This window comes from Pelomonas margarita, from assembly GCF_043555875.1.
In the GTDB taxonomy this organism is placed as follows: domain Bacteria; phylum Pseudomonadota; class Gammaproteobacteria; order Burkholderiales; family Burkholderiaceae_C; genus Pelomonas; species Pelomonas margarita.
Genome location: NZ_JBIGHW010000002.1, coordinates 221,934 through 441,294, shown reverse-complemented (window position 1 = coordinate 441,294; position 219,361 = coordinate 221,934). Strand labels below are relative to the sequence as shown.

At 69.8% G+C, this 219,361-nt stretch carries 203 protein-coding genes and 1 pseudogene (2 of these 204 only partly in view); 81 read left to right on the top strand and 123 right to left on the bottom strand.

The features are described from left to right. A protein-coding gene (locus ACG0Z3_RS05580) for a DUF2867 domain-containing protein (protein WP_394396083.1) crosses the window boundary here: on the top strand, positions 1 to 305 show its 3' portion. Its footprint begins 253 nt before the window's first position; only the last 305 of its 558 coding nucleotides appear in the window; its start codon lies off the left edge, out of view; the stop codon is at positions 303 to 305. Further along, complete coding sequence (locus ACG0Z3_RS05575) at positions 302 to 946, top strand: MSMEG_1061 family FMN-dependent PPOX-type flavoprotein (RefSeq protein ID WP_394396081.1); 645 nt, start codon at positions 302 to 304, stop codon at positions 944 to 946. The genes ACG0Z3_RS05580 and ACG0Z3_RS05575 overlap by 4 nt, the downstream gene beginning before the upstream one ends. A 151-nt stretch (positions 947 to 1,097) precedes the next feature. Here ACG0Z3_RS05575 and ACG0Z3_RS05570 read toward each other — a convergent pair whose 3' ends face one another. Then, complete coding sequence (locus ACG0Z3_RS05570) at positions 1,098 to 4,718, bottom strand: L-glutamate gamma-semialdehyde dehydrogenase (protein ID WP_394396080.1); 3,621 nt, start codon at positions 4,716 to 4,718, stop codon at positions 1,098 to 1,100. A gap of 87 nt (positions 4,719 to 4,805) precedes the next feature. Here ACG0Z3_RS05570 and ACG0Z3_RS05565 point away from each other — a divergent pair, with 87 nt between their 5' ends. Together ACG0Z3_RS05565 and ACG0Z3_RS05560 are read left to right on the top strand one after the other, a co-directional pair. Then, positions 4,806 to 5,276, top strand: coding sequence for an Lrp/AsnC ligand binding domain-containing protein (locus tag ACG0Z3_RS05565; RefSeq protein ID WP_394396078.1), 471 nt, complete (start codon positions 4,806 to 4,808; stop codon positions 5,274 to 5,276). Positions 5,277 to 5,307: 31 nt separating this feature from the next. Next, entirely contained in the window at positions 5,308 to 5,898 is a 591-nt protein-coding gene (locus ACG0Z3_RS05560) for a PAS domain-containing protein (protein WP_394396076.1), read from the top strand. Positions 5,899 to 5,905: 7 nt separating this feature from the next. On the opposite strand, the gene ACG0Z3_RS05555 is transcribed toward ACG0Z3_RS05560, so the two are convergent. Further along, positions 5,906 to 6,601, bottom strand: a complete 696-nt coding sequence (locus ACG0Z3_RS05555) for a dienelactone hydrolase family protein (RefSeq protein WP_394396075.1) — start codon at positions 6,599 to 6,601, stop codon at positions 5,906 to 5,908. 105 nt (positions 6,602 to 6,706) lie between these two features. On the opposite strand from ACG0Z3_RS05555, the gene ribA reads away from it, so the two are divergent. Beyond that, positions 6,707 to 7,324, top strand: a complete 618-nt coding sequence (ribA, locus tag ACG0Z3_RS05550; RefSeq protein WP_394396255.1) for a GTP cyclohydrolase II — start codon at positions 6,707 to 6,709, stop codon at positions 7,322 to 7,324. Positions 7,325 to 7,356: 32 nt separating this feature from the next. On the opposite strand, the gene ACG0Z3_RS05545 is transcribed toward ribA, so the two are convergent. The 15 genes from ACG0Z3_RS05545 to ACG0Z3_RS05475 all read right to left on the bottom strand — a co-directional run bounded on the left by ACG0Z3_RS05545 (position 7,357) and on the right by ACG0Z3_RS05475 (position 29,735). Continuing rightward, positions 7,357 to 7,659 carry a hypothetical protein gene (locus ACG0Z3_RS05545; protein ID WP_394396074.1) on the bottom strand — a complete coding sequence of 101 codons (303 nt, stop codon included), beginning with the start codon at positions 7,657 to 7,659 and terminating at the stop codon, positions 7,357 to 7,359. A gap of 1,132 nt (positions 7,660 to 8,791) precedes the next feature. Then, the gene (locus tag ACG0Z3_RS05540; protein WP_394396073.1) at positions 8,792 to 9,757 is read right to left on the bottom strand and encodes a glycoside hydrolase family 43 protein; all 966 of its coding nucleotides are present in this window, start codon (positions 9,755 to 9,757) and stop codon (positions 8,792 to 8,794) included. Continuing rightward, positions 9,757 to 10,713, bottom strand: coding sequence for a galactofuranose ABC transporter, permease protein YjfF (gene yjfF, locus ACG0Z3_RS05535; RefSeq protein ID WP_394396072.1), 957 nt, complete (start codon positions 10,711 to 10,713; stop codon positions 9,757 to 9,759). Before yjfF ends, ACG0Z3_RS05540 begins: the two co-directional genes overlap by 1 nt. 17 nt (positions 10,714 to 10,730) lie before the next feature. Then, a complete protein-coding gene (locus ACG0Z3_RS05530) occupies positions 10,731 to 11,750 on the bottom strand; it encodes an ABC transporter permease (protein ID WP_394396069.1) in 1,020 nt (339 codons plus the stop codon). After that, positions 11,747 to 13,288, bottom strand: coding sequence for a sugar ABC transporter ATP-binding protein (locus ACG0Z3_RS05525; protein WP_394396067.1), 1,542 nt, complete (start codon positions 13,286 to 13,288; stop codon positions 11,747 to 11,749). Before ACG0Z3_RS05525 ends, ACG0Z3_RS05530 begins: the two co-directional genes overlap by 4 nt. Before the next feature lie 200 nt (positions 13,289 to 13,488). Further along, positions 13,489 to 14,442 (bottom strand): ABC transporter substrate-binding protein, encoded by a 954-nt coding sequence (locus tag ACG0Z3_RS05520; RefSeq protein ID WP_394396065.1) that lies wholly within the window; start codon positions 14,440 to 14,442, stop codon positions 13,489 to 13,491. 86 nt (positions 14,443 to 14,528) lie between these two features. Then, a complete protein-coding gene (locus ACG0Z3_RS05515; RefSeq protein WP_394396062.1) occupies positions 14,529 to 16,883 on the bottom strand; it encodes a beta-L-arabinofuranosidase domain-containing protein in 2,355 nt (784 codons plus the stop codon). A 128-nt stretch (positions 16,884 to 17,011) separates the two neighbouring features. After that, a complete protein-coding gene (locus tag ACG0Z3_RS05510) occupies positions 17,012 to 18,538 on the bottom strand; it encodes a glycoside hydrolase family 43 protein (protein ID WP_394396061.1) in 1,527 nt (508 codons plus the stop codon). A gap of 202 nt (positions 18,539 to 18,740) precedes the next feature. Then, the gene (locus ACG0Z3_RS05505) at positions 18,741 to 20,285 is read right to left on the bottom strand and encodes an alpha-N-arabinofuranosidase (RefSeq protein WP_394396059.1); all 1,545 of its coding nucleotides are present in this window, start codon (positions 20,283 to 20,285) and stop codon (positions 18,741 to 18,743) included. Between the two features lie 154 nt (positions 20,286 to 20,439). Continuing rightward, positions 20,440 to 22,026 (bottom strand): aldehyde dehydrogenase (NADP(+)), encoded by a 1,587-nt coding sequence (locus ACG0Z3_RS05500; protein WP_394396057.1) that lies wholly within the window; start codon positions 22,024 to 22,026, stop codon positions 20,440 to 20,442. A 165-nt stretch (positions 22,027 to 22,191) separates the two neighbouring features. Beyond that, positions 22,192 to 23,946, bottom strand: coding sequence for an IlvD/Edd family dehydratase (locus ACG0Z3_RS05495; protein WP_394396056.1), 1,755 nt, complete (start codon positions 23,944 to 23,946; stop codon positions 22,192 to 22,194). A gap of 120 nt (positions 23,947 to 24,066) precedes the next feature. Further along, the gene (locus ACG0Z3_RS05490; protein WP_394396054.1) at positions 24,067 to 25,020 is read right to left on the bottom strand and encodes a glycoside hydrolase family 43 protein; all 954 of its coding nucleotides are present in this window, start codon (positions 25,018 to 25,020) and stop codon (positions 24,067 to 24,069) included. A 77-nt stretch (positions 25,021 to 25,097) separates the two neighbouring features. After that, on the bottom strand, positions 25,098 to 27,797 hold the full coding sequence (locus ACG0Z3_RS05485) for a TonB-dependent receptor (protein ID WP_394396052.1): 2,700 nt from the start codon (positions 27,795 to 27,797) through the stop codon (positions 25,098 to 25,100). A 374-nt stretch (positions 27,798 to 28,171) separates the two neighbouring features. Continuing rightward, on the bottom strand, positions 28,172 to 28,405 hold the full coding sequence (locus ACG0Z3_RS05480) for a DUF2805 domain-containing protein (RefSeq protein WP_394396049.1): 234 nt from the start codon (positions 28,403 to 28,405) through the stop codon (positions 28,172 to 28,174). A 67-nt stretch (positions 28,406 to 28,472) separates the two neighbouring features. Then, on the bottom strand, positions 28,473 to 29,735 hold the full coding sequence (locus ACG0Z3_RS05475; protein WP_394396046.1) for an acyl-CoA dehydrogenase family protein: 1,263 nt from the start codon (positions 29,733 to 29,735) through the stop codon (positions 28,473 to 28,475). A 153-nt stretch (positions 29,736 to 29,888) separates the two neighbouring features. Between ACG0Z3_RS05475 and ACG0Z3_RS05470 the strand changes: the two genes are divergently transcribed. Continuing rightward, complete coding sequence (locus ACG0Z3_RS05470; RefSeq protein WP_394396045.1) at positions 29,889 to 31,388, top strand: sensor domain-containing diguanylate cyclase; 1,500 nt, start codon at positions 29,889 to 29,891, stop codon at positions 31,386 to 31,388. A gap of 12 nt (positions 31,389 to 31,400) precedes the next feature. On the opposite strand, the gene ACG0Z3_RS05465 is transcribed toward ACG0Z3_RS05470, so the two are convergent. Beyond that, the gene (locus ACG0Z3_RS05465) at positions 31,401 to 33,392 is read right to left on the bottom strand and encodes a cation:proton antiporter domain-containing protein (protein WP_394396043.1); all 1,992 of its coding nucleotides are present in this window, start codon (positions 33,390 to 33,392) and stop codon (positions 31,401 to 31,403) included. A 184-nt stretch (positions 33,393 to 33,576) separates the two neighbouring features. On the opposite strand from ACG0Z3_RS05465, the gene ACG0Z3_RS05460 reads away from it, so the two are divergent. Further along, on the top strand, positions 33,577 to 34,848 hold the full coding sequence (locus ACG0Z3_RS05460; protein WP_394396042.1) for a Glu/Leu/Phe/Val family dehydrogenase: 1,272 nt from the start codon (positions 33,577 to 33,579) through the stop codon (positions 34,846 to 34,848). A gap of 52 nt (positions 34,849 to 34,900) precedes the next feature. Here the strand turns inward: ACG0Z3_RS05460 and ACG0Z3_RS05455 are convergent, their stop codons facing one another. Then, positions 34,901 to 35,344 (bottom strand): OsmC family protein, encoded by a 444-nt coding sequence (locus ACG0Z3_RS05455; RefSeq protein ID WP_394396040.1) that lies wholly within the window; start codon positions 35,342 to 35,344, stop codon positions 34,901 to 34,903. A gap of 108 nt (positions 35,345 to 35,452) precedes the next feature. Between ACG0Z3_RS05455 and ACG0Z3_RS05450 the strand changes: the two genes are divergently transcribed. From ACG0Z3_RS05450 to ACG0Z3_RS05435, 4 genes are all read left to right on the top strand, one after another. Beyond that, positions 35,453 to 36,010 carry a DUF2242 domain-containing protein gene (locus ACG0Z3_RS05450; RefSeq protein ID WP_394396039.1) on the top strand — a complete coding sequence of 186 codons (558 nt, stop codon included), beginning with the start codon at positions 35,453 to 35,455 and terminating at the stop codon, positions 36,008 to 36,010. A gap of 316 nt (positions 36,011 to 36,326) precedes the next feature. Further along, positions 36,327 to 38,300 carry a methyl-accepting chemotaxis protein gene (locus ACG0Z3_RS05445; protein WP_394396037.1) on the top strand — a complete coding sequence of 658 codons (1,974 nt, stop codon included), beginning with the start codon at positions 36,327 to 36,329 and terminating at the stop codon, positions 38,298 to 38,300. 34 nt (positions 38,301 to 38,334) lie between these two features. After that, positions 38,335 to 38,997: a hypothetical protein gene (locus tag ACG0Z3_RS05440; RefSeq protein WP_394396036.1), complete on the top strand. Its 663-nt coding sequence runs from the start codon at positions 38,335 to 38,337 to the stop codon at positions 38,995 to 38,997. After that, on the top strand, positions 38,994 to 39,653 hold the full coding sequence (locus ACG0Z3_RS05435) for a phosphatase PAP2 family protein (RefSeq protein ID WP_394396034.1): 660 nt from the start codon (positions 38,994 to 38,996) through the stop codon (positions 39,651 to 39,653). The genes ACG0Z3_RS05440 and ACG0Z3_RS05435 overlap by 4 nt, the downstream gene beginning before the upstream one ends. A gap of 71 nt (positions 39,654 to 39,724) precedes the next feature. Here the strand turns inward: ACG0Z3_RS05435 and ACG0Z3_RS05430 are convergent, their stop codons facing one another. From ACG0Z3_RS05430 to ACG0Z3_RS05405, 6 genes are all read right to left on the bottom strand, one after another. Beyond that, positions 39,725 to 40,984 carry an RNA polymerase sigma factor gene (locus tag ACG0Z3_RS05430; RefSeq protein ID WP_394396031.1) on the bottom strand — a complete coding sequence of 420 codons (1,260 nt, stop codon included), beginning with the start codon at positions 40,982 to 40,984 and terminating at the stop codon, positions 39,725 to 39,727. Between the two features lie 4 nt (positions 40,985 to 40,988). Next, positions 40,989 to 41,474: a VOC family protein gene (locus ACG0Z3_RS05425; protein ID WP_394396028.1), complete on the bottom strand. Its 486-nt coding sequence runs from the start codon at positions 41,472 to 41,474 to the stop codon at positions 40,989 to 40,991. Positions 41,475 to 41,484: 10 nt separating this feature from the next. Then, entirely contained in the window at positions 41,485 to 41,886 is a 402-nt protein-coding gene (locus tag ACG0Z3_RS05420) for a VOC family protein (RefSeq protein ID WP_394396025.1), read from the bottom strand. A 17-nt stretch (positions 41,887 to 41,903) separates the two neighbouring features. Beyond that, the gene (locus ACG0Z3_RS05415) at positions 41,904 to 42,347 is read right to left on the bottom strand and encodes an SRPBCC domain-containing protein (RefSeq protein WP_394396024.1); all 444 of its coding nucleotides are present in this window, start codon (positions 42,345 to 42,347) and stop codon (positions 41,904 to 41,906) included. Between the two features lie 10 nt (positions 42,348 to 42,357). Further along, a complete protein-coding gene (locus tag ACG0Z3_RS05410) occupies positions 42,358 to 42,762 on the bottom strand; it encodes a YciI family protein (RefSeq protein ID WP_394396022.1) in 405 nt (134 codons plus the stop codon). Between the two features lie 142 nt (positions 42,763 to 42,904). After that, positions 42,905 to 43,252 carry a YciI family protein gene (locus ACG0Z3_RS05405; protein ID WP_394396021.1) on the bottom strand — a complete coding sequence of 116 codons (348 nt, stop codon included), beginning with the start codon at positions 43,250 to 43,252 and terminating at the stop codon, positions 42,905 to 42,907. A gap of 113 nt (positions 43,253 to 43,365) precedes the next feature. Here ACG0Z3_RS05405 and ACG0Z3_RS05400 point away from each other — a divergent pair, with 113 nt between their 5' ends. Then, the gene (locus ACG0Z3_RS05400; protein ID WP_394396017.1) at positions 43,366 to 45,048 is read left to right on the top strand and encodes an ATP-binding protein; all 1,683 of its coding nucleotides are present in this window, start codon (positions 43,366 to 43,368) and stop codon (positions 45,046 to 45,048) included. A gap of 47 nt (positions 45,049 to 45,095) precedes the next feature. Further along, complete coding sequence (locus ACG0Z3_RS05395; protein WP_394396015.1) at positions 45,096 to 45,404, top strand: YkgJ family cysteine cluster protein; 309 nt, start codon at positions 45,096 to 45,098, stop codon at positions 45,402 to 45,404. Between the two features lie 13 nt (positions 45,405 to 45,417). Here the strand turns inward: ACG0Z3_RS05395 and arsC are convergent, their stop codons facing one another. Genes arsC through ACG0Z3_RS05370 form a run of 5 tightly spaced genes read right to left on the bottom strand, consistent with a single transcriptional unit; the run spans position 45,418 to position 47,835 of the window. Next, a complete protein-coding gene (arsC, locus tag ACG0Z3_RS05390; RefSeq protein ID WP_394396012.1) occupies positions 45,418 to 45,849 on the bottom strand; it encodes an arsenate reductase (glutaredoxin) in 432 nt (143 codons plus the stop codon). After that, positions 45,846 to 46,502 (bottom strand): aquaporin, encoded by a 657-nt coding sequence (locus ACG0Z3_RS05385; protein ID WP_394396011.1) that lies wholly within the window; start codon positions 46,500 to 46,502, stop codon positions 45,846 to 45,848. Before ACG0Z3_RS05385 ends, arsC begins: the two co-directional genes overlap by 4 nt. Then, positions 46,502 to 47,017, bottom strand: a complete 516-nt coding sequence (locus ACG0Z3_RS05380) for an arsenate reductase ArsC (protein ID WP_394396010.1) — start codon at positions 47,015 to 47,017, stop codon at positions 46,502 to 46,504. Before ACG0Z3_RS05380 ends, ACG0Z3_RS05385 begins: the two co-directional genes overlap by 1 nt. A gap of 3 nt (positions 47,018 to 47,020) precedes the next feature. Continuing rightward, positions 47,021 to 47,497 (bottom strand): ArsI/CadI family heavy metal resistance metalloenzyme, encoded by a 477-nt coding sequence (locus ACG0Z3_RS05375; RefSeq protein ID WP_394396009.1) that lies wholly within the window; start codon positions 47,495 to 47,497, stop codon positions 47,021 to 47,023. A gap of 11 nt (positions 47,498 to 47,508) precedes the next feature. Beyond that, positions 47,509 to 47,835, bottom strand: a complete 327-nt coding sequence (locus tag ACG0Z3_RS05370; protein ID WP_394396008.1) for an ArsR/SmtB family transcription factor — start codon at positions 47,833 to 47,835, stop codon at positions 47,509 to 47,511. 176 nt (positions 47,836 to 48,011) lie between these two features. Between ACG0Z3_RS05370 and ACG0Z3_RS05365 the strand changes: the two genes are divergently transcribed. The 3 genes from ACG0Z3_RS05365 (at position 48,012) to ACG0Z3_RS05355 (ending at position 51,003) form a co-directional block, all read left to right on the top strand. Further along, the gene (locus ACG0Z3_RS05365; protein WP_394396007.1) at positions 48,012 to 48,254 is read left to right on the top strand and encodes a hypothetical protein; all 243 of its coding nucleotides are present in this window, start codon (positions 48,012 to 48,014) and stop codon (positions 48,252 to 48,254) included. A 52-nt stretch (positions 48,255 to 48,306) separates the two neighbouring features. Further along, positions 48,307 to 50,547: a helicase-related protein gene (locus ACG0Z3_RS05360; protein WP_394396005.1), complete on the top strand. Its 2,241-nt coding sequence runs from the start codon at positions 48,307 to 48,309 to the stop codon at positions 50,545 to 50,547. 87 nt (positions 50,548 to 50,634) lie between these two features. Next, a complete protein-coding gene (locus tag ACG0Z3_RS05355; RefSeq protein WP_394396003.1) occupies positions 50,635 to 51,003 on the top strand; it encodes a VOC family protein in 369 nt (122 codons plus the stop codon). 52 nt (positions 51,004 to 51,055) lie between these two features. Here the strand turns inward: ACG0Z3_RS05355 and ACG0Z3_RS05350 are convergent, their stop codons facing one another. Next, positions 51,056 to 52,090, bottom strand: a complete 1,035-nt coding sequence (locus ACG0Z3_RS05350; protein WP_394396001.1) for an NAD-dependent epimerase/dehydratase family protein — start codon at positions 52,088 to 52,090, stop codon at positions 51,056 to 51,058. 257 nt (positions 52,091 to 52,347) lie between these two features. Here ACG0Z3_RS05350 and ACG0Z3_RS05345 point away from each other — a divergent pair, with 257 nt between their 5' ends. The 3 genes from ACG0Z3_RS05345 (at position 52,348) to ACG0Z3_RS05335 (ending at position 57,570) form a co-directional block, all read left to right on the top strand. Beyond that, positions 52,348 to 54,588, top strand: a complete 2,241-nt coding sequence (locus ACG0Z3_RS05345) for a methyl-accepting chemotaxis protein (protein WP_394396000.1) — start codon at positions 52,348 to 52,350, stop codon at positions 54,586 to 54,588. Positions 54,589 to 54,624: 36 nt separating this feature from the next. Further along, positions 54,625 to 55,293 (top strand): glutathione S-transferase family protein, encoded by a 669-nt coding sequence (locus tag ACG0Z3_RS05340; protein WP_394395999.1) that lies wholly within the window; start codon positions 54,625 to 54,627, stop codon positions 55,291 to 55,293. 345 nt (positions 55,294 to 55,638) lie between these two features. Next, positions 55,639 to 57,570, top strand: coding sequence for a methyl-accepting chemotaxis protein (locus ACG0Z3_RS05335; protein WP_394395997.1), 1,932 nt, complete (start codon positions 55,639 to 55,641; stop codon positions 57,568 to 57,570). An 18-nt stretch (positions 57,571 to 57,588) separates the two neighbouring features. On the opposite strand, the gene ACG0Z3_RS05330 is transcribed toward ACG0Z3_RS05335, so the two are convergent. Further along, positions 57,589 to 60,648: a ligand-binding sensor domain-containing diguanylate cyclase gene (locus tag ACG0Z3_RS05330; protein ID WP_394395995.1), complete on the bottom strand. Its 3,060-nt coding sequence runs from the start codon at positions 60,646 to 60,648 to the stop codon at positions 57,589 to 57,591. 173 nt (positions 60,649 to 60,821) lie between these two features. Between ACG0Z3_RS05330 and ACG0Z3_RS05325 the strand changes: the two genes are divergently transcribed. Then, positions 60,822 to 61,541 carry a response regulator gene (locus tag ACG0Z3_RS05325; protein ID WP_394395992.1) on the top strand — a complete coding sequence of 240 codons (720 nt, stop codon included), beginning with the start codon at positions 60,822 to 60,824 and terminating at the stop codon, positions 61,539 to 61,541. 3 nt (positions 61,542 to 61,544) lie between these two features. Here ACG0Z3_RS05325 and ACG0Z3_RS05320 read toward each other — a convergent pair whose 3' ends face one another. Then, positions 61,545 to 62,909: an MFS transporter gene (locus ACG0Z3_RS05320; RefSeq protein ID WP_394395991.1), complete on the bottom strand. Its 1,365-nt coding sequence runs from the start codon at positions 62,907 to 62,909 to the stop codon at positions 61,545 to 61,547. Positions 62,910 to 62,980: 71 nt separating this feature from the next. Between ACG0Z3_RS05320 and ACG0Z3_RS05315 the strand changes: the two genes are divergently transcribed. Further along, positions 62,981 to 64,081: a 6-carboxytetrahydropterin synthase gene (locus tag ACG0Z3_RS05315; protein ID WP_394395989.1), complete on the top strand. Its 1,101-nt coding sequence runs from the start codon at positions 62,981 to 62,983 to the stop codon at positions 64,079 to 64,081. After that, a complete protein-coding gene (queE, locus tag ACG0Z3_RS05310) occupies positions 64,078 to 64,713 on the top strand; it encodes a 7-carboxy-7-deazaguanine synthase (protein ID WP_394395987.1) in 636 nt (211 codons plus the stop codon). Before ACG0Z3_RS05315 ends, queE begins: the two co-directional genes overlap by 4 nt. 71 nt (positions 64,714 to 64,784) lie before the next feature. On the opposite strand, the gene ACG0Z3_RS05305 is transcribed toward queE, so the two are convergent. The 4 genes from ACG0Z3_RS05305 to ACG0Z3_RS05290 all read right to left on the bottom strand — a co-directional run bounded on the left by ACG0Z3_RS05305 (position 64,785) and on the right by ACG0Z3_RS05290 (position 67,585). After that, entirely contained in the window at positions 64,785 to 64,937 is a 153-nt protein-coding gene (locus ACG0Z3_RS05305; protein ID WP_394395985.1) for a hypothetical protein, read from the bottom strand. Positions 64,938 to 64,976: 39 nt separating this feature from the next. Next, positions 64,977 to 65,588: a PH domain-containing protein gene (locus ACG0Z3_RS05300; RefSeq protein ID WP_394395983.1), complete on the bottom strand. Its 612-nt coding sequence runs from the start codon at positions 65,586 to 65,588 to the stop codon at positions 64,977 to 64,979. 131 nt (positions 65,589 to 65,719) lie between these two features. Next, a complete protein-coding gene (locus tag ACG0Z3_RS05295) occupies positions 65,720 to 66,388 on the bottom strand; it encodes an OmpW/AlkL family protein (RefSeq protein WP_268167595.1) in 669 nt (222 codons plus the stop codon). A gap of 30 nt (positions 66,389 to 66,418) precedes the next feature. Then, a complete protein-coding gene (locus ACG0Z3_RS05290) occupies positions 66,419 to 67,585 on the bottom strand; it encodes an SGNH/GDSL hydrolase family protein (RefSeq protein WP_394395980.1) in 1,167 nt (388 codons plus the stop codon). A gap of 391 nt (positions 67,586 to 67,976) precedes the next feature. Here ACG0Z3_RS05290 and ACG0Z3_RS05285 point away from each other — a divergent pair, with 391 nt between their 5' ends. The 3 genes from ACG0Z3_RS05285 (at position 67,977) to ACG0Z3_RS05275 (ending at position 69,558) form a co-directional block, all read left to right on the top strand. Continuing rightward, complete coding sequence (locus tag ACG0Z3_RS05285) at positions 67,977 to 68,294, top strand: nucleotide pyrophosphohydrolase (RefSeq protein ID WP_394395977.1); 318 nt, start codon at positions 67,977 to 67,979, stop codon at positions 68,292 to 68,294. Continuing rightward, on the top strand, positions 68,294 to 68,944 hold the full coding sequence (locus tag ACG0Z3_RS05280; protein ID WP_394395975.1) for a 3'-5' exonuclease: 651 nt from the start codon (positions 68,294 to 68,296) through the stop codon (positions 68,942 to 68,944). The genes ACG0Z3_RS05285 and ACG0Z3_RS05280 overlap by 1 nt, the downstream gene beginning before the upstream one ends. A 95-nt stretch (positions 68,945 to 69,039) precedes the next feature. Continuing rightward, entirely contained in the window at positions 69,040 to 69,558 is a 519-nt protein-coding gene (locus ACG0Z3_RS05275; protein ID WP_394395973.1) for a GNAT family N-acetyltransferase, read from the top strand. A 70-nt stretch (positions 69,559 to 69,628) separates the two neighbouring features. Here the strand turns inward: ACG0Z3_RS05275 and ACG0Z3_RS05270 are convergent, their stop codons facing one another. Together ACG0Z3_RS05270 and ACG0Z3_RS05265 are read right to left on the bottom strand one after the other, a co-directional pair. Next, the gene (locus ACG0Z3_RS05270; protein ID WP_394395970.1) at positions 69,629 to 70,339 is read right to left on the bottom strand and encodes a PEP-CTERM sorting domain-containing protein; all 711 of its coding nucleotides are present in this window, start codon (positions 70,337 to 70,339) and stop codon (positions 69,629 to 69,631) included. A gap of 65 nt (positions 70,340 to 70,404) precedes the next feature. Further along, on the bottom strand, positions 70,405 to 71,448 hold the full coding sequence (locus ACG0Z3_RS05265) for a hypothetical protein (RefSeq protein ID WP_394395967.1): 1,044 nt from the start codon (positions 71,446 to 71,448) through the stop codon (positions 70,405 to 70,407). Positions 71,449 to 71,574: 126 nt separating this feature from the next. Here ACG0Z3_RS05265 and ACG0Z3_RS05260 point away from each other — a divergent pair, with 126 nt between their 5' ends. The 4 genes from ACG0Z3_RS05260 to ACG0Z3_RS05245 all read left to right on the top strand — a co-directional run bounded on the left by ACG0Z3_RS05260 (position 71,575) and on the right by ACG0Z3_RS05245 (position 73,630). After that, positions 71,575 to 72,543 (top strand): helix-turn-helix transcriptional regulator, encoded by a 969-nt coding sequence (locus ACG0Z3_RS05260; RefSeq protein WP_394395964.1) that lies wholly within the window; start codon positions 71,575 to 71,577, stop codon positions 72,541 to 72,543. Positions 72,544 to 72,634: 91 nt separating this feature from the next. Next, positions 72,635 to 72,943 carry an ElaB/YgaM/YqjD family protein gene (locus ACG0Z3_RS05255; protein ID WP_394395963.1) on the top strand — a complete coding sequence of 103 codons (309 nt, stop codon included), beginning with the start codon at positions 72,635 to 72,637 and terminating at the stop codon, positions 72,941 to 72,943. Between the two features lie 16 nt (positions 72,944 to 72,959). Further along, positions 72,960 to 73,343, top strand: a complete 384-nt coding sequence (locus tag ACG0Z3_RS05250; RefSeq protein ID WP_394395961.1) for a phage holin family protein — start codon at positions 72,960 to 72,962, stop codon at positions 73,341 to 73,343. Further along, positions 73,340 to 73,630, top strand: coding sequence for a hypothetical protein (locus tag ACG0Z3_RS05245; protein WP_394395958.1), 291 nt, complete (start codon positions 73,340 to 73,342; stop codon positions 73,628 to 73,630). Before ACG0Z3_RS05250 ends, ACG0Z3_RS05245 begins: the two co-directional genes overlap by 4 nt. 1 nt (position 73,631) lies before the next feature. Here the strand turns inward: ACG0Z3_RS05245 and ACG0Z3_RS05240 are convergent, their stop codons facing one another. Further along, on the bottom strand, positions 73,632 to 74,228 hold the full coding sequence (locus ACG0Z3_RS05240) for a cob(I)yrinic acid a,c-diamide adenosyltransferase (protein ID WP_394395955.1): 597 nt from the start codon (positions 74,226 to 74,228) through the stop codon (positions 73,632 to 73,634). Positions 74,229 to 74,275: 47 nt separating this feature from the next. After that, positions 74,276 to 74,503: a hypothetical protein gene (locus ACG0Z3_RS05235; protein ID WP_394395953.1), complete on the bottom strand. Its 228-nt coding sequence runs from the start codon at positions 74,501 to 74,503 to the stop codon at positions 74,276 to 74,278. 89 nt (positions 74,504 to 74,592) lie between these two features. Here ACG0Z3_RS05235 and ACG0Z3_RS05230 point away from each other — a divergent pair, with 89 nt between their 5' ends. From ACG0Z3_RS05230 to sugE, 3 genes are all read left to right on the top strand, one after another. Beyond that, entirely contained in the window at positions 74,593 to 76,002 is a 1,410-nt protein-coding gene (locus ACG0Z3_RS05230; RefSeq protein WP_394395952.1) for an FAD-binding oxidoreductase, read from the top strand. A 95-nt stretch (positions 76,003 to 76,097) separates the two neighbouring features. Further along, positions 76,098 to 76,556: a GNAT family N-acetyltransferase gene (locus tag ACG0Z3_RS05225; RefSeq protein ID WP_394395950.1), complete on the top strand. Its 459-nt coding sequence runs from the start codon at positions 76,098 to 76,100 to the stop codon at positions 76,554 to 76,556. 183 nt (positions 76,557 to 76,739) lie between these two features. Further along, positions 76,740 to 77,054, top strand: a complete 315-nt coding sequence (sugE, locus tag ACG0Z3_RS05220; RefSeq protein ID WP_394395948.1) for a quaternary ammonium compound efflux SMR transporter SugE — start codon at positions 76,740 to 76,742, stop codon at positions 77,052 to 77,054. A gap of 41 nt (positions 77,055 to 77,095) precedes the next feature. On the opposite strand, the gene ACG0Z3_RS05215 is transcribed toward sugE, so the two are convergent. The 5 genes from ACG0Z3_RS05215 to ACG0Z3_RS05195 all read right to left on the bottom strand — a co-directional run bounded on the left by ACG0Z3_RS05215 (position 77,096) and on the right by ACG0Z3_RS05195 (position 84,025). Further along, positions 77,096 to 78,640 carry a SpoVR family protein gene (locus ACG0Z3_RS05215; protein ID WP_394396253.1) on the bottom strand — a complete coding sequence of 515 codons (1,545 nt, stop codon included), beginning with the start codon at positions 78,638 to 78,640 and terminating at the stop codon, positions 77,096 to 77,098. A gap of 139 nt (positions 78,641 to 78,779) precedes the next feature. Beyond that, positions 78,780 to 80,063: a YeaH/YhbH family protein gene (locus tag ACG0Z3_RS05210; RefSeq protein ID WP_394395946.1), complete on the bottom strand. Its 1,284-nt coding sequence runs from the start codon at positions 80,061 to 80,063 to the stop codon at positions 78,780 to 78,782. Positions 80,064 to 80,259: 196 nt separating this feature from the next. Further along, complete coding sequence (locus tag ACG0Z3_RS05205) at positions 80,260 to 82,182, bottom strand: PrkA family serine protein kinase (RefSeq protein ID WP_394395943.1); 1,923 nt, start codon at positions 82,180 to 82,182, stop codon at positions 80,260 to 80,262. A gap of 381 nt (positions 82,183 to 82,563) precedes the next feature. Beyond that, positions 82,564 to 83,469: a ParB/RepB/Spo0J family partition protein gene (locus ACG0Z3_RS05200; protein WP_394395941.1), complete on the bottom strand. Its 906-nt coding sequence runs from the start codon at positions 83,467 to 83,469 to the stop codon at positions 82,564 to 82,566. 16 nt (positions 83,470 to 83,485) lie between these two features. After that, entirely contained in the window at positions 83,486 to 84,025 is a 540-nt protein-coding gene (locus ACG0Z3_RS05195; protein ID WP_394395940.1) for an RBBP9/YdeN family alpha/beta hydrolase, read from the bottom strand. Between the two features lie 49 nt (positions 84,026 to 84,074). Between ACG0Z3_RS05195 and argC the strand changes: the two genes are divergently transcribed. The 3 genes from argC to ACG0Z3_RS05180 all read left to right on the top strand — a co-directional run bounded on the left by argC (position 84,075) and on the right by ACG0Z3_RS05180 (position 88,887). Continuing rightward, entirely contained in the window at positions 84,075 to 85,022 is a 948-nt protein-coding gene (gene argC / locus ACG0Z3_RS05190) for an N-acetyl-gamma-glutamyl-phosphate reductase (protein ID WP_394395938.1), read from the top strand. Positions 85,023 to 85,117: 95 nt separating this feature from the next. After that, positions 85,118 to 87,547: an ATP-binding protein gene (locus ACG0Z3_RS05185; protein WP_394395936.1), complete on the top strand. Its 2,430-nt coding sequence runs from the start codon at positions 85,118 to 85,120 to the stop codon at positions 87,545 to 87,547. Continuing rightward, entirely contained in the window at positions 87,544 to 88,887 is a 1,344-nt protein-coding gene (locus ACG0Z3_RS05180) for an esterase/lipase family protein (RefSeq protein WP_394395935.1), read from the top strand. Before ACG0Z3_RS05185 ends, ACG0Z3_RS05180 begins: the two co-directional genes overlap by 4 nt. Positions 88,888 to 88,916: 29 nt before the next feature. On the opposite strand, the gene ACG0Z3_RS05175 is transcribed toward ACG0Z3_RS05180, so the two are convergent. The 7 genes from ACG0Z3_RS05175 to ACG0Z3_RS05145 form a co-directional block, all read right to left on the bottom strand. After that, complete coding sequence (locus tag ACG0Z3_RS05175) at positions 88,917 to 89,966, bottom strand: OmpA family protein (RefSeq protein ID WP_394395933.1); 1,050 nt, start codon at positions 89,964 to 89,966, stop codon at positions 88,917 to 88,919. Positions 89,967 to 90,044: 78 nt separating this feature from the next. Next, complete coding sequence (locus ACG0Z3_RS05170; protein ID WP_394395930.1) at positions 90,045 to 90,800, bottom strand: GNAT family N-acetyltransferase; 756 nt, start codon at positions 90,798 to 90,800, stop codon at positions 90,045 to 90,047. Next, on the bottom strand, positions 90,797 to 91,570 hold the full coding sequence (locus tag ACG0Z3_RS05165) for a ParA family protein (protein ID WP_394395927.1): 774 nt from the start codon (positions 91,568 to 91,570) through the stop codon (positions 90,797 to 90,799). The genes ACG0Z3_RS05170 and ACG0Z3_RS05165 overlap by 4 nt, the downstream gene beginning before the upstream one ends. 78 nt (positions 91,571 to 91,648) lie before the next feature. Next, positions 91,649 to 92,275 (bottom strand): 16S rRNA (guanine(527)-N(7))-methyltransferase RsmG, encoded by a 627-nt coding sequence (gene rsmG / locus ACG0Z3_RS05160; RefSeq protein WP_394395924.1) that lies wholly within the window; start codon positions 92,273 to 92,275, stop codon positions 91,649 to 91,651. After that, entirely contained in the window at positions 92,272 to 94,233 is a 1,962-nt protein-coding gene (gene mnmG / locus ACG0Z3_RS05155; RefSeq protein WP_394395923.1) for a tRNA uridine-5-carboxymethylaminomethyl(34) synthesis enzyme MnmG, read from the bottom strand. Before mnmG ends, rsmG begins: the two co-directional genes overlap by 4 nt. A 231-nt stretch (positions 94,234 to 94,464) precedes the next feature. Then, the gene (locus ACG0Z3_RS05150) at positions 94,465 to 94,719 is read right to left on the bottom strand and encodes a hypothetical protein (RefSeq protein ID WP_394395920.1); all 255 of its coding nucleotides are present in this window, start codon (positions 94,717 to 94,719) and stop codon (positions 94,465 to 94,467) included. Positions 94,720 to 94,731: 12 nt separating this feature from the next. Next, positions 94,732 to 95,550 (bottom strand): SOS response-associated peptidase family protein, encoded by an 819-nt coding sequence (locus ACG0Z3_RS05145; RefSeq protein ID WP_394395917.1) that lies wholly within the window; start codon positions 95,548 to 95,550, stop codon positions 94,732 to 94,734. Positions 95,551 to 95,668: 118 nt separating this feature from the next. On the opposite strand from ACG0Z3_RS05145, the gene ACG0Z3_RS05140 reads away from it, so the two are divergent. The 3 genes from ACG0Z3_RS05140 to ACG0Z3_RS05130 all read left to right on the top strand — a co-directional run bounded on the left by ACG0Z3_RS05140 (position 95,669) and on the right by ACG0Z3_RS05130 (position 96,889). Then, positions 95,669 to 96,307 carry a Crp/Fnr family transcriptional regulator gene (locus tag ACG0Z3_RS05140; protein ID WP_394395914.1) on the top strand — a complete coding sequence of 213 codons (639 nt, stop codon included), beginning with the start codon at positions 95,669 to 95,671 and terminating at the stop codon, positions 96,305 to 96,307. A 67-nt stretch (positions 96,308 to 96,374) separates the two neighbouring features. Beyond that, on the top strand, positions 96,375 to 96,569 hold the full coding sequence (locus ACG0Z3_RS05135) for a YgaP family membrane protein (protein WP_394395912.1): 195 nt from the start codon (positions 96,375 to 96,377) through the stop codon (positions 96,567 to 96,569). Positions 96,570 to 96,604: 35 nt separating this feature from the next. Continuing rightward, positions 96,605 to 96,889: a YkgJ family cysteine cluster protein gene (locus ACG0Z3_RS05130; RefSeq protein ID WP_394395910.1), complete on the top strand. Its 285-nt coding sequence runs from the start codon at positions 96,605 to 96,607 to the stop codon at positions 96,887 to 96,889. Here ACG0Z3_RS05130 and ACG0Z3_RS05125 read toward each other — a convergent pair. Beyond that, entirely contained in the window at positions 96,877 to 97,104 is a 228-nt protein-coding gene (locus tag ACG0Z3_RS05125) for a DUF2061 domain-containing protein (protein WP_394395909.1), read from the bottom strand. The genes ACG0Z3_RS05130 and ACG0Z3_RS05125 overlap by 13 nt on opposite strands. A gap of 106 nt (positions 97,105 to 97,210) precedes the next feature. Here ACG0Z3_RS05125 and ACG0Z3_RS05120 point away from each other — a divergent pair, with 106 nt between their 5' ends. Then, on the top strand, positions 97,211 to 97,708 hold the full coding sequence (locus tag ACG0Z3_RS05120) for a hypothetical protein (protein WP_394395908.1): 498 nt from the start codon (positions 97,211 to 97,213) through the stop codon (positions 97,706 to 97,708). On the opposite strand, the gene ACG0Z3_RS05115 is transcribed toward ACG0Z3_RS05120, so the two are convergent. The 5 genes from ACG0Z3_RS05115 to ACG0Z3_RS05095 form a co-directional block, all read right to left on the bottom strand. After that, positions 97,705 to 98,235 carry a hypothetical protein gene (locus ACG0Z3_RS05115; RefSeq protein ID WP_394395905.1) on the bottom strand — a complete coding sequence of 177 codons (531 nt, stop codon included), beginning with the start codon at positions 98,233 to 98,235 and terminating at the stop codon, positions 97,705 to 97,707. The genes ACG0Z3_RS05120 and ACG0Z3_RS05115 overlap by 4 nt on opposite strands. Positions 98,236 to 98,267: 32 nt before the next feature. Beyond that, positions 98,268 to 99,437 (bottom strand): ABC transporter permease, encoded by a 1,170-nt coding sequence (locus tag ACG0Z3_RS05110; RefSeq protein WP_394395904.1) that lies wholly within the window; start codon positions 99,435 to 99,437, stop codon positions 98,268 to 98,270. Continuing rightward, positions 99,434 to 100,216 (bottom strand): ABC transporter ATP-binding protein, encoded by a 783-nt coding sequence (locus tag ACG0Z3_RS05105; RefSeq protein ID WP_394395901.1) that lies wholly within the window; start codon positions 100,214 to 100,216, stop codon positions 99,434 to 99,436. Before ACG0Z3_RS05105 ends, ACG0Z3_RS05110 begins: the two co-directional genes overlap by 4 nt. Then, positions 100,213 to 101,664 carry an alpha/beta fold hydrolase gene (locus ACG0Z3_RS05100; RefSeq protein ID WP_394395898.1) on the bottom strand — a complete coding sequence of 484 codons (1,452 nt, stop codon included), beginning with the start codon at positions 101,662 to 101,664 and terminating at the stop codon, positions 100,213 to 100,215. Before ACG0Z3_RS05100 ends, ACG0Z3_RS05105 begins: the two co-directional genes overlap by 4 nt. Before the next feature lie 122 nt (positions 101,665 to 101,786). Beyond that, positions 101,787 to 103,349 (bottom strand): thioredoxin family protein, encoded by a 1,563-nt coding sequence (locus ACG0Z3_RS05095; protein WP_394395895.1) that lies wholly within the window; start codon positions 103,347 to 103,349, stop codon positions 101,787 to 101,789. A 67-nt stretch (positions 103,350 to 103,416) separates the two neighbouring features. On the opposite strand from ACG0Z3_RS05095, the gene ACG0Z3_RS05090 reads away from it, so the two are divergent. Continuing rightward, positions 103,417 to 104,103, top strand: a complete 687-nt coding sequence (locus ACG0Z3_RS05090; protein ID WP_394395893.1) for a DNA alkylation repair protein — start codon at positions 103,417 to 103,419, stop codon at positions 104,101 to 104,103. A 229-nt stretch (positions 104,104 to 104,332) separates the two neighbouring features. Then, positions 104,333 to 104,542: a hypothetical protein gene (locus ACG0Z3_RS05085; protein ID WP_394395892.1), complete on the top strand. Its 210-nt coding sequence runs from the start codon at positions 104,333 to 104,335 to the stop codon at positions 104,540 to 104,542. Between the two features lie 33 nt (positions 104,543 to 104,575). Here ACG0Z3_RS05085 and ACG0Z3_RS05080 read toward each other — a convergent pair whose 3' ends face one another. After that, on the bottom strand, positions 104,576 to 106,627 hold the full coding sequence (locus tag ACG0Z3_RS05080) for an oxidoreductase (RefSeq protein ID WP_394395891.1): 2,052 nt from the start codon (positions 106,625 to 106,627) through the stop codon (positions 104,576 to 104,578). A 191-nt stretch (positions 106,628 to 106,818) separates the two neighbouring features. Between ACG0Z3_RS05080 and ACG0Z3_RS05075 the strand changes: the two genes are divergently transcribed. The 7 genes from ACG0Z3_RS05075 (at position 106,819) to ACG0Z3_RS05045 (ending at position 112,662) form a co-directional block, all read left to right on the top strand. After that, positions 106,819 to 108,132 carry a DUF4397 domain-containing protein gene (locus tag ACG0Z3_RS05075; protein ID WP_394395888.1) on the top strand — a complete coding sequence of 438 codons (1,314 nt, stop codon included), beginning with the start codon at positions 106,819 to 106,821 and terminating at the stop codon, positions 108,130 to 108,132. Positions 108,133 to 108,226: 94 nt separating this feature from the next. Then, positions 108,227 to 108,913: a hypothetical protein gene (locus ACG0Z3_RS05070; protein ID WP_394395886.1), complete on the top strand. Its 687-nt coding sequence runs from the start codon at positions 108,227 to 108,229 to the stop codon at positions 108,911 to 108,913. A 16-nt stretch (positions 108,914 to 108,929) separates the two neighbouring features. Next, the gene (locus tag ACG0Z3_RS05065) at positions 108,930 to 109,340 is read left to right on the top strand and encodes a DUF1801 domain-containing protein (RefSeq protein WP_394395883.1); all 411 of its coding nucleotides are present in this window, start codon (positions 108,930 to 108,932) and stop codon (positions 109,338 to 109,340) included. Continuing rightward, complete coding sequence (locus ACG0Z3_RS05060) at positions 109,337 to 109,549, top strand: cysteine-rich CWC family protein (protein ID WP_394395881.1); 213 nt, start codon at positions 109,337 to 109,339, stop codon at positions 109,547 to 109,549. The genes ACG0Z3_RS05065 and ACG0Z3_RS05060 overlap by 4 nt, the downstream gene beginning before the upstream one ends. A gap of 7 nt (positions 109,550 to 109,556) precedes the next feature. Next, positions 109,557 to 110,432, top strand: a complete 876-nt coding sequence (locus ACG0Z3_RS05055; RefSeq protein ID WP_394395878.1) for a DMT family transporter — start codon at positions 109,557 to 109,559, stop codon at positions 110,430 to 110,432. Further along, positions 110,429 to 112,099: a long-chain-fatty-acid--CoA ligase gene (locus ACG0Z3_RS05050; RefSeq protein WP_394395876.1), complete on the top strand. Its 1,671-nt coding sequence runs from the start codon at positions 110,429 to 110,431 to the stop codon at positions 112,097 to 112,099. The genes ACG0Z3_RS05055 and ACG0Z3_RS05050 overlap by 4 nt, the downstream gene beginning before the upstream one ends. Further along, positions 112,096 to 112,662, top strand: coding sequence for a nucleotidyltransferase family protein (locus ACG0Z3_RS05045; protein WP_394395873.1), 567 nt, complete (start codon positions 112,096 to 112,098; stop codon positions 112,660 to 112,662). The genes ACG0Z3_RS05050 and ACG0Z3_RS05045 overlap by 4 nt, the downstream gene beginning before the upstream one ends. On the opposite strand, the gene ACG0Z3_RS05040 is transcribed toward ACG0Z3_RS05045, so the two are convergent. The 4 genes from ACG0Z3_RS05040 to ACG0Z3_RS05025 form a co-directional block, all read right to left on the bottom strand. Next, positions 112,620 to 112,838, bottom strand: a complete 219-nt coding sequence (locus ACG0Z3_RS05040; protein WP_394395872.1) for a hypothetical protein — start codon at positions 112,836 to 112,838, stop codon at positions 112,620 to 112,622. The genes ACG0Z3_RS05045 and ACG0Z3_RS05040 overlap by 43 nt on opposite strands. Positions 112,839 to 112,932: 94 nt before the next feature. Beyond that, positions 112,933 to 113,568 carry a PEP-CTERM sorting domain-containing protein gene (locus ACG0Z3_RS05035; RefSeq protein ID WP_394395871.1) on the bottom strand — a complete coding sequence of 212 codons (636 nt, stop codon included), beginning with the start codon at positions 113,566 to 113,568 and terminating at the stop codon, positions 112,933 to 112,935. Positions 113,569 to 113,747: 179 nt separating this feature from the next. Further along, the gene (locus tag ACG0Z3_RS05030; RefSeq protein ID WP_394395870.1) at positions 113,748 to 114,443 is read right to left on the bottom strand and encodes a PEP-CTERM sorting domain-containing protein; all 696 of its coding nucleotides are present in this window, start codon (positions 114,441 to 114,443) and stop codon (positions 113,748 to 113,750) included. 228 nt (positions 114,444 to 114,671) lie between these two features. Further along, complete coding sequence (locus ACG0Z3_RS05025; protein WP_394395869.1) at positions 114,672 to 114,995, bottom strand: DUF2834 domain-containing protein; 324 nt, start codon at positions 114,993 to 114,995, stop codon at positions 114,672 to 114,674. Between the two features lie 111 nt (positions 114,996 to 115,106). On the opposite strand from ACG0Z3_RS05025, the gene ACG0Z3_RS05020 reads away from it, so the two are divergent. Continuing rightward, the gene (locus ACG0Z3_RS05020; protein WP_394395868.1) at positions 115,107 to 115,874 is read left to right on the top strand and encodes a helix-turn-helix domain-containing protein; all 768 of its coding nucleotides are present in this window, start codon (positions 115,107 to 115,109) and stop codon (positions 115,872 to 115,874) included. A 141-nt stretch (positions 115,875 to 116,015) separates the two neighbouring features. Here the strand turns inward: ACG0Z3_RS05020 and ACG0Z3_RS05015 are convergent, their stop codons facing one another. The 15 genes from ACG0Z3_RS05015 to ACG0Z3_RS04945 form a co-directional block, all read right to left on the bottom strand. Further along, positions 116,016 to 121,181 carry an alpha-2-macroglobulin family protein gene (locus ACG0Z3_RS05015; protein ID WP_394395867.1) on the bottom strand — a complete coding sequence of 1,722 codons (5,166 nt, stop codon included), beginning with the start codon at positions 121,179 to 121,181 and terminating at the stop codon, positions 116,016 to 116,018. Positions 121,182 to 121,268: 87 nt separating this feature from the next. After that, a complete protein-coding gene (locus ACG0Z3_RS05010; protein ID WP_394395864.1) occupies positions 121,269 to 121,400 on the bottom strand; it encodes a hypothetical protein in 132 nt (43 codons plus the stop codon). Positions 121,401 to 121,503: 103 nt separating this feature from the next. Next, positions 121,504 to 122,490 carry a branched-chain amino acid ABC transporter permease gene (locus ACG0Z3_RS05005; RefSeq protein WP_394395863.1) on the bottom strand — a complete coding sequence of 329 codons (987 nt, stop codon included), beginning with the start codon at positions 122,488 to 122,490 and terminating at the stop codon, positions 121,504 to 121,506. After that, positions 122,490 to 123,377 (bottom strand): branched-chain amino acid ABC transporter permease, encoded by an 888-nt coding sequence (locus ACG0Z3_RS05000; RefSeq protein ID WP_394395861.1) that lies wholly within the window; start codon positions 123,375 to 123,377, stop codon positions 122,490 to 122,492. The genes ACG0Z3_RS05005 and ACG0Z3_RS05000 overlap by 1 nt, the downstream gene beginning before the upstream one ends. 159 nt (positions 123,378 to 123,536) lie before the next feature. Next, entirely contained in the window at positions 123,537 to 124,745 is a 1,209-nt protein-coding gene (locus ACG0Z3_RS04995) for an ABC transporter substrate-binding protein (RefSeq protein WP_394395859.1), read from the bottom strand. 23 nt (positions 124,746 to 124,768) lie between these two features. Continuing rightward, positions 124,769 to 125,482, bottom strand: a complete 714-nt coding sequence (locus tag ACG0Z3_RS04990) for an ABC transporter ATP-binding protein (RefSeq protein ID WP_394395858.1) — start codon at positions 125,480 to 125,482, stop codon at positions 124,769 to 124,771. 161 nt (positions 125,483 to 125,643) lie between these two features. Further along, positions 125,644 to 126,414, bottom strand: coding sequence for an ABC transporter ATP-binding protein (locus ACG0Z3_RS04985; RefSeq protein ID WP_394395857.1), 771 nt, complete (start codon positions 126,412 to 126,414; stop codon positions 125,644 to 125,646). 65 nt (positions 126,415 to 126,479) lie between these two features. Next, positions 126,480 to 127,334, bottom strand: coding sequence for an alpha/beta fold hydrolase (locus tag ACG0Z3_RS04980; RefSeq protein WP_394395855.1), 855 nt, complete (start codon positions 127,332 to 127,334; stop codon positions 126,480 to 126,482). Between the two features lie 2 nt (positions 127,335 to 127,336). Continuing rightward, complete coding sequence (locus ACG0Z3_RS04975; protein ID WP_394395853.1) at positions 127,337 to 128,413, bottom strand: branched-chain amino acid ABC transporter permease; 1,077 nt, start codon at positions 128,411 to 128,413, stop codon at positions 127,337 to 127,339. After that, positions 128,413 to 129,387, bottom strand: coding sequence for a branched-chain amino acid ABC transporter permease (locus ACG0Z3_RS04970; protein WP_394395851.1), 975 nt, complete (start codon positions 129,385 to 129,387; stop codon positions 128,413 to 128,415). Before ACG0Z3_RS04970 ends, ACG0Z3_RS04975 begins: the two co-directional genes overlap by 1 nt. Before the next feature lie 100 nt (positions 129,388 to 129,487). Continuing rightward, a complete protein-coding gene (locus ACG0Z3_RS04965) occupies positions 129,488 to 130,228 on the bottom strand; it encodes an ABC transporter ATP-binding protein (RefSeq protein WP_394395848.1) in 741 nt (246 codons plus the stop codon). Beyond that, positions 130,225 to 130,968: an ABC transporter ATP-binding protein gene (locus tag ACG0Z3_RS04960; RefSeq protein ID WP_394395846.1), complete on the bottom strand. Its 744-nt coding sequence runs from the start codon at positions 130,966 to 130,968 to the stop codon at positions 130,225 to 130,227. Before ACG0Z3_RS04960 ends, ACG0Z3_RS04965 begins: the two co-directional genes overlap by 4 nt. Before the next feature lie 19 nt (positions 130,969 to 130,987). Beyond that, positions 130,988 to 132,187: a substrate-binding domain-containing protein gene (locus ACG0Z3_RS04955; RefSeq protein ID WP_394395843.1), complete on the bottom strand. Its 1,200-nt coding sequence runs from the start codon at positions 132,185 to 132,187 to the stop codon at positions 130,988 to 130,990. Between the two features lie 159 nt (positions 132,188 to 132,346). Next, positions 132,347 to 133,870 carry a sigma-54 interaction domain-containing protein gene (locus ACG0Z3_RS04950; protein ID WP_394395841.1) on the bottom strand — a complete coding sequence of 508 codons (1,524 nt, stop codon included), beginning with the start codon at positions 133,868 to 133,870 and terminating at the stop codon, positions 132,347 to 132,349. A gap of 92 nt (positions 133,871 to 133,962) precedes the next feature. After that, a complete protein-coding gene (locus ACG0Z3_RS04945; protein ID WP_394395839.1) occupies positions 133,963 to 136,161 on the bottom strand; it encodes a TonB-dependent receptor in 2,199 nt (732 codons plus the stop codon). 262 nt (positions 136,162 to 136,423) lie between these two features. On the opposite strand from ACG0Z3_RS04945, the gene ACG0Z3_RS04940 reads away from it, so the two are divergent. Further along, complete coding sequence (locus ACG0Z3_RS04940) at positions 136,424 to 137,356, top strand: MBL fold metallo-hydrolase (protein WP_394395837.1); 933 nt, start codon at positions 136,424 to 136,426, stop codon at positions 137,354 to 137,356. 11 nt (positions 137,357 to 137,367) lie between these two features. After that, positions 137,368 to 137,817: a hypothetical protein gene (locus ACG0Z3_RS04935; RefSeq protein ID WP_394395836.1), complete on the top strand. Its 450-nt coding sequence runs from the start codon at positions 137,368 to 137,370 to the stop codon at positions 137,815 to 137,817. A 15-nt stretch (positions 137,818 to 137,832) separates the two neighbouring features. Here ACG0Z3_RS04935 and ACG0Z3_RS04930 read toward each other — a convergent pair whose 3' ends face one another. The 3 genes from ACG0Z3_RS04930 to ACG0Z3_RS04920 form a co-directional block, all read right to left on the bottom strand. Then, positions 137,833 to 138,975, bottom strand: a complete 1,143-nt coding sequence (locus tag ACG0Z3_RS04930; protein ID WP_394395835.1) for a GGDEF domain-containing protein — start codon at positions 138,973 to 138,975, stop codon at positions 137,833 to 137,835. Between the two features lie 45 nt (positions 138,976 to 139,020). Beyond that, positions 139,021 to 139,524 carry a YgjV family protein gene (locus ACG0Z3_RS04925; protein WP_394395834.1) on the bottom strand — a complete coding sequence of 168 codons (504 nt, stop codon included), beginning with the start codon at positions 139,522 to 139,524 and terminating at the stop codon, positions 139,021 to 139,023. A 76-nt stretch (positions 139,525 to 139,600) separates the two neighbouring features. Continuing rightward, on the bottom strand, positions 139,601 to 140,068 hold the full coding sequence (locus ACG0Z3_RS04920) for a Fur family transcriptional regulator (RefSeq protein ID WP_394395833.1): 468 nt from the start codon (positions 140,066 to 140,068) through the stop codon (positions 139,601 to 139,603). A gap of 81 nt (positions 140,069 to 140,149) precedes the next feature. Between ACG0Z3_RS04920 and ACG0Z3_RS04915 the strand changes: the two genes are divergently transcribed. Genes ACG0Z3_RS04915 through ACG0Z3_RS04900 form a run of 4 tightly spaced genes read left to right on the top strand, consistent with a single transcriptional unit; the run spans position 140,150 to position 145,738 of the window. Then, positions 140,150 to 142,240 carry a TonB-dependent siderophore receptor gene (locus ACG0Z3_RS04915; RefSeq protein ID WP_394395831.1) on the top strand — a complete coding sequence of 697 codons (2,091 nt, stop codon included), beginning with the start codon at positions 140,150 to 140,152 and terminating at the stop codon, positions 142,238 to 142,240. Between the two features lie 2 nt (positions 142,241 to 142,242). Further along, a complete protein-coding gene (locus ACG0Z3_RS04910) occupies positions 142,243 to 142,965 on the top strand; it encodes an ABC transporter ATP-binding protein (protein ID WP_394395830.1) in 723 nt (240 codons plus the stop codon). Then, the gene (locus ACG0Z3_RS04905; protein ID WP_394395828.1) at positions 142,962 to 144,389 is read left to right on the top strand and encodes an ABC transporter permease; all 1,428 of its coding nucleotides are present in this window, start codon (positions 142,962 to 142,964) and stop codon (positions 144,387 to 144,389) included. Before ACG0Z3_RS04910 ends, ACG0Z3_RS04905 begins: the two co-directional genes overlap by 4 nt. Next, entirely contained in the window at positions 144,386 to 145,738 is a 1,353-nt protein-coding gene (locus tag ACG0Z3_RS04900; RefSeq protein ID WP_394395827.1) for a DUF3526 domain-containing protein, read from the top strand. The genes ACG0Z3_RS04905 and ACG0Z3_RS04900 overlap by 4 nt, the downstream gene beginning before the upstream one ends. 597 nt (positions 145,739 to 146,335) lie before the next feature. Here ACG0Z3_RS04900 and ACG0Z3_RS04895 read toward each other — a convergent pair. The 15 genes and pseudogenes from ACG0Z3_RS04895 to ACG0Z3_RS04825 form a co-directional block, all read right to left on the bottom strand. Further along, the gene (locus ACG0Z3_RS04895; RefSeq protein ID WP_394395826.1) at positions 146,336 to 146,914 is read right to left on the bottom strand and encodes a hypothetical protein; all 579 of its coding nucleotides are present in this window, start codon (positions 146,912 to 146,914) and stop codon (positions 146,336 to 146,338) included. Further along, positions 146,911 to 148,206, bottom strand: coding sequence for an AAA family ATPase (locus ACG0Z3_RS04890; RefSeq protein WP_394395825.1), 1,296 nt, complete (start codon positions 148,204 to 148,206; stop codon positions 146,911 to 146,913). The genes ACG0Z3_RS04895 and ACG0Z3_RS04890 overlap by 4 nt, the downstream gene beginning before the upstream one ends. Positions 148,207 to 148,381: 175 nt before the next feature. After that, positions 148,382 to 150,343, bottom strand: a complete 1,962-nt coding sequence (locus tag ACG0Z3_RS04885) for a TonB-dependent receptor family protein (RefSeq protein ID WP_394395823.1) — start codon at positions 150,341 to 150,343, stop codon at positions 148,382 to 148,384. Positions 150,344 to 150,485: 142 nt separating this feature from the next. After that, a complete protein-coding gene (locus ACG0Z3_RS04880) occupies positions 150,486 to 151,598 on the bottom strand; it encodes a PQQ-dependent sugar dehydrogenase (RefSeq protein ID WP_394395822.1) in 1,113 nt (370 codons plus the stop codon). Between the two features lie 77 nt (positions 151,599 to 151,675). Next, positions 151,676 to 152,410, bottom strand: a complete 735-nt coding sequence (locus ACG0Z3_RS04875) for a zf-TFIIB domain-containing protein (protein ID WP_394395821.1) — start codon at positions 152,408 to 152,410, stop codon at positions 151,676 to 151,678. Between the two features lie 43 nt (positions 152,411 to 152,453). Further along, positions 152,454 to 152,978, bottom strand: a complete 525-nt coding sequence (locus ACG0Z3_RS04870; protein WP_394395820.1) for a PEP-CTERM sorting domain-containing protein — start codon at positions 152,976 to 152,978, stop codon at positions 152,454 to 152,456. 41 nt (positions 152,979 to 153,019) lie between these two features. After that, positions 153,020 to 155,536: an Ig-like domain-containing protein gene (locus ACG0Z3_RS04865; protein ID WP_394395819.1), complete on the bottom strand. Its 2,517-nt coding sequence runs from the start codon at positions 155,534 to 155,536 to the stop codon at positions 153,020 to 153,022. A gap of 46 nt (positions 155,537 to 155,582) precedes the next feature. Further along, positions 155,583 to 158,168 carry a hypothetical protein gene (locus ACG0Z3_RS04860; RefSeq protein WP_394395818.1) on the bottom strand — a complete coding sequence of 862 codons (2,586 nt, stop codon included), beginning with the start codon at positions 158,166 to 158,168 and terminating at the stop codon, positions 155,583 to 155,585. Between the two features lie 16 nt (positions 158,169 to 158,184). Then, a complete protein-coding gene (locus ACG0Z3_RS04855; RefSeq protein ID WP_394395816.1) occupies positions 158,185 to 158,880 on the bottom strand; it encodes a hypothetical protein in 696 nt (231 codons plus the stop codon). Further along, the gene (locus ACG0Z3_RS04850) at positions 158,877 to 159,575 is read right to left on the bottom strand and encodes a PEP-CTERM sorting domain-containing protein (RefSeq protein ID WP_394395814.1); all 699 of its coding nucleotides are present in this window, start codon (positions 159,573 to 159,575) and stop codon (positions 158,877 to 158,879) included. The genes ACG0Z3_RS04855 and ACG0Z3_RS04850 overlap by 4 nt, the downstream gene beginning before the upstream one ends. Positions 159,576 to 159,630: 55 nt before the next feature. Next, positions 159,631 to 159,789 (bottom strand): hypothetical protein, encoded by a 159-nt coding sequence (locus ACG0Z3_RS04845; protein WP_394395812.1) that lies wholly within the window; start codon positions 159,787 to 159,789, stop codon positions 159,631 to 159,633. Beyond that, entirely contained in the window at positions 159,786 to 160,421 is a 636-nt protein-coding gene (locus ACG0Z3_RS04840; RefSeq protein ID WP_394395811.1) for a PEP-CTERM sorting domain-containing protein, read from the bottom strand. Before ACG0Z3_RS04840 ends, ACG0Z3_RS04845 begins: the two co-directional genes overlap by 4 nt. A 75-nt stretch (positions 160,422 to 160,496) precedes the next feature. Further along, positions 160,497 to 161,144: a hypothetical protein gene (locus tag ACG0Z3_RS04835; protein WP_394395810.1), complete on the bottom strand. Its 648-nt coding sequence runs from the start codon at positions 161,142 to 161,144 to the stop codon at positions 160,497 to 160,499. Further along, a complete protein-coding gene (locus tag ACG0Z3_RS04830; RefSeq protein ID WP_394396256.1) occupies positions 161,141 to 161,566 on the bottom strand; it encodes a hypothetical protein in 426 nt (141 codons plus the stop codon). The genes ACG0Z3_RS04835 and ACG0Z3_RS04830 overlap by 4 nt, the downstream gene beginning before the upstream one ends. A gap of 9 nt (positions 161,567 to 161,575) precedes the next feature. Beyond that, positions 161,576 to 161,716: pseudogene (locus ACG0Z3_RS04825) on the bottom strand (hypothetical protein); the annotation flags it as partial. On the opposite strand from ACG0Z3_RS04825, the gene ACG0Z3_RS04820 reads away from it, so the two are divergent. Genes ACG0Z3_RS04820 through ACG0Z3_RS04810 form a run of 3 tightly spaced genes read left to right on the top strand, consistent with a single transcriptional unit; the run spans position 161,708 to position 168,842 of the window. Continuing rightward, entirely contained in the window at positions 161,708 to 164,737 is a 3,030-nt protein-coding gene (locus ACG0Z3_RS04820) for a CHAT domain-containing tetratricopeptide repeat protein (protein ID WP_394395809.1), read from the top strand. The pseudogene ACG0Z3_RS04825 and the gene ACG0Z3_RS04820 sit on opposite strands and share 9 nt — an antisense overlap. 2 nt (positions 164,738 to 164,739) lie before the next feature. After that, entirely contained in the window at positions 164,740 to 165,678 is a 939-nt protein-coding gene (locus tag ACG0Z3_RS04815; protein ID WP_394395807.1) for a caspase family protein, read from the top strand. Positions 165,679 to 165,680: 2 nt separating this feature from the next. After that, positions 165,681 to 168,842: a CHAT domain-containing tetratricopeptide repeat protein gene (locus ACG0Z3_RS04810; protein WP_394395806.1), complete on the top strand. Its 3,162-nt coding sequence runs from the start codon at positions 165,681 to 165,683 to the stop codon at positions 168,840 to 168,842. A 124-nt stretch (positions 168,843 to 168,966) separates the two neighbouring features. Here the strand turns inward: ACG0Z3_RS04810 and ACG0Z3_RS04805 are convergent, their stop codons facing one another. Then, positions 168,967 to 170,619 carry a peptide chain release factor 3 gene (locus ACG0Z3_RS04805; RefSeq protein ID WP_394395805.1) on the bottom strand — a complete coding sequence of 551 codons (1,653 nt, stop codon included), beginning with the start codon at positions 170,617 to 170,619 and terminating at the stop codon, positions 168,967 to 168,969. Between the two features lie 158 nt (positions 170,620 to 170,777). Here ACG0Z3_RS04805 and ACG0Z3_RS04800 point away from each other — a divergent pair, with 158 nt between their 5' ends. Next, positions 170,778 to 172,586, top strand: a complete 1,809-nt coding sequence (locus ACG0Z3_RS04800; RefSeq protein WP_394395804.1) for a methyl-accepting chemotaxis protein — start codon at positions 170,778 to 170,780, stop codon at positions 172,584 to 172,586. A 6-nt stretch (positions 172,587 to 172,592) separates the two neighbouring features. Here the strand turns inward: ACG0Z3_RS04800 and ACG0Z3_RS04795 are convergent, their stop codons facing one another. The 4 genes from ACG0Z3_RS04795 to ACG0Z3_RS04780 form a co-directional block, all read right to left on the bottom strand. Continuing rightward, on the bottom strand, positions 172,593 to 173,903 hold the full coding sequence (locus ACG0Z3_RS04795; protein WP_394395803.1) for a hypothetical protein: 1,311 nt from the start codon (positions 173,901 to 173,903) through the stop codon (positions 172,593 to 172,595). Continuing rightward, positions 173,900 to 174,397: a Dps family protein gene (locus tag ACG0Z3_RS04790; protein WP_394395802.1), complete on the bottom strand. Its 498-nt coding sequence runs from the start codon at positions 174,395 to 174,397 to the stop codon at positions 173,900 to 173,902. Before ACG0Z3_RS04790 ends, ACG0Z3_RS04795 begins: the two co-directional genes overlap by 4 nt. 120 nt (positions 174,398 to 174,517) lie before the next feature. After that, a complete protein-coding gene (locus ACG0Z3_RS04785; RefSeq protein WP_394395801.1) occupies positions 174,518 to 175,801 on the bottom strand; it encodes an NF038122 family metalloprotease in 1,284 nt (427 codons plus the stop codon). Positions 175,802 to 175,946: 145 nt separating this feature from the next. After that, positions 175,947 to 176,867, bottom strand: a complete 921-nt coding sequence (locus tag ACG0Z3_RS04780; RefSeq protein ID WP_394395800.1) for a hydrogen peroxide-inducible genes activator — start codon at positions 176,865 to 176,867, stop codon at positions 175,947 to 175,949. An 87-nt stretch (positions 176,868 to 176,954) separates the two neighbouring features. Here ACG0Z3_RS04780 and panB point away from each other — a divergent pair, with 87 nt between their 5' ends. Together panB and panC are read left to right on the top strand one after the other, a co-directional pair. Further along, on the top strand, positions 176,955 to 177,764 hold the full coding sequence (gene panB, locus ACG0Z3_RS04775; RefSeq protein ID WP_394395798.1) for a 3-methyl-2-oxobutanoate hydroxymethyltransferase: 810 nt from the start codon (positions 176,955 to 176,957) through the stop codon (positions 177,762 to 177,764). Between the two features lie 117 nt (positions 177,765 to 177,881). Beyond that, positions 177,882 to 178,721 (top strand): pantoate--beta-alanine ligase, encoded by an 840-nt coding sequence (panC, locus tag ACG0Z3_RS04770; RefSeq protein WP_394395796.1) that lies wholly within the window; start codon positions 177,882 to 177,884, stop codon positions 178,719 to 178,721. Here panC and ACG0Z3_RS04765 read toward each other — a convergent pair. Beyond that, positions 178,714 to 179,190 (bottom strand): FKBP-type peptidyl-prolyl cis-trans isomerase, encoded by a 477-nt coding sequence (locus ACG0Z3_RS04765; RefSeq protein ID WP_394395794.1) that lies wholly within the window; start codon positions 179,188 to 179,190, stop codon positions 178,714 to 178,716. The two genes, panC and ACG0Z3_RS04765, sit on opposite strands and share 8 nt — an antisense overlap. Positions 179,191 to 179,329: 139 nt before the next feature. Between ACG0Z3_RS04765 and ACG0Z3_RS04760 the strand changes: the two genes are divergently transcribed. The 6 genes from ACG0Z3_RS04760 (at position 179,330) to ACG0Z3_RS04735 (ending at position 184,257) form a co-directional block, all read left to right on the top strand. Then, positions 179,330 to 180,025, top strand: coding sequence for a peptidylprolyl isomerase (locus ACG0Z3_RS04760; RefSeq protein ID WP_394395791.1), 696 nt, complete (start codon positions 179,330 to 179,332; stop codon positions 180,023 to 180,025). 123 nt (positions 180,026 to 180,148) lie between these two features. Continuing rightward, the gene (locus ACG0Z3_RS04755) at positions 180,149 to 181,048 is read left to right on the top strand and encodes an alpha/beta fold hydrolase (protein WP_394395789.1); all 900 of its coding nucleotides are present in this window, start codon (positions 180,149 to 180,151) and stop codon (positions 181,046 to 181,048) included. A gap of 3 nt (positions 181,049 to 181,051) precedes the next feature. After that, positions 181,052 to 182,098 carry a sensor histidine kinase gene (locus tag ACG0Z3_RS04750; RefSeq protein WP_394395786.1) on the top strand — a complete coding sequence of 349 codons (1,047 nt, stop codon included), beginning with the start codon at positions 181,052 to 181,054 and terminating at the stop codon, positions 182,096 to 182,098. Then, positions 182,095 to 182,829 carry a LytR/AlgR family response regulator transcription factor gene (locus tag ACG0Z3_RS04745; protein ID WP_394395784.1) on the top strand — a complete coding sequence of 245 codons (735 nt, stop codon included), beginning with the start codon at positions 182,095 to 182,097 and terminating at the stop codon, positions 182,827 to 182,829. Before ACG0Z3_RS04750 ends, ACG0Z3_RS04745 begins: the two co-directional genes overlap by 4 nt. Next, entirely contained in the window at positions 182,826 to 183,947 is a 1,122-nt protein-coding gene (locus ACG0Z3_RS04740; RefSeq protein ID WP_394395782.1) for a 6-phosphofructokinase, read from the top strand. The genes ACG0Z3_RS04745 and ACG0Z3_RS04740 overlap by 4 nt, the downstream gene beginning before the upstream one ends. A gap of 115 nt (positions 183,948 to 184,062) precedes the next feature. Then, on the top strand, positions 184,063 to 184,257 hold the full coding sequence (locus ACG0Z3_RS04735) for a hypothetical protein (RefSeq protein ID WP_394395780.1): 195 nt from the start codon (positions 184,063 to 184,065) through the stop codon (positions 184,255 to 184,257). A gap of 37 nt (positions 184,258 to 184,294) precedes the next feature. On the opposite strand, the gene recG is transcribed toward ACG0Z3_RS04735, so the two are convergent. The 3 genes from recG to ACG0Z3_RS04720 all read right to left on the bottom strand — a co-directional run bounded on the left by recG (position 184,295) and on the right by ACG0Z3_RS04720 (position 187,616). Next, positions 184,295 to 186,352, bottom strand: a complete 2,058-nt coding sequence (gene recG, locus ACG0Z3_RS04730) for an ATP-dependent DNA helicase RecG (RefSeq protein WP_394395778.1) — start codon at positions 186,350 to 186,352, stop codon at positions 184,295 to 184,297. Positions 186,353 to 186,392: 40 nt separating this feature from the next. Then, positions 186,393 to 187,142 carry a substrate-binding periplasmic protein gene (locus ACG0Z3_RS04725; protein WP_394395776.1) on the bottom strand — a complete coding sequence of 250 codons (750 nt, stop codon included), beginning with the start codon at positions 187,140 to 187,142 and terminating at the stop codon, positions 186,393 to 186,395. Between the two features lie 105 nt (positions 187,143 to 187,247). Next, positions 187,248 to 187,616: a hypothetical protein gene (locus ACG0Z3_RS04720; protein WP_394395774.1), complete on the bottom strand. Its 369-nt coding sequence runs from the start codon at positions 187,614 to 187,616 to the stop codon at positions 187,248 to 187,250. Positions 187,617 to 187,827: 211 nt separating this feature from the next. On the opposite strand from ACG0Z3_RS04720, the gene queA reads away from it, so the two are divergent. Next, on the top strand, positions 187,828 to 188,955 hold the full coding sequence (gene queA, locus ACG0Z3_RS04715; RefSeq protein WP_394395772.1) for a tRNA preQ1(34) S-adenosylmethionine ribosyltransferase-isomerase QueA: 1,128 nt from the start codon (positions 187,828 to 187,830) through the stop codon (positions 188,953 to 188,955). Here the strand turns inward: queA and ACG0Z3_RS04710 are convergent. After that, a complete protein-coding gene (locus ACG0Z3_RS04710; protein WP_394395770.1) occupies positions 188,907 to 189,512 on the bottom strand; it encodes an IMPACT family protein in 606 nt (201 codons plus the stop codon). The genes queA and ACG0Z3_RS04710 overlap by 49 nt on opposite strands. 31 nt (positions 189,513 to 189,543) lie before the next feature. Between ACG0Z3_RS04710 and tgt the strand changes: the two genes are divergently transcribed. Further along, positions 189,544 to 190,671 (top strand): tRNA guanosine(34) transglycosylase Tgt, encoded by a 1,128-nt coding sequence (gene tgt, locus ACG0Z3_RS04705; RefSeq protein WP_394395767.1) that lies wholly within the window; start codon positions 189,544 to 189,546, stop codon positions 190,669 to 190,671. Between the two features lie 136 nt (positions 190,672 to 190,807). On the opposite strand, the gene ACG0Z3_RS04700 is transcribed toward tgt, so the two are convergent. The 6 genes from ACG0Z3_RS04700 to ACG0Z3_RS04675 are packed head-to-tail and all read right to left on the bottom strand — an operon-like array spanning position 190,808 to position 196,386. After that, entirely contained in the window at positions 190,808 to 191,494 is a 687-nt protein-coding gene (locus ACG0Z3_RS04700) for an Eco29kI family restriction endonuclease (protein ID WP_394395765.1), read from the bottom strand. Beyond that, complete coding sequence (locus ACG0Z3_RS04695; protein WP_394395763.1) at positions 191,491 to 192,717, bottom strand: DNA cytosine methyltransferase; 1,227 nt, start codon at positions 192,715 to 192,717, stop codon at positions 191,491 to 191,493. Before ACG0Z3_RS04695 ends, ACG0Z3_RS04700 begins: the two co-directional genes overlap by 4 nt. A gap of 30 nt (positions 192,718 to 192,747) precedes the next feature. Continuing rightward, positions 192,748 to 194,664, bottom strand: a complete 1,917-nt coding sequence (locus ACG0Z3_RS04690) for an MFS transporter (RefSeq protein WP_394395761.1) — start codon at positions 194,662 to 194,664, stop codon at positions 192,748 to 192,750. Beyond that, on the bottom strand, positions 194,661 to 195,455 hold the full coding sequence (locus ACG0Z3_RS04685) for a DUF2145 domain-containing protein (RefSeq protein WP_394395760.1): 795 nt from the start codon (positions 195,453 to 195,455) through the stop codon (positions 194,661 to 194,663). Before ACG0Z3_RS04685 ends, ACG0Z3_RS04690 begins: the two co-directional genes overlap by 4 nt. Continuing rightward, positions 195,452 to 195,892 (bottom strand): hypothetical protein, encoded by a 441-nt coding sequence (locus tag ACG0Z3_RS04680; protein ID WP_394395758.1) that lies wholly within the window; start codon positions 195,890 to 195,892, stop codon positions 195,452 to 195,454. Before ACG0Z3_RS04680 ends, ACG0Z3_RS04685 begins: the two co-directional genes overlap by 4 nt. Before the next feature lie 17 nt (positions 195,893 to 195,909). Next, positions 195,910 to 196,386 (bottom strand): YiaA/YiaB family inner membrane protein, encoded by a 477-nt coding sequence (locus tag ACG0Z3_RS04675; RefSeq protein WP_394395757.1) that lies wholly within the window; start codon positions 196,384 to 196,386, stop codon positions 195,910 to 195,912. Between the two features lie 192 nt (positions 196,387 to 196,578). Here ACG0Z3_RS04675 and ACG0Z3_RS04670 point away from each other — a divergent pair, with 192 nt between their 5' ends. After that, a complete protein-coding gene (locus ACG0Z3_RS04670; protein WP_394395756.1) occupies positions 196,579 to 197,382 on the top strand; it encodes a helix-turn-helix domain-containing protein in 804 nt (267 codons plus the stop codon). On the opposite strand, the gene ACG0Z3_RS04665 is transcribed toward ACG0Z3_RS04670, so the two are convergent. The 5 genes from ACG0Z3_RS04665 to ACG0Z3_RS04645 form a co-directional block, all read right to left on the bottom strand. Next, a complete protein-coding gene (locus ACG0Z3_RS04665; RefSeq protein WP_394395755.1) occupies positions 197,351 to 198,034 on the bottom strand; it encodes a CAAX prenyl protease-related protein in 684 nt (227 codons plus the stop codon). The genes ACG0Z3_RS04670 and ACG0Z3_RS04665 overlap by 32 nt on opposite strands. An 88-nt stretch (positions 198,035 to 198,122) precedes the next feature. Further along, positions 198,123 to 199,994 (bottom strand): phosphoenolpyruvate carboxykinase (GTP), encoded by a 1,872-nt coding sequence (locus ACG0Z3_RS04660; RefSeq protein WP_394395754.1) that lies wholly within the window; start codon positions 199,992 to 199,994, stop codon positions 198,123 to 198,125. Between the two features lie 237 nt (positions 199,995 to 200,231). Beyond that, positions 200,232 to 201,290: a selenide, water dikinase SelD gene (selD, locus tag ACG0Z3_RS04655; RefSeq protein ID WP_394395753.1), complete on the bottom strand. Its 1,059-nt coding sequence runs from the start codon at positions 201,288 to 201,290 to the stop codon at positions 200,232 to 200,234. Then, a complete protein-coding gene (mnmH, locus tag ACG0Z3_RS04650) occupies positions 201,287 to 202,333 on the bottom strand; it encodes a tRNA 2-selenouridine(34) synthase MnmH (RefSeq protein WP_394395751.1) in 1,047 nt (348 codons plus the stop codon). The genes selD and mnmH overlap by 4 nt, the downstream gene beginning before the upstream one ends. A gap of 45 nt (positions 202,334 to 202,378) precedes the next feature. Beyond that, positions 202,379 to 203,296 (bottom strand): DMT family transporter, encoded by a 918-nt coding sequence (locus ACG0Z3_RS04645; protein ID WP_394395750.1) that lies wholly within the window; start codon positions 203,294 to 203,296, stop codon positions 202,379 to 202,381. Positions 203,297 to 203,370: 74 nt separating this feature from the next. Between ACG0Z3_RS04645 and ACG0Z3_RS04640 the strand changes: the two genes are divergently transcribed. After that, a complete protein-coding gene (locus ACG0Z3_RS04640; RefSeq protein WP_394395748.1) occupies positions 203,371 to 204,231 on the top strand; it encodes a LysR family transcriptional regulator in 861 nt (286 codons plus the stop codon). Between the two features lie 9 nt (positions 204,232 to 204,240). On the opposite strand, the gene ACG0Z3_RS04635 is transcribed toward ACG0Z3_RS04640, so the two are convergent. Beyond that, complete coding sequence (locus tag ACG0Z3_RS04635; protein ID WP_394395746.1) at positions 204,241 to 205,356, bottom strand: YbdK family carboxylate-amine ligase; 1,116 nt, start codon at positions 205,354 to 205,356, stop codon at positions 204,241 to 204,243. After that, entirely contained in the window at positions 205,353 to 206,594 is a 1,242-nt protein-coding gene (locus ACG0Z3_RS04630; RefSeq protein WP_394395743.1) for a cation:proton antiporter, read from the bottom strand. The genes ACG0Z3_RS04635 and ACG0Z3_RS04630 overlap by 4 nt, the downstream gene beginning before the upstream one ends. A 118-nt stretch (positions 206,595 to 206,712) precedes the next feature. Between ACG0Z3_RS04630 and ACG0Z3_RS04625 the strand changes: the two genes are divergently transcribed. Together ACG0Z3_RS04625 and ACG0Z3_RS04620 are read left to right on the top strand one after the other, a co-directional pair. Then, the gene (locus ACG0Z3_RS04625) at positions 206,713 to 207,282 is read left to right on the top strand and encodes an MOSC domain-containing protein (RefSeq protein ID WP_394395741.1); all 570 of its coding nucleotides are present in this window, start codon (positions 206,713 to 206,715) and stop codon (positions 207,280 to 207,282) included. Beyond that, on the top strand, positions 207,282 to 208,412 hold the full coding sequence (locus ACG0Z3_RS04620; RefSeq protein WP_394395740.1) for a hypothetical protein: 1,131 nt from the start codon (positions 207,282 to 207,284) through the stop codon (positions 208,410 to 208,412). Before ACG0Z3_RS04625 ends, ACG0Z3_RS04620 begins: the two co-directional genes overlap by 1 nt. Positions 208,413 to 208,535: 123 nt before the next feature. On the opposite strand, the gene ACG0Z3_RS04615 is transcribed toward ACG0Z3_RS04620, so the two are convergent. Beyond that, complete coding sequence (locus tag ACG0Z3_RS04615; protein ID WP_394395739.1) at positions 208,536 to 209,627, bottom strand: alkene reductase; 1,092 nt, start codon at positions 209,625 to 209,627, stop codon at positions 208,536 to 208,538. Positions 209,628 to 209,731: 104 nt separating this feature from the next. Here ACG0Z3_RS04615 and ACG0Z3_RS04610 point away from each other — a divergent pair, with 104 nt between their 5' ends. From ACG0Z3_RS04610 to ACG0Z3_RS04595, 4 genes are all read left to right on the top strand, one after another. After that, positions 209,732 to 210,589: a 23S rRNA (adenine(2030)-N(6))-methyltransferase RlmJ gene (locus tag ACG0Z3_RS04610; RefSeq protein WP_394395737.1), complete on the top strand. Its 858-nt coding sequence runs from the start codon at positions 209,732 to 209,734 to the stop codon at positions 210,587 to 210,589. 20 nt (positions 210,590 to 210,609) lie between these two features. Continuing rightward, positions 210,610 to 211,371 carry a UPF0149 family protein gene (locus ACG0Z3_RS04605; RefSeq protein WP_394395736.1) on the top strand — a complete coding sequence of 254 codons (762 nt, stop codon included), beginning with the start codon at positions 210,610 to 210,612 and terminating at the stop codon, positions 211,369 to 211,371. Between the two features lie 106 nt (positions 211,372 to 211,477). Then, positions 211,478 to 212,242 carry a metallophosphoesterase gene (locus ACG0Z3_RS04600; protein WP_394395733.1) on the top strand — a complete coding sequence of 255 codons (765 nt, stop codon included), beginning with the start codon at positions 211,478 to 211,480 and terminating at the stop codon, positions 212,240 to 212,242. Between the two features lie 159 nt (positions 212,243 to 212,401). Beyond that, positions 212,402 to 213,367 carry a formylglycine-generating enzyme family protein gene (locus tag ACG0Z3_RS04595; protein ID WP_394395731.1) on the top strand — a complete coding sequence of 322 codons (966 nt, stop codon included), beginning with the start codon at positions 212,402 to 212,404 and terminating at the stop codon, positions 213,365 to 213,367. A 9-nt stretch (positions 213,368 to 213,376) separates the two neighbouring features. Here the strand turns inward: ACG0Z3_RS04595 and ACG0Z3_RS04590 are convergent, their stop codons facing one another. Both ACG0Z3_RS04590 and glpD read right to left on the bottom strand, forming a co-directional pair. Continuing rightward, positions 213,377 to 214,342: a DMT family transporter gene (locus tag ACG0Z3_RS04590; protein WP_394395729.1), complete on the bottom strand. Its 966-nt coding sequence runs from the start codon at positions 214,340 to 214,342 to the stop codon at positions 213,377 to 213,379. Between the two features lie 53 nt (positions 214,343 to 214,395). Next, positions 214,396 to 215,877, bottom strand: a complete 1,482-nt coding sequence (gene glpD, locus ACG0Z3_RS04585) for a glycerol-3-phosphate dehydrogenase (RefSeq protein ID WP_394395726.1) — start codon at positions 215,875 to 215,877, stop codon at positions 214,396 to 214,398. A gap of 26 nt (positions 215,878 to 215,903) precedes the next feature. Between glpD and glpK the strand changes: the two genes are divergently transcribed. The 4 genes from glpK to ACG0Z3_RS04565 form a co-directional block, all read left to right on the top strand. Next, complete coding sequence (gene glpK, locus ACG0Z3_RS04580; protein WP_394395724.1) at positions 215,904 to 217,361, top strand: glycerol kinase GlpK; 1,458 nt, start codon at positions 215,904 to 215,906, stop codon at positions 217,359 to 217,361. Positions 217,362 to 217,509: 148 nt separating this feature from the next. Continuing rightward, positions 217,510 to 218,016 (top strand): BglII/BstYI family type II restriction endonuclease, encoded by a 507-nt coding sequence (locus tag ACG0Z3_RS04575; protein WP_394395721.1) that lies wholly within the window; start codon positions 217,510 to 217,512, stop codon positions 218,014 to 218,016. 223 nt (positions 218,017 to 218,239) lie between these two features. Further along, positions 218,240 to 219,232 (top strand): ParA family protein, encoded by a 993-nt coding sequence (locus tag ACG0Z3_RS04570; protein ID WP_394395720.1) that lies wholly within the window; start codon positions 218,240 to 218,242, stop codon positions 219,230 to 219,232. Next, a protein-coding gene (locus tag ACG0Z3_RS04565) for an SIR2 family protein (protein WP_394395719.1) crosses the window boundary here: on the top strand, positions 219,229 to 219,361 show its 5' end (the start). It continues 734 nt past the right edge of the window; only the first 133 of its 867 coding nucleotides appear in the window; the start codon lies at positions 219,229 to 219,231; its stop codon lies off the right edge, out of view. Before ACG0Z3_RS04570 ends, ACG0Z3_RS04565 begins: the two co-directional genes overlap by 4 nt.

Below are 219,361 nucleotides of genomic sequence, written 5' to 3'. Positions count from 1 at the left end.
CCGAGGCCGACTACCGGCCCGGTGACCGCGTCGGCATCTTCACGCTGTTCGAGAACACGCCCGGCGAGGTGCTGCTGGGCGACCGCGACAGGCATCTGGACGTGACGCTGTCTGTCCACCTGACGCCGCCGCCGGCGGGCGGCGCCACGCTCGTCTCGCTGACCACTGTCGTCCGCGTGCACAACCTGCTCGGCCGCGTCTACATGCTGCCCGTCACGCCCATGCACCGGCTGATTGCGCCCGCAGTGTTGCGGGCGGTCGCCCGTCCCAGCTGCCACGCCACCAGCGCATCCGCTGCACCATGACCACACCGCACCGCCTGAGCGCCGACCTCATCCACACCGAGGCGCAGCTGCGCGCGCTGATCGGCGAGCCTGCGCCGCTGACCTGCGCCAAGATCACTGATCGGCTGAACGCCGTGACACGCGTGTTCATCGAGCGTGCGCCACTGGTATGCCTGGCCACCAGCGACGCCACCGGGCGCTGTGACGTCAGCCCGCGCGGCGACCCGGCCGGCTTCGTGCGCATCCTGGACGACCGCACGCTGCTGATGCCCGAGCGCCCCGGCAACCGCATCGCCGACTCCCTGCGCAATGTGCTCACCAACCCGCGCGTGGGGCTGCTCTTCATCATCCCTGGCGCCACCGACAGCTTCCGCGTGAACGGCCGCGCCGTGATCACCACCGACACCGCATTGCTCGCCCCCGGAACGCTGGAGGGCAAGGCCCCGCGCCTGGGCCTGCTGGTGGACATCGAGGAGGCCTACACGCAGTGCTCAAAGGCATTCCTGCGGTCCCACTTCTGGGATCCAGCCCGCTTCATCGATCCGGCGCTGCTGCCCACGGGCGGCGAGGTGCACCGCGCCATCCAGGGCGAGGGCTTCGACGCGGCAGGCTACGACGCCGAGCGTGCCGCGCGCTATGGGCGCCGCGAAGGCTTCTACTGACGAGAGCCCGGCCTGCCGGGCGCGTGGCCGCTCGGAGTGCCGAGAATTTTTCGGCCGTGCCCGAAAGGCGCGGCATAACGCCCTTGATCTAGGTGCAAACCACAGCCACGGCTCGGGCTATGCCGAACATGGATGAAGAGCTCTCACCTTCTCAGTGCCCGCCGGCCAGCAGCGCCGCGTTGCCGCCGGCCGCCGCCGTGTTGACGGTGAGCGTCTGCTCGGCCGTGAAGCGGTAGAGCTGGCGCACATGGCCGGCCGCCGTGATCAGCGGCAGGATGGCGCCCGGCCGGCCGGCGAGCGCCTGGGCCAGCGTGTGGGCGGCGTCGGCGTCTGACGAGGCCAGGGCCACGCCGGCCAGGGCCGGCGCCACCAGCAGGCCGGGCAGCGCGGTGTCGGGCGGCAGCGTCAGCGCGTTGGCGGGCAGGCCGGCGCGCAGCAGCGCCTGGCGCGCTCGCTCGTCGCCCCCCAGCCACAGTGCGCTGTTGCCAGCCAGCAGCGCGCTGACGACGGCGGCGAGGCCAGCGTCGCCACGGCCCAACACGAGGAAGGCGCCGCGAGCATGGTGGCGCAGCGTGTTGCGCTCACCGGTGGGGCCGGGTAGCTCGATGTCGGCGAACTGTGCCTGGGCCGCCGTGAACAGGCCGCGCAGCGCGAGGGCGCTGGCCGCGTCCAACGCGTCGGCGGCGCGGCGCAGCGTGGCGATGCGCTGGGCCAACGGGGTGTCGCGCCAGGTGGCGTCGGCCGCCACGGCCAGCGGCGCGGGGTGGCTGCCCAGATGCAGCGGGGGCAGCGGCGACGCGGTGGTGTCCAGCTGCGGCTCGGCGCAGAAGCGGTGCAGGTAGTCGGGGCCGCCGGCCTTGGGGCCGGTGCCGGACAGTCCTTCGCCGCCAAAGGGCTGCACACCCACCACGGCGCCGATGATGTTGCGGTTCACGTAGACGTTGCCGATGCGGGCGGCGTCGGCCAGGCGCTCGGCGCGGCTGTCGATGCGCGTCTGGATGCCAAGCGTCAGGCCGTAGCCCAGCGCGTTGATCTCGGCGATGACCTCATCGGGCGAGCCGTCGAAGCGCACCACGTGCAGCACCGGGCCGAAGATCTCTTCACCCAGGTCGGCGATGCGGCGCAGCTCGAAAGCCACTGGCGGGATCTGGCGCGGCAGCGGCTCGGCCACGGGCGCCTCGGCGATGAGCGTGGCCTCGCGCTTGAGGCGCTCGACATGGCGGGTGATGTGGGCGTGGGCCTCGTCGTCGATGACGGGGCCGACGTCGGTGGCCAGCCGCGCGGGCTGGCCCACGTGCAGCTGTTCGAGCGCGCCCTTGAGCATCTCGATGACGCCATCGGCGATGCTGGACTGCACGCACAGCAGGCGCAGCGCCGAGCAGCGCTGTCCGGCGGAGCGGAAGGCACTCTGCACGACGGCGTCGATGACCTGCTCGGGCAGCGCGGTGGAGTCCACCACCATGGCGTTCAGGCCGCCGGTCTCGGCAATCAGCGGCAGCGGCGAGTTGGGCTTGGCGGCCAGCGCCTTGTGGATGATCTGCGCGACGGCCGTGGAGCCGGTGAAGCAGACGCCCGCCGTGTGCGCATGGGCCACGAGGCCAGCGCCGACGGTCTCGCCCGCACCGTGCAGCAGCGCCAGCGCGTCGGCCGGCACGCCGGCGGCGTGCAGCAGCTCGACCATCTTCAGCGCGACGAAGGGCGTCTGCTCGGCGGGCTTGGCGGCCACGGTGTTGCCGGCCACCAGCGCGGCGACCACCTGGCCCGCAAAGATGGCCAGCGGGAAGTTCCATGGGCTGATGCAGACGAACACGCCGCGGCCGCGCATGTCGGCCTCATCGGCTTCGGCCTGGTCGGCGTAGTAGCGCAGGAAGTCGACGGCCTCGCGCACTTCGGCGACGCAGTCGGCCTGGGTCTTGAACGCCTCCTTGACGAGCAGCGCGCAGAACTCGGCCAGGCGCGCGTCCAACGCAACAGCGGCGCGGCGCAGCATGGCGGCGCGCTGGGCGACGGGCGTGGCGTTCCACGCGGGGAAGCCGGCGTGCAGGCGCTGCATGGCGGCGTCGACGTCCGCGGCGCCGGCCTCGGGCACGGCAGCGACCTGCACCGTGTCCAGCGCGGCCTGCAGCGGCGCGCGCTGGGCGGGGGCGGTGAGGTCGGCGCCGGTGGAGTTGGCGCGGCCGTGACCGTTGGCGTCCAGATAGAGCGCCGGCGGCAGCGGCAGGGCACTGGCGGCGCGGATGTCGGCCAGCGGCGAGCCCAGCAGCTCGGGCACCTGCACAGTCGGGTCGGCCAGCTGGTGCACGAAGGAGGAGTTGGCGCCGTTCTCCAGCAGCCGGCGCACGAGGTAGGCCAGCAGGTCGCGGTGCTCGCCGACGGGCGCGTAGACACGCACCGGAACGTCATGGGTGCTCAGGCTCCCCGCTTGAGCGGGGGGAGTGGGTGACGTTGCCCCCGAAGGGGAGTGCCGCGAGAACTCGCGGTACACCCCTTCGCCCATGCCGTGCAGGCGCTGCATCTCGAAGGCGGCGCCAGCGGCACGGGCCATCTGAACGATGGCCGCGATGGTGCCGGCGTTGTGGCTGGCGAACTGCGGGTAGATGACGTCGGCGTGCTGAATCAGCGCGCGGGCGCAGGCCAGATAGCTCACGTCGGTGTGCTGCTTGTGCGTGAACACCGGGTAGGCGGCCAGGCCCAGCTCCTGCGCGCGCTTGATCTCGCCGTCCCAGTAGGCGCCCTTGACCAGCCGCACCATGAAGCGCAGGCCGTGCTTGCGGGCGATGGCGGCAACTTCGTCGACGACGGCCAGCGCGCGGGTCTGGTAGGCCTGCACCGCCAGGCCGAAGCCGCGCCACTCGGGGAACTCCAGCGCGATGCGTGCGGCCAGCGTGTCCAGCACGTCCAGCGACAACTCCAGGCGGTCGACCTCCTCGGCGTCGATGGTGAGGTTGATGTTGGCCTGGGCGGCCAGCGCTATGAGCTGCCACACGCGCGGCAGTAGCTCGGCGAACACGCGCTCGCGCTGCAGCACCTCGTAGCGACTGAACAGCGCGCTGAGCTTGATGGAGATGCCGTCCGAACCCTCGGGGCTCTCGGCGCGGCGGCCGGCGCCGAGCGCGCGAATGGCGTTGACGTAGGCGGCCTGGTAGCGCTCGGCGTCGTGCTCGGTGCGGGCACCTTCGCCCAGCATGTCGTAGCTGAAGCGCAGGTTGGCCTGGGCCTTGCGCGCGTCGCTGGCCTCGCCCATCGCCTCCTGGATGTTGCGGCCCAGAACGAACTGGCGGCCCAGCAACTGGATGGCACGCACGGTGGCGGCCACCACGGTCTGCGCGCCCAGGCGCTTGAACAGGCCGCCTTCGTCCTCGGCGCCCGGCAGGAAGCGCTTGGACATGGAGATGGCCGAGGCCGACAGCGCGGCCAGCATCTTGTGCGGGCTGCCGTCGCTGGCGCCGTCAAAGTCGGCGCGGCCCAGCTGGTCGGCGGTCAGCGCGATCGCGGTGGGCGCATCGGGCACGCGCAGCAGCGCCTCGGCCAGGCGCATCAGGGCCAGGCCCTCGGCGCTGGTGATGGGGTACTCGCGCAGCAGCGACTCCATCGCCCAGAACGGCGCCGGGTGTTTGCGCACTTGTTCCACCCAGGGCGAGGCCATCTCGATAACGCCCGGCCAGCGCAGCGCGACGCCGACACGTTCAGCCAGCGCCTGCACGACGGGCACCTCGGCCCGGTAGGGTTCGGGCAGGCGGGGTTGCTCGATGGGCGCGACAAACTTAGTCATGGCTGGCTCCTGGTGAGATCAGCAATGTATTCAGCGGGTTCTAGAATTAATCGCTGATGATCGAATGATTCGCTGAAGAAAATCCAGATGACGGACGAAACCCGACTCGACAAGATCGACGCACGCATCTTGCGCGTGCTGCAGGCCGATGGGCGCATCTCCAACCTGAAGCTGGCGGAAGAAGTGCACCTGTCGCCCACGGCCGTGCTGGAGCGCGTGAAGCGGCTGACCCGCGACGGCTACATCCTGGGCTACGAGGCGCGGCTGAACCCGGCCAAGCTGGGCGCGGCCATGTTGGTGTTCATCGAGGTGCACTTGGACCGCACGGTGCAGGACGTGATGGACACCTTCAAGGCGGCCGTGCAGGCGCGGCCCGAGATCCTGGAGTGCCACCTGGTGGCCGGCGGCTTCGACTACCTGCTCAAGACCCGCGTGCGCGACATGAGCGCCTACCGCGAGTTCATCGGCAGCGTGATCTGGACGCTTCCCGGCGTGCGCGAGACGCGCACCTATGCGGTCATGGAGGAGGTGAAGGCGACCAACGCCTTGCCGATCTGAACCGGGCGGCGGACGCCCCACAATCGACACCATGGACATGCGGCATCAACCGGCCTGGCTGCGCTGGCGGCGGGCCCTTGCAACTGGTGAGCTGGGCGTCTGGGACCTGCGGCTGGACCTGGAAACCGTCCACCACTCCCCGCACTGGAAGCTGCGGCTGGGCTTCCCCGAGCCCGAGCGCGCCGACAGCACGCATTTCTGGCGCTGCCGCGTCCACCCGTCGGACCTGAGCGCCATGATGGCGGGCATGCGCGAGCACATCGGCGGCGCCCAGCCCCGCTACGAGGCCAGCTTCCGGCTGCGCAGCAATGGCTCGGGCTACCGGCTGGTGCAGTCGCGCGGCCGCGTCATCGAGCGCAGCACCGAGGGCCGCGCCGTGCGCATGGTGGGCACGATGCTGGACCTCACCGACCGACCGCCCACACCGCAGGGCGGCTTGCCCGAGGGCCCGCGCGGCCCGATGGAGGTCGCCCCGCTCGTGCTGCCTTTTCACCGGCTGCTGACCGACGACGGCCCGGAGCCGATGCGGCTGGAACGCGACCGCGTGCTGGCGCTGGTGGACGATCTGCTGCACGACACGCTGGCCCAGCTCGCCGCGCTGCGCACGCGGCCGGCCGGCTGAGCCGCCGTCAGCCCAGTTGGCGGCCCAGGAAGCGCATCGTGCGGTCCCAGGCCAGCTGGGCCCAGGCAGCGTCGTACTGCGTCTGCGGCAGCCGGCCCGGGCCCTGGGCCGTCTCGTTGGCAAACGCATGGTGGGCCAGGTAGCGGTGGCCCTCGTAGGCCACACCGGCCTCGGCCAGCTTGGCCTCGAGCGCATCCACGCCGTCGATCTTGAAGAACTCGTCCTGCGTGGCCCAGTGCGCCTGCAGCGGGATGCGGATCTGGCTGGCGTCCACGAATTCCAGCGGCGGCATGCCGTACCAGACCACCGCCGCGTCCGCCTCGGGCACCAGCGTGGACGCCAGCACCGTCAGCGCGCCGCCCATGCAGTAGCCGGTGACGCCCACCTTGCCGCCGCCCAGGGCCAGTCCCTTCAGGTAGGCCACGGCGCCGCGCACGTCCTGCGCGGCGGCCTGGCCGAAGTCCAGGCCCGACATCAGGTGGTGCGCCTCCTCGGCCTCCACGGTGCTCTGGCCGCGGTACAGGTCGGGCACCAGCGCCGTGAAGCCGGCCCGGGCGAAGCGGTCAGCCACGCCACGGATCTGGTCGTTCAGGCCCCACCACTCCTGGATGACGACCACCGCGCCCACCGGCTGAGCGGCCTCGGCGAGGTAGCCAGAAACGGTGGCGCCATCGGGGCGCGGGAAGTGGACGGTCTTGGACATGGGCAGGGTCTCCTGGGTTGCGGCGTGGGTGGAAGGCGGGAGTCTGCCGCGTCCGGCACGGGTTTTCCCGCGCGCAGCGACAATGCCCCCTTGACGCGCCCCATCATGATGAACATCGAACGCATCGTCTCCACCCGCCTGCCCACGCCGTTTGGCGAGTTCGCCATCCACGGCTTCCGCGAAGGCGACGGCGGCCAGGAGCACGTGGTCCTGAGCATCGGCGACCTCGTCGGCCAGCCTGGCGACGAGCCGCCGCTGGTGCGCGTGCACTCCGAGTGCATGACGGGTGAGGTGTTCGGCTCGCTGCGCTGCGACTGCCGGCCGCAGCTGGAAAGCGCGATGAAGCGCATTGCCGCCGTGGGGCGTGGCGCCATCGTCTACATGCGCGGCCACGAGGGCCGGGGCATCGGCCTGGTGCAGAAGCTGCGCGCCTATGCCGAGCAGGACGCCGGGGCCGACACCATCGAGGCCAACGCCGCTCTAGGCCTTCCCATCGACGCGCGCCGCTACGACGCCGCCGCCTGCATGCTGCGCGCCCTGGGCGTGCAGCGCATCCGGCTGCTGACCAACAACCCGCTCAAGATGGCCGCGCTGGCCGAGTTCGGCATCGAAGTCGTGGAGCGCGAGGCCTCGCTCACGCGCCCAGGCCCCGAGAACGAGAAGTACCTGCGCACCAAGGCCGAGTCCATGGGGCACCACGACCTGGGGCATCTGTTCGAGTAGGACGCCACGCGCGGCGCGGCCGCCGGGCAGGCTCAGTCGTCGTCGACCATGCCGAACCGCGCCTGAAAGGCGTCCGCGAACTCGGCTGACGCGCTGAAAGTCAGCGTGACGGTGATCCACCCGCCGTCTTCGTGCTGCACCAGCAGTTCGTGGTCCCAGGCGTGGCCGTCCTCCACGGGCCCGTGCCGGCCGCCAAACTCGGCCTGCGCCCAGGCCAGCACGCTGTCGACCTCCGCCATGACCGCCGCATGGCCAGCCTCCCGCGTGGACGCCATCGCTTCCAGCGTGAGGATGTCGTCGGAGCTGTCGGTGAAGGCTAAGGTGAGGTGGCGCATGGAGTGAAGCGTAAGCGGGCGGGCGCCTTGGTTTTCAGCTTGGGTTGGATGCTTTTTCGGGGCGCACTGCTCATCGGGAGATTGCCGGGAGTCCCGCCCGGCGGCGGGGTAACTTTCTTCTGCGGGGCCAGAAGAAAGTCACCAAAGAAGAGGCCCTGAACCGCACACGAGCGTCACGGCGCCATGAGCGTCGCGCGAAAACACACGCTCGACGGACGCCCCGACGCGACCCGCTGCGCTCTCGCGGCTGTCCCTGTGACGAGCCCGCCTCATCGGCCCTTTAGGCCGCTTAACGCCGGCTGCACGCCGGGCTCATCAGGGATATGAAGTCAGCGTCGCTCGGGCGACGCGTGCGACGTGCGCAGGGCCATGTTTGCCGATTGCTAGGCGCGCAATGCCCGCTGGGGTTTGGCAAGCTCACGCCAGCCTACCGAACTGGTAGCCTGCCCACGGGCTCAACAACCTTGACTTCTCTCGGAAGGATGCGATGCGTTGTCTTGCACTGCTTGGTTTCGGTTCGGCAATCCTTGTAGCGGGCTGCGCGACAAAGCCCGCGCGGGCGCCGGTGCTGCCAGAGCCTCCCCAACAGCTTCAGAGTGCCGAGTGCGCCGCGTTGGGTCCATCTGACGAAGTCGTTCCAGCACCCAAGATCAACCCGCACCCCTATGGATGGGGGCTGACGCGCTACGACGTCGAGGGCGGTGTTGTTACCCGGGTGGAGATGGTGGCATCGAGCCCCCCGAAACTGTTTGATGCGGAGACCATCGCCGACGTAAAGAGGCACCGCTTTCCGTCCCTGGGCACAGCGCATGGTTGCCTATGGTTCACCAAATGGGGCTGATGCAGCTCGTAGGGTTGGGGTGAACGAAGTGAACCCCAACGTTCCCGAAGCGCAGACGCTGGGGTTCGCAATGCTCACCCCATTCGCCTACGCAAGCGTCGCGTCTGCCCGGAATGCCCTTGTGCGTTTTCGCGCGCCACTCATGGTGCCGTGACGCTCGTGTGCGGTTCAGGGCCTCTTCTTTGGTGACTTTCTTCTGGCCCCGCAGAAGAAAGTTACCCCGCCGCCGGGCGGGACTCCCGGCAATGCAACGGGCAAACGCCTGCTACCCGCAGACAACCCGACAACGCATCAGCGCTTGCAAGCCGCCGAAGGATTCGCCCTCGGCCCCGTCTTCGTCTGCGGAATGAATGGCATCGTCCCGTCCTCACGGTACTCGAACTCCTCGATCGCCACCGACCGCCGGTACTCTCCGCCGCCCGGCAGCTCGGCGTTGTGATACGCGATATAGCTCTTGCCGTTGAAGTCGAAGATGGCCTGGTGGATGGTGGGCGTCTTCAGGTTCTTGGCCATGATGACGCCGCGCGGCGTCCAGGGGCCCGTCGGTGACGGCCCGGTCAGGTAGGCCGTCTGCTCGGGAAAGAACTCCGAGTAGCTGAGGTAGTACATGGCCTTGCCGCCCACCTTGCGCTTGTGCAGATAGGGTGCCTCGACGAAGTCCTTCACCGGCAGCACCTGGATGGGCCCGTCCAGCTCGGTCATGTTGGCCTTGAGCTTGGCGTACTTCAGCACCGTGTTGCCCCAATACAGGTACGCCTGGCCGTCGTCGTCCAGGAACACGCCGGGGTCGATGTCGTCCCAGGCGATGTCGGTCTGGGTGGTCATATCGTTGGTGATGAGCGCCGAGCCGCGTGCGTCCTTGAACGGGCCGGTCGGTGAATCAGACACCGCCACGCCGACAGCAAAACCTGGCACCGTGGCGTGCTCCACCGTCGAGTAGAACCAGTACTTGCCGTCGCGCTTGACGATGTCGGACGCCCAGGCGCGGGCCTTGGCCCAGGCGAAGGTCTTCACGTTCAGCGGCACGCCATGGTCCTGCCAGGTCACCATGTCGCAGCTGGAGAACACGCGCCACTCGTGCATGACGAAGTCCTTGCCGCCGGGCTGGGCCTCGTCGCGGCCGGTGAACAGGTAGACGCGGCCGCCGTCCACCAGCACGGCCGGGTCGGCCGTGTAGAGAGGGGCAAACAACGGGTTGGTGGCGGCGTGCGCCGCGCCGCACGTCAGCGCAGCGGCCAGCAGGAGCTTCTTGAACATCAGTGTTGGGCTTTCTTCAAAGACAGCAGCCGTTGCACGGCGCAGAACACGAACAGCAGCACGCCGATGACGATCTTGGTCCACCAGGAGCTGAGCGTGCCGTCGAAGGCGATCAGCGTCTGGATCAGGCCCAGCACCAGCACGCCCGACAGCGCGCCGGCCACGTAGCCATAACCGCCGGTCAGCACGGTGCCCCCGATGACGACGGCGGCGATCGCGTCCAACTCCACGCCCTGGCCGTGCTGGCCGTAGCCGCTGAGCATGTAAAACGCAAACAGCAGGCCGGCCAGCGATGCGCAGAAGCCGCTGAGGCCGTACACGGCCACCTTGGTGCGGCCCACGGCCAGGCCCATCATCAGCGCCGAGGTCTCGTTGCCGCCCAGCGCGTAGACGGTGCGGCCGAAAGCGGTGCAATGCGCGATCCACAGCCCCGCGCCCAGCACCGCCAGTGCGATCACCGCGCCGGGCGACAGGAAGGCGTCGCCCAGCAGCGGGATCTGCGTCTGCGACAGACTCACGAACAGCGGCGCATCGATGGTGATGCTGTCCACGCTGATGAGGAAGCACAGCCCGCGCGCCAGAAACATGCCGGCCAGCGTGACGATGAAGGCCTGCAGCTTGAACACGTGGATGACCAGGCCTTGCAGGGCGCCGAACAGCGCACCGCCCAGCAGCACGACCGCGATGACCAGCGCCGGCGGCCACTGCGCAACCTGCAGCAGCCAGGCCGCGACCATGGTGGTCAGCGCCAGCACCGAGCCCACCGACAGGTCGATGCCGCCGGACAGGATGACGAAGCTCATGCCCACCGCGATGACGAGCAGGAAGGCGTTGTCGATGAGCAGGTTCAGCACCACCTGCATGGAGCCGAAGCCGGTGTAGCTGGTCGCACCGGCAACGAACAGCAGCAGCATCAGCACGACGCTGACCCAGGTGGTGAAGGAGGGAGCGGCCATCGCCGCACGCAAGGCCTTCACTTGGACCTCCGCGCGGACCAGATGGACGACTGCGAGATGCAGACGGCGAACACGACGACGGCCTTGACGACCATGGTCACCTGCGGCGGCACGCCCAGGGCGTAGATGGCGGACGTAAGCGTCTGGATGATGAGCGCGCCGATGAGGCTGCCAGCCAGGCTGAACTTGCCACCGTTCAACTGCCCGCCACCGAGCGTGACGGCGAGGATGGCATCCAGCTCCAGCAGCAGGCCGGCGTTGTTGGCGTCGGCGCTCTTGATGTTGGACGAGATCAGCAGGCCCGCAAGGCCCGCGCCCAGGCTGCAGTACACGTAGACGAAGAACACGATGGCAGCCGTGCGCACGCCGGCCAGCCGGGCGGCCACCGGGTTGATGCCAACCGTCTGGATGAACAGGCCCAACGCGGTGCGCTTCATCAGCAGCGCGGTGAGGCCCGCGACAAGGGCGACGACGTAGAAAGACACCGGCAGGCCCAGCACGTAGCCGGCGCCCAGCCAGAAGAAGCTGGCGGGCTCGTAGACGGTGAGGATCTGGCCGTCGGTCAGCAGCTGCGCGAGGCCCCGGCCGGCGACCATCAGGATCAGCGTCGCGATGATGGGCTGCAGGCCCAGACCGGCCACCAGCAGGCCGTTCCACAGGCCGCACAGCAGCGCGGCGCCCAGGGCCGCACCGAAGGCCACGGCCAGGCCGTGGCTGGCGGCCAGCACGCAGGCCACGGTGCCGGCAATGGCAACGATGGCGCCCACCGACACATCGATGCCGCGCGTGGCAATGACCAGCGTCATGCCCAGCGCGGCCAGCATCAGCGGCGCGGCGCGGTGCAGGATGTCGACGAGGTTGCCGTAGAGGCGGCCGTCCTTGATCTCCAGGTGCAGGAAGCCGGGCACGCTGATGGCGGCGATGGCCAGCAGCAGCGCGAGCGCGGCCAGCGGGCGGAACAGCGGGTGCTGCCAGGGCCGGCGGGCGGCTGCGGCGCTGGACGGGGTAGGGGTGAGGGTCACGGTCGGGGAACTCATGCGGTGGCGGCCTGGGACGCCGGTTCGGCGGCGATGACTTCGAGCACGCTGCGCTCGTCCAGCGCACCGCGCGGGTACTCGCCAGCGGCGCGGCGGTCGCGCATCACGAGCACGCGGTCACTGCAGTGCAGCACCTCGGGCAGTTCGGAGGAAATGAAGACGACGGCCATGCCGGCCTGGCCATCCTCGGCATGGGCCAGCGCGCGCACCAGGTCCATCAGGTCTTCCTTGGCGCGCACGTCGATGCCGCGCGTGGGTTCGTCCAGGATGAGCACGTCCGGCTGCGTGGCCAGCCAGCGCGCGAGCAGCGCCTTTTGCTGGTTGCCGCCGGAGAGCTGCCCGATCGGCGTGTCAGCGCTGGCAGTCTTGATGCCCAGCTTGCGGATGTAGTCGTCGGCCAGTGCCTGCTGCTGCTCATGGCTCATGCACAGGCGCAGGCCGGTGCGGGCCTGCAGCGCGAGCAGGATGTTGTCGCGCACCGACAGCTCCAGGATGGCGCCCTCGTGCTTGCGGTCCTCGGAGCAGAAGGCGATGCCGGCGGCGATGGCGTCGCGCGGCGACTGCCAGCGGCGCGCCCGGCCCTGCAGGGTGATGTGGCCGGCGTCGGCCGCATCGGCGCCGAACAGCAGCCGCGCGGCCTCGGTGCGGCCGGAGCCCAGCAGGCCCGCGAGGCCCAGCACCTCGCCTCGTCGCAGCGTCAGGTCCAACGGCTGCAGCGCGCCGCTGCGGGCCAGGCCCTCCACCGTCATGAGGGTGTCGCCGCAGGCACCGGCGCGGCTGTCCAGTCGCGTGGGCTGCTGGTCGGGCGGCGCGCCCACCATCTTGTTGACCAGCGCCAGGCGGCCCAGGTCGGCGGCCAGGTACTCGCCTTCGGTCTCGCCGTTGCGCATGACGGTGATGCGGTCGGAGATGGCGTAGGTCTGGTCCAGGAAGTGGGTGACGAACAGGATGGCCAGGCCCTGGTCGCGCAGGCGCTTCAGCACGGTGAACAGGCGCTGCACGGCGGCATCGTCGAGGCTGGACGTGGGCTCGTCCAGGATGAGCACGCGCGCCGAGATGCGCAGCGCGCGGGCGATAGCGACCATCTGCTGCACGGACAGCGAGTAGTGCGACAGCGGCAGCGTGACGTCGATGTCCAGGTCCATCTGCTTCAGCACGCGCTCGGCGTCAGCGTTGACGGCGGCCCAGTCGATGCGGCCCCATTTGCGGGGGAAGCGGCCCGCGCAGATGTTCTCCGCCACGCTGAGGTTGGGGCAGAGGTTGACCTCCTGGTAGACGGTGCGGATGCCGTGGGCCTGGGCGTCTTCGGTGCGCTTCGGTTGAATGGCCTGGCCGTCGAGCGTGATGGTGCCGGCGTCGGGCTGGTACAGGCCCGTGAGCACCTTGATCAGCGTGGACTTGCCGGCGCCGTTCTGGCCCATCAGCGCGTGGACCTCGCCGGGAAAGAGGCGCAGCGACACGTCGCTGAGCGCCTTGACGCCGGGGAAGCTCTTGTGGATGCCGGCGAGTTCCAGCACGGGTTTGGTGGTTGTTGTCATGTCTGCGCACCGCTTGGTTGGCGCCGAGAGTGGTGCGGGGAGTTCGTAGGGCGGGTCGAGACCCGCCATTCGGCCGTGTGGCGACGTTGCCGGCGGGTCGCGACCCGCCCTACAAAGAGGCTGTTTGGCTGTTTGGGGCGAACTCCCCGCTGGGCCTCACGCGACAAGCAGCTCCCACAACTACCGAGCTAACTCAAGAATCAATACTTCCGATTCGGCAACTCTTTCGCCGCCACCTCAGCCGGGAACACACCTTCGATGACGGTGATGCGCTTGTCCACCGGCTTCTTGGCCACCACATCCTTGGCCAGCTGCATCAGCTGCGGGCCCAGCAGCGGGTTGCATTCCACGGTCACGTTCAGCTTGCCCGCCTTCATCGCTTCAAACGCGCCGCGCACGCCGTCGATGGAGATGATGACGATGTCCTTGCCCGGCTTCAGGCCGGCTTCCTCGATGGCCTGGATGGCGCCGATGGCCATGTCGTCGTTGTGCGCGTAGAGCACGTCGATCTTCTTGTCGCGCTGCTTCAGGAAGGACTCCATCACCTCCTTGCCCTTGGCGCGCGTGAACTCGCCGGACTGCGATCGAATGATCTGCAGCTTGGGATTGGTCTTGAGGATTTCCTCGAAGCCCTTCTTGCGGTCGATGGCCGGGGCCGAACCCACGGTGCCCTGCAGTTCGACGATGTTCAGCGCCGCACCCGGTGTCTTGGCGGCACGCTCCAGCAGCCAGCGCGCGGCCTTGCGGCCTTCCTCGACGAAGTCGGAGCCGATGAAGGTGACGTACAGCGACGGGTCGCTGACCTTGACGGCACGGTCGGTCAGGATGACCGGGATGCCGGCCTTCTGCGCTTCCTTCAGCACCGTGTCCCAGCCGCTCTCCACCACCGGCGAGAAGGCGATCACGTCCACCTTCTGCGCGATGAAGCTGCGGATGGCCTTGACCTGGTTCTCCTGCTTCTGCTGCGCGTCGGCAAACTTCAGCGTGATGCCGGCTTCCTTGGCGGCCGACTTGATGGAGGCGGTGTTGGCGGTGCGCCATTCGCTCTCGGCGCCCACCTGGGAGAAGCCCATGGTCAACGGCGCGGCCAGCGCGGCGAAGGCGGGCAGGGACAACGCAGCTGCGATCAGCGCGCGGCGGGCAACGAGTTTCATGGGTTTGTCTCCGGGTTGTGGCGCGATGCTAGGAAGGGCGGCGATGCAGCGCAATGACATTTCCGCTCCTGGCGATATCCAATTCGTTATCGAAGCAGGCGCAAGCCGTACAAGCCGCCGGCGATGGAGCCGGGCTGGGCGACGAACTTGACCTCCAGCTTCCCGCCGGCAGCCTGCACCAGCGCGGCGGGCAGCGCGAAGTCGCGCGTGTAGATCTCATCGCGGCTGGCGTCCGAGGCGAGCTCGATGTCGGCCACGTGCTGGCCGTTGAGCTGCAGCGCGAAGCGCCGCCCGGCGTCACGCGTGGAGAAGCTCAGGCGCAGCACGCGGGCCTCGGTCTTGGGGTCGTTCAGCACATAGCTGAACCACTTCCTGGCATGGCGCCAGCGGCCGGCCGGGGCGATGCCGTTCTCGGCGCCCTCGCCCTTGAAGAAGTGGTCGGACTCGGGCTGCTGCTCGCCGGGGGCGACCTGGTCGATGGTCTGCGCATCCAGCGCCAGCCGGGCTTGCTCGGCCTGGGCGAGTTCGGCGCGCAGCAGGCTCTGCTGGGCCGGCGTGCTGCGGCCCCAATAGAGCATGTAGCGGGAATCGTGCAGGCGGAAGAAGGGGATGAGCTGCAGGCGGTCGGCGTCCGGGCGACCCTGGATGAGGCCGGGCGCGGTGAAGGTCAGCGGCTGGCCGGGCACAGGCCGGAAACGCCGCAGGAAGTCCTGCCGGTCACTGACAAACACCGGCGCGGCCTGCTGCGGGCAGACGGCGCCATGCGCGATGTGGCCCATGCGCGAGGCGTCGGCACGGAAGTTCAGCGTCTCGCCGGGCTGCGGCGTCTTGGCGGCCAGCACGATGGGGCCGTGCAGCACGGCGACGAAGTTCGTCAGCCCGGGCATGGGCTCCAGCGTCGTGCGCATGGGCAGCTCGACGTCGACGGTGTCACCGCGCTGCCAGGTGCGGTTGAACTCGACGAAGGTGCCCGGCCGAGCCGTCAGCTTCACCGGCTTGCCGTTGAGCTTGAGCTTCAGCGCGCCGGGTGCCACCCAGCCGGGGTAGCGCAGCTTCAGCACGAAGCGGCCCGTGCCGTCCACCGTCAGCCGCGTGCGTGACTCGTCCGGGAAGCGGGTAGCCTGGGTCAGCTGGATGCCACGCTCGCGCCAGTCCAGCGTGGACGCAACGAAGAGGTTGACGAACAGCGTGTCGCCATCGTGCGCGTAGATGAACTCGCCATGCCGCGCATGGCTCTCGATGCCGGAGCCCACGCAGCACCACATGCCCTCGTGCACCTGCGAGTAGACGCGGTAGTGCTGCGGCCGCATGGGGGTGAAGTAGACGAAGCCGCCCTGCGGGTGCTGGGACGCGAGGATGTGGTTGTAGAGCGTGCGCTCGTAGTAGTCGGCATAGCGGCCGATTTCGGGCGCAGCCTGGGCCAGCAGCGCCGTCAGCTTCAGCATGTTGTAGCTGTTGCAGGTCTCCGGACCTTCCACCTCGTTCAGCATGGGCTTGAAGTCGGTGTCGGGGTGGAAGTGCTCCTTGACGCTGTTGCCGCCGATGGCCACCGAGCGCTTGTCCACCACGGTGCGCCAGAAGAACTCGGCCGCCTGGCGGCCTTCGGGCTCCTCGGTGAGCTGCGCGATGCGCGCGAAGCCGATGACCTTGGGGATCTGCGTGTTGGCGTGCAGGCCGGTCAGCTTGTCCTGGCTACTGGCGAGCGGCTGCAACACGGCCTGGTGCGAGAAGCGCCGCGCCAGCGCCAGGTAGCGCAGGTCGCCGGTCATCTGCGCCACGTCAGCCAGCACCTCGTTCATGCCACCGTGCTCGGCCCGCAGCATGTCCTGCATCTGCGCGTCGGTCAGCGGCGTGGTCAGGCGCAGCGCCCAGTCGGACAGCTTGACCAGCATGGCCTTGGCGTCGGTATTGCCGGTGTGCACCCAGGCGTCGCGCAGGCCCGCGAACATCTTGTGGACGTTGTACCAGGGCACCCAGCGGCCGTTGACGGAGAAGCTGTCGACCTTGAGCTGGCCAGCGCCGACCTCGCCCCAGGCCTTGCCGCCGTCGGGAATGCCGCCGAGGTAGCCGGTGCCCAGCGCGTCCTGGCAGCGCTTGAGCTCGGCGATGACGTAGTCCAGCCGCTGACGGGCCTGCGCGTCGCCGGTGGAGGCCACCATCAGCGCCAGCGCCGACAGGTAGTGCCCGCCCATGTGGCCGTCCAGGCCCGTGGACTCCCAGTTGCCGTAGCTGGGCGACTTCGCCGGCAGGCCGGCCTCGCGCAGAAAGGGCGCGAGCAGCCGGTCGGCGTCCAGCGCCAGCAGGTACTGCAGGTTGGTGGCCTGGGCCTGCTGGAAGGGGCCGTCCTGCAGCCGCACGCGGTCCAGCGGGAAGAGCTGCGTCGCCGCGCCGGCGCCATGGGCGCACAGCACGAGGGCCAGCGAGGCGAGCAGCCGACCCATGAAGCTCGCGGGCCGAGCGCCGGGCCGCTCCCAAGCCGGCCCGCTCTGGCGATGTGCTTGCGGCTCAATGCCGCAAGCATCGCCGTCCCCTCGGGGGAGCGGCCAAGGTACCCCTTGGACGAGGGGCTTCACGTCCTGATCGCCCACAGCGACACCCCGCCCGCCGACAGCGCACTGAAGCTCACGACAAAGGCGCTGGCGTTGGTGTTCCACTGCCGGGACAGTACGCCCTTATAGGTCGTGCCGCCGCTCACCACGCTGAGTTTGTTGGCACCGTTGTGCGTCCAGGTGCCGGTCAGGCCGCCGCTCACGGTGCCGTCGGTGTTCAACGTCACGTTGATGGAGCCCTTGGCCGCGGCCGCGATGTCCTTGCCGTGGTTGACCAGCTTGTAGCTGCCGGCCGCCTGCGCGGCACTGACGTCAGCCGTCTGTGCGGGGCTGGCCAGGCTCAGCGGGGCATAACGCAGCGGTGCGATGACGGGCCAGCCGTCCTCGTTCAGGTGCATCTCGTGCACGCGGATCTCGTGCGCCTCGCCCGTGCCGGGGAAGCGCGTGTGGAAGATCATGAAGAGCTGGCCCGTGGCCGCATCCAGGTAGGCCGAGTTGTGGCCAGGCGAGATGTAGCCCAGTGCCGTGCCGGTCTCGCCGCTGGCATTGGCGAACTGGTGGGCACCCATCAGCTTCATGCCGTGCGGCGTGATGCTGGCGTCGTCGAAAAAGGTGCCGGCGGCGCCCTTCACGGTGGACATGTCCTTGCCGGCGCCGTCCACATAAGGGCCGTCTGGCGACAGCGAGCGTGCCACGCGCACGTTGTAGCCGCCGTCGGTGCCGGCGCCCAGCCCGCCGAAGGAGACGAACAGGTAGTAGTACTTCGTCGCCGGGCTGTACAGCACGTAGGCACCCTCGATGCGCGCATGGTTGCCGCCCATCAGGTGCTTGCCGTAGCCCTGGCCGGCCAGCGGCATGCCGGTCGTCGCGTTGAGCTGCAGGATGAAGATGCCGCCCGAGTACGAGCCGTAGATCATCCACAGCTTGCCCGTCGCGTCGGGGAAGACCGAGGGGTCGACGACGTTGGGGTGGATGTTGGCGTTGTAGGTGCTGCCGTCCTCGCTGGCGCCGGCCATGCCGGACTTCAGCAGCAGCTGCTTGTTGACATAGGGTCCGTCGACTTTGTCGGCCACGGCAATGCCAAGCGCCGACAGCGGCGAGTCGCCCTTGCAGGCGCAGTAATACATGTAGAACTTGCCGTCGGCCAGCTTGGTGACGTCGGGCGCCCACAGCGTGTCGGTCTTGGCCCAGGCCAGCGCCTCGGCCAGCTCGGTCGTCACCTTGTTGCCGAAGATGGGGTTGGCGTTGTTGACGCCGTCGCCGATCTTGGTCCAGTTCATCAGGTCCGTCGTCTTGGCGGCCGCGAGGTGGGAGCCGAAGACGTAGAACGTGCCGTCGGCCTTGATGACGGAGGGGTCATGCACCCCAGCGTTGCCGAATGTCAGCGCCGTCTGCGTCGGGTTGCTCGGCGTGGGCGTGACGACGGGGGGCGTCGCGACGGGCGGTGTGGTTGCGCTGCTGCCACCGCCACCGCCACCACCGCCACAGGCGGTCAGGGCGAGGGCGGCCGAGCCGGCGAGGAAGTCGCGGCGGTTGTGAAGGGCCATGTCAATGTCTCCGGGTCTGGTTGTTCTGGCGCGCGCAGCCTAGGGGCCAGCGCTGCGGCGCACCAATGACATTGCAGGCGCGGTCGATCCTGGTTTTGATATGCCCCGTGCGGGGCGCGCACGCAGCGCAAAGCCTGGGCCAACAACATGGCGGGCCCAGGCTTTTCGGGTCGGCAGGAGGTGCTTGCCGAGGGGCTGGCGATCAGCCCTCGACCGCCACCACGACGATGGACTTGGCCGGCAGCTTGATCGTCAGCTTGCCGTCCGTGGCCTTTGCCTCGAAGGGCTGCGGCACGACCTGCGCGGCCTTGCCCAGCTCGTTCTGCGCGTCCATGGCGCCTGCCGTCAACACCTGGCCCTTGACGGTCTTGGGCGCGGCCGCGCCGACCTGCAGGTCCAGCTCGGCCGCCTGCGTGGCGTTGGCGTTCACCAGGCCCACGTAGAGCTTGCCGTCCTTGGCGCGGCCGGCCGTCACGGACAGGCCCGGCATCTCGAACTTGTCGTGCTTGTAGACGGGGTTGTTCTCGACCTTGACGGGCAGCGAGGTGGCGTCCTGGAAGGGCGTGTAGAGCTTGAACGCGTGGTAGGTCGGCGTCAGCACCAGCTTGTCCTTGCTGGTCAGGATCATGGCCTGCAGCACATTGACCATCTGGGCCACGTTGCTCATCTTCACGCGCTCCGCATGGCTGTGGAACACGTTGAAGTGCAGCGCCGCCAGCAGCGCGTCACGCAGCGTGTTGCGCTGGACCAGGAAGCCGGGATTGCTGCCGGGCTCGGGGTCGTACCAGCTGCCCCACTCGTCGAAGTAGATGGCGAGCTTCTTGGCCGGGTCGTTCTTGTCGAGGATGACGCGGCTTTTGGCCAGCGTGTCGTCGATCTTCTTGACCTGCGAAAGCATGGAGATCCACTCAGCCTCGGGGAAGCCGGCGGCCGCGCCCTTGCCTTCCCACTTGCCGCTGGGGAAGGTGTAGGCGTGGTGGGCGATGGCGTCGAAGTTGTGCTTGACGTTCTTGCTCAGCACCTCGGTCCAGGTGGTGTCGACATCATTGCCGCCGCTGGCGATGAACAGCGGGCGGTTGTGGGCCGGCGTCTTCAGGAAGGTGGCCCAGTGGCGGTACAGGTCGGCGTAGTACTCGGGGCGCATGTTGCCGCCGCAGCCCCAGGTCTCGTTGCCCAGCGCGTAGTAGTGCACGCGGAAGGGCTTGTCGCGGCCGTTCTTGCGGCGCTGCTCGACGATGGTGGCATTGCCCTCGCCGGTCATGTACTCCAGCCACTCGGCCGCTTCCTGCGGCGTGCCGGTGCCCATGTTGGCGTTCACGTAGGCCTCGGCGCCCAGCTGCTCGACGAGGTCGAAGAACTCGTGCGTGCCGACGGCATTGTTCTCGGGCACGCCGCCCCAGTGGGTGTTGACCTTGACCGGGCGCTTGTTGCGCGGGCCGATGCCGTCACGCCAGTGGTACTCGTCGGCAAAGCAGCCGCCGGGCCAGCGCACCAGCGGCACCTTGAGGTCCTTCAGCGCGGCGACAACGTCCTTGCGCCAGCCGCGCACGTTGGGGATCTTGGACTCGGGGCCCACCCACATGCCTTCGTAGATGCCGGTGCCGAGGTGCTCGGCGAACTGGCCATAGATGTTGCGGTGGATGACCGGTCCCGGCTGGTCGGCGCTGACGACGACCTTGATATCGGCGGCCAGCGCACCTGCGCTCACCGCCAGCATGGCCGCGAGGGCCAGCAACTGCTTCTTCATGTCTTTGTCTCCTTGGTTGTCTAACGGGCCTCTTCGGGCCGAGTGCGGCGCCGCCCCAAGCAGGCCCGCCTTGGCGATGTGCGGGCCAGTCAATCCGGCCCGCATCGCCGTCCCCTCGGGGAACCTGCCAGGGCAAGGTCCTGGACGAGGGGTTTCAGTTCCGGGTCAGCGCGCCATCGCGGCGACGCCAGACGCCACGCTCGTTGGGCTCGCGCAGCACCGCCGGCAGCAGCGCGCGCGGCAGGTTCTGGTAGCTCACCGGGCGCAGGAAACGCTGGATGGCGGCCGTGCCGACGGAGCTGCTGCGGCCGTCGCTGGTGGCCGGGAAGGGGCCGCCGTGCACCATGGCCGTCGACACTTCGACGCCGGTCGGGAAGCCATTGGCCAGGATGCGGCCGACCTTGCGCTCCAGCGCGGGCAGCAGCGCGCGCGCGGCGGCGATGTCGGCCTCGTCGTCGTCCTGCAGTTGCAGCGTGGCGGTCAGCTGGCCTTCCAGGCCTTCGATGACGGCCAGCAGCTCGGCTTGATCCTCACAGGCCACCAGCAGCGACGTGGGGCCGAAGATCTCGGCGGACATCGCATGGTTGGCCAGGAAGGCCGCGCCGGTGGTCTTGAACAGGCTGGGCGCGCCCGTGCAGGCGGCGGATTCACCGCGCAGCAGCGCATCCACCTGCGGCTGGCCGGCCAGGGCGGCCTCGCCGCGCTGGTAGGCGCCAGCAATGCCGGGGGTCAGCATGGTGGCGGCGGGCACGGGCTTGAGCGCCTCGGCCGCAGCGACGGCGAAGCGGTCGAAGTCGGCCCCGGCGATGCCCAGCACCAGGCCGGGGTTGGTGCAGAACTGGCCCACGCCCATCGTCAACGAGCCGGCAAAGCCGGTGGCGATCTCGGCGCCGCGTTGGCGAAGCGCGCCGGGCAGCAGGATGGTGGGGTTGATGCTGCTCATCTCCGCATAGACGGGAATGGGCTGCGGGCGCGCGGCGGCCACGGCCATCAGCGCCAGCCCCCCGGCGCGCGAGCCGGTGAAGCCGACGGCCTGGATGGCCGGGTGCTGCACAAGTGCCGTGCCGATGTCATTGCCGTTGCCCGGCAGCAGCGCGAACACGCCGGCCGGCAGACCCGACAGCTTGACGGCCTCGGCCACTGCACGACCGACGAGTTCCGACGTTCCGGGGTGGGCCGGGTGGCCCTTGACGACGACGGGGCAGCCGGCGGCCAGCGCGGCGGCGGTGTCGCCACCGGCGACCGAGAAGGCCAGCGGGAAGTTGCTGGCGCCGAACACGGCCACAGGGCCCACGCCGATGAAGCGCAGGCGCAGGTCCGGCCGCGGCGGCGTACGCGTGGGCAGGGCGGTGTCGATGCGGGCGTCCTGCCAGCTGCCTTCACGCAGCAGCTCGGCAAACAGCTTGAGCTGGTTCATCGTGCGGCCGCGCTCGCCTTCCAGGCGGGCACGCGGCAGGCCGCTCTCGGCCATGGCACGGACGATGAGGTCGTCGCCCAGCGCGAGGATCTGCGCGGCGATGAGTTCCAGGAAGTCGGCGCGCTCGTGGTCGCTGGTGGCGCGGAAAGCGTCGAACGCCGCGTTGGCCAGTTCGCAGGCCTGGGCGACCTGGGCGACGTCCACTGAGTGGAAGTCCGGGCCCAGCGCTTCGTTCTTGCTCGGGTCAAACGCCTGGAAGGCTGCGCCGTGGCCGCGCACGGCCTCGCCGCCGATCAGGGCCAGGCCGTGGATCGTGTTGCTCATGGTTTGTTACCTCTTTGTGTTTGCGGGCCGAGCGCCGGGCCGCCCCAAGCCGGCCCGCGCTGGCGATGTGCTCGCGGCTCGATGCCGCGAGCATCGCCGTCCCCTCGGGGGACCGACCGGACTCGCTCGCTTTCAGCGACGCGAGGGCGGGCGAGGGGCCTCATGTCAGTGAGAGTGGCGCGGCACGGCAGAACCGCGGCAGCCACGCAGGAAGTCGAAGTCGCAGCCCTCATCGGCCTGCAGCACGTGGTTCACGTAGAGGTGGCGGTAGCCGGTCGCATCCGCCGGGTCCACGGTCTGCGCGGCGGCCCAGGCGTCCAGGCGTGTCTTCAGCTCCTCGTCGGAGATGTCCAGGTGCAGGCGGCCGGCGGCGCAGTCCAGCTCGATGAAGTCGCCTTCCTGCACGACCGCCAGCGGGCCGCCAGCACGCGCTTCAGGTGCCACGTGCAGCACGACAGTGCCGTAGGCCGTGCCGCTCATGCGCGCGTCAGAGATGCGCACCATGTCCTTCACGCCGGCGGCCAGCAGCTTCGGCGGCAGGCCCATGTTGCCGACCTCGGCCATGCCGGGGTAGCCCTTGGGACCGCAGTTCTTCATGACGAGGATGCAGCTGGCGTCGACGTCCAGGTCGGGGTCGACGATGCGGGCCTTGTAGTCTTCGAGGTTCTCGAACACGACGGCACGGCCGCGGTGCTTCATCAGCTCGGGCGTGGCGGCCGAGGGCTTGAGCACGGCGCCGCGCGGCGCGAGGTTGCCGCGCAGGATGCAGATGCCGCCGTCGGCGATCAGCGGCTTGTCCAGCGGGCGGATGACCTCGTCATCGTAGATCGGCGCGTCCAGGCAGTTGTCCCACAGACTCTTGCCGTTGACGGTAAGCGCGGTCGGGTTGGGCAGCAGGTTGGCTTCGCCCAGGCGGCGGATGACGCCCGGCAGGCCGCCGGCGTAATAGAACTCTTCCATCAGGAAGCGGCCCGAGGGCAGCAGGTCCACGACGGTAGGCGTGCCACGGCCGATGCGCGTCCAGTCTTCCAGCTCCAGGTCCACGCCGATGCGGCCGGCAATGGCCTTCAGGTGGATGACGGCGTTGGTGGAGCCGCCGATGGCTGCGTTGACGCGGATGGCGTTCTCGAACGCTTCCTTGGTCAGCACCTTGGACAGACGCAGGTCTTCCCACACCATGTCGACGATGCGCATGCCGGACAGGTGGGCCAGCACATAACGGCGCGCGTCGACGGCAGGGATGGCGGCGTTGTGCGGCAGCGACGTGCCCAGCGACTCGGCCATGCAGGCCATCGTCGACGCGGTGCCCATCGTGTTGCAGGTGCCAGCGGAGCGCGAGTGGCCGGCCTCGGCGGCCAGGAAGTCGTGCATCTTGATCTCGCCGGCCTTGACCTGCTCGTGCAGCTGCCACACGGCCGTGCCCGAGCCGATGTTCTTGCCGTTGAGCTTGCCGTTGAGCATTGGGCCACCGGTGACGACGATGGCCGGCACGTCAACGCTGGCCGCGCCCATCAGCAGCGCGGGCGTGGTCTTGTCGCAGCCCACCAGCAGCACGACGGCGTCGACCGGATTGCCGCGGATCGACTCTTCAACGTCCATGCTGGCGAGGTTGCGCGTCAGCATGGCGGTGGGGCGCAGGTTGCTCTCACCGCTGGAGAACACCGGGAATTCGACCGGCCAGCCGCCCGCTTCGATGATGCCCTTCTTCACATGCTCGGCGAGCTTGCGGAAGTGCGCATTGCAGGGCGTCAGCTCGCTCCAGGTGTTGCAGATGCCGATGATGGGCTTGCCCTGGAACTCATGGTCGGGGATGCCCTGGTTCTTCATCCAGGAGCGGTACATGAAGCCGTTCTTGTCCTGCGTGCCGAACCATTCGGCCGAACGCAGCTTGACCTTGCTCTTCTTGTCCTCAGTCGTCATGTCTTGTCTCGAGTGTTCGCGTTCTCGGGCACGCGCGGAAATGCGCTCTAAATTGATGCTAGGCGGCGTGGAAATTGCAATCCAATCAATTCGCCGCCCGTATCGATGCCAATTTGGATATCAGTCGCGGCGGGAAGGCCGGCCGAACAGCGGCATGCCGTCCTCGCTCCAGCGCAGCGGCTTGACGAAGGTGTGGCGATCGGGGTTCCACAGCGGGTCGCCCTCGATCTCGGTGTAGGTGCGGGCGTGGTAGACCAGCAGCACCTCGTCGGGGTTGTCGGTCTCGGTGAAGCTGTTGTGGCCCGGGCCGAAGACGCTGTCCTCGGCGGCACTGCGCATCACCGGTTCCGGCGACTTGTGCCAGCTGGCCGGGTTCAGCAGGTCGGCGTTCTCGTCGGCCCACAGCAGGCCCATCGCGTAGTTCTCGTCAGTCGCGCTGGCCGAGTAGCTGATGAACACCTTGCCATGGCGCTGCAGCACCGACGGGCCCTCGTTGACCAGGAAGCCGCAGCATTCCCAGTCGAACTCAGGCTTGCTGAGCATCACGGGCGCGCCGGCCAGCTGCCAGGGCGTCTTCATCGGCGCGATGTAGAGGTTGGAGTTGCCGGCGATGGCGCGGTCCTTCTGCGCCCACAGGTAGTACAGCTGGCCGCGGTGGGTGAAGGTGGTGGCGTCCAGGCAGAAGCTGTCGATGCCACTGTCCACCTGGCCCAGGAATTCCCACTCGCCGGTGAAGGGATCGGCCGCGACGTTGCGGATCGCGTACATGCGGTGCTGGAACATGCCCAGCGCGTCCAGCGCCCGCGTGTGCGCGGCCGCGAAGTAGACGTACCAGGCGCCCTGGTTGAAGTGCAGCTCCGGCGCCCAGATCAACTCGCTCCAAGGCCCGGTGTCCGGCTTGCGCCAGGCAATATAGGCAGGCGCGCTGGCCAGGCCGTCGATGCTGGCAGCCCGGCGCAGCTCGATGCGGTCGTACTGCGGCACCGAGGCGGTGAAGTAGTAGACGCCGTCGCCATGGCGGGAGATATGCGGGTCGGCGCGCTGCGGGATCAGCGGCTGGATCAGGTCGGACATGGGCGGCTGCCGAAGAAAAGAAAAAGGGCGTTGCCCGGGAGGCCCGTGCAACGCCCGAACGAGGAATCAATCCTGATTTAGAGCTTCCAGCGCACCGAGACACCGATGGTGCGGTCGTAGTAGCGCACGTCACGCACGATGGACGGGTTCTTGTCGAAATAGTCGTGATACGACTGGTTCAACAGGTTGGTCACATCCACCGACAGCGTCCACTGCTTGTTGAAGGTGTAGCCCAAGGAAGCGTCCAGCGTCTTCATCGGTGCCACCCACAGCTCGCGACCGGTGGAGCGGTAGGGCTTCTCGGCCAAGAACTTGGCGCGCCAGTTGTAGGCCAGGCGAGCGTAGAGGTTGTCGCGCTCGTACAGGCCGACCAGGTTGTAGGAGGACTTGGACTGGCCGAGGAAGGGACCTTCGACACCATTCGGATCGGTCTGCTTGCCGGTCATGAAGGTGTAGTTGGCTTCCAGCCCGAAACCGCTCATCCAGCCGGGCAGGAAGTCGTAGAACTGACGGTAGCTCAGCTCGTAGCCATGCAGCTTGGCGTCGCTGATGTTGATCGGCTGCGTAACGTTGAACTTCTCGTTCTTGCCGTACTGCGCATTCGGCCGCTCGATCGTGACCGTCTTGTCGAAGATGCGGTTCTTGAACTTGTGCTGGAAGCCCGTCGCGCTGACGAAGCCGGTGCGCGCGAAGTAGTACTCCAGCGACACGTCCACGTTGGCCGACTCGGTGGGCTTCAGGTCGGGGTTACCACCGCCGATGGTGCCGTTCTGGGTCTGGAGATACGTGCCGTTCTGCTGCAGCTGCCAGGTGCCACCGGTCGTCGTCGTGCCCGGGTTGTACTGGTTGAAAGCCGGGCGCTCGATGGTCTTGCCGGCCACCATGCGGGCGATCAGCTTGGACGTCAGCTCGGCCTTCAGCGACAGCGTGGGCAGCACGTCGGTGCGCGACGTGTCGAGGTTCACCGGCGTGATGACATTGGTGTTGGCGTTGCGCGAGTTGCCCATCAGCTCCTGGTCGGTCTGCACGACGCGCAGGCCGAACACGCCCGACACCGGCACGCGGCCGATGTCCATGCCGAACTTCAGGCGGCCATACAGCGCCTTGGTGGTCTCGGTGTCGTCGAACAGCGCCATCGGGTCGTATGGCGTCAGCGCGCCGTTGCCGCCGGTGATCAGCTTACGGAAGGCCTCGCCGTTGTTCAGCAGCCATTCGCGGTCGGCGTAGACGTACTGTTTGACGCCGAACTCGCCCCAGGTGGCCGGCGACACGGTGAACATGTCGGCATAGGCCGCCTGGTTGACCGTCTGGCCCGTGCCCGCGAAGGTGGACTGCCACGGCATCGTGGTCGCCTGCGACATCGCCTTGCGCTTGGCCAGACGGACACCGCCGCTGACTTCGCGGAAGAAGCCATCGCCGAGGTCGTAGGTCGCGTCGGCGCGCCAGTCGGTGTTCTTGCCTTCGCGCTCCTGGCGCACGTCGACGCCGCCGTTGATGCGGAAGTTGGCCTTGTTCGTCATGGCCAGGCCGGGATAGTCGATGTAGCCACCACCGTCCTGCACCTTGGCGGTGACATTGACCGGGTTGTAGCCGCTGTCCAGGATGCGGTTGACGTGGTCGATCTGGCTGTTGGTCACGGCCAGCTCAGTCGTCACCTTCAGTCGGTCAGTGACGTCCCAGATAGCGCCCAGCGCGGTCTGCGCATTGCTGACTGTGTCGCGCTTGGCCTGCGTAGACGTGAAGCCCCAGCCACCGACACTGGTGATGGTGTCGGCCAGGTCCGTGCCCGGCTTGGCCGTGATGACGGTGCCGGCGTTCGGGCGCCAGGTGCCGTTGTCGTTCCACATGCCGATGCCGCCCACGAGGAAGGACTGCTGGTAGCGGTGGTCGATGGAGGTCGCGAAGCCCTCCAGGTAGATTTCCTTGTCGGCACTGGGCTTCCACTGCAGCGCGAAGTTGCCGGCCAGGCGCTTGCGGTGGCCCAGGTCCAGCACGCGGCCCATGGCGTCGGATGCCAGGATGGGATTGGTGCGGCCAGGCACGACGATGGGCTGCGGGTCACCCACCCAGGCACGCTCGTCGTGGTATTTGGAGTTGTTGTAGGCAATGCCGAACAGCGCGCCAACCTCGCCAAAACCGGTCTTCCAGCGGTTGGATGCCATGCCGCTCAGGTCCGGGTTGTTCACGTCGGCCTTGTCGCGGTTCTCGATGCGACCGTTGATGTAGAGCTGGGCGTTTTTGAAGTCCAGCGGGCGGTGGGTGCGCACGTCGATGACGCCGGCCGTGCCGCCTTCCGGCAGGCTGGCTTCCTGGGTCTTGTAGACGTCAATGCGCTTGAGCATCGAGGCGGGCACGTCGGCCAGGAACAGGTTGCGACCAGCGTCAGTAAAAAACTCGCGGCCGTTCAGCAGTGTGGCCACGCCGCCCAGGCCGCGCACGATGACCGTGCCGGCCTCGCCGAGGCCTCGCTGCAGTTGCACGCCCGGCACGCGGCCCAGCAGTTCAGCAACGTTCTTGTCGGGGAACTTGCCGATGTCCTCCGCCACGATGGAATCAACCACCTGGTCGGAATTCTTCTTGATCGCCTGGGCCGTCTCGGCCGACGCGCGAGCGCCAGTAATGACCACTGTCTCCAGCTGCGTCTCTGTCTTGGCAGTGGCCTGCTGGGCCACGGCGATGGACGACAGCGCGGCCAGCGCGGCGGCGGCGGTCAGGCTCAGGGCAAAACGGGTGGTCGTGGCGGACGCGCGCGGCGTCGCCTGGGCGGGCTTGTTCATCTTGTCTCCGGGATCGTTATGGAAGGAGCGGCCAACCTCGGCAGCCGTCCGGCCCTCGCAGGGAGGCCGGTGAGGCTCGGGTATGGATTTCATGCTATGGATCCAAGCGATCTCGCACTAATCACATTTTTGGACTTCACGATGCTGATTTGCGCATCGCCGTTCCGGGTTAGCCCGTGGTTTTCCCAGGAAACATGGCCCTGATGGCGCCAGGGGCAGCCGCCCCCGCACGGCAACGAGCGGGTCGGGCTGTGGAGCTTGCGCAACAGTGTCCCGCACGTGTCAGTCGCAGCGCGCGCGCAGCCTGCCGCCCCCGAGCCGCGGCCATGGTGATCGATGGTGGGAGGAGGGGCCGCTGGCTCAGCGGCGAGGCTTCAGCGGCCGTGCGGCCAGGTGCCCTGCGTGGCCGGCCCCTTGGCGGCCTTGGTGCGCGACACCCACAGCTTGTACGCGGCCGGCGTCAGCTGGCGCTTGAGCAGCGCCACCAGCTCGCCGTGGCCGATGCCGTGCTCGACCAGCACGCGGCGGAACGGCGGCTTGTCGTCCCAGGCCGTGGCGATGACGCGCTGGATTTCTTCGGGGCTGAGTCGGGGGGCTTGCTTGGCCATGGGCGCATTGTCGCGGCAAGGGCGCCACAGCGCCCATGCCACGCCCACGCCATGCCCGCGTTGCGCGTCAGGCGCCGCGCGTGACCGGCATGCGGATGCTGTCGGTGGGCAGCTTCATGTGGCTGGCCAGCTCCAGCTTGGCCAGCGAGTTGCGGTGCACCTCGTCCGGGCCGTCGGCCAGGCGCAGCGTGCGCTGGTGCGCCCACATCGTGGCCAGCGGCGTGTCCTGGCTCACGCCCGCGCCACCGAACACCTGAATGGCCCAGTCGATGACCTGCAGCGCCATGTTGGGCGCCACGATCTTGATCATCGCGATCTCAGCCTTGGCAACCTTGTTGCCCACGGTGTCCATCATGTAGGCGGCCTTCAGCGTCAGCAGGCGGGCCTGCTCGATCATGCAGCGCGCCTCGGCGATGCGCTCCTGCGTGACGGTCTGCTGCGCCAGCGTCCTGCCAAAGGCCGTGCGTGCGATGGCGCGCTCGCACATGAGCTCCAGCGCCCGCTCGGCCGCGCCGATGGAGCGCATGCAGTGGTGGATGCGGCCCGGGCCCAGGCGGCCCTGCGCGATCTCGAAGCCACGGCCCTCGCCCAGCAGGATGTTGCTGGCGGGCACGCGCACGTTCTTCAGCTCGACTTCCATGTGGCCATGCGGCGCGTCGTCATAGCCGAACACCGACAGCGGCCGCACGACGGTGATGCCCGGCGAGTCCGCCGGCACCACGATCATGGACTGCTGCTCATGCTTGCCCGCCTCGGGGTTGGTCTTGCCCATGACGATGTAGACGGCGCAGCGCGGGTCGCCCGCGCCCGAGCTCCACCACTTGCGGCCGTTGATGACGTAGTCGTCCCCGTCACGCTCGATGCGGCATTCGATGTTGGTGGCGTCGCTGGACGCGACGGCTGGCTCCGTCATCAGGAAGGCCGAGCGGATCTCGCCCTTGAGCAGCGGCTCCAGCCAGCGGTCCTTCAGCGCCTCGGACGCGTAGCGCTCCAGCGTCTCCATGTTGCCGGTATCGGGCGCGGAGCAGTTGAAGACCTCGGGCGCCCAGAATACGCGGCCCATGATCTCGCACAGCGGCGCGTACTCGAGGTTGGACAGCCCCTCGGGCGCACGACTGCTTTTGGGCAGGAACAGGTTCCACAGCCCGGCCGCGCGGGCCTTGGGCTTGAGCTCCTCGATGACCCGGGTGGGCAACCACGGGTTGCCGGCGCGGCGGTTGGCCTCGACCTCCTCCAAGTAACGACGCTCGTTGGGCGTGATGTGTTCCTCGAAGAAGGCGAGCAGGCGTTCGCGCATCTGCGCGACCTTGGGGCTGTAGTCGAAGTTCATGGCGCGGCTCCTGTGGGTCGGGCGCCAGTGTGGCGCAGCGCCGCGCGCGCGCTTGTCACCGAGGCGGCAGGGCCTCGGCAACGCGCAGGTGCTTGCTCGCCTACCCAGCCCTCCAGCGCACTGCTACGCTGCAGCCACACAGGTTCAGCTGACATGCATCCCCTCTTGGCCACCCTCATGCAAACCGTGCTGCTGACCTTGCCGGCACTGGCGCTGGGTGGCGCCGGCGTGATGCTGCAGTGGCCGGCCATGGTCACGCTGGTGGTGGTCGGCGTGGCTGCCTACGCACCGCCTGCCATCGCCTACGTGCGCAGTGGCCGCCAGCGCGCCGACATGGCGAGGCGCGCCGATGAGTTGCTGCAGGCCCTCATCGACGCCCTGCCCGACCCCGTCCACATCAAGCAGCGCGGCGGCGCCTACGTCATGGTCAACGAGGCCTTCGCTCAGTACCACGGCATCAGCCGGGAGGCGGTGCTCGCTGCCGGGCTGGGCGACGGACTGTGTGGCCGCGCCAACCATGCGCTGTCCATGGCCGAAGACGAGCAGGTCCTGGCCGGCGCGGAGGTGGTCAAGGAGGAGCACACCACCCGACAGCACACGGGCGAGGAGGTCTTCCGCATCATCTCCAAGCGCCGCTGCCTGGACATGGCGGGCCAGCCTGTCGTCGTCGGCATCGACCACCACGTTACGCCGTGGCGGCTAGCCGAGCGCGAGCTCAAGCAGGCGCTGGAACGCGAGCAGGTGATGCGCGCGCGCACCGAGCAGTTCGTGCAGGACCTGATCGACCTGCTGCCCGACGCCATCCACATCAAGGCTGCCGACAGTCGGCTGCTGATGGTGAACGCGGCCGCCGCGCGCATTCGCCAGAAGAGCAAGCAGGAGCTGATCGGCCTGAACGGCCGGGACCTTGCCCCACACCCGGCGGTGGGCGAGCTCTCCATCAGCGAGGACCAGCGCGTGCTGGCCGGCGAGGAGATCCTCAAGGAGGAGTGCGGCACCGCGCCCGTCAGCGGCGAGGAGTACCACCGCATCGTGCTCAAGCGGCGCTGCATCAATGTCGATGGCAAGCCGGTCGTGGTCTCCATCCAGCATTACGTGACCGAGTGGCGGCTGGCCGAACGCGAGCTGCGCCGCCTGGCTCAAGAGGACGCGCTCACGGGCATCGCCAACCGTCGCTGCTTCAGCACCGAGGCCGAGCGCGCCATGCACGCCGCGGAACGCCTCGGCCACCCGGTGTCCCTGCTGCTGCTGGACGTCGACCATTTCAAGGCCATCAACGACAACCACGGGCACAACGTCGGCGACGAAGTGTTGGTCGAGCTGGCGCGGCGCCTGTGCGAGGTGCTGCGCAAGTCCGACCTGCCGGGGCGCTGGGGCGGCGAGGAGTTCATCGCGCTGCTGCACGGCGATACGGTGGCCGCGCTGGGCGTGGCTGAGCGGCTGCGTCAAGCCGTGGCGGACACGCCCTTCACCACCTCGCGCGGGCCGCTCACCGTCACGGTCAGCGGCGGCTGCGCCAGCCGTCGGGCGGGTGAGCAGCTGTCGGCCCTGGTGGGCAGGGCCGACAAGGCGCTCTACGCCGCCAAACATCAGGGACGCAACCGCATGCTGGACGCCACCAGCGCCGCCGACAGCGGCCCGGCGCCGTTGTAGGGCCGCGCCCTGTCACGACTTCAGCAGCTTCTCCTCGGCCAGCGCCAGCGCGGCCGGCGTGCCGCTGATGACCAGCGTGTCTCCACCGGCCAGCAGAGCGCCGTCCACCCGCTGCCCCTTCCCGTCTGCACGGCGCAGCGACACAACCGCCACGTCCAATGCATGCAGCGCCAGGTCATCCAGCGGGCACCCGGCATGCGCCGACGCCGTGGGCAATGTGACGGAGGACAGGCGGGCCTGCTCGATCTCGTCCACCGTGTCGTCGTCCGCGCCATGGAAGTAGCCACGCAGCAGGCCGTAGCGCTTGTCGCGCGCGTCGCGCGTGATGCGGATGACGCGGCGCATCGGCACGCCCACCAGCGCCAGCGCGTGCGACGCCAGCATCAGCGAGCCCTCGATGGCCTCGGGCACCACCTCGGTCGCGCCGGCTGCCTTGAGGCGCTCCAGGTCGCTGTCGTCGATGGTGCGCACCACCACCGGCACGCGCGGCGCGTGGGCACGCACCAGGTCCAGGATCTTCAGCGCCGACGGCGTGTCGTGATAGCTGACGACGACGGCGCTGGCCCGCGCCAGGCCCGCCGCCATCAGGCTCTGCACCTTGGCCGCATCGCCGAACACGACGCTCTGGCCGGCGGCGGCAGCCTGGCGCACGCGGTCGGGGTCCAGGTCCAGCGCCATGTAGGGGATGTGCTCACCGTCCAACAGACGCGCCAGGTTTTGCCCCGAGCGGCCGTAGCCGCAGATGATGACGTGGGCCTCGGCCTTGATGCTCTTCTTGGCGATGGTGGTCAGCTGTACCGACTGCATCAGCCAGTCGCTGCTGGACAGCTTCATGACGATGCGGTTGCTGTACAGGATGAGCAGCGGCGTGGCCAGCATGGACAGCACCATGCTCGCCAGCACCGGGCTGACCCAGTGCGGCGCGATGAGCTGGTGCTGCGCGCCCAGCGTCAGCAGCACGAAGCCGAACTCGCCCGCCTGCGCCAGGTACAGGCCCGTGCGCAGCGCCACGCCCGGCGGCGTGCGGAACAGCCGCGCCAGGCCGGCGATGAGCGCGAACTTGGCCACCACCGGCAGCGCCGTCAGCGCGATGACCAGCCACCAACTGTCTACCAGCGGGCGCCAGTCCAGCTTCATGCCGATGGTGATGAAGAACAGGCCCAGCAGCACGTCGTGGAAGGGCCGGATGTCGGTCTCCACCTGGTGGCGGTACTCGGTCTCCGAGATCAGCATGCCGGCCACGAACGCGCCCAGTGCCAGGCTCAGGCCGGCGTGCTCCGTCAGCCAGGCCAGGCCCAGCGTGACCAGCAGCAGGTTGAGCATGAACAGCTCGTCGCTCTTGCGCCGCGCCACCAGCGTCAGCCACCATCGCATGAGCTTCTGGCCGCCATACAGCAGCACGCCCAGCAGCACGATGGCCTTGAGCGCCGCCCAAGCCAGCGCCTCGGCCATCTGGCCGCCGCTGCTGTTCAGCGCCGGGATCAGCACCAGCAAGGGCACGACGGCCAAGTCCTGGAACAGCAGCACACCCATGACCAGCTTGCCGTGCGGGCTTTCCAGCTCCAGCCGCTCGGCCATCAGCTTGACGACGATGGCCGTGGAACTCATGGCCATGGCGGCACCCAGCACCAGCGCTCCCTCCCACTGCAGCTCCCACAAGCCGCCGAGCAGCGCGTAGCCGGCGATCAGCAGCGTGTTGCCGGCGATCGCCCCGGCAATGGTGAGCACGACCTGCGACATGCCCAGCCCGAACACCGCCGTCTTCAGCGCGCGCAGCTTGGGCAGGTTGAACTCCAGCCCGATGGCGAACATCAGGAACACCACACCGAACTCGGCCAGGTACTGGATGCCGGCCGAGTCCTGCGCGAACGCGAGCGCATTGGGGCCGATCAGCACGCCCACCACCAGGTAGCCCAGCATGGGCGGCAGCTTCAGGGAACGGCAAACAACGACGCCCAGCACGGCGGCGACGAGATAGAGCAGGGCAAGGTCGAGCGAGGTCACCGAGCGATGGTATGCGGGCGCTGCGCGGCGGCCACGCGGACCTGTCTGCTCGCGCAATTCCTCACGGTTTCACGAGGCTCATGCATTGCTTGCATGAGCGCATGACCACTTGGCTAGACAAGCTGTTGAGACGAAGCCACCCTTCGCGCTACCGTTCGCCCCACTCAAAGTTACGGAGCGTTTCATGCCCAACCTGTCCTTCGTCTCGCCCACGCGCAACAGCCCGTGGGGGACTTATCTGTCCCAGATCGACGCTGTGGAGCCCTACCTGGGCCACCTGGGCCGCTGGGTCGAGACGCTGCGCCGCCCCAAGCGCGCGCTGATCGTGGACATCCCCATCGAGCTGGACAACGGCACCATCGCCCACTACGAGGGCTACCGCGTGCAGCACAGCCTGACGCGCGGCCCGGGCAAGGGCGGCGTGCGCTACCACCCGGACGTCACGCTGGAAGAAGTGATGGCGCTGTCGGCCTGGATGACCATCAAGAACGCGGCGGTCAACCTGCCCTACGGCGGCGCCAAGGGCGGCATCCGGCTGGACCCGGCGCTGCTGTCGATGAAAGAGCTGGAGAAGGTGACGCGCCGGTACACCAGCGAGATCGGCATCATCATCGGCCCGCAGCAGGACATCCCCGCGCCGGACGTGAACACCAACGGCAAGATCATGGCCTGGATGATGGACACCTACTCGATGAACACCGGCGCCACGGCGACCGGCGTCGTCACGGGCAAGCCCATCGAGCTGGGCGGTTCGCTGGGCCGTGTGGCCGCCACCGGCCGCGGCGTGTTCGTCGTGGGCCGTGAGGCGATGCGCCGCCTGAACATCAACATGGAAGGCGCCCGCGTCGCCGTGCAGGGCTTCGGCAACGTCGGCTCCATCGCCGCCAAGCTGTTCGCCGCCAACGGCGCCAAGATCGTCGCCGTGCAGGACCACACCGGCACGCTGGTCAACAGCAACGGCTTCGACATGGCCGACCTGCTGGACCACGTGGCCAAGACGCGCGGCGTGGCCGGCTTCAAGGGCGGCGACATGATCGCCAACGAGGACTTCTGGGACGTCAAAAGCGACGTGCTGATCCCCGCCGCGCTGGAAGGCCAGATCACCGCCGAGCGCGCCAAGCGCATCACCACCCGCCTGGTGCTGGAAGGCGCGAACGGCCCGACCACGCCCGACGGCGAGGCCGTGCTGGCCGACCGCGGCATCGTCGTCGTGCCCGACGTGATCGCCAACGCCGGCGGCGTGACGGTGTCCTACTTCGAGTGGGTGCAGGACTTCTCGTCCTTCTTCTGGACCGAGGACGAGATCAACCTGCGCCTGGACAAGATCATGATCGGCGCGTTCAAGCACATCTGGGAAACGGGCGAGCAGCACAAGATCCCGCTGCGCACCGCCGCCTTCACGGTGGCCTGCACGCGGGTGCTGCAGGCGCGCGAGGAGCGCGGCCTGTACCCCTGAGCCGCCGGCCTCGTCCCAGCCGCCAGCCCGCCCCGTGCGGGCTTTTTTGTCCTCAGCCCTTCAGCAAGGCGCCCGTACCGTCCAGCACGCGCAGCGCCACGGGGATGGCGCCCGCCACGCTCTGCGTGACGGTGCAGTAGTCCTCGAAGGTGTCGAGCACGCGCTGCAGATGGGGCAACTCGGCCGCCGGGCGGCCCAGGTGCAGGTCCACCGCCAGGCCCAGCACCCGCATGCGGTTGCGCTCGTTGCGGCCAACCGTCGCCTTCACGTCGGTGCGCAAGGTGCCCGGGTCATCCTTGTACTTCTGGCAGGCGAACAGCAGTGACGCACTCAGGCAGTTGCCCACGGCCGACGCCAGCAATTCGACGGGGTCGGGCCCCTGGCCCGTGCCCAGCGGCGCGGGCTCATCGGACAGCAGCACGGGGATGCCCGGGCCATAGCGGTGTTCGAACTGGTAGCCCTGGCGCTGGGTCAGGGTGACGCTGGGTTGATCCATGGAGCCTCCGGGGTGGGCGGCCATTCTCGGCGCAGCGCCTGTCATCGGCCGGGCCGCGCGGCCCGTTGCGTCACGGCCCCTCTTTGGCGGCGCTGAATAATGCACCCCATGCCACGTCTGCTTTCGTTGTTCCTGCCCCTGCTGCTCACCGCCCTGCTGGCGGGCTGTGGCGGCCTGCCCAAGGCAGCCGACAAGTCCAAGAAGGTCTACCAGGGGGAGAGCTTCGCCGCCGAGGAGACCTTCTCGCGCCTGTTCGACGCCGGGGTGGACGACACCTGCGAGGCCGCGCGCCGCGCGCTGCTGAGCCAGGGCTACGTCATCAGCAAGGCCGCCAGCGGCATGGTGCAGGGCGCCAAGCGCTTCCAGCCCGAGGGCGAGGTGCATGTGGAGATCGGCTTCAACGTCGTCTGCGTGGGCGACGGCCCCAAGCAGCAGGTCGCCACCGCCTACGTCAGCGCCCAGCAGGACCGCTACGTGCTGAAGAAGAACGCGCAGGCCGCCAGCCTGGGCGTCAGCGCGCTGGGCTCCATCTCGGTGCCGCTGTCGTCCACCGAGGACTCGCTGGTCAAGGTGGCTTCCGAGACCATCCCGGCCGGCGAGTTCTACGACCGCTTCTTCACGCTGATGGGCCGGATGCTGCGCGAGAACACCAGCGACCCCCGGTGACGCGCAGCCTGCTCTGCACGCTGATGCTGGGCGGCCTCCATCGACGGCCAGGACGCCGGCTTCGCGGTCAGCGCCCCTGAACCGCACGACGCACCGAGCCGGCCCAGTGCAATCGATGCACAACCACAGCGGCACAAATCCACACCGCCGGCGACAACTGCGCCAAACGACGCCGTTGCCCGTCATTTTTGACGGAACACTCGCGTCCATGCGGCGCAGCAATGCCCGCAGCATCCGCTCACAGAGGCGGTCTTGAGAACGTTTGGCACCCGCGCCGCAGGCCGTGTGCCGTGTGCCGTCGTTTTGGATAACCATCATGTTCACCCCCAACGCTCACCGGCAGGCCAAGCCCGCCAGCACGCCTCTCTGGGCCCGCTTCGGCGTGTCCTGGTTCCGCAACATGCGTTTCACGGCCAAGGCCACCGTGATCCTGCTGTTCCTGTTGGTGCCCATCCTCGTGACCTCGTGGATGCTGGTCTCGGACCGCCGGGCCGCCATTGCCGCCACCCAGCTGGAGCGTGACGGCCTGCGCGGCATCCAGCTGGCGATGCCGGCGCTGGACGCCACCCAGTTGCTGCGCCGCGCACTGGTCGACCAGGCCAACGGCAAGGACAGGCCCGACCTGGCCGAGCTGCGCCAGCGCTTCAAGGCCGCCATGGATGCACTCGCCCAGGACGGCAAACCGCTGCTGGACACCCTGCCCGACCCAGGCACCAAGCACTGGCAGGCCCTGGTCGCGGCGCGCCAGGCGGCCGACGGCCAGCCCGGCGGGCTGAACGCGGCGGAAGTGCGCAAGCCCTACGTCGAGATCAGCGCGCAGCTGGGCGCGCTGATTTCGCACCTGGTCGACGTCAGCGGCCTCGCGCTGGACCCGGAGGGCGACAGCTACTACCTGATGAACATCGGCACCGTGCACCTGCCCGACCTGCTGGAAGGCCTGGGCCTCACGCGGGCCGCGCTGGCCGGTCTCGCTGCCGACACGCAGAACGCCCGCCTCACCGCGCAGGCAGCCGCCCGGCTGGCCGTGGACAAGAAACTGCTGGAGACGGTGGAGTCCGAGCTGGCGCGTGTCACCGAATTCAATCCCGCGTTACCGGTGGCGCAGCACCTGGCCCACATCAAGCCTGTCAAGGACTTGCTCGCGCAGATGACGCCGCTGGTCATGCAGCAGGCGGCCGAGCTGCCCGCGCCGGCCGAGATCGTCCGGCAAAGCTCTGCCGCCATCGAGGCGCTGGGCGCGCTGCAGCGCGACGTGGCCAAAGAGCTGGACGGCCTGCTGCAGGCCCGTGAAGACCGGCTCGTGTCGCGCATCACGCTCGCCATCGCCGCAGTCAGCGTGCTGGTGCTGGGCGGGCTGTACTTCTTCTACTGCTTCTACCTGTCGATGACCTCCGGCATGCGCACGCTGACCCGCCGCATGCATGCGATGGCCACTGGCGACCTGACCGACACGCTGGACCCCAAGGGCCGCGATGAGACCGCCGACCTGCTGCGCTCGTTGGCCGAGATGCAGACCTCGCTGCGCGGCACCGTGCACGACGTGCGCCAGGCGGCCGACGCCATCATCCTGTCCTCGCAGGAAGTGGCGGCCGGCAGCATGGACCTGTCGCAGCGCACCGAGCAGGCCGCCGCCAACCTGGAGGAAACGGCCTCCGCGATGGAAGAGATCAGCGCCACCGTGGCCAACACCACCGACGGCGCCGGCCAGGCCGCCAATGCCGCGGCCAGCAACGTTCAGCTGGCCCATCGCGGCGGCGAGGTCATCGCGCAGGTCGTGGGCACCATGTCAGGCATCGAGACCTCCAGCCGGCGCATCGGCGAGATCATCGGCGTCATCGACAGCATCGCCTTCCAGACCAACATCCTCGCGCTGAACGCCGCCGTCGAGGCCGCCCGCGCGGGCGAGCAGGGCCGGGGCTTCGCCGTCGTCGCCAGCGAGGTTCGCGGCCTGGCCCAGCGCAGCGCCGAAGCCGCCCGCGAGATCAAGCAGCTCATCCTCGAAAGCGGCGAGCGCGTGGACGGCGGGCAGAAGATCGTCGCCGAGGCCGGCACCACCATCCGCGCCATCGTGGACAGCACCCGCCAGGTGGGCGAGCTGCTGGGCAACATTGCCAGCGGCGCCCGCGAGCAGGCCCAGGGCATCTCGCAGGTCGGCACCGCCATCCAGGAGCTGGACCAGATGACCCAGCAGAACGCCGCCCTCGTGGAGCAGACGGCCGCCGCCGCCAGCGCCATGCGCCAGCACGCCGAGCAACTGGCCACGGCCGTGGGCGTGTTCCGGCTGCCCTGAGCGGCCTGGCCGGCGGTGTAGATTCGCGGCCGCCATGAACCGCCTGCTGTCCGAACTGCACCGCCTCTACCCGCCCGCGCCGCCGGGCCACACCCGCACCCTGTTGCTGGAGCTGGCCCGGCCCGCCGACTGGGCCGCGCTGGGCCCGCTGTGGCGCGGCGTGCAGGCCGACCTCGCCCTGCCCGCCCCCGCCATTGCCGTGTCGGGCACCGATGGGCTGCAGCTGTGGTTCTCGCTGCAGCAGCCCGTGGCCAGCGCCCGCGCGGGCGTCTTCCTGGCCGGGCTGCAGGCCCGCTACCTGGCCGATGTCGCCCCCGCGCGGCTGCGCCTGCTGACTGACGGCCCCCTGCCCCCCATGCCGGCGCAGGACGCCACCAGCGGCAACTGGTCCGCCTTCATCGCGCCCGACCTGGCCCCCGTCTTCGCCGACACGCCCTGGCTGGACATCCCGCCCGGCGCCGACGGCCAGGCTGACCTGCTGGGCCGGCTGGCCGGCATTCCGCCCGCCGCCTTCGACGCGGCGCTGCAGGCGCTGCAACCGGCCACACTGCCCGTGGCCACGGCACCCCGCGCACCAGCCGCACCGGCAGGTGGCGACGTCGACCCTCGGCAGTTCCTGCAGCGCGTGCTGAACGACGAGTCCGCACCGCTGGCGCTGCGCGTGGACGCGGCCCGCACGCTGCTGCTGCACCCGTGAGCGCCGCCCCGACCGGCGGCCGCCGTCAGCGCGCGCCGGCCCTGGCCCTGGCCGCGCTCGCACTGTTCGCCGCCTTTGCCACCGCCATGCACCTCGGCCTCACCGCCGGGGCCGACCACGCCCTGCTGCACCTCACCCAGCAATGGCGCGCCACCCATCCGGCGCTGGAGCGCGCCATGCACGACTTGAGCAGCCTCGGCGGCACGCCGGTGCTGACACTGGCCACGCTGCTGGCCGCCGGCTACCTTTGCAGCCTGGGCCGCGCGGCGCGCGCGGCGGCCGTCGTCGGCGCCATGGTCAGCGGCGTGCTGGTGCTGAACCTGCTGAAGGCCGGTTTCGAGCGCGCCCGGCCCGACCCCGCCCTCGCGGCCCTGGCGCAGGAAGGCCTGAGCTTCCCCAGCGGCCACGCCAGCATGTCGGGGGTGTTCTACCTGACACTGGGCGTGCTGCTCGCGCAGCGCCACGGCCGGCGGCCGCAGCGGCTGTTCCTGCTGGGCGCGGCGGCGCTGCTGGCGGGGCTGATCGGCGCCAGCCGCGTGGTGCTGGGCGTGCACTGGGCCAGCGACGTGCTGGCCGGCTGGGCCTTCGGCGCGGGCTGGGCCGCGCTGTGGTTCTACCTGGCCACGCGGCTGCGCGACGCGCGACGGCCGCACTGACACCCTGCTTAAACAGGGTGTGAACGGCTCAGCCAGCGTGTTCTTCGGTGAGCCTATCCAAGGCCTCCAGGTCAGTTGGCCAGGCGCGTCGCCCGCTCTAACAGCAGCGCGCGCTGCACCTCGTTGTCCTGCAGCGCTGCGGCGCGCAGATACGCCTCGCGGGCATCACCGACGCGGCCCAGGCGCTCCAGCACGTCGGCCTGGGCGCCGGCCAGGTACGGGTAGCGCTTGAGCTGCGGCTCGGCCGCCAGTGCATCCAGCAGCGGCAGCGCGGCCGCCGGGCCGTCGGCGACGCTGACGGCCAGAGCGCGGTTCAGCGCGATGACGGGCGACGGGTTCAGCGCCAGCAGGCGGTCGTAGCCCTGCACGATGGCGCGCCAGTCAGTGTCCTCGGCGCGCGCCGCACGGGCATGGCAGGACGCGATGGACGCCTGCAGCGTGTACGGCCCGGGCTCGCCCAGGGCCAGGGCTTGCGTGAGCGCCGTCAGGCCGCGCTGGATGAGCAGGCGGTCCCACTTGCGACGATCCTGCTCGGGCAGCAGCACGGGGCGGCCTGCGGCGTCCAGCCGCGCGGGCAGCCGTGAAGCCTGGATCTCCAGCAGCGCAGCCAGGCCGTGCACCTCGCCGTCCTGCGGCAGCAGGTGCTGCAGCTGGCGCGCCAGGCGCAGGGCTTCGTCGCACAGCGCCGGGCGCAGCAGCGTGGCGCCGCTGCCGGCACTGTGGCCCTCGTTGAAGATGAGGTAGACCACCGCCAGCACGGCGTCCAGGCGCTGCCCGCGCTCCCCGGCCGACGGCAGCTCGTAGGCCTGGCCGTGCAGCGCCTTCTTGGCGCGCACGATGCGCTGCGCGACGGTGGCCTCAGGCTGCAGGAAGGCGCGGGCGATCTCGCTCGTCTCCAGCCCGCCCAGCAGCCGCAGCGTCAGCGCCACCTGCGCGTCGCGCGGCAGCACGGGGTGGCAGGCGATGAAGATCAGGCGCAGCTGTTCGTCACCGATGGCGGCCTGGTCACGGGCGGCGTCCAGCTGTTCCGTGAAGTCGGGCACGACGTGCGTGCCGTAGGCCTCGTCGTCGGCCGCGAGGTGCTCATGCTCGCGCGCCAGCATCGCACGGCGGCGCAGCCGGTCCAGCGCCTTGTGGCGGGTGGCGGTCATCAGCCACGCGGCCGGGTTGGCGGGCTGGCCATCGCGTGGCCAGGCGTCCAGGGCGGCGATGAGGGCGTCCTGCGCACAGTCCTCGGCCTCGTCCAGGTCGTGCAGCAGCTTGGCCGCCGCACCCACGAGGCGGCTGCGCTCCAGGCGCCAGACGCCGGCGGCAATGTCGGCATGGCTCACGGCGTCATGCGCCGTCGTAGGCGCGTTGCAAGGCGGCGAGATCGATCTTCTGCATCTGCCAGATAGCCTGGAAGACGCGCTGCACACGGGCCGCGTCGGGGTCACGGATCATGTCGAACCAGGCCGCGGGGATGATCTGCCACGACAGGCCCCATGCGTCCTCCACCCAGCCGCAGGCCTTGGGCTTGCCGCCCTTGGCCTGCAGCTGTTCCCACAGGTGGTCGATCTCGGCCTGGTCCTCGCAGGCCACCATCAGCGAGAACGCTTCTGTGAGCTTGAAGTGCGGGCCGCCGTTAAACGCCGTCATCTGCTGGCCAAGCAGCTCGAACTGCACCACCATGACGCTGCCGGCCGCGCCGGGCGCGTTGTCGCCCCAGCGCTGCGTGTGAATGACCCGGCCACTGCCGAACACCTGCAGGTAGTGCGCAACGGCGTCTTCCGCGCCCTGCTCGTACCAGATGAAGGGGGTGAGCTTTTGCTGGATTCGCATGGCTGTCGCCTCAGGCAGGGCTGCCGGTCATGCAGGCCAGCTCCCAGATGTGGCCGTCCAGGTCCTCGAAGCCATGGCCGTACATGAAGTCGCCGTGGATTTGCGGCTCACGCGGCACGGCGGCGCCAGCGGCGCGTGCCTTGGCGACAAGGCTGTCCACCTGCTCGCGGCTCTCGCAGCTCAGGCACACCAGCACTTCCGTGGCGGTGGTGGCGTCCACCAGTGGCTTGCCGGTGAAGCCGCGGGCGAAGTCCTCGGTCAGCAGCATCGCGTAGAGGTTGGGGCCCAGCTCCAGGCAGGCACCCACTTCGTTGCTGAACTGCGGGTTGAAGGTGTAGCCCATCGCCTCGAAGAAAGCCCGGCTGCGCGCCAGGTCCTTGACGGGCAGGTTGACGTAGATCTGTTGGTGCATGGCAGGAGGTCGTCCGGTCAGTGGGTGGATTCGGCCAGCGCCTTCAGGCGCTGCAGCGCGCGGGGCCAGCTGTCTTGCAGGAAGGCGAGGAAGCCGTCGTTCCAGCTTTGCAGGTGCACCGTCAGCTGCGTGCCGCCGCCGGGCAGGGCGCTGAACTCGTAGCGCTCATGGGCGGGCGTGGCGGCCAGCAGGCTGTCGGCCACGGGCCGGCCTTGGCTGATCTCGCCCACCAGGCGCAGCGACAGTCGCTCGTGCAGCCGGTGCTCGTCGACAAGGGCCTCCATGCCGTTGCCGTCCGGGTCGCGGAACGCGATGCGCGCGCCCTGCGCCCACGAGCCCTCGTAGTACGAGCCCTCGCAGAAGGCGCGCGTCCAGTCGCGGTAGGCAGTTGCGTCGAACATGCAGTCCCACACGCGCGCCACGGGCGCGGCGATGATGATGTCGTAGTGCAGGTCTTGCATGCGCATCTCCTCAGGCGCCACCGATGGCCATGTCGCCACCGGGCGCGAAGTCGGCCTCCTCGTACAGCCGGCGCACCTCGATCTCACAGGCGATGCCGACAAAGGGCATCGGGAAGCGGCGGGCCCAGGCGCGGGCTTCGGCTTCGTCGCGCACCTGGATCAGCGTGTAGCCGGCGATGAGTTCCTTGGCTTCGGCGAAGGGGCCGTCGACAACCTCCACGCGGCCGTCGGCTCCGTAGCGCTGGCGCCAGCCGTCGCGGCTGGGGCGCAGGCCGGCACCGTCCAGCAGTACGCCGGCGCGGGCCATCTCGCCGTGAAAGGCGCCCATGGCCTCGAACAGCGGGGCGTACTCGGGGCCCGGTGGGTCGCCGCGCTCGCTGACGGCATTGGCGCGGACCTGGATCATGAATCGCATCGGGGGCTCTCCTGAGGTGAGACAGGCAGACGGTACGCGCTGCCTTCCAAGTCACGACGATCGAGGCATACCGGCCTCGACGACCCTCGGGAAACTACCGACCCTCCGGGCCGAGCGCCGGGCCGCCCCAAGCCGGCCCCGCTCAGGTGTAGCAGGGGCCCACGCCGCGCACTTCTACGGTAGCCCACTCTGCCGCGGGGCAGCGGGCCGCCCAGGCCAGAGCGACGGCCGGGTCGTCGGTGTCGAGCAGGAAATAGCCACCCACCATCTCCTTGGCCTCGGCGAAGGGGCCGTCCAGCACCTGCACTGCGCCGTCGCGCCGCGACAGGCGCCTGGCCGCCGTGCCCAGCGAGTTCACACCCATCAACAGGCCCTCGGCCTGCAACGTGGCGGCGAAGTCCAGCATGCGCTGGTAGGCCACCTCGCCGTCGGCACGGCCGCGTTCGGCGCGCTGGCCCAGGGGTTCGACGATGAGCAGCATCTGCGGCATGGCGGCATCCATCTTGGGTAGGAACGGGCGGCGATTCTGACGCGACATGCCCACCCGCCGCCCCGGCAGCTGGGGTGTAATCTCCCTAAGCGCGCGACTCAGCGGAGGACGTGATGGACGACATGACCCATGTCGCGATATTGCTGGTGAAGGCAGCGCCCGGGCTGCCCATCCTCGGCGCGGCCTCCGGGCACGCCAAGGTGCTGGGCTATGACCCGCTGGCGCTGCGCGACATGCCGCTGGCGCTGCTGTGCCCGGCCTGCCAGCCCGACGGCCGCGCGTCTGCCGAGCTGCTGGACGAGTTGCTGGCCCAGGTGCAGCAGGCCGGCGCCGCGAGCCTGCGCTGGACCTTCGAGACCCGCAACGGCGAGCCTCGCCTCCACGAGCTGCACCTGACGCTGAACCTGCGCGACGACGGCGCGCAGCTGGCAGTGTGCATGGTGGACATCAGCCGCATGCAGTTCGCCGAACGGCTGAACGACGCGAAGAACGAGCTGCTGGAGATGGTGGCCACCGGCCAGCCGCTCTCGCCCGTGCTGGCGCGGCTGACGGCGCTCATCGAGGCGCCGTTCGACGGCCTGTACTGCACCGTGCTGCTGCTGGATCTGGACGGCCGCCACGTACGCCCGGGCGCCGGGCCGCGCATGCCGGCCGAGTACATGCAGGCGCTGGACGGCGCCGAGATCGGCCCCACGGCGGGCTCGTGCGGCACGGCGATGTTCGACGACCGCGTGGTCATCGTCGACAACATCGCCACCCACCCTCTGTGGACGAACTACCGCGACCTGGCGCTGCCCTACGGCTTCAAGGCTTGCTGGTCGGCACCCATCCACGGGCCGGAGCGGGGGGTCATCGGCAGCTTCGCGATGTACTACCGCGAGGTGCGCCGCCCCACGACCGAGGAGCTGGCGGCGCTGCACACGGCCAGCCACCTGGCCGGCATCGCCATCGACCAGGCACGCCGCACTGAGGAGCGCCAGCGTGCCGCGCAATGGCTGGAGGAGCAGGTGCAGGCGCGCACCCGCGAGCTGCTGGCCGCGCAGGACGAGCTGGTCAACAGCCGCAAGCTGGCCGCACTGGGGCGGCTGCTGTCCGGTATCTCGCACGAGCTGAACACGCCACTGGGCAATGCGCTGCTCAGTGCCAGCGCGCTGCGCGCGGCAAGCGCCGGCTTCGCGGAACGCCTGGCGGGCGGCCAGCCGCTCAAGCGCCAGGAGCTCGCCGACTGGCTGACGCAGACCCGCGAGGGCGCCACGCTGGTGGAGCAGAACGTGGACCGCGCGCTGCGCCTGATCAGCCGCTTCCGCCAGCTCACCGACGGCAGCGGCCATGCTGAACGCGCGCGCTTCGACCTGCGCGACGCCGTGCTGCGCGCCTGGGCCCGCGTGCAATCGCGGCTGAGCGTGGAGCAGGTGCAGCTGGCCTGCGAGGTGCCCACCGGCCTGGTGCTGGACAGCTACCCCGAGGTGCTGCTGCAGGTGCTGGAGCAACTGATGGAGAACGCCTGCCTGCACGGGCTGCCGGGCCGCGCAGGCAGGCTGCTGGTCGGCGCGCGGCCGGGCGCCGACGCCCGGCTGACTCTGACGCTGCACGACAACGGCGTGGGCATGCCTGCCACCGACGTGGCCCGTGCCTGCGAGCCCTTTTTCACCACCACCTTCGGCCGCGGTGGCAGCGGGCTGGGTCTGTTCGTGGCGCACAGCCTGGTGGGCGGCATGCTGGGCGGCAGCCTGCAGCTGCAGAGCCAGCCGGGCGAGGGCACGACGGTGCGCCTGGAGCTGCCGCTGTCGCCGTAGCCGGTGCGCGGCGGGCCCGTGAAACCGGCCCGAGAATTGCGGCCTCCATGAGTGCCGCCCCCGATTGCCAGCGCTGCGGCGCCTGCTGCGCGCAGTTCCGTGTGTCCTTCTACTGGGCCGAGGCCGACGACGCCCGGGGCGGCACCGTGCCCGTGGCGCTGACGCGGCCGGTCGGCCCGCTGCACCGCTGCATGGCCGGCACCGAGACCCGCCCGGTGCGTTGCGTGGCGCTGCAGGGCGAGGTGGGGCGCGCGGTGGCCTGTGGCATCTACACGCTGCGCGCCAGCACCTGCCGCGAGGTGCAGCCCGGCGACACGCAATGCCGCAAGGCCCGCGCGGCCCACGGGCTGGGCTGAACGAGCGCGCGGCTCAGCGCGCGGGCGAGCGGCGGCACCCGTCGTCGTGGATGAGCTCGCCGTCTTCCTTCGTGAACGGCGGCAGCGGCCCCACCGGCAGCAGAGCCAGCACCGCCTCGGACGGCCGGCACAGCGCCGTGCCCAGCGGCGTGACGACGATGGGCCGGTTCAGCAGCACCGGGTGGCGCTCGATCGCATCCAGCAGCGTGTCGTCGCCCAGCGCCGGGTCGCCCAGGCCCAGCTCCGTGAATACGGCCTCCTTCTCCCGCAGCAGCATGCGCAGCGGCTGACCGGTGGCAACGGCGAGCGCGCGGATCTCCTCGCGGTCGGGCGGCGTCTTGAGGTACTCGACGACGCTGGGTTCGAGGCCGGCGTGGCGGATCAACGCGAGCACGTTGCGCGAGGTGCCGCAGCGCGGGTTGTGGAAGAGGGTGATGTCGGTCATGGCCGGAAGGCGCCCAGGGCGCGGTGAGCCAGCCCGGCCAGCGCCGCGCCGGCCAGCTGCGCAGCGACGAAGCCGGGCACGCTGGCCGGCGCGATGCCGGCGAAGCTGTCGCTGAACATGCGGCCGAAGGCCGCGGCGGGGTTGGCGAACGAGGTGGACGCCGTGAACCAGTAGGCCGCACCGATGTAGGCCGCCACCATCGACGAGGCCCGGCCGGCCGGCGCGCGCAGGATGACCAGCAGCAGCCCGAACGTGGCCACCGCCTCGGCCGCCCATTGCCCAGTGCCGGTGCGCAGCTTGGCGGAGAACTGCAGCAGCGGCAGCTCGAACATCGCATGCGCCAGCCAGGCGCCCAGCACCGCGCCTGCCAGCTGCACCAGCACATAGGGCAGCAGCGCGGCGCGCGGCAACTCGCCGCGCCAGGCCATCACGGCGCTGACGGCCGGGTTGAAGTGGGCGCCACTGACCGGCCCAAACACCTCGATCAGCACATACAGCGCCCCCACCGTGGCGGCCGTGTTGGCCAGCAGCGCCAGTGCGACGTTGCCGCCCGACAGGCGCTCGGCCATCACGCCCGACCCGATCACCGTCGCCAGCAGCAGGGCCGTGCCCAGCGCCTCGGCTAGCAGCCGGCGGCTCAGCGGCGCGCTCATCAGCGCGCGGCGATCTCGGCCGCCGCGTGCTGCAACTGGGCGCGGTTCATGCTGCCCAGCGGCAGTTGCAACAGCTGCAGCATGCGGTAGCCGATGGCCTGGCGCGTCAGCTCGAAGGCGCGGCGCTTGCCCTCGTCGCCACTGGCGGCATTGGACGGGTCGGGGTAGCCCCAGTGCACCTTGGCCGGCTGGCCACCGGCCTCGCCATGACCGCCGAAGAACACCGGGCAGCTCTCGGCAGCCGCGCTGTCGCAGACCGTGATCACCAGCGCCAGCGCGGGCGAGCTGGGCGAGGTGAACTCGTCCCAGCTTTTACTGCGGTAGCCGCTGACGTCGATGCCGGCGTTGCGCAGCGCCTCCAGCGCGAAGGGGTTGACGCGCCCGCTGGGCGCGCTGCCGGCGCTATGGGCCACGACGTCCTTGCCGAGCCGACGCGCCCAGTGGTTGAGCATGCCCTCGCTGAGCACGCTGCGGGCGGAGTTGTGGGTGCAGAGGATGAGAACGTGGGCGGTCATGGATCAGCAGCAGCTGGTGTTGGACTTGACGGCGATGCCCACCGGCTTGCCGCGCGACGGCGTGGGGCAGCAGGCCGACGCGGCCTGCGGTGCGGCCGCCTGGCTGGCACTGAAGGTGGGGATGTCGGACAGCGTCTGGAACTGCTCCCAGGCGATGCCCTGCGGGTCGGTCACCCAGTGCTTGTCGCTGGCAGCGTAGCAGCAGGTGGTGGCGCCATCGTCCAGCAGCGCGGCATCAGCCACGCGGGCGCGGGCCTTCAGCTCGGCCAGCTCCTCGGGCGTGTCCGCCTGGATGCCGAGGTGGTCCACGCCGGGCTTGCCGCCGCGCGAGGAGATCGCGAAATTGATGCGCGGGTCGTCCAGCATCCACTTGGCGTAGTCGGCCTCCAGCCGCGTGGGCGCCGCGCCAAACAGCTTCTCGTAGAAGGCCACGCTGGCCTGCAGGTCCTCGACATGGGCATGCACATGGAAACGCTTCATCACAAGCTCCTTCAGCAACAAGATGGTGTCGGGTTGGCGGGCACGGCGCAGCCCGTGCCCTGGCAGCAGTTTTCGGTCAGGTAGCCGAGCACGGCATTCATGCGGCCGTAGGCGGCGCGGTAGATCAGGTGGCGGCTGGCGCGCTCCTGCGTGACGAGGCCGGCGTTCACCAGCTCCTTCAGGTGAAAGGACAGCGTGTTGGCCGGCATGCCCAGGCCTTCCGCCATGGTGCCGGGCGTGAGGCCGGCGTCGCCCGTGACCACCAGTGCACGGAACACCTTCAGCCGCACCGGCTGGGCCAGCGCGGCCAGCGCTTTGATCACATCTTGTTCATCCATATTTCCAGAATACTCGAATCATTGAGATGAAACAAGTGAAAGTGCAGGCGGCGACCAAGGGCTGATGGCCCTTCGACACGGAAGCAACCGGTTACGCCGCACGGACATCACACGGCCACGCGCTTGTGTTCCACTCGGCTCAAGCTTGACGATGCCAAGCATTTGCGGAGATCTCGATGATCCTGACTGCCCCGGCCACCACGCGGCGCGACATGCTGCGCGACCGATTGCTCGCCACCGTGGATCTGCTCAAGCAGCGACGCGCCGCCGAGATCGCCGAGGGCTTCATCGATGACTACGTGGAACTGCACTGGATGGAGTGGCGCGGCGGCTCGCTGGCGCTGACGACCACCGGCGAGAACCTGTGCAAGCACCTGCGGGCGCTGCTGAACCAGAGCGACAAGCGCTTCTCACGCTGACGACGCCGGCCGCGCAGCGTCCCGGCGGCGCGGGCTGTGTTCCACTTCCGGCGTGAATTCCGAAGTCCCTGCCTCCAAGCCGCCCAAACCGGCCAAGCCGCCCGCGCCGGCGTTTCCGCTGCCCCAACCCCGCCACGCGTCGCGACTGCCAGCCAGCCTGACGCCCGAAGACTGGGCCCGCATCCGCCAGGCCGCCCATGCGCTGCCGCAGGTGCTGACACCCGGCGACCTGGACGACGGCAGCGAAGACGCACTGGACCGCCTGGGCGCCATCCAGATCTCCAAGGCCGCCGGCGGCGCACGGCCCAGCCGCTGGATCATCCCGGCCCACATCCCTGTCGCGCTGGCGCAGCTGGACGCCACGCCACTGGTCAACACGCTGCGCCCGCAGCTGCAGCAACGCCTGCACCAGCTCGAGAGCCTGGGCCTGCGCCGCGAGGGCCTCATCTTCACGCGGCTGTGTATCCACCCGATCACGCTGGCGCACGAAGGCTGGCGCATCGACCTGTCGCACCGCGTGCCGGTGCCCGAGGCCCCGGTGTGGGCCTTCTTCTGCGACGGCGACACCGCCGCGCTGCGCCACGGCCTGGGCCAGGCGCCCGCGTACTCGTTCCAGGCCGAGCTGGCGCTGCACCTGAACCACCTCGTCGCCCGCAGCGAGGCGATGGGCGACAACGCCCAGCTTGCATCGCTGCTGCCGCGCCTGCAGGCCGAGTGCGGCGTGCCCATGCCGTTCGACGAGCTCAAGGCCGCGCTCACCCGCGCGCAGGACCGCTGGGAGCAGACGGTCGAGGAGCAGAGCACGCTCGCCAGCCTGGGCCGCGAGCTGGCCTTCCAGGGCTACCCGGACAGCTTCGACGCCGCGCGCAAGCTGGGCCGCAAGGTCACGCTGTACCTGGGCCCGCCCAACAGCGGCAAGACCTACTCGGCCTTCGAGCGGCTGGCACAGGCGCTGGACGGCGCCTATCTCGCGCCGCTGCGGCTGCTGGCGCTCGAAGGCCGCGACCGGCTCGTGGGCCGCGGCGTGCCCTGCTCGCTGCTGACCGGCGAGGAGAACGTGCCGGCGGCCAACGCCCGCGTGGTGAGCAGCACCATCGAGATGGTCAACACGCGCGACGTCATCGACGTGGCCGTCATCGACGAAGCGCAGATGATCTTCGACGACTCGCGCGGCTGGGCCTGGACGCAGGCCATCGTCGGCGTGCCGGCGCGCGAGGTCATCATCATCGCGTCGGCCTACGCGGCGCCCGCCATCGAGCGGCTGTTGCTGCTGTGCGGCGAGAAAGTGGAGCGCCGCGTGTTCGAGCGCAAGCAGCAGGTGCAGCTGATGCCCGCACCGGTGCCCATGACGCACCTGCAGGCCGGCGACGCCGTGGTGGCCTTCAGCCGCCGCGACGTTCTGATGCTGCGCGACCAGATCTCGCAGAACGGCCATGCCGTCAGCGTCATCTACGGCGCGCTGCCACCCGAGGTGCGCCGCCGCGAAGCCGAGCGCTTCGCGGTGGGCGCCAGCGACATCCTCGTCGCCACCGACGCCATCGGCATGGGTCTGAACCTGCCCATCCGCCGCGTGCTGTTCTCCACGCTGACCAAGTTCGACGGCGTGGGCGACCGGGAGCTGAGCGTCAGCGAGGTGCACCAGATCGCCGGCCGCGCGGGCCGCTACGGCATGCACGACGAAGGCTTCGTCAGCGTGCTGAAGGAGGCTGAAGCCGAGGCGATGAAAATCCTGCGCCAGCAGCTGCCCAAGGAGCCGCGCGCGCCGCGCGACTTCAAGTGCCCGGTGGCCCCCAACTGGCGCCATGTGCAGACCATCTCGCAGCGCATGGGCGTGAACAAGCTCTACGCGGTGCTGAGCATCTTCATGCAGCAGCTGCGCCTGGACGACGCCCACTTCGCCGTGGCCGAGCTGGAGCAGATGCTGGAGCTGGCCGACATGCTGGACCGCAACGCCATCGCGCTGCCGCTGAACGAACGCTTCAAGTACGCCCAGGCGCCGGTGGACGCGCGCCTGCCCATGCTGCTGGATCAGTTCCAGAGCTGGGCGACCAACCACGCCCGCACCGGCAAGGCCGGCGAGCCGCACTTCCTGGACGAGTTCGACCAGCACGGACGCCTGGACCGCATGGAGCAGGCGCTGCGCATCTGCACGCTGTGGCTGTGGCTGGACCTGCGCTTCCCGGGCGTGTACGGCCACCTGGAAGCGGTGGTGGATCTGCGCGGCCGGCTCAATGATGGCATCGAGCGGCAGCTGAAGGGCAAGCGGCCGTTGTGGCAGCGGAGGGGGCGTTAGGTCCGCAGCCACGGGTAGGGCGGGTCGCGACCCGCCGACATCGGGCGGCGTACTACGATGACTGCCCACCTCCCCCGGAGCCTCCCCATGATCGGCTACACCACCCTCGGTACCAACGACCTGCCACGCGCAGCCGCCTTCTATGACGAGCTGTTCGCCCTCATCGGCATCAAGCGGATCATGGATTTCGGACGGGGCTATGCCTGGGGTACCGGCATGGACAAGCCGGGCTTCGGTGTGATGCTGCCCTTCGACGGCAAGCCCGCCAGCGTGGGCAACGGCGTGATGGTTGCGCTGGTCGTGGACAGCCAGGAAAAGGTCCAGGCCCTGCATGCCAAGGCGCTGGCGCTGGGCGGCACCGACGAGGGCGCGCCAGGCCCACGCGACGAGGGCTTCTACGCGGCCTACTTCCGCGACCTGGACGGCAACAAGCTCAACGCCTTCTGCATGGGCTGACTTCGGCGCGTGGTTCGGTGCACGGCGAACAAACGGCGGGTCACGACCCGCCCTACGGCCTCACGATGCCCAGCGCGATCAGATCCCGCGCCGATGCGAGGATGGCCTCCTGCGGCGCGCGGGGCACCCAGCCCAGCAGCTCGCGCGCATGGCTCGCATCCTGGTGCCGCGCCGTGCCCAGTTCGCTCGCCGCGTTGCGCACCAGCGGGCTGACGGTGGCCATCAGCCGCACGCTCCAGTCGGGCAGCTGCAGCCGGGGCACGCGGCGCGCGCCATCGCCCAGTTCGTCGCGCAGCATGGCGGCGATGTCGCGCAGCCAGGTGAAACCGGCACAGGCGATGAAGCGTTCGCCCGCCATGGCGGGCGCGGTGAGCGCGCGCCAGTGCAGCTCGGCCACGTCGCGCACGTCGACGATGCCGAAGCCGATGCGCGGCATGGCCGGGATGCGGCCCTGCAGCAGGCTCTGCACGATGACGACGCTGGCCGAGTAGTCGGCACTGGCCACGGGGCCCAGCACGACGGACGGGTTGACGGTGCAGAACTCCAGGCCCCCGCCCTCGCGCGCCACCCAGTCGCGCGCGGCGCGCTCGGACACGGTCTTGGACTGCACGTAGGGCGGCACGCCGGGCGCGGCCAGATTCGTCCAGTCGCGCTCGGTGAAGTGGTGGTCGCCCGGGCCGTGGCCGTAGGCGATGGCGGCAACGGACGACGTCATCACCACCCGCTGCACGCCGGCATCGCGCGCAGCCTGCAGCGCGCGCAGCGCGCCGTCGCGCGCCGGAGCTATGAGCTCGTTGGCATCTCGCGGCACGCCGGTGGGCAGCGGAGACGCGACATGCGCCACATGCGTGCAGCCGGCCGCGGCTTCGGGCCAGCCGGCGTCGGCCATCAGGTCGGCGGCGAAGCAGCGCAGCTGGTCTTTCTTGACGCCCCGGCTGGCGCCGAGCAACTGGCGCAGCGCCGGCTCGCGAGCGAGGTCGCGCACGGTGGTGTGCACCGCCCAGCCCTCGGCCAGCAGCTGGCGGATCAGCACGCCGGCGATGTAGCCGGTGCCACCGGTGACGAGGATGCGGGACGGGCGGCTCATGCAGGCTCCAGAGTGCAGCGGCAATTCTCGGCGACAGGGCCAGCAGGCGCCGAAACGCCCGCCCGCCGGCCCATCGCGGTAATACGCCACATGGAACCACAACCCCGGGTTGACGCCTGCTCCACGATCCGAACGGCATCGCTACAGTCGCGCGCCGGTGGAGGTGAAACATGCGCTTACGCGAGCTTCTTTTTCCTGGCATGTGGGCCGTTCGGCGCCTGCGGTTCAGTACCAAGCTAACGCTTCTGTTCATCATCGTGGCGGTGCCGCTGCTGATCAGCGCATTGCTGCTGGTTTCGCGCTCGCTGGACGATTTGCACCTGACGGATGCTGAACTGCACGGCGTCCAGCGCCTTGAGCGCATCTACGAACTCACCCGGCACGTGCAGGCCCACCGCGGCCTGACCAACATGGTGCTGCTGGGTGATGCGGGCAAGGCTGCCCGCCGCGACGCCACGCGCGTTGAGCTGGGCAAGGCACTGCAAGCGCTTGACGAGGTGCTGAAGGCTGCCGGCATGGACGCCGCACCGTCCTGGCCTGCACTGCACGACGAGCTTCGAACGCTCTATTCAAAGCTGGAAGGCAGCTCCCCGGACCAGGCACTCGCCTTGCACACCGGGCTGATTGAGTCGCTAGGCCGTGCCACCTACGAGATCGCCGAGACCTCCAGCCTGCTCTACGACCCCGACCCGCTGACCTATTTGCTGATGGACATGTCGGTGCAGCGCCTGCCGGCCTGGCGCGACCAATTGGGTCGCCTGCGCGGCAAGGGTGCTGCGCTGCTGAATTCGCCGGTGCTGGACGAGGCCGACAAGGCCGTGGTGAACAGCTGGGTCGAGGAACTGGCGGCAACCACCCGAGGTGTGGCGCACGCCCACGAACTGGTGGCCAGCAAGGGCTTCGTACCGGCGGGCTTCGAGAAGGCCCAGGCCGCCGTGAGGCAACTGCTGGATGACAGCCGTGCCCGGTTTCAGGGTGGCAAGAAGCCAGGCACGGCCGACGAGTACTTCTCTTCGGCCGCCGGGTCGCTGGAGGCCGTGGCGGCCTACCAGAGTGCAGTGAACGACGGCATGCGCGGCTCCCTGCAACGGCGCCATGACGACCAGGTGCGCCGAGCCTGGCTGATGGGCACCTGCGCAACGGCGGTCATGCTGGCATTCGCATACCTGATGTTCTGCTTCCAGGTCAGCTTCCTGGCCGACCTGCGCCAGGTGCTGGGATTCATGGAACAGACCGCTCAGGGCAATCTGCGGCACGTGGTGCGCATCCGCGGCAAGGACGAGCTGTCCGACATGTCCAGTGCGATGGCCGTGATGGTCAACAACATCTCGTTCATGGTGGCCGCCGTGCGCAGCAATGCGGCACTGCTGTCGGGCTCAGGCGACGTGCTGGTGCAGGGCAACCACGCGCTGTCGGAGCGCACCGAGCAGCAGGCGGCCAACCTGGAGCAGACCTCCGCCAGCGTGCAGGAGCTGGCGGCCACCGTGCAGGGCAACGCGCAGGCGGCACAGGCGTCCGACGCGTCCGCCCAGACCGTGAGCCAGACGGCCGAGCAGGGCGCGGCCGGCATGAAGGCCGCCGTCGATGCCATCGAGGCGATTGCGGCCAGCGCGCGGCGCATGGACGAGATCGTCGGCGTCATCGACTCGCTGGCCTTCCAGACCAACATCCTCGCGCTGAACGCCGCCGTCGAAGCGGCGCGCGCGGGCGAGGCCGGGCGCGGCTTCGCCGTCGTGGCCACCGAGGTGCGCACGCTGGCGCAGCGCTCGGCCGCCTCGGCCAAGGAAATCCGCCAGCTGATCACGGCCTCTTCCGAGCAGGTGGATGCGGGCGTGGGCTTGATCCGCGGCGCCGGCCAGCGCATCGAGGCGATCGCCGACGGCGTGCGCTCGGTGGCCCAGCACATGTCGATGATCTCGGCGTCCAGCGCCGAGCAGAGCGCCAGCCTTACCGAGATCACGTCGGCCATCCGCCAGCTGGACTCGCTGACCCAGCGCAACGGCGCGATGGTGGAGCAGGCCGTGGCCCAGGCCACGGACCTGCAGGAGCGCGCCAAAGTGCTGACGAGTTCCGTGTCCGCCTTCAAGCTGCCCCAAGGCACGGCCGACGAGGCCCGCGAACTGGTGGACCGCGCGCTGGCCATGCGCCGCGAGGCCGGCAGCCGCGACTCGCTGCTGCGGCGCCTCAACGCGACCGACAGCGGCCTGTTCGACCGCGACATGTACGTCTTCGCGCTGGACGGCCAGGGCCGCTACCTGGGCTTTGCCGGCAACCCGGCGCGGGTGGGCCAGCGCGTGCAGGACGTGATGAAGGGCGGCGCCGGCGAGCGGCTGGTGCAGGCCATCATCGAGCAGGCCGATAGCGGGCCGGGCTGGGTGCAGTACACCATCGCCCACCCGCAGACCGGCGAGCCGCAGGAGAAGATGTCCTACGTCGTCAAGGTGGACGACCTGTACGTGGGCTGCGGCGTCTACAAGGGCGCGATGCGGGCGCTGTGAGGCGGCGGCCGGCAGGCCGTCCCTACACTGCGCCGCATGATCACCGTCCACCACCTGAACAACTCCCGCTCGCAGCGCGTGCTGTGGCTGCTCGAAGAGCTGGGCCTGCCCTATGAGGTCAAGCGCTACGAGCGCGACGCCAGGACCTCGCTGGCGCCGCCCGAACTCAAGGCAGTGCACCCGCTGGGCAAGAGCCCGGTCATCACCGACGGCGCGCTGACCGTGGCCGAGAGCGGCGCCATCCTGGAGTACCTGGTAGACCGACACGGCGGTGGCCGCCTTCGGCCCGAGGGTGAGCAGGACGCGCTGCACTACCGCTACTTCATGCACTTCGCCGAAGGCACAGCGATGCCGCCGCTGGTCATGAAGCTGGTGTTCAACAAGATCAAGCGCAGCCCCATGCCCTTCTTCGTGAAGCCCATCGCCAAGGGCATTGCGGACAAGGTGCTGGCCAGCTTCGTGCAGCCCAACATCGACGCGCAGCTGAAATTCCTGGAAGCGGAACTGACCGCGCGCCCCTGGTTCGCCGGCGCCGAGTTCAGCGCGGCCGACGTGCAGATGAGCTTCCCGCTGGAGGCGGCGGCCGCGCGCGGCGGCTCGCTCGGTGCGTTCCCGAAGATCCAGGCCTTCCTCGCCCGCATCCATGCCCGCCCGGCCTACCAGCGCGCACTGGAGCGCGGCGGCCCCTACGACCTGCTGAGCTGAGCCGGGAGCGACCGCCACGACCGCGCCTTCCTGGGCCACCCGGCCTGGACGCGCTGCGCGCGGGCATCGAGATGCGTCACCGGCCCGCGCTCGCCGCAGCGGCTGGCGTCGGCCGTGTTCGGTCTGTACGCGCCGGTGTCGTTCAATTGCCACGTTAGTGTTCGTGTTCCTTCGGTTCGTCATCGCGCAGGATCGTGTGCAAAGTCACGAAGGTGTGCGCGTTGAACCGCTGTGCATGCCGATTCCCATGAAGCCGTGCGATGAGAGCTGATCAGGGCTGTTGCGACGCAACATAAGTCGTACTAGTCTTTGCTCGCGCAGTCACTGCGCGGGGGGAGACACGACATGAAGACCTGGATCGAACGACTGGGCGTGGGCCGCAAGCTGGCCGCCGTGGCCTGCGTGAGTGCATTGATGGGCCTGGTGCCCTCGGTGCTGTACGTGCAGGAGGCGCTGCGGGCACAGCAGCAGATCAGCAATGAAGTCGACGCGCTGCCGGCCGTCACACTGGGCCTGAAGCTCGCCCGGCTGACCGCCCAGCACCGCGGGCTGGCCAACAGCCAGCTCAATGGCGACGCGGCCGCCGAGGCCAAGCGCGGCGCGGTATGGCAGGAGTTGCAGGCATTGAAGGCACCCAGCCTGGCCGCCACCGATGCCGCACTGAATCCCGCGCTGCTGCGCGAGTTGCAGGACTACTGGCGCGGCCAGGAGCAGCTGGCCACCGAGGTGGGCAGCCGAGGCATCGCGGCGCCGGACAGCTTTCGCCGGCACACCGAGCTGATCGACGCCCGGCTGGCCTGGCTGTACGAGGCCGCTGTGGTGTCGAAGATGGTGCTGCACCCGTTCGCCAACGGCTACTTCCTGCAGGACGCCGCGTTACAGCACCTGCCGCGCAGCGCCGAGCTGCTGGGCCGGCTGCGGGGCGCCGGCATGGGCATGCTGGCCAAGGGCGAGCTGACATCGGCAGACAAACAGCGCCTGGTGGTGGCGCTGGAGCGGGCACAGGCCGACCAGGCCAATGCCTTGCGGGCGCTGCGCCACGTGGCGCTGCAAGGCCCTGAGCAGCAGAAGCTCACGACGCTGACCGAACAGCTGAACGGCCGCCTGAACGACGCGCACCAGATGGCACTGAAGGGCCTGATCGAGCCGGAGTCGCCGCAGGTCAAGGCGGCGGACTGGTGGGCCGCCACCACGGCCGCCATCGATGCGCAGTACGCGCTGGGAGACGCCGCCATGGCTGCGCTGGAGCAGGACCTGATCGCCACGCTGGCCTACGACCGCCGCATCGTCATCGGCAGCTCGGCCTTCTTTCTGTTGCTGGCCCTGGTGGGCGGCTGGCTGCTGTGGGTCATCGCGCACCAGACCTCGCGGTCCATGGGCCGGGCGCTGGGCATCGCCCAGGCCGTGGCCGACGGCAACCTGGCCCACGCGGGCGACGTGGACCGCCGCTCCCGGGACGAAGGCGAGCGCCTCACCGCCGCGCTGCTGGACATGGCGGCCAAGCTGGGCGAGGTGGTGGGCACCGTGCGCAGCCGCGCCGACGAGGTGGCCACCGCCAGCCAGCAGATCGCCTCGGGTAGCGCCGACCTGTCCGCGCGCACCGAGACGCAGGCCGCCGCGCTGGAGCAGACCACCGCCTCGGTGGACACCGTGCGCCACGGGCTGGAGCAGGGCGCCCAGCAGTCTGGCCACGCCGCCGAGCTGGCCACCGAGGTGCGCCAGCTGGCCGAGTCCGGCGGCGGCCTGGTGGCCACGCTGGCCGTCACGCTGCGCGACATCCAGACCAGCTCGCAACGCATCGCCGACATCATCGGCACCATCGACGGCATCGCCTTCCAGACCAACATCCTGGCGCTGAACGCCGCCGTCGAGGCCGCCCGCGCAGGCGAGCACGGCCGTGGCTTCGCGGTGGTGGCCAGCGAGGTGCGCGCCCTGGCGCAACGCGCCGGCGCGTCGGCCAAGGAGATCCGCACGCTGATCGGCGCCAGCGTGGAGCGCGTCGGCGCCGGCCATGCGCAGGGCGAGGAAGCAGCCGCGCTGATGCAGCGCGTGGTGGAGGCCGTCACGCGCGTGACCGGCGTCATCGGCGAGCTCAGCACGCTGTCGCGCGACCAGCACCTCAGCATGGACGAGGTGGGCGTGGCCATCCACCAGATGGACGACACCACGCAGCAGAACGCCGCGCTGGTGGAGGAGAGCGCCGCCGCGGCCGAGAGCCTGAAGCGCCAGGCCGAGGCGCTGCGCGAGGCCATGGCGGGCTTCCGCACCGCCGGCTGAACCGGCGCGGCCTGCGGGTCAGGCGGGCTGGGCGTCGCGCTGCGCGCTCATCACCACCTGCAAACGCGTCTCGCGCCGCCAGCCAGCCAAGCTGGTGGGTGCCTCGCGCGGCGCCAGGCCCTGGCTGTCGATGGCGCCCACATAGCCGTCGCGGCCCTGCGCCTTGGCGGCGTACAGCGCGGAGTCGGCCAGGCCCAGACAGGCGCGCCAGTCCCACAGCCGCGGCTGGCGCGGGTCCAGCGGGAAGGCACAGAAGCCGATGGACACGCTGACATGGACGGTCTCGCCGGGACCGATGTCGAAGGGCCGCTCACGCACCGCCGCGCACACTCGCGCGGCCAGTTCGGCGGCATCGCGGCGCTCGGTCTCGCGGGCCAGTACCAGGATCTCCTCGCCACCCCAGCGCACCAACGAGTCGGTCTCGCGGAACACCTGGCGCAGGCGCTGCGCGAGCTGCACCAGCACCGCGTCCCCCGCCGCATGGCCATGCTCGTCGTTGATGCGCTTGAAGTGGTCCAGGTCCAGCAGCATCAGCAGCAGGTCGGCCCCAGCCCCGGGGCCATCGCCGTCGGGGGTCTCGAAACGACGCAGGCATAGTGCCAGGTCATCGTCCAGGCGCAGCTCCAGGTAGCGGCGGTTGCGCAGACCGGTCAGCGTGTCGGTGAGGCTGAGCTCGCGCAGCTCGGCCGTGCGCTCGGACACCAGGGCCTGCAGCTCGGCCTCGTGCTGGCGCAGCTGGCGGGTGCGCCAACCGGTCCAGGCCCAGATGCCGGCCAGCAGGGCCAGCAGCGCACCGGCATGGGCTGCGCCGGTTTCCCACCAGGCGGGCTGCAGCTCGATGGGCAGTTGCAGCGGCTCGCCATCCCACAGTGCATGGTGGGCGGTGGCGCGCACCTGCAGCGTGTAGCGGCCGGGCTTCAGCGGCCCGAAGCTGGGGTGGCGGCCGGCGGCGTCCACGCGCGTCCATTCGTCGTCCAGGCCCTGCAGGCGGTACTCGTAGCGCAGCCGTGACGGGTCCGCATAGTCCAGCGCCGCGAACTCGACAGACAGCATGCGCCGACCCGGTGGCAGCGTCAGCATGCCCTGGCCCTGAGGCCAGGGCTGGCCGTTCACGCGCAGGCCGCTGACGATCAGCGGCGGGCTCTTGTGCACCGGCTGCCAGGCCTCGGGCTGCACACGCAGCAGGCCCCGGCTGCCACCGAACAGCAGGCCGCCGCCGGGCAGCTCGGCGCTGGCGAACAGCCAGAAGCTGCCGAAATGCCCCCCTTCAGCACCGCCGAACGCGTCCAGCCGGTCGGTCTGCGGGTCATAGACATGCTGCTGGCTCCAGAGGCGGCCACGCGCATCCTCATGCAGATGGCCGCCGAACAGCCCGTCCACGCCCAAACGCTCGCTGATGGACTCGAAACGTGCACGGCCCTGGTCATCCCAGCCCTTGAGGCGGTGCAGGCCGGCCACGGTGGTGTCGGCATACAACCGGCCGTCGCGGGTCCACAGCAGGGCCATGACGGCGGGGCTGCCAAGCGCCTCGCCTGGCGCCTGCGGCACGGGTGCGAGCACACCGCCACCGGCTCCCTGTTCACGCAGCAGGCCGGCCTGGCCGCCCACCCACAGGCGCCCGTCCGGCGCCTCGCGCAGCACGTAGATGCCGCCATGCAGCGGCACGTCGCCCTGCAGGTGCACGCGTTCCAGCGCCGCCGCCTGCGGTCCGGCCAGGCGATACAGGCCTTCCTGCATGCCCAGCCACACGCTGCCGTCGGCGCGCAGCAGCAGCTGCTGGGCACGGCCGCCGTCCAGCAGCCAGTCGCGCAGCAGGCGGCCATCGGCGGCGCGGTGCTCCAGCCGGCCGGCGGCGGCCATCCACAGGCTGGCATCGGGTGCCTCGGCAAGGTGTTCGACCACGGTGTGCCGCTCGCGCGGCCAGGTGCCCAGCGTGACCAGATCGCGGCCCGGGCGGCCATCCAGCCGCACGACGCGCCCGGTCTGCGTGGGGGCCAGCACCTCGCCGTTTCGCAGCGTCAGCAGCGCGCGCACATCGGCTTCGGCCAGCGGGCCGCGACCGTCGGCATCGGGGCCGCGCACGGCCAGCGCCGGGTGGTGCAGGTGGCGCTGCACGCCCAGCCCGTAGCCGCTCACCCACATGGCGCCGCTGGCGTCGCGCAGCACGCCGCTGATGTCGTTGCCCGCCAGGCCCATGGTGCGGCGCGGGTCCTGGCGCAGCCGCGTCCGCACGGCGCCGCTGGCCATGTCCACCCAGAACAGGCCGTTCTTGCTGCCCACCCAGAGCTGGCCGTCGCGGCCCTCGGCCAGCGCCTGCACCGGCAAGCCCAGCGACTGCACCCAGCGCACGCGCCCCTGCTCGACGACGCCCAGCTGCCCGCCCTGCGTGCCCAGCCAGAGCCGGCCGCTGCCGTCCTCGGCCAGCGCCAGCACCGTGGCACCGGCGGGCAGACCGGGCAGTGGCACGTCCTCCCAGCGCTCGCCGACGCGCCGTGCCAGGCCGCGCCAGTGGCCGGCCCAGACGCCGCCGTCCCGGGCCGCAAGCAGCGCAAGCACACGGCTTTCGGCCTCTCCACGCCAGGTCAGCACCTGCGACTCGACACGGCCGCTGCGCGGCTCGTAGCGGTACAGGCCCCGGCCCACGGTGCCCACCCAGACGGCGCCGGCGCCGTCCTCGGCCACGGCACGGATGGGGGCCTGGGGTGCGCCCGGTGCATGGCGCTGCACGCGGTCCAGCGCCGGGTCGTAGGCCACCAGGCCCAGGAACTCCGTGCCTATCCACATGCGGCCGTCGGCTGCCGGCGCCATCGCCCGCACCCAGCCCAGGCCGCGCCGGGCGCCCGTCTCGGGCGGCAGCTCGATGGGGCGCAGCCGGTAGCCGTCATAGCGCGCCAGGCCCTTGGTGGTGGCGATCCACAGCAGCCCCGCACGGTCCTGCGCGATGGCGGGCACCGAATCCTGCGGCACCGGGACGCTACGGAACTGCACCTCCAGCGGGCCAGCGCCGGCATCAGCCCGGGCCGCACTCAGCGCCAAGGCGGCCAGCAGCGCGGCAACACTACGAACTAGGGGGTGCATGGGAGCACATCCTAAGGTAGGCACCGGCAACAGCGACCCGGCGCTCGACGTGTCCACCTGGGCCGGTCGCGGGGGTAAAGCCCCGGAATCCGTGACGGATGCCGGCAAATCATTGATGGTGCCCGCAGTGGGCGGGTGTTAGGCTGCCCGGCCTAGACGCAGGGGATGGAGAGATGTTTCACGAGTTGCAGGAGTTGCTGGGCGCGTACCTGATGCCGGTGCTGATCGCGATACCGCTGGCCGTCATCGTGCTCATCGCCGCCTTCAAGCGTGACGACTACCGGCCGCCGCGCGAGTACACGCCGCCGCCGCGCCCACCCGAGGGCCAGCGCACCCGCGCGGCCCAGCCGCCGGTGGTGTTGCCGCCACTGCCCGGCGCGCCCGGTGCCCCCACGATGGCCAGCGCCTTCGTCATGGCGCCGTCGCCCATGCAGCCGCCCGCAGCCCCCGCGCCGGTGGTGCCCGAGGGCCCGCCGACGGTGCTGATCGCCGACGACTCCGCCGTGGTGCGCACCAAGCTCAAGCGGCTGCTGGAAGGCGCCGGCTTCACGGTCGTGCAGGTCAACGACGGCAATGAGGCGCTGGCCGAGCTCGACGCCAAGCCCGCCATCGCCGTGCTGATCACCGACCTGGAAATGCCCAACAAGGACGGCTTCGAGCTGATCGCCGACGTGCACGGAAGCCTGGCCACGGAAGACCTGCCCGTCATCGCCATCACCGGCCACGACGAGCTGCATGGCCGCGTGGGCCAGATCGAGGGCGTCTACGGCATCTTCAAGAAGCCCTGGAACGACCGCGAACTGCTCAAGCGCGTGGAGTCGCTGGTGCACCTGCGCAGCGCCGCCAGCCGACGCGGCCGTCGCGTGACGGACGTGCGGCCACCTGCGGCGTGACCATCACGCCCCCCGCGGCAACGCTCTCGGGCTGAACACGGCGGCAGCGGCCGCCAGCGCACAGGCCATCACCAGCACCGGCAGCACCTGGCGTGTGACGGGGTCGAACAGCAGGCCTGCCAGCCCCAGCGCGGCGCTGCTGACCAGCGCATCGCTGAGCTGCAGTGACGAGGTGTTGGCACCTTGGCTCTGCGGCGGCGACAGCTTCAGCAGCAGCACCGACAGCATCGGGAACGACAGGCCGATGCCCAGGCCCACGCCTGCCCAGCCCAGCAGTGCCAGCCACGCCGGCAGCACCGCAACAAGCACAGGCGCCATGACGACGGCCAGCCCCAGCGCCGCGAGCGCAAAGCCCGACGGCAGCAGCCGGCGGCGCGCGGCGTCGCCCTGCACACGCGCCTGGATGGCGCTGCCGATGCTCCAGGTGACGGCGCCAGTGCTCAGCGCGATGCCGGCCTGCGTCAGGCTCCAGCCGAAGTGCTGGGTCAGCAGCAGCGGCAGGAAGGCCTCGGCGCTAGCGAACGCGGCGGCGATGAAGCCGCGGAGCAACACGACGCTGGGCAGGCCGCGCGCCGCCGTCAGCGTGCCGGCAGGCAACAGCTGACGCGCCGCGAGCCACGCCGCCAGGGTGCCGACCGCGAAAAGCAGGCCAGCGCCGACGCCCTCGCGCTGGCTGGCCCCATGCAGCAGCAGGGCGCCGCCGCTGGCCAACGCCGCCCAGCGCAACCCGCCCCAGTGCAGCGTTGCACCGGTGCCGCCACCGCCGCGCCGCAGCGATGGCAGCATCAGCGCCGCCGCCACCGGCACGGCCGCCGCGACCGCCAGGAACACCCAGCGCCAGCCCAGCCAGTGCACCAGACCGGACGCCAGCGCCGGGCCCACCAGGCCAGGCAGCACCCAGGCGCCGGCAAACATCGCGAACAGCTTGGGATGCAGCGGCGCCGGCACGACCTGGCCCACGCCCACGTACAGCGCCACGCCCAGCACGCCCGTGCCCAGACCCTGCAGCGCGCGGCCCAGCACCAGCGCGGTCATGGACGGCGCCAGCCCCGCCAGCAGCAGGCCGGCCAGAAAAGCCGCCAGCCCCAGCAGCGATGCACGGTAGGCGCCGCGCTTGTCGCACAGCTGGCCGGCGATCGTCATGCCGATGACCGAGGTGGCCAGCGTGGCGCCGAAGGCCAGCGCATACAGCGACAGGCCGCCCAGCGCCTCCGCCACCGCGGGCATGGCGGTGGCCACGGCAATGGACTCGAAGGCCAACATGGAAATCAGCGCGACGGCGCCTACGCAGGCCGCGCGGCGGCCGGGGGCGAAGAGCCTGTCGTCAGGGGTGGCGGTGGCGGGTGTCACGGGGTCTGCGAGGTTCATGGGCTGAAGCCTAAAAGTTCAAGTTGGCTTCAAGTCAAGCAAGGCGATGAGCCCCAAGGGACAATCGGGGTATGTCAGTTTCGGTCCTTCACTGTGCGTCCGCCGGCTTCGAGTCGGCCTGCCGCATTCCTGCGCTGCCGGCCTCGCACCGCAGCCACGGCCTGCACGGCCACAGCTATTTCGCCACGGTGCGCAGCGCGCTGCCCGCCGGCTGGGCGGCCTTCCCGGGCGGCGAGGTGGAGGGCCTGCGCGCACGCATGGCCGACACCGTCGCGCCGCTGGACCATGCGCTGCTGAACGACCACCTCGGTGAGCCCACCGACGAAAACCTGGCCCGCTGGGTGCGCAGCTGCCTGACACCGGACGTGCCCGGCATCGTGCAGGTGGGCGTGCAGAGCACCACGCACAGCGGCGTGGACCTGGACGGCGCCGGACATGCTCATGTGTGGCGGCGCTACCGCTTCCAGGCGGCGCACCAGCTGCCCAACGTGCCGGCCGGCCACCAGTGCGGCCGCATGCACGGCCATGGCTTCGAGGTCATCCTGCACGCGAATGCCGACCTCGGCGAGCGTGACCTGGCCATCGACTATGACCACCTGGACGAGGTCTGGGCGCCGCTGCACTTCGAGCTGAACTACCGCTGCCTGAACGACATCCCCGGCCTGCAGAACCCAACCAGCGAGAACATCTCGGCGTGGCTGTGGGCGCGGCTCAAGCCCCAGTTGCCGGAACTGAGCTGGGTGACCGTCTACGAGACCGGCTCCAGCGGCGCCAACTTCAACGGCCAGAACTACCGCATCTGGAAGGAGATGACGCTGGACAGCGCCGTTCGCCTGCGCCAAGCGCCCGGCGGCCACCCGCTGGCCGGCACGCACGGCCATACCTTCACCCTGCGCCTGCACCTGGCCGCACCGCTGGACCAGGTGATGGGCTGGACGGTGGACTTCGGCGATGTGAAGGCGCTGTTCAACCCGATCTTCAAGCGGCTGGACCACCACCCGCTGTTCGAGATTGCCAACTTGCCGGACGGCGACGCCGCCAGCATCGCGACCTGGGTGTTGAACGAGGGCGGCTCGGTGCTGCCGCAGATCGACCGCGTGGACCTGTACGAGACGCGCGGCTCCGGCGCCATCGTCAGCCGCGCCGACTCGGAAGAATTGATTCCTGTATGACGTATTCAGTCAAAGAGCTGTTCTACACGCTGCAGGGCGAGGGCGCCCAGGCCGGCCGCGCGGCGGTGTTCTGCCGCTTCACCGGCTGCAACCTGTGGACCGGCCGCGAGCAGGACCGCGCCACCGCCATCTGCACCTTCTGCGACACCGACTTCGTCGGCACGGACGGCGAGGGCGGTGGCAAGTTCGTCACCGCCGACGACCTGGCCGATGCGATCGCCAAGGCCTGGCCTGACGGCGAAGGCGGCCAGCGCTACGTGGTGTGCACCGGCGGCGAACCGCTGCTGCAGCTGGACATGCCGCTGATCGACGCCTTGCACGCCAGCGGCTTCGAGATCGCCGTGGAGACCAACGGCACGCAGCCGGCGCCGCCGGGGCTGGACTGGATCTGCGTCAGCCCCAAGGCCGACGCGCCGCTGGTGCTGACGTCAGGCCACGAGCTGAAGCTGGTCTATCCGCAGCCGCTGGCAATGCCGGAGCGCTTTGCCCATCTGGCCTTCGAGAACTTCTTCCTGCAGCCCATGGACTCGGTGCTGCAGCGCGAGCACACCAAGGCCGCCGTGGCCTACTGCATGGCCCACCCGCAGTGGCGGCTGTCGGTGCAGATGCACAAGGTGGTGGGGATCGCCTGAGAGCGCGCTCGCCAGGCGGCCCGCCACGATCAGGCCGAGGCCGCCGCCCAGGCACAGCCCGAGCAGGCTGTTCAGCAAGGCCCCGATGCCGCGTCGCCGATCGCAGGCTCGGGAACGCCGCTCAGGGACCACCAGAACCCGGCCACGGCGCCAGCCAGCGTGATCGACGTCCACGCACCGACATAGAGAATGCCCCTGAACATGGAGCGCGCGATGGTTTGCATGCCGGCAGCTGAGGTTGTCGATGCGGTCGAGCGAACCGCTCAGTTCTGGATGTAGCGCTCGAACACGCCGCCGAAATCCTTGCGGCTGAGCTTGTCCAGCACGACGCTGTTCACGGTGTTGAGCAGCGACAGGTAATGGCGGCTGACTTGTTCCTCCGTGACCTCCTGGCCCAGCTTGAACATCTGGCCGGTGACGCCCAGGCATTGCATCGCGTGGGCACGCGCCTGTTCGTCGCGCTCCTGCAGCTTGCCGATGCTGTGCAGCGCCTTGTAGAGATCCTTGAGCTGCTCGATGAAGTTCTTGCGCACGTCGATGCTGAACGGCGCGCCGTCACCGATGTGGAACTTGATCTCGACGTCCATGTCGATGGTGCCGGCCGTCTCCAGCGTCACGTGGCTGATGCGGTGGCTCAGCCAGTCGTAGCGCTTGATGACGCGCTTGGATGACACGGCGGATTCGCCGTCCACATGCACCAGCGCGAGGTTGGTGAAGCAGTACTCGTCCTTCTTGGACTTGATGAGAAAGTAGATCTTCTCGCCGTCCTCGCTGAACAGGTAGTCGTCGGCATCGACCTTGTTGAAGTCGGCCGCGGGCACGATGACGCCGATGTCGCTGAGGCCCAGCGCCTCGGAAGCCAGTCTCTTGAACATTGCTTGCTCCTGGTGGTTTGGCGGCGCGAGTGTGCCTGCGGCGGGCGGCGGCAACCGGGCCGCCCGACGGGAATATCAACCCCATGAAAAAGGAGCCCGCAGGCTCCTTGTGGTGGTGTGCCGCTGGCGGCTCAGAAGCGGTAGCCGACGCCGAACTTGATGGACACCGGGTCCAGCGAGGTCTCGATGGTCTGGCCGGTGGACAGTGAGCCCGTCGTCTTGATCATGGTCTTGGTGACCGAGACGCTGGCCGACCAGTCGCGGCTGATGTTGTAGGCCGCGCCCAGTTCCACGGTGGCTCCCAGGCGGCGCTTCATCGTGAGCGTCGTCGGCGTGTTGACCGTGCCGCCGGTGATGCCGGACAGCGTGGCCGTGGCACGCGGCTTGAAGAAGTAGGCATAGGTGGGGCCGGCACCGATGAAGGGGCGGACCGTGCTGTTGGCATCACCGAAGCGGTACTGGGCCAGCAGCGTCATGGGCAGGGACTTCACGCTGCCGATCTTGCCGACACCGTCGATGGCGCCGGCACCGACGATGTCATGCTCGAAGGGCAGCGCGATGGGCAGCTCGATGCTGAGCTTGTCGGTCCAGTAGTAGGTGATGCCGCCGACGAAGGAGCTGGCCTTCTTGACGTCAATCTTGGTGCCGGGAAGGCTGGGCGCGGTCAGGTCGCCGCTGTCGACCTGCGGGCTGATCTGGGCGGCGCCGGCGCTGATGACGAAGCTGCCGGCCGACTGGGCCCAGGCGCTGCCGGTGAGCAGCAACGCGGCGGTCGCACCGAGGAGGAACTTGGTGGTCATGGGATATCTCCGTGAACGGGTGCGTGCGGCTTACAGCCAGCCCTTGGTGGTGATGGACTTGGCGATGAGCTGCTGGATCAGCTGGTGGGCGTATGGCGTCGGGTGGAAGCCGTCCGAGAAGCCGTAGGTCTTCCACCAGTCGGCACCAGTCACCCCGGCCGGCGGCGCGGCATTCAGCGCCGTGGCCGTGCAGGTGGGGAAGCTGTAGGTGGGCAGGCCGTCGCTGCCGACGCCGGTGCGCGGGCAAGCGGTGTCCTTGGCGTTGGTCAGGCCAAACTGGGCGGGCGTGGTCACCTGGTCCTGCAGGCCCTTGTAGAAGTCGATCAGCGCGACGCGCTCGTCGCTGCCGACCTTGGTGGCCAACTGGGTGTTGTAGGCCGAGATCCATGCGCGGAACGTGGCCTGCGCCTGCGTGCGGGCCGCAGCTCCGGTGGTGCCGCCGCCGCTGGCCAGCGCGATACCGTCCAGCACGGCCTGGAAGCGCGGCGTCAGCGTGATGTCCGGCAGGTTCATCAGCACCACGTGGGTGGCGCCCTTGTCCAGCACGCTGGCCTTGATGGACGCGTAGAACTTGTCGGCCAGCGCCGCCATGTAAGTGCCGCCGATCTGCGCCGTAGTGGTAGCGCCGCCCCCCAGCGCGGTACCGATCTGCGTGGGCGTCAGCAGCGTGCCCAGCAGCGCCGAGAAGGCCGCGGCGCTGTCACGCGGGATGTTGAGGTAGGCGCCGACGAGGTCGGCCGCATCGTTGCCACCGCCGTCGATGATGACCAGGTCGCTCGCCGTGTAGCTGCCCATGGCGGCATAGGTCGCCATTTGCACGCCCACGTTCAGCGGGTTGGCAGCGCTGGCACCGGCGCCGGTGTAGGTGATGCGGCCGCCGCCGATGGAGAAGTTGGTGCAACCCGTCTTGGCCGTGTTGGCGGCAAAGGTGGTGCCGGTGAACACGTAGAAGTTGCACAGGCCCAGACCGTAGTTGGCCGCGATGCGCTCCGGGTAGATCAGGTTGTCCGCCGTCTGCACGGTGAACTTGTAGCCGAAGGTGCCGCTGTCCTGCAGGCTGTCACCGAAGACCTTCACCGAAGTGATCTTGACCTGGGGCGTCGTGTCGGCCGTGGCGCCGCCGCCGCAACCAGCCACCAGCACGCTGCCAAGCAGGGCTGCCGACGCTGCGGCAAGCCGGGTGAGGAAGTATTTCATCGTTGTCTCCTGGGCGGCACCGCACTGACGACGCCTACGAATTCGGGGAGGGCAACTCTAGCCGCTGACTTTTAGAACGGTCGTTCGTTTTTCCCCTTGGTCGCGTAAAGAAGGGCGGCTGAAAGCTAGAGAGCGCTGCCTAGAACGCATGGGGCAAGTCTGTGGATGACGGCCGAACAACTTCATAGATATCCACAGGCTGAGGCCACGCCGCCAAGTTGTTCCCAATTGAGGGACAAGTCATCCGGGGCCTGGCGCACAGGCTTGTTGTGAAGCCAAGTGATTGCTGCAAAAGAGGTTTTTCCTCTTATCCACAGCGCAGGCCGCCCTCTACCACCACGACTACCTTTAATTCTTCAATACAGTCTTGAATACAGAGGACATCTTTTTCATGAACATTCCTGCCCTTCAGGCCCGCCTACGGCGCTTTGCCGCCGACCGCGACTGGCAGCCATACCAGACGCCCAAGAACCTCGCGATGGCCATGACGGTGGAGGCCGCCGAGCTGCTGGAGATCTTTCAGTGGCTCACGCCAGAACAGTCGCTCGCGCTCGACGACGAGCAGCACCGCCACCTGGGCGAGGAACTGTCCGACGTGCTGCTGTACCTGCTGCAGATTGCCGACCACACAGGCGTCGACCTCGAGGCGGCGGTGGAGCGCAAGCTCGCGATGAACGCCGTCAAGCACCCGCCATTGAAGAGGTCTTGATGGAGACCATCGCCGTCGTCGACTTCGAGACCACCGGGCTCGGGCCCACCAGCGGCGGCCGCGCCACCGAGGTTGCGGCCGTGCTCGTGCGCCAGGGCGAGGTGGTGGACAGCTGGAGCAGCCTGATGAACAGCGGCACCTGGGTGCCACCGCACATCCAGGCCCTGACGGGCATTAGCAACGAGATGCTGGCCAGCGCGCCACCGTCCGCCGACGTGATGGCCGAATTGGCCCGTTTCACGGCGGGCTGCCCGCTGGTGGCGCACAACGCTGCCTTCGACCGAGGCTTCTGGCAGGCCGAGATGCAGCGCGCCGACATTGCGCCCGACCCAGCGCATGAGTTCGCGTGCACCGTGCTGCTGTCGCGACGGCTGTGGCCCGAGGCCGGTAGCCATTCGCTGGGGGCGCTGGTGCGGTTTCATGCGCTGAGCTTCAGCGGCCGCGCCCACCGGGCGATGGCCGATGCGCGGGTAACGGCGGAGCTGCTGCTGAAGGTGCACCGCGAGGTCGCCACGCGCTTCGCGCTCGACCTGGGCGGCATGGCCGTGGACCATGCGCTGCTGGCCACGCTGCAGCGCACACCACTCAAAAGCCTGCGCCGCGGCCTCGTGGACCATGTGAAAACACGGGCACCACGTCGCACGGGCTGAACACAGGAAAAATTTCTGTCAAGAGCCCGCTTGCACGGCTTGGACAAGGACAATCCCGCGCTTTCGTGCCCAGCGTATTGCTCAAGAAGAATTCCATGTCCGTGATCCAGGTTCGCCCCGCCACCCTGCGCGATGCCAAGGCCATCGCCGAGATTCACGTCGCAGCCAGTCAGGATGCCTACAAGGCCCTGCTGCCCGCGGCCGCGCTGGATGCGATGTCGGTGCAGAAGCGCCAGGCCTTCTGGCGTGAAGCCATCGACCTGTGCGAGCCGCAGGTCATCGTGGCCCATCTGGACAACAAGATCATGGGCTTCGCAGGCTTCGACCGTTCGCGCGACAAGGGCACGCCGGCCACCACCGGCGAGGTCTGGGCGCTGTTCGCCGACCCGGTGCACTGGGACAAGGGCGTAGGCCTGGCGCTGTGGGATGCCACGCGCGACGGCCTGCAGGAAGAAGGCTGCACCAAGGCCACGCTGTGGTGCTACCTGCGCAACGAGCGCGCGCTGCGTTTCTTCGAGCTGGCCGGCTTCAAGCGCGAGCTGGGCAGCGCCCGCACGACGGAAGTGGGCGGCTCGCGCGTCGAAGAGATCCGCTTGTTCCGCTCGCTGGTCTGACGCCCTGGCCGGCCAGGCCATGAAAGAAGCGCCCCTCGGGGCGCTTTGTCATTGCAGAAGCGGTTGCTGATCAGCCGCGACGACGGCGCGCGATGAAGCCGACGGCCAGCAGGCCGGAGAGCATCAGGGCGTAGGTTTGCGGTTCGGGTACGGCGCTGACGGCCGACACCGTGGCCATGTCGAAGCGCCACGTTCCCGTTCCGGCGTAGCTGGTGCTGCTTGCCGCATAGGCGTTGGAGCCAGGTGCAAAAGACGCGACGACGCGAACACCGAAGTTGGCGTTGTTGGACGCGCCAGCGATGCCGCTGAGGTCGACGCTGCGGTTGTTGAACCAGGTGTCGCCGGCGGCACCGGTGAACAGGGCGATGTCGTTGAACGTGCTGCCGTCCAGCGTGTATTGCACGCGCTCATGGCGGGCTGACGTGTTGCTGTGGCGCAAGTCGTAGCTGAAGCTGATGCCCTGGAAGCCGACTGTGCTGACCTTGAAGAAGACGCCGGCGGTCTCATTGCCAGTGCCTTGGGCCTTGTAACCCGTGGTCTGCAGACCGGTGTCATCGATGGACACAGGGTCCGATGAGCCGCCGTTGGCAGCGCCGCTGCCGAAACCACCGGTGACCCCGCCAATCAGACTGAGCGAGCCCGTCCCGATGCTGGCCAGTTGGCTGCCGGTGCTGGTGCTGCTGTCAGCGGGCACAGAATTGAAGTTCCACTGGGTGATAACCACGGCGTGCGATGGCAGGGCTGCCGCAGCCAGGGCGAGGGTCAGCAAAGTCTTGGTCATGAGTATGGGAAGTTGGTGGACGGAGCGGTGGCACTCTGTCCGGCGCAAATGACCATGCCGTGACGTCAGCGCTGATACCCCCCCGTTTCCAGGGCCCAGCCCTCAGTCGCATCGTCATGCCGCTGCACATGCACCGGGCTCAGCTTGCGGGCTGCGGCGCGTTCCACCAATGCCTCGGCCTGTTCGGGATGCAGCTGCAGCGCAAGGCGCGTCCAGCGCTTCATGACTAGCGGCTGGGCCCAGGCGTCTTCCAGCGCCCAGCGGATCTCATGCGGCGACTGCAGCTCGGCAGCGGCCAGCACGCGCGGGGCCAGCGCGAGCAGGAAGCGGTTGAAGTCGGTGCGCAGGGCCTCCGTGGGCAGCAGGGCCTCCAGCCGTGCCAGGCAGGCGCTCCAGCCCGGCGTGGCGAGCTGGCGCGTGACCAGCGCCTGCAGCGCCTGGATGGGGTTGAACAGCCGCATGCGGTTGGGCGGCAGCACGCGCAGCGGGATCTGTGCGGCCTCTTCGTGGCTCAGTGGCGTCACGAAGCTGCTCAGCACGGCCAGGCGCTGCCACTGGGCTTCATCCAGGCCGCCGATGCGGGTGATGGGGCCGGCCGCGCAGCTGCTGGCCATGTCCAGCAGGGCCTGGCGGTTGCGGCTGCCCTTGGCGCGGTTGGCGCGTTGGCTCATGACGGCGAGGTTGCCGGCCGCATAGCCGGCGTCGTCGCGCACGCGGTCGATGCTGCGGTTGTCGTCGCCCAGCAGCTCACGGGTGATAGGGCAGTGCGTGGTGTCCAGCTGCGCCAGGTGATGTGGCGTGAGCTGGATGTCCTCGAAGCTGCGGCCGCGGGCCCAGGCGTGGGTGCGCAGCGCCAGCCACAGCTCGACCTGCGGGCTGGCCGGCGTGCGCACGGGGCGGCTGCGGGCCGACATCCAGCCGCGCTGCAGTGGCGATTGCGGGTAGAGGTGGGCGATGGGTGGCGTGAGCCCATGCAGTGCGTAGTCGCGGCCCAGCGCGAGGCCCACGCGTTCGTGCGCGCTGACCTGCGCGGGCGTGTCGTCCATGTCCAGCGCGAACTGGGCCAGGGCGGGGTGGGTGTGGATCTGGGCGGTGGTGACGGCTTGCATGGCGGCTCCTGAGGTTGAGAGGCCTGGGCTGTTGAATCGCGGGCCTTGCAAGCAGTCTGTGAGCTAGATGGCTCATGAGATGATCCACCAGGAAAACACTGTGAATCTGTTCAGCCACCACGCCCCATGGACCGCACCGAACGCTTCTACAAGATCGAGCACCTGATCCGCTCTCGCGGCTGCGTGTCGTTTGCCGAGCTCATCGCGGCGTTGGAGGTGTCACCGGCCACGCTCAAGCGTGACCTGGCCTACCTGCGCGAGCGTCTGGACGCGCCCATCGAGTACGACGCCGGCGAGAATGGCTACCGCTTCGGCCAGCAGTGGCGTGGCGGCAAGCACGAGCTGCCGGGCGTGTGGTTCAACGAGGCCGAGCTGCACGCGCTGCTGACCATGCAGCAGATGCTGGCCGGGCTGGACGAGCAGGGCATCGTCGGCCGCCATCTGCAGCCCATGTTCGACAAGATCACCGGCATGCTGGGTGTGGACGCGGCCGAGGCCGACGAGCTGCGCCGCCGCGTGCGGCTGATCGGCACGGCGCGGCGGCGCGTCGCCAGCGACTGTTTCGAGACCGTGGGCAGCGCCGTCGTGAAGCGGCGTCGGCTAGCCATCCGCTACCGCAAGAAGCGCGACGGCGCGGCCAGCGAGCGCGAGGTGTCGCCACAGCGCCTGGTGCATCACCGCCATGCCTGGTACCTGGATGCCTGGTGCCACGCCAGCGATGGCTACCGGCGCTTTGCGCTGGACGGCATCGAGGCGGCCACGTTGCTGGAGGCCGGGGCCCGCCCCGTGCCGCTGGCCGAGCTGGAGGCCGAGCTGGACCAGGGCTACGGCATCTTTGCCGGCGGCACGCCGCGCGAGGCCGAGCTGCTATTCAGCGCCGAGGCGGCGGCCTGGGTGTCGCGCGAGGAATGGCATCCGGCTCAGCGCAGCGAGTTCCTGCCCGATGGCCGCTGGCGGCTGCAGCTGCCTTATGTGGACGACACCGAGCTGCTGATGGACCTGCTGCGCCATGCAGGGCAGGTGGCGGTGGTGGCGCCTGCACCGCTGCGGGACGCGTTTGCGGCGCGGCTGCGCCAGGCGGTGGCGGCGCTGTAGGACAAGTGCGCGTCTTTTGCGCCCGGTCACGGTGGCGGCATGCGATCGCGTTAGGCTTGGCCCATCTTGCAACCCGATCAAGGAGCCTGCGATGACCGATACAGCCCAAGCCAAGGACAAGCTGGCTGCTGACTTTCGCGCCGTGATGGACGACATCGACGCGCTGATGAGCAGCACCGGCAACGAGGTCAGCGGCGAGGCCAAGGCCTTGCGTGCGCGCATCCGGGAGCGCCTGGATGGCGCCAAGGAGAAACTCATCGACGTGCAGCATGAGGCCGTACAGCGCGCCAAGGATGCGGCCGCAGCCACCGATGACTATGTGCATGCCAAGCCCTGGCAGGCCATCGGCGTGGCGGCGGCGGTCGGCCTGGCGCTGGGCGTGCTGATCGGCCGCCGTTGAACGCGCGGCGGCCTTGGTGAGCGAGGACCAGGAACCCGTCTCCGCACCGCTGCGGCGGCTTGGCCGTTCGCTGCTGACACTGGGTCGCATCCGGCTTGAGCTGCTGGCCATCGAGGTCCAGGAGGAGAAGGACCGCATCGCCAGCCTGGTGCTGTGGGCCGTGCTGGCCGCGCTGCTGGCCGGCTTTGCGGTGCTGATGCTGCTGGTGCTGGCCATCGTGGCGCTGTGGGATAGCCATCCGCTGCTGGCGCTGGGCGCGGCCACCGGCGTGCTGCTCGTCGCGGCCGCGTTGGCGCTGCGTCAACTCAAGGCGCTGGCGGCGCAGCCCTCCACGCTGTTCCAGGCCAGCATCGCCGAGCTGCGCAAGGACGCGGCGGGTCTCGATCAGCGGCAGCCATGATCCCGCCCATCCCGCAAGACCCGGCCCGGCGCAGCGAGCGTAAGGAAAATTTGTTGCTGGCGTCCACGCTGCTGCGCGGCCAGCTGCAGCAGGATCTGCAGGTGCTGGGCGGACATGCCGACCACGTGGCGCGGCCGGTGATGGCCGTGAGGCGCTGGCTGTCGGACCCGCTGGTGCTGGCTGCCGTCAACAGCGGCACGGCCTTCTTTGCCGCCTCTCGACGCGGGCGGGTGCTGGGTCTGCTGCGCTGGGCCTGGCTGGCGTGGCGGGTCTGGCAGCGGCGTTGAGTCAGCCAGTGTTGTCCGCGTCGTAGGCATCCAGCCGCTTCATGCGCTCGCTCTGCCAGTAGACGTCGTCGCCGCCCAGCCCGTCGAGGTTGGCGCGGTTGAGCACGCGGGCCAGCACGAACAGCAGATCGGACAGGCGGTTCAGGTACTGGCGCGGCGCGGCGTTGATGGGCTCGCTGGCCGCCAGCATGATGACGGTGCGCTCCGCCCGCCGCGCGACGGTGCGGCACACATGGGCGATGGCCGCACTGCGCGTGCCGGCCGGCAGGATGAACTCCTTCAGCCGGGGCAGGTGCTCGTTGTAGTGAGCCAGCGCGTCGTCCAGGCGCAGCACGGCGGTGTCCTTCAGCAGGTGGCCGCCGGGCCAGGAGAGTTCACCGCCGAGGTTGAACAGCTCATGCTGGATGGTGACGAGCAGCTCGCGCACGTCACCCGGCAGCGGCTCTGCTAGCAGCACGCCCAGGTGCGAGTTCAGTTCGTCGACATCGCCCATGGCCTGCACGCGCAGGTGGCTCTTGGTGACACGGCTGCCATCCGACAGGCCGGTGCTGCCGTCGTCGCCCGTGCGGGTGGCGATCTGGGTGAGGCGGTTGCCCATGTGGCGGTCTGCAAGGGTTGCGGGGCCGCCATTGTGCTCAGGTGCTGTCAGTGGCGTCGGCCACTGCGGTGAAACGCCGGCTTGCGGGTGGGGGCGTTGTGCGGATGCAGGCCGGTGTTGTGGGGCAGCGGCGCCGCAGTGGCGTCAGCAGGTGGGACGGCGCCAGTCGACGGGCCCACGAGTTCGCGCCAGCGGGCCAGCAGCACTTCGAAGCGCAGGGCACCCAGCACGATCAGCAGGGCGGCCAGGATCAGCAGCAGCCAGGTCAGGGTCATGGAGAGGCTCCCGGAGTGGAGACTTCATGCTGGCACTGCGGGGACGGCGCTGCAACACAATTCCCTGACTTGGATCAGGAGACTTGCCGATGAATGCGCCCGCTTCCCCTGCCGCCGTCGCAGCGCCCCTGCCGGCGGACCTTCTGGCTGCGTTGCAGGCGGCGTTCGGAGCGCGCTGCTCGACGGCCCGCGCCGTCTGCGAGCAGCATGGTCGTGACGAATCCGTCTTCGATGTGCCGCCGCCGCAGGCCGTCGTATTCGCCGAGAGCGAGGAGGAGGTGGCGCAGGTCGTGACCGCGTGCGCCGCGTACCGCGTGCCAGTCATCCCGTATGGCGCCGGCTCGTCGCTGGAAGGTCACCTGCTGGCGGTGCAGGGCGGTGTCAGCCTGGATGTGTCGCGCATGAACCGCATCCTGCGCATCGCCGCCGAAGACCTGACGGTGACGGTGCAGCCCGGCGTCACGCGCAAGGCGCTGAACGAGGCGTTGCGGCACGAAGGTCTGTTCTTCCCCATCGACCCCGGCGCCGATGCGAGCCTGGGCGGCATGGCCGCCACGCGAGCCAGCGGCACGAACGCGGTGCGCTACGGCACGATGCGCGAGAACGTGTTGGGCCTGCGCTTCGTGGCGGCCAGCGGCGAGGTCATCCGCACCGGCTCGCGCGCGAAGAAGAGCAGCGCCGGCTACGACCTGACGCGGCTGCTCGTCGGCAGCGAGGGCACGCTCGGCGTCATCACCGAGCTGACCGTCAAGGTGCATCCGCTGCCCGAGGCGGTGTCGGCGGCCATCTGCTTCTTCCCCAGCATCGACGCTGCCGTCCAGACGGCCATGCAGGTCATCCAGATCGGCGTGCCCATCGCGCGCTGCGAGCTGCTGGACACGAACGCGATCAGGGCCGTCAACGCGCATGACCGGCTGGGCCTGAAGGAAGCGCCCATGCTGCTGATGGAGTTCCATGGCAGCGAGGCCGGCGTGGCCGAGCAGGCGGCCACCGTGCAGGACGTGGCGGCTGACCATGGCGGCGATGCGTTCGAATGGGCCACCACGCCCGAGGCGCGCACGCGGCTGTGGGCGGCGCGGCACCATGCCTACTTCGCGGGCCTGCAGATGCGCCCGGGCTGCCGTGCCGTCACGACCGATACCTGCGTGCCCATCTCGCGGCTGGCCGAGAACATCAACGCATCCATCGCCGAGGTGCAGGCGGCCGGCCTGCCGTACTTCATCGTCGGCCATGTGGGCGACGGCAACTTCCACATGGCCTACCTGCTGGACCCCGCCCGGCCCGACGAGCTGGCCACCGCCGAGCGGCTGAGCGCCCAGATGGTGGCGCGTGCCCTGGCGCTGGAGGGCACTTGCACCGGCGAGCATGGCATCGGGCTGCACAAGCAGCGCTTCCTCATCGACGAGACCGGCGAGGCTGCCGTGGCGTTGATGCAAGCCGTGAAGCAGGCACTGGACCCGCTGGGGATCATGAACCCCGGGAAGATCTTCGCAGGCTGATGCGTCCGTTGGGCTGCCGGCCATGCAATTGCCTGCGCGTAGCGTGGCGACGGATTCGATGAACGGGGTCTGATGTGCCCTGTACAAACCCGCCCATGAACAGCCATCGCATCCGCATCGCCACGCTGGCCGACCTCGAGGTCGTCGCCCCCCTCTTCGACGCCTATCGCCAGTTCTACGAGCAGGCGCCTGACGTGGCTGCCGCGCGCCACTTCATCCGTGATCGGCTGCAGCGCGACGAATCCGTCATCCTGCTGACCGTGAACGAGGCCCAGGAGGTCATCGGCTTCTGCCAGCTCTACCCGCTGTTCTGCTCTATCGACGCACGGCCCATCTACCAGTTGTCGGACCTGTACGTCACGCCCGAGGCGCGCCGCTCGGGCGCCGGGCGGGCGCTGCTGCTGGCTGCCGAGCACCATGCGAAGAGCACCGGCCGCGCGCGGCTGGAGCTGACAACGGCGCGCACCAACCAGACGGCGCAGTCACTGTACGAGTCGCTGGGCTGGCAGCGCGACGAGGTGTACTTTGCCTACGCTAGGCGCATGGAGGCCTGATGTGAGCGCCGCCGACGAGACGCCGCTGGGCCAGATCTGCATCCAGATTCACCTGGTGCGGGCGCCGGGCGACGGCTGTGGCATCTGAACCACCCACGGTGTGACGGGGCATGGCGCCGTCGATCAGCGGCGCGACTGCCTGTCGGCAGAATGATCAGCCTTGTCACTCAGGGCGTTCACATCATGGCTTGGCTGTTGCTCGTCGTCGCGGGCCTGCTGGAGGTGGGTTGGGCCATCGGCCTCAAGTACACCGAGGGCTTCACGCGGCCCTTGCCCACGGTGCTGACCGTAGGCGCCATGGTGGCCAGCGTCGGCCTGCTGGGCGTGGCGATGAAGACGCTGCCGGTGGGCACGGCCTACGCGATCTGGGTGGGCGTGGGCGCCGTGGGCACGGCGGCGCTGGGCATGGTGCTGTTCAACGAGCCGGCCACGGTGGGCCGGCTGGTGAGCCTGGGCCTCATCGTGGCGGGCATCGTGGGGCTGAAGCTGGCGAGCTGAGCCACCGTGTTTCGAACCCAGCGCCGGCCCGCCTCATTGCTTCAGCCGTGCTGAGCCGGCACGTTCCAGCGCCGGGTCACGTCGCCGCGGCTGTTGGCGCTTTCCAGGTTGACGGCAAAGCCCCACAGCCGGCCGACATGGCGCAGCACTTCCTGCGCGCTGTCGTGCAGCGGTCGGTTGAGGTGCTGCTGGTGGCGCAGCGTCAGCGAGCGGTCGCCGCGCAGGTTCACGTTCCAGACCTGGATGTTGGGCTCGCGCGTCGACAGGTCGTACTGGCGTGACAGCGCCTGGCGCAGGTGGCGGTAGCCGCCTTCGTCGTGGATGGCCGATATCTCGTACTCGGTCTTGGCCTCGTCGTCCAGGATGGCAAACAGCCGGAAGTCGCGCATCACCTTGGGGCTCAGGTACTGGCCGATGAAGCTCTCGTCCTTGAAGTTGCGCATCGCGTGATCCAGCGTGGGCAGCCAGTCGCTGCCGGCGATGTCGGGGAACCAGGCCTTGTCTTCATCCGTCGGGGCCTCGCAGATGCGCTTGATGTCGGTGTACATCGCAAAGCCCAGTGCGTATGGGTTCAGGTTGGCGCCGGGGTGCTGGTAGACGACGTTGGTGTGCGACTTCAGCCACTCGATCATCATGCCGTCGCTCAGGTAGCCGTCGTCGTACATCTGGTTGAGCAGCCGGTGGTGCCAGAAGGTGGCCCAGCCCTCGTTCATGACCTGCGTTTGCCGCTGCGGATAGAAGTACTGCGCGATCTTGCGCACGATGCGCACGACCTCGCGCTGCCAGGGCTCCAGCAGCGGCGCGTTCTTCTCGATGAAGTACAGCAGGTTCTCCTGCGGCTCGTCGGGGAAGCGGCGGCTCTCGGCGGCTTCGTCGGGGCGGTCGGGCTTCCTGGGCAGCGTGCGCCAGAGGTCGTTGACCTGGGACTGGGCGTGCTGTTCGCGCTCCTTGAGGCGCGCGCGCTCTTCGGCGAGCGACAGCTTGGCTGGCCGGCGGTAGCGGTCCACGCCGTGGTTCATCAGCGCGTGGCAGCTGTCCAGCAGCGCCTCGACGGCGTCAAGCCCGTGGCGCTCCTCGCACTCGGCCACGTAGTTCTTGGCGTAGACGAGGTAGTCGATGATGGACGACGCATCCGTCCACATGCGGAACAGGTAGTTGCCCTTGAAGAAGGAGTTATGCCCGTAGCAGGCATGAGCGATGACCAGCGCCTGCATGGCCAGCGTGTTCTCCTCCATCAGGTAGGCGATGCAGGGATCGGAGTTGATGACGATCTCGTAGGCCAGGCCCATCTGGCCGCGCTTGTAGTTGCGCTCGGTGGCGATGAACTCCTTGCCGTAGCTCCAGTGCCGGTAGTTCACCGGCATGCCCACCGACGCGTAGGCGTCCATCATCTGCTCGGAGGTGATGACCTCCAGCTGGTTGGCATAGGTGTCCAAGCCGAAGCGCTCGGCCGTCTGCTTGATGACGGCGTGGTAGTCCTCGATGAGCTCGAAGGTCCAGTCGTTGGGCGAGGGCAGCGGCTGGCTCGGGCGCTGCTGCAGCGGCAGCATGCGGCGCAGTGGGTCGCGCTGGCGGCGCTCGGCCATGCCGGGCGGCGGCGTGGCCACGCGTTCGGGGTGGCGGCGGTCTTCCTTGCAACTCATGTCAGCCCCTCGTCCAACGGGTACGTCGGCCGATCCCCCGGGGGGATGCGGTCCGGCTTGGGGGTGGCCCTGCGCTCGGATCTCATGCCGAGGCCCCTTCTTTCTTGAACAGCTCACGGAAGACCGGGTAGATCTGCGAGGCCTCGACGGCCTTGCGCATCGCGAAGTGGCCGACGTCTTCCTGCAGCTTCTGGTATTCCTCCCAGAGGTTCTGCTCCGGCTCGGCCACCTGCACGTAGGCGAAGTAGCGGCACAGCGGCAGGATCTTGTCGGCCAGCAGTTCGCGGCAGCGGCCGCTGTCGTGGTGCCAGTTGTCGCCGTCGCTGGCCTGGGCGCCGTAGATGTTCCACTCGGTCGGCGAGTAGCGCTCGCGGATGATCTGCTCCATCAGCACGAGCGCCGACGACACGACGGTGCCACCGGTCTCGGTGGCGTGGAAGAAGTTCTGCTCGTCGACTTCCTGTGCCTGCGTGTGGTGGCGGATGAAGACCACGTCGATCTTCTCGTAGTGCCGCGTGAGGAAGAGGTACAGCAGGATGAAGAAGCGCTTGGCGAGGTCCTTGCGGCTCTCGTCCATGGAGCCCGACACGTCCATCAGGCAGAACATGACGGCGCGCGTCGTCGGCACTGGCACGCGCACGCGGGAGCGAAAGCGCAGGTCAATGGGATCCAGGAAGGGGATGGCGTCCAGCCGGGCCTTCAGGTGGGCGATGCGCTCACGCGTTTCCAGCAGCAGGCGGGGCGTTTCTGGGCGGTCTTCCTTCAGCAACTCCTGCTCGCGTGCTTCGAGCTCGTGCAGCTCGCGGCGTTTGTCCATGCCCAGCGCGATGCGCCGGCCCAGAGCGCCGCGCATGGAGCGCACGACGTGCAGGTTGGTGGGCGTACCGTCGGACGAGAAGCCGGCGCGGTGGCTCTTCCACTCGGGCGTGTCGGCCAGCGTCGTGCGGGCGAGGTTGGGCAGGGCCAGGTCGTCGAAGAAGACCTGCATGAACTCTTCCTTGCTGAGGTGGAAGACGAAGTCGTCCTCCCCCTCGCCCTGGTCGCTGGCTTCGCCGTTGCCACCGCCTTGCCCGCCTTGTCCACCTTTCGGCTTGGCGATGCGGTCGCCCTTCACGTACTCTTGGTTGCCGGGCCGCACGACCTCGCGCACGCCGCCCTCGCCATGGCCGAAGACGGGTTCGTTGAGATCTTTTTTCGGGATCTTCACGTCCTCGCCGCGTTCCATGTCGCGGATCCCCCGGCCGTCCACCGCGCGCTTCACCGCCTCGCGGATCTGGTCCTTGTGGCGGCGCAGGAAGCGCTCGCGGTTGCCGATGGACTTGTTCTTGCCGGAGAGGCGTCGGTCGATGATCTGCTGCAGAGACATTAGAAGCCTCCCTGCGGGCCGAGCGCCGGGCCGCCCCAAGCCGGCCCGCATCCCCTCGGGGGATCGTCCGGCGTACCCGCCGGACGAGGGGCTCCGTGACTGCGGCGCAGGAAGCGCTCGCGGTTGCCGATGGACTTGTTCTTGCCCGACAGCCGGCGGTCGATGATTTGCTGGAGCGACATGCGCTACCTTTCGATCAGCTGCTCTTGCGGACCCTCAAGTACCACTCGCACAACAGCCGCACCTGCTTGGCCGTATAGCCCTTGTCCACCATGCGCTGCACGAAGTTCTCGTGCTTCTTGGCGTCCTCGGCGCTGGCCTTGGCGTTGAAGCTGATGACGGGCAGCAGTTCCTCGGTGTTGGAGAACATCTTCTTCTCGATGACGGTGCGCAGCTTCTCGTAGCTGGTCCACAGCGGGTTTTTGCCCGCGTTGTTGGCGCGCGCCCGCAGCACGAAGTTGACGATCTCGTTGCGGAAGTCCTTGGGGTTGGAGATGCCGGCCGGCTTCTCGATCTTCTCCAGCTCGGCGTTCAGCGCCGCGCGGTCGAAGACCTCGCCGGTATCGGTATCGCGGTACTCCTGGTCCTGGATCCAGTAGTCGGCATAGGTCACGTAGCGGTCGAAGATGTTCTGGCCGTACTCGGAGTAACTCTCCAGGTAAGCGGTCTGTATCTCTTTGCCGATGAACTCGGCATAGCGCGGCGACAGCTGCTCCTTGATGAAGCCGACGTACTTCTCTTCGAGCTCCTTCGGGAACTGCTCGCGCTCGATTTGCTGCTCCAGCACGTACATCAGGTGCACGGGGTTGGCCGCCACCTCGGCGCTGTCGAAGTTGAAGACCTTGGACAGAATCTTGTACGCGAAGCGCGTGCTGATGCCACTCATGCCTTCGTCGACACCAGCGTAGTCGCGGTACTCCTGGTAGCTCTTGGCGCGGGGGTCGGTGTCCTTGAGGTTCTCGCCGTCGTAGATCTGCATCTTGGAATACAGCGATGAGTTCTCGGGCTCCTTCAGGCGCGTGAGCACGGCGAACTGGCTCATCATCTTCAGCGTGCCGGGCGCGCACTTGGCCTCGGCCAGCGACGAGCCGCGGATCAGCTTCTCGTAGATCTTCACTTCCTCGCTGACGCGCAGGCAGTACGGCACCTTGACGATGTAGACGCGGTCCAGGAAGGCCTCGTTGTTCTTGTTGTTGCGGAAGGTCTTCCACTCGCTCTCGTTGCTGTGCGCGAGCACGATGCCGTCGAAGGGAATGGCGCCGAAGCCCTCGGTGCCCTTGTAGTTGCCTTCCTGCGTGGCCGTTAGCAGCGGGTGCAGCACCTTGATGGGCGCCTTGAACATTTCCACGAACTCCAGCAGGCCTTGGTTGGCCAGGCACAGGCCACCGGAGTAGCTGTAAGCGTCGGGGTCATCCTGCGCGTAGGTCTCAAGCTTGCGGATGTCGACCTTGCCCACCAGTGAGCTGATGTCCTGGTTGTTCTCGTCACCCGGCTCGGTCTTGGCCACGCCGAGCTGCTTGAGCACGCTGGGGTAGCGCTTGACGACCTTGAACTTTCGGATGTCGCCGCCGAACTCGTCGAGCCGCTTGACGGCCCAGGGCGACAAGATGCGGCTGAGGTAGCGGCGCGGGATGCCGTAGTCGCGCTCCAGCAGCGGGCCGTCTTCAGTCGGGTCGAACAGACCCAACGGGCTCTCGTTCACCGGCGAGCCGGCGATGGCGTAGAAGGGCACCTGCTCCATCAGCACCTTCAGCCGCTCGGCGATGGAACTCTTGCCGCCGCCCACCGGGCCCAGCAGGTAGAGGATCTGCTTCTTTTCCTCCAGCCCCTGTGCAGCGTGCCTGAAATAGGACACCACCTGCTCGATGGCTTCTTCGAGCCCATAGAACTCGGCGAAGGCCGGGTAGATCTTGATGGTCTTGTTGGCGAACAGGCGCGAGAGGCGCGGGTCGTTGCGCGTGTCCAGCATCTGCGGCTCGCCGATGGCCTTGAGCATGCGCTCGGCGGCCGTGGCGTAGGCCAGGGGGTTGTTTTTGCACTCGGCGAGGTAGTCCTCCAGCGAGAGCTCTTCGACCTTGGTGCGCTCGTAGCGCGCCGCGAAATGGCTGATGACGTCCATGTTCGACCTCCTGCGGTTTGAACTCCACAGGGCCGCAGGCACGATCCGTGCCCATGGTCGGCTGGGGGGTTCTGATCGCGCCTCAACTGCAAGGCGTCATCAGAACTCTCCTGGTGCTGTCAGGGCAGCTTGCTGCCGGCAGTGGACCCTCGGTCCCAAGAATAAGCTGCGAATCGTCGGCTACCTGCCCCCTCAACCCGGCGGTGCGTGGTTTCGTTGACAGGGCGAATTCAGCATACGCCCGGGGTGGAGGCAAGACCTGACACCCGCTGTCCAAACCACACGAACGCAGGGGCCTTGTGGCGGGGCTCCGACAAGGCCGCCGATCGTGGACGAGGTTGTCGCGCCGTGGCGCGATGGGGCGTCCGGCGCGGCTGCCGTTCAGGTGCCGCGCAGCTTGTCCAGCAGGCCAGAGAGCGCGTCCAGCGAGTCGAAGTGGATGGCCAGCTCGCCGCTCTGCCCGCCCTTCTTGGTGCGCTTCTTCACGCGCACTTCCACCGTGGCGCCCAGCGCGTCGGCCAGTTCTTCCTCCAGGCGCAGCACGTCGCGGCTCTTGTCGCCCTTCACGCGCAGCAGCGGGGCCTGGCGCGCGGCGCCCTGGGTCTTGGAGACCAGCTTCTCGGCCTCGCGCACGCTGAGCTTCTTGGCTGCGATCTCGCTGGCGGTGGTGATCTGCGTGGCGCCGTCCAGCGGCAGCAGCGCTCGGGCGTGGCCCATGTCCAGGTCACCGGCCATGAGCATGTTTTGCACCGGCGCAGCCAGGTTCAGCAGACGCAGCAGGTTGCTGGCCGCGCTGCGCGAGCGGCCCACGGCCTGGGCAGCCTGCTCGTGCGTCAGGCCGAACTCGTCGGTCAGGCGCTTCAGGCCTTGCGCCTCTTCCAGCGGGTTGAGGTCTTCGCGCTGGATGTTCTCGATCAGCGCCATCGCGGCGGCCGATTCGTCCGGCACCGCCTTCACCAGAACCGGCACCTCGCGCAGGCCGGCCAGCCTGGCGGCGCGGAAGCGGCGTTCGCCGGCGATGATTTCGTAGCTGACGCCGCCGTTGGGCGTGATCGGGCGCACGAGGATGGGCTGCATGATGCCCTGGCCCTTGATGCTCTCGGCCAGCTCGTACAGCGAGCCCTCGTCCATGCGCGTGCGCGGCTGGTACTTGCCGGCCTGCAGCTGCTCCAGCTTCAGTGTGCTGGGCGTGCCATCGCGTTCTGCGGGCGCGGGGGTGTCGCTGACCTTGGGGCCCAGCAGGGCTTCCAGGCCGAGGCCGAGGCCTTTGGGTTTCTTCGTTGCCATGGATGCGGATTGTCCTTCAGGGCTTCGCGAGGCTGCGCAGCAGCTCGCGGCCCTCGGGCCAGTCGCCCAGGCCCGAGGCGGCGTTCAGGTGGCCGCGCGGCCCGGCGATGACGACGCTGCTCCCCCAGTCCGCCGCCATCGCCGTGCTGCGTTCGGCGGCGCCGAAGGGGTCGTCGCTGCTGATGACCGCGATGCTGGGGAAGGGCAGGCGGCCGCGGCGGATGGGGCGCCAGTTGTGCAGCTGCGGCGGCATGTCCTCGCGCTCGGTGTCGGGCGGGGCGACGAGCAGCGCGCCGGCCACGCGGGCCGTGTGCTGCGAGTGCTCGGCCCAGCTCGCCACCAGCTGGCAGCCCAGCGAATGCGCCACCAGCAGCGCCGGGGCGTCGTCCTGCAGCAGCACCTCGTCCAGCCGCGCCATCCAGTCGCCACGGCGCGGCCAGTCCCAGTCGTGCTGGTCCACGCGCTGGTCGCCGTGCAGGCGCTCCCAGCGGCTCTGCCAGTGGTCGGGGCCGGAGTTCTGCCAGCCGGGAAGGAGCAGGACGCGGGTGGGATTCATGGTTTGCCCTTAAGCTGCACGGTTCGCGATTTTCAGTGGAGCAGCGGTCATGACGTTCAAGGTGTTTGTGGATGGGCAAGAGGGCACGACGGGTCTTCGGATTCATGAGTACCTCGCGGCCCGCACCGACATTGAGGTGCTCAAGATCGATGCCGACAAACGCAAGGACCCGGCCGAGCGCGCCCGCCTGCTGAACGCCGCCGATGTGGCCTTCCTGTGCCTGCCCGACGCGGCCTCGCGCGAGGCTGCGGCCATGATCACCAACCCCAACACCTGTCTCATCGACGCCAGCACGGCGCACCGCACCGTGCCCGGCTGGAGCTTCGGCCTGCCCGAGCTGGCCCGTGGCCAGCGCGACGCCATCCGCGCGTCCAAGCGCATCGCCAACCCGGGCTGCCACGCCAGCGCCTTTATCCTGGCCGTGCGCCCGCTGGTGGATGCCGGCCTGCTGCCGCGCGATGCGGCGGTCAGTGCGACGTCCATCACCGGCTACTCGGGTGGCGGCAAGAGCATGATTGCCGAGTACGAGCAGCAGCCGCTGCCCGTGCACCTGCAGGCGCCGCGCCCCTATGGCCTGGGCCTCAAGCACAAGCACCTGCCGGAGATGATGGCCCACACCGGCCTGGCCACGCCGCCGGTGTTCATGCCCATCGTCAGCAGCTTCTACAAGGGCCTGGCCGTCAGCGTGCCGCTGCAGCTGAGCCAATTGGCCGCTGGCGCGACGCCCGAGGCCGTGCACGCGGCGCTGGCCGCGCACTACGCGGGCGAGCGCTTCATCCGCGTGATGCCGCTGCGCGACGCGGCCACGCTGGAGGGCGGCTTCTTCGACGTGCAGGCTTGCAACGACACCAACCGCGTGGACATCTTCGTGTTCGCCAGCGACACGCAGGCGCTGGTCATCGCGCGGCTGGACAACCTGGGCAAGGGCGCCAGCGGCGCGGCCGTGCAGAGCATGAACGTGCACCTGGGCGTCGAGGAAAGCCTGGGCCTAGTTTGAGAGGGTCTCATCCTCTGACCCCCAAACGGTGACGTTACGCCGCTGCGCGGCGTCGCCATACTCCGGGCCCTTGATGGCCGACAGGAGAACCGCCCGTGGCAACAGCAGGCAGACCGGGGAAGGGCGCCGCCCGCGCGCATGAGCAGCTGCTGGCAGGCGTACACATCGCCCATGACGGCGATGCGCTGGGACAGCCGCTGGCCGCTGTGGACGAGCGCTCGCGCCAGAGCATGGCGCAGCAGGCGCTGCGCTGGACCTACCTGCTGCGCTCGCGCCAGCGCTGGGTGCGCGAGGCCAAGGTGCGCGAGCAGCACCAGGCCGACGCAGCCGCCACGCTGCGGGCTTTGGGCCTGGGCGCGGCCCAGCTTCAGGCGCTGGGCCAGGCGTCCACGTTGGTGGTGCGCGTGCCGTATCAGCACGAGGCGCTGTGCTGGGAGGGGCGCGTGTTCCCGTGGGAGTACGTGCTGGCCGCCGCCACGCGCGAGCAGCGCCGCGCGGCCCCGGGCGGCGCGCGGCCGCTGACCGTCATTCGCGAGCTGCAGGTGCAGCACGAGGTGGCTGGCGCCTGGCAGCCCATGCCGCGCCAGGCGGTGGTGCTGCCGGCCTGGCGGGAGCTGCGCGTGCTGTTCGTCAACGTGCTGCCCAGCGAGCTGGCCGAGCGTTGGACGGTGGAGGCCGAGCTGAAGAACCTGGCCGCTGCGCTGCCGCGCGAGGTGCCGGCGCCGCGCGTGCTGAACCATCCCAGCTTGGAGGAGCTGGTGGCCGAACTGGCGGTCCGCCCGCCCCACCTGCTGCACGTGGCCGGCATGGACAGCCACCAGGCGCTGCGCGAGCTGGGTGCGCTGGCCGCGAGGACGGCGCTGGTGGAGGTGGCCAGCGCCGATGCGCTGGACGCGCCGCTGCAGCGCCTGCCGCTGGACGAAGTGCTGGCCGACGCACGCCGCCTGCAGGACGGCCTGCTGCTGCGCGGCACCGACGGCGCCCCGCGCTTGGTGCCGGCCCAGGCACTGGCGCAGGCCATCGCGGCGGCGGTGGGCACGCAGCCCCCCTATCTGACGACGCTGAACGTCTGGAACAGCGCCGCGCGTCTGGCGCCCATGCTGATCGCCGAGGGCGCGTCGCGGGCGGCGCTGGGTTTCCAGGATGCCTTCGACGATTCGCTGGCCGAGTACGCGCTGACCCTGCTGCTGCGGCAGCTGTTCGACGGCGGCTTCGATCTGCCGGACGCCTTCTCCCGCATGTGGGCCGAGGTGAGGGCGCTGCCCGAGTCAGTGGACGCCACCGGCGTGACGCTGTGGCTGGACGGCCCGGTCTTCGTCGACCCGGACACCCGCGCGGCGCACGAGGCCCAGGGTCGGCGCCTGGCCGTGCATGCCGGTGCAGCGGCGCGCCCAGCCTCGGCCGAGGTGCGCTGCGAGATCGAGCCCTTCCGCGAGTTGAACTACGCCGTGCTGCACAACGCCCAGCCGCTGTTCCGGCGCTTCGTGCTGAGCTGCGAGCGCTTCCAGGACGCGGCGCCGCTGGATGTGGAGGTGGCCGTGCACCTGGGCGCTGAGGTCGCGCGCTACCAGCGCCGCGTCAAGCTGCGCCAGGTGCGCGAGAAGCTGACCGACAAGATCCACGTGCCGCTGACGGCCGAGGTGGCGCGCAGCGTGCACGAGGCTATCAACACCAGCCTGCATGTCTGTGTGCGCCAGGGCGGCGAGGTGCTGTACCACGACAGTCACCGCCTGCGCCTGCTGCCCGTGGACCAGTGGCGCGACAACCGCCGGGACGGCCGCTGGCTGCCGTCCTTCGTGCTGCCGCGCGACCCGGCCGTGGTGCGCGCCGTGGCGCAGGCGCAGCGCTACAACCGCGTGCTGCGCGACGACCCCTCGGCCGGCTTCGAGGGCTACCAGGCCGTGCCGGCCGATGCCCTCGACGAGGACGCGCTGCGCGCCGTCGACCGCCAGGTGGAGGCCATCTGGGCCACGCTGCTGCACGACTGGAAACTCGGCTACATCAACCCGCCGCCCAGCTATAGCGGCGACCTGGACTCGCAGCGTCTGCGTGTGCCGTCCACCGTCCAGGCCGACCGCGCCGGCACCTGCATCGACCTGGCGCTGCTGTTCGCGGCCTGTCTGGAGCTGGTGGACATCTACCCGGTCGTCTTCCTGCTCGACGGTCACGCACTGCCTGGGTGGTGGCGGCACAGCAGTTTCCAGCAGGAGTACCAGCAGATGGGCGCGGTCAGCTACAGCGAGGTGGTGCAGGCCGATGCAGGCGGAAGCTCGGCGGCCAATGCGCAAACCGTCGGCTGGCATGCCGGCAAGGCCAGCTGGGCCGAGGTGAGGCGCTGGATACGCGAGCGCAAGCTGGTGCCCATCGAGACCGTGCGGCTGACCGAGCACTGCGGCTTCATTGAGGCCATCGAGTCCGGCGTGCAGGCGCTGGCCGAGCGGGCCGACTACGACTCCATGCTGGACATCGTCACCGCGCGGCAGGCCCAGGTCACGCCGCTGCCGCTGCTCAAGGAGCTGCCATGAGTTCGCATGCGCTGTGGGCCCAGGCGCGAGAGTGCTTCACCGAGCCGCCGGTGGCGCCAGGCGAGGTGCTGAGGCCGTCGCTTCAGCAGCGCCGCCGGCGCGGCTTCGAGCTCGGCGACGGGCGGGCGGCGGTGCGCCTGGTGCGCGATGACGACGGCCTGCTGCGATGGGTGTACGAGCCCCCCGCGCGGCCGCGTGGCGCCAGCGGCGCCCGGCGCAGCTGGCGAGCTATTGGCGTGGATGCGAACGACACGGTCGAGCGCATTGCCTTCCCCGAGCTGGGGTTGAATGCCATCACCGACGGCTTGCGCCGGCTGGACGAGCGGCTGAACCCCGCGCTGGCTGGCCAGCGCCCGGTGGACGGCCTGCGGCGCTGGAACGGCGTGCACTGGGCGCCGCTGCTGGCGGGCGAGCTGGCAAGCCTGCGGGGCCGCGTGCTGGTGCTGGTGCATGGCACCTTCAGCGCCAGCGCCATGTATGCCAAGGAGCTGGCTGCCACGGCCGACGGCGAGGCCTTGCTGGCGCGGCTGGCCCGCGCGGGCGGCACCTATGCCGCCGTGCTGGCTTTTGACCACCCCACGCTTAGCGTCGCGCCGTGGCTGAACGCGCTGGCGCTGCGCGACGCGCTGGCCGACTGCACGGCCGCACTGGACTTCGTGGGGCACAGCCGGGGCGGACTGGTCATCTCCTGGCTGTTGCGCTTGGCGCCTACGCTGCCGGTGCGCCAGGCGCTGTTCGTCGGCTCACCGCTGGCCGGCACCTCGCTGGCGGCGCCGGACAAGCTGCGCCAGGCGCTGGACACGCTGGCCAGCTTTGCCGATGCCGTGGCCCACGCTGCCCTGAAGGCCGGCCGGGCTGTGCCGCCGGGCCTGCAGCCGCTTGCGCTGGGCGTGGCTGGCCTGGCCTGCGTGCTGGGCCAGGTGCTGGCCCTGGGCGCCCGCACGCCGCTGGCCGACGCCGCCATGGGCCTGGTGCCGGGGCTGCTGGCGCAGGGGCGCGTGACCAACAACCTGGAGCTGGCCCAGCTTTACCCGCTGCCCGGCGGCGTGGACGTGCACGCCATCGGCGGCAGCTTCGTGCCGGCCGAGGTCAACCTGCCGCTGTGGAGGCTGTGGCAGCGCGTGACGCAGCTGAAGGACCAGGCGCTGCACCGCGGGGCCGACCTGATCTTCCAGCAACCCAACGACCTGGTCGTGGACAGTGCGTCCATGAACCAGCTTGGCGCCACGCCGTTGGCTGCGCCGCACTGGCAGGACCTGGGCGCCAGTGCCGAGACCCACCACTGCAATTACTTCCAGGACCTGCGCGTGCTGACCTGGCTGGACGCGCGCCTGCGCTGAACAGCGTCGTCAGGCGGGGCGGCTGGCGCTCATTGCGCCACCATCTCGACCCGCCGGTTCTTCGCGCGGCCGGTCTCGCTGCCGTTGCCGGCCACGGGCGCCAGGGCAGCCAGACCGCGCGCAGCCAGCCGCTTGCCGTCCACCTGGTAGGGCGGGGCAGTCAGCGCCGCCACCACGGCCTGGGCGCGGGCCAGGCTGAGCTTCTCGTTGGCCTCGACGCTGCCCACGTTGTCGGTGTGGCCAACGATCCAGGCCTTGAGCCCGGGTTGGGCCTTCAGCAGCTCGGCCATGGCCTCCAGCTGGGGGCGGGACTCAGGCTTGAGCTCGGCCTTGCCGGTGTCGAAGAACAGGCCCGTCAACGCGATGCGACCGTCGGCCTGCAGGCCGGCGGCGATGGCGTTGGCGTCCACGCTGACCTGGCCGGTCTGCATGGACCGGGGCTCGACGATCTCGATATAGGTGGCGGCGCGGTCGGTGTAGGCGTTGTCGGCCAGCGAGGTGTAGAGCAGCAGCTCCAGCGTGCTGCCGTTGCGGGTGAGCGTGCCGGCCAGCATGCGGCCCTCGTCGGGACTGAGCGCCATGACGAGCGGGAACTCGCGGCCCTTGAAGCTGCCCCGGGCACCCATCAGCGAGCCCTTGGCCCAGCTCATCTGGCGGCCGCGGGCGTTCTTGCCGAGGGCGAAGAAGGTGTCGTGGCAGGCCTTGAGCTCGCAGCTGAAGCGTGGCTTGAAGCCGGCCGCCACCAGTGCCTGTTGGTGGTTGCGGAAGACCTCCAGCGCCGTCTTGCCCACAGGGCCCAGGTAGAACAGCTGGGTCAGCTTGCCTTCGGCGCGCACGGGGTCGGCCAGTTGGCGGCGATCACCGCGCGCGGCCCCGGTGGCGTTGGGCAGTTCGGTGGTGGCCCAGTCCTGCTGACCCCAGCCGGCCAGCGTGCTGCCGGTGAAGCGGCTGATGACGGGGTGGTCCGCACTGCCCGGCACATCGGCCAGGGTCACGGGGTCAGCGGCCTGGGCGCCCAGCGGGAGCGTCAGGGCGAGCAGGGCGGTCAGGGCGGTCAGGGCGTGGGCGGTCGGGCGCATGGTCGGGCATGTTGGCCCAGCCGCCGGAGCCTGCCTGTCGGACGGCGCCCTGAAAACAGGGGACAGCAGGGCTGGTGCTCAGACCAGCTCGGTCTCCGGGCTGCGGTAGTGGTAACGGTAGGCGAAGACGAAGCCCAGCCGGCCGTAGAGGCGCTGGGCGACGGCGTTGTCGCTGCCCACCTGCAGGTAGGCCTGGGTGGCACCCTGCTGGCGGGCCAGGGCCAGCAGCGCGCGGCACAGGCGCTCGCCGTGGCCTTGCCGTGGCACGGCGGAGGCGATGTCGTACAGGCCGACGAGATCGCCCGCCACCACCATCTGGCCGCAGGCGAGCAGCTGGCCTTGCGCGTCGTTCAGCGCGAAGCCCTGGTAGGCGACCGGGGCGTTGGCGATGCGCTCGGCGTGGGCGGCGATGGCGCTGGCTGACGAGCCGCGCAGCGTGCCGACGAGTGCGGCGTAGGCCGGGGCATCCAGCGCCTGGAGGGCGGCCGGCGCGGGCTGTGGCGCCAAGGTGTCCAGCACCATCACGTCGGCCGCATCGAAGGCGGCCCAGCCCTTGGTGGCGAGGCGTTTGTCCAGGTCGGGCGGCTGGCTCCAGGGCGTCACGCGCATGGCTAACGGCAGGCCGGCGGCATCAAAGGCGCGCTGGCAGCGGGCCAGCAGGTCGTCCAGCGGCAGCGTGCCCTGGCGCAGCGCGTTGATGCAGCGCGAGCGCTTGGCCTTGCCAGGGGACAGGCGGATCAGCCAGCCGTCGATGTCGGTTTGCTGGGGCGGGGCGGAGGCGTCGAGGCCGGCGAGTTCGGCACGCAGAGCGAGCGCCTGCAGGGCGGTGTTCACCGCATCGTCTCGATGCGCCTCACCATCTCCTTGGCGAAGTCCACGAACGCCACGGCGCCCTTGGAGGACGGGTCGAACACCACGCCGGGCAAACCGTAGCTTGGCGCCTCGGCCAGCCGCACGTTGCGCGGGATGACGGTGTCGAACACCTTGTTGCCGAAATGGGTCTTGAGCTGGTCGCTGACCTGCTGCTGTAGCGTGATACGCGGGTCGAACATGACGCGCAGCAGGCCAATGATCTCCAGATCGGGGTTCAGGTTGGCGTGGATCTGCTTGATGGTGTTGACCAGGTCGGTCAGCCCCTCCAGCGCGAAGTACTCGCACTGCATGGGCACGATGACGCCATGCGCGCTGCACAGGCCATTCAGCGTCAGCATGGACAGCGACGGCGGGCAGTCGATGAGGATGAAGTCGTAGTCGGCCGCAGCCTGGGCGATCGCGGCCTTGAGCCGGGCCTCGCGGCGCTCCAGCGCCACCAGGTCCACCTCGGCACCGGCCAGTTCGCGGTTGGCGCCCAGCACGTCGTAGCCAGCTTTCTCGGCGTGGGCCTTGGCCTCGGCGATGGTGGCGGACTCCAGCAGCACGTCGTAGACCGTGGTCTCCAGCTTGCGCTTGTCGATGCCGGAACCCATGGTGGCATTGCCTTGAGGGTCCAGGTCGATGACGAGGACGCGCTGGCCGATCTTTGCGAGGCCGGCGGCCAGGTTGACGGTGGTGGTGGTCTTGCCGACGCCACCCTTCTGGTTGGCGATGCAGAAAATCTTGGCCATGGCTGGGGTTCCGGGAGCAGCCGGCATCGTACCGGTGTCAGAGGGGGCCGGCCCTCGGGCGCGACCCGTGAAGCGGCCTCAGCGAGGCTGCATCCAGACGATGCAGCGCTGCGCGTCCAGACCGGGGACGGCCAGTTGTTCCACGTGAAACACCTCCACGTCAGCAGGTAGGGCGGCGATCTCGTCGGCCGGGTGCTGACCCTTCATGGCCATCCAGACAGCGCCCGGGGCCAGGTGCTGGCGGGTCAGCGAGGTGAAGTCCACCAGCGACGCGAAAGCGCGGGACGTGATGACGCCTAACGGCTCGGTCGTCAGTTGCTCGACGCGGCTGTGCACGCCGTGCAGGTTGGGCAGCTTCAGCTCGGCAGCGACCTGCTGGATAAAGGTGGCCTTCTTGGCGACGGCGTCCACGCAAGTCACGTCGGTGCTGGGGCAGCAGAGGGCGATGACCACGCCCGGCAGCCCGCCGCCGGCGCCCACATCCATCAGCCTGGCCGGCGCGCCGTGACGCAGCAGTGGCGGCAAGGCCGACAGGCTGTCGATCAGGTGGTGGCTCAGCATCTGCGCCGGGTCACGCACGGCGGTCAGGTTGTAGACCTTGTTCCACTTCTGCAGCAGGGCCAGGTAGGCCAGCAGCTGGTCGAGTTGGTGGTCGCTGAGGTTCAGGCCCAGTTGGGTGGCGGCGGCTTGGAGGGTGTCTTTCATGCAGTGGCCACCGTGTCGGCAGCTTCGGTGAAGCCCTTGAACTTGCCCTTCTTCAGGTGCACCAGCAGCAGCGAGATGGCGGCCGGTGTGATGCCCGAAATGCGCGAGGCCTGGCCCAGGGTTTCCGGGCGGTGGGTGTTGAGCTTCTGCCGCGCCTCGAAGGAGAGGGCATGGACGAGGCTGTAGTCCAGCTCATCCGGCAACTTCAGATGCTCGAAGTGGGCGGCGCGGGCGACATCATCGACCTGCTTGTTGATGTAGCCGGCGTACTTGACGCTGATTTCCACCTGCTCGGCCACGAGGTCGGCCAGCTCAGCGCCGAGTTCGGCGGCGAGTGTTTCACGTGAAACCACGACCTCGGGCTTGGCGATGGCGGCCACCTCGGCCACAGTGTCGAAGCCCACGCCGGGGCGGCGCAGCAGGTCGGCGAGGTTGTACTCGCGCTCCAGCGCCTTGCCGACCAGCCGCTCGGCGTCCGCCGCCGGCAGCACGCCAGGGTGCACCCAGGTGCTCTTGAGCTTCTCTGTTTCACGTGAAACAGCGTCGCGCTTGCGGTTGAAGGCTGCCCAGCGCTCGTCGTCCACCAGGCCAAGCTGGCGGCCCACTTCGGTCAGGCGTGCATCGGCGTTGTCCTCGCGCAGCTGCAGCCGGAACTCGGCGCGGCTGGTGAACATGCGGTAGGGCTCGGTCACGCCCTTGGTGATGAGGTCGTCCACCAGCACGCCCAAGTAGGCCTGATCACGCGCCGGCGTCCACGGCCCATCGCCACGCACCTGCAGCGCCGCGTTCAGGCCAGCGAACAGGCCCTGGGCGGCGGCTTCCTCGTAGCCGGTCGTGCCGTTGATCTGGCCGGCGAAGAACAGGCCCTGGATGACCTTGGTCTCGAAGCTGCTCTTCAGCCCGCGCGGGTCGAAGTAGTCGTACTCGATGGCGTAGCCCGGGCGCAGGATGTCTGCGTTCTCCAGCCCGGGGATGCTGCGCACGGCGGCCAGCTGGATGTCGAAGGGCAGGGAGGTGGAGATGCCGTTGGGGTAGAACTCGTGCGTCGTCAGGCCCTCGGGCTCCAGGAAGATCTGGTGCGAGTCCTTGTCGGCGAAGCGGTTCACCTTGTCTTCGATGCTGGGGCAGTAGCGCGGGCCCACGCCCTCGATGACGCCGGTGAACATCGGGCTGCGGTCGAAGCCGCTGCGGATGATCTCGTGCGTGCGGGCGTTGGTGTGGGTGATCCAGCACGGCACCTGCTGCGGGTGCATGGCGGTGTTGCCCATGAAACTGAACACCGGCACGGGCGTCAGGTCGCCCGGTTGCGCCTCGCACTTGCTGAAGTCGATGGTGCGGCCATCGATGCGCGGCGGCGTGCCGGTCTTGAGGCGGCCCTGTGGCAGCTTCAGTTCCTTCAGCCGCGCCGACAGCGATACGGCCGGCGGGTCGCCCGCGCGGCCGGCGGCGTAGTTCTGCAGGCCCACATGCACGCGGCCGTCCAGGAAGGTGCCGGCCGTCAGCACGACGGCGCGGGCGCGGAACTGGATGCCGGCCTGCGTGACAGCGCCCACCACGCGGTCGCCCTCCACCATCAGGTCGTCCACTGCCTGCTGGAAGAGCATGAGGTTGGGCTGGTTCTCCAGCCGGCGGCGGATGGCGGCCTTGTAGAGGATGCGGTCGGCCTGGGCGCGGGTGGCGCGCACGGCTGGGCCCTTGGAGCCGTTCAGGATGCGGAACTGGATGCCGCCCTCATCGGTGGCCAGCGCCATCGCACCGCCCAGCGCGTCCACTTCCTTCACGAGGTGGCCTTTGCCGATGCCGCCGATGCTGGGGTTGCAGCTCATCGCGCCCAGGGTCTCGATGTTGTGGGTCAGCAGCAGCGTCTGCGCGCCCATGCGCGCAGCGGCCAGCGCGGCCTCGGTGCCGGCATGGCCGCCGCCGACGACGATGACGTCGAATTCCTTGGGGTAGAGCATCTCGTTCCTGGCAAGAGCAGGCCCGGGCAGGGCGCCTGGGCAAACCCTGAATTTTACGAACCGCCTGTGGACAAGTCACCCACCGGATTTCTCGCCGGCCGCGCCTTCCTGCCGTTGATACATGCAGCCAAAAAAGTGCCCGACGGCCGTGCTGACCGTCGGGCCCAAGGTCCTGTCGTCCAGAAGACGCCAGGCAACTGCGCGAATGCCGGTGCGTCGTAGGCGCAGGGCTCAGTCGGTGGCCGAGGCCTCGGGCCAGGCGATGTCATCCGGTGCTGCGGGCGGCGTGAGATGCCAGGCATGCTCCGCCGGCGGCTTGAGTGCGCGCAGCTCGGGCCGACCGTCGATGACGCGCCGCGCGCTCAGGATGCTGTGCGCAAATTCGGGGCTGGCCTGGAGCTTGTAGTCCAGGTAGCTGTCATGGCGCTCAGGCCAGACGCGCCACCAGGCCACGATGCTGTCCACATTGCTCAGGTCGAGTTGCATGGGTGCTCCGCTTCAGAAGAGGTCGGCCGTGGTCGGGCCGACGGGCTCGGGTGACGGGGGGCGCAACGCGCGGCGGCTCCGGGGGGGAGTGCGAAGTGGCGGCGCTTCGACGGCCATCGCATGCCACTCGTGCGCAAACATGTCGGGCAGCACCGACCAGCTGGCCGGCTCGCGCGGGGTGGCCGCGGCGCCAGCCTCGGGCCCAGCCTTCAGCGGCTCGGTGGGTGGCCGCTGCAGCAGTCGTTCGGCGTCCTTCAGTCCGCCATCCAGCCAGAGCAGCAGCGCCGTGGCCGGCAGCATGACGGGCATGCGCGGCGCCTGGCCGGGCAGGGCCAGGTGGCGGAACAGCTCATGGCCGTCGGCGGCCTGTGTCAGCACGCTGAAGGACAGCACCGTTTCGCCCGCCGGGCCCGTCCATTCGTTCCACAACCCCGCCAGGGCAAGGGGCTCGTCATCGACGTGCTGCACCTGCCAGCGCTGCGGCCGGCTGGCGGCGTAGCGCCAGGCCGAGACATGCACCACCGGCACGATGCAGCGGCGCCCAGCCCACCAGCTCTCCCTGAAGTCGGGTTGCGACTTCATTGCCTCGACCGGGCAGTGCATGGTGTGCCGGGCGTCGCCGGGCTCGGTGGCAAAGCGCGGCAGCAGGCCGAGCCGCCCGAGGCGTGCGTCGCCCAGGCGGCCGGCCGGCTTCGGGCCTGCGTGGAGGATGAGTGGCCGCACTGCTGCGGCGGCGTCGTCCGAGGCGGGATCGGCGCCTTCGGGCAAGGTCACGCCGAAGCGGGCGAGCAGCTGGGCGTTATCGGTGACGGGTTCGTAGTGCGTGAGCATGGTGGGGCGTGGTTGCCTGCCGGGCCTGCGCGGGTGATGTTACTGTATAAAAAAACAGTTATTGGTGTCACGCATGTCGAGCACCTGTGCTGGCCGGGCGGTGTGCTGCAATCGCGCCATGCCCATCCCCTCTGATGCCGTGCTCGCCCCGCTGGCGGACCTCGCCGCGCGTGCCCAGCCCCTGCGTGTGCCCGCCGGCACGCGGCTCTTCGATGCCGGCCAGCCCTGCCCGGGCTTCCCGCTGGTGGACGAGGGCAGCGTGCGCGTGTCGCTGCTGGCGCCGGATGGGCGGCAGCTGGAGCTCTACCGCGTGGAGCCCGGTGAGGTGTGCGTCGTGTCGGCCACCTGTTTGTTCGCGCACCGCGCGGCCACGGCCAGCGGCGAAGCGCGCACCGAGACGGCGCTGCGCCTCATCAGCCCGGCGGACTTCGAGGCCGTCTGCGAGCGCGACCCGGTGCTGCGCCGTTACGTGATGGGCCTGATGGCCGAGCGCCTGGCCGACTTGATGGCGCTGGTGGAGGCCGTGGCCTTCCAGCGGCTGGACCAGCGCCTGGCCGCGCTGCTGTGCGCTCGCGGCCCGCGCCTGCTGGCCACGCACCAGCAGCTGGCCGACGAGCTGGGCACCGTGCGCGAGATCGTCAGCCGGCTGCTGCGCCGCTTCGAGCGCGACGGCTGGGTGCAGCTGGGCCGCGAGCGCATCGACGTGACCGATGCGGCCGCGTTGCACCGCCTTTGCGCGGCGTCAAACGCTGTGTGACGCAGGTCACCGACAGCGGGGGAGGCCCCGCCGAGGATGGCGGCATCGCAACCCGAAGGAGAGCCCCATGTTCAAGACCAATGTCGGCGGTTTCGACCGCATCGCCCGCATCGTCGCCGGCCTCGTGCTGCTGGCACTGGCCGTCACCGGCACCGTGGGCGCCTGGGGCTATGTCGGCCTCGTGCCGCTGGCCACCGGCCTGCTGAGCACCTGCCCGCTGTACTCGGTGCTGGGCTTCAACACCTGCCCGCTCAAGGGCTGACTCCCGCCTGGCGGCGCGCGGCCGACAATGCCGCCATGGATTGCCGCCCCCGTTGTGCCGCCTGCTGCATCGCGCCGTCGATCAGCTCGCCCATTCCCGGCCACCCGCAGGGCAAGCCGGCCGGCGTGCGCTGCGCGCAGCTGGACGAGGCGCTGCGCTGCAGGATCTTCGGCCGGCCCGAGCGCCCGGCCGTGTGCAGCTCGCTCGCGCCGCACGAGGAGATGTGCGGCAGCAGCCGCGAGCAGGCGTTGCGCTGGCTGGGCTGGATGGAGGAGCAGACGGCGCCCCATCCGCCCGATCTGCCCGATCAACCCGGCTGAGCCACCGCCACCGGGCGGCCGACGCGCCAACGCGCGCGCCAGGCCTGGGCCCGTGGGTGGTCCCAGTACTTGTCGAAGAAGTAGTGCAGCACTGTATTGGCCAGCGGTTCCAGGAAGGTCACCGCGCCGGCAATCGTCACGCTGCCCGTCAGCGCATAGGTGATGCTGAAGGCCGTGATCAGGTGCATGACGCCGAAGCAGAGGGTCTTGGTCATGGTGTCTATCGCCCGGCTGGTTTGAATAGGCAAATGCTAATTATTCGCATCGACCTTGGCCAATCACTTCCGGCTATCTCGGTGATGGACGAGGACACTGGGCGCCATGAAGCTTGATGAACAGCCTGTTCCCCCTACCAGCCTGTTGGGCCGCATGGCGGCGCGGCAGGGGGCTTTTGCCGATGCGTACTGCCTGGCGGTGGCACGCCGTGTGTCACTGGCAGAGTTCGTCGAGGCCTTCTACACGACGCCGGTGTTCAAGGCCGAGCGATGGCTGATGGCGCTGCTGGGCAAGCCGTCCACTGATGCGATGGCCCGAGCCGTTGCGTGCGGGACGGGCGAGCGCATCGCCGTCTGGACGGTCGAGGCCCGCGATGCCGACGAGTTGCTGATGCACGAGGACAGCGGCGTCACGCGCTCCTGGTTCTGTGTGCAGCCGGCCGCCGATGGCGGCACGGTGCTGTGGTTCGGGTCGGCCCTGGTGCCGCGCCGGCGCGGGCCTGGCGGCGAGCCGCGCTTCGGCCCGGGTTTCCGTGCGCTGCTGGGCCTGCACCGCTGGTATTCGCGTGTGCTGCTGGCGGCCGCTGCGCGGCGTTGCCGCTAGCGCGCCGTGCCCGGGCCGCTGACCTTGTCGGTGGCGGGCTGGCCCGTGGCGAGATCCTCGATCCAGGCTTCGCAGGCACCGTTGTCGATGCGGCCACGCACCGCATAGCGCGCACCGGCCCGGGGTGTGAAGTCCACGTCGCCCACCGTGCGGCAGGTGGGCTGGGACAGGGCGACCACGGGCGACGCGTACTGCGTGGCGGCCTGTAGCCGCACGCGGGTGGGCCGCACGGCCAGTTCGTTGGTCAGCGCCACCGGCGTGACCGTCATGCTGCCGCCCTGGCCGGCGCGTCGCGTGGCGGTGCTGCTGCTGGCCAGCCGGCGGCCGTCCACGTGCGTGATCTCGAACACATGCAGTCGCTGCGGGCCGACCGCCTGCACCTCGTCCGCCACATTGGCCGTGGGGCCGTCGTAGTCGGCCGGCGTGGCGGGCTGGAAGGCGTCGAAATGCGGCGGGTTGGCGCAGCCCGCCAAGCTGGCGGCCAGCAGGGCGGTAGCGAGTGCAGGGAGGGCCGGGATGCGGGTCATGGCGGAGAGCCTACCGCGAGCCGGCCCCCGGCTCAGCGCGCCACCGCCGCGCGCATCGAGCGGGCCACGTAGGCCAGCGCGCCGGCCGTGATCACCAGCCCGGTGATGACGCCAGGGGCCACCTGTTCCCAGCGCAGCGCCTCGCCCTTGAGCACGGCCAGCATCAGCGTGTTCTGGGCCAGGCCCGGCACCCATAGGTACCACGCTGCGTCACCGCCCGGGTTCAGCAGGCTGACCATGGGCATCAGGCTGACGACGGTGACGATGAGCGTGCTGCTGGCCTGCGCTTCCTTGAAGGTCTTGGAGCGGATGGCCAGCGCCATCAGCAGGCCCGACAGGCCGGCGGCCAGCGGGATCTGCAGCAGCCAGAAGGCCAGCACCTCGCCCATGCCGAACTGGAACATGGCCTGCAGGCTGTCGCTGCGGATCAGCCATTGCGCGGGCACGAAGCTCAGGCTGGACAGCAGCGCCACGGCCATGCCCATCAGCGCCACGGCGCCCCACTTGCCGGCCACGATGGCGCCATGCGGTGCCGGGTTCATCAGCAGCGGCTCCAGCGAGCCGCGCTCGCGCTCGCCGGCCGTGCTGTCCAGCGCGGCACTCAGCGCGCCGTACAGCACCGCCATGATGATGAACATCGGGATGATGCTGGTCAGCCGCGCGGCACGGGCCTGGGTGCCGGCGAGGTCGCGTTCCTCCACGTCCACTGGCTGCAGCAGCTGCGTGGACACACCGCGCAGCGCCATGTTGAGCGCGGCCCGCTCGTTGTTGAAGCCCATCAGCAGCCGCTGCATGGCGCCCACGCCGGCCGCGGCGCGCTGGTTGGCGCTGTCGCTGACGATCTCCACCGTGGGCGCCTCACCGGCCAGCAGCCGGGCCTCGAAGTCCTTGGGCACCACGAGCACAGGTTCCAGCAGCCGCGTGGCGCGCAGCTGGGCTTCGTAGTCGGCCGGCGCAGCCTTGAGCGTGTAGGTCTGGCGCTCGATGAAGTTCTGCAGCGTGGGCGCGTGCTCCAGGCCCACGGCCATCAGCTCGCGCCGCTCGGCGCGTTCCTCCAGCGAGGCGATCAGGCCCGACAGCGCCGCCAGCAGCAGCGGCCCCATCAGCAGTGCCGGCACCAGGATGCGCAGCAGCGTGCGCCGGTCGCGCAGCGCGTCGGCCAGTTCCTTGGCGAAGACGATCCAGGTCTTGTGCTTGTTCATGCCGCAGCCTCCTCGGGAAATGCGAGCTTCACGAAGGCGTCCTCGAAACGGGATTCGCCGGCTTGCTGCAGTAGCGCGGGCACGCTGCCGCGGGCCACGCTGCGGCCCTTGGAGACGACGATGACCTCGTCGCACAGCAGCTCCACCTCCTGCATGATGTGCGTGGAGAAGACGATGCACTTGGCGCCACCCTCCGGGCTGCGCAGCCAGCGCAGCGCCTCGCGCAGCGCGCGTGTGGCCAGCACGTCCAGGCCGTTGGTGGGCTCGTCCAGCACGATGTTGGCGGGGTCATGCACCAGCGCGCGGGCCAGGGCCGTCTTCATGCGCTCGCCCTGGCTGAAGCCGTCGGCGCGGCGGTCGAGGATGTTCTTCATCTCCAGCAGCCGGGCCAGCTCGTCGGCGCGGACGTTGGCCGCATCGGCGTTCATGCCCTGCAGCCGGCCGAAGTAGATGATGTTCTCGCGGGCCGACAGGCGCGGGTACAGGCCATGCGCGTCGCCCAGGATGCCCATGCGGGACAAGGCTTTCAGCGGGTCGTCCTGCACGGTGACGCCGTCGACCGCGATGCGGCCCTGGTCAGGCGCAAACAGCCCGGCCAGCATGCGCAGCGTGGTGGTCTTGCCTGCACCGTTGGCGCCCAGCAGCCCGGTGATGCGGCCATCGGCGGCGTTCAGGCTCACGCCCTGCACCGCATGCACGGTGCGCTTCTCGCCGCGCTTGAACAGGCCGGCACCGGTGCGGCTGGTGAACTGCTTGTGGACGTCGTGGATCTCGATCATTGGGGGCTCCCTTCGCGCACGGGCTGGAAGGCGGTGGGGCGCGGGATGCGGGTGGCGCAGGCTGCGTCCTGGGGCAGGGCGGCGGCGTCGGTCTTGGCGTCGATGAAGCGGAAGATCACGTCCCGCATGCAGCCCACGCCGGTCAGGCCGTGGCCGGCCTCGGGCACCACCACATGCTGCACGCGGGCCGGCTGGCCGGCGGCCAGAGCCTGCACGACGCGCTCGCCGTGGCGCGGTGGCGTGACGGGGTCGGCCCCGCCGCTGAGCACCAGCACTGGGCTGGGCGCGGCCGGTACCTTGTAGAAGTCGGCCGGCACGTCGCCACGGGGCCAGGTCTTGCACACGCGGGCGTACATGTCGGCGTCGAAGCGGCCGTAGTCTGCCCCGGGCTGGTCGGTCGCGCCGTCAAGGCGCGGCGCATCCTCGGCGCACACCACGGAGAAGTGCATGCCCATCGCCAGCTTCATGCCCTTGCGGCCGGCGAAGGCGCTGGTCAGGCCGAACAGCCCGTCGAAGCGGCCCTCCTGGGCGGCCGCCCGGATGGCGGCCGGCAGGGCCGCGCCCAGCGCGGGCTGGTACAGCGGTGCCCGCACGGCGCGCAGCAGCAGCGCGCGGTCCACCGTGAACTGCTCGGGCTTGCCCGTCATCGGGTGGGCCACGCTGACCGTGCGCGGCAGTGAGGCCAGCAACTTCTGCCAGTCCTCGCGCAGGCCGGGGAAAGTCTTGGCGTGGGCGTCGATGAGCTTGTCCAGCGCGGCCTGCGTGTCGGTCGAGAAGCTGGCCGGCAGCACCATGTCCGGCGGCGCAATGCCGTCGATGACCGTGCGGCGCACCTTGCTCGGGAACTGGCGCAGGTACTCCAGCGCGGCGCGCGTGCCGTAGCTGCCGCCTTCCAGGTTCCACTGCGGCACGCCCAGATGCTCGCGCACGGCGTCCATGTCCTGCATGGCGATGGTGGTGGTGTAGAAGCGCAGGTCACCGTGCGGCAGCTTCTCCAGCGTGGCCCGGCAGGCGTCCAGGCGGCGCAGCTGCGCGGCCGTGTCCAGCTGCTCGGTCAGCGGCAGCTTGCTGTCATCGGGGCAGTCCAGGCGGGCGGAGCGGCCGGTGCCGCGCTGGTCGATGAAGACCAGGTCGCGCCGGTTGTTCAGCCGCGAGAAGCGCTGCAACATCATGGGCGCCACCTCGATGGCGCTCTGGCCCGGCCCGCCGGCCAGCACCAGCACGGCGTCCGGCTGCTTGTTGCGCGCCATCGCGGGCGCGACGACGAAGTGGACATCGATCTTCACGCCGTCCGGCCGCGCCGGGTCCAGCGGGCGCTGCAGGCTGCCGCAGCGCAGCTCGTTGGGAATGCCGTCGATGCGGCAGGGCTTCAGCGGGGAGTCCGCTGCAGCCTTGCCCATGGAGGCCAGTGTCAGGAGGGCCAGCAGCCCCCCGCGCCATTCACGCATGACTTCTCTCGGGAAGTTGGGAGTGGCGCGAGTATCTGGCGTGGCCGGGCGCCGTCAGGGCCTGCGTCGGGCGAACGGCGGTTCGGGCCACACCAGTGGCCCGAAACCGGGGATGGCTGGCGTCAGCCCTTGCGCGTCAGCAGGCCCTGGCAGGCGGCGCGGGCCTTGGCGTCGCTGCCGTCCAGTTGGCCACACACGCCGTCCAGCTGGCTCTTGAGCCGGCCCACGGCGGCGGCCTGGGCGGGGCTCTTGTTCCAGTCGGCCAGCAGCGAGGCCACCTTCTTCAGCGAGCGCTCGCTGCGCTCGTAGAAGGCGCCGGGGTCCTTGGCGGCCTCGGCGAACAGCAGGGCGGCCGCCTTCTCGATGCGCGCCGTGTCCTCGGGGGCCAGCTCCACCAGCGCGCCCAGGTAGTTGGCGCCCCACTGCAGCCGCGTGGCGGGGCCCTCGCTCTTGTTGAAGGCTTCCTCGTACCAGCGCAGCGCCTCGGCCTTCTGGCCCTGCTTCTTCGCGTTGCCGCCCAGCTGGCTCATCAGGTAGTAGGGCGAGTGGCTGCGCGCCAGCGCGGACTTGAGCAGGTCGTCGCTGTCCTTCCACAGCCCGGCGCGGCCCAGCAGGTGGGCGGCCTGGGTGATGACTGCTTGGCGCTCGTAGCCGTCGGTGATCTCGCGGTTGGCGCGCGCGGTCTGCTCGCGGGCCTCGGCCAGCAGCGCGGCGGGCAGGGCCTTGGGATGGGGCTCGTCGCGGGCCGTGTCGAGCCGGGCCAGCTCGATGCGGCCCTGCAGCGCGCTGAGGCGGTCGGCGCGGGACAGCGAGGTGTCGGCGTTGAGCCGCTTCAGCGTGGCGTCGAAGTCGGCGCTCAGCTGCGTGCGGGCGTCACCGGCCGTGGGCGTGAACGCGCGCACCAAGTCGCGGGCCTCGTTGGTCAGCACGTCCATCTGCGCGCGCGACTGCGCCGCATCGGCCAGCAGCGCGCGCAGGCGCGGCAACTGGGCAGCGTCGGCCGCCTTGCCCTCGGCCAGCGTTCCGACCGACTTCAGCCACAGCCGCGTAGCAGTCTCGGCATCGGCGCCCTCGCTGGCGCGGGCCAGCTGTGCCAGCGTCGCCGGGCGCTCGGCCACCGGCAGCAGTTGCTGCTCGTCGGTCTCCCAGCCGTAGAAGCCCAGCAGCCGCCATTCGTTGGCGTTGAGCTTCTTGCCGGCGCGGGCGTCGGCCAGCACGGCCTTCACGGGGCGGCCGCTGGACAAACCCAGCTGCAGCACCTTCATGACCTGGGCCGCATCGGCCTCGCCGGGCAGGCGCGTGATCTCGCTGCCGGTGGGGTTGAACAGGATCAGCGTCGGGTAGCCGCGCACCTTGAAGCGCGTGCCCAGCTTCTGCGCGCCCGGCGCGTCACCGTCGATGCTGACGGCGACGAAGGCCTTGCTCTGGTCGATGAAGTCCGCGCGGTTGAACAGCGTGGCCTTGAGCTGGTTGCACGGCGGGCACCACTTGGCGCCCCAGTACAGCAGCACCGGCTTCTTCTCGGCGGCGGCGCGGGCGAAGGCGCGGTCGATGTCGGCGTCGGCCGCGGCGGCCTGCCACGAGACACCCGGGCCGGGCGCCGCGTGGGCGGGCAGGGCGGGGGCGAACAGCAGGGCGGCGGCCAGCGCGGTGGCGGGGGCGGCAAGGGCGAAGAGGTGCTTCATCGGGCCTGGAGGTCGATCGTGTCGAGGCGATGATTGTCTGCCGTGCGCGCCGCCGCAGAATCTGCGCATGCCGAATAAGCACAAGCCTTCGCTGGATGAAGCCCTGGCCGCGCTGCAGGCCGCCGCCCGGCCCGAGGCGCAGGCCGGCATGGCGCGCTTCGGCCTGACCGGGGACGGGCGGCTCGGCCTGGCCGTGCCCCGCCTGCGTGCGCTGGCCCGCGAGTTCGGGCGCGATCACGACCTGGCGCTGGCCCTGTGGGACACCGGCATCCCGGATGCGCAGATCCTGGCCGGCATGGTGACCGAGCCGGCGCGCCTGACGTTGGTGCAGATGGATCACTGGGTGGCCGGCCTGGCGGCGTGGGACGTGTGTGACCAGGCCTGCCTCAACGCCTTCGTGCGCAGCCCGCTGGCCTGGGAGGCCATCCCGCGCTGGGCCCTGCGCGAGCGCGAGTTCGAGCGGCGCGCCGGTTTCGCGCTGCTGGCGGTGGCCGCGGTGCATCACAAGCAGCGGCCCGACGCCGACTTCCTCGCCCGGCTGCCGCTCATCGACGCCGCGGCCGACGACGACCGCAACTTCGTGCGCAAGGCTGTCAACTGGGCGCTGCGCCAGATTGGCAAGCGCAGCCCCGGCCTGCACGGGCCCGCCCTGCAACTGGCGCAGCGGCTGTGCGAACGCGATGAGGCCGCCGCCCGCTGGATCGGCCACGACGCCCGCCGGGAGCTGCTGAAAAGGGGGGCGGAGTCCATTTGACGCGTTTGACGGCGCGGCTCGCGCCCCGTGGCGCGCAGCGCCCCGGGGTGTGGAAATTGACTCCGACCCCATATTCATTCCCCCCTTTGGAGGGATGTCGGGGGAGGCGCGGGGGCCGTCTCCCCCTTCGTCCCACCTTCTGGGTGATGTTGGTGATTCGCCCCGGCGCCGATGCTGACGGCATGACGTTTTTCACGACGTCGCCGCCTTCACCGCACGGGAGCCCGCCATGTTCTTCACGTCCTCGCAGCAGCCCTGGTCCCAGCCCAAGGCCCTCCCCCTGGCCACCCTGGCCGTGCGCACGCCCGAGGTGGCCGCAGGCGTGAAGCCCGAGTGCTGTGGCTGGTTCGATTCCAGTTTCGACCTGGCCGCCGGCCTGGAGGTCACGGAGCAGGACTGCAACACGCTCTACCAGCTCTGGGACCTGTCGCACTGCTGAGCGCGCCGCCCGCTCACCCGTGCCAGCACGTGTCTACAGCCGGCAGGCCAGCGTGGTGCCCTGCCGGATGGCCCGCTTGGCGTCCAGCTCGCCAGCCTCCAGCGCGCCGCCGATCAGGTGCACCTTCACGCCGGCCGCCTTCAGCGGTGCTTCGAGTTCGCGCAGCGGCTCCTGGCCCGCGCACAGCACGATGGTGTCGGCCTCGATCAGCTGCGCATCCGCCCGCTTCTCGCCGTAGCTCACCCACAGGCCCTCGGGCGTGATCTGCTCGTAGTTGACGCCGGCCAGCATCTCCACCCGCTTCATCTTCAGCGCCGCGCGGTGAATCCAGCCGGTCGTCTTGCCCAGGCCGGCGCCGGGCTTGCCGGCCTTGCGCTGCATCAGCGTGATCTGCCGCGTCGGCGCGTCGGGCGCCGGCCGCAGCAGGCCGCCTCGCACGGCTTGCGGGTCGCCCACGCCCCAGTGGCGGCGCCAGGCGGCCGGGTCCAGCGTCAGCGAGTGGCCGGCCTCCAGCAGGTACTCCGCCATGTCGAAGCCGATGCCGCCCGCGCCGACGATGGCCACGCGCGTGCCCACCGGCTTGTCGTGGCGCAGCACGTCGATGTAGCTCAGTACCTGGCCACGCGCCTGGCCTTCGTCCTGGCCCGGGATGCGCGGGTTGCGCGCGCTGACGCCGGTGGCCAGCAGCACCTCGTCGAAGCCGGTCAGGTCGCCGGCCCCCACCCGGGTGTTGAGCTTCAGGTCCACGCCGGTGACCTCGATGCGGCGGCCGAAGTAGCGCAGCGTTTCCTGGAACTCCTCCTTGCCGGGCACGCGCTTGGCCATGTTGAACTGCCCGCCGATCTCGGCGGCCGCGTCGAACAGCGTCACCGCATGGCCGCGCTCGGCCAGCGTGGTGGCGGCGGCCAGGCCCGCCGGGCCGGCACCTACGACGGCGATGTGCTTCTGCGCGCCCTGCACCGGCCGCACGACGATCTCCTGCTCATAGGCCGCGCGCGGGTTCACGAGGCAGGTGGAGATCTGCTGCGCGAAGGTGTGATCCAGGCAGGCCTGGTTGCAGGCGATGCAGGTGTTGATCTCGTCGGCCCGCCCCTGGCGCGCCTTGCGCACGAAGTCCGGGTCGGCCAGGAAGGGCCGCGCCATGGACACCATGTCCGCCGAGCCATCGGCCAGCACGCCTTCGGCCACCTCGGGCGTATTGATGCGGTTGCTGGTGATCAGCGGCGTCGTGAAACCTTCGGCCCGCAGTTGCGCACGCAGCTTGGCCGTCACCCAGGCGAAGCCGGCGCGCGGCACGCTGGTGGCAATCGTCGGGATGCGGGCCTCATGCCAGCCGATGCCGGTGTTGATGATGGTGGCGCCGCCGCGCGCCACGCGCCGGGCCAGCTCCAGCACCTCGTCCCAGCTGCTGCCGTTGGGGATGAGGTCCAGCATGGAGAGCCGGTAGATGACGATGAAGTCCGGCCCCACCGCCTCGCGGATGCGCGCCAGGATCTCCAGCGGCAGCCGCATGCGGTTCTCGTAGCTGCCGCCCCAGGCGTCGGTGCGCTGGTTGGTGTGTTCCACCAGGAACTGGTTGATGAAGTAGCCCTCGCTGCCCATCACCTCGATGCCGTCGTAGCCCGCCTCGCGGGCCAGCCTGGCGCAGCGCACGAAGGCGCGGATCTGTCGCTCGATGCCGCGGGCGCTCAGCTCGCGCGGCGTGAACGGTGTGATGGGGCTCTGGATGCGCGACGGCGCCACGCACAGCGGCGAGTAGCCGTAGCGTCCGGTGTGCAGAATTTGCAGCGCGATCTTGCCGCCCTCGGCGTGCACGGCGTCGGTGATGACGCGGTGGCGGCGCGCGGCGCCCGAGGTCGCCAACGTGCCGGCGAACGGCTTGGCCCAGCCCTCGATGTTGGGCGCGAAGCCACCGGTGACGATCAGCCCCACCTCGCCGCGCGCGCGCTCGGCGAAGTAGGCGGCCATGCGGTCGAAGTGCTTGCGCCCGTCCTCCAGCCCCGTGTGCATGCTGCCCATCAGCACGCGGTTCTTCAGGGTGGTGAAGCCCAGGTCCAGCGGGGCCAGCAGGTGTGGATAGTTCATCGGCCGATGCTAAACAGCGCGTCCCCGCGTGGATTGGAGCCGTCTCCTCAAAGCGCCCCCGGGTTTTCCAGCAACAGTTCTTCACCCGGTGCTAGACGGCGGAAATGGCGAGGTCGCCGGCTTGAGTTCTAATCGCCAGTCCGCTTTCCTGGGGATAGGCCCGGCGGCAAGGTTTTTTCGGAGAGTTCTCGATGCGATTCACCCCCTGGGCCCACCGGCTGGCCCTGACGCTGAGCCTGTCGGCCGCTGCCGCTCTGACCGCCTGCGGCGGCGGTGGCAGCAGTGACAGCAAAACGCAGGTGCGCCTGCTCAACGCCACGCGCTCGTACGCCCAGCTGGATCTGACGGTCAACGACAAGACCATCAACAGCAAGGTGGCCTACGCCGCCGTGGGTGAATACGGCACCGTGGACACCGGCAGCACCGCCTCGCGCGTGCTGGAGAGCAGCGTCGGCACCAGCATCTCGGCCACCACGCCGACGCTGAACGCCGGCAGCAACTACACCTACATCACCTACGGCTTCGCCGGCACCGTGCGCACCACGCTGCTGGAGGAGACGCAGACCGCGCCCGAGGCCAACAAGGCCAAGCTGCTGATCCTGAACCTGGCGCCCGATGCCGGTTCGCTGGACGTCTACGTCACCAGCGCCACCTCCTGCGCGCTGACCAACGAGACCGCTCTCGTCAGCAACCTGGGTGGCGGCAATGGCAGCGGCTACAACCAGATCAACTCCGGCAGCTTCCGCGTCTGCGTGACCGGCTACAGCCGCCGCGGTGACCTGCGCCTGGAAATCCCGGCCATCACGCTGGACTCCGCCAGCGTCAACACTCTGATCCTGACGGCTTCCGACGGTGGCGTGCTGGTCAACGGCATCACCATGGTCCAGAAGGGTGCCGCCAAGAACTACCCGACCACGCTGACCCGCGTTCGCGCCGTCAACGCGCTGGCCGGTGCGCCCATCGTGTCGGCCACCATCGCTGGCAACAACCTGCTGCCCGCCTCGGTGCCGCCGAACACGACGGACTACGCCAGCTTCGCCGCCGGCGCCAACACCACGTCCGTGCTGATCAACGGCGTGCAGGCCGGCCCGACGTCCACCACCTTCGCGGCTGGTGGCGACTACACGATGCTGATCTGGGGCACGGCTGCCGACCCCAAGGTCGTCGTGCTCAGCGATGACAACCGCCTGCCCACTGTCAGCGGCAACGTGAAGATCCGCCTCGTCAACGGCCTGTCCGTCGCCGGCTCGCTGACCACGCTGAACGTGGATTACCAGTCGCAAGCCAGCAACGTGCTGCCGGGCACCAGCTCGCTGCCCGCCAGCATCGGCTCGTCCACTGGTTCGGTGGTCACGGTCAACTCGCCGCTGCAAGTCGACGCGCTGTACAACCCGTCGGCCGGCACCACCTCGGGCCTGACCCCGCTGACGTCCAACGGCGTGTACACCATCTTCGTGATGGGCGACCCGGCCGCGCCCAAGGGCAAGCTCAGCAAGGACCGCTGATCGCCCGCGGCTCGCGCCGCGGCCCGATCGCCACAGCCCCCGTGTCCACCGGCCGGGGGCTTTTTTCACGCCCGGCTGCGGCGAAGATGGCGGCATGATCACGCCCCGCCGCCACCACCTGCAGCGCCTGCGCCAGCTCTGGCGCAGCGCCGGCTGGCCCTGCCAGGACCTGGTGGAGGTGGAGCTGCTGGCCGCCGGCTGGGTGGAGCGCCTGACGGACGACGGCGGCCGCGAGCGGCTGCGCGTGACGGACTCCGGCGTGGCGCTGATCGCCGACTCGCTGACCCGCAACCGCGCCGCGCGCGACGCGCACGAGACGCTGGTAGAGCGTGTGGCTGTGGAGATGCAGCGCGCCGGCCGCATCGCCTGGCGCGGGCTCACGCTGCGCGCGGGCTTGCCGCAGGAGGACGGCGCGCTGCAGTGGGTGCAGGCCATGCCCGACGTCTACTCCATCCGCCACAGCACGGTGGAGGACTACCTCGAACCCGCCATCCATGAGATCAAGGTCAGCCGCGCCGATCTGCTGGGCGAGCTGCGCCGGCCCGCCAAGTCTGCTGCCTACCGGGCGCTCAGCGGCCAGTGCTGGTTCGTCATCCGGGCGGGCATCGCCGAGCCCGACGAGATCCCGCCCGAGTACGGCGTGCTGATCGGCCACGACAGCCACCTCGAACTCGCGCGCCCGGCGCCCAAGCGCGCCTGCAAGCCCGACTTTGCCACCTGGATGGCGCTGGCCCGCGCGACGCCGCTGCCCGGCGCCGAAGACCCACAATCGCCGCTCTGAACCCTGGAGAACTGCCATGGCCACCGCGAACAAGACCCAGCCCGGTGACGCCGATGTGCAGGCCTACGTCGTCGCCCAGCCCGAGGCGCGCGCGGCCGACTGCCAGGCGTTGATCGCGCTGATGCAGCGCGCCAGCGGCCATCCGCCGCGCCTGTGGGGCCGCATGGTGGGCTTCGGTCACCACCACTACGTCTACGACAGCGGCCGCGAGGGCGACATCTTCGAGCTCGGCTTCGCCAGCGGGGCCGGGGGCAAGGGCGACATCAGCCTCTACGTCAGCGGCGGCACCGAGCGCGCCGCACTGCTGGCCCGGCTGGGCAAGCATCGCGAGGGCAAGGGTTGCGTCTACATCAAGCGCCTGGCCGATGTGGACACGGCCGTGCTGGTCCAGCTGTGCGAGGCCACGCTGCGCGAGCTGCGCACATGAGCGCGCCCCCGCTGCCGCTGGACAGCACCTGCCCGCGCTGCGGCGGCGGCTTTGCCTGCGGCGCGGCCACCGGGGCCTGCGACTGCTTCGGCCTGCGCCTGAGCGACGCGCTGCGCGCGGAGCTGGCCGCACGCTGGCCCGGCCGCTGCCTGTGTCCGCGCTGCCTGCGCGAGCTGAGCACGCCGTCGCCCGGGGCGCCGCAGGCATGATGGCCGGATGTCCCTGCTCGACCGCCTGGCCCCGCCGCTGTTCATCTTCATCTGGGCCACCGGCTACATCGCCGCCAAGCTGGCAGCGCCGTACGCCGACCCGCTGACCTTCCTGAGCTGGCGCTATGCCGGCGTGGCGCTGCTGATGCTGGGCCTGGCGCTGGCCGCGCGCGCGGCCTGGCCCACGCCGCGCCAAATGCTGCACCTGGCCGTGGCCGGCCTGGGCATCCAGGCGCTGTACCTGGCCGGCGTGTGGGTCTCTATCCGCCAGGGCCTGCCGGCCGGCACGGCGGCGCTCATCGTCAACCTGCAGCCCGTGCTGGTGGCGGCCGCGGCGCCGCTGATCGGCGAGCGCGTGTCGCTGCGGCAGTGGGCTGGCGTGGCGCTGGGCCTGGGCGGCGTGCTGCTGGTGATCTGGCACAAGCTCAACCTCGGCGCCGGCTTCGGGATGCCGCTGCTGCTTTGCCTGATGGCGCTGCTGGGCATCACCGCCGGCACGCTGTACCAGAAGCGCTTCGTGCCGCAGTTCGACCTGCGCACCGGGCAGGTGGTGCAGTTCGGCGTGGCGCTGGCCGCCACGCTGCCGCTGGCCTGGGCGCTGGAGCCCATGCGCATCGTCTGGAACGCCGACGTCATCATCGCCATGGGCTGGAGCATCCTGGTGCTGACGGCCGGTGGCATCAGCCTGATGTTCCACATGCTGCGCCACGGCCGCGTCACGGCGGTCAGCAGCACCATGTACCTGGTGCCCTCTGTCACCTCGGTGATGGCGTGGCTGCTGTTCGACGAGACACTGGGCGCCCAAGCCATTGCCGGCATGGGCGTGACGCTGCTGGGCGTCTACCTCGTCGTCGGCCAGAGAAAGCCGGAGACGACCGCATGACCCGAGCGCATCACCTGTACTGGCCGCCCCGCGTGCCGCACGCGATCACGCCGCCAGCCACCGCGCTGCCCGACAACCTGGTGGTCAGCGCCCGGCGCTTCCCCGCGCGGCCGGCGCTGCTGTTCCTGGGCCACGTGACGACGTATGCCGACCTGCACGCGCAGGTGCAGCGCCTGTCAGCCTGGCTGGCGCAGCGCGGCGTGCAGCGCGGCGACCGCGTGCTGGTGGATCTGCAGAACTGCCCGCAGCTCGTCATCGCGCATTGCGCCATCCTGGCGGCCAACGCTGTGGTCGTGCCCGTCAACCCGATGAACAAGGCGGCCGAGCTGCGCCACCTCATCACCGACAGCGGCGCCGTGCTGGCCATCACCAGCGCCGAGCTCAGCGCCGAGTGGCTGGCCGCCGGCATGGCCGCGCGCGACCTGCTCATCACGCGGCTGGCCGAGGCGCTGCCCGGCGGCCGCGTCGAGGGCGAGGCGCTGCAAGGCCTGCCCGCCGGCTGGGCCGACTGGCTGAATGCCGACCCCGCGCTGCCCGACGGCGCCACCGCCTGGGCCGACGCGCTGGCCTGCGGCGCCGCGCCGCCCGTCACCACCGTGGGCGCCGACGACCTGGCCGTGCTGGCCTACACCAGCGGCACCACCGGCCACCCCAAGGGCTGCATGCACAAGCACAGCAGCCTGCAGCACAACGTGTTCGCCGGGGCGTTGTGGGCCAACGGCAGCCACGAGGACGTGGTGCTGGGCGTCGTGCCTATGTTCCACATCACCGGCATGGTGGTGGTGATGCATGGCACGCTGATGGCCGGCGCCTGCCTGGTGCTGATGCCGCGCTGGCAGCGCGAGGTCGCGGCGCAGCTCATCAAGCACCACCGCGTCACGCGCTGGACCAACATCCCGACGATGGTCATCGACCTGCTGGCCAGCCCCGAGGTGGACACGTTCGACCTCTCCAGCCTCGTCTACATCGGCGGCGGCGGCGCGGCCATGCCGCAGGCCATCGCCGAGCGCCTGCGCCAGCGCTGGGGCCTGCGCTACGCCGAGGGCTACGGCCTCACCGAGACCGCGGCGCCCAGCCACAGCAACCCGCACGACGCGCCCAAGCAGCAATGCCTGGGCGTGCCCTACATCAGCTGCGACGCCCGCGTGGTGGACCCCGACACCGGCGCCGAGCTGCCCCCGGGCCAGCCCGGCGAAATCATCGTGCACGGCCCCATGGTGTTTGCCGGCTACTGGCGCCAGCCCGATGCCACGGCGGCCGCCTTCGTCGAGTTCGACGGCCGGCGCTTCTTCCGCACCGGCGACATTGGCTATGTGGACGTGGACGGCTACTTCTTCATGACCGACCGCCTCAAGCGCATGATCAATGCGAGCGGTTTCAAGGTCTGGCCGGCGGAGGTGGAGAACCTCATGCACGCCCACCCGGGCGTGGCCGAGGCCTGCGTCGTGTCCGCGCCCGACGCCTACCGTGGTGAGACGGTCAAGGCCGTCGTCGTGAAGCGCGCCGGCCACGAGGCCCTGAGCGCCGAGCAGCTGCGCGACTGGTGCCGCACGCAGATGGCGGCCTACAAGGTGCCCGCGCTGATCGAGTTCGCCGCCAGCCTGCCCAAGAGCGGCGCCGGCAAGGTGATGTGGCGGGCGCTGCAGGAGCGCGAGCAGGCGCGGTGAGCGACGTGGTCCAGCTGACGGCGCTGGTGCGCGCCGCGCCGTGGTTCATGGCTGCATTGCAGGCAGGCCGCTCGCTGGGCCTGGCCCATTGGTGCATCGGCGCGGGCGCGCTGCGCAACCTCGTCTGGGACGCGCTGCACGGTCATGCGCACGCCAGCGCGCTGGCCGATGTGGACTTCGCCTACTTCGACGCCGACGACCTGGCCCCGGCGCGCGACGCCGTGCTGCAGCAGCGGCTGTGCCAGTGCGTGGACCTGCCGTGGGAAGTCACCAACCAGGCCGGTGTGCACCTGTGGTTCGAGCAGCACTTCGGCCATGCCGTGGCGCCGCTGCAGTCGCTGCAGGATGCCATCGCCAGCTGGCCCGAGCCGGCCACGGCCGTGGGGGTGTGGCTGGACGCGGCCGACGCGCTGCACGTCATCGCCCCGCTGGGCCTGGACGACCTGCTGGGCCTGCGCGTGCGGCGCAATCCGGCTCGCGTCAGCGTAGAGACCTACCGCGAGCGCTGCGCCAGCAAGCGCTACGCCGAGCGCTGGCCGCGCGTGGTGGTCGAGCCCGCCTGAGCGGCCCACAGCGGCTGGCGGGCCAGTTCGGCCGCCGTGGCCTCGTCGGCCGTCACGGCGTATTCGTGGCTGCTGCGCTCCACGAAGTAGGCGGTGCGGAAGCGCTGCAGCAGGCCACCCAGCGCGCGGCGCGCATCAGCGGGTTGGCCTTGGAAGGTGAGGGTCAGCGTGGTCATCAGGGGGCTCGCATCCGGCGGATACAGGCCGCCGGTCACCCCTGAACGTTGCTGGGCAGGCGCGCCGTTGACGGGCGCTTTGCTACCGCTTGTGTCAGACGGCGCGCCGCTTGCGGGCCCATGCACCCACCGTCAACACGCCCGCCAGCAGCAGGGCCAGCGAGGACGGTTCCGGCACGGTCTGCACGTACACGTTCAGGCCGCCAGCGCTGTTCTTGAGGTTGCTGTGGGCCGCGAAGTAGTCGCCCTCGCCCCACAGGATGGCATTGCTGTTGATGCCTGCGAAATGCTCGGGGGCGTAGGTGATCCAGGGGTCTTCACTCACGCCGCCGCGGCTCAGCACATTGCCCTGCACCTGGCTGACCATGCCGTTCAGGCCCAGCGTGAAGTCGATGTTGGCGCCGAAGTAGCCGGCGCGGGCCTGGATCTGGGTGATGAGCGCACCGTAGTCAGCCATCGCCCACACCGAGCGGTCGCCCGTGATGAACAGGATGCGGCTGATGGGCGCGCTGATGGCGATGGAGAAGTCGGGCGTGCTGGCGGTGGGGGATGCCACCGCGGTGCCGTAGGCCTGCGCGAAGCTCAGCTCGCCCTGGCCGTCGAACATGCCACCCGTGTTGGACATGTGAGCCGCCAGCGTCCAGCCGCCCTGGTCCAGCGGCGATGCTGGGATGGCGAACACGGCATGGGCCGCCGGTGCGGCCAGGGTGGCGGCAGCCGCCAGCAACAAGGAAACGGCAGGTCGGGACACAGTGAAGCCCCTGGGCTTGGGATGGACGTTGTGCGGTCGCGGACGTTAGCGGCCGCTGCCTCCATGTACAGCCCCCGAGGCGTGGGCGATAGAACCCCACGCCATCCTCCCGATTAACGATGGCGCGTGGCGGCCACCGTGTCCTGCCCCGCCCGGCCTCAGGCGCGCTTGCGGCGCAGGGCGGCCACACCGGCCAGGGCCAGGCCGACCAGGGCCAGGCTGGCCGGCTCGGGCACCGTGTTGGCGGCGGCCGTGGCCGTGCTCAGCGTGACGTTGTCCAGCGCGAAGTACTCGGTGTTGGAGTTGGTGCCGTAGGCGTAGCCGTAGCCGATCCAGCGCATGCTGTAGGTGCCCGGGCCCAGGCTTGCGGTCAGCGGCACGTCGACGGCCAGCGCGCGTGTGGCGTTGGAGGCGATCAGGTCGGCCATTAGGTTGGTCCAGCCGCTGCCGTCGTTGATCTGCACCGCGTACTTGTACTGCTGGTACGTCGGGAAGCCAGGGTTGTGGTTGTGGTACGTCGTGAACGACAGCGTCAGGTTGTCGAACGTGTCGGCCAGCGTGAACGACATCGACGGCACCGTGGCGCCGTTGTCGAAGAAGCGCGTCAACAGCACCTTGTTGCCAAGGGCGCCATGCCAATCCACCACGCCGTGGTTGGGCGCGCTGAAGCTGGCGTTGGTGACGCCGGACGCCACCGTCGAGGCCGCGATGTTGGTCAGCTGGTTCGTCGTCGCGTTGTCAAAGGCCCAACCCACGACGACGCCAGCCTGCGCCGCAGGCGTGGCCGCCAGGGCCGCAGCCGCCAGCACGCCGGTCAGGCTGGCGCGGGACAGAAAGTGGTGAATGGCAGTCATGGGAGCTCCCGCAGCATCGGTTGTGTGTGGTGCGCCGCCTCAGGCTGGGCGGCTACAAAGCGGCTTGCAATGTAGGGGTTGACGTATCGCTCCGATGGCAGGTAGGCCCCCGCGAGCCCGGGGGCGAGCACCCCCGCGAATGGCGGGTTCGCGGCGCCAACCGCGACACAGTTCACGACTTTGGGGCCAGGTCTTGCCCTTGCTGGCCGTCACGGCCAGTGCCCATGCTCAGGGCTGCAGTGCCGCCACACCGGCCGGGTGGCGCGGCGCCAGCAGCAGGTACAGCAGCGGCCCGAACGAGCCCACGGCCAGCGTCATCACGACGAAAGGCCAGGCCTTGCGCCCCGTGCGGCGCGCGTCCTGCACCAGCCAGGCCAGCGCGATGAGCGACATCAGCACGAGGTCCAGCAACAGCTGCCAGGCGCCCACGCTGGCCATGCCAGCCTGCCAGATGCCGACATAGCCCACGGCCCACAGCGCGTACAGCGAGTAGGCCCCGAACGCGGCGAACACGAGGCCGAGGGCGAGCAGGGTGAAGGGGGCAGGGCGCATGGCGATCTCCAGATGGGTTGAGGGTGGCGCCATGCTCGGCAGCGCAGCACATCGCCGCAATGACCTCGCAGGTCATGGCCGCGCCGCGGGCCGCACCGCAGAATGCGCCGCATGACCGCCACGTTCGCCGCCCTGCGCAAGTCGCGCCGCGTCAGCCAGCTGGAGCTGTCGCTGCGGGCCGGCGTGTCGCAACGCCACCTCAGCTGCATCGAGACCGGCCGCGCCCGCGCCGGCCGCGAGACGCTGATCGCGCTGCTGGATGCGCTGGGCGCCTCGCTGGAAGAGCGCAACCAGGCGCTGCTGGCCGCCGGCTACGCGCCCGCGCACGCCGAACGCCCGCTGGACGCGCCCGAGATGGCGCCCGTGCGGGCCGCGCTGGCCCAGCTCATCCACGCCAACGGCGCCGCCCCGGCGCTGGTGCTGGACGGTGAGTACAACGTCGTCATGGCCAACGCCGGCCTGGCGCGCCTGCTGGTGCTGCTGGGCCTGCCGGCGCAGGACCTGCTGGCCGGGCCGCTGAACCTGCTGCGCGCCTTCTTCGCGCCCGGCGGCCTGCGCTCGCTGTGCGTGGACGAAGCCTGGCTGTGCAACGAGATGTGGGGCCGCGCCAGCCGCGAGGCCGAGCACCTGCCCCGGCTGCGCGCGCTGCTGGACGAGTTGCGCCCCACGCTCACCGCCTGGGCCGCCCCGCAGGCCGCCAGCCTGCTGCCCGTGCTGGCCTTCCGCTTGCGCGCGGCCGACGGCCGCGTGCTGAGCTTCTTCTCCACCATCACCAGCTTCGGCACGCCGCTGGACATCACGCTGGCGTCGCTGAAGGTGGAGCACCTGTTTCCGTCGGATGAGGTCACGCGGGCGGCGTTGGCGGAGGGGTTGGGTTGAGGGGTGATGACGCCGAGCCTGTCGGTTGCGGTGAACGCCGTGAACCTCAACCCAGGTGCCCGGGTGACCCGGTGGCAGGTCGATGGTTGGGGGGGGCGCGAGCTCACCCCAAGCTGCGAGTCATGCGCTGGTTGCAGCGCATCACGGCGCAGCCTTCTTGTCCACCACCACGATCTCCCCTTCGGCCTTGCCCACCCCCCTGATCTCCGGCCGGTACATGTCCTCCGCAAACGTCGCCGGCACGACGTAGCGCCCGGGCGTGACGACGCGCACCAGGTAGAACAGGTCCAGCGGTGAACCCAGCCGCGCGGCGGCGACGAAGCGGTCGTCGCGGTATTCGGTGTGGACGATGCGTTCGTTGGCATTGGCCTGCGCCACGTTGACGCCATCCACCGCGAACTCGCCGGCCTGCGGGCCCTGGCTGAGGTTGAGGTTCTCGATCTCGAAGCCGGCGGGGATGCGGTCCACCACCAGGCCGTCCTTGATGGCCTGGGTGGCTTTCACGCGCAGGCGCACGACGAGCATCTCGCCGGTGCTGAACTGCCGCGTGGCCACGGGCTTGCCGTCGGTGGTGAACAGCGTGCGCTCCACCGAAATGCGCTCGGCGCTGGGCGCCAGCGGCTTGACGGGGTAGCCCTGGGCGGTGATGTCCAGGTAGAGCGGCTTGTCGCCGTCGTTCTTCAGCGCGAGGCCGGCGCGCAGCTGCCCGATGTCGAAGCTCTGCTGTCCGTTGCCGCTGCCGGCCCAGGCGTCGGCCTTGGGGCCGACGGTGAGCGTGGTCTTCCAGCGGTCGTCCTTGCCGGCGCCTTGTGTGGCGGCCTGCACCGCCAGGAACAGCGCCAGCCGCTCCTGCGTGGAGTAGTGGCTACGCTGGCGGAAGTCGTCGGCCAGGTCGAACAGCAGGTTCTCGCGCTTGTCGTGCGCCACCTGGTGGCGCAGCAGCAGCGCGTAGGCCATGGCGCGGTCGCGGATGCGGGAGCCGTAGTCGCCCAGCCATGGGCCCCAGCCGGCGTCGTCGGGCTGGTAGCCATAGGGGCGGGCCATGGCGTCCTCCAACGCGGCCTGGGCGCGGGCCTGGTCGCCCATCAGCTTCAGCGCGAGGGACAGCTGCACCAGCGGCAGCGGGCTCAGGGCGCTTGCGCGGTGCTTGTCGTGCAGCGTGCGCAGCGTGGCCAGCGGCGCCTTCTGCTCGCGGGCCAGGATGTAGCCGGCGTGCGCGGCCTCGGCAAAGCGCTGGTGGGCCAGGCGCAGCACCTCGGCCTCGCGGTAGTCGGCGAGGGCGCCCTTGTCGTTGCGGCGCGGGGCGGCCGGCGGCGTGACCTGCTGGCCAGGGCTGCGCTGGAACTGCTCGGTCAGGCCGCCCAGTGACTTGGCGAGCTGGGCCTCGGGCACGGCGAAGCCGGCGTCGCGCGCGTCCTGCAGGAAGCCGGTGACGTAGGCGCTGAGCCAGGCTTCGTAGGGGTTGTCGGCCGCCCACAGGCCGTAGCCGCCGCGCGCCTGCTGCATGCCGGCGAGCCGGGCGAAGGCGCCTTCCAGCCGCTTGGCGCGCTCGTCGCGCGGCACGGGCGTCAGGCCCCAGCGCTGGGCGGCGGCGTCGTCGATGAAGAGCAGCGGGTAGGCGCTGGAGGTGGTCTGCTCCAGGCAGCCGTAAGGATAGGTGAGCAGGCCGCGCACCTGGGCCTGGATGTCGATGGGCGGCGTGTTGGCCACGCTCAGCGCCAGCGTGGCGGAGCCGGGCCAGTAGGCGTCCAGCAGCGCTCGGTCCACGGCCTGCGTGGCGCCGGGCTCCAGGCGGATGCGGCGGCTGTCGCGCGTCAGCGGCGTGACGGGCTGCACCTGCAGCGCGGCCTCGCGCACCAGGCTCAAGGGCCCGGCGCTGACGGTGAGCTTGAGCGGTGCCAGGCCGTAGGCGTCCAGCGCCTCGGCCTGGAAGCGCAGGATGTGGCGCTGCTTGTCGGCGAGCTTGATGCTGTCGGTCGCGCCGGTGACCCGCACGGGCCCGGTGGCCGACAGCGCCACGCGCACCTCCTGCGGCGAGCCGCTGAGGTTGGTGACGTCCACGGCCAGCGTGGCCTTGTCGCCGGGGGCGATGAAGCGCGGCATGTTGAGCTCGGCCACCAGCGGCGCGGCGACGACGGTGTCGGCCTGCGTGCTGCCGTAGCTGTCGGCACTGCTGACGACGGCCATCAGCCGCAGCGTGCCGTTGAAGTCGGGCAGCTTGACGGGCACGTTGGCCTCGCCCTTGGCGTCCAGCACGACGGGGCCGCTGAACACATCCACCAGCAGCAGCTTGCGCGGCAGGCTTTGCGTGTCGCGCTTGCCGGCGTCGCCGCCGAAGCGTTGCTGCGCGGTGTTGCCGTCCATCTTCTCGATGAGGCGGCCGTAGAGGTCCAGCAGGTCGGCGCCGTAGCGGTGCTTGCCGAAGAAGAAGTCGGCCGGGTCGGGCGTCTTGAAGTTGGTGATGCTGAGAATGCCCAGATCCACGGCCGACAGCGTCACCACGGCGCTCTTGCCGGCCAGCTGGGGCACCTTGACCTTGACCGGCAGCGTGGTGGAGGGCTGTGTCTTGGCCGGTGCCTCCAGCGCCACCTTGAGCTTGCGGTCCTCGCGGTACAGCGGCAGGTGCACCAGGCCCAGCGCGCGGGCTGGTGTCACGCGGTCGCCCTGGCTGCCGGGGCGGAAGGCGGCCACGGTCACGTACAGGTCGTTGCGCGCCCAGGCGGCATCGACCGGAATGTCCAGCTCGGTGCCCGAGGCCTTCACGCCGACGCGCCGGCTCCACAGCACGCGGTCGCCTTCCACGGTGACGATGGCCTCGCCGTCGTGCGGCGGCTTGAGGGTGAGCTTGGCGGTGTCGCCCGGCTTGAAGGGCGCGCCCTTGAGCTGCAGCTGCACGCGGTCGGGGCGGTTGCCGATGTCGTCGGCGTCCTGCGCCCCGTAGCCGGCGTAGAAGCCATAGCGCAGCGTCTGCCGGGTGGCCGGGTCCTCGATCTCCAGGCGGTAGCGGCCCCACTTCACAGGCAGGTTGAGGGTGGTCTTGGCGCTGAGGTTCAGCGTGCGGGCCTCGACGAGTTCGTCCGTGGTGTTGAAGCCGGAGTGCCAGCCACGGCCCTCGTCATAGCGCCAGTACCACTGGCGCTCCTCGTAGGTGAGGGTGAGCTTCAAGTCCTTGGCGGGCTTGAAGGCGCCGGTGGCGTCCACACGCTGCAGCTCGAAGCCGGCCAGGCCGCCCTCGGGTGCGACATGGCGGTCGAACAGCGGGCGCACGGCGACGAGCGCGGGCGCCGGCCACCAGGTGCGCTCCAGGCTGCGCACGACGGGCCGGCCGCCGCTCTCCAGCAGACTGAACGCGCCGCGCACGCGCATGGGCGAGTGGCGCTCGGCCAGGTTGGCGCTGAGCTGCACGGTGGTCTGGCCACTGTCGTCCAGCGTCTGCTCGCCCAGGTCCTGGCGCGCGCGGGCCTTGTCGTCGGCAAAGTCGCCGAACACATAGCCCGGCAGCTTCTGCGGCAGCGGGTTGGCCAGGCGCTCGGAGGCCACCGTGGCCTGCAGCGTGTTGCCGGCCGCGGGGGCGCCGTAGAGGTAGTCGCCCTGCACCTGCACGGGCAGGCTGACCTCGCCCTGCAGCGGCGCCTCGGGCGCCGTCAGCGTGAGCTTCATGCGCTCGGGCAGGAATTCCTCCACCTTGAAGGCCCACTGCGCATCGGGGGTCTTTGCTGCCGGGTCCACGCGGGCTTGCAGCGTCCAGCCGCCGGTCGGCGCGTCGGCCGGCAGCGTGATGCCATGCTGGAAGTAGCCCGGCCCCCGAGCCTGTGGGCCCCCAGGGCCAGGCTGCGCCTGACCCACCCCCCGCGGGGGCTCAAGGCCCTCGGGGCGGCCCGTCGTGCCTTGGGTCGGTTGCACCAGTTGCTCGACGAGCTTGCTGCCGTCCGGCTTCTTGACGGTGAGCGTCAGCGGCAGCAGTTTGGCCGGCAGGCGGCCGTCGGCGTCACGCGACAGCACCGACACCTGAAAGCTCTCGCCGGGGCTGTAGAGGTCGCGGCCGGCGTAGACGAAGAGCTTGTTGCTGCGGGAGGGGTGGCCGGTGGCGTCGAACTCGCTGAGGTCCAGCGCCGCGTCGCGCAGCGACAGCACCGACATCTCGCGCCCCTGGCGGGCGAGCACGGCGCGGGCCTTGTCGCTGCTGCCCTGGAAAACCGCGTGGCCGTTGCCGTCGGTCTGGGCCTGTGCCAGTGCCTTGCCGGTCTCGTCCACCAGGCTGAGCTCGATGCCGCCGAGCGCGCGGCCGTTCTTCAGCGAGGTGGTGAACACGTCCAGCTGCGCGGCGTGGCGGCGCAGGTGCAGGCCGATGTCGGTGACGTAGTAGTGCGTGACCTGGTAGTCCCAGCCGAAGCGACCGGGCTGGCTCATGATGGCCACGTAGACGCCGGGTTCCTGCAGCGCCGCGATTTTCTCCACCGGCAGGAAGCTGACGTTGCGGCGGTTGGGCCGCTCGTCGGTCTTGAAGCGGGTGAGGTAGACGCTGTCGGTCATCTCGCGCAGCTCGTCCAGCACCCAGCCGCCCACGGTGCCCTTGAGGCGGCGCTGGTTGTCGCCCCAGCCGTCGTAGTAGGGGCCTTCGTCGTCGGTGTTGTCCCGCCCCTGGCGCTCGCGCCGCCCGCCCACCTGCTCCAGGAAGGCCGGCAGCGAGGCCGGCTTCACGCGCAGGAACTGCACGTCCACCTCGGGTGTGTTGATGCTGACCACCGGCAGGCCGCCGTTCTGGCCGGCCGGCAGCACCAGGCCGCGGCTGGCGAAGTAGAAGCTGGCCGGCATGGCCTCGCTGGCGGCGTCGCAGGTCTGCGGCGTGGCCAGCTTGGCGCCCGAGCGCGACGCCAGGCCTGCGTTCATCGTGATGCGGTAGGCGCGCTCCGGCGTGACGAAGGGCAGGTAGAGAACGCGCGGGTTGTCGCCCAGCACCCAGCGCGCCGCCAGCGGCTTGAAGCTGGCCGGGTCGGCCGGCGCAGCCTTGGATGAGGGGTCGTTGGGGTCGGCCTTGTCGCCGGGCGTACCTTCGGCGGCGCTCAGCAGCGCGCCGAAGTCCTGCCGGCGGTCCAGCGCCTGCGTGAACATCACGGCGATGGCGGGCGAGCCGTCCAGCAGCCGCGCCTTGCACTCGGTGAACGCGAAGGCCGCTTCCTCGGCGCCGATCTCGGTGCTGCTGGGCAGGCCGGGCTGCCGGAAGTGCTGCCACCCAAGGGTGCCCGCCACGGCCACACCGGCCACCACCACCGCCGCTGCGGCGGCCTTCACGACGCTGGAAGCCATCACCATCCCCTGCTGAGTGCCGGGCGAGTGTAGGGAGGCGTGGCGGGCGCCCGGCCGGGTCAGATTCCCCAGGTTGGGGATGGCAGCTCAGCGCTGCAGTGTCTGCATGGCCAGCGGCTCATCGAGCAGGGGCCGGTGCGTCTCGCTCAGCGGCACGAGCATGCCCAGCAGCGCCGCCAGCAGGGCGGCACCAACGCGAAGGCGGGCGGGCGAGAACATGGCTGCATGGTGAGCCAAGGCCCCGCGCAGCGGTCCCCCTAACTTGCAGGTGATTGCTGACGGCGTGGTGGCAGCAGTCTGCGGGGTCAGTGCACTTGTGGCGTCAGCGCGCCGGGCTGCCGGCGCGGCGCTTGTCCCACAGCGCCATGGCCTCGCCCACGAGGCCACGGCGGAAGGCCAGCACGCAGACGATGAAGATCAGGCCGGTGACCAGGCTGACCGACTCGCCCAGGCCGTTGAACCAGGCCATGCCGGTGGTGTCGGCCAGCCACTTGCCGGCGTCGCCGATCTTGTTCTCCAGCGCGATGATGACCAGCGCGCCCACCATGGGGCCCACCAGCGTGCCCATGCCGCCCACCAGCGTCATCAGGATGACGAGGCCGGAGGTGGTCCAGATCGCGTCGGTCAGCGTGGCGAAGCCCAGCATCAGCGTCTTGGTGGCGCCGGCCAGGCCCGCCAGGCCGGCGGACAGCACGAAGGCCAGCAGCTTGAAGTGGGCCGTGTCATAGCCCAGCGAGGTGGCGCGGGCCTCGTTCTCGCGGATGCTGGTGAGCACCTGGCCGAAGGGCGAATGCACGATGCGGTAGATCAGCCAGAAGGCGGCGATGAAGATGCCCAGCACGACGTAGTACAGCGTCAGGTCGCTGCTGAGGTCCAGCCCCAGGAAGCTGCCGCGCGGCACGCTTTGCAGCCCGTCCTCGCCGCCGGTGAATGGCGCCTGCAGGAAGAAGAAGTACAGCATCTGCGCCAGCGCCAGCGTGATCATCGAGAAGTAGATGCCCGAGCGGCGGATGGCCAGCAGTCCGAACACCAGGCCCACGCCGGCCGCGGCCAGCGCGCCGACGACGAGGCCCACCGGCGTGGGCAGGCCCCAGACCTTGAGCGCATGGCCGCACACATAGGCCGCCGTGCCCAGGAAGGCCGCATGGCCGAAGGACAGCAGGCCGGTGAAGCCCACCAGCAGGTTGAAGGCGCAGGCGAACAGCGCGTAGCACAGCACCTTCATGACGAAGATGGGATAGGCGCCCAGCGCAGGCAGCAGCGCGATGCCGATGAAGAGCGCGGCGTAGCCGATGAGCTTGGGGTTCATCACTTCTCTTTTCCGAACAGGCCCGCCGGACGCACCAGCAGCACGATGGCCATGACGACGAACACGACGGTGTTGGACGCCTCGGGGTAGAACACCTTGGTCAGCCCTTCGATCAGCCCCAAGCCCAGGCCGGTGACGATGGAGCCGAGGATGGAGCCCATGCCGCCGATCACCACCACGGCGAATACCACGATGATGAGGTTGCTGCCCATCAGCGCCGACACCTGCAGGATGGGCGCGGCCAGCACGCCCGCGAATGCGGCCAGCGCCACGCCACCGGCGTAGGTCAGCGTCACCATCGCCGGCACGTTGATGCCGAAGGCCTGCACGAGCTTGGGGTTCTCGGTGCCGGCGCGCAGCTTGGCGCCCAGCGAGGTCTTCTCGATCAGCGCCCACACGGCGAAGCACACCACCAGCGAGGCCACCACCACCCAGGCGCGGTAGTTGGGCAGGATCATGAAGCCCAGGTTGGTGGCGCCCTGAAGCTGCTCGGGCACCGAGTAGGGCTGGCCCGACACGCCGTAGAAGCTGCGGAACACGCCCTCGATGACCAGCGTGATGCCGAAGGTCAGCAGCAGGCCGTAGAGGTGGTCCAGCTTGTAGAGCCACTGCAGCATGGTGCGCTCGATGACGATGCCCAACGCGCCGACCAGCAGCGGCGCCAGACCCAGCATGACCCAGTAGTTCAGCCCCAGCAGGTCCATGCCCATCCACGCCAGGAAGGCGCCCATCATGTACAGCGCCCCGTGGGCGAAGTTGATGATGTTGAGCATGCCGAAGATGACCGCCAGGCCCAGCGACAGCATCGCGTAGAACGAGCCGTTCACCAGGCCGAGCAGCAGCTGCCCGAGCAGGGCAGGCAGGGGGATACCGAACAGTTCAGTCATGGCATTGGTATTCAGACCCTGGATGCCCGCCGGGCCGCTCCCAAGGGCGGCCAGGGCCGATGTCGATGCCGGCCGGGCCGGCATCGATCGGCGTCCCCTCGGGGGACCGACCGGACGCGCGCGCGCTCAGCGGCGCGAGGCTGGGCGAGGGGCTCACGATCACTTCTTGACGATCGGGCACTTGCTGTCGGCCAGCTTGGTGTACGCCTCGGCGGCCGGGATGGTCTGCACGACCTTGTAGTAGTCCCACGGCTCGGTGGACTCCTTGGGCGACTTCACCTGCATCAGGTACATGTCGTAGCGGTGGCGGCCGTCGGGGCCGATCTCGCCGTTCTTGGCGAAAAAGTCGTTCACCTTGGTGGCCTTCATCTTGGCCAGCACCTTGTCGGCATCGTCGGTCTTGGTGGCCTCCACGGCTTTCAGATAGTGCGTGACGGAGGAGTAGTCCGCCGCTTGCAGCATGGACGGCATGCGCTTCATCTTGTCGAAGAAGCGGCGGCTCCAGGCGCGCGACTCGGCGTTCTGGTTCCAGTACCAGCCGTCCGTCAGGTACATGCCTTCGGTGGCCTTCAGGCCCAGCGAGTGCACGTCGTTGATGAACATCAGCAGGCCGGCCAGCTTCATCGTCTTGGTGATGCCGAACTCGTTGGCCGCCTTGATGGAGTTGATGGTGTCGCCGCCGGCATTGGCCAGGCCCAGGATCTGCGCGCCCGAGCCCTGCGCCTGCAACAGGAAGCTGGAGAAGTCGCTGGCCGACAGCGGGTGCTTCACGCTGCCGACGATCTTGCCGCCGGCCTTCTGCACGACAGCCGTGGTGTCGGCCTGCAGGCTGTGGCCGAAGGCGTAGTCGGCGGTCAGGAAGTACCAGCTCTTGCCGCCGCTCTTGACCACCGCGTTGCCCGTGCCGTTGGCCAGCGCCACGGTGTCGTAAGCGTAGTGCACGGTGTAGGGCGTGCAGTCCTCGTTGGTCAGCCGGGCCGAGGCGGCGCCGATGGAGATGAAGACGCGCTTCTTTTCGGCTGCCACCTTGGCCATGGCGATGTTGGCGCCGGAGTTGGTGCCGCCGACCAGCAGGTCCAGCCCCTGCGTGTCCATCCACTCGCGCGCCTTGGCGGAGGCGACGTCGGCCTTGTTCTGGTGATCGGCGAACAAGAACTCAATCTTCTTGCCGGCGGCCATGCCCTTCATGTCGGCGATGGCCATCTTGATGGCCTCCACGCCGCCCTGGCCGTCGATGTCGGCATACAGGCCGGAGAGGTCCGTGATGATGCCGATCTTGATGACGTCGCCGGACACCTGGGCCTGGGCGCCCAGGGCGCAGGCACCGAGCGCGGCGGTGGCGAGGGTGGTGCGGATGGCTTTCTTCATGGTCTGTCTCCTGTTGGGTGTGATCAAACGCTGAGCAGCTCGTCGAGCTGGGCCTGGTGGGCGGCCAGCTCGGCAGCGGGAAAGGACAGCACGACCTCGCCGTGCTCGATGACGACGAAGTGGTCCGCCAGCGGGGCGGCGAAGCGGAAGTTCTGCTCCACCATGACGATGGTGAAGCCCTGGGCCTTGAGCGCGCGGATCATGCGCGCCAGGGCCTGGACGATGACGGGCGCGAGGCCTTCGCTGATCTCGTCCAGCAGCAGGATGTCGGCGCCGGTGCGCAGGATGCGGGCCACAGCCAGCATCTGCTGCTCGCCGCCCGACAGCCGCGTGCCGGGGCTGTGGCGGCGCTCGGCGAGGTTGGGGAACATGGCGTAGATCTCTGCCTCGGACATCACCTTGCCGCGCTGGGACTTCAGCGGCGGTGGCAGGCGCAGGTTCTCCTCGGCGGTGAGCGACGCGAAGATGCCGCGTTCCTCGGGGCAGTAGCCGATGCCCAGCTGCGCGATGCGGTGGGTGGGCAGACCGATGGCCTCCTGGCCGTGGATCTTGATGGAGCCCTTGCGCGCGCCGGTCAGGCCGAGGATGGCGCGCAGCGTGGTCGTGCGGCCGGCGCCGTTGCGGCCGAGCAGCGTGACGACCTGGCCGGGCTGCACGCTCAGGTTGATGCCATGCAGGATGTGGCTTTCGCCGTACCAGGCGTGGAGGTGGGTGATCTCTAGAGCTGGGGTGGCCATGCTGTGTCAGCTTGCTCGGCGAAGTTGGGTAGGGCGGGTCGTGACCCGCCATTGAGCCGAGTGGCAAAGGTGCCGGCGGGTCCCGACCCGCCCTACGGGGCTGTTGTGATGAGCACGGCGTGCAGGCGCATGCTCCGCAAAGCAACCGACAACGCCCCGCATCAATGCGCCCCCACCAACTCGGTTGCCTCGGTCCCCATGTAGGCCTCCAGCACCGCTGGATGCTTGGACACCGTCGCGTAGTCACCCTCGGCCAGCACAGCACCGCGCGCCAGCACCGTGATGCGGTCCGCGATGCTGGCCACCACCTTCATGTTGTGTTCCACCATCAACACCGTGCGCCCTTCGGCCACGCGCTTGATGAGCGCCGTCACGCGGTCCACGTCCTCGTGGCCCATGCCCTGCGTGGGCTCGTCCAGCAGCATCAGCTGCGGCTCCATGGCCATGGTTGTCGCGATCTCCAGCGCGCGCTTGCGGCCATAGGGCAGGTCGGCGGCCTTCAGCTGCGCCATGTCGCGCAGGTCGACGAGCTCCAGCAGCGCCAGCACCTTGGCGTCCAGCGTCTTCAGGCCCGTCAGGCCCTTCCAGAAATGAAAGCTCGTGCCGGTGAAGCGCTGCAGGCCGATGCGCACGTTCTCCAGCACCGTGAGGTGTGGGAACACCGCCGAGATCTGGAAGCTGCGGATCACGCCGCGGCGGGCGATCTGCGCGGAGCTCTCGCCGGTGATGTCATGCCCCGCGAACACGATGCGGCCGCGCGTGGGCGTGAGGAACTTGGTGAGCAGGTTGAAGCAGGTGGTCTTGCCCGCCCCGTTGGGGCCCAGCAAGGCGTGGATGTGACCTCGCTGCACCCGCAGGTTCACGGCGTCCACGGCGGTGAAACCCTTGAACTCCTTCGTGAGGTCGCTCGTCTCCAGGATGGTGTCGCTCATGGATGGGGGGCTGAAGCGTTGCGGCTGACTCTAGGGCTTGTGGGCAGGCTGCGGGCTCGGGGCATTCACCCCCCCGGGCCTGTCACCTCGGCGGCAGCAAGGAAGCGCTCCACCAGGCCGATCTGCTCGGGCGTGTTCAGCGCCGGCGCATGGCCGCAGCCGGCGATGGTGGCCACCGCCGCGCGCGGGCCGCGCTCGCGCATGGCCTGGGCGGTCTCGGCGGTCAGCAGCGTGGAGTCCTCGCCGCGCAGGCACAGCACGGGCAGGTCCAGCTGGTCCCACGCGGGCCACAGGGCATAGTCATCCGGGTGGTGCTGGAACTGCAGCGCCAGTGCCGGGTCGTAGTGCGGCGTCACGCGGCCGTCGGGCAGGCGGCGCAGCGAGGTCTCGGTCAGGTGGCGCCACTGGGCGTCGGTCAGCGCGCCGAAGCCGGCGTAGATCTCGCGGAAGTAACGCTCCAGTGCGCTGACGGTGGCAAAGGCCGGCGGCTGGCCCGCATAGGCTTGGATGCGCGCCAGCGCGGGCGTGGCGAGTTCGGGGCCGTTGTCGTTGAGCACCAGGCGCCGGATGCGCCCTCGCAGCCGCGTGGCGGCGGCCAGCGTGCCGATGGCACCGCCCATGGACGTGCCCACCCAGTGCGCCTTGTGCAGGCCCAACGCGTCCAGCAGCGCCTCGGCCTGCTCGACGTAGAAGGCCAGGCAGTACTCGCGGGCCGGGTCCACCGCCCATTGCGACAGGCCACGGCCCAGCGTGTCGGGGCAGACGACGTGCCAGCGCGCGCTCAGCGCGTCGGCGAAGTCGTCGAAGTCGCGGCCGCTGCGGGCAAGGCCGTGCCAGGCGATGACGGCCGGCAGCCCCGGGTCACCCCAGGTCGTGACGTGCAGCTCGCGGCCCAGGCAGCTGAGGTAGTGCGATCTCATGTTTACTTCCTCCCTCGCGCCCATGCGGCCAGCCGCAGCCGCCCGACGATGCCGCCGGGGAAGTGGTAGACCGCCAGCACGAACAGCACGCCCAGCCACAGCAGCCAGCGATCGGGCGACACCAGCGTGCTCAGCACCGGCACGCCCTCCACCAGCGAGCCGGCGCCCTTCAGCAGCGCCTGCAGGTAGTTCTGCGCGACGATGAACAGCACGCTGCCGATGACGGCGCCGTACACCGTGCCCATGCCGCCGATGACGACGATGAGCAGCAGGTCCAGCATGATCTCCATGCTCATCGCCGTCTCGGGGCCGGTGTAGCGCAGCCACAGTGCCAGCAGCGCGCCGCCGCAGCAGGCCAGCAGCGCGGCGATGACATTGGCGCCGGTGCGGTAGACGACGGGCCGGTAGCCGATCGCCTCGGCGCGGAACTCGTTCTCGCGGATGGCCTGCAGCACGCGGCCGAAGGGCGAGTTGACGACGCGCAGCAGCAGCAGGATCAGCACCGTGACGGCGGCGAAGAGCAGGTAGTAGGTCAGCAGCCGGCCGTCCAGCATGACGCCCAGCAGCGGCTCCTCCATGAACTCGGTGGACGGGCGCAGTGCTGACGGCAGCTGGAAGTTCAGCCCGTCCTCGCCGCCGGTGATGTCACTGAGTTGGGAGCACAGCGTCATGAAGGCCGAGGCCACGGCCAGCGTGATCATGGCGAAGAAGATGGCCTTCACGCGCAGGCTGGCCAGGCCCATGGCCAGCGCCAGCACAGCGCTCAGTGCAAGCGCGGCGGCGAAGCCGATGGCCATCGACGTCCAGTCCGGCCCCAGCCGTGTGGAGGCGATGGCGATGCCGTAGGCGCCGATGCCGACGAACATCGTGTGCGCGAAGCTGACGATGCCGGTGTAGCCCAGCAGCAGGTCGTAGCTGGCTACGAGCAGGATGAACACCAGCACCTTGGCCGCGACGTTCAGCGCCTGTGTGCCAGGGAAGATGAAGGGTGCCCCGAGCAGGCCGACGAAGCAGGCGGCGAGCAGGCCGGCCAGGAGGCGGCTGCGCGGCAGGTCGTGGGAAAGCAGCGCTCGCAGCATCACTTGGCTCCGACGGGGTAGAGGCCCTGCGGGCGCCACATCAGGATGGCGACCATCAGCCCGATGTTGCAGAACAGCGCGGCCTTGGGCGCGAGGAAGCCCACGTAATTGGCCACCAGGCCCACCAGCAGCGCGCCCACCAGGCAGCCCAGCGTGGAGCCCAGGCCGCCGATGATGATGACGATGAACAGCAGCAGGTTGACCTTGGCGCCGATCTGCGGCTCCACGCCCTGCTGCACCAGGCCCCACAGAACGCCGCCCAGGCCGGCCAGCGCGGCGCCGGCGACGAACACGCCGACGAACAGCCGGCGGATGCGGTAGCCCAGCGCCTCGACCATCTCGCGGTCTTGCACGCCGGCCCGGATCAGCAGGCCGAGCTTGGTTCGGTTCAGCACGAGCAGCAGGCCGATGAGCACCGCAATGCCGATCAGCATGGCCAGCACGCGGAACTTCTCCACCGCCACGTCGCCCATCAGGAAGATGCCGCGCAATGCCTCGGGCATGGGCAGTGGAATGAGCTGCGCGCCCCAGCTGGCCTTGATCAGCTCCTCGCCGATGATCATGCCGCCCATGGTGATGAGGATCTGCTTCAGGTGCTGGCCGTAGACGGGGCGCACCAGCACGCGCTCGAACACCAGGCCCACGGTGGCGGCGATGGCCATGCCGGCCAGGCACGCTGTTGCGAGTGCTGCCAGGTTGGCGAGGACGTCTTGGCTGGATGCCCACGGCGCCATCGCCGCCAGCACCGTCGTGGCCATGAAGGCGCCGAGCGCGATGAACACGCCGTGGCCGAAGTTGAGGACGTCCATGAGGCCGAACACCAGCGTCAGGCCGGAGGCGATGACGAAGATGATGAGGCCCATGGCAATGCCGGCCAGCGTCAGGTTGAGCCAGGTGCTGGGGCTGCCGGTGAGGGGCAGGGCGAGCAGCATGATGGCTGCGAGCAGTGCCAGGGGTTTGGGGTCGAGTTTCATTTGCTCGCTACTTCTGGGTGGTGGCGAGTGCCGTGCCGGGATGCGCGCCCGGCACCACATTGGCCAGCAACCAGGGGTAGCGAGGGGCGCAAGATCAACCTCATTGATGCGCCCCCAACGACAACCCAAGCAGCCGCTGCTGCAACTCCGCATCCGCAATCAACTCGGCCATCGCCCCGCTGTGCACGATCCGCCCGTCATCCATGACGGCGACCGAATCGCCCAGCTCAGCGGCGACCCGGAAGTTCTGCTCCACCAGCAACACCGTCGTCTGCGACGTCTTCTTCAGCTCGCGCAGCGCCGCGATCAGGTTCTCGACGATGGCCGGCGCCAGGCCCTTGCTCGGCTCGTCGATGACCAGCAGCTCGCGCGGCTCGATCAGCGCGCGGGCGATCGCCACCATCTGCTTCTGCCCACCACTCAACTTGCCCGCCGGGTGCTGCCAGAAGGTCTTCAGCGCGGGGAACAGGCCGAATAGCCAGTCCAGCCGCTTCGCATCCAGCTCACCAAGGCGCTTGGCCGAGCGGGCCGCCAGCAGCAGGTTCTCCGCCACGGTCAGCTCGCCGAAGATGCCCATGGTCTCGGGCACGTAGGCGATGCCGCGCGACGCGATGTCGGGTGTGGCGAGCTTCGTGATGTCCTCGCCCTTGAACGTCACCGTGCCGGTGCTCGCCGTCCACAAGCCCATCAGCGTGCGCAGCGTGCTCGTCTTGCCGGCGCCATTGCGGCCCAGCAGCATGGTCACCTGGCCGGCCGGCACGTCGAGATCCACGCCGTGCAGCAGGTGGTAGGCGCCGACGTGGGTGTGGACGCCCTTCAGCGATAGCAACGGCGCGCTCATGCCGCCACCCCCAGGTAAGCTTCTTGCACGATGGGCGAGGCGATCACCGTCGCCGGGTCGCCATCGGCCACCAGCTTGCCCTGGTGCAGCACGATGATGCGGTCGGCCAGCTCGCGCACCACGTCCATCTTGTGCTCCACCAGCAGTAGCGTGTGGCGCTTCTCCGCCTTCAGCGCGCGGATCAGGTCCAGCACCACGGGAACTTCGTCCACGCTCATGCCGGCCGTCGGTTCGTCGAAGAGATAGACCTTGGGGTCCAGCGCGATCAGCATGGCCACTTCCAGCTTGCGCTGGTCGCCATGCGGCAGGCTGGCGGCCGCGTCGGTGGCGCGGTGGGCCAGCCGCACGCGTTGCAGGATGGCCTCGGCTTCCGTGATCAGCGCCTTGTGCGACAGCCACACCGACAACAGCTTTAGCCCCAGGCCGCGCCGCGCCTGCACGGCCAGGCGCACGTTCTCCAGCACCGTGAGGTGCGCGAACAGCTGCGTCAGCTGGAAGGCCCGCCCGAGCCCACGCCGCGTGCGGACGGGCGCGGGCAGCTTGGTCAGGTTCTCGCCGTCCAGCCACACCTCGCCGCTGCTCGCCGGCAACTGGCCGGAGATGAGGTTGAAGTAGGTCGTTTTGCCCGCGCCATTGGGGCCGACGATGGCGGTCAGCGTGCCCGGCTGGAAGGCACAGCTCACGCCATCGACGGCCACATGGCCGCCGAAGCGGATGGTGAGGTTCTTGGTTTCGAGCACGGGCCGCCGTCCGCTCAGATCAGCGCTTGTTGCGGATGGGCACGGCCATCTCTTCCGGCTTGATCTCCCGCACCAGCTCCGGCACTCCCCACGGGAAGGCCGGGTCCACCTTGATGCGGAAGTGGTACATCGACTGCATTGCCTGGTGGTCTTCGGCGCGGAAGGTCATCTTTCCCTTGGGCGTCTCGAAGCTCATGCCCTCCATGGTCTTGATGAGCTTGTTGGTCGTCGTGTCGCCGGCCGTCTTCTTGAGCGCCTCGACGATGGCGATGCCAGCGCTCATGCCGCCGGCCGTGAAGAAGTCCGGCGGCGCCTTGAACTGCTTGTAGTGGTTGGCCACCAGCCACTCGTTGACCGGGTTCTTCGGGATACCGAAGTAGTAGTAGGTCGCGCCCTCCATGCCGGGGAACTGCTTGTAGGCGGCCATGGCCGGCAAGATGTTGCCGCCCGAGCCCACGGCGATGCCGTAGCGCTTCTGCAGGTCCAGCGCGGCCAGCGCGCCGAAGGGCGTGGAGGCGCCCGCCCACACGACGGCGATGACTTTGGGGCCCGGCTTGTCCTTCAGCGCATCGACCAAGCGCTGGATGCCGGCGGTGAAGTCGGTCGTCGCCGTGGGCAGGTATTCCTCGTGGACGATCTTGGCCTTCTTCAGCGCTTCCTTGTAGGCCTTCACGGCGTCACGGCCGAAAGCGTAGTCTTGCGCCAGCACGCCGATGTTCAGGCCGGCGATGTCGGAGGCCACGGCGTTGCCGATGGCGTCCTGCGAGGAGTTGCGGCCCGTGCGGAAGATGTACTTGTTCCACTTGTCGCCGGTGATGGAGTCGGCGACCGCCGGCTCCACCAGCAGGATCTTTTTGTACTCCTCAGCCACCGGCAGCATGGCCAGCGCGACGCCGCTGGACGACGGCCCGACGGCGATGTCGGCCTTGTCGTCGCCGTAGGCCGCGGCCAGCAGGCTCTTGCCCACGTCGGGCTTGCCCTGGTCGTCCTTCTCGATGACGACGAGCTTCTTGCCGGCCACGGTCATGGTGCCGCCGGTAGCGTATTGCAGGCCCATCATCAGGCCGATCTGCGTCTGCTTGCCATAGGCCTCCAGCGGGCCGGTCTTGCTGTAGACGTGGGCGATGCGGATCTCGTTGCCGGCGGCCAGCGTCAGGCCGGGCAGGGCCGCGGCCAGGGTGGCGGCCGCGAGGGCGAAGCGGCGCGTGGTGAGGCGCATGGGCTTTGTCTCCTGAAGTTCGTCGGTCTGCTCTGTCGGCAGACGGTGTCTTCCCTTTTTGCAAGGGCCGTGCCCGGCGGGGAAGGGGCGCCGGGGGCGGTTTTCCTGCGGGTTGTCCCGAGGTTTTTGGCCGTTAGGGATGCGGCGAGTGTCTGACTTTCAGGCGCCGCCTGAAACCTGGACTTCTAGGTCCGGCCACCGTGCCAGCCGCTCATACAACGACGCCCGCGAAATCTGCAGCAGCCTAGCCGCCGCCATGCGGTTGCCGCCGGTGGCCTGGAGCGCGCGGCGGATGGCGTCGCGCTCCAGCGCCTCGATCAGCTCGGGCAACGGCGCGACAGCCTGGGCCGTCGAGATGGCTGGTGTGCTGGCCGGGGCTGTGGCCGGCGCCGGCACGGCCGCGGCAGCGGCAGCGGTCGTTGCCGGCAACGCCGCCCCGCCCTGGAAGTGCGCCGCCGTCAGCTGCATGTCGTCGCTCATCAGGCTGACCTGCTCCAGCGTGTTGCGCAGCTCGCGGATGTTGCCGGGCCAGGCTTGCTGCATCAGCCAGTCGATGGCGTCGGGGCTCAGCAGCTTCTGCGGCATGCCGCTGCGGCGGGCGATGTCTTCGCCCAGCGCTTCGGCCAGCGCCTCGATGTCGTCCAGCCGCTCGCGCAGCGCCGGCACGCGGATGGGCAGCACGTTCAGGCGGTAGTACAGGTCGGCGCGGAAGCTGCCGGCGGCCACCATGGCGGCCAGGTCGCGGCTGGTGGCGGCGATGACGCGCACGTCGATACGCATCACGGTGTTGCTGCCCAGCGGCTCCACCTCCTGCTCCTGCAGCACGCGCAGCAGCTTGCTCTGCAGCGCCAGTGGCATGTCGCCGATCTCGTCGAGGAACAGCGTGCCGCCGTCGGCCAGCTTGAACTTGCCGTCGCGGCCCTTGCGCTCCGCGCCGGTGTAGGCGCCGGGGGCGACGCCGAAGAACTCGGCCTCCAGCAGCGTTTCGGGCACCGCAGCGATGTTGACGCTCACCAGCGGCCGGTGCGCGCGGCGCGATGCCGAATGGATGGCGTGCGCCATCAGCTCCTTGCCCGTGCCGGTCTCGCCGAGCAGCAGCACGGTCGAGTCCGTCTGCGCCACGCGGCGGGCCTGACGCTTCACTTCGAGGGCTGCGGGGCTGGCGCCGATGAAGCTGGCAATCGTGTACTTGGGCCGGCGCTGCGCGGCGAGCTGGCGGCGCGTGTCCTCCAGCTCCTGCTGCAGCCGCGCGAACTTCTGGATCAGCGGCTGCATCGTCGTCTCGGGGTGATCCAGCAGCACCAGGCCCAAAGCGCCGATGACCTCACCCGCGTCGTTGCGCAGCGGCAGCCGGCTGACGAGGAAGGTGCCGGCCTTGTTGGTCAGCAGGTCGACGAGCACCGGCTTGCCGGTTTCCAGCACCTGCAGCATCTGCGTGTTGGGGACGACATCCTCCACGCGCTTGCCGACGAACTCGTGCTCGTCGTTGAAGCCCAGCGCCGGCAGGAAGCGCTTGTAGCCCTCGCTGATCCAGACGACGCGGTGATGCCGGTCGACGACCATCATCCCTTCCGTTGACCGCGCCAGCACGTCGAACATGGACTGCGCGGCCAGACGCAGCAGGCCGTCGACATCCTGCGGGATGTCGAGCGCAGCGGGTGTCTGGTTTTTGGACAGCGGCATGGCCGGGGCAATGTACCGCGCCGGCAGGGCCTCCCGAAGTGACAACGGGCGACCCGCCGGGCCGCCCGCAAAGCCGTGTGGCTTCACTGGGGTCAGAACTTCAGCGTTCCGCCGACCGTGATCGTGCGCGGCGGGCCGTAGTAGGCGTTCAGCACGCCCAAGGCGGCGATGTTGTAGCCGTCGGTCTTGTAGGCCTTGTCGGTCAGGTTGCTGCCCTGCAGGAAGAAGCTCAGCTTGGCGTCCTTCTCCCAGATCAGGCCGGCGTTCACCAGCGTGTAGGCGTCCTGCGCCAGGGCTTCCGACAGGTCGGTCGTGGGGTAGACCTTGCTGCGGTGGCTCAGGCCCAGGCGCGAGCGCAGCGTGCCGATGGGCAGCGTCGTGCTGTGCTCCAGGGTCAGGCTGGCCTGGAACTTGGGCGTGTTGGTGAACTTCTTCTGGTCCGCCACGTTGACGTTGCGGTCGATGTACTCGTCGTACTTGGCGTCCAGCGTGGCGAAGTTGCCGCTGAGGCGCCAGGCCTTCGTGGGCGTCCACAGGAACTCCACCTCGGCGCCGTTGACCGTGGCCTGGCCGGCGTTGGTGAAGTCACCGAAGAAGCCGGGCTGACCGGTGGCGGTCGTGTAGCTCGTGAACACCGAGAGCTGCACGTTCTTGTACTTATTGTGGAAGACCGCGGTGTTCAGCTCCAGTCGGCCTCCGTCCAGGATCATCTTGGCGCCTAGTTCCAGCGAGTCGAGCTTCTCGTCCTCGAAGGGCTTGCTGGACGACGGGAAGGCCACCGTGTTGGCACGGATGTTGTAGCCGCCGCTCTTGAAGCCGCGCGAGGCCGTCGTGTAGAGCTTCACCGCGTTGCTGGCCTTGTATTCCAGCGACAGGCGCGGCGAGGTGTTGGTCACCGAGCGGCTCTTGTCGAAGTTGGCCGGCACGGCAATCGGCGTGCCGCTGAACTGGTCGTTGGCGAAGGCCTGGTTCAGCACCACGGCGCGCTTGGTTTCGTCGGTGTAGCGCAGCCCGGTGCTGACGCTGAACTGCGGCGTGATGCGCCAGCTCCAGTCACCGAACAGCGCCTTGCCCTGCGTGTAGACCAGGCCGTTGGTGGTGCCGAAGCTCGCATTGAAGAAGTTGTTGCGCACCGTGCCGCCGGCGCGGCCGTCGAAGTAGTACGCGCCAATCACGCCGGAGCTGTTCTGCCCCTCGTAGGCCGCCTGCAACTCGTGGCTTTGCGAGCTGTCGTGGTACTCGGCGCGCACGTCGGCTGTTCTGTTGGGCAGACCGTCGAAGTCGATGGAGGTGTTGGTGTCAGACGCGCGGTGGGCCAGGATGTACTTCAGGCTCCAGGCGTCGCTGACGCCCCAGTTCAGCGTCAGCGACTCGCCTTCGCTCGTCGTGCGGTTGGCATTGGGCATGCCGGTGGCAATGTCGTAGCGGCCGGTGGTGGCCGGCGTCTTGGCGGGGTCGAAGGGGTTGACGTTCAGCCGCTGAAAGCCGCGCATGTGCGAGGCGTCCTGCGTGCGGTCCACCGACACCTGGGCGTTGAACGACGAGCCCGTGGGGAACCAGCCGGCCGACACGCGGCCGCTGGTGGTGTTCTGGTCGCTGACGGCGCTGCCGTCGGTCAGGTTCTTGCCGTAGCCGTCGCGGTTCAGGCTGGCGGCGGCCACACGGAAGCGGAACTGCCCGTCGGCCACCGCCGTGCCCACGCCGCCCTTGGCGGTGACCTGACCGTGGTTGCCCATGGCCAGCGTCACCTGCCCTTCGGTCTGCGTCGGCAGTGGCTTGGAGACGTACTTCACCGCGCCGCCGATGGTGTTCTTGCCGTACAGCGTGCCCTGCGGGCCGCGCAGCACCTCCACGCGCTGCACGTCGTACACATCCAGCAGCGCGCCCTGCGGGCGGGCGATGTAGACGTCGTCGAAGTAGATGCCCACGCCGGGATCCACACCCCACAGCGGGTCGGCCTGGCCCACGCCGCGGATGAAGGTGGTGATGGTGGTGTTGCTGCCGCGCGCGGCGTAGATGGTCAGATTGGGCACCTGGCCCTGCAGGTCGCTCAGGTCCTTGATGGCCAGCTTCTCCAACTGCTCGGCCGTCAGCGCCGTCACGGCCACTGGCACGTCCTGCAGCGATTCCTCGCGCTTGCGCGCTGTCACCTTGACGGTCTCCAGCGTGGCCTTGGGTTCGGGGCTGGCCGTCTGTGCGGCCGCCGGCAGGGCGATGCAGCCGCCCAGCGTCGTGAGGATGGCGAGTTGCAGGCGCTGGACGCGCAGGCGCGCCGGTAGGCGTCGGGGCATGGCTTGTCTCCTGATGGGTTTTTGGGTGCCACACCCCTTTGCGCAAAAGCCGTGCCCGCACCAGGCCTGCGCAAACCCCGCGCAAACCCTTGCGGGTTGACCCGTGATTTCGCGCGTATCGGCGGCCGATGTGTCCGGAATCCAGCCACCGGCCTGGCGCCCGCCTGTCCAGCCGGCAGACGGTTGCCCTGCCTCAGCACGGACGCACCGGCGCCGATATGCTGCGCCGCTGCCTTCCCCACCGCCCGCCCGGAGACTCGCCATGTTCCAACGCCTGCTTCCCGCCGCTCTCGTCCTGGCCCTGGCCAGCGCTCCCGCCCTGGCCGCCGGCCCGCAACTCAAGGGCCAGGCGCCCGGCTGGTACCGCGTGCAGCTGGGCGCGTTCGAGATCACCGCGCTGTCCGACGGCGTGCTGCACCTGCCGGTGGACAAGCTGCTGCAGCAGCCGCCCGCCAACACGCTGCGCGCGCTGCAGCACGCCTACCTGGGCGTGCCGCTGGAAACCTCGGTGAATGCCTACCTCGTCAACACGGGCGCCAAGGTCGTGCTCGTGGACACCGGCACGGCCGGCCTGTTCGGCCCCACCGCCGGCCGCGTGCTGGCCAACCTGCAGGCTGCCGGCTACACGCCTGCGCAGGTGGACGAGATCGTCATCACCCACATGCATGGCGACCACATCGGCGGCGCGTCAGCCAGCGCCTTCCCCAACGCCACGCTGCGCATCGACAAGCGCGACAGTGACCACTGGCTGGCCGCCGAGCAGCTGGCCAAGGGCGGCGACGGCGCCAAGGCCATCGCGGCGCTGGTGAAGGCCTTTGCCGACGCCGGCCGCTTCAAGCCGTTTGACGGCAGCAAGGACGGCGTGGAGATCGTGCCCGGCGTGAAGGCCTTCCCTGCCTACGGCCACACGCCCGGCCACAGCAACTACATGGCCGAGAGCCAGGGCCAGAAGATGATGTTCTGGGGCGACCTCATGCACGTTGCCGCGGTGCAGTTCCCCGACCCGTCGGTGACCATCCAGTTCGACAGCGACCCCGCTACCGCCCGCCCGGCCCGCGAGGCCGCCTATGCTGCGGCCGCCAGGGACGGCTACTACGTGGCCGTCACCCATGTGTCTTTCCCCGGCATCGGCCGCCTGCGCGCCGACGGCAAGGGCTACGACTGGCTGCCCGTCAACTACTCGGCCAACCGCTGAACCGCATGCCCATGCAACGACTGTTTCCCACCCTGTTGATGGCCCTGGCGGCCGCGCTGCCGCTGTCGGCCCAGGCCGGCCCCAAGGCCCAGGCGCTCGGCGCCTGCCTCGCCGACAGCACCACCGGTAAGGACCGCAAGGATCTGGCGCGCTGGATCTTCATCGCGATGGCGACGCATCCCGAGATCAAGGACCTGTCCCGCGTTGATCAGCCCGCCCGTGATGGCGCCGATGAAGCCGCCGCCAAGCTCTTCACCGCGCTGCTGGCCGAGCGCTGCCAGGTGCAGGCCCGCGAGGCCGTGCAGGCTGAGGGCCAGGCCGGCATGGTGGCCGCGTTCCAGACCCTGGGTGCGCTGGCCATGCAGGAGCTGATGAGCAACCCCGAGGTGGCGGCTGCCGTCGGCGGCTTCGAGCGCCGTGTGGACCGCGCCAAGGTGGACGCGGCGCTGGCCGCCAAGTGATGGCCTGACGGGCCGTCAGCCCGGCGGCGCCGCGACGACGCGGTCGCGGCCGGTGCGCTTGGCGGTGTAGAGCGCGTCGTCGGCCCGGGCCAGCAGCGCGGCGGCGTCGTCGCCCGCCTGCCAGGTGGCCACGCCCACCGATACCGTGACGCGGATGTCCGCCGACAGCGGTGCCGCGGCCACCGCTCGGCGCAGCCGCTCGCCCGCGTCCAGTGCCAGCGCCGCAGCCGTGCCAGGCAGCACGACGCAGAACTCCTCGCCGCCGTAGCGGGCGCAGACGTCCGAGCGGCGCAGCTGTGTCTGGATGCGCTGCGCGAAGCCGCGCAGCACGGCGTCGCCCACGGCGTGGCCGTGCGTGTCGTTGACGGCCTTGAAGTGGTCCAGATCCAGCATCAGCACCGAGAACGGCCGGCCCTCGCGCTGTGCCAGGGCCAACTGCGTGTCCAGCAGCTGGTCCAGCGAGCGGCGGTTGGGCAGTCCGGTGAGACCGTCCGTGGCCGCTTGCTGCGATGCGGCCGCCAGCGCCTCGCTCAGCTGGGCGGTCAGCGCGGCATTGGCCAGCTGCAGTCGCAGCCCCTCCACCACGCGTCGCGCAATGCCGCGCATGACGTAGCACAGCAGGCCCAGGAACACGCCCAGCCCCATGACGATGTCCGTCATGCCCGGGGCCGGGTGGCCGGGCAGGCTGAGCAGCGCCACCAGCCACATCGCGGCGCACAGGGCATGGAAGACGTGGATGTGCGGCACGTATGCCGGCGCGTTGACCGCCATCGCCCCGCACAGCACCGCCGCCAGGATGGCGTTGAGCGCCGTGTCGGCCCCGCTCAGCAGCGGCATCACGGCGCCCCACCAGGCGCCATCGGCGATGGCCACGCCCAGCAGCCAGCGCCCGTGGTGCTGCACGTCCGGCCCGGCCCGCTGCAGGCGCGCCAGCACCAGCATGCTGGCCGCCCAGCCGGCAGCCGCCAGGCCCAGCCATGTCAGCAGCGCGGCGGGGGGCGTGCGGCCCCAGCAGATCCAGGCCACCAGCGCCCAGCCCAGCGGCGTGGTGCGCAGCGTGCGCTGCAGGCCCATCACGCACTGCACGAAGGCGTTCTGCTGCGCCTGTGCGTCAAATGCCAGCGTGGCAGGGGTGGCGGGCAGCGGGGCAGCGCTCATGCGCCCAGTATCGGCAACGGCGCGCCGCTGTCCAGCCCGAGCGGCTCAGCCGGGCGCGCGCAGCATGCGTGCAATCGTCGTCAGGTTGATCGCCGCAATGACGATCTCCAGCGCCGTGCCGCCGATGGAGCCGACGATGACGTTGTTGGCCACCCACAGGCCCGTGCCGCACAGCATCAGCAGCCGCATGGGCACGCCCTGCAGCGTGAAGAGGGCGATGGTGCCCAGGCAGGAGGCCGTCAGCGGCAGCCAGTCGCTGGGCTTCTCGGCAATCGCCAGCCCGAAGCCGATGTTGGCGGCCACCACCGCCACGGCCACCCACGGTGAGCGCGTGCGCAGCGACAGCAGCGAGCGCGTCATCGAGATCAGCGAACTCACCACCGCCGTCGGGTTACCCAGCAGCGCGAAGTGCACGACATAGGCCAGGCACTCGCCCGCCATGAACCACTTGAAGCGCCGGTCATCTGTCTGCAGGAAGCAGCTCACGCCCAGCACGAAGGCGAGGTAACCGAAGCATTGGGCGGGGGAGAGCCAGTCGGTGGGCAGCATGCAGACAGGAACGGGGACAGCGGAGGAGGGCGCGCATTGTCCGGCGTCCCGTCGCCCCCGGCGCCCAGCACTGGGCTCAGCGCGTGCGGCGGGCCGGCTTGGGCGTGTGGCTGTGGTCGTGTGCGTGGCAATGCGCCGCCGGGGCTGCCTTGGCCGGCTTGCGGCCGCGGGCCGGTGTGGCGCACTCGGCGCAGCGGCCGTATAGCGTCAGGTCGTGGTCTTCCACCGTGAAGCCGGCCGGGGCCAGCGAGGCCAGGTCGCCCGGGCAGGCATCCACCTCGAACACGCGCTGGCAACTCAGGCACTGGAAGTGGTGGTGGTGCCCGCCGCCGGCCACCTCGTAGCGCGCCACCTCGCCCGGCAGCAACACCGAGCGCAGCTCGCCCTCGTCCACCAGCGTGCGCAGGTTGCGGTAGACCGTCGCCATGCTCAGGCCCGGCGCGCCGGCCTCGGCCGCCTGCAGGATCTCCTGCGGTAGCAGCGGGCGGGCGGCATCGGCGATGGCCTGGCGGATGGCCGTGCGCTGGCGGGTGTTGCGTTCCATGCCGCAAGCTTAGCGCCCGCTTTAATGCAAATGCATTCGCATTAGAATGTGGACCTGTTGCCATCCTTCTGTCCGACCGCCGTGACCCGTTTGCCCGCACTCCGTCTCATTCCTCTGGCCGTGGCTGTGCTGGCCTCGGCAGCGCAGGCGCAGCAGCCCGCCGAGCCCGGCGCCGTGCTGCCCGCCGTGGAGGTGGTGGGCCGCACAGCCTCGGGTGCCTACCTGGCCGGCGACGCCAGCGGCGCCAAGACCGAGCTGCGCCTGCGCGAGCTGCCGCAATCGGTACGCGTGCTGACCCGCCAGGCGCTGGACGACCTCGGCGCCACCAAGCTCGACGACGTGCTGGACTACGTGGGCGGCGTCTCGCGCCAGAACAACTTCGGCGGCCTGTGGGACAACATCGCGGTGCGCGGCCTGGCCGGTAACGAGAACACCGGCATGGCCACGCTGCTGAACGGCTTCTCGGCCAACCGCGGCTTCAACGCTCCGCGCGATCTGGCTGGCGTGGAGCGCATCGAGTTCCTCAAGGGCCCGGCGGCGGCGCTGTACGGCAGCAGCGAGCCAGGCGGCACGCTGAACATCGTGTCCAAGCGCCCGCTGTGGCAAGCCGGCCATGCGCTGGAGGTCTACGCCGGCAGCTTCGACCTCCGGCGCGTGGCGCTGGACAGCACCGGCCCGGTGAACGAGGCGCTGTCCTACCGGCTCAACGTCGCCGTCGAGGACCGCGACAGCTTCCGCGACCACGTCCATGCACGCCGGGAAGTGGTGGCGCCTGCCTTCAGCTGGAAGCTGGGCGCCGACACGGTGCTGGACTACCGCGCCGAGCTGCTGCGCCACCGCACGCCGCTGGACCGCGGCGTCGTTGCCGCCACGGATGGCACGCTGGGCGTCATCCCGCGCGAGCGCTTCCTCGGCGAGCCGGCCGATGGCGACGTGACCGTGGCCAACCGCAGCCACCAGCTCGTGCTGTCGCACGACTGGAGCGACGCGTGGCGCAGCCGCGTGGGCCTGTCCACCCGTGGCACGGCGCTGAGCGGCTTCTCCACCGAGCCCACCGCGCTGCGCGCCGACCACACGCTGACGCGCCAGCGGCGTTTGCGCGACTACGACTCCGGCGACGTCGCGTTGCAGGCCGAGCTGCAGGGCCGCGTGCGGGCGGCCGGCGTGGTGCACGAGCTGCTGCTGGGGGCCGAGACCTTCCGCTTCGACATGGACTCGCTGATGCTGCGCGTCAACCCGACGGCGGCCAGCCCCTACGCGATCGACATCTTCCAGCCCGTCTACGGTCAGGCCCAGCCCACGCCCGCCGCTAACACCGACACGCGGGAGCGCCAGCGCGGCACGGCCGTCTACGCGCAGGACGCCATCACGCTGGCGCCGCAATGGCGGCTGCTGGCCGGCGTGCGTGTGGAGCGCCACCGCCAGTCGCTGCTGAACCGCCGCAGCGGCGTCACGACGCAGCAGACACCCTCGGCCACCTCGCCGCGCGTGGGCCTGAGCTGGCTGCCCACGCCGCAATGGACGGTGTACGCCAGTGCCGGCCAGTCCTTCCGGCCCAACGTCGGCAGCGACGTCGGCGGCACCGCGTTCGCGCCCGAGCGCGGCCGCGCGCTGGAGCTGGGCGCCAAGTGGGAGCGGGCCGACCGCCGCCTGGGGCTGACCGCCGCGCTGTTCGACATCCGCAAGCGCCATGTGCTGACCGCCGACCCCGCCAATGCGGGCTTCTCCATCGCCGCCGGCGAGGTGGGCAGCCGTGGCCTTGAGCTGGACCTGGCCGGACAGCTCAGCACGCACTGGCGCGTCAACGCCAGCCTGGTGCTGAACGACGTGCAGGTACGCCGTGACACCACGCTGGTCGCCGGCACGCGGCTGCTGAACGTGCCCAAGGTCAACGGCAGCCTGCTGGCCGTGTACGAGGGCCCGCGCTACGGCCTGGGCGGCGGCGTCACGCATGTCGGCGCGCGGCTGGGCCAGACGGGCACTAGCTTCGAGCTGCCGGCATACACCACCGCCAAGCTGGTTGCCCACTGGCGCCTCAGCCCGGCGCTGCGCGCCACGCTGGACGTGGACAACCTGTTCGACCGCACCCACTACACCAGCTCCTACAGCCGCGTGTGGGTCACGCCCGGCGCGCCGCGCACGGTCACGGCCGGTCTGCAAGCGAAGTTCTGATCATGACGAACCCGGTACTCGACATCGTGGAGGCCGTCGCCGGCTACGGCGGCCGTGACGTGCTGCAAGGCCTGACCCTGCAGGTCGCGCCCGGCGAAATCTATGCGCTGCTGGGCGCCAACGGCGCCGGCAAGACCACCACCATCAACCTGCTGCTGGGCTTCGTGCCGGCCCGCAGCGGCCGGGTGCACGTGGGCGGGGCCGACCCGGCCACCGCCGCCACGGCCGCGCGCCGCCAGATCGCCTACATCCCCGAGAACGTGGCGCTGTACGAGGCGCTGAGCGCCTGCGAGAACCTGGCCTACCTGCTGGACCTGGCTGGCCAGCCCGCCAGCGACGCCGCCATCCGCGAGGCGCTGGCCGCCGCCGGGCTGGACGCATCGGCACACGACCGCCGCGTGGCCGGCTTCTCCAAGGGCATGCGGCAGAAGGTGGCGATCGCACTGGCCCTGGCGCGCCATGTGCCCGCGCTGCTGCTGGACGAGCCCACCTCGGGCTTGGACCCGCAGGCCAGTGCCGAGTTCGGCCGGCTGCTGGGCCTGGTGCGGGCGCGTGGCGTGGCGGTGCTGATGGTCACGCATGACCTGCTGGGCGCGGCCGACGTGGCCGACCGCATCGGCTTCCTGCGCGACGGCCGGCTGGTGGAGGAAGCGAACGCCACCGGGCCGGAGCGCTTCGACGTGCGCGCGCTGCACCGGCACTACGCCGCCGGGGTGCAGCCATGAACGCCGCGTTGCGCGTGGCCCGGGAGGAATGGCGGCTGCTGCGGCGCGACCGCGTGGCCCTGCCGGCGCTGGCGCTGCTGCTGGTGCTCAGCGCCATCGCCGCCTTCACCGCCTGGGAGCAGCGCCAGGCCGCCACCGCCGAGCGCGCGCGCCACCAGGCTCAGGTGGACCATGCATTCGAGACCCAGCCCGACCGCCACCCGCACCGCATGGTGCACTACGGGCATTTCGTGTTCCGGCCGCTGAACCCGCTGGCCGCCTTCGACGCCGGCATCGACCCTTACACCGGCAACACGCTGTTCCTGGAAGGCCACCGCCAGAACAGCGCCAACTTCGGCGATGTGCGCCAGTCGTCGCTGCTGCTGCGCTTCGGCCAGCTCACGCCGGCCTTCGTGCTGCAGGTGCTGGCGCCGCTGTTGCTGGTGTTCATCGGCCATGCGGCCGTTGCGCGCGAACGCGAGCGCGGCACGCTGCGCGTGCTGCTGGCCCAGGGCCTGCCGCCCCGTGCGCTGGTGGCCGGCAAGGGGCTGGCGCTGCTGGCCGTGGCCGGGCTCATGCTGCTGCCGGCGGCCGTGGCGCTGACGGCCATCGCCGTTGCTGCGCCCGCCAGCGCCGGGGCTGCGCTGGCTCTGGGGCTGGCGCACGCAGCCTGGCTGGGGCTGTGGGTGCTGGGCGTGGTGCTGGCGTCCACGCTGGCGCGGCGCGGGCGCGATGCGCTGCTGGCCCTGCTGGCCGCCTGGGCCGTGTGCGTGGTGCTGCTGCCGCGCCTGGCGCCAGAGCTCGTCACCGCCACGCTGGCCCTGCCCACGCGGCTGGAGACCGACATCGCCGTGGCCCGCGAGCTGGCCGCGCTGGGCGACAGCCACAACCCCGACGACCCCTACTTCAGCGCCTTCCGCCAGCGCGTGCTGGCGCAGTACGGCGTGTCGCGAGTGGAAGACCTGCCGGTCAACTACAAGGGCCTGGTGGGCCAGGAGGGCGAACGCCTGACCAGCGCGCTGTTCGCGCGCCATGCGCGCGACGGTTTGGCGCTGCAGCAGGCGCAGCTGGCCCGCCTGGGCGGCTTCGCGCTGCTCAGCCCGGCCATCGCGCTGCGCCGCCTGTCCATGGGCGCGGCCGGCACCGACCTGCTGGCCTACAGCCGCTTCATGGCCCAGGCCGAGGCGCACCGCTACGCGCTGGTGCAGGCGCTCAATCGCATGCAGGCCGAGCGCCTGAGCTGGGCCACCGACCGCAACAGCCGCGAGAGCCGCATCGGCCGCGAGCACTGGCAGGGCCTGGCCGAGTTCCGCTTCACGCCCGAGCCGCCGGCCGACGCGCTGCGTCGCACGCTGCCCCTGGCCGGTGTGCTGGCCGGCTGGCTGCTGCTGCTGGGCGGCGCGCTGGCGCTGGCCACGCGCCGCCTCGGCGGAGGCCGGCCATGAGTGCGTGGCGACACGAGTGGCGGCTGCTGCTGCGCGCACGCGGCGCCGTGGCTGCCCTGCTGCTGCTGGCGGTGCTGTCCAGCGTGGCCGTTGGGTTGGGCCTGCGCGAGGTGCAACGCCAGCACGACACCATCGCCCGCGTGGCCGAGCTGCAGCACCAGGAGCTGGCCGCGCAGGCGCCGCGCCTGACCCGCTACGGCGACGCCGGCACGGTGGCCTATTACGCCTTCCTGACCACCTGGGACCCGCCCTCACCGGCGGCCTACCTGGCCCTGGGCCTGCGCGATGCCACGCCGTATGTGCTGCGCGTGCGGGCGCTGGCGCTGCAGTCGCAGTTGCACGAGGGCGAGACCTTCAACCCCGAGCTGGCGCTGGCCGGGCGCTTCGACTTCGCCTTCGTGGCCGTCTACCTGCTGCCGCTGTTCCTCATCGTGCTGCTGCACGACCTGGTCAGCAGCGAGCGCCAGTCCGGCCGCTTGGCGCTGCTGCGCGCGCTGCCCGGCGCCGGGCGTGGCCTGTGGCTGCGCCGCGCTGTGCTGCGCGCCGGGCTGGCCACGGCGGCGCTGCTGCTGCCGGCGGCAGCGGGCGCCATCGTCAGCGGCATGCCGGCGGGCCACCTGGGCCTGGTAGCCGTGGCGGTGCTGGCCTATGCCGCCTGCTGGATCGGGCTGGCACTGTGGGTGGGCGCGCGCGACGCCGGCTCGGTGGCCCATGCGCTGGTGCTGATGGGCGCCTGGGTTGGCCTGACGCTGGTGCTGCCCACGCTGGGCCACGCAGTGCTGGCGCGCAGCGTGCCGGTCGGCCAGGGCGTGGCGCTGATGCTGGCCCAGCGCGAGGCCGTGCACGGCGCGTGGGACCTGTCGCGCGAGGCCACGCTGGCGCGCTTCTTCCGCAGCCACCCGCAGTGGCAGCACACCGCGCCACTGCCGGCCGGCTTCCACTGGAAGTGGTACTACGCCTTCCAGCAGCTGGGCGACGAGGCCGTGGCCCCGCAGGTGGCCGCCTACCGCGAGGCCCTGATGGCGCGCCAGCGCGCGACCGACGGTCTGGGCGTGGCCTTGCCCGGCGTGGGCCTGCAGGCCGTGCTGCACCGCATCGCTGGCACCGACCTGGGCGCCCAGCTGGCCTACCAGGACGCCATCACCGCCTTCCACACCCGGCTGCGTGAGCACCACTACCCCTACCTGTTCGACGAGCGGCGCTACGGCATGGACGACTTCGCCCGCCTGCCGCGTTATGCGCCGCCGCCGGCCCGGCCGCAGGGGCCGGTGGGGTCGTTGCTGGCCCTGGCGGCGCTGGGCGGCGCCTTGCTGCTGGCCGGCGCGCGGGCGGCCGGCCGCGTGCGGTGACTGGTGCCGCTCAGCACTTGCTGGGCGCTTGCATGACGAGGCGGCCGTCCTTGGCCAGGCGGGCAGCGGGCTGTCCAGCTGCATGGCGCGAAGGCCCGGCAGCAGTGCGGCGGGCAGCTCGACGGCACGCGAGCGGCCGGCCACGCGCAGCTCGTAGGCGGTCGTCACGGTCAGCGGCAGGTCGTCGTCGACGAGGCGCTCGGTCTGCACGGTGACGCTGTCGCTCGCCTCGGCCGGGCTGGCCACCGAGCGCAGCCACAGCCGGCCGTCGCCATCGGGCGTCTGCGCCCAGGCGATGCGCCCTTCGACGACATGCGTGCCCGGCGCCAGCCACACGGCCGGGTGGCCGTCGCCCTCGGTGACGGGCAGCGGCCTGCCGCCAGTCTTCACGTCCAGCCGGAACGTCGCCTCGCGCGCGCCGGCATTCAGCTGCAGCCGGCCGGGCCAGACGCAGAGGGGGGGCTCCGCCGCCGCCGCGGGGTTCACCGGGCAGCCCATCGGCGGCGTCCGAGGTTTCTGATCAACCTGGCGGAGGGAGGACGCGCTGAACGGCCTCAGCGCCGAGGCCAGGCGGCGACAGTCTTGACGCGTGCTTGGTTACGGCACGGCCCCCGTCTGCCGCCGCACCGCAACCGCAATCAGCGGAGCAACCTGAGCCAGCCCGTCCAGCGTCAACTTGCCGTCCAGGTACAGCCGGTACCAAGCTCGCCGCTGTCGGATGACTTTCTCGCCGTCGCGCAGCTTCAGCCGGGTCAAGGTGAATTCAGCTTTGGCACGCGCGGCCTGGGGCACCCGGTCGGTCGTACACAACTGCAGCGATGGCAGGATGATTTCGAACCAGCCGTCGCCCACTTCGTAAGGGTCCAAGACCGTGTCGTCGGCGTTCTTCTTGGATGCGTTGATGGCGGCCGATACATAGCGGTAGTTGCCCCACTCGTAGCTCAGCGCGCGGTGGTGTTTGACGCTGAGGAAATGGTCCACCGTACCGTCGGCCGGCACGAACATCGCACCATAACCGCAGCGCTCTTCAAAGCCGCTGGCCAGCGCTTCCGTGAAGGGCGCCCACAGTGCTGGCGGGCGTGGTGTGCTGGGATTAGCCGCCAGCCAAGCGTTGCCAGGGGTCTTCACCTTTGCGTCAAAATCGAGTGGCGTGCGCACCTGCTTGACCGCAATCATTGGCGTGCCTTTCGCGCCGGCTTGGCCTTGGGTGGGCTGCTGGAGCCGACGCTGGGCAAGGCGCCGGTCTCCACCAACCAGCGTGGCCAGAAGTCGTCTTCGGCCGCCAGCAGGCGCTGCAACTGCCTGTTGATGGCGGCTTTGCTGTCCAGCCCCTTGGGCAAGGGCTTGTCGCCTCGCATGAAGGCCTCGGCGGCCTCGATAGCCCGCTCGGCGTCCAGTGAGCGCGCTTGCTCCAGCCCGAAGATGTCTGATACCAGCCAGTTGGTCGCATCACCCTGCTTGGCCCAAAGGCCCTGACGCACGAGCACCTGCCCGCTGTGCACACCCAGGTGCATCAGATCATCCTGCGCGCTGTCAAACAAGGGCTCCAGCGACGCGGCCACCAGCGGCGAATGGCTGGCCACCAGCAACTGTGGCGCCCGGCTCTGGTCGCCGCGCAAGCTGTCAATGGCTGCCAATAGGCTGGGCAAGATCACTCGCTGCCAGCGGGGGTGCAAATGGGTTTCGGGCTCGTCGAACAGCAGCACGAGGCGTTCTTCGGGCTGCTTGCCCAGCAGCCGTGCAGCCTCGCGGTGCTCGTGCCAGGCCCACACCAGAAAGTAGGCCAGCGCCAGTACCCGGCGCACGCCGGCAGACGCCAACGCCACCGGCACCGTCTGGCCACCGACCAGCAGCGTTGGCCGGTCACGCCCTTCGCCAATGAACACCCGCTGTGCGCCGCCAGCACGCAGGGGCTCACCTGGAGGCGACAACGCTCGCAGCACGCTCTCAAGCGCTGCAAACTGGGGCTTCTGGCCTTGCTGCCAGTTCACCCAGTCGCGCTCCAGCCCTTCGCAAACGCGCTGGCCGTTCAGATCCAGTCCGTCCCACACTTGCGGCGCCTGGAAGTGATACGCAGAGGGGCGGCCCGGGTCTGTGCGCCAGTAGTTGCGCGCCGGATCCCAGACGGAAAAGCCACCGTCAATGCGGATGTAGATGACGATGCCGGGCATGGGCGGCTTGCCCGCTGGCAGAGGCCACGAGGCATCTGCACGGCGAAATTCCGACTCCACCTTGGTTGCCTTGCTGCCAGCGCCCTGAACGCCGTAGCCCAGTGTGGGCTTCTTGGCCGAAGTGGCAGGCAAGGCAACGGCCCCCGCCCAGGTACGGGTCAGTGCCCACCAGGCCAAGTCCAGCAGAAAACTCTTACCCAGCCCATTGTCGCCCGTGACTAGATTGATGCGCGGCGCCCAGTTGATGCGCAGGTCAGGCGCCAGGCCAACATTGCTCAGGTGCAGATGGTTCAGCATGAGGTGAAGTGTCGTGCAGGGTTGAGCGCATTTTCAGGCCCTCAGCTGGCCACTGAAGGCGCGGTGCAGCACCATGGGCGTTGGATGCGTGCCGCATGAGCTGATCAAGCTGCCTGCGGTCGTTTCCTGTGCCGCACCTGGCATCGTCGACCACGCGCTCTGGCCGCAACGGCGCTCAGCGCGGCAGCCAACTCAAAGACACGCTCCAGCCACGCGGCGCGGCCGGCTCGAAGAAGCGGCGGTTGGCCTCGTTGACGATGACGCTGGCGGCCGTCGCGCGGTTCAGCAGGTTGTCGGCGCGCAGGCGCCAGCGCCACTCGGGCGCCAGCGGGCCGCCCAGCGTGAGGCCCCACAGCCCGCCCCCGGCCGCTGCCGCCGTGCCCGCGTCGTCGGCCGGCAGGCGGGCGCGGCCCTGCAGTGACAGCGCGGCGTCCCAGCCGGCGCGGGCCCAGCGCAGCTCGGCCTGGCCGTGGCGGGCCGGCACGCCCGGCAGCGGCCGGCCGGTGGCCAGCACGCGGGTGTGGAGTTGCGTGGCGGCGAGGTCCAGCGCCCAGTCGCGCGCCAGCGGCAGCGTGGCGGCGGCCTCCAGGCCGCTGCGGCGCGTCTGCGCGGCGTTTGTGAACACGGTGCGGCCGCCGTTGCTCTGCAGCACGCTGATCTCGTCGCGCGTGCGGGCCTGGAAGGCGCTCAGCGCGATGCGGCGGGCGCCCGCGCGCCACTCCCAGCCCAGCTCGGCCTGCTGGCTGCGCTGCGCGCGCAGCTCGGTGTTGAAGCCGCTGCCGCTGCTGCGGTAGGCCAGCTCGGTCAGCGTGGGCGACTCGGCAGCGCGGCCCAGCGCCAGGCGCAAGACCTGGCCCTCGCTGGGCCGCCAGGCCAGGCCGGCCACCGGCTGCACGCCGCGAAAGCGCCGCGCGCCGCTGTCGTCGCCATTGGCCAGGAAGCGGTCCTCGCTGTCCATGCGCAGCGCGCTGGCACGCAGGCCGGCCAGCAGCTCCCAGTCGTGTGTGGGCGTCCAGCGCCACTGCGCATAGGGCTCGCTGGACAGCGCGTGGTTGGTCTCGTCGCGCTTGAGTGCCCCGGTGACGCCTGCGTTGCTGAGGTAGCCGCGCCGTGCGTCGCGCTGGGCCTCCACGGCCCAGCCCAGCGTGAGCTCGTGGTCGGCCAGCAGCGCCCAGTTCAGCCGCGCGTCCAGGCCACCAAAGCCGCGCCGCAGCGCGATGACGCCGCCGGGGTGCGTGGGCGCGTTTTGCACGTTCAGCGGGATGGATTGCCACTGGTCCACTGCGCGGTGTCCCCACCAGCCAGCCACCTGCAGGCGCAGGCGCTCGTCCACCTCGCGCTGCCAGCGCAGGCCCAGCTGTTGCTGCTCGGCGGTCTTGCGGGTGTTGAAGGCCGTGGCCTGCGATGCGGTCTGGCGCGGGTCGGCCGCGAACTGCTCGGCCGTCAGGCCCAGCGGGTCGTCGGCGGGCTGGCTTTGCAGCTGCAGCACGGCCAGGAACTGCTGGCCCGGCGCGCGCAACTGCCAGCGCGCCTGGGCCAGGCGGCGCTCGCTGGCGCTGTGGGCGCGCCAGCCGTCGCGCTGCGTGAGCTGGGCAGTCAGGCTCAGGGCCTGGTCAGCGCCGGGCAGGCGGTCCAGGCTCATGCTGGCCTGACGCAAGCCGAAGCTGCCCAGCGCCAGCGCGGCTAGCGTGCGCTCGGCCGCGGGCCAGCGGCTTTGCAGCGCGATGACGCCGCCGCTGGCGCTGCCGTACAGCGCCGAGAACGGGCCGCGCAGCACCTCCATCGCGGCCGCGTCGGCGATCAGCCAGTGGCCCAACTGGCCCTGGCCGTCGGGGGTGCTGGCGGGAATGCCGTCGGCGACGAGCCGCAGGCCGCGCACGCCGAAGCTGGCCCGCGCGCCATAGCCGCGGCTGGACAGCTGCAGGTCCTGCGCATCGTTGCCGCGGTTGGCGGCATAGACGCCGGGCACGCGCGCCAGCGTGCGCGCGAGCGCCTGGGCCGGGTCCTGAGCGTCGGCGTCACGGGCCAGCGTGACGGCGTCCACACGCTCCAGCGCCAGCACGGGCGCCGCCGCGCGGCCGTGCAGCACGAGGGTGTCGAGTTGAATGGCCAGTGCGCTAGCAGCGATGAGGCTCATGGGGGGTCTTGCGTCGCTGCGGGTTGGTGGCAAAGCCCGGCGCGGGCCTTCGCGTAGGGCGGGTCATGACCCGCCGCTTGGCAGGAGGCGCTGCACACCTGCCGCCGAATGGCGGGTCACGACCCGCCCTACAGGGCTTTCGTCACCGGGCGGCCGGCACCACACGGACGACCTTGCCCGCACCTTCCAGCACCAGGTAGAGCAGGCCATCGGGGCCTTCGCGCACGTCGCGCATGCGGCCGGTGTCAGGGAACAGGCGTTCCTGTTCGACGACGCGGTGATCCGCGCCCAGCTTCACGCGCTCCAGATGGCCGAACTTCAGTGAGCCGATGAAGAAGCTGCCCTGCCAGGACGTGCCATAGGCCGCGCTCTTGAGCTTGGCCAGGCCCGCCGGCGCGATGGAAGGCACCCACTTCACGTTGGGCTGCTCCATGCCTGCCTTGGCGGCAAGGCCGTCGCCGATCTTGCCGCCGCCGTAGTTCTCGCCGTAGGTGATGACGGGCCAGCCGTAGTTCAGCTTTGGCTTGATGAGGTTGAGCTCGTCGCCGCCCTGCGGGCCGTGCTCGTGTTCCCACAGCAGACCCTTGTCGTCCAGCACCAGGCCCTGCGAATTGCGGTGGCCCAGGCTCCAGATCTCGGGCAGCGCGCCGGCGGTGCCGACGAAGGGGTTGTCGGCCGGCACGCTGCCGTCCTTGCCGATGCGCACGATCTTGCCGAAGTGGTTGTCCAGCGTCTGCGCCTGCTGCATGCCCTTGTAGCGCTCGCCCAGACTCAGGAAGAGCTTGCCGTCCGGCGCCTCGGCGATGCGGCAGCCGAAGTGCAGCCGGCTTTCCATCTTGGGCTTCTGGCTGAAGATGACCTTCACGTCCGTCAGCCGGCGGTTGTCCGCGCTGAGCTTGGCGCTGGCCAGCGCGGTGCCATTGGTCTTGTCGGCGCCGGGCTCGGCGTAGCAGAAGTAGATCGTGCGGTTGCGGGCGAAATCGCTGTCGGTGACGACGTCCAGCAGGCCGCCCTGGCCGACCGCGTCGACCGCCGGCACACCCTGGATGGGCGCGCTGGGCTTGGCGCCGGCCTTGGCCGTGCGCAGGGTGCCGTCGCGCTCGGTGATGAGCAGCTGGCCGTCGGGCAGGAAGGCCAGGCCCCAAGGCGTCTTGAGGCCGTCAACGACGGTTTCCAGCGACGGTGCGGCGTGTGCGAGGCCCAGGCTCAGCAGCAGAGGCAAGGCGGACAGGACGGGGCGAAGGCGCGGGCTCATCATGGCGGTTGGCAGGGGCTGCAAGAGGGGGCGCGCATCATCGCAGCCCCGCGAAATCCGCGGGGTCGCGCGGACTTTCAGTCGTCCCACAGGCGGGCCAGCAGGCCCAGGCTCACGCTCAGGAGGTCCACACCGAGCACGCCCCCAGTGGGCAGGGCCAGCGCTGCGCCCGGCTGCGTGCGCTGCTGGCGCGAGCGTTCCTTCTCCAGCGCCACGATGGCATCGGCCACGTCACCTGCGTTGCCCCAGTCGGGTTGTGCCGGCGCCTGTGCGTAGGTCTGCAGCGCCCGCTCGACCGCCAGCGGGTCCAGCAGCGACAGCGCGGTGCGGCAGTGCGAACAAGCGTCTTCCTTGCGCAGGTCCACCGGCGCGCCGCAGGCGCTGCAGTGGATGGCTCCCACCTTGGCGGCGATGTCGGCGATCTCGGGCCGTGTCAGCTGGCGCACGAAGCCCTTCTCGATCATGAAGGACGAGAAGCTGCTGAAGCGGCCATGCCGGCTGGCGCAGCGGTGCGTGATGTAGCGGCCGCTCTTGACGACGTCGAAGCCCTGCACCAACGGGTCTTGGCAGGTGGGGCAGGCCAGCCGCGGGGCCAGCGGCGTGCGCGGTGCGTCGCGGTGCTGGTGCATGGCCTTGAACACCGTGGCCACGGCCGTCGGCGACAGCTTGAGGTTCTCCATCTGGTCGAACCACAGGCCGTGGCAGCCGAAGCAGAAGTCGATCTCCACCTCGCTGCCGTATTGGGCGGGCAGCGTGCGCACCTGCAATGCGTTGCTGCAGGAGGGGCAGGGGCGGGTGGGGGCGGTGGGCATCACCGCATCCTAGAGGGCCGCCCCGCGCCCAGCGTTTGCCGGCTCAGCCGCGCAGCGCCCGGCGGCGCCAGGCCAGGCCTGCGAGACCGGCCAGCAGCAGGGCGGCGGAGGTGGGTTCGGGGACGGGCGTGAGCGAGTGAGCGATAACGGGTGTCGTGAGTCTTTGGCCAGCCACGGAGCGAACGCCCATTGCTTGAAAGTCCGTGACCGAGGCCAGGCCCGTGGGGTCGTACAAGCCCATCGAGAACGTGCCGTCAGTGAGGCCCGTCCAGCCAGCTGAAAAGCCTGGATACGAGAAGGCCGTGTAGAAGTCCAATGGCAGCGTGACGTCATACGAAGACCCGCTGCCATCAAGGCCGTCAAACCAGACGAAGTGAATCGTTGTTGGCGTTCCGCTGGTTTCGTAAGACAGCCTGAAAGCCACAGAACCATACGGCGGCGTGGGCGAAAACTCCGTGAAGTCGAAATTCAGGATCAGCGGCCGGGATGGGTCGCTGGGGAGTTGCACGGCCTGGGCCGGCAGCCCCAGCGCGAGTGCCAGGGCGGCGATGGCGGTCTTGAGTGACATGGTGTTCCCGAGGGGTGGTTGAAGGTGGAGGCCGCGAGGCGTCAGGGGATGCTGACCTCGACCGAGAACGTGCCCGTGTCGGTGTAGGCCGAGTTGGCGGTGCTGGCCTTGGTGAAGCTGCCGCTCCAGACCTTGCCGGTCAGCGTGCCGGTGAAGCGGTAGCCCCAGCTGTCCGGCCCGACGTCCAGCGTGATGGCGGTGGTGGTGCCGGTGCGCGGGATCGCGCCGCTCTGGCTGCTGGTGCTGATGCTGTTGTTGCTGCCGAAGCAGCTGCCGTTGGGGCCGGTGTTGTCGGGTGTGGCGGTGCAGGGGGTGAGCGTGCCCTTGGTGGTGTGGAAGTCGTAGTCGCCCCCTGTGATCAGGCCCTTGGCGTCCAGCGTCAGGCTGACCCGCAGCGCGAACTTCTCACCGTTGCTGCTGACCAGCGTGCCCAGCGCAGCCGGCGTGGCTGGCGCCGTGCTGCCACCGCTGCAGCGGTCGCGCGTCAGCACGTTCAGGCGCCAGGGCCCGGACGCAATCCCCTGGGCGGTGCGCACCTGTTCCAGTACGCTGAAGCAGCTGCCCGTGGCGTCGCTGTTGAGCGGGCGCCATTCGCGGATGTTGGAGACCGTGCCGTTGCCGGTCAGCGTGCTGATCAGCGCGCTGCCGCGAGCCCAGTCGGCGCTCCAGCGCAGGTTCTGTGCCGTCTCGGTGCCGTTGACGAGGTTCACCGAGAAGCGCTGGCCACTGCCATCCTGCTGGAAGACGTAGTCCAGCCCTGACCCCACGCCGGACGTCGTGACTCGGCCCAGCTGGGCGGCCCAGCGCGGACCCAGCAGCGTGCCGACGAAGCCACCGTCGTCCAGGCTGGTGGCAGGCACCACGTCCACGCTCTGCAGCGCGCCGGCGCGAATGGTCTTGACCGCCAGCCACTTGATCACATTGAAGCCGTCGGGCAGGCCCAGGTCGTAGTAGCGGCGTTCCAGGTCGCCCTGGCCGATGACGAGCGCGCCGTCGTCGCCGACCTTCCAGGCCAGCTGCTCGCCGCTGCGCAGCAGGCGGGCCGTGGTGGCGCCGGTCAGCTCCAGGATGTCGGCGCCGCTGCGGGTGTTGAAGGACAGGCCGATGTCGGCCAGCGGTGCGATGCCGGCGAACTTCATGCCGGCGCTGAACTCGCTGGCCTTGAAGGGCGTCATCTGCGCTTGCGTCGTGAACTTGTGCAGCGCGTTGCTCCACAGGGTCTGGGTCTCGCCCTTGCGCGCGCCGCTGAGGATCTCGGTGCGGGCACGGATCTGCATCACGGCCGAGCCGGTCTGGGCATCGCCCGCGATCTGCTTGAGGCGGTAGAGGTCGATGTCCTGGCGCACCTCGTAGATCTGCCCGGTGGCCGGGTCCGTCGCGGTGCCGGTGTTGCTGCGCGGCGTGTCCAGGCTGAAGACGACGTCGCCCAGCGTGGCATCAAAACTCCACTTGCCGGTGCTGTCTGCCTCCTGCGTGGTCAGGCGCCCCGTGCCGTCAGGCTGGAACACCACCTGCGTCGCCCCGATGGCGCCGAGCTGGGTGACGTAGAAGAAACGCTGCGTCGCCACCGTCGGCGCGAAGCTGGCGCCCGGCACACCGGCGGCGGCCAGCACCTCGTCGCGCGTCGCGGCCAGCTGGGCGGCGTTGGCGGTCTGCTGCTGGGTGATGAAGGCCTGCAGCTGGGTCGACGTGCCGGGGTTGGCGACCAGCGCGCTCGTGTCGGCCACGCCCGTGGGCAGGGGCACGCCCTTGTCCACCACCAGCTTGATCGCGGTGGCCAGCTCCAGCAGCCGCTCGGGGGCGACGCTGCGGCCCAGTTCGGCCACCTTGGCCACCGTGGCCGGCGCCTGGCCGGCGTTGGCGTCGGCCAGCAGCGCGGCCAGCGCCGTCGAGTAGTGCGTGACGCCGGCGCCGGCCAGCACGCCGGCCTTGTCGGCCTGCTTGTAGAGGCTGGCCAGGTCGCCCAGCGTGGCCGTCAGCTTCACGTGCGACTGCGCCCCCACGCCGTTGGCGCTGAGCTGCACCGCGTCGGCGGGCGTCGAGGTCGTCACGGCCAGGCTGTACGCGCCTTGAGCGTCTGCCGTCGTGGTGAAGCTCTGCGTGCCAACTTTGGCCGTGACGGCCGCGTTGGCAATCGGCCCGTCGGTCACCACGCCCTTGAGGGTCAGCGCGGCCTGCACGGTCAGCGTGATCGTGCCGTTGGCGGTCACGCCGTCCTCGGCCTTGGCGGTGTAGCTGAAGGTGTCGGTGCCGACGAAGTCGGCCTTGGGCGTGTACTCCACGTCGTTGCCGACGAGCTTGGCCGTGCCGTTGGCCGGTGTGCCCACGGCCGACAGCGTCAGCGCGCCGCGGCTGGCCGTGTCGTTGGCCAGCACCTTGATCGTGCCGGGCAGGTTCCACGGCAGCGTGGCCGTGTCGGCGGCCGGCGTGACGACAACGGCCGCCGGCTTGGGCGGCTCGGCGGGGCTCGACGACCCGCCACCGCCGCAGGCGGTGAGCAGCGTGGCGAGGGCGCTCGGAATCAGCGCGGGGGTGATGACGGCAAAGGGTCTTTTCATGTCGGTGCTTTCTGGGGCGATCTGCCACGCAGGCAGGCGCGAGGGTCTATCGGCCGGACGTCAACTTGAGGCTCGTCACTTCCATCTGCAGGTTGTTCTTGCCGCCGATGACGAAGGTGTCCAGTGGGCCGACGTTGCCGGTGTAAGGGTGGCTGTAGGTGAGCACGCCGTCGACGTGGAGCCTGACGGTCCGGTCCCGGGTTTCCAGCACGTAGTGGCGCCATCCCGTGGTGCTCACGGCGCCGGACTGGCTGAGCCAGCCTGAGTCCCTGGCGTCGCTGTTGACGATGAAGAAGTCGCGGAAGTAGCCGTTGGTCATCGTGAACGACACCTGGCGGGTCGGCTCCTCGGTGCCCGTGGAGGTGAACTTGCCGGAAGAGAAGTCGTTGCTCAGTGCGAAGCCCAGGTCATAGGCCGGTGTGCCGCCCAGGAACGGGTCGTTCTTCGCACGCAGCTCCAGCCGGAAGTTGTCGCCGTCCACGGCCGTGGCCAGGCGCAGGCGCAGAGAGCCCCAGTTGGATGTGGTCTTGGTGACATAGCCGTCTCTGAGGGTGACCTCGCTGGTGACGAACTTCTTGCCGTCCCAGCCCGTCCACACGCCGGGTGCCGAGCCCTGCAGCGTCACGTTGCGCGGCAGCCCGGCGGGGCCGTCGGCGTCTGTCAGTGCCACCTCGCGCGTGCCGGGCGCGGCGGCCGTGCATCGGTACTGGTGCGCCGTGGCCGTGGCGGTGCCGGCCAATGCGCAGGCCTGGCCGTCCAGGGTGATGGGCAGGGCGGCGGCAGGAAGCTGCCGGCCCTGCACGTCGAGCAGCCATCCCGAACCGTCGGCGGTGCCGGTGACGCCGCTGACCCAGGAGGCCTGAGCCGTGTCGACAACCCGGAAGTAGCCGGAGAACAGGCTCAGGTAGGCGATGAAGTAGCTGCGCCGGGCCTTGTCGACCTCTTGTATCAAACGATCTGTGGCGGCCTTGTGGACTTCGTCCAGCTTCTTCGTGGAGGCGATCTCCAGCTCCCAGGCGGCGATGAACGCGCTAGCTGTCTGCACGCCAAGGTCCAGCCATGCAAAGACCTTCTCGCTTGCCGCGTTGGGCGCCATCAAGGCCACGCCCTGGATCAGGCTGTCCGACGCCGCGACGATCCGCTTCGTCAAGGCCAGGTTCAGCTGCTCTTCGGTCAGCCCGTCATAGACGCCGGCACCATTGGTCAGCAGCATCCGGCTGGCATCGGTAGCGGTCTTGCGCGACTTGCTGATGCGCTGAACTTCCGTCATGCCGCCCAGCAGGAAGTCGCCGCAACCAGCGACCAGCGAAACGGCCGAATCGACGAGCTCCTCGGGCGGCGCATTCTCGAGGTCGACCATTGCCTTGGAGCATTTCGTCGCCTTAAGGCCGAACAGTGAGTTCTTGAAGACGGCGTCGATCTTCTTCAGGTCTGCGGCGTTCTTCTTTCGCCAAGCCAGTAGCTTGGCTGAGGGGCGCCCTGGCTTGCGTGCCGGCGTCCCGATGACCATGACGTCGATGGCCACGTTGGCCGCAATCGTCGCGTCTTCAAGTGCGAAATTGAAGAACGCGTCTGGATCGCTGACAAAAAAGTCCTTGATGCTGCGCCCTAGGCGGTATTCCGTGATCTCGGCAAAGGCCTTGCCGGCGCTCGCTTCCAGCGCCATGCGCTCCTGGCGGTACTTCTCGATCCGCGCGCGCATCGCCGGGTCGCGCGTCAGGCCTTCGCGCTTGTTGATGGCCATCGCCGCCTGCTGCAGCGACGCGTCGTCCAGCTGGTCCCACACCAGCGTCGTGCCGTAGCGCACCATGCCCTTCTGGTTGATCAGATCCGCCACGCCGTCCAGCGCGGCGTTGTCCGCCGCGTCGGCACTGTTGACGGCGCGCAGCGCGCGGTGGTTCTCGTTGGGCTGGAACCACTCGGCCAGTGTGCAGCTGAGGCAGCCGGGCCGGTAGTCGTAGGGCAGCAGCCCCAGCAGCGCACTGGCCCGCACGCCTGGCACGGTCAGCCGTTCGCCCAGCGCGGTCAGCGCGCCCTTGGCCATCTCGTCAGGCTTGCCGCTGCCCTGCTGCAGCAGCTCGCGCGCCTGCTGGGCCAGCGAGTGCATCTGCCGCTGGGCGTCTGTCGTGGCGGGCAGGTAGTTGCTCAGCGCCGAGGCCGGCAGCCCCAGTTGCTTGATCACCAGGGCGTCGGCCTCTTCCACTGACTTGGCGGCGCCGATCCGCAGCTGCCCGGCGATCAGTGTGGTGTGCGGGCTGATGAACTCGTGTCGGCCGGGCGCGGCCAGCAGTGTGTAGCTCAGCCCCACGGTCTGCAGCGGCTGGTCTTCGTCGATGGCATCAGGCCCGACGTGTGCGATCAGCTGGCAGGCTGCGGAGGGCGCCACGGCCAATTCGTAGGCGCCGTGTGCAGCCGTTGTTGTGCTGGGCTCGTTGCTGTCCGCCGACTGGTTGCCGTTGCAGTCCCAGAACACGGTTGCCCCGCGCAAGTAGCCGTCGGCGACCCGCCCTTGGATGGAGACAGGACTTGCCGGGGCCTCCGAGCCGCCGCCGCCACCGCAGGCGCTAAGCAGCACTGCGGCCAGCGAGATGGGCAGGAGGGCGGGTTTGATGACAGCGATCTTCTTGTTCATGGGCTTCTTGTGTTCTTCAGCGCGCTCCACGGCGCTGGCTGCCGCCAGCGGCAGCCAGCAGCCCCAATGCGACCAGGGACAACGAACCCGGCAGGGGCAGCGGCGTGGCGGGGGCGTCCTGGGCACGCAGGCGCCACAGCGCGGAGCCGGTGTCGGCGCGTGCTTCGCTCCCTGAAATCGTGGTGCCAGTCGTGTTGGACCAGCTGGGCCTATCAGGTACCAGCCCGCCGTAGGCCACCATGGCCACGTACTGATAGTGGCTGCCGGTGGCTGCTACTACCGTGCTTGCAGTCTGTGCAGCGATCAGCGTGGCGGCCTCTTCGTACCACTCCGAAGTGATGGCCCGGACTGTGGTGTAGCCACTGGCTTCGTCCCAGGTGGTCAGCCCCCAAAGAGAGACGAAGAGCTTGGCCGCAGCGTCCGGTGCCGGGTAGGAAGGCACCAGGCCTGCGTTGTCGAACAGGAGCCCGACGTCCAAAGCCGATGCTTGGGTGAACCCACTCAGGGCACCGCCAGCACCCAGCTGCGCGCCCACTTGCTGGTAGCTCAGTCCGGCCGTGTGGTCCAGCCGTAACCACTCCCGGTTGCTGACGGTGTCCCACATCAGCGCCTGGTCGCCGGCAGTCTGCCAGTCAGTGATGACGAGTTCGGCCCTGGCGACCAAAGGTGCGACGAGCAGCACGGCGAGGGCGGCCGGGATCAGTGCTTTCATGCGTCGGTGCTCCGGGTCATGGGTGTGGCGCGTACGCGCTGCCAGCCGGCCAGCCCCAGCAGGCCGCCGAGCAGCAGCGCAGCGCTGGCGGGTTCGGGCACGGGGGCCGTCGCCGCGTCGAGCCGGAAGGCCATGTCCGCCTCAAACCCATCGATCACCGTCAGCGCGTGGCTGCCGCCACTGCCATAGGCGAAGAGGGCGCCGTCGGCGTAAGGCTGGGCAGTTCCGGTCATCCATCCCACGCTGAACGCCACGCCGGACTCATGCTCCGGCGCCGGCAGCTCAGCGCCCGGCAGGGTCAGCAGCGCGGTGTAGCGGGCACCGGGTGTCAGCGCGACGGCGCTGAGATCGAACGCCAGCCATTCCTGGCGAGCCACCGCGCCGGCGGGCAGCCAGGCCCGGGTGCGCGTCAGCACGGCGCTGGCGTCGAGCTCACCGGCCAGCAGCGTCAACTCGACGGCCACGGTCTCATCCACCAGGCCGACGAAGTGCGCGCTGAAGCTGGTGCGGGCATCCAGTGCCGTGAACGACTGGGCGATGCCCCGCCACAGATCCCCGGCCTTGGGGAAGTTGCCAGCCAGTGCCGGCTGCGGCAGGGCTGGGTCGGGGGCCAGCTCGAAGCTGGTGGCCTGGGCCGCCTGGGTGGACAGGGCCAGGCCCAGGGCGATGAACAGGGCGAAGGGGCGAAGGGTCATGGTGTGGGGTGGTGGAGGTGGAATCAGTGGCGGGCGCGGTGTCGGGCGCATCCAGTCATTCGATGAGCAAGCCTGTGGGCGCGCCGGTCTCCGGGTCGACGCCGCCGATGGCCAGCTGCCAGTAGGACGAGGTCCGCACGGTGTCGGCCTTGCTGGCCCACGGTGCGGCCAGCAAGGCCAGGCTCAGGCCCAGCAGGTGCGGGATGCGCTTCATGCGGCGCGGCGGCGACGTGCCAGCAGAGGCAGCCCGAGCAGGCCGGCCAGCATCAACAGGGCCGAGGCGGGCTCGGGGACGGGCAAGGGGGCGGGGGCCGACACGTCGAGCGCCATGAGGGCACCCCAGGCAAAGCCCTGGTCCAGCTCGGTCGGGCCCTGCATGGAGACAAGCAGGCGGTAGGGCGTCTGGGCGGCAAGTGCCGTGGTCGGGAAGGCGTAGTTGACGCCCAACCCAGCCTGGCCGGCCTTGGGTTGCAGCGTGATCAGCACGGTGTCGCCCTGCATCAGCTGGACGCTCAGCGGCGACTGCGCGAAACCCAGGCCGCTGATGTTCTCGGACAGCGTGGTGGCCTGGCTGACCGAGAACAACCATTCAAAGCGGTGGACCTCGCCGGGCGCGATGGTGGCGGTTTCGGCGGACTGCGCGAACCGATGCGACTCGGCGTAGTAGAAGGCGGCCGCCTGCAGCTGACCGTCCGACGTCTCGGTGTAGTAGCTGTAGAACTGGTTGAAACGGCTGTTGAGAGCCAGCTCACCCGCGTCCACGCTGTAGGTGATGGCATGGGCCGTGCCTGTCAAGCTCAGCCCCACACTCAAGGCCAGAGCTGGCAGGCCTGCATGGATGCGCATCGATCTCCTCCGGTGGGTGCCCCACGTCGGCGACATGGGGCTGGTACCGGAGAGGAAGGCCGCGTGGCCGATCTGTCAGCGGGCTTGGCCCCCTGTTTGCAGGGTGGGAACAACCCGCAGCAACAGCTGGCCGTTGGCCGGCACGACCACGTGGCGCTCCACCAATGCTGCGCGTAGCGCCGTCGCATCGGCGGGCACGCGGGCTTGCAGCTCGATGCCGGCGCCCTGCGGCAGGGCCACCCGGCGCACGGGCTGCTGGTGCTGGGCAAACACGGCCTGCAGTTCGGTCGCCCAGGCGGCGGGGTCGGCCGCCTGGACCTGCTGGACGGCGATCGCGCCGCGCCACTGGGTGGCGCCGTCGTCCGCAGGGGGCAGAGGCTGCAGGCGCAGCAGCACGAAGGTCATGCCCAGTGCCGTGGCCAGGGTCGGCAGGGCCAACCACCCTCGCAGGTTCAACCAGCGCTGCGCCAGCACGTGCCAGCGCGACCGCCGGCCTGTGGCCTGGAAGGCGCCGGCAGCGCGAAGCCGCTGGATCAGGGCCTCGTCGGCGGCCGCGACCGTCTGCCCGCGGGCCAGGGCCTGGGTCTGCTGATCGGCCTGCAACTCGTCGAGCAGCAGGCGGCGCAGCTGCCGCCCGGCGCGGCTGCTCGGATCAGTCGCGCCAGGCTCGGCGGCCTCACCGCGCAGTGCGGCCAGCAGTCGGTCTTGCGTGTCGGGCTTCATGCATCGCTCCCGGTCTTGGGCTTGGCCTGGCCCCGCTTGGGCGCCCAGTTGTGGGTGCGGCCGCCCTCCAGGCAGTGGCGCAGCAGGCGCATCAGCGCCGCGCAGCACTGACTGAGGTGCTGGCGGATGCCGCCGGGCTGGCGGCCCATGCTGAGGGCAATCTCCTCGTCCTCATAGCCCTGGGCCAGCAGCTCGATGCAGGCGTAATCGGCCGGGGCCTCCTGCTTGTAGCGCGCAAGCTGGCCCAGCAGGCAGCGCGCCAGGATGGGGTCGGAGGCCTGGGCATCGGGCATCTGGGCCAGCCAGGCGAGGGTGTCGTCGGCAGATTCGTGGGCGGGCGGGGCCGGTGGCGGCGCGAACACGGCGCGCTCCTTCGCCTGGCGCCCCCAATGCGCCGCGATCTCGTGCTGGGCGATACGCATCAGCCAGCTGTGGAAGGCCTCGGGCGCGCGCACCGCATGGGCCTGGGTCACGACTTTGAAAAAGATCTCGCTGGCCAGGTCTTCACGCTCGCGGGCATCAACGCCGGCCTTGACCAGCGCCGCTTTCAACAGCGGACGGTAATGCCGCATCAGCGCTCGGGCGGCCCGCTCGGCCACGATCCCGCCTTGCGACAGGGCTTCGAGAAAGGCCAGGGAATCAAACAGAGGACGCTGCATGCAAATCGTGCGGGGCGCTGGAAAGTTGCTTGGCGAAGGAAGATCGTGTCGGGCGCGAATTGTCAGCGCGCCGGTCTGGCAGTGTCGCGTGGCAACATGCGCGCCAAACATCTAGGGGGGGCCGCTGTCGAAGCGCGGCTGCAGAGCATGACGGCAAGCACGTGCTGCAGGAGGGGCTTGGGACTGATGATCCTGGGTGTGGCCTGGGCGGTGGCCCTGGCGCAGGCGTCCACCAACCCGGTGCCCGTGGCGCAGGAGGAAGTGGAGATCGTCCGCCTCATGGACGTCGGTCAGCCCGCTGACGCACTCGCTCTGGCCGTGCGAGCGCTTGCGCAGGCCCGCAGGGACTGGGGCGAACGCGACCCCCGCAGCATCGCACTGCTGGCGCTGCAGAGCTCTGCGCTGACGGAGCTCGGCCGTCCTGCCGAAGCCTTGCCTCTGCGGGAAGAGGCCCTTGCCCTCAGGGCCGAGGTGCATGGTGCGGACGATGTCCGCACATTCGAGGACGGCACCATGCGGCTGATCTCTCTGGCGCAGCTCGGACGCCTTGCGGCGGTGAAGTCCGACGGGAAAGTCCTGTTGGCGCGACAGGAGCGGATGCTCGGGGCACAGCATCCGGCCACGCTGGGCACCTTGATGACCCTCGGGGTCACGTTGACCTGGCTGGGCGAGTGGCAGGAGGCCCTGCACGCCCACGAGCGCGCCTTCAGAACCCACCTGACGGTGAGCGGAGCGCTGCATGCCGACACGCTGAGCGCGCAGTCCAACTATGCCGTGGCACTGTTCGAGATGGGGCGCCTGGCCGAGGCCGAGCCCATGGCCCGCGCTGCCTGGCAGGGGCGCCTCAAGACCTTGGGCGCAGCCCATGGCGATACGGCCCTGTCCTTGACCAGCTACGGCAGCATGCAGAAGGCCGCTGGTCGGCTGGCTGCGGCACTCGCCAGTTTTGAAACGGCCGACCGCCACGCGCAGCAAGCCCTCGGCCCATCTCACCCCTATGCGCAGGTGGCGCGGGTGAACCTGGCCAGCGGCCTGATCGACGACGGGCAGACGGCCCGCGCCACGGCTCTGCTCACCGGTTTGCTGGCGCACTTCGAGCGCAGCGGCAGTGAGCTCAACCCCTATGCTCTGCGCGCTCATGTGCTGATGGGGCAGGTGCTGGCCCGACAGGGGCAATGGGTGCAGGCCGAAGCGCATGGGCAGGCGGCCGTCCGAGGGCACGAGGCGCTCGGGCAGTCAGGCAGCAAGTATGGCCGTGAGAGCCTGCTAGGCCTGGCGCGGGCGCAAGCCGCGCTTGGTGACCGGCCGGCAGCCATGGCCACCCTGCGCCAGGTGATCGAGACTGTAGAGCGACAGCGGCTGCACACCACCGAGCTGCCCGATGCCTTGAGGCGCGTGTGGCTGCGCAGCATGATGGACGGCTACCAGCCCCTGATCGCGCACCTGCGCGAGAGCGGCAACGATGCGGAGTCGCGCGAGGCGTTTCGCCTGAGCGAGACGCTCAAGGCCCGCGTGCTTGTCGAGCAGATGGCTCAGGGAGACGCTGCCGCGCAGGCCGCCCTGCCGCAGGCGGACCTCACCGCGCTGCGCCAGCAGCAGGCCGAGCTGGCTGAAGCCAGTGCTCTGCTCGCCAAGGGCGTGCCGGCTGCCGAGCGTCCCGCCCTGCTCCACCGCGCCACGGCACTGAGCCGGGCCCTGTACCAGCGCCAGGCCGAATTGGCTCAGGCCTCCCCCCGCTACGCGCAGTTGACACGACCACCCACGCTCGGCGCCACTGAGGGTGCGCGCCTGCTGCAGGCCCATCAGCGCTATCTCAGCTTCATGCTTGACGCCAGACAGCAGCTCAGTGCTGCCGTGCTGGCGCCCACGGGCGAGTTGCGTTGGGTCGATCTCGGCGCTCAGCCGGACCTGGGGCCGCAGGTGGAGCGTCTGCGCCAGCTCGTCTCCGGCGAACGTCGGGATGCCAAGGCCCTTACCGAGCTCGGCGCCGTGCTGTCGGCCCGGCTGTTGCAGCCCCTGGCGGCCCACCTGCCTGTCGGCAGCCAGGTCCTGATCGCGCCGGATGGCCCGCTGTGGCTGCTGCCCTGGGACGCGCTACCCTGGCAGGGGCGCCCCTGGGGTCAGACCACCCAGCTTCAACTGGTGCACAGCCTGGCCGTGCTGCAGCGCGTGCAGGAGCGCCTCGTCGCGCGCAGCGAGGCCTCGCCGCTCAGCCTGCTCGCCCTGGGCGCCCCGAGCTATCCGCTTGCGCTGGCCGGAACCGATCGCGGCCGCGTTGGCCGCCGCTCCAGCCTGCTGCGCAGCGGCCAGACGGCCGAAGAGGGCGCCGCCTCGCTGGCCGCGTTGAGCTGGCCGCGACTGCCCTTTGCCCAGGTCGAGATGGACCAGGTAGCCGCGCTCTTCCCCGCCGGGCAAGTGCAAAAGATCCAGGGCGACGACGCCACCGAGACCCGGCTGCGCGCGCTGTCCGCCACAGGAGAGCTGGCCAGGTTCCGCTACGTACTCTTCAGCGCCCACGGCTACTTCGACCCGCAGCGACCGGAGTTCTCCAGCCTGGTCCTCAAGCCCGACGGTCACAGCCCCGAGCGAGACGGCTTCGTCTCGGTGCCCGAATGGTTGCCGCTGCGCCTGGGCAGCGAGCTCGTCGTACTCTCGGCCTGTGACACCGCCCGTGGGCGGGTTGTCAGTGGAGATGGGCTGGTGGGCTTGTCTTACGCCCTGATGGTGGCCGGCAATGCCAACACGCTGGCCACGCTCTGGCCGGTGGCAGACCGTGAGACCGCATGGTTTGTCAGCCGCTTCTTTGCCCGCGTGCGTGCTGGCCAGCGCCATCCGGAGGCCCTGGCCCAGACCAAGCGCGAATTCATGCAGCACCGCGATGCACGCCTGCGCCATCCGCGGCACTGGGCGGGCTTTGTGCTTTACGGGGCCTGACGATGCAACGCCGCGACGCCCTCGCCGCCCTCTGCGCCTGGCCCGCACTGGTCAAGGCCGGCCCCCGCATCGCGCATGCCTTGCTGGTGGGCGTGAGCGTCTACCCCCGGCTGAACGGCAAGGCCTTGCCCGGCGCCGCCAACGACGTGGCCCTGATGGCGCGCACGGTCGAGGCCCTCGGGGTGGCGCCTGAGCACCTCACACGCCTGGCCGAGGACGCATTGCCGCCCACGCGGGCCCGAATCGTCGAGGCGCTGGCAGCCCTGGCCGCCAGCGCCCGGCCGGGAGATTGGTTGCTGGTCTACTTCTCAGGCCACGGGGCGCAGGTTCCGGCGCGCAGCGGCCGGGAGGGCGACGGCCTGGATGAGGTCTTCCTGCCGCGCGACACCGAAGCCTGGGATCCCGAGCGCCGCGAGGTGCGCGGAGCCCTGCGCGACAAGGACATCGCTGCCGCCCTGCATCGCATCAGGGCACGCGGTGCCCACGTTTGGGCCATCTTCGACACCTGCCATGCGGCCGACATGACACGCCAGGCGGGCTCCGGGCGCGGCCCGTTGTGGCGCTTCGCCAGCCCTGCCGACTTGAGCATCCCGCTGCCACTTTGGCTCAAGCAGTGGCAGCGCGGCCTCTCGGCCTCGCCCCGTCGCCGCACTGCCACGGTGCCAGGCCATGGACAGTTCGTCGGCTTCTACGCAGCGCAGGAGGGCGAGGGTGCGATCGAAGAGCGCCTGCCTGACCCGGCTGCGCCCGCCGAGACGCGCCTGTACGGTCTCTTCACCCACCGGCTCGCGCTGGCGGTGCCGCAATGGCTGGCCGAGCCGCAGACTGCCACCTTTGCCAGCCTGGCCGCCGGCGTCCGGCAGGGCTACGGCGACAGGCCCTTCCCGACGCCTGAGTTCGTGGGAGCACTGGAGCGCCGACCCGACCTAGGAAGACCCTGAACATGAACCTGCGCCGTCTGAACCACCTCGTGCTTCCAAGTGTCTTGCTGGTGGTCGCACGGCCTTCTCCCGCCCATGCTGATGCCGAACTGATCACCCGCGTCAACGCGCTGCAGGCTCAGCGCGAGTTTGCCAAGGCCGAGCGTTTGGTGGCCGAAGCTCTGGTCGCCCAGACTGCACCGCTGCAGCGCGCCGACCTGCTGCTGCTGGCGGCCAAGGTCCAGGGCGAACTCGGGCAGCGCAAATCGGCCGCCGACAGCGCAGAGGAGGCCTGGCGCCTGCGTGAGGCGCAACTCGGCCAGCAGGCGGCGCCGACCTTGGCTGCCTTGAACGAGTTCGTGGGCCGCTGTGGTGCTGCATACCGGGGTGGTGCCTGCCTGGAGCCGGCGGCAGAGGCCGTGCGCCGGGCCGAGCAGACCTTGTCCGCAGTGGGCAGCGACGATGCCGGGGCTCAGCTCGCGGCCGCGCTGAGAGCCCAGGCCCTGGTCCACAACGCGGTCGGCCGGACCGCCCAGGCCGTGCCGATCCTGGAGCGCGCCATTTCGTTGTGGCAGGCGCATGGCGGTCTGGATCGCCATGCCGAACACATCTTCAGCGCTCAGACGGGGCTGGCCGTGGTGCTCGGCAACCTGGAGCGCCCGGCGCTGGCACTTGCGCTGCTTGATCAGTTGCTGCCCAAACAGCGCCAACACCTTGGAGACGAAGCGAAAGACGTGCGCGCCACGCTGAGAACACGCGTTCGCATGCTCAACGCCTTGGGCCGCGTCGATGAAGCCGCTGCGCAGGCGACCGAGATGGTCGAGCTGAGCTCGGCGGCGATGGGTGCCCGACACCCAACGACCCTGGACGCGCGCCAGCAACTGGGCGTCGCTCTGATCCAGGCCGGCCAACCCAAACAGGCAAGAGCCGTGCTCGACGCCCTGGCCATCGACGCCCAGGCGGTACTGGATCCCGACAGCCACCAGGCCTTGCAGGTGCGGTATTACCAGGCCCTGGCCCTGCGCCTGTCCGGCGAGTGGGGTCGCAGCGCCGCAGCCTTGGCGGCCGTGTTGGCTGACGCCAGCGCCCTGGGGCCCGAGCACCCCGACCAAGTGACCTTTGCAGGGGTGTATACCGAGAGCCTGCTTTGGGCCGCCCAGGCCGGGCCGGCCGAGCTGCTGCTGGCCGGCGTCGGAAGCCAGACCTCCGAGCAAGCCGTTGCTACGGCCCTTGCACAGCAGGCGGCACTGATCGATCGGATGACCCAGCAGCTCGGCGCCCGGGACCGGCGAACCCTGATTGCGAGGGTCAACCTCCTGCGGCACCGCTTGATGCTGGGCCAGGCGCCCGCACTGGACGAGGCCGCCCAATTGCGCGATGCCATGATCCAGGTCTACGGAGCCGACCATCCGACCACGTTGAGTGCTCGCTCCTACTACTTCGAGACTTTGGCCCGGCAGGCCCGCGCACCCGAACTGACGCGAGCCATCGACGGTCTGCGCGAGGTGCTGGCCCTGCGGCTGACACAGCTCGGCCCGCGTCATGAAATGGTGCTGGCCAACCGAAGCACCTTGGGGCTGCTGCTCGCGCGGCGGGGTGAGCCTGAGGAGGCGCTGGCACAACTCGACGCGCTCGCCACGGGCGTTGACGCCTTGCGGCGTTCCTTGGCCCCGCTGGGCGCCGCCGTTCAGGCCCAGACCGTCGCAGCCTATCAACCGGGGCTCGCTCGCCGGGTGGAATTGCTGGCAGGCGCAGGACGTCTGGAGGAGGCCTTCGTTGCGTTGGAGAACCACAAGGGCCGCGCTCTGCTGGCACAGATGACCCGCCAGCAAGCGCTGGATCGGGCAGCCGAGTTGGACCTGCCCGACGACCTGCGTGCGCGCTTGCGCCGCCTGGCAGGGCAGGTGAACCACTTGACCAGCCAGGCTGGCGCAGCCACCAGTCGCGAGCGCCGTGAGCCTTTGCTGCTGGAGCTCACCGCGCGGCAATTAGCGCTCGACACGGCGCTTGCTGAGGCTGCCCGCCTGAGCCCGCGCGTGGCGCGCCTGCTGGACGTGGCGACGGATCCGATCGCCGCCGCCCGGCTGCTGCCAGCGCGCGCCGTGCTGGTGCACTACCTGCAGGGCCCGGATCATCAATGGTCGGCTCTGCTGCGGCGTGCCGACGGCGCCACGCGCTGGGTGGCACTGCCCGACGCAGGCCCGGGCCTCGCCGCCGATATTGACGCTCTGCATCGGACACTGGCCCAAGGTCCGGCCTCAGAGAAGCAAGGGGGTGACCTCCGTGCCCGGCTGGGCCAGGCCCTGCTGGCGCCCCTGCAGCCCGCACTGACAGCGTTGGGCGAGCCGCGGCATCTGCTGGTGTCGCCCGATGGCCCTCTGGCCGTCCTGCCATGGGACACCCTGACCGTTGCGGGCCGCCCGGCCTTGGCGCGATGGGCCTTCAGCCAGACGCCATCGGTTTCAGTGATGGTGCAAGGCACCTCGTCCACGGCACGGGGCTCGGCGTCTGCGCCAAGCCGCCCGGCCCTGCTGGCCCTGGCGGCGTCCAATGTCGGCGCGGTGGGCGGCACCACCTGGTCTGCCTTGCCGTTTGCAGAGCTTGAGGCGCGCCAGGCCACCGCTCTCTTCCGCACCCAGGGCGCCCTGGCTTTGAGTGGCGCCGATGCCAGCGAAGGCCGGCTGCGGCGTATTGCGGGCAGCGGCGATCTGTCGCGCTACCGGCAACTGCTGGTGGCTGCCCATGGCAGCTTCGACGCCCGCCGACCACAGGCCCAAGCGATGGTGTTGAGCCCTGAGGATCCTGCGGACCCCCAGCGCGATGGCCTGTTGACGGTGGCCGACTGGTTCGCCCTCCCGCTGCGGACCGATCTGGTCGTGCTGTCAGGTTGCGACACCGCCCAAGGCAGCTTGCTGGCTGGCGAAGGCCTGATCGGCTTCGCCTATGCGCTCAATGTGGCGGGCAACCGCAATCTACTGGCCACGCTGTGGCCCGTCAGCGATGCCGGTGGAGCGCAGTTCGTAGTGGCGTTCCTGCGGCGCCTGAGGGCTTTGCCGACCGAACTGCCCGGCGCCGCAGCCATCACGCATGCCCTGGCCACAACCAAGCGGGCATTCGCAGCTCATCCCGACCCACGGCTGAACTCGCCGAGGGTCTGGGCGGCCTACACGTTGATCGGACAGTAGGTTTTTGACAGGGCACTGAACCTCAACGCCGGGTCTGTCGACCCGCATACAGCAGCACTCTCGGGCCCGCTAGCTGCTTGCCAAACGGCCTGTCCATCATGCAGAGCGATCCGGACTGGGCCTCTCAGCCCTCCATGCGCTGCTGGAACACCAACCCCGCGTGCTCGCGCAGCGCGTGGAACTTGATGCGCGGCCAGTTCTCCTGCATCGCGCGCAGTTCGCCGGCGTACTCCAGCAGCACGGTGGGCGCGTTGACCGCGTCCCAGGCTACGCGGTGGGCGTTGTGGTCGATGAAGCGGCGCAGCTCCTTCTCGCCACTGCCGGGCTGGCCCTCGGCGTCGTCGCAGGTGACCCAGCGCGCCACGTTGTAGCGGGCCGGCGCCACGCGGGCCTTGCAGCCGTACTCGTGCTCCAGGCGGTGCGCGACGACCTCGAACTGCAGCTGGCCCACCGCACCCAGCAGCAGCACGCTGCCGGCCTCGGGGCGGAACACCTGGATGGCGCCTTCCTCGCCCAGCTGGCGCAGGCCCTCGCGCAGCTGCTTGGTGCGCAGCGGGTCGGCCACTTCCACCGAGCGGAACATTTCCGGCGCGAAGAAAGGCAGGCCCGTGTACTGCAGCGCCTCGCCTTCGGTGATGGTGTCGCCCAGCTGCAGCACGCCGTGGTTGGGGATGCCGATGATGTCGCCGGCGAAGGCCTCGTCCAGCAGCTCGCGCTTCTGGCTCATGAAGGTCACCACGCTGTTGGGGCGAAGCGTCTTGCCCGAGCGCACCACCTTGAGGTTCATGCCGCGCTCGAAGCGGCCCGAGGCCACGCGCAGGAAGGCGATGCGGTCCCGGTGCGACGGGTCCATGTTGGCCTGGATCTTGAACACGACGCCGGTGAACTTGGGCTCCTCCGGCTTGACGGTGCGCTGCATGGCCTGGCGCACGTCGGGCGGCGGGGCCAGCTCGACGAGGGCGTCCAGCACTTCCTGCACGCCGAAGTTGTTGACGGCCGAGCCGAAGAACATCGGCGTCTGCTTGCCGGTCAGGAAGTCGCCGTGGACGAACTCGGGGGCGGCCTCGCGCACCAGCTCGATCTCGCCCTCGGCCTGCTCGTACTGCATGCCGAAGCGCTCCGCGTAGGCCGGGTTGTTCAGCCCTTCCAGCACTTCCTCGGTGCCGGCGGCGCGGTCCTCGCCACCGGCGAACACGCGCATGCGCTGCTGGCGCAGGTCCATCACGCCGTGGAACTGCTTGCCCATGCCGACCGGCCACGTGAAGGGCACGACCGTCATGCCCAGCTCCCGCTCGATCTCGTCCATCAGCGCCAGCGGGTCCTTCACCTCGCGGTCCATCTTGTTGACGAACGTGAGGATGGGCGTGTTGCGGGCGCGGCAGACCTGCAGCAGGCGCCGCGTCTGCGGCTCGACGCCGTTGGCCGCGTCGATGACCATCAGCGCCGCGTCCACGGCGGTCAGCACGCGGTAGGTGTCTTCCGAGAAGTCCTGGTGGCCCGGGGTATCCAGCAGGTTGATCACGCAGTCGCGGTATTCCATCTGCATGACCGACGAGGCCACGGAAATGCCGCGCTGCTTTTCGATCTCCATCCAGTCCGACGTGGCATGCCTTGTGGCCTTGCGCGCCTTCACCGAGCCGGCGATCTGGATGGCGCCGGAGAACAGCAGCAGCTTTTCCGTCAGCGTGGTCTTGCCGGCGTCGGGGTGGCTGATGATGGCGAAGGTGCGGCGGCGGCGGACTTCCGTCTCGATGCGGCTGGCGATGGGTTCGGACATGGGGTGCTTCTGGCGGGCTAACCCGCGATTATCCGTGGCCCGCCCGTGCAGGCCGCTGTGTCGGCGCCGCCATGGACGGGGGCGGGTGCGCTGGCTAGAGTCGGCCGCCAGTGCCCGGCGAAAGCACCGGTTGCCCGATCACTCTGGAGGGAACACCCATGCTGACGAACTTCAGGTCCTTGCGTGTGCAGCTGGTGCTGCTGGCCGTGCTGGCCCTGCTGCTGGGGTTGCTGACGCTGGCAGCGGCCAACTACCTGACCGCGCGCGGCCAGGTGCTGGAGGGCTTGCAGAAAAGCACGCTGGACCTGGCGCAAGCCCAGGCTCGCGCCATCCAGGACTGGGCGGCCGGCAAGACGGCCGTGGTGCGCTCCACGGCGCCCGCCGCGGCGCAGGCCGACCCGGTGCCGGCGCTCGTGCAGGCCCAGGTGTCGGGGGGCTTCGACAACAGCTACATCGCCTACGCGGACAAGCGCATCGTCTTCAACGCGCCGCAGAACCTGCCGCCCGGCTACGACCCCACCGGCCGGCCCTGGTACCAGCTGGCCGCCGGCGCCAGCGGCCCCGTGCTGACGGCGCCCTACAAGGACGCGGCCACGCAGCGCATGGTGGTGACCTTCGCCGTGGCGCTGAAGGAGGGCGGCGCGACGACGGCGGTGGCGGCGGGTGATGTGTTCCTGGACAACGTCGTCAGCATCGTCAAGTCCATCCACCCCACGCCGGCCAGCTATGCCTTCCTGACGGACAAGGACGGCAACTTCATTGCCCACCCCGACCTCAAGCGCGGCGGCACGCCCGCCCGCGAAGCCGTGGCCGGGCTGACCGTCGAGGGGCTGCAGCAGCTGGCCAGCGCCGGCCGGATGCAGGCGGCTGACATCGACGGTGTGCCCCACGAGTTGCTGGCCACCGCCGTCAAGGGCACGGACTGGGTGCTGGTCATCGCGCTGCACCGCGGCGAGGCACTGGCCTCGCTGCGCGGCCTGGCGCTGAGCTCGCTGCTGGCGACGGTGGTGGTGCTGGTGCTGGCCGGGACCACGATGGCCGCGCTGGTGGCGCGCAAGCTGCAGCGGCTGGCCCAGCTCAGCGCGGCCATGCAGGACGTGGCCTCCGGCGACGGCGATCTCACGCGCCGCGTCAGCGCTGCCGGCGACGACGAGCTGGCCGAGATCGCCGCAGGCTTCAACACCTTCGTCGAGAAGCTCAGCCACGTGCTGCGCGAGATCCGCGACGGCAGCGAATCGGTGCGCACCGCGTCGCAGGAGATCGCGCTGGGAAACCAGGATCTTTCCGCCCGCACCGAGCAGACCGCCAGCAGCCTGGAGCAAACCTCCAGTTCCACCGAGCAGCTGACCGACACGGTGCGGCTCAACGCCGAGCGGGCCGCGCAGGCCAACCAGTTGGTGGGCGCGGCGTCGCAGGTGGCGGGCCGCGGTGGCGATGTGGTGGCGCGCGTCGTCACCACCATGCAGGAGATCAGTGCCAGCTCCACGCGCATCGCCGACATCATCGGCACCATCGACGGCATCGCCTTCCAGACCAACATCCTGGCGCTGAACGCCGCGGTCGAGGCCGCCCGCGCGGGCGAGCAGGGCCGCGGCTTTGCGGTGGTGGCCGGCGAGGTGCGCACGCTGGCCCAGCGCAGCGCCGAGGCGGCCAAGGAGATCAAGGGGCTGATCTCGGTGTCGGTGGAACGGGTGGAGAGCGGCGCGCGGCTGGTGCACGAGGCCGGCGAGACCATGAACGAGATCGTCGTCTCGGTGGGCCAGGTCACCGGCATCATGCAGGAGATCGCCGCCGCCAGCAGCGAACAGAGCGGCAGCATCGCCGAGGTCAGCCAGGCCGTCGGCCACCTGGACCAGCTGACCCAGCAGAACGCCGCGCTGGTGGAGGAATCGGCTGCGGCGGCCGAGGCGCTCAAGCAGCAGGCCGAGCGCCTGGCGGCGGCGGTGGGCGCGTTCCGGCTGGCCTGACCCCGGTCAGGGTGCTGCGGCCGGCCGCAGCAGCGGCAGCGCGTCCAGCCGGCGCTCGATGTCGGCCAGCATGCGGCGGTAGGGCGGCGCGCCCACGCCGCCGTAGGCCTGGCGGAACTCGCGAGCGCCCAGGAACTCCGGCAGGTCGGACACGTCGGGCATCACGTCGGCCGCGCGCACGCCCTGCGCCAGGCGCCGCTGCAGCGCCAGCGGGTCGCGGCGAGCCAGCAGCCCCAGCCGCGCGCCGGCGCGGTCGGCGGCAATGTCGTTGAAGCTGAAGCCGCTGCCGTGGCGCAGGTCGGCAACTTCCTTGTAGACGCCGATGGCATCGGCCAGCGGCCCGCCGCCTTCCAGCGCGAGCACGGCGGAGATCAGGAAGTGCTGGGCGAAGTCGTCGCGGCCGGTCAGCGTGATGGGCAGGTGCTGCGGCTGCGGGGCGGCCTGGATGGCCGGCACCAGGTCGGACAGCTGCCGCCCGGTGACCTGCAGCGCCAGCGTCAGCAGGGCCGCGCGGTTTTCCGCGAGCGGGTCGTTGCCGCCGGCGCTGCGCTGGCTGGCCAGCGTGAACAGCGAGGTCAGCAGCTGCTCCAGCGGCAGAGCCTTGCCGTCACCGCCGGCCGCCGCATGGGCCTGCATGGCGCCGCTCAGCGCTTGCGCGTAGGCGGTCAGGCGGGTCTGCTCGGCGGGCGGCAACAGCGTGCCCAGCACGCGGCGCAGGCTGTCCTCGCCCCAGGCATAGCTCACCTCCAGCCGTGCCGGCTGCAGGCGCACCTGCCGCACCATGCTCAGTGCCAGCGCGCCTTCCGGCGTGCTCTGGCGGGCACGCTCGGCCAGCACGCGCAGCAGTCGCGTGGCGACCCAGCCGGGCACCGGCAGCCGGCCTACGGTGAGGCTGTCCACGGTGGGCAGGCCTGGGGTCTCGCGCAGCGAGGCGTCGATGTTCAGCCAGGCCGTGACGGCGCTGTACGGCAGCGGCAGGCTGGCCTGCACGCGGGCGCTGCCATGGCCCAGCGCCACCCGGGCCGTCGCGCCGGCGGCGGCGCGGCGTGCCAACTGGCCCAGCATCAGGTTGGCCTCGCGCTCCGAGGTGACGAGCGTGCGCAGCGGGCCGGGCGCCGGCTGGCGCGGGTCGTTGCGGCGCAGGAAATCGCGGGCGCGGGCGATGTCCGCCACCGACACCTCGGCGGCGGCCGGCCAGCGCGGCGCGCTCTGCAGGGACAGCGCGAGCGCAACCACGCTGCCCACCACCAGCGCCAGCGTGAGCCAGGCCAGGGCCTGGAGGCCGCGCCGCAGCGCGCTGCGCGGGCGGGGGCTCACTCTTCCAGCAGACTTCGCAGCATCCAGGCCGTTTGCTCGTGCACCGTGATGCGCTGGGTCAGCAGGTCGGCCGTGGGCTCGTCGCTGGCCTTGTCGACGGCGGGGAACAGCGCGCGCGCGGTGCGGGCGACGGCCTCGTGGCCTTCCTTCAGGATGCGCACCATCTCCATCGCCTTGGGCGGCGTGGCGGGCGCGTCGGGCAGGCCGCTGAGCTTGGCGAACTGCGCGTAGCTGCCGGGCGCCGCATGGCCCAGCGAGCGGATGCGCTCGGCCACCGGGTCCACGGCGTTCCACAGCTCGGTGTACTGGGCCATGAACATCGCGTGCAGGCTGTTGAACATCGGCCCGGTGACGTTCCAGTGGAAGTTGTGAGTGGTCAGGTACAGCGTGTAGGTCTCGGCCAGCAGCTTGGACAGGCCGGCCACGATGGTGGCGCGGTCCTTGTCACTGATGCCGATGCTGAGGGTGGGGGCGGCGGCGGATTTCTTGGCCATGCATTTGCTCCGTTTGGCGATGGCGCGAGCCTAACGGATGTCCCGTGACCGCATCGGACTCGAAAAAAAGCCCGCCGGCGCGGTGCGCGGGCGGGCCGGTTGGCTGAAGGGGGGCCGGGGTCAGGCCTTGCGGCGGCGCGCCACGAAGCCCAGCACGCCCAGGCCCAGCGCCAGCATGCCCCAGGTGCCGGGTTCCGGCACGGCGACGGCCACGCCGTCCAGTGCGTAGATCTCGGCGGAGCTGATGGAGTAGCCCTTGTTGGTCAGCGTGTCGACGTTGGTGTTCCAGCCCATCGCGTCGAACGCGGCGATGTCGTTGCGCGTGACGTTCTCGGTGTGGCAGGGCGAACCGGTCGGGTCCATGATGCCGACCTGGCGTGTGCTCTGGAAGCAGCCGGGCGCGTCGGGGTCGATGAAGCCGATGTTGTCCTTCCAGTGAGAGGCCTGCGCGCCGTCGCCGGAGTAGGCGCCGGTCGAGAACGTGGCGGGCTGCTGGAAGGCGTCGTCGCCGCGGCCGAACATCGTCTTGCCGTCGATGGAGAAGTACGCGTCGCGGTTGGCCGACCATTGCAGGACGGCCTTGCCGTCGGCGCCGACCGAGTTGCCATAGCGGAACAGGTCCAGCGTGCTGCCGATGGCGAAGTCGGTGATATCGGTCGTGCCGAAGGCGCCTTGCTCGAACAGGTCGGCCAGCGGGCCGGTGCCGTGGGCCAGGATGTCGAAGGTGTCGGTGCCACTGACGAAGCCCAGCGCGTGGCCCAGCTCGTGTACGGCGACGGCGGTGAAGTCGTACTTGCCGGCGTCGATGCCGTTCGTCGGGTTGTAGTCGAACGCGAACTGGTTGCTGAACTGGATGCTGGCGTCGTACTTGTTCAGCGATCCGACCTGACCGGTCAGGCCCAGCGCCTTGATGACGGACTGGTTGACGTCCAGGTAGTTGTTGATGCCGGCGTTGCCGGCATGCAGCGTGGTGGCGTTCGGCAGCAGGCCGACCTTGTTGACGGCGTCCAGGTAGGCGTTGGTACGCATGCTCAGGCCGCCGCCGGCATTGAGCTTGGACAGATTGGCCACGGCGACGGCGTCCAGCGCCGTCGTGCCGGTGCTGGCCAGGCCCTGATAGACGTCGGTCACGGCGACGATGCTGGAGTAGCTGCGCGTGGAACCCAGCACGCCTTCGTCCAGCGCGTTGAAGCCGATCTCGATCTTGACAGTGACGTTGTTGGTCAGCGTCTTGTTCCAGTAGTTCGCGGCCTTCTGGAAGGCCAGCAGCGCCTCCGCCCCATTGGGCGAGGTGCCGAAACTGTTGGTCGGATCGACGAGCACGATGTCGAGGGCGACAGCCGGTGCGGCGCAGCTGATGGCGGCGGCAGCGGCGAGCGCATGCAGGAGACGGGTACGACTCACGGACAACTCCCAGGGGTGGTGAGAACAGAGGAAAAGCGGTGCCGCTTGCTCGGCGCCGAACTGATCCACCAGAATAAAACCGTGATGAAACGTGAAGTGCGTCACGCCCCCGCGAGCCGGGGGGCGGGTTTGCACCGGTCTGCGCTCAGCTGAGGCGTTTGACGCCACTCAACTCGCAGGCGTAGACGGCGTTGCGCAGCGCGGCGATGGCCTCGTAGCGTGTGAAGCTGCGCCGCCAGGCCAGCACCACGCGGCGCGTGGGCACGGGGGCGCTGAAGGGCACGAAGCGAAGGTGGGCCGACGGATCGCGCGCCACCGAGAGCTTGGGCACCACCGTCACGCCCATGCCCGAGGCCACCATGTGCTTGATGGTCTCCAGCGACGAGCCCTCGAAGCTGCGCCGTATGCCCTCGGCATCGCTGGCGAAGCGAGCGAATTCGGGGCAGACCTCCAGCACGTGGTCGCGGAAGCAGTGGCCCGTGCCCAGCAGCAGCATGGTCTCGCGCTTGAGCTCTTCGGCCGAGATGTTGGCGCGATCGGCCAGCGGGTGCGCCGCCGGCAGCGCGACGACGAAGGGCTCGTCGTACAGCGGGGCCGTGGCCAGGCCGGTGTCGGGGAAGGGCTCGGCCATGATGGCGCAGTCCAGCTCGCCGGTGCGCAGCATCTCCAGCAGCTTGGCCGTGAAGTTCTCCTGCAGCATCAGCGGCATCTGCGGGTACTGCTCGATGGTGTTCCTGACCAGTTCGGGCAGCAGGTAGGGACCGATGGTGTAGATGATCCCGAGGCGCAGCGCACCGGCCAGCGGGTCCTTGCCGCGCTTGGCGATCTCCTTGATGGCACCGGCCTGGTCCAGCACCGACTGCGCCTGGCGCACGATCTCCTCGCCCAGCGGCGTCACGCTGACCTCGCTGCCGCCGCGCTCGAAGATCTTCATGTCCAGCTCTTCCTCCAGCTTCTTGATCGCCACCGACAGCGTGGGCTGCGACACGAAGCAGGCCTCGGCCGCGCGACCGAAATGGCGCTCGCGGGCAACGGCGACGATGTAGCGCAACTCGGTCAGGGTCATGGCGAACAGACAGCTTCAGGGAAAGGACCCGAACGCTACACTGCCGCCGCCCCACGAGGGCTCCAAGGGTTTTCACCGAGGTATCCCATGACTGCTGAACGCAAGCCGATGACCTTGCCGCGCCTGGCGCAGATGCATGCCGGCGGCGAGAAGATCGCCATGCTGACCTGCTATGACGCGGCCTTCGCCAGCCTGCTGGACGAGGCGGGCGTGGACATCCTGCTGATCGGGGACTCGCTGGGCAATGTGCTGCAGGGCCGCGGCTCCACGGCGCCGGTGAGCCTGGAGGACATGGTCTATCACACGCTGTGCGTGTCGCGCGGCCACCGCTGGGCCTGGATCGTGGCCGACCTGCCCTTCGACAGCTACCACGTCAGCAAGGAAGAGGCTTGGAAGAGCGCCGCCGCGCTGGTCAAGGCCGGCGCCCACATGGTGAAGCTCGAAGGCGGAGGCTGGACGACCGAGACCGTGCGTTTCTTGAGCGAGCGCGGCATCCCGGTCTGCGTTCACCTGGGCTTCACGCCGCAGACGGTCAACGCGCTGGGCGGCTTCAAGGTGCAGGGCCGCGACGAGGAGAGCGCCGCGCGCATCAAGCGCGAGTCGCAGGAGGCCGTCGAGGCCGGCGCGGCCATGCTGCTGTACGAGATGGTGCCGGCCGCGCTGGCCGCCGAGATCACGGCCGCGTCGCCGGTGCCCGTCATCGGCATCGGTGCGGGCGTGGGCTGCTCGGGCCAGGTGCTGGTGCTGCACGACATGCTCAACATCACGCCGGGCCGCAAGCCGCGCTTCGTCAAGAACTTCATGGCCGGCCAGGACTCGGTGCTGGCCGCCGTTAAGGGCTATGTGGACGAGGTGAAGGCCGGCCGCTTCCCCGTGGACGCCGTCCACGGTTTCTGAAATGAAACGGCCCCTCGCCCAATCTCGCCGCGCTGAACGCGGGCGAGCCTGGTCGGTACCCCGAGGGGCCGGCTTGGGAGCTGCCCAGCGCTCGGCCCGACATACCGAAGAACTGATATGCAAGTGATCCACACCATCGCAGCGCTGCGCGACGCGCTCGCCCTCCATCGCCAGCGTGGCTTCGTGCCCACGATGGGCAACCTGCACGACGGCCATCTGGCGCTGGTGAAGCAGGCGCGCGAGCTGGTGGGCCCGGCCGGTGCCGTGGTCGCCAGCATCTTCGTGAACCGGCTGCAGTTCGCGCCGCACGAGGACTTCGACACCTACCCGCGCACGCTGGAACGCGACTGCGAGCTGCTGGCGAGCGCCGGCTGCGACATCGTCTTCGCGCCCAGCGAGAAGGAGCTCTACCCCGAGCCCCAGGGCTACAAGGTGGTGCCGCCGCCCGAGCTGGCCGACATCCTGGAAGGCCACTTCCGGCCCGGCTTCTTCACGGGCGTGTGCACCGTCGTGCACAAGCTGTTCAACCTCGTGCAGCCCACGCTGGCCGTGTTCGGCAAGAAGGACTACCAGCAGTTGATGGTGCTGCGCCGCATGACGGCGCAGATGGGCCTGCCCATCGCCATCCACGGCGGCGAGACGCGCCGCAGCGAGCAAGGCCTGGCCCTGTCGTCGCGCAACGGCTACCTCAGCGACGCGGAGAAGGCGGAGGCGCTGCGGCTGTCGCGCACGCTCAAGAACCTGATCGCTCGCTGGCAGGCCGGCGAGCGGGACTTGGCCGCACTGGAGCTTGAGGCGATGCAGTCCCTGGTTGATGCCGGCTGGGCGCCGGACTACGTGACGCTGCGCCGCCAGCACGACCTGGGCGCGGCCGTCGAAGGCCAGCCGCTGGTGGCGCTGGCCGCCGCGCGGCTGGGTACCACGCGGCTGATCGACAACCTCGAAGTCGTCAGTTGACGCTGAGCAGCTCGATGTCGAACACCAGCGCGGCGTTGGCCGGGATGCTGGTGCCCGCGCCGGCGCTGCCATAGGCCAGTGCGGCGGGGATGGTGATGGTGCGCTTGCCGCCCACCTTCATGCCCGTGACGCCCTGGTCGAAGCCAGGGATGACCGTGCCGGCGCCGAGCTTGAAGCTGAACGGCGTCTTGCCCACCGAGGTGTCGAACTGCGAGCCCTTGGTGGTGGCCACGCGCACGTCGTACACATAGCCGGTGTAGTGCACCGACACGGTCTTGGTGGTGTCGGCCTGCGCGCCGGTGCCTACCGTGGTGTCGGCGGTCTTCAGCGCGGTCACGGCGGCCCAGCCGTAGGCGTCGGTGCTGGCGCCGGAATCGCTGCTGCCACCACTGCCACCGCAGGCGGCGAGGGCGAGGCTGGCGCTCAGGGCGAGCAGAAGGGTGGCACGGCGGGAACGAAGAGCGGACATGGGTGTACGGCTGAAGAGGTGGGTAAGCGCCGCAGCGGGCCGCGACGGCGCGGACTATAGCCAGCGTGCGTAAAGGCTTGTAAGCAAAGTCAACACGGAGGTTGCCGGGCCGTTGAGCAGGCCAGACCGGAGACCTGCCATGCGCCTGCATTCACACCGCTTCACCAGTTATGTGTTGACCCTGGGCCTGGCCGGCCTGCTGACCGCCTGCGGCGGCGGTGGTGATGACCACCACGGCGGTGGTGGTGGCACGCCCTACCCGCAGCCCAATCCCAACCCGAACCCGCCCACGCTGTCCTGCAGCGCGGCGGGCCTGGCCGCGTCGGCTGCGTCCGCCTGGCCCACGGTCTGCATGCTGACCAGCAGCGGCGAGATGGTCGTCGAGCTGTACGACACCTACGCACCGCAGACGGTGGCCAACTTCTACAAGTACGTGGCCGCGGGCTTCTACACGAAGACGCTGATCCACCGCGTGGACCGCGACTTCGTCGTCCAGGGCGGCGGCTACACGACCGGCATGGTGACCAAGGCGCCGCTGTATGCGCCCATCAAGCTGGAGAGCAACAACGGCCTGTCCAACCTGCGCGGCACCCTCGCGATGGCGCGCCGCAGCGACGCTGACTCCGCCACCAGCCAGTTCTTCTTCAACGTGCTGGACAACACCAGCCTCGACTACCAGAGCCCCGCCAACCCGGGCTACGCGGTGTTCGGCCGCATCGTCTCGGGCCTGAACACGCTGGATGCCATCAACGTGGTGCCCACCTACACCTACAGCGCCAGCGACATCCAGCCGCGCACCGAGGTGTTGGTGTACTGGGTGCAGCGGCTGAAGTAGCCGCGCCGCTGGCCCCGGGTTCTCGCCATTCGTCAGCCCGCCCGGCCGTTCGTCATCGCGTGCCCGGCGTGGGCTGCGGGCTGCGGCAACATGCCGGCCATCACAACACCTTCTGGAGTCGAGATGTCCCGCAGCAAGCGTTCCTGGGCCGGCCTGTTCGGTGCCGCCGTCGCCATCGCCACCGCGCTGTACGTCGGCCGCAGCGAGGCCGCACCGGTCGAGTTCCGTGACCTCAAGGTCGAGGTGGTCGGCAACGGCCGCCCGGTCGTCATGATCCCCGGCCTGAACAGCGCCGCCAGCACCTGGACGGAGACCTGCGCTGCGCTGCAGCCCGGCGTGCAGTGCCACATCGTGCAGCTGCCCGGCTTTGCCGGCGCGCCTGCGGTGAAGACCGAGGCCTTCCTGGACGGCATGCGTGACCGCCTGCTGGCCTATGTGGACGACCGCCAGCTCGACAAGCCCGTCATCATGGGCCACAGCCTGGGCGGCGCGCTGGCGCTGAAGATGGCCGCCGAGAAGCCCGGCCGGCTGGAGCGGCTGGTGATCGTGGACTCGCTGCCCTTCTTTGCCGGCCTGCGCGGTATGTCGCCCGAAGCCGCCAAGGGTGCGGCCGCGGCCATGCGCCAGCAGATGCAGAACTCGACCCAGGCCCAGTGGGAAGCCGGTGCGCGCCAGGGCGCCATGGGCATGAGCCGCAGCCCGGCGAACAATGAGCGCGTCATCGCCTGGAGCCTGGCCAGCGACCGCACCACGTCCGCACAGGCTATGTCCGAGCTGTGGGGCGAGGACCTGCGCCCGCTGCTGCCCAAGATCACCACGCCCACGCTGGTGCTGGGCGCCTGGGCTGCCTACGAGCCCATGGGCTCGACGATGGACAGCACCCGCAAGATCTTCGAGGGCCAGTACACCGGGCTGAACGGCGTCAAGGTGTCCATGAGCCCACGCGGCTACCACTTCCTGATGTGGGACGACCCGGAGTGGTTGGTGGGCGAGGTCAAGGGCTTCCTGGCCGCCGCTCGCTGATCCATGACGAACACCCGACGCGCCGCGCTGCAGGCGCTGTTGTGGAGCGGGTACGTGGCGGTCTCGCTGGCCATGGTGGCCAGCGTCAGGCCGCTGACGGGTTCGCTCACCTTCGTGATGGTCTGCCTGGGCGCGCTGCTCTGGGCGGCTAGTGAGGGCTTGCGCGGCCTGGCGCTGTGGCAGGGCTGGCTGGACCGCTCGCCGCGCTCGCTGCTGTTCTGCGTGATCTTCATGCCGCCGGTGTTCGCGGCGCTTGTGCAGCTCACGCTGCTGGTGATCAACAAGGCCGGCCTCGCGCTGGGCTGGCTGAGCTTTCCCCCTGGTACGCCGTACGGCGGGGGGGTGCTGGCCGGCTACACCGCCAACACCAGCATCCTGCTATGGCTGTGGCTGACAGCCTGGGTGGGCGCGCAGTTGCTGACGCGCTGGCGCCAGGGCGAGATCGCCAAGTGGCAGGCCGAGGCCGCCGCCCGCGCGCTAGAGCTGCAGGTGCTGCGCGCCCAGGTCAACCCGCACTTCCTGTTCAACGCGCTGAACAATCTGCGCGCGCTCATCAACGAAGACCCGGCCCGCGCCCGCGACATGGTGAGCCGCCTGTCCAACACGCTGCGTCACACGCTCACGCACAGCGCCCGGGAGCGCGTGCCGCTGGCCGACGAGCTGGCCGTGGTGCGCGACTACGTGGCGCTGGAGCAGCTGCACCACGAGGAGCGGCTGCAGGTGCAGTGGCAGATCGACCCCGCGGCAGGTGAGGCCCAGGTGCCGCCCATGCTGCTGCAGCTGCTGGTGGAGAACGCCATCAAGCACGGCATCGCCCGCACGCCCGGCGGCGGCGTGGTGGACATCGCCATCACCCGCCACGGCGCGACGCTGAGCATCGCCGTCAGCAACCCCGGCCAGTGGAAGCCCATGCCGGACGCGCCCACCAGCACCGGCCTGGGTCTGGTGCACCTGCGCGAGCGGCTGGCGCGCGCGGGCGGCGACGGCGCGGGCTGCCGCATCGACGCGGCCGACGGGCGCGTGCGCGTCTGCGTGACACTGGCGGCATGAGGATATTCATCGTCGAAGACTCGCGCCTGGCCCGCCAGGAACTGCGCACGCTGCTGGGCGCCATCCCCGATGCCGACATCGTCGGCGAGGCCGCCGAACTGCTGCCCGCGCGCGAGGCCATCGAACAGCTGCACCCCGACCTGCTGCTGCTGGACGTGGAGCTGCCCGGCGCCACGGGCTTCGACCTGCTGGACCAGCTGGAGCACCTGCCGCTGGTGGTGTTCACCACCGCCTACGACCAGCACGCGCTTGCCGCCTTCGAGCGCAATGCGCTGGACTACCTGCTCAAGCCCATCGCGCCGGACCGGCTCGACGCCGCACTCGCCAAGGCCCGCGAGCGCCTGCGCCCGGCGGCCGCTGCGCCGGCCGCAGCCCCCACGGGCAGCGCGGGCAGCAAGGGGGCTGACGACATGGTCTTCCTGCGCGACGGCGAGCGCTGCTGGTTCGTGCGGCTGGGCGACATCACAGGCTTCGAGGCCTGCGGCAACTACGCCCAGGCCTGGTTCGATGGCCAGCGCCCGCTGATCAGCCGCACACTCACCAGCCTGGAGGAGAAGCTGGACCCGCAGCTGTTCTTCCGCGCCAGCCGCAGCCACCTCATCAACCTGCGCTGCATCCAGTCGGTGGCGCCGTCCAGCAGCGAGGGCTACCGCGTCACGCTGCGCGACGGCCACCAGGTGGAGGTGTCACGTCGCCAGGCCAAGCTGCTGCGTGAGATGCTTGAGCTATGAGTGCGCCGATTGCCACCATCCGCCGCATCGCCATCACCACCGGTGGTGGCGACGCCCCCGGGCTGAACGCCGTCATCCAGGCCGTCACGCGGGCGGCTCTGCAGCGCGGTTGGGCCTGCCTGGGCATCCGCGACGGGTATGACGGCCTGCTGCGCCCCGAGCGCTACAGGCCGGGCGACGGTTGCATCGCGCTGACGGCCGAGCGCGTCGAGGGCATCGCGTCGTTGGGCGGCACGCTGCTGGGCTCCACCAACCAGGGCAACCCCTTCGCCTACCCGGTGTGCCAGGCCGACGGCAGCACGGTGCTGGCCGACCGCTCGCAGGACCTGCTGGACGCGCTGGCGCGCGAGCAGGTCGACGCGCTGGTGGCCGTGGGCGGCGACGGCTCGCTGGCCATCGCGCACCGACTTGCCCAGCGCGGCCTGCGCGTGGTGGGCGTGCCCAAGACCATCGATAACGACCTCGACGGCACCGTCACCACCTTCGGCTTCGACACCGCCGTGGCCTTCGCCAGCGAGTGCATCGACCGCCTGCACACCACGGCGGCCAGCCATCACCGCATCATCGCGGTGGAGGTGATGGGGCGCTACGCCGGCTGGATCGCGCTGCATGCCGGGCTGGCGGGGGGGGCGCATGCCATCCTGCTGCCCGAGCTGCCCTTCGACCTCGCGCGGGTGGCCGAGCTGGTGCGCCAGCGGGACGCGCAGGGCCTGTCGCACTCCATCGTCGTGGTAGCCGAGGGCGCCCACCCGCGCGGTGGCGAGCGCACACTGAGCGGCCCGGCCGAGGCCGGCCACGCCGAACGGCTGGGCGGCATGGGCGAGCAGGTCAGCCAGGCGCTGGCACGCCTGACGGGCAAGGACGCCCGCTGCGTGGTGCTGGGCCACCTGCTGCGCGGTGGCAGCCCCAGTGCCTTCGACCGCGTGGCCGCGCTGCGCTTCGGCGCAGCAGCCGTGCGCGCGCTGGCGGCCGGCCAGCACGACGTGATGGTGGCGCTGGACGGCAACGACGTGCGCCCCGTGTCGCTGGCCGACGTGGCGGGCCGCATGAAGGCCGTGCCGCTGGACGGCGACACGCTGGCCACCGCGCGCGACCTGGGCCTGTGCCTGGGCGCTTGAGCCTCGCGCAGCTGCAGCCTGACACCGCCCTCGTGCAGCCCGTCGCAAGCCGGGCGACAGCGCCGAGCAGCGCGCCTACGCTACGGGCTTCATTCAAACCAACGAGGGAAGCCCCATGAACCGCATCGCCACCATCCTCACTGCCGTGACCGCCGCCGCCCTGCTGAGCGCCTGCGTGTTCGCGCCGCCGTCCGGCTCTTCCAACGCGTACGACGCCGATGCGCTGGCCAAGAACAGCGACCGTGCGATCGCCGCCTGCGGCGCCGGCAACGTCAAGGAAGTCAGCGCCAAGAGCTACAGCTGCAAGTGAGGCGCCGCGCTGGCGACGAGAGGCATCGCCAGCGCACTCAAGCTTTCAGGAACTCGGCCTTCGTGCCCAGCCAGCGCGCCACCTGGCGGCGCGCGGCGTCGGGATGCTCGTCCAGCAGCCACGGCGCCAGCTCGCGGGCGGCCACCAGCAGCGGCGCGTCCTCTTGCAGGTCGGCAAAGCGCAGCAGCTCGGCGCCGCTCTGGCGCGCCCCCATGAACTCGCCCGGGCCGCGGATGTCCAGGTCGCGCCTGGCGATCTCGAAGCCGTCGGTCGTCTCGGCCATGGCCTTGAGGCGGGACTTGCCGGTCTCGGACAGCGGCGGCGTGTAGATCAGCACGCAGACGCTGGCTTTGCTGCCACGCCCCACGCGGCCGCGCAGCTGGTGCAGCTGCGCCAGGCCAAAGCGCTCGGCATGCTCGATGACCATCAGGCTGGCGTTGGGTACGTCCACGCCCACCTCGATGACGGTCGTTGCCACCAGCACGCTCATCGCGCCGCTGGAGAACTGCGCCATCACGGCCGCCTTGTCGGCCGGTGCCATGCGGCCGTGCAGCAGGCCCACGGCCGTGCCGGCCAGCGTGGCGCTCAGCTCCTCGTGCGTCTCGGTGGCGTTGCGCAGGTCGATGGCCTCGCTCTCCTCCACCAGCGGGCAGACCCAGTAGACCTGCGCGCCGTCGGCCACCGCGAGGCGGATCTTGTCGATGACGTCGTCGCGCTTGGCCGACGTGAACACCTTGGTGACGATGGGGCTGCGCCCGGGCGGCAGCTCGTCGATGGTGGAGACGTCCAGGTCGGCGAAGTAGGTCATCGCCAGGGTTCTTGGAATCGGTGTCGCACTCATCATCAGCATGTGCGGCTCCAGATCCATCGCTTTGAGTTTGTTCCTCAGCGCCAGCCGCTGCGCCACGCCGAAGCGGTGCTGCTCGTCGATGATGGCCAGGCCCAGCTTCGCGAAGCGCACCTTGTCCTCGATGACGGCGTGCGTGCCGACGATGAGCTGGGCCTCGCCCGACGCGGCGGCGTCCAGCATCTTCTGGCGCGCCTTGCCCTTCACGCTGCCGGTGATCCAGGCCACCTTCAGCCCCAGCGGCTCCAGCCAGCCGATGAGCTTGCGGAAGTGCTGCTCGGCCAGGATCTCGGTGGGCGCCATGAGCGCGCATTGCCAGCCGGCATCAATGGCCACGGCTGCTGCCAGCGCGGCGACGACCGTCTTGCCCGAGCCCACGTCGCCCTGCAGCAGCCGGTGCATGGGCTGGGGGCGGGCCAGGTCTTGCGCCACTTCCTCGCACACGCGCTGCTGTGCGCCGGTCAGCTGGAAGGGCAGCACGGCCAGCAGCTGCTCGTGCAGGCCGCCGTGCCGGGCGCGCAGCGCGGGCGCCACCAGCAGCGCACGCTCGCGTTGGGCGCGCAGCTGCGACAGCTGCTGCGCCAGCAGCTCCTCGAACTTGAGCCGGTGCCAGGCCGGATGGTGGTGTTCGTGCAGCGCTTCCTGCGACGCGCTTGGCGGCGGGTGGTGCAGGTAGGTTAGTGCCTCCTTCAGCGTGGGCAGGCCGGCCGGCACGCAGCCGGGCGGCAGGATCTCGCGCAGGTCGGCCCGCGCCAGGCCGGCGCCCACCGCCTTGCGCAGATAGGCCTGCGGCAGCTGGGCCGAGGTCGGGTAGACCGGCGTCAGCGATTGCGCCAGCGGCGTGTCGTCAGCCACCACCTTGACGACCGGGTGCACCATCTCGCGGCCGAAGAAGCCGATGCGCGCCTCGCCGCGCACGCGCAGCCGCGCGCCCACGGCCATCTGCTTCTGCTGCGAGGGATAGAAGTGCAGGAACCGCAGCAGCAGGCCGCCGCCGCTGCCGTCCTTGAGCTTCACCAGCAGCTGGCGGCGCGAGCGCAGCTCGATCTGGCAGTCCACGACGACGCCTTCCACCTGCGCCGGCTCGTTGTCCTGCAGCGCGGCGATGGGCGTGAGGCGGGTCTCGTCCTCGTAGCGCAGCGGCAGGTGCAGGGCGAGGTCGATGTCACGCACCAGGCCGAGCTTTTCCATCGCCTTCTGGGGCGCGGACTTGGGCTTGTCTGGGGGCGGTGACGGCGGCGCGGTCATGGCCGGCATTCTGGCCGCTGGCCGGGGGTACGCTGGGCGTTCAGCGGAAGTAGCGCTGGCGCAGCCGCTCGTAGCGGCCGTCGCGCCGCAGCGTGTCGAGCGCGGCCTGCAGCCGGCGCACAAGCGCGGGGTCGGCATCCAGGCGCAGGCCGTAGAAGTAGCTGTGCGTGGCGTCCTGCTCCATGGCTGGCTGCAGCGTGTTCAGCGGCAGCTGCAGCTGCCGCAGGTTCCAGGCGGCCGCCCAGTCCAGCAGCGCGATGTACTCCATGCGGCCGGCCAGCAGCTTGCGCAGGTTGGTGGCGTCGTCCAGGCCTTGTTCGAGCTGCAGGCCCGGCCGCAGGCCGGCGGCCTGCAGCTGGCGGTCGGCGGCCGAGTCGCGCACGACGCCGATGCGTGCATTGCCCAGCTCGCTCAGCTGCGCGAGTGTCAGGTCGGTGCGGCTGGCCAGCCGGTACAGCAGTACGCGCCGCTGCGCGATCGGCCCTACCCACTGGAACTTGCTCTCGCGCTCGGGCGTGCGCGTCAGCGAGAACAGCACACTGTGGGCGCTGCCCTCGGCGGCCTGCACGGCGCGCTGCCAGGGCAGCACCTGAAAGGCCAGCTTCAGCCCCGCCTGTGAGGCGATCAGCCGCAACAGCTCCACGCTGAAACCCTGGGCGCCGTGGTCGTCGATGTAGTTCAGCGGCGGAAGGTTCTCGGTGATGCCCAGCAACTCGACATCCCCGCTCGCAGCGACGGCATGTCGTGCAGCGAACAGGGCGGGCAGGGCGATGCAGGAGCGGCGTTTCACGGCGGGAGTCAGGCGGGCGGCGCGAGTCTAGGTCGCCTGCATGACACACCTTTGCAGCCGTGAGCGGCCAGCGTGCGATTTCGCGCGGCCGGCCGGATTGCGTGCTCAGGTCGGCGTCGGGATGCCGGCCATGCGGTCGTGGCTGACGAAGAATTGGCGAGCCATCGCCAGCATCTGGCCCTGGCTCAGCGGCGCGGCGGGCCGGTAGTCGGCGATGCGCGGTGCCAGCTTGGGGCGGTGCGCCTCGATGTAGTGGCGGAACTGGTGGATCACGACATGGGCGCCGGTCACCAGCACCTCGGGCGTGTCCTGCACGGCCTGGCAGATGGCCTCGAACAGCGCGTGTTCGCTGCGCTCTTCGTGCCCATGGGCGCGGCGGTGGTGCGGCTCGATGTTGGCGGCGTGGACCTGGTGGTCGTCGAAATGCAGCACCTGGGCGTGGTGGTGGTCGAGGTGAACGATGGCATGGAACATGTCGGGTCTCCGGTGAAAGATCAGTGGGCGGCTTCGGTTGCGGTCTGGCAGCGCCTGTGGTCAGGGTGTCAGCTCATGGCTCATGGAACCTTCTGGCAACCATGCTGGCACCGGCGCCTCGGGGCGGTATTGCGCTGCATCAAGAGGGGCCGATGGGAGAATCCGCGTCCCTTTTTCTGGTTTGGCACGGGTCCGTCCAGCCCTCCAGCACATGTCCTACACGGTCGCTGACTTCGATTTCGAACTCCCCCCCGAGCTGATCGCCCAGCACCCGGCCGCCGAGCGCAGCGCCTCCCGGCTGCTGGACGGCACCGGCCCCGCGCCGGTGGACCGCGTGTTCCGTGATCTACCCGGCCTGCTGTCCCCGGGCGACCTGCTCGTCTTCAACAACACGCGCGTCATCAAGGCGCGGCTCTACGGGGTGAAGTCAACGGGCGGCAATGTCGAGGCGCTGGTGGAGCGCGTGCTGCCCGGCAGGACCGCGAGCCCCCACGCGGATGCCTCGCATCCGCTGCCCCCCGAGGGGGCTCTGCCGGCTCGGGGCGGCCCAGCGCCGTCAGGCGAGGTCTGGATGCACCTGCGCGCCAGCAAGAGCCCCAAGCCCGGCAGCCGCGTGCGCTTTGCCGATGCCTTCGACGCCGAGGTGCTGGGCCGCTGCGGGCCGGACAACGGCCTCTTCCACCTGCGCTTCGCGGGCGACCCCTTCGCGCTGCTGGAGGCCCACGGCCACGTGCCGCTGCCGCCCTACATCGAGCATGCCGACAGCGCCGACGACGAGCGTCGCTACCAGACCGTGTTCGCCAAGGAGCCCGGTGCCGTGGCCGCGCCGACGGCGGCGCTGCACTTCGACGAGGGCGTGCTGGCTGCGCTGACGGCGCGTGGCGTGCAGCAGGCGCAGGTGACGCTGCATGTGGGCGCCGGCACCTTCCAGCCGGTGCGCGTGGAGCAGCTGGCCGACCACAAGATGCACAGTGAGTGGTTCGAGGTGCCGCCAGCGACTGTGGACGCCATCGCCGCCTGCCGTGCGCGCGGCGGCCGGGTCGTGGCTGTGGGCACCACCACGCTGCGGGCGTTGGAGTCCGCCGCGCGCGGCGGCACGCTGCAGGCCGGCGCTCGCGAGACGGACATCTTCATCACGCCCGGCTTCGAGTTCCGCGTGGTGGACCGCCTCGTCACCAACTTCCACCTGCCCAAGAGCACGCTGATGATGCTGGTCAGCGCGCTGGCCGGCCACGGCCGCGTGATGGCGCTGTACCGCCATGCGGTGGCGCAGCGCTACCGCTTCTTCAGCTACGGCGACGCGATGCTGCTGGACCGCACCCAGCCGACGCGGCCCTGAGCCACCTCGTCCACCGCGGCCGTGAACACGGCCCGCGCGGTGACGGGCAGCGCGAAGCGCATGTGCACCCGCGCTTCGTGCCGCACCTCCAGCAGCGCCGCCGCGTGCTGCTCGGCCAGCCGGCGCAGCCGGCCCTCCAGCTCGTAGGGCAGCTCGCAGCCCAGCTCCACCTGCGCGACGCGTTCAATCTTGTCGGCCGTCAGCAGGGCCTGCGCGATGCAGTCCGTGTAGGCCCGCACCAGCCCGCCCGCGCCCAGCTTGACGCCGCCCCAGTAGCGCACGGCCGTGGCCAGCACGCCGTCCAGCCCCTGGTGGCGCAGCACGTCCAGCATGGGCCGGCCGGCGGTGCCGCCGGGCTCGCCGTCGTCGTTGGCCGCCGAGTGGCCGCCGGCCAGCAGCGCCCAGCAGACATGGGCGGCGCCCGGGTGCTCGGCGCGCAGCGCGGCCACGCGGGCCAGCGCGGCGGCGCGGTCGGCGCAGGGCTCCACGCAACCCAGGAAGCGGCTTTTCTTGACGACGAGTTCGTGGGTGGCCGGCGTGGCCAGGGTCAGCGACATGGCGGGATTGTCGGCTGCGACAATCCCGCCAATGCTGAAGTTCGACCTCCTCACCACCGAAGGCCGCGCCCGTCGCGGCACGCTCACGCTCAACCATGGCGTGGTGCAGACGCCCATCTTCATGCCCGTGGGCACCTACGGCACGGTCAAGGGCGTCACGCCGCGCTCGCTCAACGAGATGGGCGCGCAGATCATCCTGGGCAACACCTTCCACCTGTGGATGCGCCCGGGCCTGGATGTGGTGAAGCAGTTCGGCGGCCTGCACCGCTTCGAGAGCTGGAACAAGCCCATCCTGACCGACAGCGGCGGCTTCCAGGTGTGGAGCCTGGGCGCCATGCGCAAGATCAGCGAGGAGGGCGTCAAGTTCGCCTCGCCCGTCAACGGCGACAAGTTGCTGCTGACGCCCGAGGTCAGCATGCAGATCCAGACGGTGCTCAATAGCGACATCGTCATGCAGTTCGACGAGTGCACGCCCTACGAGACCAAGGGCGTGCTGACCACCGAGCGCGAGGCCAAGTCGTCGATGGAGCTGAGCCTGCGCTGGGCCAAGCGCTGCATCACCGAGTTCGAGCGGTTGGAGAACCCGAACGCGCTGTTCGGTATCGTGCAGGGCGGCATGTACACCCACCTGCGCGACGCGTCGCTGGCCGGTCTCGCCGAGCTGGACCTGCCCGGCTACGCCATCGGCGGCCTCAGCGTGGGTGAGCCCAAGGCCGAGATGCAGCGCATCCTCGAACACACGGGCCACCAGCTGCCGGCCAACAAGCCGCGCTACCTGATGGGCGTCGGAACGCCGGAAGACCTCGTCGAGGGCGTCAGCCAGGGCATCGACATGTTCGACTGCGTGATGCCCACGCGCAATGCGCGCAACGGCCACCTGTTCACGCGCTTCGGCGACCTGCGCCTGCGCAATGCCCGCTACAAGGCCGACGAGTCGCCGGTGGATCCGACCTGCAGCTGCGAGTGCTGCACCGGCTTCAGCCGTGCCTACCTGCACCACCTGGACCGCTGCGGCGAGATGCTGGGCCCCATGCTGACCAGCGTGCACAACCTGCACTACTACCTGGCCCTGATGCAGGAAATCCGCGACGCGCTGGACGCCGGCAGCTTCGAGGCCTGGCGCGCGCAGTTCCACGCGGACCGGGCGCGCGGCGTCTGAGCCGGTGCCGCCTCAGGCGGCGTGACCGCCATGTCCGCGCCGGGTGGACAGCGCAGCTGCGAGGCGGCCGTTCATCAGTTCGTTGACCGGCGAGTGCGGCGCGGATCTGCGCCTGGGTCGATGTTGAAGCTGGGCCTTATGTTTCGTCGGACAGGTTGCTAACGCGATAGTCGGTAGCCTGTTGCTCGACGTAGAAGAGGGGCTTGGGATTTGGCAGCGTCACTTGCAGGCGTGCTGCCACCTCAGTGGCGATCTGCGCTGCGGTTTCGCTGCGTTGTTGGCACCGCTCAGCCCAACTGCGGCCAGGGTGCAGAACATCCCAGCGAGGGCGCAGACCGTTGTACCTGCCCTTGCCTGGGTCGTGGTTTCCGAAGCCATCGATGGTGGTGTTCCAGATCGGACTGAACTTGGCGATCAGCAGCGATTCACCGAGCGGGATCCAGATGTCATCAACGACGAGATATCGGCAACTGAAGTCACCCACATCGAGTGTCGGGGTCGCTCGCAGGCTGTCTGCGTGCTCCGCGAGGCGCTTGTACAGCGCCGAAGTCTGCGCACCGTCCTTGCCGGTGCCGCCTTTGCGGGCGCCTGCGGGCACGGCCTTGCCCACGTAGATCGGTGCTTGAGGATCGTCACCATGATTCAGTGCGGCCAGTCGCTCGTAGGGTGCTGCCGGGCCGCGGTAATACAGCGCATAGAGCCCAGCCCCGGCAAAGCGTGTGAGCGCGGGCAGAGGCTGCGGTTTGCGGCCCAGCAAGGCTTCGGCAACGTTTTTGCCGAGATTGATCTTGTCGAGTGGGTTGTAGGGGTCAGCGTTGCTCATGCGGTGACCAGTGATGGCATCTGAACCTGGCGCAGGTCATGCTCAAGCAGGTGCGAGGCCACACTGGAGGCTACGATCTGCCCTAGCCGTACCGGGACCGCGTTGCCGAGTTGCCGCATGGCTTCGCTCCACGAGCCATGCAGTTCGTAGCCGTCGGGGAAGGTTTGCAGTCGGGCAGATTCGCGAATGCTGAAGTAGCGCACCGAGCCGTCGTGTCTGACGAGCATGTTCTCGCCTCCGGGCACGCCATGGTCGCCGGCTTTCAGCGTCTTGGCCGGCAGATCCAGCGGGCTTCCGGTGTGACCGGGATAGCTGCGAGCGCCCGGCTGCAGCCGGTGGTTCAGGTGACGGGTGTCGCCATCGCGAGGCTCCGGCAAGCCCGTCAGCGCATCGCGCACCGTCATCCAGGGGTGACGGGTCGGCGGTAGCCCGAGGCCACGCAGTCGGGCAATCAATGTCGCCTGCGTGGAGGCGGGCTCGGGGCGGTGTTTGCGGGCGACGGCGTGCCTGTCCCAATACTCACCGGTGACGTATTGGTCGTGAAGCAGTGCGTCGAGAGCGTGCGTCTCACGGGGGAACGACCACCGGACGTTCAAGTCCTTACGGAACCCCACCATGAACACGCGCTCCCGCTTTTGTGGAACGCCATAGTTGGCGGCGTTCACCAGCGTCGTGACAAGGTGATAACTGAGACCAGTGTTGCCGCGCCGCACTGATGTCTTGAAGGCTTGCAGGCGGGCGTGGTGATCAACCCAGCTGTCGTCGGGGCGACGGCGCAGTTCGGGGAACTCCAACTGCAGTTGGATGTACTGAAAGTAGTTGTGGAACGTGGCGCGTGTCAGCCCTTTGACGTTCTCGACGATGAATGCGCGCGGTTGCAGGCGTCGAATGACGTCAACAGTTGCGGGGAACATGTCGCGTTCGTCCTGATTCGCGCGATGCTTCCCGCCCATCGAGAAGGGCTGGCAGGGGGGGCCCCCTGCGACCAAGTCAATACCTCTGGCGGCTTCGGTGGTGCAAAAGGCATCGATCCACTGACGCACGTCGCCTTCAAAGACTGGCCAGTCGGCAACCAGAGGATGACCGCGCTCACTGTTCTGACGAACGGTGTCACAGGCCCAGCGGTCCCACTCCACAACGCCATGGCTCTTGAAGCCTGCGAGGGACACGCCCATGGCCAGTCCACCCGCGCCAGCAAATAGCTCGATGGACTTCAACGCCATTGAAACTCTCCCAATCTTTCGCGGCGCGGATTATGCCGGGACGCCCAGGCCAGGCAGGTCCAATGCCAGCGTTGCCCGCACGCGCGCATGCAACAGCTCGGGCGTCACCCCCGCAGCCTGCAGCGGCTCATCCACCGTCAGGCTCACCCGGCTCCACAGGCCGCGCCGCAGCGGCTTGACCATCGCGTGGCCGCCCTCCACGCGCGAGAAGTAGCTGCCCCACAGATTGCCCAGCGCCATCGGGATGACCGGCACGTCGGGCAGGCCGTCGATCAACTTCATGACGCCGCCCTTGAACGGCTGCAGCTCACCGTCGCGCGTGATCCCGCCCTCGGGGAAGATGCAGACCATCTCACCGTCGGCCAGCACGGCGCGGGCGGCGGTGAAGGCGGCCTCGTAGGTGGCGGGGTCGGTCTTCTGCGGTGCGACGGGGATGGCCTTGGCGAGCTTGAACATCCAGCCCAGCACGGGGATCTTGAAGATCTGGTGGTCCATCAGGAAGCGGATGGGCCGGGGGCTGGCGGCCATCAGCAGCACGGCGTCGACGAAGCTGACGTGGTTGCACACCAGCACGGCCGGGCCGCTGGTCGGGATGCGCTCGTCGTGGACGATGCGAAAGCGATAGATCAGCCGTGTGAGCACGAAGGCCGCGAAGCGCAGCAGGTACTCCGGCACGATGAGGAAGATGTAGATGCCGACGATGGCGTTGGCGATGCCAACGGCCAGGAAGACCTCGGGGATGGTCAGGCCGGCGCCGAGCAGGGCGCCGGCGATCAGCGAGCTGGCAATCATGAACAGCGCGTTCAGGATGTTGTTGGCCGCGATGATGCGGGCGCGGTGTGTGGGCTGCGCGCGCAGCTGGATCAGCGCGTACATGGGCACGCTGTACAGGCCGGCGAACAGCGCCAGCAGCGTCAGGTCGGCCAGCACGCGCCAGTGGGCCGGCTGCGCCAGGAAGGCGGCGACGCTGAGCTCGGCGGCCGGTGGCAGGCCGGTGGAGGCGAAGTACAGGTCGATGGCGAACACGCTCATGCCGATGGCGCCCAGCGGCACCAGGCCGATCTCCACATGGCGCTTGCTCAGCAGCTCGCACAGCAGCGAGCCGATGCCGATGCCGATGGAGAACACCGCCAGCAGCAGCGAGGCCACCTGCGGGCCGCCGTGCAGCACCTCCTTCGCGAAGGCCGGGAAGTTGGCCAGGAACACGGCACCGAAGAACCACATCCACGAAATGCCCAGCAGCGAGCGGAACACCGCGAGCTGCTCATGCGCGAGCCGCAGGTTGCGCCAGGTCTCGGTGACGGGGTTCCAGTTGATCTTGAGGCCGGGGTCGGTGGACGGGCTGGCGGGGATGCCCTGCGCCGTCAGCCGGCCCAGCACGGCCAAGGCGAGGCAGGCCCAGGCCACGTGCTGCGGGCCGACGACCGGCGTGTCCACCAGCACGCCGCCGGCCAGTTGGCCCAGCAGGATGGCGACAAACGTGCCCATCTCCACCATGCCGTTGCCGCCAGTCAGCTCGCGCTCGTTGAGCTGCTGCGGCAGGTAGGCGTACTTGACCGGGCCGAACAGCGTGGAGTGCAGCCCCATCAGGAACACGCACGCCAGCAGCGTGGGCACATGCGCGGCGTAGAAGCCCCAGGCCGCCAGCGCCATGATGGCGATCTCCAGGCTCTTGACGAGCTGCATCAGGCGCGCCTTGTCATGCTTGTCGGCGAGCTGGCCGCTGGTGGCCGAGAACAGCACGAAGGGCAGGATGAACAGCGCGCCGATCACCAGGCCGGCCATTTGCGGTGGCAGCCAGCTGAGCTGCAGCTGGTAGGTCACCATCAGCGTGAACGCGAACTTGAAGACGTTGTCGTTCGCGGCGCCGAGGAACTGCGTCCAAAAGAAGGGTGCGAAGCGGCGTTGCTTCAGCAGGGCGAACTGATTGGGATGCTCGTGGCTCATGGTGTGACCAGCTGCAGGGGTTCCGAGAGGCCGCTGCGCATCAGCCAGTCGAACATCGAGTCGGCGGTCACCGTATCGATGTGCCGGGTCATCCGGCGCGCGGTCGGATGATCGTCGAAAGCGATGTTGGCCCGCGTGAGCCGGCCACCCAGCCGCGTCAGCGCCGACAGCCGCAGGTCGGTGGGCTGGTAGCCCTGGTGCTTGAGCCAGTCCTGCGCCGCGCGCCGGCTGACCACGCCCGGCGCGGCAGCGGCGGCCAGCGTCTCCAGTGCCCACTGATTGCTCTGCTGGTAGGTCGTGCCGAAGGCGTAGGCCACCATGCTGTAGCGCCGCTCGTGGAAGCGGGCGACGCGGGCGTTGTCGGTCAGCACCGGAAGCAGCGCCTGTTGCAGTTCGGGCTTGAGCGCGACGAAGGCCGCCTCGTAGCGGTGCGGGCTGTCGAGGAAGAACTCGCCCAGGCCCTGGCGGAACAGCGCGGCCTCGTCGGTGCCGCAGTGGTTGAGCTTGTGCATGACGCGCCAGACCGCCGGCTGCTGCGTGCTGTCCTTGTAGGCGAAGCCCACGTGCGACCAGCGCAGGTGGTACTCGGACAGGTCCTGCCCGGCGCGCGCCAGGATCAGCACCTGCGCGCCGCTGTCGTCCAGCCGGCGCGCCGTGGCCTGGGCGAGGGCCAGGCCTTGCTCCAGCTGGCGGGTGGTCTGCGGCTTCTCCTCGCAGGGCCGGCCGGCGTGGGCGGCCGGGGCGAGGGCCAGGCCGGCCAGCAGGCACAGCGCGGCGGCGGCGCGTTTCATCGCGTCACCCGCTCGTTGTGCAGCAGCGCCTTGCCGATCTCGTTGGGGATGAAGCAGATCACCTGCCCCGCCGCCGACAGCACCGTGCCGGCGCCGATGACCGACACCGTGATGGCCGCGCCGGTGGACACGGCCACGCCCTCGGCGAGCTTGCCAGAGGCCTTGATGCTGAGGCGGGCGCCGTCGGAGGCGCGCTCCAGCACCCACACCGTGGCCGTGCCGACGACCTCGACGCTGACCACCGTCAGCGTGACGCCGGCCGACAGCAGCCCGGCCGGCACGGCGACCAGGGCGGCGCCGGTGACGCTGACCGCGCCGACCGACAGTGCGATGGGTGCGACCGACAGCGTGGCGCTGGCCTCGGACGGGGTGAGGTGGGCATGTGCCGGCTGGCACAGCGCCAGGGCCAGGGTGGTGGTGGCGAACAGGGTTTTCATCATCAACTCCTTGGGGGTCAGGCGGCGGGGTGCAGGTCGGCCGGCAGGGCTTGCGCCTCGCGGCGGCCTTGCAGGCGGGCGTCCAGCAGGTCGGCGTCGTGCGCGTCGCGCAGCATCTTGGCCAGGGTGAACACGTTGGAGATCAGGTAGAGCCAGCACACGCCGAGGTAGGCCTTCCAGACCGGCTGGATCTCCATGCGCCACAGGCCCCAGCCCGTCAGGCCCATGGCCAGCGCGAAGCCGGCCCACACGACGACGCGCCACATCGGCGTGTCCACGGCCTGGGCCTGGTTGTCGCGGATGAACTTGGCCAGCGCGAAGGCGGTGGACAGGCAGAACACATAGCCCATCACCATGAAGGCGCGGTCCAGATCCTGTCCCGGCAGCCAGGCCAGGCCCGAGGCGCACAGCGTGACGCTGATGCCGAACGAGACCCAGACCTGCAGGCGCCAGGCGCGGGTATCTCGGCGGATGTCGGCGGAGAGGCTGTTCATGTGTCGTCCCTGGGTGGTTTCGGAATGGGCGCGATGTTGCGTGAAGCCGCCGGTGCCGCGGCGGGTAATCCTGCCGAGGCGCGCGGCAAGCGACGACTGGTAGCGTTTGGCGCGCCTGAGGCCCGGTTTTCTGTCGTTCTGGGGGCGTGATCTGCTGCTGAGTGGTGCGCTGGTGCGATACCGTTCTCCCCCATGTCGAGCACCCAATCCCTCGTGGCCCTGATCAAGGCCGAGCTGAAGAGTCAGGGCCTGAGTTACGCGGCGCTGGCCGGTGAGCTGGGGCTGTCGGAGTCCAGCGTTAAGCGCATGCTGGCGCCGGGCGGCGAGATGCCGCTGTCGCGCGTGGACGAGATCTGCCGCGTGCTGAAGCTGGAGTTCGCGGAGCTGGCAGGGCGCATGGCGGCGCAGGCGCCCACGCAGCGCGTGCTGAGCCTGGAGCAGGAGAAGGCCGTCGTTGCATCACCGACGCTGCTGCTGGTGGCTATCTGCTGCCTGAGCCTGTGGACGCTGGAGGACGTGTTGGCCCGCTATCGGCTCAACGAGGCGGACGCGGTGGCCGCGCTCGTCAAGCTGGACCGGCTGGGCGTCATTGAGCTGCGGCCGGGCAACCGCTACAAGCTCAAGGTGGCCAAGACGCTGCGCTGGCGGCCGCAGGGGCCGGTGATGCAGTTTTTCCGCGAGCGCGTGATGGCGGACTTCTTTGCTGGCGGCTTCGATGGCGAGGGCGAGCTGCTGACGCTGGTGCACGGCGAGTTCGGCGCCGGCCATGCGCGTGAGCTGGCCGATCGGCTGCAGCGCGCCGCCGATGATTTCGCCCGCCAGCACCTGCTGGACCAGAAGCTGCCGCAGGCGGACAAGCGGCCCTACAGCGTGGTCATCGGCCTGCGGTCCTGGGTGTTCGAGGCCTTCCGCGACCTGGAGCGGCCCGGGCTGGGCCAGCGCAAGGGCGCGGCCACGGAGCGTGTCACCAGAACTCCCAGCGCCCGGTCGCGATGACGTAGACGCCCAGCATGCCGTTGGTCACCGCGTGGGCGATGACGGCCGTCCACAGCTTGCCGGTGCGGCGGTAAAGCAGCGCGTAGGCCAGGCCCGCGACGATGGCCGCCAGCCACAGCGTGTGCGCCAGCATGAAGACGAAGGTGGACAGCACGATGGCCTTCAGGCCCACGGTCTGCGGGTCCACCCGCTCGAAGCCCGGGTGCTGCACCCAGCGCATCAGGAAGCTGCGCCAGAACAGCTCCTCCATCACCGGCACGACGAGCGCGGCGCCGATCAGGCGCAGCACCACCAGCGGCCAGATCAGCCGGCCCTCGCTGTCCAGCGGCACGAAGCTGGCGGTGGCTTCGCCCAGCTGCATCCACGGGGCATCCAGCTGCACCCAGACCGCGAACACGGCCACGCCCACCGCGACGGCCCAGCCGGTCTCGCGCGCGTCGGGCAGGTTCTGTCGGGTCAGCTCGCCGTAGCGGCGCCAGTAGCCGGCCAGCAGGCCCGCGACGATGAGGGCCTGAGCGCCGTAGATCCAGCGCGCGTCCCAGCCCAGGCTGTCGGGCAGGTAGCCGCGCAGCGCGAGCAGCGCCATGAAGACGGCGAACGGAATGCAGCGCACCAGCGCGGCCGGGCTGAGGGAGGCGGGATGGGCAGACATGGCGACGCCAGCTTAGCTGGCGCCGGTGACAGTCGCTGGTGCCGGCCGCCCCCGAAGCGCAGGGGGGCGCCGGCCGCTGCGGCTCAACTCAGCCCAGCGTGGCCAGGCGGGCCTCGATGGCGGCCTTGGCCTGCAGCAGCTCGGCTGGAACCTTGGCGCCGAGCTGGCGGAACAGCTCGTCGTGCAGCGCCATCTCGGCGCGCCACTCGGCGGCGTCGATACGTGTGACGGCCTCGAACTTGTCGGCGCCGAAGTCCAGTCCTTGCCAGTTCAGGTCGTCGAGGTCGGGCGTCACGCCGAACACGTGTTCCGTGCCGCCGCCGTTGCCGTCGATGCGGTCCAGCATCCACTTCAGCACGCGCATGTTCTCGCCGTAGCCAGGCCAGACGAACTTGCCATCGGCGCCCTTGCGGAACCAGTTGACGCAATAGATGGCTGGCAGCTTGGCGCCCGAGGCCTTCAGCTTGGCGCCCAGATCCAGCCAGTGCTGGAAGTAGTCCGCCATGTTGTAGCCCATGAAGGGCAGCATCGCGAATGGGTCGCGGCGCACCACACCCTGCTGGCCAGCGGCGGCGGCGGTGGTCTCGCTGCCCATGGTGGCGGCCATGTAGACGCCTTCCACCCAGTTGCGTGCCTCGCTCACCAGCGGCACGGTGGTGGAGCGGCGGCCGCCGAAGATGAAGGCATCGATGGCCACGCCGGCCGGGTTGTCCCAGTTCTCGTCGAGCGCCGGGTTGTTGGTGGCGGCCACCGTGAAGCGGGCGTTGGGGTGGGCGGCCTTGGCGCCAGTTTCCTTCGCGATGGCGGGCGTCCATTCCTTGCCCTGCCAGTCGATGCAATGGGCCGGCGGCGTGTCGGTCATGCCCTCCCACCACACGTCGCCGTCATCGGTCAGCGCCACGTTCGTGAAGATCACGTCCCGCTGCAGGCTGGCCATGCAGTTGGGGTTGGTGTGCGAGTTCGTGCCCGGGGCGACGCCGAAGTAGCCGGCCTCGGGGTTGATCGCGTACAGGCGGCCGTCGGCGCCCGGCTTGATCCAGGCGATGTCGTCGCCGATGGTGGTGATCTTCCAGCCGTCGAAGGCGGCCGGCGGGATCAGCATCGCGAAGTTGGTCTTGCCGCAGGCGCTGGGGAAGGCGGCGGCTACATGGGCCTTCTTGCCCGACGGGCTCTCCACGCCCAGCACCAGCATGTGCTCGGCCAGCCAGCCCTGGTCACGGCCCATGGTCGACGCGATGCGCAGCGCGAAGCACTTCTTGCCCAGCAGCGCGTTGCCGCCGTAGCCCGAGCCGTAGCTCCAGATCTCGCGCGTCTCGGGGTAGTGGACGATGTACTTGGTGGTGTTGCAGGGCCAGGACACGTCAGCCTGCCCGGGCTGCAGCGGCGCGCCCACGGTGTGCACGCAGGGCACGAACTCGCCGTCGCTGCCCAGCAGTTCGACGACGGCGCGGCCCATGCGCGTCATCGTGCGCATGTTGACGGCCACGTAGGGGCTGTCGCTCAGCTCCACGCCGATGTGGGCGATGGGGCTGCCCAGCGGGCCCATGCTGAAGGGCACGACGTACATCGTGCGGCCCTTCATGCAGCCCTTGAACAGGGCGGTCTCACCGGTCTGCAGCAGCGCGCGCATCTCGGCCGGGGCCATCCAGTTGTTGGTGGCGCCGGCATCTTCCTGCCGTTCGGAGCAGATGAAGGTGCGGTCCTCGACGCGGGCGACGTCGCTGGGGTCGGAGTTGGCCAGGTAGCTGCCGGGGCGCAGCGTCGGGTTGAGCTTCTTGAACGTGCCGGCGGCGACGAGCTGCTCGCACAGGCGCTGGTACTCGTCGGTGCTGCCGTCGCACCAGTAGACGTCGGCCGCCTCAGTCAGCGCCGCGATCTCGGCGACCCAGGCGATCAGCCGGGCGTTCTTGACGTAGGCGGGCAGGTTCAGGCGCAGGCCCTGCATCACGGGTTGGTTCATGGGAAAGCTCCGATCGGGTGGATGTGTTTGAGTCAGCCGTCGGAGCTGGCCCAAGCACATCGGCCAGGGCCTGCCATTGTGGAATTCGATGTAATCGCTTCGTAACCGCCGAGATGGGTGTTCCCATGCAAAACCGGAATAACGCCATGCTGGATAGGGCTTGGTGGCGCTATCCGGCGATGAGGCGTTCGGGTTGCTGTGGATTTTTGGTGAAACCGGATGGAACCTGGCGTGGCGTCAAGCCACCCGCAGTGCCGCTCCGCCCGCCTTGCGGGCCGTCACGTGGCCGATCTCGGCGGCTGCGGCGAATCCGTGGCGGTGGAACACGGCCAGCACCTCGTCCACCGCGCCCGCGTCGCAGGACACCAGCAGGCCGCCGCTGGTCTGCGGGTCGGTCAGCAGCGCGCGGTCGGTGGTGTTGAAGCCCTCGGGCAGCACCACCTCGGCGCCGTAGCCGGCCCAGTTGCGGCCTGAGGCGCCGGTGATGAAGCCAGCCTGGGCCAGTTCGCGAACCTGCGGCAGCAGCGGCACGCGCGCCCAGTCCAGCGCCACCTGCACGCCGGCACCGCGCGCCAGCTCCAGCGCGTGGCCGGCGAGGCCGAAGCCGGTCACGTCGGTCATCGCATGCACGCCGTCCAGCGCCGCCAGCTCGGGGCCGGGGGTGTTGAGCTGGGTGGTGGTGGCCACCATGCGCGCATAGCCGTCGGCGCCCAGCGCCTCCTTCTTCAGCGCGGCTGACATCACACCCACGCCCAGCGGCTTGCCCAGCACCAGGCGGTCGCCCACGCGGGCGTCGGCGTTGCGCTTGACGCGCTGGGGGTGCACCACGCCCAGCGCCACCAGGCCATAGATGGGCTCGACGGAGTCGATGGTGTGGCCGCCCGCGATCGGGATGCCCGCCGCCGCGCAGACCGACTCACCGCCGGCCAGGATGCGGCCGATGACGTCCAGCGGCAGCACGTTGATGGGCATGCCCACCAGCGCCAGCGCCATGATGGGCTTGCCGCCCATGGCGTAGACGTCGCTGATCGCGTTGGTGGCGGCGATGCGACCGAAGTCGAAGGGGTCGTCGACGATGGGCATGAAGAAGTCCGTCGTCGCGATCAGCGCGATGTCGTCGCTGAGCTGGTAGACGGCGGCATCGTCCGAGGTCTCGATGCCCACCAGCAGCTGCGGGGGCACCGGCAGGCCACGGGTGCTCTTGAGAATCTCGCTGAGCACGCCGGGCGCGATCTTGCAGCCGCAGCCGCCACCGTGGGAGAGCGAGGTGAGGCGGGGAGTGGGGGAGGCGGTCATGGGGTGTCGGCGATGCGTTGGGCCAGGGCCTGGATGCCGTCGTCGGAGAGGTCGTTGCTCTCGACGCGGCGGGCGTTGGACAGGCCGGCCAGGTGGCGGCCTTGGGAGCGGGCGTAAAGCGGGTCGTAGTGGCGGGCCATCAGGGCCTCGAACAGCGGCGGTAGCTCGCCTGCCAGCGCCCAGGCCTGCCACTGCGCCAGCACCTCGCGCGGCAGCAGCTCGCGCAGGGCGCCCAGCTTGTCGGCCAGCGCGGCGCGGTCGTCGCCCAGCCAGGCGTAGTCGCGCAGCAGGTAGGCCAGCCGCGCCTCGGGCGAGGCGGCTATCTCCACGACCGGGCTGGCGCGCAGGCGCAGCAGCAGCGGCTCGGGCACGGTGATGCGGCCGATGCGCCGGCTCTCGGCCTCCACCCAGATGCGGCGCGTGGGGTCGATCCGCGCAAGCTGATCGCACAGCTGCGTCTCGAAGGCCTTCTGCGACGGCTGCGGCCGCCCGGGCACTGCGCCCAGCACCGAGCCGCGGTGGGCGGCCAGGTCTTCCAGGTCCAGCACCTGCTCGCCACGCGCGGCCAGGGCCTGCAGCACGCGGGTCTTCGCGCTGCCGGTGGGGCCGCACAGCACGCGCAGGTCCAGCGCCGGGGCGCGCTGGGCGATCTGCTCGATGACGTGGGCGCGCCAGGCCTTGTAGCCGCCTTTGAGCTGCTGGGCGTCCCAGCCCACCAGGCGCAGCCAGTTGACGAAGCTGCCGCTGCGCAGGCCGCCGCGCCAGCAGTAGACGAGCGGACGCCAGTCGCGCGGCTGGTCGCGGAACAGCTCGTCCAGGTGGCGGGCGATGTTGCGCGCCACCATGGCGCCGCCGATCTTGCGGGCCTCAAAGGCGGAAACCTGGACGTAGGTGGTGCCGACGATGCGGCGCTCCTCGTCGTCCAGCACGGGGCAGTTGATGGCGCCGGGAATGTGGTCGAGGGCGTACTCGGCCGGCGAGCGCACGTCGATGAGGACCGTGAACTCGCCCAGCTCGGCCACGGTGGTGGGCTTGTGACTCATGGGAGGCGGGAGGTTACACCGCCACGCCCGGCCCGGCCCTGGCGCTCAGGGGGCGGGCGTGCGCATGACGGCGTGGCGCCGGCGCGCAGGGCCGATGCCGCTGACCAGGGCGATGCCGGCTAGCACGCCCAGGCAGCCGGCGCCGAAGCCGGCCTCCGGCCGCTCGTCCAGCAGCGCCATTCCCAGCAGCACGCCGAACAGCGGCGTCAGGAAGGCGAAGGCGCCCAGCTGCGAGGCCAGGTAGCGGCGCAGCAGCCAGCACCAGGCCAGAAAGCTCGCGAACGACACCACCACCGCCTGGAAGCCTAGGTGGGCCAGCACGCGCGGCGTGAACGTCGGCGGCGCCTGGCTGTCCAGCGCCGCCACCGGCAGCAGCAGCACGAAGGCGCCCAGCAGCTGGTACAGCAGCGTCTCGGTGGCCGGTGCGGTGGCGAGGCGGGAGCAGCGCAGGGTGACCGTGGTGGCGCCCCAGGCGGCGCCGGCCGCCAGCGCCAGCAGATCGCCCTGCAGCGTGGCGCTGCCGGCACTGCCGGCAAACGCCCAGGCCGTGCCGGCAAAGGCCAGCGCGATGCCGGCCCACTGCGGTGGCGCCAGCCGTTCGGCAGGCAGCCGCAGGTGCAGGCCCAGCGCGGCGAACAGCGGCGCGGTGTACAGGAAGATGACGATATGCGAGGCTGGTGCCAGCTGCAGCGCCCGGGCCACCAGCAGGTACTCCAGGCCGAACAGCGCGCCCGCCACCAGGCCCGGCCCAAAGTGCTGGCGCTGCGGTGTCTCGCCGCGCCAGCGCATCAGCAGCGCCAGCATCACCAGTGCGATGCCCGAGCGCAGCGCCACCATCAGCAGCGGGCTGGCGGCGTCGGCCACGGCCTTCAGCGAGACCTGCTGCAGCGCCCAGACCAGGCACAACAGGCTCATCACGGCGCCGGCGCGGGCGTCCACGGCGGTGGGTGTCGTCGGGTTCATGCCCGCACTGTGGGGCCGGCATGGTGAATCGAAAATCACATAATTCCGTAAGCAACTATTCGATATTCGAAACCATGCCTGACCTGCAGATCGACTGGCTCAAGTGCTTCGTAGCCACCGTGGATGCGGGCTCGCTGTCGGCCGCGGCGGCGGAGGTGCACCGCTCGCAGTCGGCGGTCAGCATGAAGATCCGCAAGCTGGAGTCGGCCGTGGGCCACACCCTGCTGCTGCGCGGGCCGCGCCTGCTGCAGCTGACGCCTGCCGGGCAGACGCTGCTGGGTCATGCCCGCCGCATGCTGGATGTGCAGGCCGAGGCGCTGGCGGCGTTGCAGGGCGGCGGGCTGTCCGGCGTGGTGCGCCTGGGTGTGCCCGACGACTACGCCAGCAAATACCTGACGCCGGTGCTCAAGCGCTTCGCGCCCCGCCATGGCGGCGTGGAGATCCAGCTGGACTGCGAGCAGTCCACCGTGCTGATCCCGCGCGTGCAGCGCGGCGACCTGGACCTGGCGCTGGTGTCGCGCGACCACGCACGCCGCGGCACGCTGCTGTTCCACGAGCCCATGGTGTGGGTGGGATCGCCGCAGTTCGAGGTGTGGGCGCGCGACCCGCTGCCCATTGCCGTCTACGAGGAGGCCAGCCTGGGCCGACGCAGCGCGCTCCAGGCGCTGGCGCTGCAGGGCCGGCCCTACAAGGTGGTCTACAACAGCTCCAACCTTGCGGGTCAGATTGCGGCCGTGGAGAGCGGCCTGGCCATTGCCGCGCTGACGCAGTGCAGCGCGCCGGCGCACCTGCAGGTGCTGGGGGCGGCGCAGGGCCTGGGACCCCTGCAGCCCATGGAGGTGGCCGTCTACCGCAGCCAGGCGTCCAAGGGCAGCAAGGCCGTGGACAGCCTGCAGCAGATGCTGGTGCAGACCTTGCGGCAAGCCGCCGGCTGAGGGCGCGGCTCAGCCATGCCAGCGCAGGCTGGCGCGGCGCACCACCTCGGGCAGCAGGTGGTGCTGCTGCTCCAGCCGGCGCAGCCAGGCGGCATCGTTGCCGGTGCCGGCGATCTCTTGCCGCAGCAGCTTCAACGCCGGCTCTGCGCCCAGGTCGGCGGCGTGGGTGTCCAGCCGGCCCAGCACGGTGGCGAGGTCGTCGCGCAGCACGCGGTGCTCGCCGGTCTCGGGGTCGACGAAGGTGCCGTCCAGCCCGAAGCGGCAGGCTTGGAAGCGGTTGAAGGTGTAGGGCAGGTAGTCGTCCTCGCTGAGCGTGAACGGCTTCTCCAGGGTCAACCAGCGCGCCAGGCACTGGATGAAGCCGGCCAGCGCAGCGGCCTTCTCGATGGTGAGTGGCGTGTCCAGCACGCGGACCTCGATGGTGCCGAACTCGGGCTTGGGGCGGATGTCCCAGTAGAAGTCCTTCATGCCGGTGACGACGCCGGTGCGCGTCATCTTGCCAAAGAAGGTCTCGAAGTCGGCCCACGTCTGCACGAAGGGCGCGCGGCCGGAGAGCGGGAAGGCGAACACCGAGTTCAGCCGTGCCGAGTCGAAGCCCGTGTCCTCTCCCTGCACGAAGGGCGACGACGCGGCCAGCGCGATCAGGTGCGGGATGAAGCGGCTCATGCCGTGCAGCAGCACCAGCGCCTCATCGGCGCTCGGGCAGCCCACGTGCACATGCTGGCCGAACACGGTGAACTGCTTGGACAGATAGCCGTACAGCGCGCTCAGCTCGTGAAAGCGCGGCGTCTCGAAGATGCGCCGCCGCGTCCAGTGCTGGAAGGGGTGGGTACCGCCGCCGCACAGGCTCACGTCCAGCCGCTCGGCGCAGTGCACCAGAGCGTCGCGGATCTCGCCCAGCTCCGCCAGCGCCTGGCCATGGCCCGCGCACACGCCGGTTGACAGCTCGATCATGCTGCTGGTGATCTCCGGCTTCACGTCGCCGGGGATGCGGTGCTTGGCCATCAGCCGCAGCAGGTCGCCCGAGACCGGCGCGAGGTCGTAGTCGTCGTTGTTGACGATCTGCAGCTCCAGCTCCACGCCCAGCGTGAGCGGCTGCGATGTCGAGAACACACCCAGGCTCATGGCTGGGACTCCTTGCGTGGGGTGGGGGCCGGCGGCAGTTCGCCGGCCAGGCGCAGCGCCAGCTGCACGGCCACCGGCCCGGCCAGCTCCAGCACCGCGATGCTGGCCAGGATGATGGGCACTGCACCCGCGGCCAGCTGGGCCTCGGCGCGCATCAGCTCGCTGAGCATGACCAGCGCCGTGCCCGATAGCGGCATCATCGTGACCGACAGCGCCAGCCCCTGGCGCCAGCTCGCGCCGGCCCAGGGGGCCAGCGCGACGATGGCCACGGCCTTGCCCAGCCAGCGCGCAGCGAGTAGCGCCAGCGCCGCGAAGCCGCCGGCCACCAGCAGCGACGGCGACCACGCCGATCCCACGATGACGAACAGCATCAGCACCAGCGCGCCGCCCGAGGTGCCGAAGTGGCGCGGCCACACCCAGGGCCGCGCACAGGTGTTGCGCAGCAGCAGTCCCGCCAGCAGCGGCATCAGCAGCGTGGACACGCCGATGGAACGCGCCGCCACGATGGCGAACGCGACGAGCCCGAACAGCAGCAGCGCCGCGCTCTCGTTGCGCAGGTCCAGCCGGCGCGCGGCCAGGTAGACAGCGCCGGCCAGCAGCGCGGCCACGCCCAGCGTCGTCAGCAGCGAAATGGCCATGCCGGCCAGCGCCTGCGGCAGGCTGCCGCCGTCGTCGGCTGCCCACCACGTGCGCATCAGCGTCAGAGCGATGACGGCGTAGCCTGTGTTCAGCGCCGTCAGCAGCTGCGCGCGCTGCGTCACCTGGCCTTCGGCGCCCATCTCCAGCGCCACGCGGCCCGACATGGCCGCCGGCGCCGGCATGGCCAGTAGCGCACAGGCCAGTGCCGTGGGCCAGCCCACGTCAAACGCCCGCAGCACCAGCGCCACGGCGGCCGCGCTCAGCAGCGCCTCGGCCAGGCTGGTGGCCAGCAGGCCGGGGTTGCGGCGCAGCCAGCGCAGGTTCACGCGGCTGCCGATCTCGAACAGCAGCAGGCCCAGCGCCAGGTCGGTGACGGTCTGCGCAGCACCGCTCAAGGGCAGCGTCACGCCATGGCCGAAGGCGGCCGCCAGGAAGCCGGCCAGCGTGTAGCCCACCACGCGCGGCAGCCGCGTCGTGGCGGCGATGAACTCGCCCGCCAGCGCACCTGCCAGCAGCACGCCGACGATGAACATCAGCTCGCTGGACGGCGTGACGGCCAGCCCGGCCCAGACGCGGGCGCCGCTGTCGAGTGCGGTCATGCGTTCCCCTTTGAAACAAGGCCCGCAGCCTAGTTGCAGGAGGTGACATCCCGTGTAGGCCAACATGCCGACATGCCCCGGCGCGCCGGCCGCGTCACGGCTTCGTGACAATGGCGCCATGCAGCTGATCAGCGTCAACACCGCCCGCGTCGAATCCTTCACCGCCACCACCGGCGAGTCCCTTACCTCCGCCATTCGCAAGCGCACTCGCAGCGGCCGCGTGGCCGTCGGCCCGCTGGGCCTGGAGGGCGACGAACAGGCCGACCCCAGCGTCCACGGCGGCCTGGCCAAGGCCGTCTATGCCTACCCGCAGGAGCACCTGGCCTTCTGGGCCACGGTGCGTGGCCAGGCTCGCGTGGCCGGCGAGCTGCAGCCGGGCGACATGGGCGAGAACCTGACGCTGCAGGGCCTGCTGGAGAACAAGGCCTGGATCGGCGACGTGCTGCGCTTCCCGGACTGCGAGCTGGTCGTCTCCGAGCCGCGCCAGCCCTGCTTCAAGTTCAACGCCCACATGGGCTTCAACCAGGCCGCCAAGCTGATGGCGCAGAGCGGCTACTGTGGCTTCTACCTGGCCGTGAGACGCGAGGGAAGCATCGCCGCTGGCGAGGCCTTCGAGCTGCTGCCCGGGCCGCGCGAGGTGGGCATTGCGGAGCTGTTCCGCGCCAAGATGCGCAAGCAGGCCTCGTGATGCGCCGGCGTGAACTGCTGGCTGGCGCCGGCCTGCTGCCGCTGGCCGCGCATGCCGGCCCGACGCTGAAGGTCGGGCCACGGCAGGCCGTCAAGTCGCTGGCCGCCGCGGCGCGGCAGGCGAAGGACGGCACGCTCGTCGAGGTGGACGCGGGCGACTACCTCGCCGACGTGGCCGCCTGGCCTCAGCACGACCTGACCCTTCGCGCCGTGGGCGGCCGCGTGCGCGTCATCGCGGCCGGCGCCCATGTGCAGGGCAAGGCGCTGTTCGTCACGACCGGCCAGCGCCAGCGCATCGAGGGTTTCGACTTCATCGGCTGCAGCGTGCCCGACCGCAACGGCGCTGGCGTCCGGCTGGAGGCCGGCTCGCTGACGCTGGTGAACTGCGTGTTCCGCGACAACGAGAACGGCTTGTTGTCGGCCAACAACGAGGCCATCACGCTGGACATCGTGGACTGCGACTTTGGCCCCATCCCGCTGCGCAGCGGGATGACGCACAACCTCTACGTGGGCGCGATCGCGCGGCTGTCGGTCACCGGCAGCTACTTCCACGGCGGCCTGCTGGGCCACCTGCTGAAGAGCCGCGCGGCCATCAATCACGTCCTCTACAACCGCCTCACCGACGAGGTCGGCGGCCGCGCGAGCTACGAGCTGGAGTTCCCCAACGGCGGCGTGGCCGTTGTGATGGGCAACCTCATCATGCAGAGCGCGAGCACCGAGAACCCGCACCTCATCTCGTTCGGCGCGGAAGGCGCACGCGGGCCGCGCCAGGCGCTGCACCTCGTGAACAACACGCTGGTAGACCAGATGCGCAGCGGCGGTATCTGGCTGCGCGTGTCACCGCGTCAGGCGGAGGTCACGCTGGCCAACAACCTGCTGGTGGGTGCGCCCAAGCTCGCCGCCGACGGCCACTGGACGCGCCGGGCCAACTTCGCGGCAGACTGGGACGAGTTCGTGCTCGCGGTGCGCGAGGACTTCCGGCTGCGGCCGGGGTCGGCGCTGCGCGGCAAGGCGCAGGACGTGGGAGAGGCCGACGGCTTGCGCCTCAGCCCCACGCGCGAGTACCGGCACCCGCGCGGCACCGTGGCACTCAGCGGCCCGGCGCGTCACCCGGGCGCATTCCAAGGGTGAGGCCCCTCGCCCAGCCGTGCGGCTGGGCGGTCCCCCGAGGAGACGGCGATGCTCGTGGCATCGAGCCACGAGCACATCGCCAGCGCGGGCCGGCTTGGGGCGGCCCGGCGCTCGGCCCGCAGTTCAGGCGGAGTGCTGCGCCACGGCGGTGGGGTAGTCCGTGTAGCCCTCGGCGCCCCCGCCGTAGAAGGTCTCCTTCTGCGGCGCGGCCCAGGGCAGGTCGTCGCGGATGCGCTCGATCAGGTCCGGGTTGCTGATGAAGGGCCGGCCGATGGCCACCGCGTCCGCATGGCCGCTGGCCACGGCCTGCAGCGCCATGGCGCGGTCGTAGCCGTTGTTGACGATGAACGGCCCGCCGAAGCGCCGTCGCAGCTCGGCGTAGTCGAAGGGCGCGTGCTCGCGCGGGCCGCCGGTGGCGCCTTCCACCACCTCCAGGAAGGCGAGCTTCAGGGCGCTGAGGCGGTCAGCCACGTGGTTGAACAGGGCCTGCGGGTTGCTGTCCTGGCCGATGTCGTTGGCCGGCGTCACCGGGCTCAGGCGCAGGCCGGTACGGCCCGGGCCGATGGCCTCGGCCACCGCCGTCATCACCTCGATCAGCAGGCGTGCGCGGTTCTCGATGGAGCCGCCGTAGGCATCGGTGCGGTCGTTGGCGCTGTCGCGCAGGAACTGCTCCAGCAGGTAGCCGTTGGCGGCATGCACCTCCACGCCGTCAAAGCCGGCAGCGATGGCATTTCGCGCGGCCTGGGCGTAGTCAGCCACCAGCTGCGGGATTTCATCGGCGCGCAGCGCGCGCGGCGTGTCGGTCGGCACCAGCTCGCCGTGGGCGGCGTAGGTGCGCGTCTTGGCGGCGCGGGCGGTGGACGACACCGGTGCCTGGCCGCCCGGCTGCAGCCCGTTCACGGAGATGCGGCCCACATGCCACAGCTGGATGACGATCTTGCCGCCCTCGGCGTGCACCGCGTCGGTCACCTGCTTCCAGGCGGCGATCTGCTCGGGCGAGTGGATGCCGGGTGTGTCGAAGTACCCCTGGCCGTCGGGGCGGATCTGCGCAGCCTCGGTAATCAGCAGGCCGGCGCTGGCGCGCTGGCGGTAGTACTCGGCGATCAGGGCCGTGGGCGTCTGGCCGGGCGCGCGGTTGCGCGTCAGCGGTGCCATGACGAGGCGGTTGGCGAGCGTGATGTCGCCCAGTTGGAGGGGGTCGAAAAGCGTAGGCATCAGGAGCAGATGGGGAGAGGGAAAACGGTTTCAAGCCTAGCGGCGGCAACGCTTTCCCCGGACGTCCGGGGGCGATCCCGGGTGTGTTAGCGACAATCGCCCCCATGCTCGCCTACCGCCACGCCTTTCATGCCGGCAACCATGCCGACGTCCTCAAGCACCTGGTGCTGACCCGCGTGCTGCGCTACATGGGCGAAAAGGACAAGCCCTACACCCTCATCGACACGCATGCCGGCGCCGGCGGCTACTCGGTGGAGGGCCGCTACGCGCAGAAGAACGCCGAGTACGCTGGCGGCATCGCCAGGCTGTACGACGACGTCGACACCCTGCCCGCGCCGCTGGCCGACTACGTGGGCCTGGTGCGCGCCTTCAACCCCGACGGCCAGCTGCGCCAGTACCCCGGCTCGCCGGCCATCGCCAACTTCGTGCTGCGCGACACCGATAGGCTGCGCGCCTACGAACTCCACTCCACCGACCACCGCATCCTCGCCAGCTACCTGGAGGCGCGGCCCAACACCCAGGTCAGCGACCGCGACGGCTTCGGCGCCATCAAGGCCGAGCTGCCGTCGCCCACGCGGCGTGCTGCGCTGCTGATGGACCCGCCCTACGAGATCAAGACCGACTACGCCAAGGTTTTGGCCGCGCTGCGCGAGGCGCTGGAGCGCGCGGCCGACACGGTGACCATGATCTGGTACCCGCAGCTGCAGCTGCTGGAGTCCACCCAGCTCGTGCAGCGCCTGAAGGCCAGCGCCGACGCCGCCGCCAAGAAGGGCTGGCTGCATGTGCGGCTGACCGTCACGCAGGCCGATGCCAAGGGCTTCGGCATGATGGGCAGCGGCATGTTCATTGCCAATCCGCCGTTCACGCTGCACGACGAACTGGCCGAGTGCTTGCCGCTGCTGGTGGAGCGGCTGGGCCAGTACGACGGCGCGAACTTCGTGCTCGAACAAAAGGCCGCTTGAGCCGGAAGGACAATCCCCCCATGAGCACCCAAGACCTGACCGACGCCGAGTTCGCTGAACTCGACGAACTCCTCGCCGCCACGCCCGAGCCGCTGCAGCCGCTGGACGCCTCCATGCTGGACGGCTATCTGTGCGGTGTCATCGTGCAGCCCCGCCTCATCGAGACCGATGAATGGCTGCCCAACATCTTCGACTACGACGGTGGCCTGCTGCCCGAGAGCGTTGACGCCACCTGGCTGGACCGCCTGACCCAGCTGGTGGAGCGCCGCCATGCGGCGCTGACGCGCGGGCTGGCCGAAGACGGCTGGGTCGACCCCGTCATCCTGGAGGTCGACGAGGGCCAAGAGCCCGAGCCTCTGCCGGAAGACGCCACCGACGACGAGAAGGCCGCCCGCGCCAGCTACGACGCGCTGGGCCCCATCTCGCGGGCGCTGATGCCCTGGGTGGCCGGCTTCCAGCACGCGGCGCTGTGCTTCCCCGAGCTGGCCGACATGCCCAACGACGACGTGGCCGCCGCCATGGCGCGCCTGTACCGCCACCTGCCGGCCGAGACGGTCGAGGAGAAGGAAGTCGTCGCCACGCTGAACCGTGAGCACCCGCTGAAGGACCTGGACGACGCCATCGAGGAACTGGTCGTCACGGTGGCCGACCTGGCCGACCTGACGCAGGCCGAGCGCTACCGCGTCGAGACCATCCGGCGCGACACGCCCAAGGTCGGCCGCAACGACCCCTGCCCCTGCGGCTCCGGGCGCAAGTACAAGCAGTGCCACGGCAGCAATTGAAGCGACGGCCCGTAGGGCGGGTCATGACCCGCCGCCCGGTTGCCGATGCGGACGGCGCGAGTCGGCGGGGCGCCCCAGGACGGCGGGTCGCGACCCGCCCTACGACGTGAGAGTCCAGCTCCTTTCGGACCTCCACCTGGAGACCGAGAGCTACGAGCCGCAGCCCGCCCCGGGCGCCGACGCGCTGATCCTGGCCGGCGACATCGACACCACCTGGCGCAGCTTCGAGCTGTTCCGCGGCTGGCCGGTGCCGGTGCTGGTCGTGCCCGGTAACCACGAGTTCGACCGCCGCGACGTGGACGACGCGCGCGAGGCGCTGCGGGCCCACGTCCACGCCGTGGGCCTGCGCCTGCTGGACGACGAGTCCGCCGTGCTGAGCGACGCGCAGGGCCGGCGCGTGCGCTTCGTCGGCTGCACGCGCTGGTGCGACTTCAATGCCTTCGGCGCCGCCGGCCGCGAGCGCGCCATGCGGGCCGGCGGCTATTTCCAGAACGTCATGCAGTCCACGCGCTTCGGCGAGCCCTTCGGCGTGGACGCCGTGCGCCGCCTGGGCCTGGAGCAGCGCGCCTGGCTGGCCGAGGAGCTGGCGCGCCCGGGCGACTGGGACGCGACGGTGGCCATCACCCATTTCGCGCCCAGCCTCAAGAGCGCCGACCCGCGCTATGGCCGCCAGCCCGGCACGGCCAGCTTCTGCAACAACGACGAAGACCTGTTGCCCTTTGCGCAGCTGTGGCTGCACGGCCACCTGCACTGCCGGCACGACTACCGCGTGGGCGACACCCGCGTCGTCAGCAACGCGCGCGGCCACAGCAAGCGCGGCGAGGCCGATGGCTTCGACGGCCAGCGCGTCATCGAGGTGTTTGCGGGCTGACGGGTGGCGGCCTGCGGGCAGGCGCCGGGCGCGTCGCGGGCTGAGTTCGCAGCGCTGTGTGGCGAACTCGGGCGCCTGCTGCCCGACTTCGTCGCGTGCGGCTGGAGCGGCATGGCCGGCTTTCCTAGCATGCCGGTCGTTGCCACTCGATCACTGCCCATGCGCCCTGTTGCTTCGACCTTTTGGTGCGGCCTGGCCGGCACCGTGTTCTGCCTTGGCCTGACGGCCACCCCGCCTGCCCAGGCCGCCGATGCGTCGCCTGCGCCGGGCCAGACGCTGAAGGACTGCGAGGACTGCCCGACCCTGGTGGCGCTGCCGAGCAGCAGTTTCACCATGGGTTCGCCCGCCGGTGAGCAAGGCCGCCGCCGCAACGAGGGGCCGCAGCGGCGCGTGAGCATCGCGTATCGCCTGGCCGTGGGGCAGTACGAGGTGACGAAAGCCGAGTTCGCACGCTTCGTGAGCGCCAGCGGCCACCAGCCCGAGCAGCAGCCGGGCGAGGGCTGCCACGTGTTCGATGGCAAGACCTGGGGCACCAGCCGGCAGCACGGCTGGCGCAACCCCGGCTACGCCACCACCGATGCTCACCCAGTCAGCTGCGTCAGCTGGCATGACGCGCAGGCCTACCTGGCCTGGCTGAACCGGCTGGTGCCGGGCAAGGGCTACCGCCTGTTGAGCGAGGCCGAATGGGAGTACGCCGCGCGCGCCGGGCACGGCGGCCGCTACGCCTGGGGCGACGACGATGCACTCACCGAAGCCTGCGCGCATGCCAATGGCATGGATCAGACCGGCAAGGCGCAGATCAGCGGCGTCACCTGGGCCGCCAACGCCTGCAGCGACGGCGCGGCCTTTCCGGTGGCCGGCCCGGTGTACCGGCCCAATGCCTTCGGCCTGTACAACATGGCGGGCAACGTGTGGGAGTGGGTGCAGGACGTTGACCACACCGACTACACCGACGCGCCCACCGATGGATCGGCCTGGACCGCTGGCGGCGACCCGGCCTTCCGCGTGACCCGTGGCGGCGCCTGGTTCAGCTACCCCGCCGGCCTGCGCTCTGCGTACCGCAGCAAGAGCGAGCCCGACTTCCGCGGCGGCGGCGTGGGCTTTCGCATCGCCCGGCCGCTGTAGCGGCGGTGTTCAGCCGGCGTGCTTCACCGGCTTGATGCGCAGCGCCCACACCACGCCCGCCATCAGCAGCGCGATGCCCGCGAGCGTGGCCGGCGGCGGCATGCGCTGGTTCCACAGAAAGGCATAGGCCAGCGCCGCCAGCGTCTCGAACACGATGAGCTGGCCCGACAGCGAGGTCGGCAGGCGCTGGCTGGCCTCGTTCCAGCACAGCGTGCCCAGCCATGACGAGCACAGGCCGATGGCCAGCATCAGGCCGATGAAGGCCAGCGGCCGCTCGCCCAGCGGGAAGTCGTAGCCTGCCGGCATCAGCGTGCCCGGCGCGGCCAGCTGCATGGCGCCCACGGCCAGCAGGCCCGCCAGGGCCATGGGCCCGGTCACCAGGCCCTGCGCCGTGGCCCAGGCGCGCGGCGAGCGATCGCTGTGCGCACGCAGCCAGTCGGCATTGCGGATGGGATACCAGGTCCAGCAGGCCAGCGCGGCCACGGCCAGCAGCGCGCCTTCGGCATAACGGCGCAGATCGCCGGCGCTGGCCTGCATGTGGGCCAGCTCGTCCCGGTTGACCAGCGCCAGCCCGGTGCCGATCAGCGCCAGCGAGGGCAGCAGCTTCAGCCACGGCAGCTGACCGTCGCGCACGCGGTTGCGGTGGTTGGCGCACACGGCGATCACCACCGGCAACGTGCCGATGATCATGGTGGGCAGCGGCGCCCCGGCGCGCTGGATGGCGGCCGACAGCGTCAGGTAGTACAGGAAGTTGCCGATAGCGCTGAGCTTGACGGCCTCCCACCAGTCGGCGGGCTGCAGCTCGCGCAGCGCGCGGCGGTCCATCAGCGCCAGCGGCAGCGCGATCAGCCCGAAGGCCAGGTAGCGCCCCACAGTCAGCAGCGCCGGCGGGCAACCCGGCAGCATCACCGGCGCAACGAACACCAGCCCCCACATCAACCCGGCCCCGAGGGCGAACAGCACACCAGCGAACATGGGGCGGCATCATCGCCCAGCCCCGCGGGCCGAGGCTTCTCGGCTGGCTCGCCTCAGTTGCCGAACCAGGCGGCCACCGCCGCGCGCTGCTCCGCGGTGCAGTGCAGGCCCAGCTTGCTGCGCCGCCACAGCACATCGTCGGCGCTGCATGCCCATTCCTCATCCATCAGATGGCGCAGTTCGCGCTCGAACAGGCCCGGTGCGATCTCGGCGCCAGCCGGCTCGGCCAGCAGCGGGGCGGCCAGGTCGCCATAGGCCAGCGCCAGGCGCGCCACCAGCGCCGCCGGGCGCTCGGGGTGGCGGGCCTGCAGCGCGGCGGTGAAGGCGGTGATGTCCACGCCATGCGGCCCCAGGTCGCCGCCGGGCAGGCGGGCCGTGGCCGTCCAGGGGCGGCGGGCATCGCCCAGCAGGCGGCCCAGCTGCGTGGCGCCGTCTTCGGCCAGCTTGCGGTAGGTGGTGAGCTTGCCGCCCCACACGTTCAGCAGCGGCGCGCCACCGTCGGTGTCGGCCTCGAGCAGGTAGTCGCGCGTGACGCTGGAGGCCGAGCCGCCCTCGTCCAGCAGCGGGCGCACGCCGGCATAGCTCCACAGCGCATCGGCCGGCGTGACGGGCCGGGCGAGGTAGCGGCTGGCCTGCTCGCACAGGTAGTCGGTCTCGGCGGCGCTGATGGCCGCGTGGTCGGGCGGCGGCGCGTTGTGCGGCAGCTCCACGTCCGTCGTGCCGATCAGTGTGAAGCGGCCCTGGTAGGGGATGGCGAACAGGATGCGGCCGTCGGGGTTCTGGAAGATATAGGCGTGGTCATGCGTGAAGCGCTGCGCCACGACGATGTGGCTGCCCTTCACCAGCCGCAGGCCGCGCGCGGGCAGTGGGCGGCCGTCGGCGCCTTGCGTGTGGTCGCGCAGGAAGCTCTCGGCCCACGGCCCGGCGGCGTTGACCAGTGCGCGGGCGCGCACCTGCCTGCCCGTGGCCAGCGCCACTGCCCAGCCAGCGGCCGTGCGCGTGGCCTGCGTGACGGCGCAGCGCGTCAGCACCTCGGCGCCGCGCGCGCGGGCGTCCTGCGCATTGGCCACCACCAGCCGCGCGTCGTCCACCCAGCCGTCGGAGTAGACAAAGCCGCGCGTGAACTCGGGCCGCAGCGGCGCGCCGTACTTGCTGCCGCTCAGGCGCAGCGGGGCCGAGCCCGGCAACAGCTCGCGGCGGGCGAGGTGGTCGTACAGGATCAGCCCGGCGCGGATCATCCAGGCCGGCCGCAGGTGCGGCGCATGCGGCAGCACGAAGCGCAGCGGCTGGATCAGGTGCGGCGCGCTGCGCAGCAGCAGCTCGCGCTCCTGCAGCGCCTTGCGCACCAGCGAAAACTCGTAGGTCTCCAGGTAGCGCAGCCCGCCGTGAATAAGCTTGGTGGACGCCGACGAGGTGTGCTGGGCCAGGTCTTGCGCCTCGGCCAGCAGCACGCGCCAGCCCCTGCCGGCCAAGTCACGCGCCAGGCCGGCACCGTTGATGCCGCCTCCCACCACCACGACGTCAAAATCGTCCATCCGACGACTCTAAGTGAAGCCAAGCCATGGACGCTCTGCTCGCGCTGGACCAGGGAACTTCGAGCTCACGCGCCGTGGTCTTCGGCCGTGACGGCCGCATCCTCGCCGTCGCGCAGCGCGAGCTGACGCAGCACTTCCCCCAGCCCGGCTGGGTGGAGCACGATGCCACCGAGATCTGGGCCGGCCAGCGCGCCTGCGCGCAGGAGGCGGTGGCCCGGGCCGGCGTGCCGATTGCCGCCATCGGCATCACCAACCAGCGCGAGACCGTCGTGCTGTGGGACCGCCAGACCGGCCAGCCGCTGCACCACGCTCTCGTCTGGCAGGACCGCCGCACCGCCGCGTTCTGCGACGAACTCAAGCAGCAAGGCCACGAGCCCCGCGTGCGTGCGCTCACCGGCCTGGTGCTGGACCCTTACTTCTCCGCCACCAAGCTGCGCTGGCTGCTGGACCACCTGCCCGGCGCCCGTGCCCGCGCCGAGCGCGGTGAACTCGCCTTTGGCACCGTGGACAGCTGGCTGTTGTGGCAGCTGAGCGGCGGCGCCGTGCATGCCACCGATGTCAGCAACGCCTCACGCACGCTGCTGTTCGACATCCACCGCAGTGACTGGAGCGACGAGTTGCTGGGCCTGTTCGGCATCCCGCGCGCGCTGCTGCCCGAGGTGCGCCCCTCGGCGGCGGCGTTCGGGGTGGCGGCCGAGTTCGGCGCGCCCATCACCGGCATCGCGGGTGACCAGCAGGCCGCGCTCTTCGGTCAGGCCGCGCTGCGGCCCGGCCAGGCCAAGAACACCTACGGCACCGGCTGCTTCTTGCTGATGCACACCGGCGCCCAGGCGCATGCCTCCACGCACGGCCTGCTGACCACGCGCGCCGCGCAGCTGGGCGGGCAGGCGCAGTACGCGCTGGAAGGCAGCGTGTTCGTGGGCGGCGCCGTGGTGCAGTGGCTGCGCGACGGGCTGGGGCTCATCCGCAGCAGCGCCGAGGTGCAGGCGCTGGCCGAGAGCGTGCCCGACAGCGGCGGCGTGATGCTGGTGCCGGCCTTCGCCGGCCTGGGCGCGCCGCACTGGCGGGCCGACGCGCGCGGCGCCATCGTCGGCCTCACGCGCGGCAGCGGCCGCGCCCACATCGCCCGCGCGGCGGTGGAAAGCATCGCTTTCCAGAGCGCCGAGCTGCTGCAGGCCATGCAGAACGACGGCGCCGCGCTGACCGAGCTGCGCGTGGACGGCGGCGCGTCGGCCAACGACCTGCTGATGCAGTTCCAGGCCGACCTGCTGGGCCTGCCCGTGCTGCGCCCCCGCGTCATCGAGACCACGGCGCTCGGCGCGGCGCTGCTGGCGGGGCTGGGGGCGGGTGTTTACGGCTCACCCGAGGAGATGGGCAGCCTCTGGCAACTGGACCGCGCCTTCGAACCCCGCATGTCGCGCGACGAGGCGGCGGCAAGGCTGGCGCAGTGGGCAAGGGCGGTGGGGCAGGTGTTGGCGGGGTGAGGGGGAACGGCGCGAGGTAACTTTTCACCAAACGCAGCCGGACGTGCTTTTGCAAATGCTTTGTGGGCATAGTGTTTGGATAACAAACACTCGCGATAGCGACAGCGTTTTGTAGATGCGCTATTGCCCTGGAGTCATTAGGAATAATATGAAAATCAAGAATTTCGTCGGCAATAAGTCTGGATTGGCTTGTCTGCAGCAGCCTAAGTTTGAGGCGGGCCTCATAGATATAACGTCTGCGTGCTCAATTGGCGCCAGTATCGGCAAGACAGGCGACATCACGAAATCCATTACGAAAACACTCAGGTCATTAGCGGGTTGGAACAAGACGGAATGGAAAGATTTTCACCCATTCGTCCAATCCCTAGGAAATAAAAAGTCGTTTGCGATTGACGCTTTTCACCCGGGGAGCGGGATTGCTGTTGAGGTTGAGCTTTCGAATCAAACAGCTTTTTCGCATGATCTTATGAAGCTTGATGCGGCTTATAAGTTCAATAAATGCTCGCTCGGGGTGGCGGTGGCTCTGAGTGATTCCCTGAGGATGAGCTTGTCTGGTAAGACGGTTGGCTATCTCACATTCGGCAAGGCGTGTACTTGGCTTCAAGTTGTTGGCGAAACAATTTCCGTCCCGCTGCTGGTGGTGGAGTTGGGCTGATGAAAGAGTCAGGGCTTGAACGTCAACTCTTGGCTAGTTCCGAGCTCGGAACTAGCCCCACATGTCGAATATTATTCGACTACTCCCCGCGTTTATATTTGATGCTTGACCTCGACCCTCCCAACCGGTTGGTCCAACGTGCCACCTCTGGTGGCTTGTGACCGCCACGTCTGGCGTACTATCAATCCACCGTGGTTTCTTCTGCAGAACGCAAAGGTATGCGATGAAGAGTGTTTGCTTCTTTAACAACAAGGGCGGCGTCGGCAAGACGACGCTACTCTGCAATCTTGGTTCCTTTCTAGCTAAGCGGAACGGCAAGTCAGTCCTAGTGCTCGACGCCGACCCACAATGCAACGCATCAGCGTACCTGCTTGCGGAGGAGCAGCTCGAAGCAATACTTCGAGATGGCGAGCATAAGAGCCTTGACTCCTTCTACGAACCAATTCGAAAGGGACAAGGCTATCCAGTGGAGCTTCCAACTATCGTGAGCAGCGCAAGGTTTGGGGTTGATCTCATAGTTGGCGACCCCAAGCTTTCGATCCGCGAAGACTTGCTCGCCACAGACTGGGCGGCAACACGGAACGGCGAACCTCGCGGATTTCAAACCACATTTGCAATCAAATATCTCCTTTCGCGACTTAATAAGTACGACCTCGTCTTCATAGATATGGGCCCCTCATTGGGGGCACTCAACCGATCAGTTCTGCTGGGCGCTGACTCGTTCATCATGCCGTTGTCGGTAGACATATTTAGCCTCATGGCGATCGACAACATTTTGAAGTCGTTTACATCTTGGAAGATTGCGCTGACCGACGCCATACGTAAGCACGAAGAGAACGAGGGCGAACATTTCCAGATCAACGGCCATCCCGTTGGTTGGGATTTGCAGTTTGTTGGCTATGTCATGCAGCAATACAAAGCTAAGGTTGTCTCAGGCGAAAGAGTGCCTGTGGCTGCTTTTGAGCGAATTATTAGCGAGCAGACTGCGGAACTGCGCCAGATGTGCGAATTCTTCGGCTCCGACTATGAGTCGGCCAAGCTTGGTGAGTTGCCTACGCTCAGCAGCGTTGTTCCGCTTTCGCAGCAGGCTCATGCGCCAATATTTGATTTGGGCGCAAAGGATGGAATAGTCGGCTCGCAGTACACCAGAGTTTCTGAGGCTACCGAGTTCTTCGAAAGAATTGCAGAGCGATTCCTTGGAAGGGTCGTTACATGATCGCCTGGGACGACGTTGCAGTCGACTCCATAGCGCGGCGGCGCGCTGTATTGGTGGTGGGCTCCGGTGTATCACGCAACTCGACTAACGACAAAGGCGAGCGCCCTGCGAGTTGGGACGGGTTCCTCA

Excerpts from the sequence above, each read along its gene's own strand:
- ACG0Z3_RS05575 (WP_394396081.1), top strand. The coding sequence starts at position 302 with ATGACCACACCGCACCGCCTGAGCGCCGACCTCATCCACACCGAGGCG.
- ACG0Z3_RS05570 (WP_394396080.1), bottom strand. The coding sequence starts at position 4,718 with ATGACTAAGTTTGTCGCGCCCATCGAGCAACCCCGCCTGCCCGAACCC.
- ACG0Z3_RS05565 (WP_394396078.1), top strand. The coding sequence starts at position 4,806 with ATGACGGACGAAACCCGACTCGACAAGATCGACGCACGCATCTTGCGC.
- ACG0Z3_RS05560 (WP_394396076.1), top strand. The coding sequence starts at position 5,308 with ATGGACATGCGGCATCAACCGGCCTGGCTGCGCTGGCGGCGGGCCCTT.
- ACG0Z3_RS05555 (WP_394396075.1), bottom strand. The coding sequence starts at position 6,601 with ATGTCCAAGACCGTCCACTTCCCGCGCCCCGATGGCGCCACCGTTTCT.
- ribA (WP_394396255.1), top strand. The coding sequence starts at position 6,707 with ATGATGAACATCGAACGCATCGTCTCCACCCGCCTGCCCACGCCGTTT.
- ACG0Z3_RS05545 (WP_394396074.1), bottom strand. The coding sequence starts at position 7,659 with ATGCGCCACCTCACCTTAGCCTTCACCGACAGCTCCGACGACATCCTC.
- ACG0Z3_RS05540 (WP_394396073.1), bottom strand. The coding sequence starts at position 9,757 with ATGTTCAAGAAGCTCCTGCTGGCCGCTGCGCTGACGTGCGGCGCGGCG.
- yjfF (WP_394396072.1), bottom strand. The coding sequence starts at position 10,713 with ATGGCCGCTCCCTCCTTCACCACCTGGGTCAGCGTCGTGCTGATGCTG.
- ACG0Z3_RS05530 (WP_394396069.1), bottom strand. The coding sequence starts at position 11,750 with ATGAGTTCCCCGACCGTGACCCTCACCCCTACCCCGTCCAGCGCCGCA.
- ACG0Z3_RS05525 (WP_394396067.1), bottom strand. The coding sequence starts at position 13,288 with ATGACAACAACCACCAAACCCGTGCTGGAACTCGCCGGCATCCACAAG.
- ACG0Z3_RS05520 (WP_394396065.1), bottom strand. The coding sequence starts at position 14,442 with ATGAAACTCGTTGCCCGCCGCGCGCTGATCGCAGCTGCGTTGTCCCTG.
- ACG0Z3_RS05515 (WP_394396062.1), bottom strand. The coding sequence starts at position 16,883 with ATGGGTCGGCTGCTCGCCTCGCTGGCCCTCGTGCTGTGCGCCCATGGC.
- ACG0Z3_RS05510 (WP_394396061.1), bottom strand. The coding sequence starts at position 18,538 with ATGGCCCTTCACAACCGCCGCGACTTCCTCGCCGGCTCGGCCGCCCTC.
- ACG0Z3_RS05505 (WP_394396059.1), bottom strand. The coding sequence starts at position 20,285 with ATGAAGAAGCAGTTGCTGGCCCTCGCGGCCATGCTGGCGGTGAGCGCA.
- ACG0Z3_RS05500 (WP_394396057.1), bottom strand. The coding sequence starts at position 22,026 with ATGAGCAACACGATCCACGGCCTGGCCCTGATCGGCGGCGAGGCCGTG.
- ACG0Z3_RS05495 (WP_394396056.1), bottom strand. The coding sequence starts at position 23,946 with ATGACGACTGAGGACAAGAAGAGCAAGGTCAAGCTGCGTTCGGCCGAA.
- ACG0Z3_RS05490 (WP_394396054.1), bottom strand. The coding sequence starts at position 25,020 with ATGTCCGACCTGATCCAGCCGCTGATCCCGCAGCGCGCCGACCCGCAT.
- ACG0Z3_RS05485 (WP_394396052.1), bottom strand. The coding sequence starts at position 27,797 with ATGAACAAGCCCGCCCAGGCGACGCCGCGCGCGTCCGCCACGACCACC.
- ACG0Z3_RS05480 (WP_394396049.1), bottom strand. The coding sequence starts at position 28,405 with ATGGCCAAGCAAGCCCCCCGACTCAGCCCCGAAGAAATCCAGCGCGTC.
- ACG0Z3_RS05475 (WP_394396046.1), bottom strand. The coding sequence starts at position 29,735 with ATGAACTTCGACTACAGCCCCAAGGTCGCGCAGATGCGCGAACGCCTG.
- ACG0Z3_RS05470 (WP_394396045.1), top strand. The coding sequence starts at position 29,889 with ATGCATCCCCTCTTGGCCACCCTCATGCAAACCGTGCTGCTGACCTTG.
- ACG0Z3_RS05460 (WP_394396042.1), top strand. The coding sequence starts at position 33,577 with ATGCCCAACCTGTCCTTCGTCTCGCCCACGCGCAACAGCCCGTGGGGG.
- ACG0Z3_RS05455 (WP_394396040.1), bottom strand. The coding sequence starts at position 35,344 with ATGGATCAACCCAGCGTCACCCTGACCCAGCGCCAGGGCTACCAGTTC.
- ACG0Z3_RS05450 (WP_394396039.1), top strand. The coding sequence starts at position 35,453 with ATGCCACGTCTGCTTTCGTTGTTCCTGCCCCTGCTGCTCACCGCCCTG.
- ACG0Z3_RS05445 (WP_394396037.1), top strand. The coding sequence starts at position 36,327 with ATGTTCACCCCCAACGCTCACCGGCAGGCCAAGCCCGCCAGCACGCCT.
- ACG0Z3_RS05440 (WP_394396036.1), top strand. The coding sequence starts at position 38,335 with ATGAACCGCCTGCTGTCCGAACTGCACCGCCTCTACCCGCCCGCGCCG.
- ACG0Z3_RS05425 (WP_394396028.1), bottom strand. The coding sequence starts at position 41,474 with ATGCGAATCCAGCAAAAGCTCACCCCCTTCATCTGGTACGAGCAGGGC.
- ACG0Z3_RS05420 (WP_394396025.1), bottom strand. The coding sequence starts at position 41,886 with ATGCACCAACAGATCTACGTCAACCTGCCCGTCAAGGACCTGGCGCGC.
- ACG0Z3_RS05415 (WP_394396024.1), bottom strand. The coding sequence starts at position 42,347 with ATGCAAGACCTGCACTACGACATCATCATCGCCGCGCCCGTGGCGCGC.
- ACG0Z3_RS05410 (WP_394396022.1), bottom strand. The coding sequence starts at position 42,762 with ATGCGATTCATGATCCAGGTCCGCGCCAATGCCGTCAGCGAGCGCGGC.
- ACG0Z3_RS05405 (WP_394396021.1), bottom strand. The coding sequence starts at position 43,252 with ATGCCGCAGATGCTGCTCATCGTCGAACCCCTGGGCCAGCGCGCCGAA.
- ACG0Z3_RS05400 (WP_394396017.1), top strand. The coding sequence starts at position 43,366 with ATGGACGACATGACCCATGTCGCGATATTGCTGGTGAAGGCAGCGCCC.
- ACG0Z3_RS05395 (WP_394396015.1), top strand. The coding sequence starts at position 45,096 with ATGAGTGCCGCCCCCGATTGCCAGCGCTGCGGCGCCTGCTGCGCGCAG.
- arsC (WP_394396012.1), bottom strand. The coding sequence starts at position 45,849 with ATGACCGACATCACCCTCTTCCACAACCCGCGCTGCGGCACCTCGCGC.
- ACG0Z3_RS05385 (WP_394396011.1), bottom strand. The coding sequence starts at position 46,502 with ATGAGCGCGCCGCTGAGCCGCCGGCTGCTAGCCGAGGCGCTGGGCACG.
- ACG0Z3_RS05380 (WP_394396010.1), bottom strand. The coding sequence starts at position 47,017 with ATGACCGCCCACGTTCTCATCCTCTGCACCCACAACTCCGCCCGCAGC.
- ACG0Z3_RS05375 (WP_394396009.1), bottom strand. The coding sequence starts at position 47,497 with ATGAAGCGTTTCCATGTGCATGCCCATGTCGAGGACCTGCAGGCCAGC.
- ACG0Z3_RS05370 (WP_394396008.1), bottom strand. The coding sequence starts at position 47,835 with ATGGATGAACAAGATGTGATCAAAGCGCTGGCCGCGCTGGCCCAGCCG.
- ACG0Z3_RS05365 (WP_394396007.1), top strand. The coding sequence starts at position 48,012 with ATGATCCTGACTGCCCCGGCCACCACGCGGCGCGACATGCTGCGCGAC.
- ACG0Z3_RS05355 (WP_394396003.1), top strand. The coding sequence starts at position 50,635 with ATGATCGGCTACACCACCCTCGGTACCAACGACCTGCCACGCGCAGCC.
- ACG0Z3_RS05350 (WP_394396001.1), bottom strand. The coding sequence starts at position 52,090 with ATGAGCCGCCCGTCCCGCATCCTCGTCACCGGTGGCACCGGCTACATC.
- ACG0Z3_RS05340 (WP_394395999.1), top strand. The coding sequence starts at position 54,625 with ATGATCACCGTCCACCACCTGAACAACTCCCGCTCGCAGCGCGTGCTG.
- ACG0Z3_RS05335 (WP_394395997.1), top strand. The coding sequence starts at position 55,639 with ATGAAGACCTGGATCGAACGACTGGGCGTGGGCCGCAAGCTGGCCGCC.
- ACG0Z3_RS05330 (WP_394395995.1), bottom strand. The coding sequence starts at position 60,648 with ATGCACCCCCTAGTTCGTAGTGTTGCCGCGCTGCTGGCCGCCTTGGCG.
- ACG0Z3_RS05325 (WP_394395992.1), top strand. The coding sequence starts at position 60,822 with ATGTTTCACGAGTTGCAGGAGTTGCTGGGCGCGTACCTGATGCCGGTG.
- ACG0Z3_RS05320 (WP_394395991.1), bottom strand. The coding sequence starts at position 62,909 with ATGAACCTCGCAGACCCCGTGACACCCGCCACCGCCACCCCTGACGAC.
- ACG0Z3_RS05315 (WP_394395989.1), top strand. The coding sequence starts at position 62,981 with ATGTCAGTTTCGGTCCTTCACTGTGCGTCCGCCGGCTTCGAGTCGGCC.
- queE (WP_394395987.1), top strand. The coding sequence starts at position 64,078 with ATGACGTATTCAGTCAAAGAGCTGTTCTACACGCTGCAGGGCGAGGGC.
- ACG0Z3_RS05305 (WP_394395985.1), bottom strand. The coding sequence starts at position 64,937 with ATGCAAACCATCGCGCGCTCCATGTTCAGGGGCATTCTCTATGTCGGT.
- ACG0Z3_RS05300 (WP_394395983.1), bottom strand. The coding sequence starts at position 65,588 with ATGTTCAAGAGACTGGCTTCCGAGGCGCTGGGCCTCAGCGACATCGGC.
- ACG0Z3_RS05295 (WP_268167595.1), bottom strand. The coding sequence starts at position 66,388 with ATGACCACCAAGTTCCTCCTCGGTGCGACCGCCGCGTTGCTGCTCACC.
- ACG0Z3_RS05290 (WP_394395980.1), bottom strand. The coding sequence starts at position 67,585 with ATGAAATACTTCCTCACCCGGCTTGCCGCAGCGTCGGCAGCCCTGCTT.
- ACG0Z3_RS05285 (WP_394395977.1), top strand. The coding sequence starts at position 67,977 with ATGAACATTCCTGCCCTTCAGGCCCGCCTACGGCGCTTTGCCGCCGAC.
- ACG0Z3_RS05280 (WP_394395975.1), top strand. The coding sequence starts at position 68,294 with ATGGAGACCATCGCCGTCGTCGACTTCGAGACCACCGGGCTCGGGCCC.
- ACG0Z3_RS05275 (WP_394395973.1), top strand. The coding sequence starts at position 69,040 with ATGTCCGTGATCCAGGTTCGCCCCGCCACCCTGCGCGATGCCAAGGCC.
- ACG0Z3_RS05270 (WP_394395970.1), bottom strand. The coding sequence starts at position 70,339 with ATGACCAAGACTTTGCTGACCCTCGCCCTGGCTGCGGCAGCCCTGCCA.
- ACG0Z3_RS05265 (WP_394395967.1), bottom strand. The coding sequence starts at position 71,448 with ATGCAAGCCGTCACCACCGCCCAGATCCACACCCACCCCGCCCTGGCC.
- ACG0Z3_RS05260 (WP_394395964.1), top strand. The coding sequence starts at position 71,575 with ATGGACCGCACCGAACGCTTCTACAAGATCGAGCACCTGATCCGCTCT.
- ACG0Z3_RS05255 (WP_394395963.1), top strand. The coding sequence starts at position 72,635 with ATGACCGATACAGCCCAAGCCAAGGACAAGCTGGCTGCTGACTTTCGC.
- ACG0Z3_RS05245 (WP_394395958.1), top strand. The coding sequence starts at position 73,340 with ATGATCCCGCCCATCCCGCAAGACCCGGCCCGGCGCAGCGAGCGTAAG.
- ACG0Z3_RS05240 (WP_394395955.1), bottom strand. The coding sequence starts at position 74,228 with ATGGGCAACCGCCTCACCCAGATCGCCACCCGCACGGGCGACGACGGC.
- ACG0Z3_RS05235 (WP_394395953.1), bottom strand. The coding sequence starts at position 74,503 with ATGACCCTGACCTGGCTGCTGCTGATCCTGGCCGCCCTGCTGATCGTG.
- ACG0Z3_RS05230 (WP_394395952.1), top strand. The coding sequence starts at position 74,593 with ATGAATGCGCCCGCTTCCCCTGCCGCCGTCGCAGCGCCCCTGCCGGCG.
- ACG0Z3_RS05225 (WP_394395950.1), top strand. The coding sequence starts at position 76,098 with ATGAACAGCCATCGCATCCGCATCGCCACGCTGGCCGACCTCGAGGTC.
- sugE (WP_394395948.1), top strand. The coding sequence starts at position 76,740 with ATGGCTTGGCTGTTGCTCGTCGTCGCGGGCCTGCTGGAGGTGGGTTGG.
- ACG0Z3_RS05215 (WP_394396253.1), bottom strand. The coding sequence starts at position 78,640 with ATGGCCGAGCGCCGCCAGCGCGACCCACTGCGCCGCATGCTGCCGCTG.
- ACG0Z3_RS05210 (WP_394395946.1), bottom strand. The coding sequence starts at position 80,063 with ATGTCTCTGCAGCAGATCATCGACCGACGCCTCTCCGGCAAGAACAAG.
- ACG0Z3_RS05205 (WP_394395943.1), bottom strand. The coding sequence starts at position 82,182 with ATGGACGTCATCAGCCATTTCGCGGCGCGCTACGAGCGCACCAAGGTC.
- ACG0Z3_RS05200 (WP_394395941.1), bottom strand. The coding sequence starts at position 83,469 with ATGGCAACGAAGAAACCCAAAGGCCTCGGCCTCGGCCTGGAAGCCCTG.
- ACG0Z3_RS05195 (WP_394395940.1), bottom strand. The coding sequence starts at position 84,025 with ATGAATCCCACCCGCGTCCTGCTCCTTCCCGGCTGGCAGAACTCCGGC.
- argC (WP_394395938.1), top strand. The coding sequence starts at position 84,075 with ATGACGTTCAAGGTGTTTGTGGATGGGCAAGAGGGCACGACGGGTCTT.
- ACG0Z3_RS05180 (WP_394395935.1), top strand. The coding sequence starts at position 87,544 with ATGAGTTCGCATGCGCTGTGGGCCCAGGCGCGAGAGTGCTTCACCGAG.
- ACG0Z3_RS05175 (WP_394395933.1), bottom strand. The coding sequence starts at position 89,966 with ATGCGCCCGACCGCCCACGCCCTGACCGCCCTGACCGCCCTGCTCGCC.
- ACG0Z3_RS05165 (WP_394395927.1), bottom strand. The coding sequence starts at position 91,570 with ATGGCCAAGATTTTCTGCATCGCCAACCAGAAGGGTGGCGTCGGCAAG.
- rsmG (WP_394395924.1), bottom strand. The coding sequence starts at position 92,275 with ATGAAAGACACCCTCCAAGCCGCCGCCACCCAACTGGGCCTGAACCTC.
- mnmG (WP_394395923.1), bottom strand. The coding sequence starts at position 94,233 with ATGCTCTACCCCAAGGAATTCGACGTCATCGTCGTCGGCGGCGGCCAT.
- ACG0Z3_RS05150 (WP_394395920.1), bottom strand. The coding sequence starts at position 94,719 with ATGCAACTCGACCTGAGCAATGTGGACAGCATCGTGGCCTGGTGGCGC.
- ACG0Z3_RS05145 (WP_394395917.1), bottom strand. The coding sequence starts at position 95,550 with ATGCTCACGCACTACGAACCCGTCACCGATAACGCCCAGCTGCTCGCC.
- ACG0Z3_RS05140 (WP_394395914.1), top strand. The coding sequence starts at position 95,669 with ATGCCCATCCCCTCTGATGCCGTGCTCGCCCCGCTGGCGGACCTCGCC.
- ACG0Z3_RS05135 (WP_394395912.1), top strand. The coding sequence starts at position 96,375 with ATGTTCAAGACCAATGTCGGCGGTTTCGACCGCATCGCCCGCATCGTC.
- ACG0Z3_RS05130 (WP_394395910.1), top strand. The coding sequence starts at position 96,605 with ATGGATTGCCGCCCCCGTTGTGCCGCCTGCTGCATCGCGCCGTCGATC.
- ACG0Z3_RS05125 (WP_394395909.1), bottom strand. The coding sequence starts at position 97,104 with ATGACCAAGACCCTCTGCTTCGGCGTCATGCACCTGATCACGGCCTTC.
- ACG0Z3_RS05120 (WP_394395908.1), top strand. The coding sequence starts at position 97,211 with ATGAAGCTTGATGAACAGCCTGTTCCCCCTACCAGCCTGTTGGGCCGC.
- ACG0Z3_RS05115 (WP_394395905.1), bottom strand. The coding sequence starts at position 98,235 with ATGACCCGCATCCCGGCCCTCCCTGCACTCGCTACCGCCCTGCTGGCC.
- ACG0Z3_RS05110 (WP_394395904.1), bottom strand. The coding sequence starts at position 99,437 with ATGAACAAGCACAAGACCTGGATCGTCTTCGCCAAGGAACTGGCCGAC.
- ACG0Z3_RS05105 (WP_394395901.1), bottom strand. The coding sequence starts at position 100,216 with ATGATCGAGATCCACGACGTCCACAAGCAGTTCACCAGCCGCACCGGT.
- ACG0Z3_RS05100 (WP_394395898.1), bottom strand. The coding sequence starts at position 101,664 with ATGCGTGAATGGCGCGGGGGGCTGCTGGCCCTCCTGACACTGGCCTCC.
- ACG0Z3_RS05095 (WP_394395895.1), bottom strand. The coding sequence starts at position 103,349 with ATGAAGCACCTCTTCGCCCTTGCCGCCCCCGCCACCGCGCTGGCCGCC.
- ACG0Z3_RS05090 (WP_394395893.1), top strand. The coding sequence starts at position 103,417 with ATGCCGAATAAGCACAAGCCTTCGCTGGATGAAGCCCTGGCCGCGCTG.
- ACG0Z3_RS05085 (WP_394395892.1), top strand. The coding sequence starts at position 104,333 with ATGTTCTTCACGTCCTCGCAGCAGCCCTGGTCCCAGCCCAAGGCCCTC.
- ACG0Z3_RS05080 (WP_394395891.1), bottom strand. The coding sequence starts at position 106,627 with ATGAACTATCCACACCTGCTGGCCCCGCTGGACCTGGGCTTCACCACC.
- ACG0Z3_RS05075 (WP_394395888.1), top strand. The coding sequence starts at position 106,819 with ATGCGATTCACCCCCTGGGCCCACCGGCTGGCCCTGACGCTGAGCCTG.
- ACG0Z3_RS05070 (WP_394395886.1), top strand. The coding sequence starts at position 108,227 with ATGATCACGCCCCGCCGCCACCACCTGCAGCGCCTGCGCCAGCTCTGG.
- ACG0Z3_RS05065 (WP_394395883.1), top strand. The coding sequence starts at position 108,930 with ATGGCCACCGCGAACAAGACCCAGCCCGGTGACGCCGATGTGCAGGCC.
- ACG0Z3_RS05060 (WP_394395881.1), top strand. The coding sequence starts at position 109,337 with ATGAGCGCGCCCCCGCTGCCGCTGGACAGCACCTGCCCGCGCTGCGGC.
- ACG0Z3_RS05055 (WP_394395878.1), top strand. The coding sequence starts at position 109,557 with ATGTCCCTGCTCGACCGCCTGGCCCCGCCGCTGTTCATCTTCATCTGG.
- ACG0Z3_RS05050 (WP_394395876.1), top strand. The coding sequence starts at position 110,429 with ATGACCCGAGCGCATCACCTGTACTGGCCGCCCCGCGTGCCGCACGCG.
- ACG0Z3_RS05040 (WP_394395872.1), bottom strand. The coding sequence starts at position 112,838 with ATGACCACGCTGACCCTCACCTTCCAAGGCCAACCCGCTGATGCGCGC.
- ACG0Z3_RS05030 (WP_394395870.1), bottom strand. The coding sequence starts at position 114,443 with ATGACTGCCATTCACCACTTTCTGTCCCGCGCCAGCCTGACCGGCGTG.
- ACG0Z3_RS05025 (WP_394395869.1), bottom strand. The coding sequence starts at position 114,995 with ATGCGCCCTGCCCCCTTCACCCTGCTCGCCCTCGGCCTCGTGTTCGCC.
- ACG0Z3_RS05020 (WP_394395868.1), top strand. The coding sequence starts at position 115,107 with ATGACCGCCACGTTCGCCGCCCTGCGCAAGTCGCGCCGCGTCAGCCAG.
- ACG0Z3_RS05015 (WP_394395867.1), bottom strand. The coding sequence starts at position 121,181 with ATGGCTTCCAGCGTCGTGAAGGCCGCCGCAGCGGCGGTGGTGGTGGCC.
- ACG0Z3_RS05010 (WP_394395864.1), bottom strand. The coding sequence starts at position 121,400 with ATGTTCTCGCCCGCCCGCCTTCGCGTTGGTGCCGCCCTGCTGGCGGCG.
- ACG0Z3_RS05005 (WP_394395863.1), bottom strand. The coding sequence starts at position 122,490 with ATGAACCCCAAGCTCATCGGCTACGCCGCGCTCTTCATCGGCATCGCG.
- ACG0Z3_RS05000 (WP_394395861.1), bottom strand. The coding sequence starts at position 123,377 with ATGACTGAACTGTTCGGTATCCCCCTGCCTGCCCTGCTCGGGCAGCTG.
- ACG0Z3_RS04995 (WP_394395859.1), bottom strand. The coding sequence starts at position 124,745 with ATGAAGAAAGCCATCCGCACCACCCTCGCCACCGCCGCGCTCGGTGCC.
- ACG0Z3_RS04990 (WP_394395858.1), bottom strand. The coding sequence starts at position 125,482 with ATGGCCACCCCAGCTCTAGAGATCACCCACCTCCACGCCTGGTACGGC.
- ACG0Z3_RS04985 (WP_394395857.1), bottom strand. The coding sequence starts at position 126,414 with ATGAGCGACACCATCCTGGAGACGAGCGACCTCACGAAGGAGTTCAAG.
- ACG0Z3_RS04980 (WP_394395855.1), bottom strand. The coding sequence starts at position 127,334 with ATGAGATCGCACTACCTCAGCTGCCTGGGCCGCGAGCTGCACGTCACG.
- ACG0Z3_RS04975 (WP_394395853.1), bottom strand. The coding sequence starts at position 128,413 with ATGCTGCGAGCGCTGCTTTCCCACGACCTGCCGCGCAGCCGCCTCCTG.
- ACG0Z3_RS04970 (WP_394395851.1), bottom strand. The coding sequence starts at position 129,387 with ATGAAACTCGACCCCAAACCCCTGGCACTGCTCGCAGCCATCATGCTG.
- ACG0Z3_RS04965 (WP_394395848.1), bottom strand. The coding sequence starts at position 130,228 with ATGAGCGCGCCGTTGCTATCGCTGAAGGGCGTCCACACCCACGTCGGC.
- ACG0Z3_RS04955 (WP_394395843.1), bottom strand. The coding sequence starts at position 132,187 with ATGCGCCTCACCACGCGCCGCTTCGCCCTCGCGGCCGCCACCCTGGCC.
- ACG0Z3_RS04950 (WP_394395841.1), bottom strand. The coding sequence starts at position 133,870 with ATGCCGCTGTCCAAAAACCAGACACCCGCTGCGCTCGACATCCCGCAG.
- ACG0Z3_RS04945 (WP_394395839.1), bottom strand. The coding sequence starts at position 136,161 with ATGCCCCGACGCCTACCGGCGCGCCTGCGCGTCCAGCGCCTGCAACTC.
- ACG0Z3_RS04940 (WP_394395837.1), top strand. The coding sequence starts at position 136,424 with ATGTTCCAACGCCTGCTTCCCGCCGCTCTCGTCCTGGCCCTGGCCAGC.
- ACG0Z3_RS04935 (WP_394395836.1), top strand. The coding sequence starts at position 137,368 with ATGCAACGACTGTTTCCCACCCTGTTGATGGCCCTGGCGGCCGCGCTG.
- ACG0Z3_RS04930 (WP_394395835.1), bottom strand. The coding sequence starts at position 138,975 with ATGAGCGCTGCCCCGCTGCCCGCCACCCCTGCCACGCTGGCATTTGAC.
- ACG0Z3_RS04925 (WP_394395834.1), bottom strand. The coding sequence starts at position 139,524 with ATGCTGCCCACCGACTGGCTCTCCCCCGCCCAATGCTTCGGTTACCTC.
- ACG0Z3_RS04920 (WP_394395833.1), bottom strand. The coding sequence starts at position 140,068 with ATGGAACGCAACACCCGCCAGCGCACGGCCATCCGCCAGGCCATCGCC.
- ACG0Z3_RS04910 (WP_394395830.1), top strand. The coding sequence starts at position 142,243 with ATGACGAACCCGGTACTCGACATCGTGGAGGCCGTCGCCGGCTACGGC.
- ACG0Z3_RS04905 (WP_394395828.1), top strand. The coding sequence starts at position 142,962 with ATGAACGCCGCGTTGCGCGTGGCCCGGGAGGAATGGCGGCTGCTGCGG.
- ACG0Z3_RS04900 (WP_394395827.1), top strand. The coding sequence starts at position 144,386 with ATGAGTGCGTGGCGACACGAGTGGCGGCTGCTGCTGCGCGCACGCGGC.
- ACG0Z3_RS04895 (WP_394395826.1), bottom strand. The coding sequence starts at position 146,914 with ATGATTGCGGTCAAGCAGGTGCGCACGCCACTCGATTTTGACGCAAAG.
- ACG0Z3_RS04890 (WP_394395825.1), bottom strand. The coding sequence starts at position 148,206 with ATGCTGAACCATCTGCACCTGAGCAATGTTGGCCTGGCGCCTGACCTG.
- ACG0Z3_RS04885 (WP_394395823.1), bottom strand. The coding sequence starts at position 150,343 with ATGAGCCTCATCGCTGCTAGCGCACTGGCCATTCAACTCGACACCCTC.
- ACG0Z3_RS04880 (WP_394395822.1), bottom strand. The coding sequence starts at position 151,598 with ATGAGCCCGCGCCTTCGCCCCGTCCTGTCCGCCTTGCCTCTGCTGCTG.
- ACG0Z3_RS04875 (WP_394395821.1), bottom strand. The coding sequence starts at position 152,410 with ATGCCCACCGCCCCCACCCGCCCCTGCCCCTCCTGCAGCAACGCATTG.
- ACG0Z3_RS04870 (WP_394395820.1), bottom strand. The coding sequence starts at position 152,978 with ATGTCACTCAAGACCGCCATCGCCGCCCTGGCACTCGCGCTGGGGCTG.
- ACG0Z3_RS04865 (WP_394395819.1), bottom strand. The coding sequence starts at position 155,536 with ATGAAAAGACCCTTTGCCGTCATCACCCCCGCGCTGATTCCGAGCGCC.
- ACG0Z3_RS04860 (WP_394395818.1), bottom strand. The coding sequence starts at position 158,168 with ATGAACAAGAAGATCGCTGTCATCAAACCCGCCCTCCTGCCCATCTCG.
- ACG0Z3_RS04855 (WP_394395816.1), bottom strand. The coding sequence starts at position 158,880 with ATGAAAGCACTGATCCCGGCCGCCCTCGCCGTGCTGCTCGTCGCACCT.
- ACG0Z3_RS04850 (WP_394395814.1), bottom strand. The coding sequence starts at position 159,575 with ATGACCCTTCGCCCCTTCGCCCTGTTCATCGCCCTGGGCCTGGCCCTG.
- ACG0Z3_RS04845 (WP_394395812.1), bottom strand. The coding sequence starts at position 159,789 with ATGAAGCGCATCCCGCACCTGCTGGGCCTGAGCCTGGCCTTGCTGGCC.
- ACG0Z3_RS04840 (WP_394395811.1), bottom strand. The coding sequence starts at position 160,421 with ATGCGCATCCATGCAGGCCTGCCAGCTCTGGCCTTGAGTGTGGGGCTG.
- ACG0Z3_RS04835 (WP_394395810.1), bottom strand. The coding sequence starts at position 161,144 with ATGAAGCCCGACACGCAAGACCGACTGCTGGCCGCACTGCGCGGTGAG.
- ACG0Z3_RS04830 (WP_394396256.1), bottom strand. The coding sequence starts at position 161,566 with ATGCGTATCGCCCAGCACGAGATCGCGGCGCATTGGGGGCGCCAGGCG.
- ACG0Z3_RS04820 (WP_394395809.1), top strand. The coding sequence starts at position 161,708 with ATGCCGCATCAGCGCTCGGGCGGCCCGCTCGGCCACGATCCCGCCTTG.
- ACG0Z3_RS04815 (WP_394395807.1), top strand. The coding sequence starts at position 164,740 with ATGCAACGCCGCGACGCCCTCGCCGCCCTCTGCGCCTGGCCCGCACTG.
- ACG0Z3_RS04810 (WP_394395806.1), top strand. The coding sequence starts at position 165,681 with ATGAACCTGCGCCGTCTGAACCACCTCGTGCTTCCAAGTGTCTTGCTG.
- ACG0Z3_RS04805 (WP_394395805.1), bottom strand. The coding sequence starts at position 170,619 with ATGTCCGAACCCATCGCCAGCCGCATCGAGACGGAAGTCCGCCGCCGC.
- ACG0Z3_RS04800 (WP_394395804.1), top strand. The coding sequence starts at position 170,778 with ATGCTGACGAACTTCAGGTCCTTGCGTGTGCAGCTGGTGCTGCTGGCC.
- ACG0Z3_RS04790 (WP_394395802.1), bottom strand. The coding sequence starts at position 174,397 with ATGGCCAAGAAATCCGCCGCCGCCCCCACCCTCAGCATCGGCATCAGT.
- ACG0Z3_RS04780 (WP_394395800.1), bottom strand. The coding sequence starts at position 176,867 with ATGACCCTGACCGAGTTGCGCTACATCGTCGCCGTTGCCCGCGAGCGC.
- panB (WP_394395798.1), top strand. The coding sequence starts at position 176,955 with ATGACTGCTGAACGCAAGCCGATGACCTTGCCGCGCCTGGCGCAGATG.
- panC (WP_394395796.1), top strand. The coding sequence starts at position 177,882 with ATGCAAGTGATCCACACCATCGCAGCGCTGCGCGACGCGCTCGCCCTC.
- ACG0Z3_RS04765 (WP_394395794.1), bottom strand. The coding sequence starts at position 179,190 with ATGTCCGCTCTTCGTTCCCGCCGTGCCACCCTTCTGCTCGCCCTGAGC.
- ACG0Z3_RS04760 (WP_394395791.1), top strand. The coding sequence starts at position 179,330 with ATGCGCCTGCATTCACACCGCTTCACCAGTTATGTGTTGACCCTGGGC.
- ACG0Z3_RS04755 (WP_394395789.1), top strand. The coding sequence starts at position 180,149 with ATGTCCCGCAGCAAGCGTTCCTGGGCCGGCCTGTTCGGTGCCGCCGTC.
- ACG0Z3_RS04750 (WP_394395786.1), top strand. The coding sequence starts at position 181,052 with ATGACGAACACCCGACGCGCCGCGCTGCAGGCGCTGTTGTGGAGCGGG.
- ACG0Z3_RS04745 (WP_394395784.1), top strand. The coding sequence starts at position 182,095 with ATGAGGATATTCATCGTCGAAGACTCGCGCCTGGCCCGCCAGGAACTG.
- ACG0Z3_RS04740 (WP_394395782.1), top strand. The coding sequence starts at position 182,826 with ATGAGTGCGCCGATTGCCACCATCCGCCGCATCGCCATCACCACCGGT.
- ACG0Z3_RS04735 (WP_394395780.1), top strand. The coding sequence starts at position 184,063 with ATGAACCGCATCGCCACCATCCTCACTGCCGTGACCGCCGCCGCCCTG.
- recG (WP_394395778.1), bottom strand. The coding sequence starts at position 186,352 with ATGACCGCGCCGCCGTCACCGCCCCCAGACAAGCCCAAGTCCGCGCCC.
- ACG0Z3_RS04720 (WP_394395774.1), bottom strand. The coding sequence starts at position 187,616 with ATGTTCCATGCCATCGTTCACCTCGACCACCACCACGCCCAGGTGCTG.
- queA (WP_394395772.1), top strand. The coding sequence starts at position 187,828 with ATGTCCTACACGGTCGCTGACTTCGATTTCGAACTCCCCCCCGAGCTG.
- ACG0Z3_RS04710 (WP_394395770.1), bottom strand. The coding sequence starts at position 189,512 with ATGTCGCTGACCCTGGCCACGCCGGCCACCCACGAACTCGTCGTCAAG.
- tgt (WP_394395767.1), top strand. The coding sequence starts at position 189,544 with ATGCTGAAGTTCGACCTCCTCACCACCGAAGGCCGCGCCCGTCGCGGC.
- ACG0Z3_RS04700 (WP_394395765.1), bottom strand. The coding sequence starts at position 191,494 with ATGAGCAACGCTGACCCCTACAACCCACTCGACAAGATCAATCTCGGC.
- ACG0Z3_RS04695 (WP_394395763.1), bottom strand. The coding sequence starts at position 192,717 with ATGGCGTTGAAGTCCATCGAGCTATTTGCTGGCGCGGGTGGACTGGCC.
- ACG0Z3_RS04690 (WP_394395761.1), bottom strand. The coding sequence starts at position 194,664 with ATGAGCCACGAGCATCCCAATCAGTTCGCCCTGCTGAAGCAACGCCGC.
- ACG0Z3_RS04685 (WP_394395760.1), bottom strand. The coding sequence starts at position 195,455 with ATGAAACGCGCCGCCGCCGCGCTGTGCCTGCTGGCCGGCCTGGCCCTC.
- ACG0Z3_RS04680 (WP_394395758.1), bottom strand. The coding sequence starts at position 195,892 with ATGAAAACCCTGTTCGCCACCACCACCCTGGCCCTGGCGCTGTGCCAG.
- ACG0Z3_RS04675 (WP_394395757.1), bottom strand. The coding sequence starts at position 196,386 with ATGAACAGCCTCTCCGCCGACATCCGCCGAGATACCCGCGCCTGGCGC.
- ACG0Z3_RS04670 (WP_394395756.1), top strand. The coding sequence starts at position 196,579 with ATGTCGAGCACCCAATCCCTCGTGGCCCTGATCAAGGCCGAGCTGAAG.
- ACG0Z3_RS04665 (WP_394395755.1), bottom strand. The coding sequence starts at position 198,034 with ATGTCTGCCCATCCCGCCTCCCTCAGCCCGGCCGCGCTGGTGCGCTGC.
- ACG0Z3_RS04660 (WP_394395754.1), bottom strand. The coding sequence starts at position 199,994 with ATGAACCAACCCGTGATGCAGGGCCTGCGCCTGAACCTGCCCGCCTAC.
- selD (WP_394395753.1), bottom strand. The coding sequence starts at position 201,290 with ATGACCGCCTCCCCCACTCCCCGCCTCACCTCGCTCTCCCACGGTGGC.
- mnmH (WP_394395751.1), bottom strand. The coding sequence starts at position 202,333 with ATGAGTCACAAGCCCACCACCGTGGCCGAGCTGGGCGAGTTCACGGTC.
- ACG0Z3_RS04645 (WP_394395750.1), bottom strand. The coding sequence starts at position 203,296 with ATGAACCCGACGACACCCACCGCCGTGGACGCCCGCGCCGGCGCCGTG.
- ACG0Z3_RS04640 (WP_394395748.1), top strand. The coding sequence starts at position 203,371 with ATGCCTGACCTGCAGATCGACTGGCTCAAGTGCTTCGTAGCCACCGTG.
- ACG0Z3_RS04635 (WP_394395746.1), bottom strand. The coding sequence starts at position 205,356 with ATGAGCCTGGGTGTGTTCTCGACATCGCAGCCGCTCACGCTGGGCGTG.
- ACG0Z3_RS04630 (WP_394395743.1), bottom strand. The coding sequence starts at position 206,594 with ATGACCGCACTCGACAGCGGCGCCCGCGTCTGGGCCGGGCTGGCCGTC.
- ACG0Z3_RS04625 (WP_394395741.1), top strand. The coding sequence starts at position 206,713 with ATGCAGCTGATCAGCGTCAACACCGCCCGCGTCGAATCCTTCACCGCC.
- ACG0Z3_RS04620 (WP_394395740.1), top strand. The coding sequence starts at position 207,282 with ATGCGCCGGCGTGAACTGCTGGCTGGCGCCGGCCTGCTGCCGCTGGCC.
- ACG0Z3_RS04615 (WP_394395739.1), bottom strand. The coding sequence starts at position 209,627 with ATGCCTACGCTTTTCGACCCCCTCCAACTGGGCGACATCACGCTCGCC.
- ACG0Z3_RS04610 (WP_394395737.1), top strand. The coding sequence starts at position 209,732 with ATGCTCGCCTACCGCCACGCCTTTCATGCCGGCAACCATGCCGACGTC.
- ACG0Z3_RS04605 (WP_394395736.1), top strand. The coding sequence starts at position 210,610 with ATGAGCACCCAAGACCTGACCGACGCCGAGTTCGCTGAACTCGACGAA.
- ACG0Z3_RS04595 (WP_394395731.1), top strand. The coding sequence starts at position 212,402 with ATGCGCCCTGTTGCTTCGACCTTTTGGTGCGGCCTGGCCGGCACCGTG.
- ACG0Z3_RS04590 (WP_394395729.1), bottom strand. The coding sequence starts at position 214,342 with ATGTTCGCTGGTGTGCTGTTCGCCCTCGGGGCCGGGTTGATGTGGGGG.
- glpD (WP_394395726.1), bottom strand. The coding sequence starts at position 215,877 with ATGGACGATTTTGACGTCGTGGTGGTGGGAGGCGGCATCAACGGTGCC.
- glpK (WP_394395724.1), top strand. The coding sequence starts at position 215,904 with ATGGACGCTCTGCTCGCGCTGGACCAGGGAACTTCGAGCTCACGCGCC.
- ACG0Z3_RS04575 (WP_394395721.1), top strand. The coding sequence starts at position 217,510 with ATGAAAATCAAGAATTTCGTCGGCAATAAGTCTGGATTGGCTTGTCTG.
- ACG0Z3_RS04570 (WP_394395720.1), top strand. The coding sequence starts at position 218,240 with ATGAAGAGTGTTTGCTTCTTTAACAACAAGGGCGGCGTCGGCAAGACG.